The following is a 228,200-nucleotide window of genomic DNA, read 5'->3' on the forward strand; positions in this document are numbered from 1 at the left end:
CCGCCCCTCTCCCGTTTTTTGAAAAGGGGGGGGACGGGGCCCCGAAATTTTCCCCCAATTTTTCAAGGACCCCCCCAGTCCATCGCTTTCCCGCATTCCCCAGCGGCGGTTTCTCCCACCGCCGCTATCGCACGGACGGCGAAGTCGATGGTGGCGGCCAGGCGGGCGGGGTCGTGACCGGCGCGCCTGGGGGACGATCGTGGACGCCGTCGCGCTGCGGGGGGATCTGTGGGCTGCGGGCGGCCTCCTCGTGCTGGCCGGGGTCGCGGTGTGGACCGCCCGCCGCAACCCCAGCCTGCGCTGACCGGCCAGTTCGTGCAGCAGTCCGCCGGCTCGCCTGGGTGTCAGGGGGTCTTGACGTCCAGCCAGACCAGGCGGTGGTCGGAGCTCGGGAACGGGAAGACGCCCGTCAGCCGCGACAGCGGGTCCGCCTGCACCGGCCAGAACACGCCACCGCCCACGGCCTTGAGCCGCCGCGCGGGCAGCACGTAGTCGGCGCGCAGGTTGCCGGGCGCGGTGTCGGCGAAGTCGGCCGTGTCGTACTTCGGGTCGCCGGTGTGCGTGGCGTTCGCGCCGCCCTGCGACGCCGCCGCCTCGGCCGCGCCCGCGCTCGACGGTGCGGCGCCCGCGTCGATCCTCGGGTGGTCGAGGAGCTGGTGGATGGCGTCCTGGAAGCTGTCGCCGTCGTTCGGGTCGGCGTTCTGGTCGCCGGCGATCACGAAGGCGGCCCCGGCGTCGAGCCCGCCGCGCCTGCCCCGGTCGTCGTAGAGGTAGCCGCCCCTGCCCGGCCGGGTGTAGTCGGCCCAGAGCCTGATCTCGTCGTGGTTGCGGCGACCGTTGCGGTCCTCCGCGCCGTCGAACGTGGGCGGTGTCGGATGGCTGACCAGGAAGTGCACGGTGCGGTGCCCGACGCGGACCGGCACGTCCCAGTGGCTCTTGGAGGACAGGCGGAGCACCTGCTGCTCCTCGGCCGAGTACCAGCCGGCGGGCATGACGTTGCCCGGCATGTCCTTCCACAGGAAGTTCTGGAACGTCCTGATTCCACGGGCGTCGATCGGGTGCTTCGAGTAGACGACCATGCCGTACTGGCCGGGGAAGGCGCCGAAGCCGAGCGCGTCGTCGCCGTAGCCGGGCGCGCCGGGCGTGGTCACCACGGTGCCGTCGTTGTTGAGGTCGAAGCCCGAGGCGATGCCGGTGTTGCTGGGGGCGGTGTAGCGGTGGCGGTAGCTGATCGGCCGCGCGCCGTTCTGGCCGACGGACAGGTAGTTGTCCTGGAAGAGGCGGGCCGCCTCTCCCCCGGCGTCGTGGTCGAACTCGTTGATGAGCAGCACGTCGGGACGGGCGCGCTGGACGATCTCGGCGATGACCCTGGCCTGGGTGTTGCCGGGGGTGGACAGGTCGCTCACGAGCTGGCCTTGGGCGGCCCGGTTGAGCGAGGCGTTGAAGGTGGCGAACCTGACCCTGCTGGTGGCGTTCGCGGGCAGTGGGGTGAGGATCGCCGCCGCCACGACGGCGGCCAGGGCACAACGGAAGATCACGACGTCTCCCCTCGGGTGGGCCTGCGCCGGATCATGACATCTCGCGGGGGCGGCGCACCACCACATCCGGGTGAAGTTTTCCCTCAGCTCAGCGCCGCGTCCTTCTCAGCTCAGCGCCGCGTCCTTGAGTGCGGCCGCGGCCTGCGGCGCCACCCGGTCCGCCCAGGCGGCGACGACCTCCTCCAGGCGCGGCAGCTCGGACTCCAGCACCGCCAGCCCGGGCGTGGGCACGGTGGCGCCCAGCTCGACCAGCAGCGGGCGCAGGTGCACCTCGACCGCCAGCGCGTGCTTGGCGTCGCCCATCACGAGCAGCGGCAGCGCCGCCTTGCCCGCCAGCGCCTGCGGCGGCAGCCGGTCGAGGAACGCCTTGAGCAGCCCCGTGTAGGTGCCCTTGTACGTCGGGCTGGCCACCACCAGCACGCTCGCCTCCGCCACCAGCTCCAGCGCCGTCTCCACGACGGCGGACGCGCCGGGCGCGAGCAGGTGCGGGCCGAGCGCCGCCAGGTCCACCACCTCGTACGACTCCGCCCCGTCCACCCGCTGCCCGATCGCGCGGGCCGCCGCGGCGGCCACGGTCAGCGTCCTGGAGCCCTCTCTCGGGTTGCCCACGAGCGCGACGACGCTCACCGGACCACCCCCAGCTCTCCGCGCACCCAGCGCTCCTCCGTCTCCTCGTCCATCATCCAGTCCTCCTCCGCCTCGTCGTCGGGCAGGTCGTACCAGTGGATGTCACCTTCGTACTCGCGCAGCTCCGCCATCTCAGGCCGCCACCTTCCGCCCCCGCGCCGCCGCGATCTCCTCGCGCAGCAGCCGTCCCACGTGCCTGCGAGCATCCCCCGCGCGGGTGCCCACGTCCACGACCTCCTTGACGCGTCCGGGCGCCGACGTCATGACCGCGACCCGCCGCCCCACCCGGACGGCCTCCTCGACGTCGTGCGTGACGAGCAGGGTGGTCGTGCCGGTGCGTTCCCAGACCCGTACGAGCTCATCCCCCACCTCTTCGCGCGTGCGCCGGTCCAGCCCCGTGAACGGCTCGTCCAGCAGCAGCACGCCGGGTTCGAAGGCCAGGCTGCGGGCCAGCGCCACGAGCTCCCGGCCGCCGCTGGACAGCTCGCGCGGGTAACACTCCTCATACCGGGACATCCCCACGATCGCGAGCAACTCACGCGCCCGCTCCCGCCGGTCCACCGCTCGGCCTTCCAGGCCGAACTCCACGTTGCCGAGGGCGGTGCGCCAGGGGAACAGGGTGTACTGCTGGACGACCACGCCCCGGTCCAGCGCGGGGCCGGTGACGGCGGCGCCGCCGATGCGGATCTCGCCGCTGGTGGGCTCGGTGAGGCCGGCGAGCAGGGCGAAGAGCGTGGACTTGCCGCAGCCGCTGGGGCCGGCGAGCGCGAGCAGCTCACCCCGTCGCACGTCGAGGTCGAGGCCGGACAGCACGGTGCACGGCTCGGCGTCGTGGAACGTCTTGGTCACGTTCCGGATGGTGAGGGGGAGTCCCTGGCTCATGCGTACGAAGGTACGAGCCGGACGGGCACTAAGTCAACATTTCCTACAGGATAACTAGAGAATTGGCCGATAGTCTCGTCCCGTAAGCCGCCGACCAGCAGAGGAGCGACTCTGATGATCTTCATTACCGCGAAGTTCCGCGTCCGGCCCGAGCACGCCGACCGGTGGCCGGAGATCACCGCCGCCTTCACCTCGGCCACCCGCGCCGAGCCCGGCTGCCTGTGGTTCGACTGGTCGCGCAGCCTCGACGACCCGAACGAGTACGTCCTGGTCGAGGCGTTCAGGGACGACGAGGCGGGCGCCGCGCACGTGCAGTCGGCCCACTTCAAGCAGGCTCAGCAGGAGCTGCCCTCCCACCTCGCCGAGACGCCCCGCATCGTCAACACGACCCTCGCCCAGGACGGGTGGTCCGAGCTGGGCGAGATGGCCGTGCCGAAGAGCTGAGCCCAAGGGCCATATGGGTCAGGGCCCGCCGCGTACGTTTCCGTAGGCGAACAGGCCGAGCGGGCCCGGCCCCGCCGACGGCTGCTCGGCGGTCACGGCCAGGGCCAGCGTGTTGGTCCCCCGCTCGTTCAGCAGCCCGGCGGGCAGCGAGAACTCGCGCTGGGGGCCGATGTCGGCGCCGTACTGGCCGACGTTCCAGCCGTTCAGGAAGATCAGCACCCGGTACGCGGGCGAGGGATCGCCGCCGAACCGCAGCCCGATCGGGACGTCCTGGCCCTTGGGCAGGTCCAGCTCGAACGAGGTCCGGTACCAGGTGACGCCGGGGGTCAGGGCGGCGGAGGGCGCGGCATCCTTCCACGACTTGTCCTGATATTTCGGTAGATGCCAGCCGGTGCGCTCGCCGTACAGGCCGCCGGTGCTCAGCGGGCCGCGCAGCTTGTCGAGCCCGGCGGTGCCCTGGATCCGCCACGCGATCGGCGTCCCGCCGACGGACGCCGCCACCAGCCCCCTGGGCTGCTTGAAGCGCAGGTCGTCGGCGATCCAGTCGTCGTTGTGGCCCATGTTGGCGACCAGGACGGCCAGCACGTTGTCCGCGCCCGGCTTGAGCGCGCCCGCCGGGACGTCGAAGTGGCCGGGGCCCGGATCCGGGTTCGGCGGGGTCCACTGGTCGCCCGAGTCCGCCTCCACTCCCCCGGCGGCCGAGCCGAGGTAGCGGCCGTTCAGCCAGACGAGGTAGTTGCCGCGCAGGCCGGTGATCGCGTTCAGGTCGATCGTGGTCTCCGTGCCGGTGGCGGTGAAGTGGCCGCGGTACCAGACGTTGCCGTTGTGGAAGCCGTAGTCGTCGGCGTACAGGACGGGGAGGGTCTTGGGCGGGTGGGGGCTGGTCGTGGTGGTGTGGTCGGCGGCCTTCCATCGGGAGTCGTCGAAGCCTGGTGCGGCCTCGGGGGCTTCGGGGTGGGCGCGCCAGCCGGTCAGGGCGGGCAGGCCGGCCGGGGCGGGGGCGCGGGTGACGCCGCGCAGAGAGCCGCTCGCGGTGCGCGTGACCGGCACGTCGCCACCGCCCGCAGCCTGACCGGCGCCCGGCGTCGCAGCCTGACCACTGCCTGCCGTCGCAGCCTGACCGCCGCCCGGCGTCGCAGCCTGACCATTGCCTGCCGTCGCGGCCTGGCCGCCGCCTTGGTTCGCAGGCCCGCCGATCTCGACGCGCTTGACCGACGGCGGCGCGAAGACCTCCACCTCGCCCGCCGCCGTGTCCGCCTTCAGCCGCACCACGTCACCTCGCACCGTGGCCGAGCGGACCAGCTCCGTGCCACGCACCAGCACGGGCCCGGCCGCAGTGGAGGCCCGCCAGAACCGCGCCGCCTCCTCGTCCGTCCCGATGAGCAGCAGCACAGGCCGCCGCCCGCCACCGCTGACCAGCACCCGCGCCAGCCCTTCGTGCGCGTAGTCGAGCCGCAGGTCACCCCCGCTGTACGCGACCCGCACCGCCCCTTCGAGCACCTTGACCGACGGCTGCGACGCATACCGCAGCACGGTGGCCCCCGGCGCGCCGGCGGTGCCGTGGAGAAGAGCCACGTCGCGCCCGCCGATGGCGGCGTGGGTCATGATCGAGGAGGTGGAGACGGCCAGCCGCTGCCCGCCCAGGTCGTACCCGGCCACGAGGACGTGCGCGTCCCGCCCCTTGACCTGAACCGGCACCTGGTAGCGCCCGTCGGGGGCGGCCCAGTCGAGGGTGGTGGAGTCGGTGCTGGTGGCGGCCCTGTCGGTGTGCCGGACGAGGACGAACTGGGTGCCGGTGTCGGGGTTCGCGCGGGCGACGGTGGTCAGGGCGGCGTCGGCGGGGACGGCGGGCGAGGGGGTGCGGGCGTCGGTCTTGGCGATGGGGGCGACGGCCTCCAGGAAGTAGCCCTGGCGCTTGAACTCGTCGTACTTGGGCGTGAGCTGCCTGGCCTCGGTGATCGCGGCGCCGTAGTCGTAGGAGGTGTAGACGTCGTTGGGCTGGGCCAGCCAGCCCCAGTTCGTGCCGCCGTACCCCATGTAGTAGGAGAACATGGTGGCGCCGGTCTGGATGAGGTTGTTCTTGTAGAAGAACTTCATGAAGGCCGGCCCGGTGAGCTCGCGGCACCTGTCGTACCCGGCGTTGCCGAGGTCGATGGCTCCGGCCTGGTACTCGGCGGCGAAGACGGGGATGTCGTCGCGCAGCTTCTCGGTCAGGCCCTCGCCCCACGGCCCCCAGAGGCCGGGGTCGGCGCACTCGAACGACTGCGGGTAGTCGTCCACGCCGGGGATCTGCACCGCGCCGGGCCCGGTGGCCCAGGTCGAGCTCCAGCTTCCCGCGTCGCAGCAGTCGTTGGTGGTGATCGGGACGGTGATGCCGTCGGCCCTGGCCTGGTCCTGGATGTCCTGCATGTACGCGGCGTCGGTGTTGACCTGGTACTCGTTCTCGGCGTTGTAGAGAATCACCGGGCCGCCGTCCTTGACCTGGTGGCGGGCGATGATCGGGTTGATCCGGTGCAGCCATTCGCGGTAGGCCTCCCGGTAGCCGGGCTCGAAGCTGCGGGCCCTGCCGGGCACCGTCTTGAGCCAGGCGGGGAAGCCGCCGCCGGTGCTCTCGGCGTTGATGTACGGGCCTGGCCGCGCGATCACGTACAGGCCGGCCTCCCGGGCGGTGCGCAGCAGCCGGTCCACGTCGCGGACGCCGCTGAAGTCGTACACGCCGGGCGCGGGCGAGTGGTAGGCCCACGAGAAGTAGAGCGAGACGGCGTTGAACCCGGCCGCCTTGAACTTCTCCAGCACGTCCCGCCACAGCTCCTGGCTGGGCAGCCGGAAGTAGTGGAACTCGGCCGACTGGAGCACGATCCGGCGGCCGTCCACGGTCAGCGAGTACTTGTCGTAGGTGACCTCGGGCGCGGTGTCGGCCCGCGCGGGCGCGACGAGGGTCGCGCAGGTCAGGAGCATGGCCAGGAGCACCGAGAGCAAGCGCCTCATGGTCGCCTTCCAGGGGTGGGCTCGGAACGGCACGCGCGCTCTTTAATTTGGCGACCATCCAAACAAAAGTCAATAAATCTTGGCCAGCGCCCCCGCTGCCCGCTCCTCCAGCAGCACGGCCTGCGCGACGAGCGCGGCCATCTCCGCCAGGGGCTCGCGCGCCGACGCGGCGGCGGCCACCCGCGACCACTGCCGGCCGCACTCGCGGTAGAGCGCCGCCGCCCCGGCGTGCCCGGTCTCGGCCAGGAAGTCGGCGTAGAGCGGCCTGGTGGCGCCGGGCGCGGTGTAGTCGACCTCCAGGCACTCCGCCAGCCGTTCGAGCGCCGGCCCGGGATCGGCGAACCTGCGGGTCCAGCCCTGCTTGCCGGTGGTGTCGGCGAGCTGGGCGGCCAGCTTGCGCATCCCGGACAGCCCGAAGTTGACGTCGAAGTTGTTGCCCAGCACCGGCCCGGTCAGCTTGGCGGCGGTGTCCGTGATCGCCGCGCGCACGTCGGGCTCGCCGTCGGCGGGGCCGGTGACCTCGACGAGCAGGTGCTTGGACTTGGGGATGGACGACCAGGCCGCCATGAGGCCGGCCAGCGGCAGCTCGCCGGGGCCGTCGTCGCGCACATGCGCGGTGCCGCCGGACAGGCCCGTCACCACCACGTCCACGGGGTCGGGGAACGGCAGCGCGTCCCGCCACGGCAGCAGGTGGCGGCCGACCCGGACGATCGGGCTGCGCCCGGCGTCGAGCGCGGCCCGCAGGTGGCGCTCGGCCAGCCTGGCCGAGCCGGTCCGCCTGATCTCGTGCGGGACCCCGGCCCTGGCGAGCGCGAGCGGGATCATCGGCTCGGGATGGGCCTGGGCGACGATGGTCAGCATGGGCGGGTGGCCGGCGTACTCGAAGACGAAGTACATGAACCCGATGCCGCCGCCCAGCCCGAGCAGCATGGCCTCGGAGAAGGCGCCGCCCAGCACGTCGCGCAGCAGCGCCGACTCGTGGTGGTGGCGGCGGGCGCGGCCCGCGACGTGGCGCAGCGCGGTGGTGTAGGACTCGCCGGTCCTGGCCATGCGCTCGCGTACGCGGTGCTTGAGGTGCTTGTGATCGGTCATGGCAGCGCTCCCGCGGCGGCCCCGTGCGCACGGACCCACGCTCCTTCGGCACGGCCCGCCGTGAAGAGAACCCGCACGATCGAGACCTCGCCCCGAGGACATCGATCCCCTCTGCCTCCGCGTGGCCGCACGGCGTGGGTGCGCGGTCAGGAGGTCGGGCGCGGGACGGCGCCGTCACCGCAGACTACTACCCGGACCCCGTTACGGGAACGTTACGAGTGGCGCGAATCCCCTCGTGCGCCTATTCTCGCAGCTCACAGGGCCGATATCGGGGCGGGTACGTTTTTTTCCGGGTTATTGACGAAAAACACCGGGCCTCGGCAGACTCTGCGTCATGTCACAACCCCGTGGCCCCCTGTCACAACTCCGGCGCGGGCACGAAGAGCTCGTGCTGGGCCTGCTGCGCAAGCACGGCCCGCTCAGCCGGGGCGAGCTGGGCAAGCGTTGCGGGTTGTCCCGTACGACCCTCTACGACATCCTCGCCGAGCTCGTCGCCTCCGGCGCCGTGGTCACCGCCACCTCCCAGGAGGCGCCGCGCGGCCGGGGCAGGCCGGCCGAGACGCTGACCCTCAACCCCGACGCCGGCCAGGCCATCGGCATCGACTTCGCCCGCCGGGCGCTGCACGTCGCCGCCGTGAACCTCGCCCACGAGGTGGTCGGCTCGGCCAGCGAGCCGCACGACGCCGACCTGCCGTGGGAGGAGCGGGTCGAGCTGGCCGTCCGGCTGGTCGGCTCGCTCACCGGCACTCGTACCGGCGCGGGCGCGCTGCGGCTGGGCGCGCTCGACGCGATCGGCGTCGGCGTGGTCGGCGTGGTCGGCTCCCCCGAGGCCGGGCGGGACGACCCGGCCACCGCGCAGGGCGACTCCGCCGGCGGGCAGGACGACCCGGCCGTGCCGCATCCCGTTCAGGTGCTGCTGCGCGAGCGCTTCGGCGTCCCCGTGCTGCTGGACAACAACACCCGCCTCGCCGCGCTGGGCGAGTCCATCTGGGGCGCCGCCGCCGGCGGCCAGGACGTGCTCTACCTGCGCCTGTCCCACGGTGTCGGCGGCGGCCTGGTGGTCGGCGGGTCGCTGCACCGCGGCGCGTACGGCCTGTCCGGCGAGTTCGGCCACATCACGGTCGAGCCGGGCGGCGCCCGCTGCGACTGCGGCGGCACCGGCTGCCTGGAGACCGTCGCCTCGATAAGAGCGGTGCTGGACGCCTTCCGCGCCGCGGGCGGCCGGGCGGCGGACGTGCCGGAGCTGGTGAAGGCCGTCCGAGCGGGCGACAGCACCGCGCTCACCCTGCTGGACGGCGTCGGCGCCAGGATCGGCGAGGTGCTGGCGGCCCTGTGCAACGCCATCGGCCCGAGCGTGATCGTGATCGGCGGCGAGCTCGCCGAGACGGGCCCCGCGCTGGCCGAGCCGATCGAGCGGGCGCTGCACGACCACGTCATGCCGGTCTCGCGGCACCGGGTGAGCCTGCGCCGCGCCACGCTCGGCGAGGTCGCGGGCGCCCTCGGCGGCATCGCCCTGGTGCTGCACGAATCCCCCCTGCTTTCCCGCTATCCGGCCGGCCCGGATCTCGCGGAGGACCCGATCCCCGACAAGGAGTCTCGATGACCCAGCTCACCGCGCTGGGCAAGTCGCCGGCGGCGCAGACCGCCCGGCGCGCCCCCAGTCGCTCGCGGCGCGCCATCGCGCTCAACCTCATCGCCGTCGTCATCGGCCTGGTCGTGTGGACGATGCTGGCCACGATCGGCGTGCAGGGCCTGCCGGGGCCGCTGGAGGTGGCGGCCAAGGCGGGCGAGCTGATCGCCGACGGCACCCTGTTCCTGGACGCGCTGGCCAGCCTGCGCAGGGTGCTCATCGGCTTCCTGCTCGGCACGCTGCTGGCCATCCCGGTCGGCTTCCTGATGGGCTGGTACGCCACCGCGCGCGGCCTGCTGGAGCCGTACGTGCAGTTCTTCCGCACGATCCCGCCGCTGGCGATCATCCCGCTGGCCATCGTGCTGATGGGCATCGGCGAGGTGCCGAAGATCTTCGTGATCTTCCTGGCGTCGTTCCTGTCCAGCGTCGTCTCGACGTTCCAGGGCGTCGTGGACGTGGACAGGACGCTCATCAACGCCGCCCGCGTGCTCGGCGCGTCCGACCGCACCATCTTCCTCAAGGTCGTGGTGCCGGCCTCCACGCCGTTCATCCTGGTCGGCATGCGGGTCGGGCTCGGCTCGGCCTGGGGCACGCTGGTCGCCGCCGAGCTGATCGCCGCCCAGGAGGGCCTGGGCTTCCGCATGCAGCAGGCCCAGCTCTACTACGACCTGTCCACGATCTTCGTGGGCCTGATCGCCATCGGCGTGCTCGGCCTGCTGATGGACCGCCTGCTGCTGCTCGCCGAGCGCCGCCTCACCAACTGGCAGGAGCGCCGATGAACGCCAAGATCTCCTTCAGGGACGTCGTCAAGACCTACCCGATGAAGGGCGACACCTTCACGGCCCTGGACCGCGTGTCGCTGGACATCGCCGACCGCGAGTTCGTCACCGTCGTGGGCCCGTCGGGCTGCGGCAAGAGCACGCTGATGAGCATGGCCGCCGGCCTGGTCGAGCCCACCTCGGGCGAGGTGCTGGTGGACGGCGCTCCGGTGAACGGCCCCGGCCCCGACCGCGGCGTGATCTTCCAGCAGTACGCGCTGTTCCCGTGGCTGACCGTGCGCAAGAACGTCGAGTTCGGGCTCAAGCTCATGGAGCTGCCCGCCGAGGAGCGCAGGCGGCGCGCCGAGCGGGCGATCGAGCTGGTCGGGCTGGCCGACTTCGCGGACGCGCTGCCGAAGACGCTGTCCGGCGGCATGAAGCAGCGCTGCGCCATCGCCCGCGCGTACGCGGTGGACCCGCAGGTGCTGCTCATGGACGAGCCGTTCGGCGCGCTCGACGCGCTGACCCGGGTGCAGCTCCAGGACCAGCTCCTCGACACGTGGAGCAAGGACCAGCGCACCGTCATGTTCATCACGCACGACGTGGACGAGGCCGTCTACCTGGCCAGGCGCGTGATCGTGATGGCCGCCAGGCCCGGCCGCCTGCACAAGGTCATCGACGTGGACCTGCCGTACCCGAGGACCGAGGAGATGCGGCTGTCGCCCGAGTTCGGGCGCATCCGCAACGAGGTCTGGCACTCCGTCTACCACCAGGCTCCGGCCGTACCCGCGGCCTAAGTACAACCTCCCAGAAAGGACTGATCCGCCATGCGTTCTCTTCGCCGCGCCCTGACGGCCGCCACGGCGGTGAGCCTGCTCGCACTCTCCGTGACCGCCTGCTCCGACGACGGCTCCACGGTCCGGTTCGGCTACATCAGCGACTACAACGGCGCGAGCCTGCTCGCGATCGCCGAGAAGCAGGGCCTGTGGGAGAAGCAGGGGCTCACCCCCGAGATCAAGGTCTTCACGAACGGACCGCTCCAGATCCAGGCGCTCGGCGCCGGTGACCTCGACTTCGGCTACATCGGCCCGGGCGCCATGTGGCTGCCCGCGACGGGCAAGGCCAAGGTCGTCGCCATCAACACGCTCGCCTACGCCGACCGTGTCATCGGCCGGCCGGGGATCAAGAGCATCGCCGACCTCAAGGGCAAGAAGGTCGGTGTGCCCGAGGGCACGTCCGGCGAGATGGTGCTCAACCTGGCCCTGCAGAAGGCCGGCATGAGCGCCACGGACATCGAGAAGGTGCCGATGGACCCGGCCACGGTCGTGTCGGCCTTCGTCGCCGGGCAGATCGACGCGGCCGGCATCTGGTACCCGCTGATCGACAACATCAAGGCGAAGGTGCCCGACCTGACCGAGCTGGCCAGCACCAAGGAGTGGCCGGACAACTCGTTCCCGACCGCGTTCGTGGGCGGCACGAAGGTGAACGACGCGCTCACCAACAAGGTGATCAAGGTGCTGCAGGAGGCCAACGACTGGCGGGCCGCGCACTACGACGAGTCGATCACGCAGGCGGCGTCGCTGCTCAAGCTGGACGCGGCCAAGGTCAAGGCCGACGCGGCCAACGTCACCGTGATGACCACGGAGGACCTGGTCAACAAGACCAAGGACGGCACCGTGGCCAAGTGGCTCAACAGCCTGGGCGACTTCTTCGTCAGCACCGGCAAGCTCAAGACCCGGCCGGAGCCCGCGACGTACTACACCGGCGATCTCTACACGAAGGCCTTCACCAAGTGAACCTGCTGTTCCTGATGACCGACCAGCACCGCGTCGACACCCTGGGCTGCTACGGCAACCCGCATGTGGCCACGCCCAACCTGGACAGGCTGGCCGCCACCGGTACGCGGTTCGATCGGTTCTACACGCCCACGGCCATCTGCACGCCCGCGCGGGCCAGCCTGCTCACCGGGCAGGCCCCGTTCAGGCACCGGCTGCTGGCGAACTACGAGCGCAACGTCGGCTACCTGGAGGACCTGCGCGAGGACGCCTTCACCTTCCCCGAGGCGCTGAAGGAGCGCGGCTACAACCTGGGGCTGATCGGCAAGTGGCACGGCGGCACCAGCCGCAACGCCGCCTCCTACGGCTTCGACGGGCCCGACCTGCCCGGCTGGCACAACCCGGTGGACCACCCCGACTACCTGGCGTACCTGGAGGAGCGGGGGCTGCCGCCGTACCGGATCTCGGACCTGATCAGGGGCACCACGCCGAACGGCAACCAGGGCAACCTGCTCGCCGCGCGGCTGCACCAGCCGGTCGAGGCCACGTTCGAGCACTACCTGGCGGACCGGGCGATCGAGCTGATGGAGCGGTACGCGGCGGACGGCAAGCCGTTCTTCCTGGCCACGCACTTCTTCGGGCCGCACCTGCCGTACCTGCTGCCTGACGAGTACTTCGACATGTACGACCCCGCCCTGGTGGAGCTGCCGCCGTCGATCGCGGAGACGTTCGAGGGCAAGCCGCCGGTGCAGCGCAACTACAGCGACCACTGGACGTTCGACACGATCCCGATCGAGATCACCCGCAAGCTGATCGCGGTCTACTGGGGTTACGTGACGCTGATCGACCAGCAGATCGGCCGCATCCTCGACCGCATGGACGAGCTGGGCCTGACGGACCAGACGTCGGTGTTCTTCACCTCCGACCACGGCGAGTTCACCGGCGCCCACCGGCTGCACGACAAGGGCCCGGCGATGTACGAGGACATCTACCGCATCTGCGGCATCGTCCGCATCCCAGGTGCGGCGCCGCAGGTCAGGAACGAGTTCGTGACGCTGACCGACTGCACGGCGACGATCCTGGAGCTGGCGGGCTGCGACCCGAAGCCGGCGGTGGACAGCCGCAGCCTGGTGCCGCTGGTGCGCGGCGAGCACCCCGAGTGGCCTGGTGAGCTGCTCGCCGAGTTCCACGGCCACCACTTCCCCTACCCGCAGCGGATGATCCGCGACGACCGCTACAAGCTGGTCGTCAACCCGGAGTCGGTCAACGAGCTGTACGACCTGCACGCCGACCCGCACGAGCTGAGCAACCGCTACACCCATCCGGAGCTGGCGCCCGTTCGCCGCCGCCTCATGCGCAGGCTGTACGACCTGCTGCGCGACCGCGGCGACAACTTCTACCACTGGATGACGCCGATGTACGACATCGGGGAGCTGGACTACGACCCCACGCTGAGCTCCTTCGAGAAGGAGACCACCGGTTGACGCGTACCGGCCCGCCGACGGCTGCGATTCCCGTTCTGCGAAACGTGTCTCCTTCGGTGCGGCCGGTGTGCTTGACTCCCGCCTGGTGACCTCATTGGAGGGTTCATGGGGGAGTTGGTGGGGATCGACCCCCGCGGTGCTCTTGAGCTGATCCGCCGGATGGAGGCGGTGAAGGCGGTCCTGGGCAGGACGCGGCCCGGGCTCGACGCGGCGATCGCCGAGGCGGGCCCGGACTGGGCGGGCCGGCAGGGCAGCACGGCTCTGCGTCGCGCGTGGGCGTTTCTCGACGAGTCCCAGCATGACCTGAAGTGGCGGATCGACACCGTCGAGCAGCTTGTGGCGGTTCGGGAGCGGGGGATGCTGACGGCGGTCTTCCCCTTCGGCGCGGAGGCGGAGGCGCGGCGGGAGGCCGAGCAGGCGGCGGGCGCCATCCGCGCCGCCCTCGGCGCCCCGCCCGCCACGCCCCCTGGCGACCCCACCGCCGCACTACCCGGCGACCCCACCGCCGCACCGCCCCGCGGCCCCGCCGCCGCACCGCCCCGTGGCCCCGCCGCCGAGGCGGTGGAGCGGGCCGTCTCGGGCGTCGCGGGCAAGGTGGGCGACCCGGCCTTCGCGGCGGCGCTCCTGACGGCGCTCGGCCCGGACGCCTTCACACGCGTCCTGAGCGTCGTGACGGACGCGCCCGGTCCGACGAACGCGCCCGGTCCGACGGACACGCCCGGTCCGACGGACACGCCCGGCTCGGCGGACGCGCCCGGTCCGACGGACGCACCCGGCCGCTCCCCCGCGCTCCTGGCCCGAGCCTTCGCCAGCGCCGAGCGCACCGGCCGCCTGGGCGACGAGTGGCACACCGTGCTGGAGACCGCCCCACCCCGGTCCCTCACCGCCCTGATCTCCCTGGCCCCCCAGTCCGGCGCGGTGCTCAACCACGTGGCGTTCACCCTCCTGAAAGCCCACCCGGCCGGGAGCCTGGACGGCCTGATCACGGCCTACACCGCCAACCCCCTGGCGTTCCAGCAGTTCCTGGCCGAGCACCCGCACGAGACCGCGACCCTCCTCACCACCGGCGGCCCCGCCCTGCAGCCCGCCCTGGACGAGGCGCTCAGGCCGGGCGTGGGCGCGGAAGGCCTGCGCGAGCGCGCCCGGTCGAACGTCCAGGCCATCGGCGGCGGCTGATGCCCACCAAGGACCAGTTGCTCCGCGAGGCCGCCGACAAGGAGGCGCTGGCCGTCACGTTCCTCCGCTACGCCAGAGCGCTGCCGGACACGTTCGAGGGCATCCCGTCGCGCCCGGCGGACTGCGAGCCGTTCTGGCGCGGCCCGGCCGCGCAGCGCTTCCTCACTCAGATACTCAGGTTGCGCCGCGAGCTGGACGACCTGGAGGACGACTGCCTGGCCACCGCGGAGAGCCTGCGCCGCCGCGCCAGGCGGCTGCGCGAGCAGGCCGACCAGGTGCCCGACCCCGCCTGACGGCGGCTCAGTGCGCGCCCACGTCGGACGACAGCCGCTGGGCCAGGTAGATCGGCACCACCGAGGCCACGATGAGCGCGGCGGCCACCACGTTCACCACCGGCGCCTGGTTGGGCCGGAAGAGGTTCTCGAAGATCCAGATGGGCAGCGTCCGCACCCCGGCCCCGGCGGTGAACGTGGTCACGATGATCTCGTCGAACGAGAGGGCGAACGCCAGCAGCCCGCCCGCCAGCAGCGCCGACCGCATCATCGGGAACGTGACCAGCCGGAACGTGGTGAACGGCCCCGCCCCGAGGTCGGCCGACGCCTCCTCCAGGCTCGCCCCCGTGCGCCGCAGCCGCGCGAGCACGTTGTTGTAGACGGTCACCACGCAGAACGTGGCGTGCCCGACGACCACCGTGAACAGCCCGAGCCCGACGCCGAACGGCTCCAGCACGGTGCGGAAGGCGTTGTTCAGCGCGATGCCCGTGACAATGCCGGGCAGCGCGATGGGCAGGATGATCACCAGCGACACGGTCTCGCGGCCGAAGAAGCGGTAGCGCTGCACGGCGAAGGCCGCCATCGTGCCGAGCACCAGCGCGATCGCGGTCGCTCCGAGCCCGGCCTGCACGGACGTCCACAGCGCGTCGCGCACCCCCGAGGAGGCCCAGGCGGCGCCCCACCAGCGCAGCGTCAGCCCGGACGGCGGCCAGCCGAAGGTGCGGTCGGCGTTGACGGAGTTGAGCAGCACGACGGCCAGCGGCACGTAGATGACGGCCAGCCCGGCGGCGAGCGCGAGCCGGAGCAGCAGTCTGGACAGCCGGGACAGTCTCACAGATTCTCCAGCGCGCCGGTGCGGCGCACGGCCGCGAGGTATCCGAGCATGACGACGACGGGCACGGTGGCCACGGCGGCGGCGAACGGCAGGTTGTTGGCCGCGCCGATGTTGTCGTAGACGACGTTCCCGATGAGCTGGCTCCGCCCGCCGACGATCTTGACGGCGATGTAGTCGCCGAGCGACAGCGAGAACGTGAAGATCGACCCGGCGATCACAGCCGGGAAGGTCAGCGGCCACACGATCGTCCTGAACACCCGCCACGATCTGGCCCCGAGGTCGCCCGCCGCCTCCAGCAGCGAGCCGGGCAGCCGCTCCAGACCCGCGTAGATGGGCAGGATCATGTACGGCAGCCACAGGTACGCCAGCGTCAGCACCGTCGCGGTGAGCCCGAAGCCCCAGCCCAGCAGCCCGCCCGACGACAGCATCACCCGCCACGCGTACGCCTTGACAAGGTAGCTCGCCCACAGCGGCGTCAGCACCGCGATCACCAGCCAGCGGCGCGAGCGCGGCGAGGCCAGCTTGGCCATCGCGAACGCCATGGGAAAGGCCACGAGCAGGTCGATGACCGTCACCGCGAGCGCCACCCCGACGGAGCGCAGCACGATCGTCCTGTACACCTCCCCGGTGACCAGGTCGCGGAAGTTGACCCAGGTGAACGTCCTGGTCAGCTCCCCGGTGAAGGTGTCCACGGAGTAGAACGCGGTGACGAACAGCGCCGCCAGCGCCCCCAGGTACGCCAGCCCCAGCCACGCCAGCGGCGCCGACAGCAGCAGCGACAGGCGCACCCCCGCCCTGCGGTGCAGGAAGGCGGCGACGCGGGTCAACCCTTGATCTCCGTCCAGGCCCGCGTCCACTCGGCGTAGTCCTTGCAGGTGACGCCGGTGCGGCCGTCGAGGCACTGGGCGATCGGGGTGGTCCAGTAGTGGATCTTGGAGAAGTACTCCTCGTCGGTGGCGTGGAAGGTCTCGCAGTGGTTCGGATCGGCGGTCTCCTCACACGCCTTGGCGTTCGACGGGGCCTCGCCGAAGTACTCGGCGACCTGCGCGTTCGCGGTCGGCGAGATGATCCAGTCGAGCCACCGGTACGCGCAGTTCGGGTTCGCCGCCTTGGCGGCCACCATCCACGTGTCGGACCAGCCGGTCGCGCCCTCCTTGGGCAGCACGGCCTCCACGGGGGCCTTCTCGCTCTTGGCCACGTTCACGATGACCTGCCAGGTGGTGCCCACGACGGAGTCACCGCTCTTGAACGCCTGGATCTCCTTGGTGTAGTCGGACCAGTACTCGCCGACGAGCTGCTTCTGCTGCTTGAGCAGGTCCACGGCGGCCTGGAACTGCTTGTCGTCCAGCGCGTACGGGCTCTTGATGCCCAGGTCCGGCTTGGTGGCCATCAGGTAGAGGGCGGCGTCGGCGATGTAGATGGGCGAGTCGTACGCCGTGATCTTGCCCTTGTACGGCGAGTCCGGGTCGAAGACCACGCTCCACGAGTCGGGGGCGGGCTTGACCGTGTCGGTGCGCCACATGAGCAGGTTCGCGCCGCGGCCGTGCGGGACCCCGTACGGGACGCCGTTCACGGAGTTCCACGGCTTGCTCTTCAGGCCGTCGAACACGTCGGTGTAGTTGGGGATCAGGCTGGTGTTGACCGGGGCGACGGTGCCGGCCGCGATCAGGCGCAGCGAGGCGTCGCCGGAGGCCGAGACGGCGTCGTACTGGCCGGTCCGCATCAGCGTGACCATCTCGTCGGAGGTGCCGGCGACCTTGGTGTTCACCTGGCAGCCGGTCTCCTGCTCGAACGGGGTGACCCAGTCGACCTTCGGGTCGTTGCTGCCGTCCTCGACGTAGCCGGCCCAGGCGACCAGGTTGACCTGGCCCTCGCCGGTGCCGAGGGCCCGCTGGGGCTGCAGCGGCGGCGGGACGAACCCGCTCTGGCCTGGTGCGGGGGCGGTCGCCGTGGGGGTGCCGCCGCCGCAGGCGGTGACGAGCGCGAGGGCCGCCGCTGCGAGGGCTGATCCGATCCGTCGCATTGCCTTCTCTCCTGGGTGATCGCTACTTGATCGCGAACTCGTGGCGCCGCTGCCACACGAGCCGGACGCGGGCGCCTCTCAGGCCCGTCACCTCCATGGAGGAGACCTGGAGGTTCTGCTGGAGGGCGATCAGCCGCCCGCCGGCGTCGAGGTCCACGACGAACCTGGTGGCGGCGCCGGCGTAGACGACCTCGGCGACCGTCCCGGTGGCCGAGTGCTCGCCGGGGCCGGTCACGGCGAGCCCGTCGGGCTCTGCCGCCCCGGCCACGGCGAACTCCCCTCCTGCGCGGTCGTCTTCGCCTGTGCGCCTGTCTTCGCCTGCGCGGTCGTCTCCGCCTGTGCGAATGTCTCCGCTTGTGCGGCCGTCTCCGCCTGTGCGGCCGTCCTCGCCGAACACGACGCGGAGCTTCTCCGGGCGCACGCTGAACGTGCCGGAGCGCCCGAGGATCTTCTCCGCGGCGGCGCCCGAGATGAGGTTGGACGTCCCCACGAACCCGGCCACGAACGCGGTGGCGGGCCGCTCGTACACCTCGGCGGGCGTGCCCACCTGCTCGATCCGCCCCTGGTCGAACACCGCCACCCGGTCGCTCATCGTCAGCGCCTCCTCCTGGTCGTGCGTGACGAACAGGAACGTGATGCCGACCTCCCGCTGCAACTCCTTCAGCTCGACCTGCATCTCCTCGCGCAACTTGAGGTCGAGCGCGCCGAGCGGCTCGTCGAGCAGCAGCACGCGCGGACGGTTGACCAGCGCCCTGGCCAGCGCCACCCGCTGCCGCTGCCCCCCGGAGAGCTGGGCGGGGCGGCGGTCCTCGAAGCCCTCCAGCCGCACCGAGCGCAGCGCGGCCACGGCCCGCTCGCGCCGCTCGGCCTTGGGGACCCGTTTCACGCGCAGGCCGTACTCGACGTTGGCCAGCACGTTCATGTGCGGGAACAGCGCGTAGTCCTGGAAGACGGTGTTGACGTCGCGCTCGAAGGGGGCCAGGCGGGTGACGTCCCTGCCGCCCAGCTCGACCGTTCCGGCGGTGGGCGGCTCGAAGCCGGCGATCATGCGCAGCACCGTGGTCTTGCCCGAGCCCGAGGGGCCCAGCATCGCGAAGAACTCGCCGTCCCGGACCTCCAGATCGATCCCGTCAACGGCCGTGACCGGCCCGAACTCCTTGCGCAGCCCGCGTAAACCGACGGCTGTCTCGCTGCCTGGCATAACCTAAAACATATGGTTTCAAAGGTTTCGCGACAAGAGCGTCTCCTGTATCAATGTCGTTAACGCTGGAAGAGGTGGGGGCATGGCGACGAGGGGAGCCCACCTGGCCGTGTTCGCACCCGTGGGGGGCACCGGCCGGGTGGACGCGGTCGTGCGCCGCCTCTCCGACGCCATCGCGCTCGGCCTGCTGGCCGACGGCGAGCAGCTCCCCAGCGAGGCCGAGCTGGCCGCGCTGCTCGGCGTCTCCACGGTCACCCTGCGGGAGGCGCTCATGGCGCTGCGGCAGCAGGGGCTCGTCGAGACTCGGCGCGGGCGGGGCGGCGGCAGCTTCGTCCGCACGCCTCAGGAGCCGCCCGAGCTGGGGGCGCGGCTGCGCGCCTTCACCGTGGACGAGCTGCGCGACCTGGGCGACCACTACGCGGCCATCGCGGGCGCGGCGGCCCGGCTGGCGGCCTTGCGCGCGCTGCCCGGCGACCTGGCGCCGCTTTGGCGCACACTGGACGCCATGGCCCACGCCGTCTCCGAGACCGAGGCCGCCAACAGCGCAGCCGCCCGAAGCGCGCCCACCCGAAGCGCGGGCTCCAGCAGCGCGGCCTCCGGCCACGCGAGCGGCAAGGGCACGGGCAGCGCGGGAGCGGGCAGCGCGGGAGCGGGCAGCGCGGGAGCGGGCAGCGCGGGAGCGGGCAGCGCGGGCATTGAGGGCGCGGGCGGCGGGGGCGGGCTCGGGGCCGAGGCGAGGGCTGTGTTGCGGCGCCTGGACGGGCGGTTCCACATCGAGGTGGCGGCGGCCTCGCAGTCGGCACGACTCACTCAGGAGGAGATCCGGTTACAGGCCGACATCGGGCCGTTGCTCTGGCTTCCGTACGACGAGCCGGGCAGGCACGATGAGGCAACGGCCCAGCATCGCGCCATCGCCGAGGCCATCCGCCGCGGAGACCCCGGCCTGGCTCGTGACCTGGCCGAACAGCATGTGCTCGACGCGATCGAACGGCTGATCGAGCTGCGGTTGCGGCTGGCGGACGCCTGACCGCGCGGCGGCCCGGGAGTTCGCGAGCCGCGCCGGGCGCGACCACAGGCACGGAGGTAGTGCGCGATGCCCCAGCCCTCGGCTTCCACCACCACAGCCGCTCGCGTCGGCCGGGCCGTCTCCCGGATCGGTGAGACGGTGCAGGGCGTGTTCACCGTCCTGGACGAGGTCCGCGACCGCACGGCCGCGCTCGCCAGGACGCGCCGGCCGCTCACCACGAGGGATCTGGCGGCGCTGCGGCCCGCCCTGTTCCGTCACCTCGGCGGGCTGATCGCGGGCCTCGGGTTCATCGCGGCGCCGGGGCTGCTGGTGGACGCGCCCTGGCACCTGGAGTGGTGGCAGGACGACCCGTCGGGCACGCCGGTGCAGCTCCTGCGCGATCTCGACCCGGCCAGCAGCGCGTTCTACGACTACACGCACTGGGAGTGGTACGCGGGGCCGAGCGAGGGGGCGGAGCGGACGATCTGCGGCCCGTACGTGGACTACCTGTGCACCGACGAGTACAGCCTGACGCTGTCGGTGCCGGTGCTGGCCGGGGGCGCGTTCGTGGGGGTGGCGGCGGCGGACGTGTTCGTGCGGCGGTTCGAGTGGGCGGTCGTGCCGGTGCTGCGCGAGGTGCCGGTGCCCGCGTTCGTGATCAGCGCGGCGGGGCGGATCGTGGCGTCGAACACCGCCAAGTGGATCGGCGGGTCGGTGTTCCGGGGGGAGGCGGGGTTCGAGGTGCATCCGTGCGGCGGGCTGCCGCTGTCGCTCGTCGCCGCAAGCGACGCAAACGCCTTGCGTGTTTGACGCAAGAATTTGAGGTGCGATTGAAAGTAGTTCACAGGGCCTTGTGGAGCGGTGTGCGGGAGGCCTAATGTCGCCTCACCCCCCGAGAGAAACGAGCACGCATGCCCCGCTCCGCCCTCACCTCGGCGCGCCTTCCCCGCTCCGCCCTCACCGCGGCGCTTCTCCCCCGCTCCGGTTTCACCGCCGCGTTTCTCGCCGCCGTCGTGGCCTGCGGCCTCATGGCGCCGCCCGCGCTGGCCGGCACCCCCGCCCGCGCGCCGGTCGTGACGCGGGCCGCGCTCGATCCGGCGCTGGTCGCGGGCCGGGGCGCCGCCGTGGCCTTCGCCGAGCAGGAGGCGGAGAACGCCGCGACCGACGGCACGGTCATCGGGCCTGACCGCAGCGCGTACACGCTGCCCGCCGAGGCCTCGGGACGCAAGGCGGTGAAGCTGACGCCGGGACAGCACGTCGAGTTCACCCTGCCCGCCAGGACGAACGCGATCACCGTGCGCTACAGCATCCCCGACGCCCCCGGCGGAGGCGGCATCACCGCGCCCCTCGACGTCACCGTCAACGGCGGGCGCCGCACCACGATGACGCTGACCTCGCAGTACTCCTGGCTCTACAACCAGTACCCGTTCTCCAACGACCCGGACGCCGACCTGCTGCACCCCGACTGGTGGATCACCGAGTGCGCGTGCGTGCCCAGCGCGACCACCCCGGCTCCGGTGATCGCCAAGCCGTTCCGGCCCAGCCACTTCTACGACGAGCAGCGCCTGCTCCTCGGCCGCACCTACCGGGCCGGCGACCGGGTGCGGCTGACGGTCCCGGCGGGCAGCAGGGCCGAGTGGACGGTCATCGACCTGCTCGACTCCGAACTCGTCGGCCCGCCCAAGGTGGTGCCGCGCGCGGCCAGTGTGCTGGCGTTCGGCGCGGACCCCACCGGGCGGCGCGACTCGGCCGGGGCGATCGACAAGGCCATCGCGTACGCCAAGCGCAAGCGGCTGACCGTGTACATCCCGCCGGGGACGTACCAGGTGAACCGGCACATCATCGTGGACGACGTGACGATCACCGGCGCGGGCAACTGGTACACGGTCATCAAGGGCCGCGAGGTCGCCCTGCCCAGCCCTGCGCCCGACGGCTCCGTGCACACGGGCGTCGGCTTCTACGGCAGGCCCGCCGCCGAGGGCGGCAGCCGCGACGTGCACCTGTCGGACTTCGCGATCGACGGCGACGTACGCGAGCGCATCGACACCGACCAGGTCAACGGCGTCGGCGGCGCGATGAGCGACTCCACGATCGAAAGGCTGCACATCCGGCACACCAAGGTCGGCATGTGGTTCGACGGCCCCATGACGAACCTGCGGATCACCGGCAACATCATCGTCGACCAGATCGCCGACGCCATCAACTTCCACACCGGCGTCTCCGGCTCCGTCGTCTCGCACACCTTCATCCGCAACAGCGGCGACGACGCCATGGCCATGTGGTCGGAGAAGAGCGCCAACACGGGCAACACGTTCGACCACAACACCGTGCAGACGCCCGTCCTGGCCAACGGCATCGCGATCTACGGCGGCACCGACAACACCGTCTCGAACAATCTGGTCGCCGACCCGATCAGGGAGGGCAGCGCGCTCCAGGTGGGCTCCCGCTTCGGCGCCGAGCCGTTCGCCGGGCGGCTGGACATCACCGGCAACACCACCGTGCGGGCCGGCACGTACGAGCTGAACTGGAACATCGGGCTGGGCGCCATCTGGTTCTACGCGCTGGAGCGGGACATCGCCGCCGACGTCCGGGTGACGGGCAACGACTTCCTCGACAACACCTACAACGCGATCATGCTGGTGAGCGAGTGGTCCGTGAAGGACCTGTACGCGATCACGAACGTGCACTTCAAGGACATCCGGGTGGACGGCACCGGCACGTCCGTGGTCAGCGCCCGGGTGAAGGGGTCGGCCACGTTCGAGAACGTCGACGCGCGCAACGCAGGGGCGGTCGGGGTGAACAACTGCGGCTCGTTCGGGTTCCCCGCCACCGGCTCGGAGTTCTCGCTGACCGACCGCGGGGGCAACGACGGCGGGTGGCTGGCGCCCTGGCTGCTGCCCAACACGATCACCTGCGACGACCGCCCGCCGGTCGTGCCGCCGCCGGCGCCGTCCCCCTGGTGAGCGCCCGATGACCCCCGCCTGCCGGGCAGGAGGCCCCCTCCCGGCAGGCGGGAGCTCCCATCAGGCGGTGGCGGGGAACAGGTCGCGGAAGTTGCGCACGACCGGGTTGGCGTCGCCGGTACGCCACGTGACGTCCAGCGTGACCACCCTGGTCGCCGGCGCGAGCGGCCGGAACACCACGTCCCCGCGCCGCAGCCGGGCCACCGACTCCGGCACGATCGACACCCCGATCCCCGCCGCCACCAGCCCCACGATCGTCTGCATCTGCACGGCCTCCTGCACGATCACCGGCTCGAACCCGGCCGCCCTGGCCACCCCGGTGATCTGGTCGTACAACGCGCTCCCGTACCGGCGGGGGAACATCACGAACGGCTCCTCCGCCAGCGCCGCCGCGGGCAGGGGCGCCCGGGAGGCGAGGGGATGCCCGCTGGGCAGCGCGGCGAGCAGCAGCTCGCGCGCCACCGTGCGAGTGGACAGCACCTCGGCGGCGGGCCCGGACAGCGGCGCGTGCAGCAGCCCCACGTCGAGCAGCCCCTGCCGCAGCTCCTCTGCCTGCTGCGCGGTGGTCAGCTCGCGCAGCTCGACCTGGACGCCCGGGTAGCGGGCGCGGAAGCGGCGCAGCACCCGCGGCAGCGTCAGATTGGTGGCCGACCCGACGAACCCGATGGCCAGCCGCCCCGCCTCGCCCCTGCCCGCCCGCCTGGCCGCCTCGGCGGCCAGCTCCGCGTGCGCCAGGCTGGTGCGCGCCTCCGCGACGAACGCCTCGCCCGCCGCGGTGAGCCGCACCTGCCTGGTCGTACGCTCGAACAGCCGCACGCCCAGCTCCTCCTCCAGCTTGCCGATCTGCTGGCTGAACGGCGGCTGCCGGACGCCCTCGCGCAGCGCGGCGCGGCCGAAGTTGAGCTCCTCGGCCAGCGCCACGACGTAGCGGAGCTGCTGGAGATTCATCCGCCCTTTATATCGACAGGCCCGGCACGCCCCTGACCACCGTGGTCGACAGGACGCCGATCTCGCCGATGCCGATCGTCACCGTGTCGCCGTCCTGCAGCGTGAACGGCAGGTCCGGCACCAGGCAGGTGCCCGTGGCCAGGACGGCGCCGTCGGGGAAGACGTCGGCGCGGTAGAGGTAGCCGGCCAGGTCGTCCAGGCGCCGGTTGAGCTGGGAGGTGCTGGCCTTGCCGTCCCACACGGTCTCCCCCGCCCTGGCGATGCTGAGCGAGATGTCCAGCGCGTACGGGTCGGCGACCTCCCACGCGGGCCTGATCGCCGGGCCGACCGCGCAGCCACCCAGGTAGATCTTGGCCTGCGGCAGGTAGAGCGGGTTGACGCCCTCGATGGTGCGGGAGCTGACGTCGTCCACGACCGTGTAGCCGACGATCTCCCCCGACGCGTTCAGCACCAGGCCCAGCTCCGGCTCCGGCACGTCGATCTCGGAGTCCTCGCGCACCGCGATGCGCCCGCCGTGGCCGGCGACCTTCCACGCCACCGACTTGAAGAACAGCTCGGGCCGCTCGGCGTCGTACACCAGCTCGTACACGTCGGCGGCGCGCTCGCTCTCCAGCACCCGTGCCTCCCGCGAGCGCCGGTACGTCACGCCGGCCGCCCACACCTCCATGCGGCCGTCCACGGGAGGCAGCAGCGGCACGGAGCCGGACGGGTGCGACGTCCCGTCCGCGGACGCGCAGCGCTCCCGCAGCTCATCGGAGGACAGGCGGAGCAGCTCGGCCACGCTGGTGATCCCCGACAGCTCCACCACCTGCTCACCGTCATCCACTCCCACCGCATCGCTGCTGGTCAGAGGGCTGGTGAACCGTACGATCTGCATGCGTGCTCCTAGCTCCATCAGACGAGGGGACACATGTCATCCGATGAATGTCCCCTATGGGATCAACTTAGTAGTTCGCCGGGATGATCGGGAGGGCTCAGACGACCTCGAAATCGGCCATCATCGCCATGTCCTCGTGTTCGAGGTTGTGGCAGTGCAGCATGTAGCGGCCACGGTAGCCGTCGAAGCGGGCCAGCACGTCCACCACCTCGTACGGGCGCACGTCCACGGTGTCCTTCCAGCCCGCGTCCGTGGCGTCCGACCGCCTGCCGTTCCTGGCCAGCACCTGGAAGTGGGCCAGGTGCACGTGCACGGGGTGGTGGAAGTCGCTGGTCAGCCGCCAGACCTCGGCGGTGCCCAGGCGCGGGCTCGCCAGTGGGACGCCCGGCCGGTAGCGGTGGCCGTTGATGGTCCACGAGTCGTTCGTCCTGCGGAAGTCGAACGTGCGGGTGGTGACGGGGCGGGGGCTGCGGGGCGGGCGGGACAGGGTGGCGGGGACGGCGGTGTCGTCGCGTTCCCGCCTGGTGACGACGAAGCGCATGACCTTTCCCTGCGGGCCGCCGGACAGGGTGTTGAGCAGGGTGACGTGGGTGCCGGGCGGGTAGACGGAGAAGTCCACCACGACGTCGTGGCGCTCGCCGGGGGCCAGGGTGATCGTGTCGTGGTCGACGGGGGCGGCCAGGAGGCCGGAGTCGCTGCCGATCTGGGTGAAGCGGGCCCTCGGGGAGAGGGCGAGGCGGTATCTGCGGGCGTTGGAGGCGTTCACCAGGCGCAGGCGGTGCCGCGCGGCCGTCACCTCGGCCACCGGCCAGGGGGCGCCGTTGACCAGGATCACGTCGCCCTCGACGCCCTCCAGGTAGTCGGGGTCGAGGGCGTGCGTGCCGTCGTCCAGCCCGTGCCCGCCCGCGCCGTGCCCGCCCGCACCATGCCCGCCCGCACCATGCCCGCCCGCACCATGCCCGCCCGCACCATGCCCGCCCGCGCTGTGTGCGGTGTGTGGATATCGGAAGGAGCCGTCCTTCTCGAACGACCGGTCACAGATCATCAACGCCAACTCCCGCTCCCCCCGTGGCAGCGGCAGCGCGTCCTCCTCCTCGTCCCGCACCAGCACCATCCCCGCCAGCCCCCGCCACACCTGCGGCGCCGTGAAGTCCATCCGGTGATCGTGGTACCAGAGCGTGGCCGCCCGTTGCTCCACCGGATAGCGATAGTCCTTGACCACCTGGTGCAGCACCTCCCCCGGATGCCCGTGCGCCGAGGAGTACCCGGCGGGGACGACGAGGTCGGTCGGGTAGCCGTCCGAGTCGGGCGGGGTGACGCCCCCGTGCAGGTGGGTGGAGGTCGGCACGGGCAGCTCGTTGCGCACCCCGATCACGGCGGGGCTGCCGCGCCGCAGCTCGAACGTGGGCCCGGGGAAGGTGCCGCCGTACCCCCACACCTCGGTGCGCAGCCCGGGAAGGATCTCCACGGCCGCCACCCGCTGCGTCACCTCGTACCGGCCCGGGCTCACCGGCCGCGCCACCTCGGGGATGGGCAGCGGCACGGTGAACGGCTCGGGCAGGCGCGCCGTGCTCGCCAGCAGCTCGCCCGCCGTCTCCCGCCCGCCACCGCATCCGGAGGCGGCCAGCGCGGCCCCGCCCAGCACGCCGAGGAACGCCCGCCGCGAGACACCTCCCGCTCCACGGTTCACGCCGCGCCCGCCGCCGCGCCCGCCACCACGCATGCCGCCGCGCCCGCCGCCACGCATGCCGTACCCGCCGCTCATGCCGCACCAGCCGTCACGCCGGCCCGGCGGAAGGCCAGCCACGTCCACGCCGTGAAGACCGCCGACAGCCCGAAGATCGCCATCCCGAGCGGGAAGTGCCCCGCGATGACCCGGTCCTGGCCCAGCATCACCTGCACGGTCTCCAGCACCACCAGCCCCAGCCCCGCCACCGCCGGCCACCACGCTCCCCTCCCTGGCCGCCACAGCAGCACGGAGGCGAGAAGCTGCAGGTACAGGACGCTGTGGGTGACGCCGCCGTTGTTGCGGTGCCAGGTCAGCAGGTCGACGTCGCCGGTGACGAACAGCCCGGCCAGCGCGGCCTGCGCGAGCACGCCCGCCAGGTGGGCGGTGGCCGTCACCCGCAGCGACCAGACGATCCAGCGACGCGGCGCCGGTGTGGAGTTCGAGGAGGTCATGCCGGAAATGCTCCTTCGGCGCCCCTTCCGGTCACATCCCGCACGGGACGGCACCGCGCCGTACTCCCTGGGGCGTACGCGGCCCGAAGGGGGCCGGAAACGTACGCCCTCGGGATGACGTCCGATAGGAGGGCGATCGCTACCTTATGGGCATGGAAAGCCGCAGAACGGACGTGCTCATCGCGGTGGGCAGCCTGGTCGCGATCGTGCCCGCCACGTACGCGAACCTGTCGTGGACGGGGCCCTACGAGCGCCCCCTCGACCCCGCGGGCCTGGTGCTGATCACGATCGCGGCCCTGTCGCTCGTCTTCCGCCGGTCGGCCCCGCTGGCCGCCGGGATCGTCGCGGCGGCCTGCGGCGTCGTGTACTACGCCGCCCACTACCCCGGCGTGTTCGCCGCCGCGCCGGCGCTGGCCTCCATCTACACGCTGGCCGTGCTGGGGCGGCGCGCGGATGCGATCTGGCTGGCGATCGGGCTGGCCGTGCCGGTGTACGGGCTGATGGCGCTGTCGTCCGAGGACCCGGGGGCGGGCAACTGGATGGCGCTGCTGAGCGGCTGGCTGGTGGCCATGGTGGTGATCGGCGAGGTGACCAGGAGCCGGCGCGCGTACCTGCACGCGGTGGAGCAACGCGCCGAGGCGGAGGCACAGCGGGCGCGGGAGGCTGAGCGGACGCGGGAGGAGGCCGCGTTGCGGCGGGCCGGCGAGGAGCGGCTGTGGATCGCCCAGGAGCTGCACGACTCACTCACCCACAGCATCTCGGTGGTCAACGTGCAGGCGGCGCTCGCCATGGAGCTGCTGGACAGGAAGCCCGAGCGGGTCAGGGAGGCACTGGCCGCGATCAAGGAGTCGGGCCACGAGGCGATGGACGAGCTGCGCGCCACCCTGGGCGTCCTGCGGCAGAGCGAGCCGGAGGGGGCCGAGGCGGGGTTGTCGGGGCTGCCGCGCCTGGTGTCCAGGGCCGAGGGGGCGGGCCTGCGGGTGGCGCACACCGTCTCGGGCGACCCGTACGCGCTGCCGCCCGAGGTGGACAGGGCCGCGTACCGGATCGCCCAGGAGGCGCTCACCAACGTGCTGCGGCACGCGGGCGCGGCGGCGGTGACGGTGGCCGTCGAATACGATCCGTCGAAGGTCGTGCTGCGGGTGGAGAACGACGGCGAGCCGGGCGTGCCCGGGCCGGGGATGGGGTTGATCGGGATGCGCGAACGCGCGGTGGCCGTCGGCGGCTCCCTCGCGGCGGGCCCCGGCGAGCGCGGCGGCTTCACCGTCCGCGCGGAACTTCCGGCGGGAGCGGCGGCATGAGACCGCAACCAACGCCCGGCCGGAGCGGCGGCGTGACGCCCCGACCAGCCAGTGTGACGCCGCGACCCGTCAGGGTGCTGCTGGCCGACGACCAGCCGCTGATCCGCGCCGGCTTCAAGGCCCTGCTGGAGCTCACCGACGACATCACGGTGGTGGGCGAGGCAGGCGACGGCGCGCAGGCCGTGGAGCTGGCCAAGCGCCTCCTGCCCGACGTGGCGCTGCTGGACGTCCGCATGCCGCTGCTCGACGGCATCCAGGCCACCCGCAGGATCGGCGCCACCCCCGAGCTGAACGGCGTACGCGTGGTGATCCTCACCAACTACGCCCTGGACGAGTACGTCTTCGCCGCGCTCAGGGCGGGCGCCAGCGGCTTCCTGCTCAAGGACATCGAACCGGCCGACCTGCTGCAGTCGGTGAGGGTGGCGGCGCGCGGCGACGCGCTGCTGTCGCCGTCGGTGACGCGCCGCCTGATCGAGGAGTACGTCAGCACCCCGCCCCGCCCCGCCCCTGTCCCCGGGCAGGACCGGCTGACCGGCCGGGAGCGTGAGATCGTCGCCCTGGTCGCCAGGGGCCTGTCGAACGACGAGATCGCCGAGCATCTGGTGATCAGCGCGGCCACGGCCAAGACCCACGTGAGCCGGTCGATGATCAAGCTAGGCGTGCGTGACCGGGCCCAGCTCGTGGTCTTCGCGTACGAGTCGGGCCTGGTGGTGCCCGGCACCGCCGCCTAGATGGCCAGCAGGAACTCGTAGGCGTTCAGCGCCCACACCAGCAGCCACAGGGCGATGGCCGGCAGCCGATGCGGCCCCCGCCAGGTTCCTTCAGCAGGCACCCGTTATCACGTCACCTTCCCCTGCGTCCGGGAGCACCGCCCGCGCGCCCTTCCGCCGGGCCCAAAGCTTTTCCCCGAATTCGCCCCTCCAACGCACCCGGTTTATATGCTCAATTGAACAGGACGGCGCCCCTGTTTCCTCCATGGTAAATCGCCTGGGCCGCAAAAGGAGCATTCATGGACAAAGGATTTCCCGTCCTGTCCGATGCACCGGTCGGCCTCGGCGGCGACGAGCTGGGTTTCGGCCGCTACGTCGATCCCCTCGTCCAGGTGATCACGGACGAGGCCACCGAGACGCCGTTCACGATCGGCGTGTTCGGCCCCTGGGGCAGCGGCAAGTCGAGCCTGCTGCGCATGATCGACCAGCGGCTCGCCGAGGAGCATCCGGGCCGCACGGTCAGGGTGCACTTCAACTCGTGGGTCCACCGGGGCGAGCCGCACCTGCTGCTGCCGCTCCTGCACACCTTGCAGGACACGCTGGAGCAGGACGGACGGCGCCGCCTGCGCGAGGCCGCCGGCCGGATCGGCTACGTGATCGCCCACCTGACCTCCGACACGCTCCTGCGGCGGGTGTCCGGCGGCGCGGTCACGCTCGACAAGCTCCAGGAGCTGTCCCAGCAGTACGCCGAGCAGCGCGGCAAGGTGCACAGCGAGCTGCGCGGCCTGCGGCGCACGCTGCAGGAGCAGGCCGACCGCGCCGCCGACGACGGCGCCCGCCTGGTGATCTTCATCGACGACCTCGACCGCTGCCAGCCGCACGAGATCGTGGACCTGCTGGAGTCGGTGAAGCTGTTCCTCGACCTGCGCCACGTGCTGGTCATTCTGGCGGTCGCCAAGAACGTGGTCGATCAAGGCATAGCCGTGAAATATCGGGAATTCGGATTCGACGCCGCCAAAGTCCTGGAAATCGGCGACGAATATCTGGACAAAATGGTCCAGCTTCCGCTGAGCCTCATGCCCATCGACGCCGGCGGCTATCTCGGCAGCCTCCCCATGCCCAGCGGCTTCGCGGAGCACAGGAGCCTGCTCGGCGAGATCGTCGTACCCAACCCGCGCCGCATCAAGCGCGTGCTCAACACGCTCGCCGTCACCTGCGCCATGGGCGGCCCAGGCCTGCGTCCCGACGTGGTGATCAGGCTCGTCGTGCTGCGCGTCCAGAGCCCCGACCTGTACGACGCCATCGCCGCCCGCCCCCACCTGGCCGCGGCCCTGGAGGACATGTACGCCGGCCGCCTCCCCCTCGACCGCCCCGACCGGCTCATCGAACGCTACGGCCAGGCCGAGGCCGAGCCGGTGGCGGCGGCCGTGCGCCGCTTCCACCGCTCGCAGGACTACCTGCGGGGCGTCTTCCGCGGCACGGCGTTCACGGAGGTGACGGACGAGCTTCCGCGCTACCTCACCATGCTGGGCCGTTGACGATGCAGGCCGACCCGCTGCGCTACGACCTGTACGGCCTGCACCAGGGCAACCCGTACCGCACCGAGCCGCTCGACCCGCTGGGCCGCTCCGGCGATCGCACGCTGATGGTGGACATCGACTGGTTCGTCTCCACCGAGGCGCTGCGGGCATACCTGCGGCGGACCGTCGAGGCGGGCGAGTCGGCGTTCGTCGTGGTCAGCGGGCGCGACTACACCGGGCGCACGACGATCGCCAACCACGTACTCGACGTGTACCGGCAGGTCCGCGACCTCGAGTCCGACCGGCTGCTGATCAGCCGGATCGACGTCGAGCACCACCACGACTTCGAGTGGGTGAAGAAGGCGATGGTGGAGCTGCAGACCGAGATCGAGGAGGCCGACCTGTCGCTGTCCCCCGGGCTGACCGCGTCGCTCGACACCATCGAGAGCATCGAGGAGGACGTCTACCAGAGCCGCTACCGAGGGCTGGCCCGGCGGCTGCGCGGCGAGCTGTGGGGGCAGGACCAGCCGTGCTCGTTCGGGGTGGTGTTCGAGGGGCTGCGGCAGACGACGCTGGTCGAGGCGATGCGCAAGGTGTTCAGGAGCAGCCAGTCGATCGCGGTGTTCACGCACGGCGACTACAAGCACGCCAACACGCCGTCCCACGAGGAGCTGAGCCGCCTCGACGTGCACCTGATCAAGCTGGAGCCGCTGCACGGCGACCAGGTCCGCCACCTGGCCGAGCAGCGGTGGCGGTCGGCCTCCGAGCTGCCCAGCCCGTTCCCGCCCGACAGCCTGGAGGCGGCCTGGCCTGCGCCGACCCCGATCAAGTCGGTGGTCAGCACGCTGGGGGCGCTGGTGGACATGCGGCTCGGCTCCGCCGCCTGCCACGGCCCCTGGCCGCAGAACGCCGAGCTGGAGATCCCGCACCGGTTCATGGTGTCCATGATCCGCGTGCTGAAGAAGGTGGGGGCGCCGTGACCGACCCCGCGGGCAACCCGTTCCCCGAGCGCGGCACGATGAGCATGGAGGAGCACGTCCGCGACGCCGACATCCTCAACCGGACGATCACCGGCCCCACCGTCGAGCTGCCCGCCGTGGCCCGCCTGACCGCGCTGGTCGGGCAGTACCTCCAGGCGCCGTCCCGCGGCCAGGTCGCGTTCCTGCACGGCGCGCACGGCACCGGCAAGACCCACACGATCCGGTACGCGCTCGGCGGCGTCACCGGCGCCATCCGCCTGTACGCCAAGGCCCAGGACGGCGACTTCCACGCCCTGTACCAGCGGCTCATGAGCCAGGTCGGGCGCGACCGGCTGCGCGGCCTGGCCAGGGCCTTCCAGGCGGTGCTGGCGGAGGAGGAGGCGGGGCTGACCGCCGGCGGGCCCGCCGATCCGGGGTACGCGGCGCGGCTGTTCACCGAGTTCCTGGTCGAGCCGGGTGCCGTGCTGGAGGCCCAGGCCGACGAGCTGGGCCGGGTGATCGACGACGGGCAGGAGTTCCAGCGGGCGCTCACGTCGCTGCTGGAGCCCGCCATGGAGGAGGCCGCGTTCGCCTGGCTGGCGGGACGGGAGGTGACGACGCTGGACGCCGCGCGGCTCGGCGTCTCAGGCCCGCTCACCGACCCGAACCAGTGCCGCTACGGCCTGCAGCTCCTCACCGCCCTGTGCGCCAAGGTCGGCACGCCCGTCATCATCGTGGTGGACCAGTGCGAGCGGCTGCTCCTCGGCGGCGGCGCGAACCTGGGCGTCATGCACTCGCTGGTCGAGCGCGTCCCGCAGGAAGGCGGGATGTTGCTGCTGCTGGGGAGCGACGCGGCGTGGGAGGAACTGCCTGAGGACCTGCGGCAGCGGTTCGGCGCCAACCATCTGAGGACGGCGCTGCTGACCCCGTCGCAGGCCGGTGAGCTGGTCGTCGCCTACATGGGGCGGGATCTCGGCCATGGGGGTATGGGCGGGCCGTTCACGGATGACGAGGTTCTGACGTTGCTCAGGACCAGCGGGGGCAACGTGCGGCGGTTCCTGCAGCAGGCTTGGCGGGCGTTCGAGGCCGCCACCGTTCCGGCGGGGCGGGATCTCGATCCCCGGCCTGTGACGAGGCTGAGTGCTGATCGGGTGGTGGAGGCCTGGCTGCTGAGCGAGGGGGTGGGGTATCGGCGCGGGTGGCGGGACGGGGACGTCGGCGCGGACTACGCGGTCGTGACGCCGGGCGGTCCCCGGCTGCTCGTCCAGATCTCCGACGCGCTGTTCACCGCCCCAGAGGCTGCGGCGGTGCTGGCCGGAATCGGGCTTGTGGAGCGGGTGCGGGGGCGTGGTTGGACGGCCAGGGTCGTGCTGGTCGTCGCCGGTTACGCCAACCCCGAGCTGTCACCTCTGCTGGAGCGGGCGGCGCACGAGGTCGTGGTGTTGCGCGGCGAGGACGACCTCGACCGCCTGCGCGCCACGGTCGGCCCGCTCACGCCGGGCTCAGGACCGGTGTTCACGGGGCTGCCCTACCCCGGCGCCGCCCCGTTCTCGCAGGACGACGCGGAGGTGTTCTTCGGGCGGGAGGAGGCCGTCGAGGCACTGGTGTCCAGGCTGGCGTCGGCCCGCGAGCCGCTGGTGGTGACGGGGCCGACGGGCGCGGGCACGTCCTCGCTGGTACGGGCGGGGCTGCTGCCGGCCCTCGCCGGAGGCGCCCTGTCGGAGGAGACACCGCACTGGACCACCCTGCTCCTCACGCCCGGCACCTCACCGCTGGAGGCACTGTCCGGGCAACTGGCCACGCTGGCGAGCGGCACCGGCGGCGCCAAGCCCTCTCCGGCGAGCGGACTCGACGCGGCGACCGTGCTGGCCTCCCTGCGCGAACGCCCAGCCAGCGCCCGCCTGCTCCTCGGCCGGCCCCTCGCGGCGGGGGCGGGGCTCGTGCTGGTCGTGGACGGGTTCGAGGAGGTCTTCTCCGGCTCCGGCCCTGAGCAGGACCTGGCCGCGTTCGTCGCCGCCCTGCACGCCGTCGCGACCGCTCCGGGACGGGCCCACGTGGTGATCGTGGTGAGTGCCGCCTTCGCCGGGCGCTGCCAGGCCCTGCTCGGGACGGCGGAACCGCCGTACACGCTGCCGCTCATGGGCCGCTCCCAGCTGCGGCGGGCGATCATCGGCCCGGCGGAGACAGCGGGCCTGGCGCTGGAGGAGGGCCTGGTGGACGCCGTGCTGGCCGACCTGCGCACGGCAGACGGCGCCCCCGAGCCAGGCGCGCTCCCGCTCCTCGCCAAGGCCATGCACACGATCTGGATCCGCCGCGACGGCGACCGGCTGACCCTGCGCGGCTACGCGGAGACCGGAGGCATCCCGCTGATGGCGACCTCCGCCGCGGAGGCCGTCCACCAAGCCCTGACTCCCGCGCGGCAGGCCGTCGCCCGGAGGGTGCTGCGGCGGCTGGCGTCGGTCACCAGGGACGGGCGGATCAAGGGCAGGCCCACGCCTCTGGCCGCTCTGCGGGCGGAGCACCCGGGTGGGGATCTGGAGGCGGTGCTGCGCGAACTGGCCGCCGCCCGGGTGGTCGTGGTGGACGCCGGGACGGTGCGGATCGCGCACGGAAGCCTGCTGGAGGACTGGCCGCGGCTGCGCGAGTGGTTCGAGGCGGATCTGGCCGGTCAGGTGCTGTACGACCAGCTCGCGAGCGACGCCGCCGAGTGGGCGGAGAACCGGCACAGCCCGGCGTTCCTGTATCGGGGGAGCCGGTTGGCCGCGGCGCTGCGGGCGCAGCGGCAGTGGGGGCGGACCGGGCTCTCGCTGGAGCAACGGGCCCGCCGCTTCCTGGACGCGAGCGGACGGGCCCGCAGGCGGCGGCGGCTGGCGACCGCCCTGTTCGCCGGTCTGATGTCGGTGACCGTGGGCGTGCTGACGGTGGACAGCCTGTCCGAGGCGGCGCGTCAGCGTGCGGCCGCCCAGGACGCGAGAACCTCGGCGTTGCTGGCCGAGCAGAGCACCCTCGTGGGGGACGAGCAGGTGGCGGCTCTTCTCGCGGCGCTGGCCTGGCGCTTCGGCCCCGGGCCCGAGGCGCGTACCGCGCTCATCAAGGCCCTGGGCGAGCGGAGTGCGAGCACCGCCTTCGATTTCGGCGTACCGGCGGGAAGGTCCGTCTTCAGGCTCTCCGGACCGGCGCTGGCGATGAGGGCCGAGCGCGACGGCCGGTTCGTCGCCGCCGTACCTGCCGGGAAGGACGCCTTCTCGCTCACCGAGGTGTCGACCGGGCGGCGGATCGGCGGGGCGCTCCGCCACGAGGGCCGTGTCACGTCCATGGCGCTCAGCGCGGACGGGCGGATCCTGGCCACCGGCGACGGCGTCGCGCGGGTCGAGGACCTCACCGGCCAGAGGCTGACGGCCGAGCTGCCGATCTCCCCGCTGGCGCTGGGGCTCAGCGCCGACGGCAGGACGCTGGCACTCGGCACCGAGGACGGGCTGTGGGTGTGGGCGCCCCAGTGGAACGGCCTGAGACGGCTCGGTGACCGCCCGGTGGCCGCTGTCGCCGTCACCCCGGACGGGAAGGCCGTGGCCGCCGGCGATGGTGACGGCGGCCTGGTTCTCTGGGACGTCAGAGCCGCTTCGCCTGCCTTGCTGGACGAGCCTGCCGACGCCGTGACCTCGGTCGCCTTCAGCGCGGACGGGACGAAGCTCGCGGCCGGCTCCCGGAGCGGCGCGGTCCGCCTCTGGGACGTCCCGGCCCGCCAGGCGCTCTACCACCAGTACGTCGGCGAGGGCGACGCCGTGACCTCGGTGGCCTTCAGCGTCGAGGGGACGACGCTCGCCACCGGCGACGACCGCGGCAACGTGCGGCTCTGGGACGTCGAAGGGCCCTCCGACCTCGCCGCCGCCGCCTGCGTGCTCGTCGGCCGGGACCTCACCGACGAGGAGTGGGAGAGCAACGTGCCCGGCGACGTCCGGCGCCGCCCCGCCTGCCCGTGACGCTCACCCGTTCACGGGCTTGCCCAGCGCGCTCCCCGCCAGCCACTCCTCCCACGACTTGGCCCAGGGCGTGGGCCCGTTGCCGAACTCCAGCTTCCGCGACGTCCCCGTCACCTCGATGATGTCCCCGCGCTGGGTGAACTCGTAGAACCACCGCGCGTTGGCGGGGCTGGCGTTCACGCAGCCGTGGCTGACGTTGGAGCTGCCCTGCGCCCCGGTGGACCAGGGGGCGGCGTGGAAGAAGGTGCCGCTGTAGGTCATGCGGACGTTCCACTTGGTGCGGATGCGGTATTCGCCTGGCTCGCCGATCGTGGCGGAGTCCATGACGAGGTCGGCGGCCTTCTCCTGGGCGATCATGATGCCCGAGTAGCTGTCGTCGCCGGGTTTGCCGAGGCTGACGGGGATGGTCCTGACGACCTCGCCGTCCTTCTCGACGACGGCCTTGTGGGTCTTGGCGTCGACCTTGGTGATGTGCTCGGGGCCGACGGTGAAGGACAGGCTGCGGTCCTTCGTCCCCCACAGTCCTGCGCCGGCGCGCAGGCCGGCCAGGTGCGCCACGACGGTGACCTGTTCGCCGACCGGCCAGTACTCGCGTGGCCTGAACTGGACCTCGCGGTCGCTCACCCAGCTCCACGCGCCCTCGACCGGCTGCGACATGCGCACGACCAGCGAGCGTTCGATGGCGGCCCTGGCCTCCTTGGAGGTGATCGGCTGGGAGAGGAGGAGCTGGACGGGCATGCCGACGCCGACCTTCTCGCCGTCCAGGGGCGACATGCCGCTCTCCAGCGCCCGTTTCGGCTTGAGGGTGGTGAAGGTGGCGGTGCCGGTGACGGTCTTGCCGTCGGTGCCCTTGGCCTCGGCGCTGACCGTGTACGTGGTGGCGGGCCGCAACGGCCACTGGGGCCGCCATTGGCCGTCCGCGGCCACGGCGCCCCGTACGGCGCGGCCCTTGGCGTCGGCGACGGTCATCTTGGTGACCTGGCCGCTGGTGGCCTTGACGGTGATGCCGGTGTCGGGGGCGACCTTCTTGGCGCCGTCGGCGGGGCTGATCGACAGCTTGGCCACGGGGCCCTGCTGCTGTGACGGCCCGCTCGGCGCCGAGCCGCCGCCCGTAGAGGTGCAACCGGCGACCGCTGTCAGGGCCGCCGCGCAGATGGTGAGGAGTGTCTTGTTGGTCCGGCCGTTCCGCATCCTTGATGCCTCCCGCGCCTGACATATAGGCAGTCATTTAGATTAGACCGGTTGTCGGCGATCCGGCGGACTCCTTCCCGTATTGACCGAACCCATGCGAACACGTCGGCGCGGCACGTTGCGATGATCTTGATCTGGCGTTCCGCCGACCACAATCATGGGCCGGTGGACTACTACCTGATCTCCGCGACGGCGGGCGATCGATCACCCGCAGGGCTCCTGGTGGAGGAGTTCGTCCTGTGCGACGACTACACGGCGGCCGGCATCGACGGCGCCGAGTGGGTGGCGGAGATCGGGGCCTGGTCCGCCTCGGCCGAGCTGAGCAGGGCCATCCGCGCCGACACCGCACTGCGCTCGCGCGTGACACCGGTCAGCAGGCAGGAGGCGGTGCGTGCCTTCAAGGTGCTCGGCGGCGGCGGGCTGCCCGAGGAGGCCGGGCTGCGGACGCTCTTCCAGGAGCGTCGCTCGCTGCCCACCACGGCCCCGCTCAACCTGGGCAACGGCCCGGCCAGGGCACGCCGCTACCGCATCCTGTTCGCCGGGGAGCTGGGCGAGACCGGCCTGGCCAACGCCAGCACGGCGCTGCGCCTGGAGCCCACCGGCGATCCGCGCGTGGTCGGCACGGCCTCCGTCAACGCCGGCGGCCACGGCTTCACCTGGGAGCTGCGCCGCATCGGCGCGGGCATCGCCTGGTGCGTGGACGTGACCGCGCGGCTCGGCTCCGGCCCCATCACGGCGCTCGGCGCGCTGCTGCACCACCACCGCCAGGCCGTGCGCGAGCAGGGCCCCATCCCCGTCACCGTGGAGCGCTTCGCCTGACTGTCACGACCCGCCACCCCTGCCCGGTCCCTCGTATGACGAGAAAACCGAGCCGGGTGCGGGGTGACGATGAAGGCGAGCTCACTGATCAGGGCTCTGGACGATCGGGTCGGCGGCGCCCGGTTCCTGGACAGGGCCATGCGCAAGGCCTTCAACAACCACTGGTCGTTCCTGCTGGGCGAGATCGCCCTGTACGCGTTCGTGGTCGTGCTGGTCACCGGCGTCTTCCTGACGTTCTTCTTCAAGCCGAGCATGAAGGAGGTCGTCTACGACGGCGCCTACGTGCCGCTGAAGGGCGTCATGATGAGCGAGGCGTACGCCTCCTCGCTGGAGATCAGCTTCGACGTGCGCGGCGGCCTGCTGATGCGGCAGATGCACCACTGGTCGACGCTGATCTTCCTCGGCGGCATCGTGGTGCACCTGCTGCGCAACTTCTTCACCGGCTCCTTCCGCAAGCCGCGCGAGCTGAACTGGCTGATCGGCGTGGCCCTGTTCGGGCTGGTCATGCTGAACGGGCTGTTCGGCTACTCGCTGCCGGACGACCTGCTGTCCGGGGCGGGGCTGCGCATCCTGCACGGGGTGCTGGTGTCGGTGCCGCTGGTGGGGACGTACCTGGCGATGTTCCTGTTCGGCGGGGAGTTCCCCGGCGGCGACATCATCGCGCGCCTGTACAGCCTGCACATCCTGATCATCCCCGGCCTGCTGCTGGTGCTGGTGCCGCTGCACGCCGTGGTGCTGACGTGGCGGCAGACGCACACCCAGTTCCGTGAGCGCGGGGTGCGCAACCATCAGGTGAGCGGGGCGCCGTTCTTCCCGGCGTTCATCGCGAAGACGACGTCGTACGTGCTGTGGGTGGCCGGGGTGGTCGCGCTGCTGGCTACCGTGTTCCAGATCAACCCGATCTGGCTGTACGGCCCGTACGTGCCCAGCACGGTCAGCGCGGGCTCGCAGCCCGACTGGTACATGGGCTTCCTGGAGGGCGCGCTGCGGCTGATGCCGCCGTGGGAGTTCCACGTGTTCGGCTACACGGTGACGATGAGCGTGCTCATCCCCGCGCTGCTGGCGCCGGGGCTGCTGTTCACCGGGCTGGCGCTGTACCCGTTCGCGGAGCGCTGGTTCACCGGCGACCGGGCCGTGCACAACCTGCTCGACCGGCCGCGCGACGTGCCGAGGCGGACCGGGATCGGGGTCGCCGGGATCGTGTACTACGGGGTGTTGTGGACGTCCGGCGGCAACGACGTGATCGCCGCCAACTTCCACATCTCGCTCAACGCGACGACCTGGATCTTCCGGGTGGCGTTCCTGGTGGGGCCGGTGCTGGCGTACGTGGCGACCGTGTGGATCTGCCACGGGCTGCAGGCGCGCGACCGGCGGATGGCCGAGCACGGCATCGAGACCGGCGTGGTCGTGCGCTCGCCCGAAGGCGGATATTCCGAGGTGGAGCGGCCGATGACCGAGGAGGAGAAGGAGAGGCTCACGCCGCCCCCCGACCCGCAGCCGAAACTCATCGGCCGGTGACTGTCACAAACGGCCGCCCTGCGACGTCTTGGTTCTGACGAGAAAACCGAGCCGGATGCGGGGTGGCTATGAAGGGCAGCTCACTGGCCGGGGCGCTGGACGACCGGGTCGGCGGCGCCGGGTTCCTGAAGAAGGCGATGCGGAAGATCTTCCCCGACCACTGGACGTTCCTGCTCGGGGAGATCGCCCTGTACGCGTTCGTGGTCATCCTGCTCACGGGCGTCTTCCTGACGCTGTTCTTCAAGCCCAGCATGCGGGAGGTCGTCTACGACGGCGTCTACGTGCCGCTGCGCGGCGTCACGATGAGTGAGGCGTACGCCTCGTCGCTGGAGATCAGCTTCGAGGTGCGCGGCGGCCTGCTGATGCGGCAGATGCACCACTGGGCCACGCTGATCTTCCTGGCCGCCATCGTCGTGCACGCGCTGCGCAACTTCTTCACCGGCGCCTTCCGCAAGCCGCGCGACCTGAACTGGCTGATCGGCGTGCTGCTGTTCGTGCTGGTCATGCTCAACGGGCTGTTCGGCTACTCGCTGCCCGACGACCTGCTGTCCGGGGCCGGGCTGCGCATCCTGCACGGCGTGACGATCTCGATCCCGCTGGTGGGGACGTACCTGGCGATGTTCCTGTTCGGCGGCGAGTTCCCCGGCACGGACATCATCCCCCGGCTCTACAGCATCCACGTGCTGCTGGTCCCCGGCATCCTGCTGCTGCTCATCCCGCTGCACGCGGTGATGCTGACCTGGCGGCAGACGCACACCCAGTTCCGCGCCAAGGGGCTGAACGACCGGGTGGTGCGGGGGGCGCCGTTCTACCCGGCGTTCCTGGCGAAGACGACGGTGTTCTTCCTGTGGGTGACCGGGGTGGTCGCGCTGCTGGCCACCCTGTTCCAGATCAACCCCATCTGGCTGTACGGGCCGTACATGCCGGGGCACATCAGCGCGGGCTCCCAGCCGGACTGGTACATGGGGTTCCTGGAGGGCGCCCTGCGGATCATGCCGCCGTGGGAGTTCGCGCTGTTCGGGCAGACGGTGACGATGAGCGTGGTGATCCCCGCGCTGGTGGCGCCGGGGCTGCTGTTCACGGCGCTGGCCGTCTACCCGTTCGCGGAGCGGTGGGTGACCCGTGACCGGGCCGTGCACCACCTGCTCGACCGGCCCCGCGACGTGCCGGTGCGGGCCGGGCTCGGGGTCGCCGGGATCGTGTACTACGGGGTGTTGTGGGCGGCAGGCGGGAACGACCTGATCGCCACCACGTTCCACATCTCGTTGTACGCGACGACGTGGATCTTCCGGGTCGCGGTCGTGCTGGGGCCCGTGCTGGCGTTCATGATCACCCGGCGGATCTGCCTGGGGTTGCAGGCGCGCGACCGGCACACCGTGGAGCACGGAGTGGAGACCGGAGTGATCGTGCGCGGCGCCGAGGGTGGATACACCGAGGTGGAGCGGCCGGCTGAGGAGGAGGAGACGGCGGTGCTGGTGCCTCCGGCGCGGCCCGCGCTGCCGCCGGCGGGCAACGGCGACGTGCCTCCCCCGGCGAGGCGGCGACTGCAGGACGCGCTCCAGCGCTCCTGGCACTCCTGACCTTCATGGGACTGGTATCGCCGGGACGGTCACCGGGCCGAGCAGCGGGTTCAGCACGTCCGTCTGCGACTGCCCCGGCGGCACCAGCACGTCGAGGGCCTTGGGCACGGTGCCCGGGTCCACCGCGCACAGCGGGTCCGTGCCGCCCACCGCGCACACCCCGAACTGGTACGGCTGCGGCGTGGCGGCGAACGGCCTGGCCTGGTCGGCGCTGAACCCGTCCTGCCCGGTCAGCACCACGGCGAAGCGCCACCCGGGGCCCGGCGTGCCGAACGTGGCCTTGGGCAGGGCGATCGTGATCGTCCGCGTGGTGCCGGACGCGCGCACCACGGCCCCCGCCGGGGCCGCGCCGCCGGCCGTCACCCACACCGGCGCGGCGAAGCCCTGCGCCTCGACGCGCTGCGACCAGGCGTCCTGCTCGGCGATGCGGTGGTTGCGCTGCGGGAACGCCGCCTCCGTCGAGGTCGTGGCGACCGCCGGGTCGCGGACGTACACGTCGAGGAGCTGCGCGCCCATCTGGTTGCCGAAGGTGGGGGTGAGGTCGCGCAGCACGGCCCGCAGGTAGACGGTGCTCGCGTCCGTGATCACCTGGAACCTGCGCAGGTCGAAGGCGCCGTCGTGGAAGTCGGCGGCGGTCGGGTACGCGTACGTGCCGGGCCCGTGGTCGTCGCCCTCCGGGTCCTCGACGTCGAGCACCGTGGTGGCGTCCACGATGTCGCCGACGACCGTGCGCCGCGCGTACCCGGTGCGCCCGTCCGGGGCGGTGACCGTCACGGTGATCACGACCTCGCCGAACGCGACCGGCGCGAGCGCCGCGAAGCCGCCGTCCGCGCCGGCCCGCACGGAGACGACCTGGGTGGCCGCGCCGGTGTCGATGGGCGTGGCGGCGACCTCCACCCGCGCGCCGGGAACGGTACTGCCCGTGACGGGCACCGACGTGCCGGTCACGGGGGTGCCGTCGGACGGGGCGGTGACGGTGAGCGGGGCGGCCTGCGGCGGGTCGGCGTAGCGGCGGCGCACGATCTCGGGCTGCTCGACGGGCCTGGCGGAGCCGAGCGACAGGATGAGCCGGACGACCTGGGCCTGCGCCCACGTCAGCGGCGACGCCGAGCCCGCCGGGCCGCCGTCGCGGAAGCCGATGGAGGCGGTGGCCGGGTCGGCGCCGTACGGGGAGGCGGGCAGGCCCGGGTTCTCCCACGCCTGCTCGGGGATCAGCCCGGTGCCCGACGCCATGGCCCGCATGGCGGACAGCAGCGCGGCGGCCGTGCCCTGGTCGCGGGTCTGCAGCGCCTGCTCGGCCCGCTCGCCCGCCAGCACCGGCCACACGTGCCCCGAGCCGTTGTTGCCGGTGGGCCATGGCTTGCCCGACGGGGCGCAGGCGGTGGGGTCGGGCTCGTGGCAGTCGCCGTAGCCGTCCTCGGTGCCGGGGGTGTCGGAGCCGTAGCGGTACCAGCCGGGCCCGTTCGCCGTGTCGCGCCTGATCACCCGGTCGACGACGGGGAGGCTGGCGAGCACGTCGGGGTCGTCGGGCGGCAGGATGCCGAGCCTGGTCAGCTCCAGGAAGCCGGCGTCCACCACGCGGCGCTGGTCCTCGGTGGGGCCGCCGTTGCCCAGGTTGTAGGAGACGGCCGCGTCGGGGTCGCCGCCGCGTGACAGGCGCAGGAAGTAGCGGGGCGCGTACGGGCCCGTCGTGGTGACCGTCCACGCCTTGACGGAGCGGGCGAAGTGGTCGGCCGTGGCCCGGTAGAGCCTGGCCCGCGCCTGGTCGCCGTGACGGGCGGCCAGCTCGCCCGCCGCGACGAGCGCGGCGATCTCGGCCGCGATCGTGGACGGCGAGTGGCCCGACTGCTCCTCCCACCGCTCCACGCCGAACGCCGGGCCGTGCGAGACGAGGAAGTCGGCGGCGTCCCGCACGTCGTCCCACACGCCGGTGAGGCCCGACTGGTAGGCCATCAGGATCGGGTACGCGGTCTCGTCGAGCTGGTCGCCGCCCGAGTCGGGGGCCAGTCTGCCGTTGAGCAGGGAGTTGCGCGGCAGGCGGCCGTCGGGCAACTGCTGGCGTTCCAGCAGGAAGCGGGCCGTGGCGCGGGCGGTGGCCACGTCGCCGGCGGCCAGGAAGCCGGTGAACGCCTCGTACAGGTCGCGGGAGAACACCTCGCGGTAGGAGCCGAAGTAGATCGCCTTGCCGCCGACCAGCTCGCCCGCGCCGACCGCCTGGCCCCACGGGCTGGCCAGGGAGGCGACGACCGCGCCAGGGAACGTCTTGTCCTCGCTGGCCTTGAGCACGTTGGCCGAGAGCCGGTAGAGGCCGTCGAGCGCTGCGGGAGGCCTGCGCAGGCTCGCGTCGTAGGCGGCCCAGCCGGCCTCGTAGCGGGCGCGGGTGGCCTCGAACGGGCGGGCGGCGGCGTCGGCGGCGGTCCGCAGCGCGGCGGCCCTGTCGCGGCCGAAGCCGAGCGCGAACGTGACCTCGCCCCTGGCGTCGATCGGCAGCCGGGCGGTGGCCACCACGTTGCCCGAGGGCGCCTCGGTGTGGGTGGTCAGCTCGCGGGCCGTGTCGAGCTGGGCGGCGCCGTCGCTGGGCGTGCCCGCGTAGCCCACGCTCGCCTGCGGCAGCCGCCGCTGCGCGCGCAGCGCCAGATGGGTGGGGACGGCGTAGTCGCGGGCCGGGGCGGAGGTCTGCGTGTTGTCGTCCCAGACGACGGGCGCGCCGGTCCGCTCGTCGACGATCGCGTTGTCGGGGCCGCCGTTGGGCTCTCCGCCGCCGCCGTTGCCGTTCACGCTCGCGTCGAGCCTGGCGTACAGGCGCAGGCCGGGCGGCTGGAGGCGGGCGCGGACCACCACCGCGTTCCTGTCGGGGTCGGTCAGGTAGGTGGTGGTCAGGCGGTAGCGGCCCGCCTTGCTGACGGAGGTGATCGTGCAGGTCATGCCCGACCGATCGGTGGCCACCTGGTAGGTGGTGTCGCGGGCCTGGAGCTCGGTGAACGTCCTGCCGTCGGTGACGGCGAACTGCATGGTCTCGACGTTCGTGTTGTCGATCGTGGGCTCGTACACGTCGGACAGGACGCCGCCCGCCACCGTGTACCAGACCTTGGAGGAGCGGGACGTCGCGGTGCCCACGCAGTCCTTGCGGGCCAGGCCGAAGTGCGACGGGAGGCCCGGCCCGCCCGGCGCGGGGGCCTGGGCGAGCACCGGGTCGCGGGGGACGGTCACGAGCGCGACGACGACGATCAGGGCAAGAACGGATCGGCGGATCGCGCGCATGCGGGGCTCCCCTCCCTACCCCGATGGGTTCGAGAGAAGACCAGCCCTCCCCCGCTGTCAACCCCGAGCGGCGGGAACCGTGGCGTCCACGCCCCGGTCCAGGCGCAGGCCGCGCGTCTCCTTGAACGAGGTCAGCACCACGACCAGCGACACCACCGCGATCACCACCATGTAGAAGGCGGGCGCGATGGCGCTGCCCGACGCCGACACCAGCCCGGTCGCGACGAACGGCGCGGTGCCGCCGAACAGCACGTACGCGGCGGTGTAGCCGATGGCCGAGCCGCTCGCCCGCACCTTCGCGGGGAACATCTCCACCAGCGCGGGCACGTTCGAGGTGCCGATCACCGACACCAGCATGGCCAGCAGCGAGGTGCCCAGCATCGCCCCGGCCAGCCCCGACCCCATCAGCCAGAACGCGGGCAGCGGCAGCAGCACGAACCCCGCGCACGCCGCGATCAGCATCGGCCTGCGCCCGAACCGGTCGCTGGCCCTGGCGGCGAAGAGGCAGGCCACGCTGTACGCGAGCATCGACACGACGTTCGTGAGCTGCGACTCGCTCTTGGAGTACCCCAGCTCCTCCGACATGTACGCGATCATGTAGCTGCTCATCAGGTAGTACCCGACGGCGTTGGTGATGCTGTAGCCGAACAGCGTGGCGATCTGCCGCCCGCAGCGCCGCACGGCCTCCCGCAGCGGCGCGGGCTCCACCTCGTCGTGCTTCTCCAGCGCACGGAACACGGGCGTGTCCTCGACCTTGGAGCGCAGGTAGAGCCCGATGAGGCCGAGCGGCGCGGCCAGCAGGAACGGCACCCGCCAGCCCCAGCTCTGCAACGCCTCCGTGGACAGCGCCGAGGTGATCAGGAAGCCGACGCCGGAGCCCGCCACGCTGGCCAGGCCCACGGTCACCGGCACGGCGGCGGCGAAGCGGGCCCTGCGGCCCTCCGGCGCGTACTCGACGATGAACGCCGACGCGCCCGTGTACTCGCCGCCCGTGGAGAAGCCCTGGGCGCAGCGCAGCAGGAACAGCAGGATCGGCGCCGCCATGCCCCAGGAGGCGTAGGTCGGCAGGATGCCGATGAGGAACGTGGCCCCGCTCATGGTGAGCACGGTCAGGGCGAGCATCCTGTTGCGGCCGAGGCGGTCGCCGTACCGGCCGAAGAAGGCCGCGCCGAGCGGCCGGGCGATGAACCCGCCCGCGAAGATCGCCCAGGTGGCGAGCAGCGCGGCCGTCTTGTCGTAGTCGGGGAAGAACAGCGCGGCGATGGTCGCGGACATCACGGCGTACGCCGCCGAGTCGAACCATTCGACGAAGTTGCCGATCGCGGAGGCCAGCGAGACCTTGCGCCGCACGGCGGAATCCTGGGGGGTCATGGGTGCTCCCTTACTTGGTGGACCGGCTGCGGAGCTGGGCGCGCTGGATCTTCCCGCTCGCCGAGCGGGGCAGCTCGTCGACGAACTCGACCTCCCGCGGGTAGGCGAAGCGCGAATGCGTGGTCTTGGCGAACTCGCGGATCTCCCGTGCCAGCTCCTCACCCGGCCGGTGGCCGGGCGAGAGCAGGACCCACGCCTTGACGGCCTGGCCGCGCACGGGGTCCGGCACCCCGGCCACGCCCACGTCCGCGACGGCCGGGTGGGCGCGCAGCGCCTCCTCGATCTCGTCGGGGCCGACGCGGTAGCCGGAGGTCTTGATCACGTCGTCCACGCGGCCGAGGAACCAGTAGTAGCCGTCCTCGTCCACGCGCGCGTGGTCCTTGGTGTGGAACCAGTCCCCGCCGAAGGTCTCCCGGGAGGCCTCGGGGCGGTTCCAGTAGCCGAGCGGGAACTGCGGGTTGCTCCGCGCCCGCAGGCAGATCTCGCCGACCTCGCCCTGCGGCACCGGCCGCTCCCGCTCGTCGAGCAGGGCGACGTCCCAGCCGGGCAGCGGGCGCCCCATGGAGCCCTCCTTGACCGGCTCGCCGGGGAAGTTGCCGATCAGCGGGTACGACTCCGTCGAGCCGTAGTAGTCGAGCAGCGTCACCCCGAACTGGTCGCGGAACCAGCGGATCAGGTCGGCGGTGAGCGGCTCGTTGGCGCAGCACACGGTGCGCAGGCGCTGCGGGTAGCGGGTTCCCGCGTCGGGCACCTGCTCGCGCGTCTTGCGCAGGAACGTGGGGTTGACCAGCCCGGTCGTGACGCCGTTGCGCGCCATGCCGTCCAGCAGCCCGTCGGGGTCGAAGCCGGCGGCCGGCCGGTACACGTAGTGCACGGCGCCGGCCCGCAGCGGGCCCATGAGCTTGGCCATCGACCAGGCCCACTCCCCCGCGCCGTAGAAGACGTCGCCGGGGCGCAGGTCGTGGCAGACCTCGAACTCGTTGTGGCCGAGCAGCGTGCGGTGCGCGTGCACGATGCCCTTGGCGGGGCCGGTCGTGCCGGAGGTGTAGAAGATCAGCGCCGGGTCGTCGGCGGCCGTGTCGGCGTCCGTGAACTCCGGCTTGAACCGGGCGAGCGCCGGGTCGTCCACGTCCACCACGATGCCCTGGTAGCCGCCCGCCCTGCGGACCGCGCCCGCCTCGGTGACCAGCACCGACGCGCCCGAGTCGGCGAGCCGGTAGGCGATCTGGTCGTCGGCCCAGAGCAGCGACATGGTCACCAGCACGGCCCCGGTGCGCAGGACCCCGAGGTAGGCGGCGGGCGTGTCGGTGCGCTGCGGCAGCATGACGGCGACCCGGTCGCCGGGGCGCACGCCGGCGCCCTGGAGGCAGGCGGCGATCTGCCGCGAGCGGTCCTGGATCTGGCCCCAGCGGATCTCCTCGTGGGCGCCGGTGTGATCCTCGAAGATCATCGCCAGGTTCTCGCGGGGGTGGCGGTCGGCCACGTCCACGGCCATGTTGTAGCGTTCGGGAACGCTCCACCCGGTCATCGGGCGCTCCTTTCCAGGAACCTGTTCATCTCGCGCTGCGGCTCGCCGGAGGCGTACGCGGCGGCGTGCACCTTCTTGGCCGCCACCACCGCGTCGGCCAGCGCCTGGCTCTCCAGCTCGCGCAGCCGCCCCTTGGTCAGCGCCACGGCGCCCGGCGGCAGCGCGGCCAGCTCCCTGGCCTGCTTGACGGCCTCCGCGAGCACCTCGCGCTCGCCGACGAGCCTGGTCAGCAGGCCCAGCCGTTCCGCCTCCGCCCCGTACACCAGCCGTCCGGTCAGCGCGAACTCCGTGGTCCTGGCGCGGCCGAGAATGTTCCACATGGCCCAGATGCCGGTGATGCTGGGGATGCCGGAGAGCACCTCGGGCTGTCCCATCCGCACGCCGGCGTGGCCGACGCGCAGGTCGGCCAGCAGCGCGTACTGGAAGCCCGAGCCCGCCGCCACCCCGTTCACCGCCGCCACGACCGGCTTGTCCAGGTCGAGCACCGCCCGGTAGAGGCGGTCGAAGCCGTCGATCCAGGCGTCGGAGGCGGCGTGGTCGTCCGGGTCGATCGTGGCCGTCTCGCCCAGGTCCTGCCCGGCGCAGAAGGCCCGCCCGGCGCCCGTGAGGACGACCGCGCCCACCTCGGGGTCGGCGCCCGCCTCGGCCAGCAGCGCGATCAGCCGCTCGCGCATCTCGGCGGTCCAGGCATTGAGCTTCTCCGGCCGGTTCAGGGTGATCACCGCGACGGGTCCGTCACGGTCCAGCAGCACAGTCACAATCGTCCCTTCGCAGGTCAACGGGCTTGCCGGGATACAACCAGGTGTGACGGGGCCGTGGCCAACATCAATGGAGTCCCTTGGCGATATCAGAGCGATATGGTGAGGCGGATGGAGCTGCGTCACCTGCGCTATTTCGTCGCCGTGGCCGAGGAGCTGCACTTCGGCCGGGCCGCCGAACGGCTGCACATGGCCCAGCCGCCGCTGTCCCAGCGCATCCGCGACCTGGAACGGGAGCTGGGCGTGCGGCTCTTCGACCGCAACCCGCACCGCGTCTCGCTGACCGAGGCCGGCGCGCTGCTCCTCGAACACGCCCGCGGCGTGCTCGACCAGGCCGACGCCGCCCGCGAGGCCATGCGGCGCATCCGCCCCGGCGCGTCCGGCGTCCTGCGGGCCGGTGTGCCGCCCGACACCACGCCCATGGCGCTGCGCACCCTGGTGGCGCGCTTCACCGAACGCGTCCCCGACGTGCTGCTGCAACTGCACGAGCTGACCACGGCCAGCCAGCTCGCCAAACTCCGCGCCGAGGAGCTGGACGCGGGCCTCGTGCGGCACCCCTGCGACACCGTCGGCCTGGAGTCCAGCGAGGTCGTGCACCGGCGGCTCGGCGTGGTGCTGCCCGCCGATCACCGCGCCGCCGAACAGGACGTGGTACGGCTGCGCACACTCGACGGCTCAGCCTTGGTGATCTTCCCCAGGGAGATGGCGCCGCACCTCTACGACCACGTGCTGGAGGCCTGCCGCGACAACGGCTTCCTGCCCAGCGCCATCCGGCACGCCCGCAACCCGCACTTCGTCCACGGCCTGGTCATGTCGGGGCTGGGGGCGCACCTCAACGAGGAGCCGTACGACGAGCTGCCCGCCGGGCTGGTGTGGCGGCCGATCGACGAACCCCGGCTGACCTGGTCCACCTCCGCCGTGTGGCCTCCCGTGCAGGGCGGGGAGGTCGTCAGCGCGTTCGCCGAGGCCGCGCTGGCGGGGCTGCGGTCGGTCGGGCACGTCTGAGCCCTGTTACTCATCCGGGACACGATCCTGTGCGAACCAGGAGCGGCGGCCAGGAGTCCAACCATTTGGAACGATCCCTGCGGGGTCGTCTTATGGGGGACATGCACCGGGGGCGGTGCTCGTACAGGGGGATTCATGAACATCGGCATGAGACGGGGGACCTCGCGAGCGATCGCCGCGGTCGTCCTGACGGCGGGGCTGGGCGGCGCGGGCACGCTCGCCACCACCCCGGAACCCGCACAGGCCAGTACAGCCGAGGTGGCCTTATCCGTGGGCGCCGCCGCCGAGGCGCCCGCGGCCAAGCCGGTCGACTGCCGCCGCGTGAAGTGCGTGGCGCTCACCTTCGACGACGGCCCAGGCAAGTACACGGACGCGCTGCTGCGCACCCTGGCGGCCTACGACGCGCGGGCCACGTTCTTCGTCGTCGGCCAGAACGTCGCCGCCTACCCCGGCGCCCTGCGCAGGACGTACGCGGCCGGCCACGAGATCGGCAACCACAGCTGGTCGCACCCCGACCTGACGAGGCTGTCCGCCGCGTCGGTCCGCTCGCAGTTCTCCCGCACCGACCAGGCGATCAAGGCGGCGATCGGGATCAGGCCGAAGCTCGTCCGCCCGCCGTACGGCGCGTTCGACACGACGGTGCGGCGGCAGGCCGGGCGGCCGGTGGTCATGTGGAGCGTGGACACCCTGGACTGGCGCTACCGCAACAGCGCCAGGGTGGCCCGCAAGGCGGTCAAGGCGGTGCGGCCGGGCAGCGTCATCCTGTTCCACGACATCCACCCCACGACCGTGCGGGCCATCCCGAAGGTGCTGAAGGCCCTGTCCAAGCGGGGCTACCGGTTCGTCACGGTCAGCCGGCTCTTCGGCGGCAGCCCGCCACGGCTCGTCTACAGCCGGGGCTAGTCACGAACTTGTCTCACATGCGTTGAACCTCGCCCGCCGGGCCGCCGTATCTGTCCGTGTGAGCGGTGATCGCGCATGAACTCCGACCAGAAGGGACGCGGCACCGGCAGCAGGGACACCGCGCAGGCCGGGCGGCCCGGCCTGCGCGGGCTGCGGGCGTCGGTGTTCGCGGTCGTGTGCGTGCTCGCCGCCCTCGGGATGCACGTCCTGGCCGGAGGGCCCATCGCGGGCCTGGGCACGGTGGTCGTGGCGACGGCCGCAACGGGTGCGGGCGCGTTCGCGCTGGCCCGTCGGCGACGATCCACGGGTACGCTGCTCGCCGCGTCGTTCGCGGCCCAGTACGGCATGCACCAGCTCTTCACCTCCTCCTCCGCGGTCCATCACCCATCCCACGTCGATCATCACGGCGGCGGGCTCTACGGCGGGCTCGGGATGCTGATCGCGCACGTGCTGGTCGCGGCCGTGTCGGCGTGGTGGCTGGATCGCGGCGAGACGGCGCTCGCCCTGCTGCTGCGGTTGCTGGCCTGCTCACTCCCCGGCCTGTGGGCCCTGCTGACCGCACGCCCCACCCCGCCACGCAGGTCGAAGACACCACTGACCGCCGGCTCCGGCGGCGTTCTCACCTCACAGGTGCTCGCCTGGGCTCTGTGCCGGCGGGGGCCGCCACGGCAGGGGATCGAACCCGGCATTTCGTGACCACGAAGCGTGCGGACGCCCGCCGTCCCCACGCCTGCCTTCCCCCTGCCTGAACGCGGTGCGCGCCCGGCCCCATACACGCGCGCCTCCGGAACGGAGCCCCCCATGACCTCTGTCGAAACGCGCCCGGAAACGACCACTCCGCCCACGACGGCGAAAGCCCCGTCCCAGCGCTACCGCACCGTGTGGCGCTGGCACTTCTACGCCGGGCTCTTCGTCGCCCCCGTCCTGCTCGTCCTGGCCGTCACCGGCGGCATCTACCTGTTCAAGGAGCCCTTCGAGGAGTGGCGCTACCAGGACGTGCGCACCCTCGCCGAACCCGTCACCGCCGCCCGCCCCCTGTCGGAGCAGATCGCCGCCGCCCAGCGGGCCCGCCCGGGTTCCCCCGTCATGTCCGTCATCCCGCCCACGTCCGCCGACCGCACCACCCGTGTGATCCTCCAGGGCGCCGAGACGGGCCCGTGGGCGCAGGGCGTCTCCGTGTACGTCGATCCGGGCACGGCCACCGTGACCGGGCAGATCGACGACGGGGCCACGTTCATGCGCGTCGTCCGGACCATCCACGGCGAGCTGATGTCCGGCACCGTCGGGGACCGCGTCGTCGAGACCGCCGCCTGCTGGGCGCTGATCCTCGTCGCCACCGGCGCCTACCTGTGGTGGCGCGGCCGGCGTACCCGCAGGAAGCCCACCCGCCCTGGACGCGGGCGGCTGCGGCGGCTGCACATCCTCACGGGGCTCGGCGGGGGCGCGGTGGTCGTCTTCCTCGTCCTGTCCGGCCTGCCGTGGTCGGGCGTGTGGGGCGACGCCCTGCAACGCGTCCAGGAGCGTACCGGCTCGACCTACCCCAGCGCCGGCGACTTCCCGCACACCTCCGACCCGTCCCTGTCCGGCGACCTCTCCAGCAACCCGGACGCCAAGGTGCCCTGGGCGGCCGAGCGCCTGCCCGTCCCGCCCTCCCAGGACGGGCACGCGGGACACCACGCCGCGCACGGCGTCCTGCAGCCCGGCGCCCTGCCCATCGAGAACGCCCTGGCCGCCGCCAGGCCCGCGATCCGGTCCTGCCCGCCGGGCGAATGCGACCTCAAGGTCCTGCTGCCGGAAGGCCCGCAGGGCGTCTACACGATCGTGACCGACCCGCGCCGCGACCCGTCCGCCGCGCAGACACTGCACGTCGACCAGTACAGCGGGCGGGTGCTGGTGTCGTACGGGTGGGAGGAGTACGGGGTGCTGGCCAAGGCCGTCGAGCAGGGCGTCGCCCTGCACGAGGGACGCCGCTACGGCACCGCCAACCTGGTCGTGATGCTGGGCGCCTGCCTCACCATCGTCACGCTGGTGGTCACCGGGGCGTGGATGTGGTGGAAGCGCCGCCCCCGTGGGCGCGCCGGCGCTCCGGCCCGGCCCACGGATCGGCGGACCGCTTATGGGGTGATGGCCGTCATGGGGGTGCTGGGGGTGGTGTTTCCGCTGGCGGGGGTGACGATGGTGGTGGTGTTGCTGGTGGACTGGCTGGTGGTGCGGCGGGTTCCACGGCTCGCGCGCGTCCTCGGCTGACGACATCCTCAGCCTGCCGGTCAGCGGTTGGGCTGACGCGACGTCCTTGGTCCGCCGGTCAGCGGTTCAGCGGCCAGATGCGTGCCGTCTGGTCGCGCCCGCCGGTGACGGCGATCGGCCTGCCGTCGAGCAGGCCGATCGCCGCCGCCCACACCGCGTCGTCGTGCCCGGTGAACGGCGTGCCCAGCTCAGCGCCCGCGTTCAGATCCCAGACGCGAGCCGTCCTGTCCTCGCTGCCGGTCACCGCCACCGGAACCTGCCCCAGGTTGCCGATCGCCACCGACCAGACCGGCCCCGTGTGTCCCGTCAGGGGCCCGCCGATGGGTTTCCCGGTCGTCAGGTCCCAGACCCTGGCCGTCGTGTCCTCGCCGCCGGTGATCGCCACCGGCACCCCGTCCACGTTCCCGAGAGCCACCGACCGCACCCAGCCGGTGTGCCCGGTCATCGGCGCGCCGGCCTGCTTGCCCGACGCCAGGTCCCAGACGCGCACGGTCCCGTCGTCGCCGGTGGTCACCGCGATGGCCCGGCCGCCGACCTGCCCCGCCGCCACGCCCCAGACCGCGCCGTCGTGGCCGGTGAGCGGCTTGCCGAACGGCTTGCCCGTGCGCAGGTCCCACACGCGGGCGGTGCCGTCGGCGGACGCGGTGACCGCTACGTGCCGGTCCCCCATCCGGACGGTGGCCACGCCCTTCACGTCGCCCCCATGGCCGGACAGGACGCGAGCCTCGCCGGTGCGCAGGTCCCAGACGCGGGCGGTGTCGTCGTCGCTCGCGGTGACGGCGATCGCGGTGCCGTCGAGCTGGTCGAGCACCACCGACCTGACCCATTCGGTGTGGCCTTCGAGGGTGGAGCCCAGTTGCCTTGAGGTGCGGAGATCCCACAGGCGGGCCGTCTCGTCGTCCGAGCCGGTCAGGGCTACGGGGGCGCCGCCCAGGGTGCCGAGGGCCACTGCGCGGATGTCGTTGGTGTGGCCTTGGAGGGGCTCGCTCGGCTGGGTGCCTTGTGCGGTGGTGCTGAGGGTGGCTACCAGGGGGGTCACGGTGCCTGGGCCGGGCTGTTCGGGCCACAGGGTCGCCGTCAGCACGGCGGCGACGACCACGAGGGCCACCCCAGCGGCCAGCAACGCCCGCCGCGGCACCCTCTGCCTGCGTGGTGAAGGTGCGGGCGGTGCGGATCCGGGCGCCGTGCGCGTGGGCGACACAGGCGTGGGCGACACGGGCAAGGTGCGCGAGGTGGGCGTGGGCGACACGGGCGAGGTGGGCGTGGGCGGCATGCGCGTGGGCGGCGCGGGCGAGGTGGGTGGGGGCGAGGTGGGTGGGGGCGAGGTCAGGGCTCGCGTCGTGCGGCCGGTCTCGTCAGCCGGATCCCAAGGCGCGGTCACCGCCCCCTCGCCCGCCACGCCGCCGCCCACCACGCCGCCGCTCGCACCGGCCGCATCCCGCGTGACCTCCGGACCGTCCCCACCGGTCAGCACGCGAACCAGCTCATCAGCCGTGAGCCGCCGCCCCGGATCCTTGTCCAGACAGGTCACCACCAGCCCCCGCAACGCCCCCGGCACCCCCGCCACCTCAGGCTCCTCATACAACAGCGCCCGCAGAACAGCCGCCACCGAGTCCCCGGAGAACGCCCGCCGCCCCGTAGCCGCGAACACCATGGTGGCGGCCCAGCTGAACACGTCCGCCGCCGGCCCGACCGGATCCATCCTGACCTGTTCGGGCGCCATGTACCCCGGCGTCCCCACCGCACCGGTCTGGGTGACGGCATGGTCGAGCGCCCGCGAGATGCCGAAGTCGATCACGACCGGCCCCTCGGGGCCGAGGATGACGTTGCCGGGTTTGAGGTCGCGGTGCACCACCCCGGCCCGGTGGATCGCGGCCAGCGCGGTCGCGGTGGCCACCGCGAGCCGTTCGAGGCCGCCGCCCGTGCGGGGCCCGTCCCGCCGGACGACCCGTTCGAGCGAGTCACCTCGTACGTACTCGCTCACGATGTACGGCCGCTCGTCGTGCATCCCCATGTCGAGCACCCGGGCCGTGCAGAAGGGCGCGACGCGGCGCGCCAGCTCGACCTGGCGGAAGAAGCGGCGGCGGGCCTCGGCGTCGTCCGACATCCTGGCGTGCAGCACCTTGATCGCGACCTCGTCGCCGGACGGGCTCAGCCCCAGGTAGACCGCCCCCTGCCCGCCTTCCCCGAGAAACGCGGTGAGCCGGTATCCAGCGATCCGCCCGAGGTTCTCTCCTTGTCGCGGACGTGACACTGTCCACCTCTCCCCCGTGCGCAGGAGCCTCAGCACGGATACTACGATTCCGCCCGGCCCGCCGGATTACCTGCTATGGCGATATATGCGGGTTTCCTGGTGCTTGTCATGGAATGGTCATGCGCTTTTCGTCGGGTTTTCATTTCCCGGACAGGCGCGCGGCAGTCGACGACCAGGCCATGCAGGTGCAGGTGAACACCCGCACATCCGGCACCCTGGGCTTCGGGAAGGGCAGCGTGTGCGGCGCCGACCTGCGGGTCAGCATGTCCACACGGCAGAAAGGCGCCGGCCCTCCCTACCGCGTCGTCGCCGAGGGCAGAAACGCCTACGTGACCAATGCCGGCATCGCCAAAACACGTTCCTGGGTGCACGCGAAGACCTCCGGGCGCGAAACAGCGTTCTCGACCTGGGCGTCACTCCGGCGAGCCTGCAATTCATGCTGAAGAACACCTCGGAAGTGGCGACCGGCGAATATGCGGGCACCGCCTCGCTCGCCGGACGGCGACTCCACGGCCTATGACCAGATGACCTTCCACACCGACACCAGGTTCTCGGGCTGCGGCGGGTGCTCGACGGCGGCCGGCAGGGTCGTCAGCGAGAAGAAGCTGGACGCCAAGACCCGCAAGGCCGTCATCAAGGCGGGTCATCCGGAGAGCGGCCCCTTCTGAGGCTGAGCTAGTCCTGGCACTACCTCGAAGACGGGCCGTACCACGATCGAGGTCAGGGCAGGGAACGACGAGCCTGGAGGCATGAGACTTTTCGCGATCATCGCCCTGGCCGGCACCTTCGTGGCAACCCCCGCCGCGGCACAGGACACACTCCGCTGGGGCCCCTGCGAGGGCCCCGAACGTCCGCAGGACCTGCGTTGTTCGACCGTCCAGGTGCCGGTCGACTGGGCGAGGCCGGGCGGGCGCAAGATCACCATCAAGGTCGCCAAGCTGCCCGCCACCGGACGGTCCGAGGGCACGGTGTTCAGCGTGCCCGGCGGCCCCGGCGTCTCCGGGATCGACGACCTCACCGGCGACCGCGACGACTTCACGAAACTGCGTGAGCGGTTCGACGTGGTCAGCCTCGAGCCGCGCAACGCCGCCACGTACGGGCTGCTCCCCCGCGAGTGCTTCACGACGGGCCCGTGGATCACCCCGCCCCGCACCCGCGCCGAGTACGCCCGCCTCGGCGCGACGATCCGCGAGGGCGCGCTGAAGTGCAGGAACGCCGACCCGGCGTTCTACGACAACTTCAACTCGGCGTCCGTGGCGCGCGACATCGACGCGATCAGGGCCGCGCTCGGCGAGCGGCGGCTGAGCTTCCTGGCCACCTCGTACGGAGGCGTCACAGCCGTCACGTACGCCCGCCTGTTCCCCCAGCGGCTCCGGGCCGTGTACCTGGACGGAGTGATCAACCAGCTCCGGGACACCACGGCAGACGCCCGGGCGCGGTTCGAGGAGGGCGAGGAGCAGTTCGGACGGTTCGTGGAGTGGTGCGCGTCGGTGCGGGACGTCTGCGGGCCGGGCGACATGGGCGCGCGCTGGCGGAAGCTGGTGGCCACGGCCGACCGCACGCCCCTGCCCGTCGAGGGCGACTCGGCCACCTACACCGGGTTCGACCTGCAGACGGCCGCGATGCCGAACCTGCGCACGCCGGGCCCCGCGCCCGAGTATCCGCGCTGGCGGCAGCTCGCCCAGGCCATCAGGCAAGCCGAGGCGGGGAACGCGGGCGGGTTCGCGAAGTACATCAAGGCGGGCACCGGCAGCCCGAAGCTGATGTCGCCGGTGGCCATGAACATGACCCACTGCGCGGACGGGCTCCGCTACCGCGACTACCGCGAGTACCAGGCGGTCCGGGCGATGGGCGAGAAGCTGTCGCCGAACCTCGCCGGCACGGGGGTGTGGCACCGGCTCGGCTGCGTGGGCTGGCCCACCCCGGTGAAGAACCCGGCCGGCCCCCTGCCCGCCGGCCTGCCGCCGTTCCTCGGCGCGGGCACGTGGGGGGACTACGCGAGCACGGCCGACATCGTGCGGCGGGTGCCAGGGTCGGCGACGGTCCGGTACGACGGGCACGGCCACGGGCTGTACCTGTCGGGCGACGCGTGCACGATCGCGCACGCGAACGCGTACCTGATGGACCTGCGCCTGCCCGCGCCCGGCACCACCTGCCGCCCGACGACGGCGACCGGCTGACGGACAGGCCCCGCGACGACGACCGGCTGACGGACAGGCCCCGCGACGACGACCGGCTGATTGGACGGGCCCGCGTCGCCGACCGAGCCGAGGGACAGCCCACGGAAGTTCAGCAGCAGCGCATGTCCGCCCCGGCCTGGCTGAAGTCGCCCGCCAGGAACGCCTTCACCGGGATCGTGAAGTACATCGTCCCGGCGTCTCCCCAGCCCCATCCGAGCTCGGCGTCCTCCGCGAGCTGGAGCAGGTGGATCGCGGGGCCGTCGGCGTCGCGGCCGGTGACCGGGGAGGCGTAGGAGGTGTCGGGCCAGCCGAAGGCGCAGTGGTGGCCCGCGGTGTTGCCGTCGAGGCCGTCCATGGTGTTGAGGAGGAGCGACGGGACGCCCCAGTGCTCGTCCCTGTCGTAGTCGAGGTCGCCCTCCTCGACGTCCCAGCAGTCGGGGAGCATGGTCACCGGGGCCGCGTGGACGGGGGTGGCCGGGTAGCTCCTCGCCGGTTCCGGTGCGGGCGTCTCGACGGCGCGCGCGGGGTCGGCGGGGATCACGCGGCACGCCTCGGGGTCGGACAGGTCCAGGTCCTTGTACACCTCGTACGGCACGTCGGGGTCGAGGTAGAAGAAGTTGAGCAGGCCGGGTCGCGTGGGCAGCTCCTCCCCGAGCCAGGGGGCGAGGGCGCCGGTGTCGAGCACGGCGTGCGGGGACAAGGGAAAGCCGCCCACCTCGGGCCACGCAGTGCCGGGTTCGAGCAACGCGGGCCCACCCAGCCGACACCAGCCGGTGGCAGGCGCGCCAACCCGAGCGGCGTCATGGCCGGTGGCATGCGCGGCGGCCATCGGACGGTCCAGCAGGAAGCCGCGCCGGGCCATGGCCACGAGCTGCCCGCCCGCCTTCTCGCCGAGCCGTTCGACACAGACCCGCAGCATCTCCCCCGAGTCATCAAATTTCATGACAAAAATCCTCTCAACCACCACCGGCCGGGCCACGCGGCACGTGACCCGACCGGCGATCCGTCAGGCCAGCAGCCCCGCCACCGCCAGCACCGGCTCAGGATGCCCGGCCAGCAGCGCACTCACCTCCCGATGCTCATCGCCCCCGGCCGCGAGCCACTCGCCCGAGCACCCGAGCACCCCCGCGACCGCGTCGCACGCGTCCGGATGCGCCAGGAGCAGCGACGCCACAGGCCCGGAAGCCACCGGCGCGGACGTGGCGGCAGGAGGCCTGGGGCGGGCCGTCCACGGCGGCACCCACGCGTCCACCGCCGTCAGCGAGCCGGGGAAGGTGCGCCCCGCCTCGCGGATCAGCACCGGCACCAGCTCCGCCGCCCCGTCCCGCAGCGTGGTGATCAGCTTGGGCAGCCACGGCAGCAGCACGTTGTCGGGCAGCCGTCCGAACGCCTTCGAGATCACCTCCACCACGAACCCGGACAGCCCGGGAGCGGGCTCCATGGCCTGCACGAACCCCATGATGTAGAGCGGGAACGACGGCACGACCAGCGGGTTGGCGAGCAGCTCGTCGCAGCGGGCCCGCAGGTCGGCGATCGGCAGGAGGCCGAGCTGGTGGTGGGCCGCCCACAGCAGCGCCACCTTGTCGGGCGACTCCGGGTGCGACTGCTGCACCGCCAGTTCGAGCTGCGCCCTGTCGCAGCCGAGCGCCAGCGCCAGGCTCTCCATCGTGAACAGGAAGCCCAGCATGGCCGCCACCTGCCGGACGCCGGTGTCGTCGTCCACGAAGGCCGTCGGCAGCAGCGTGCAGTAGTGCGCGTAGCCGGTCGTCACGAACGACTCGCACCAGGCGGGCAGCTCCGGCTCGTTGGCCCGGTAGTAGGCGAGCAGCCGCCGGATGCGGCGCAGCACCTCGGGCGCGTCGTCCACGGTGCGTTCCGCGGACAGCAACTCCACCGCGCGCGTCCCCAGCTCGTCGGCGAAGCGCCGGCTGCCGAGGAACAGGATGGAGTCCTCGACCGCCGCCAGCGCGACCGCCGCCGTGGCCTTGGGGTCGTGCACCGAGCGCCGCAGCCGCTGCTCCAGCACCTGCTCGATGGTGACGCCCTCGTAGCCGAGCTCGATGATCGAGCGCTGGTGCTTGCCGAACGCCAGGTCCCAGCTCTCCTGGATCGAGCGTTCGCCCAGCCTGCGCTCGCCCATGATGGGCCGCACCGCGTCGGACGGCAGCAGGTACCGCAGCATCCACAGCAGGTCGGAGCAGGGCACCAGGTCGGGCTCGGCGTTCAGGTCGAGCAGCGCCCGCTGGATCGTGCGCTTCTCCAGGTCCAGCCCGAGCGGCGCGAGCCGGTCGTAGACGTTCCTGGCCAGCGGCGGCAGCGCGTCGTAGCCGACCTCGCCGACGCGGTCGCCGCCGAGCAGGATCTCGCACAGCCGCCGGATGTCGCGCCTGCCCGGCACGGCGTCCTTCTCGATGCACGTGACGGCGGCGTCCTGGAAGTCGTACGGCGTGGGCCTGGCGCGGTTGCGCATGCCGGCCAGCAGGATCGAGGTCTCGTAGACCGCGATCGCGTCGGCCGTGCTGGCCAGGTAGCCGTTGCGGCGGGCCAGCCGGACGATGTCCACCGACCAGCCGACCAGCTCGGCGTCGTCGAGCGGGTCGAGCGCCGGCGGCCTGGACAGGAACCCGGTCAGCTTGTCGGCCACCTCGCCCGCGGGCGCGGCGGGCGCGGGCAGCTTGGCCGCCCGCTTGCGCGCGCCCTTCTGCCCTTCGAGCTGGAACGGCGTCAGCTTGCCGCGCGTGAGCGCCTTGGCCCAGGTGGCCGCCGCGATCGACACCGAGCCGGAGGCCAGCCCGAACTGCGCCTCGATGGCCGAGTGGCTGGACGGGATGAGGCCGTACAGCCACTTGGTGGCGGTGCGTGGGCTGATCTCGTACGGCGCCTCGGACCTCAGGCCGAACTGCTCGACGTGGCTGGCGGCGTGGAAGGCGCCGCACACGTACAGGCAGTCGGCCGGGTCGGCGCCCGAGGTGGCCAGGTGCTCGCGCATCCTGGCCCACATGTAGCGCTCGCGCTCCTCGTCCACGGCCAGCCGGCCGCCGTCGGGGCGCAGCCGGCGGAACAGGCTGCCGATCAGCACCATGACCTGGCGGTAGGTGTCGTAGTCCGCGCCGGACAGGGGCTGCTCGACGTACTGGTCCCACCACTCCGACCAGTGGCGCACCTTGCCGTGGTGCAGCAGGTGATCCTCCAGCTCCGCGAAGCCGGGCCGCAGGTCTCCGATCTCGACGCCGACGGCGTCGCCGTGCAGCGCCGCCTCCTCGTCCTTCGGGGTGGCGGGCTCCTCCTCCTTCGGCGCCCACTGGAAGACGTGGTCGGTCGAGCGGTCGACCAGCACCAGCTCGACGCCGGGGGTCTCCAGCGCGTACGCGATGGCCTGGTACTCGGCCGACGCCTCCGTGATGGGCGCCACCACGGACAGCGGCGCGGACTCCTTCGGGAAGCCGTCGAGGTCCGTCGCGAACGCCTGCAGCGCCACCGGCAGGCGGCAGTTGCGCAGCTCGGTGAGCAGAGGCTGGAGGTCCTCGCACAGCTCCAGGTAGATGACCTTCGGCTGCTTCTCGCGCAGCCTGCGCAGCATCGCCAGCGCGGAGGCCGGCGAGTGGTGGCAGACCGGGAAGATCTCCAGCTCCTCACGCAGCGCCCGGTCCACGTCCTCGACCAGGCCCGACAGGATGCCGGACACGGCGACGGGGCTGCCGGCGAACTGCTCGGCGGCGTCGAGGAGCTGCCCGCGCAGCGCGTCGAAGGGGCCGGTGCGGGCGCCCGCCCGCTCGCTCGTGCGTCCGGTCATGACAGGGTGGCGATGGCCTCGCGGCCGCCCTCGAGGAACTCCGGCCACTCACCGCCGGCCTTCTTGCTGCGGGGCTCGACGACGCCGTGCCAGTACTTGTTGAGGATGGCCAGGTCTTCTGGGCTGCGCCGGGCCAGCGAGCCGACCAGCGACCCGGCCAGCGTCTGGGCGCGCAGCACCCGGTCGCCGAAGAAGTGGCTGTGCAGGATGGCGTCCTCCAGCACGCCGATCTGCTCGGCCGTGGACAGCGCCGACTCCAGCTTCTCGTCGTCGCTGGTGGCCGAGGCCGCCGCCGACCGCAGGTCGGCGAAGCTCTGCAGCAGGATGTCGAGCAGCGTGGGCGGCAGGTCCAGCTCGATCTGGTGCCTGCGCAGCAGCTCCTCGGTACGGAAGCGGACGATCTCCGCCTCGCTCTTCTTGTTCGTCACGACGGGGATGCGGACGAAGTTGAAGCGCCGCTTGAGCGCCGAGGACAGGTCGTTGACGCCCCGGTCGCGGCTGTTGGCGGTGGCGATGATGGAGAAGCCGGGCTGGGCGAAGACGATGTTGTCGTCGTCGAGCTCGGGGATGGAGACGTACTTCTCCGACAGGATCGAGATGAGCGCGTCCTGCACGTCGCTGGTGGAGCGGGTCAGCTCCTCGAAGCGGCCGATCACGCCGCGCTCCATCGCCGTCATGATCGGCGAGGGGATCATCGACGCGCGGGACTGGCCCTTGGCGATGACCATGGAGACGTTCCACGAGTACTTGATGTGGTCTTCCGTGGTGCCGGCCGTGCCCTGCACCACGAGGGTCGAGTTGCGGCAGATCGCGGCGGCGAGCAGCTCGGCCAGCCAGCTCTTGCCGGTGCCAGGGTCGCCGATCAGCAGCAGGCCGCGGTCGGATGCCAGCGTCACGATGGCGCGCTCGACGAAGCTCCGGTCGCCGAACCACTTCTGCGGGATCTCCCGCTCGATGCCGTCGGCGCGCTCGGAGCCGAGGACGAACACCCGGATCATGCGGGGGCTGAGCCGCCAGGAGAACGGCTTGGGCGAGGTGTCGATCGACTCCAGGTAGTCGAGCTCCTCCGCGTACTTCACCTCTGCGGGGGCGCGCAGCATGTCACTCATTCGCCAGTCTCCTAAGTGAGGAAGTTCTTGAGCTCGAAGACGAGCTTGTGGATGTGACCCGAGATCACGGGGGTGCCCAGGTCCTTGAATTTCTTGCGGAACCACGGCTCGACGCTCTGCACGCCGGAGCTGTTGACCGAGCCGACGGGGATGAACTTCACGCCCGACCGGTAGACGGCCTCGATGCCCTCGTAGAGCGGCTGGGAGGCGCCGAACTCGTAGAAGTCGGAGATCCACACCATCACGGTGTTGCGCGGGTCGCTGATCTTGGGGCGGGCCATGGCCATCGCCACCGGCCCGTTGTTGCCGCCGCCGAGGTTGGTGCGCATCAGCACCTCGAACGGGTCGTGCACCCACGGCGTCAGGTCGATCGCCCGGGTGTCGTAGGCGATCAGGTGCACGTCCACCTTCGGCAGCCCCGCGAAGATCGAGGCCAGGATGGTGCAGTTGACCATCGAGTCCGTCATCGAGCCCGACTGGTCGACGACCACGATCAGGCGGGCCGGGGTGGTGCGGTGCGCCGTCTGCTTGTAGAAGAGCCGGTCCACGTAGAGGCGCTGGTCCTCAGCGTTCCAGTTGGTGAGGTTCTTCCAGATCGTGCGCTGGATGTCGAGGTTGCGGAAGACCCGCTTGGGCGGCACCGACCGGTCGATGACGCCGGAGCTGGTCTTCTCCACCTGTGTACGCAGCACCTCGGCGACCTCGTCCACGTACTTGCGGATCAGCGCCTTGGCGTTGGCCAGCGCGACGCCGGAAAGGTTGGACTTGTCGCGCAGGAGCTGCTCGATCAGCGACATGCTCGGCGTGAGCTGCGCGGCCAGCGCCGGGTCGGCGAGCACCTCGCGCAGATGCATGCGCTTGACGAGGTCGCCCTCCAGGCCGGCCAGCACCTTGGCCAGCTCCTCGTTGCCCTGGCTGTGGCGCAGGCCGCCTGGCTCGCAGCCCATGCCGCGCTCGAACCAGCCCGCGTCCTGCTTCCAGCTCTCGAGCTGGGCGGCGCTGACGTTGCCCGAGCCCGTCGCGAAGACGTTCAGCAGCAGCTTGGAGACCAGGGCCGCGCGGCGGACCTCGTCGCCCGCCTCGTGCTCCTTGTCGGCCATCAGGCCGTCGAACTCGGCGGCCAGGCCGGGGAAGCGCTGCACCAGGTTGTCGACCGACACGCCGGGGTCGAGCAGGGCGAGCGGCAGGTCGAGGTCGCCGACGATGCCGAGGCTGGCGGTCTCCAGCGCGGGCTGCTCGTCGGGGCTGAACAGCCGGGACATCAGGCGCCAGTAGAGCACCTGGCGCCGGGTCTCGTCGGCGGTCTGCGTGGCTTCGGTGGCAGGTGTCTCGGTCATTTCCGCAGCAGCCGTCCCGCTCGCTCGCGCAGCACCGCGACCACGTCGCCGTTCCTGGCCTCGGCCTTGGCCGCCTTGGGGTCGGTGGGGCCGAGCGCCCAGTCGCCGTTGTGCACCGTGACCGGCTGCTTCTTGACCGCCGACTGCAGGGCGAGCGGCTGCAGCGACCATCGCCCGCCGTCCCAGCGCACCAGCCCGATGCACCCCGTGGACGCCTTGACCAGCGCGGGGGTGAGCGGGCCGCAGGACGGCAGCCGGTCGAGGTCGAGCGGAACCTTGTTGCCGCCCAGGTCGATCGTCTCGCCGTCGCACTTGTAACCCTCGACGAGGACGGGCTCGGCGATGCGCACGGGATGCCGGTCGAGCGGGGTCACCGCCGGCGGCGTCGCGGCGGCGAGCTGCACCCGCGCGATCGCGAACGGGTCGGCCTCCTCCCCCGCGCGGGCCCTGTCGTCGTGCCACACCAGGTCGCCGCCGGGCAGCAGCGGCATGTCCGTGATGTCCACGCTGCGATGCTCGGCCAGCGCGGCCAGCAGCACCGGGTGGCCGCCGAGCAGCCGCCACACGGTCGGGCCGACGATGGTGTCGACCTTCGCGGCGGCCACGCTGGTGCGGACGAGCCTGCCGGGCTCGCCGCCCCGCTCCAGGATCGCGTGCACCTGGACGCGGACGACGGTGGCGTGCTCGTGCACGTCGGCGCCCAGGACCAGCAGCCGTCCTGACACCTCTTCCGCGTCGCCGCCGTGCGTGCCACTGTGCCACGGGCCGTGCTGGGACAGCAGCATGGCGCGCGTCCACAGGTCGGCCCACCGGCGGGCGGGCAGCCGGTCCATCGTGGCCACCGGGCTCGACGCCCGCAGCTCCGTCGCCAGCCCGTCGAGCAGCACGGCCAGCCCGCGCAGCCCGGGCACGGCCAGCAGCGCCTCGATCGTCTGGTCGGCCGAGGAGACCAGGTCGTGATCGACGCCGCGCCAGCCGACGATGGCCAGCTCACGCAGCCAGACCCGGCAGCCGGCCAGCAGATTGCCGGCCACCTCGCCCTTGCCCGCGCTGGCCTCCCAGGTGGCGCGGGTGCGGCCCAGCGCCCCGTCCAGGCGGGCGAGCAGCGCGTCGTGCACCGCGCCGAACAGCGCGGCACGGGCGCCGGCCAGCGCCGCGAGGTGCTCGTCGGCCACGGAACCGGCGGCCACCTTCTCCACGGCCTCGCCCACCCGCTCACCGATCGGGGTGCCGGCCAGCGCGCCCGCCAGGGCGGCCAGCGCCGCGGCCGGCTCCTCGCCGAGCCTGGCCAGCCCGAGGGTGAGCGCGTCGTCGAACCCCGCCACCAGGTCGAGCGCCTCGCCGACCCCTGCCGGGGCGTCGCCGAGCAGCTCACTGAGCTGTACGTCGAGCATCAGCACACCGCCTTGTCTGACTTGTACGCGATCGGCATCAGCGCACCGCCCCCGTCGCCGGGAACCAGTGCAGCTCGGCCAGCGGCTCGGTGCTGTCGGGCACCTCCAGGTAGGCCAGGTGGCGCAGGAAGCGGCTGAACACGACGGCCGCCGGGGTGCGCTCGACGTGCCCGGTGATCTCATGCATCAGGTTGCCGCCCTCGGGCACCTCGACCCGCAGGTAGCGGGCCACCCGGTCCAGCCCGTACTGGACGACGGCCTCGTCGGCCAGCATGCGGATGTGCTTGCACGCGTAACCGTGCAGCGCCCCGCATGGCCGGTTGTTGTTGGTGCTGCAGCTCAGCGCGTGCGTGCCCGCCGTGATCGACGAGACGTAGACCCGCTCGATGTCGGATCCGCTCGACACGACCCCCTGGAGCCGGCCGTCGGCCAGCTCGACGAAGGGCACCTTGGCGAGCTTGCGCGGCTCCACGGGTGGGACCACCCGGACCACGCTGCGCCGCTCCCACGCGGTACTGTCCGCGTCCACGACCTCAGAACCTCCCGCCCCGCCGGCCCGCGCGCAGGCGGAAGTGCCCGCGCCCACGCGGCCGGCTGATCAATTGATCCGGGAACTTACCGGAGGCCACCGACAGATCTGAGGAAAACGATCAAAGCGCCCGGCGGCTCAGGACGCGCGCCATCGCGGGGTGATTGTCCATAATATTGTCAACCATGGACTGGAGGAGGATCCCGTGAGCTCAGGGACCCCGGACGCGCGAACGCTGACCGACCGGGTCAGAGCGGCCATACTCGGCGGGGACTTCGTGCCCAACCAGCGGCTGGTCGAAGCGGACGTGTGCGAGCAGTTCGGCGCCCCGCGCGCCGCGGTGCGCGAGACGTTCAAGGAGCTCGCCGGCGAAGGGCTCGTCGAGATCCTACGCAACAAGGGCGCCCGTGTGCGGGCGATCTCGAAGGCGGAGGCCATCGAGATCACTGAGGTGCGGATGGTGCTGGAGGGCCTGTCCGCCGCCAAGGCCGCCGAGCGGGTGACGCCCGAGCAGGCCGCACGGCTCCGGCAGATCGTCGCCGACATGCGGGTGGCGGTGGAGCGCAACGACCTCGACCGGTACTCGGAGCTGAACGCCGCGCTGCACGCCGAGGTCCGCCAGATCGCCGAGCACGGGACGTCCGCGGCGATCATCGAGCGGCTGGGGGCGCAGGTGGTGCGGCACAAGTTCCGGCTGGCCCGGCAGCCGGGACGGGCGGCGGTGTCGTTGCCGCAGCACGAGCTGATCGTGGCGGCCATCGTGGCCCGCGACCCGGAGGCGGCCCAGACGGCCATGCAGCAGCACCTGCGCAGCGTCGCCAAGGCGCTGGAGGTCACCCCCGACTGACACGTCAGAGCCCGGGACGCGCGCCACACACCCGGACACGCATCACGCGCCAGACGCCAGTCGGACGCGGGCCGGACGCGGACCGGGGGCCGGACGCGGGCGGGGCTGGGCTGGACGCGGGCCGGGCTCAGGCCGGACCCGGGCCGGACGCGGGTCATGTGCCCGGGATGGGTGGGATGCCGGTGCGGGTGACCTCGTCGAGCGTGGCGGTCGTGGCCCGCGTCATGGTGCTGGGCACGCCGAGCTCCTCCAGCATCCGCGTGGCGGCCTCCATCTCGTGCACCCGCCGCACACCGTGCTGCCCCGCCCCCTTGACCAGCCGCACCACGAACTCCTCGTCGGCGGCGGTGACCGTCTCCAGCAGGTGCTCCCAGAACCACCCCTCCAGCCCCGCCTCCCGCGCCGCCCGCTGCGACTCGATGACGAGCGCGCTCAGCCCCTTGACCAGCACGCTGCGCAGCAGCTTGCGGGCGGCGGCGTCCCCCGGCGACCCGCCGATGGGCGTCACGGACATGCCGAGCCCGCTCGCGAAGGCGGCGAACCGGTCCGCGGAGGCGCCACTGGCCAGGATGGGGGTGGCCAGGCCGCGCAGCGGGACCGGCGCCATGATCGCCCCGTCCACGACCGCCGCCCCCGAGGGCTCCAGCAGCTCGGCGATCCGCCGCTTGTCGCCGGGCGCGCCGGTGGACAGGTCGGCGTAGAGCGCGCCGGGCCCGAGGTGGGGGCGGGACTCGGCGCAGGCGGTGAGGCTGTCGGCCCCGGTGGTCACGGCGATGACGACGTCGGCCCCGCGCACGGCGTCAGCGTTGGAGGCGACGACCGCGTCGCCCGGCGGGTACGCGGGGTCGTACACGCGCAGCCGTACCTTCCCCGCCAGTCCTGCGGCGAGAATATGACCGACCTCGCCGTAACCGAGCAGCGCCACCTGAGGTGTGTCCATACACGTCATCCTCTCCCACCCGAAGCCATATCGTTGACAATGTTGTCCGATATCCATGCCAAACCGCCACCAATCCCACCAAAGAAGCGACATCAAACCCGATAATGTTGACAATCTGGTCGCCGGGCTCCTAGCGTCAGCGGCGTGACCTCTTCTCGTACCCTGTTGGTGATCAGCGCCCACGCCGGCGACTTCGTCTGGCGCGCGGGCGGCGCGATAGCCCTGGCCACTGGCCGCGGCGAGCGCGCCAAGGTGGTGTGCCTGAGCTACGGCGAGCGCGGCGAGTCCGCGAAGGCGTGGCGCGCGGGCAAGACGCTGGAGGAGATCAAGGCGATCCGGCGCGAGGAGGCGGAGCACGCCGCCGCGGAGCTGGGCGCCGAGATCGAGTTCCTCGACGCCGGCGACTACCCCCTGGTGGAGAGCCGGGAGCTGGTGGACCGGCTGGTCCGCGTCTACCGCGACGTGGTGCCCGACGTGGTGCTGACGCACCCGCTGGCCGACCCGTACAACGGCGACCACCCGGCCGCGGCCCGCATGGCGCTGCAGGCGCGCGTGCTGGCGCAGGCGATCGGCTACGAGGCGCCCGGTGAGCCGCTCGGCGCGCCGCCCGTGTTCTTCTTCGAGCCGCACCAGCCCGAGCAGTGCGACTTCAAGCCGGAGGTGCTGCTCGACATCACCCCGGTGTTCGACAGGAAGCGCAAGGCGATGGAGTGCCTGCCGGCGCAGCAGCACATGTGGGACTACTACACCGACCTGGCCAAGCGCCGCGGCGTGCAGCTCAAGCGCAACGCGGGCCCGAACCTGGGGCTGGCGCACGACACGATGGGCGAGGCGTACATGCGGCTGTACCCGCAGGTCACGGACGTGCTGTCGTGAGGAACGTGGTCATCACCGGCATCCCGCGCGCCGACCCGCGCCGGATAGACACCCTGGCCGGGTACGGCGTCGCGACCGTGCACGAGGCGCTCGGCCGCACCGGCTACCTCGGCCCCGGCCTGCGTCCCGCCTGGCCGGGCGCCAGGACGGGCGGGAACGCGGTCACCGTGCTGTCCTGGCCGGGCGACAACCTGATGATCCACGTCGCCGTCGAGCAGTGCCAGATAGGCGACATCCTGGTGGTCACCACGACGTCGCCGTCCACGGACGGCATGTTCGGCGAGCTGTTCGCCACGGCGCTGGCCCATCGCGGCGTGCGCGGCGTGGTGATCAACGCGGGCGTGCGCGACGTGGCCGAGCTGCGCGCCATGGGCTTCCCCGCCTGGAGCGCGGCCGTCAGCGCGCAGGGCACCGTGAAGGCGACCCCCGGCGCGGTGAACGTGCCGATCACGATCGGCGGGCAGCTCATCAGGCCGGGCGACACGATCCTGGCCGACGACGACGGCGTGCTGGTCTGCCCGCGCGAGGACCTCGACCGGGCCCTCACCGCGTCCGCCGCCCGTGCGGACAAGGAGGCCACCACGCGCGCCGCCTTCCTGAAGGGCGAGCTGGGCCTCGACCGGTACGGCCTGCGCGAGCGCCTGCCCGGCCTCGGCATCACCTACGAGGAGTACGACGGTGACCGATGACGGGGTGCGCTGCATGCTCATGCGCGGCGGCACCTCCAAGGGCGCCTACTTCCTGGCGGACGACCTGCCCGGCGACCCGGCGGAGCGCGACGACCTGCTGCTGCGCGTCCTGGGCAGCCCCGACCCGCGCCAGATCGACGGCATCGGCGGCGCCCACCCGCTGACCAGCAAGGTCGCCGTCGTCTCGGCCGGAACCGACCCGTCCGCCGACGTGGACTACCTCTTCCTCCAGGTCACCGTGGACGAGCCGGTCGTCTCCAGCCGCCAGAACTGCGGCAACATCCTGGCGGGCGTGGGCCCGTTCGCCGTCGAACGCGGGCTCGTCGCGCCCACCGGCGACCGGACCGAGGTGCGCATCCGCCTGGTCAACACCGGCGGGTCGGCCACCGCGAGCTTCCCGACGCCGGGCGGCCGGGTCGACTACCGGGGCGGCACCGCCATCGCGGGAGTGCCGGGCACGGCCGCCGCCGTGGTGCTGGGCTTCGCCGACACCGCAGGCTCTGCCACCGGCAGGCTGCTGCCCACCGGCCGCGCCGTGGACGTGATCGACGGCATCGAGGTGACCTGCGTCGACAACGGCATGCCTGTCGTCGTCGCGGCGGCCACGGACCTGGGCGTCACCGGCTACGAGTCGCACCAGGAGCTGGCGGAGGACCGCGCCCTGCTCGACCGGATCCAGTCGCTGCGGCTCCAGGCGGGCGAGCTGATGGGCCTCGGCGACGTGAGCGCCGAGTCGGTGCCGAAGACCACGCTCGTCGCCCCGCCCAGGGACGGCGGGGCGCTGTGCACCCGTACGTTCATCCCGGTCCGCCCGCACACCGCGATCGGGGTGCTGGGCGCGATCAGCGCCGTCACGGCGGCGCTGCTGCCGGACGGCGTGGCGCGGCGGCACGCCCGCCTGCCCGAGGGCAGCCGGTTCGACGTCGAGCACCCCACCGGCCACCTGGAGGTGGAGGTGGAGCTCGACCTGTCCACCGACCCGCCGACCGCGCTGCGGGCGGCCAGCGTGCGCACCGCGCGCAAGCTCTTCGACGGAACGGTCTACCCACGGGAAGGAAAGCCGTGAACGCCCTGCTGCACGACGTCGCCCACCTCGGCCACGTCGAACTGCTCACCCCGCAGCCCGAGCGGAGCCTGTGGTTCTTCACCGACATCCTCGGCATGACGGCCGCGGGCCAGGACGGCGACTCGGTCTACCTGCGCACCTACGACGACTACGAGCACCACAGCCTGACGCTGACCGCGCACCACACCTCGGGCCTGCGCGCGACCGGCCTGCGGGCGAGCAGCCAGGAGGCGCTCGACCGCAGGGTGCTGGCGATCAAGGATGCGGGGCTGGGCATCGGCTGGCGCGACGGCGAGCCTGGGCGCGGCCCGACGTACGCCTTCCACGACCCGGACGGCCACGAGCTGCGGCTGTACTGGGAGTCGGAGTGGTACGAGGCCCCCGAGGAGCTGCGCCCGGCGCTGAAGAACCAGCCGCAGGCCTTCCCCGGCCACGGCGTCGGCGTGCGCCGCCTGGACCACATCAACTTCCTGGCCGCCGAGGCCGCGGCGAACGGCGCGTTCGTCCGCGACGTGCTCGGCGCGCGCGTCACCGAGCAGATCATGCTGGACTCCGGCCGGATCTCCGCCCAGTGGCTGCACTTCGGCAGCAAGTCCTACGACCTCGTCTACACCGACGACTGGTCGGGCTCCTCGGGCCGGCTGCACCACATCGCCTTCGCCACGAACTCGCGCGAGGACATCCTGCGGGCGGCCGACATCTGCCTGGAGAACGACGTCTTCATCGAGACGGGCCCGCACAAGCACGCCATCCAGCAGACCTTCTTCCTGTACGTCTACGAGCCCGGCGGCAACCGCATCGAGCTGTGCAACCCGCTGACCAGGCTCATCCTGGCCCCCGACTGGCGGACCATCACGTGGACGGAGGCCGAGCGCGCCAAGGGCCAGGCGTGGGGGCTGAAGACGATCGCCTCCTTCCACACCCACGGGACGCCTCCGGTCACCCCTGCTTGACGGCCTCCCAGGTGGGCTGCTCGCCGGGCGCCAACTCGGCGAAATCGGGCAGGTCGCGCAGCGCGTCCTCGGCGCCGCCCGGCGTGTACGTGGCGATGATCCGCAGAGGACGCCACCCGGTGTTGAACGTCGAGTGCAGTGTCCCCATCGGGATGTAGACCGCGTCGCCGGCCTTGACCGCGAACTCGGGCCCGTCCCCCACCGTCTGGCGCCCCTCGCCTTCGATGATGTAGAGCACCTCGTCGGAGAAGGGGTGCAGGTGGCGGTCGTGCCCCTTGTTCGGGTTGATCACGACCTCGCCGAAGGTGGAGGACGCGCCCGGCACGGTGCCCGGCGTGATGTGCCACTTGATGGAGCCCCAGTCGAACACCATGGTGGGCACGTCGTCCGGTCTGCGGTGCATGAGTGCTCCTAGAGGCTCTTGAAGGTGCGCGACTGGTCGGCGATGGCCCGCTCGGCGGGCAGGCGCTCCATCGAGGAGGCGCCGAAGAAGCCCGCGACGCCGGTGGTGCGCGCCTGGATGTAGGCGACGTCCTCGGGCTCGGCGATGGGGCCGCCGTGGCACAGCACGATGATCTCGGGGTTCACGGCCGCGGCGGCGTCGTGCATCTCCTGGACGCGTACGGCCGACTCGTCCAGCGTGAGGGCGGTTCTTGCGCCGATGCTGCCCTTGGTCGTCAGGCCCATGTGCGGCACGACGATGTCGGCTCCCGCCTCGGCCATGGCGGTGGCCTGCTCGGGGGTGAAGACGTACGGGGCGGTGAGCAGGCCGCGCTCGGCGGCCAGCCGGATCATCTCGATCTCCAGGTCGAAGCCCATGCCGGTCTCCTCCAGGTTCGCCCGGAAGACGCCGTCGATGAGGCCGACGGTGGGGAAGTTCTGGACGCCCGCGAAGCCCATCGCCTTGAGCTGGTCGAGGAACTGCGGCATCAGCCGGAACGGGTCGGTGCCGCAGACCCCGGCCAGCACCGGGGTGTCCTTGACGACGGGCAGCACCTCGCCGGCCATCTCGACCACGATCGCGTTGGCGTCCCCGTACGGCAGCAGCCCGGCCAGCGAGCCGCGCCCGGCCATCCTGAACCGGCCGGAGTTGTAGATGATGATCAGGTCCACGCCGCCGGCCTCGGCCGCCTTGGCGGACAGCCCGGTGCCCGCGCCCGCCCCGATGACGAGCCGGCCCGCCTTCCGCTCGGCCCTGAGCCTGCTGAGCGCCTCGTCGCGGTTCATGCCGCCCCCTTCTGGATCAGCTCGTGCAACCGGTCGGCGGCGGCGACCGCGAACCGGGGCTGGTTGATGTCGTCCTCGCTCTCCACCACCTGGACGTCGCCGCCCGCCACCGCCGCCAGCGCGGCCTCGAAGCAGGCGGCGTCGGCGCCGGGGTCGTGGAACGGGCCGCCCTCGACGTCCACGGCCGAGACGCCGCCGCGCGGCACGAACAGCGCCACGGGCCCGGTGGCGGCGGCCAGCTTCGTGCCGATCTCCGTGCCGATCGCGGCGCACTCCTCCGCCGTGGTGCGCATCAGTGTCACGGTGGGGTTGTGCACCAGCAGCAGCCGCTGCCTGAACCGCTCGGGGACGCCGTCCATCGGGCCGAAGTTCACCATGTCCACCGCGCCCAGGCTGACCACCTGCGGCACGCCGGCCGCCCCGGCGGCGGTCAGGCGTTCCCGGCCCGCCGACAGGACGCCGCCCACCAGTTCGTCGGCCAGCTCCGTGGTGGTGAGGTCCAGCACGCCGGCGAAGTAGCCGTCCCTGATCAGGGCCTCCATGGCGCGCCCGCCCGAACCGGTGGCGTGGAAGACCACCACCTCGTAGCCCAGTTCCTCCAGCCGGGCCCTGGCCGCATTCACGGCGGGGGTGGTCACGCCGAACATGGTGGCGGCGATGAGCGGCCTGTCCCCGGCGGGCGCCCGGCCGGTCGTCCGCGCCTGACGCCCGGCCACGCGCGTCTCACCCGCCTGCCCGCGGCGGCGCTCCTCGTAGGCCGCCGCCATCGCGGCGATCGCCGCCGCCGCGTTGCCGAGGATCGGGCGGGAGATCGCGTTGATGCCCGCGACGTCAACGACGCTGTACATGAGCGTCACGTCGCTCTGCCCGACGAAGGGGGAGACGTCGCCGCTCGCCATCGTGGAGACCAGCAGCTTGGGCACCCCCACGGGCAGGGCGGCCATGGCCGCCGCGGCGATCGAGGAGCCGCCGCTGCCGCCCAGTGCCAGCACCCCGCTCACCCGGCCGGACTCCCACAGGTCCCTGGTGATCTTCGCGGCTCCGGCGGCCATGACGCTCAGGGCCGCGCCGCGATCGGCGTCGCTCCTGAGCCGCGCGAGGCTCGCCCCGCCCGCCTCGGCCACCTGCTCCGCACCCACCTGCGCGGGCAGCGCGGGGTCCGCCATGACCCCCGCGTCGAGCAGCACGACCTCCTGCCCCGCCGCCGTGACGAGATCGCGCACGTAGGCGTACTCCGCGCCCTTGGTGTCGAGGGTCCCGAGCAGTAACACGGCCATGACGGATCCTCCTCCGGGTCGGCTGCCCCAGGAGCAGCCTCCCCCGCCGGGCGGGCCGTCACGCCTCTCAGTGCACGTGAGCCTTGATCGCCACGCTGGTCAGGGCGAGCAGCAGCTCCAGGTCGGGCTCGGCGTCCACGTGGACGGCCACCCAGGCCTGGTCCTCACACGCCTGCACCTGCTCGCACGTGCTCAGGTAGGGCCGCAGCCGGTCGATGGCCGGGGCGGTCAGGCGCACGCGCACCTCGTCGGAGCCGGCGAGCCGGATGATCTCGGTGCCGCTCACCGCGAACGTGGTGCCGCGCCGCCCGTCGCTCACCGCCAGCGCGGGCCACGACCTCAGCTCCGCCACCGCTCGGGCCACGTACGGCCCCCGACGTTCAGCCTCCCGCCGCCAGGCGGTCATCCCTGCCACACCTCCATGCTGAGGTATGCGCGTCCTTGCCGTCAGTGTCCGTTCCGCAACCGTTATCCGGCGTGCACGATCAGCCACACGGCGACCGCCGTGACGGTGGCGGAGCGGTTGCCGATGATGTGCGGGCGGCTGCACGGGAAGGTGATCGAGTCGCCCTCCGCGAGGGTGACGACCTCCGACTCGAACTCGATGGTCAGCTCTCCCGCCGTGACGGTGCCGACCTCGTACCCCTCGTGCTTGAGGAAGCGGCCGTGGGCGGTGGAGACGGCGTGCGGCGGGTAGGTGGACTCGAAGAACTCCACGTCGGGGGTGGGGCCCGGCGACAGCCGCCGGAACGTCACTCCCCCGCCGAGCCGGATGGGCGCGACCTCGCCCGCCCGCCTGACGGCCGGCTCGGGCAGCGGCGCCTTCCGCCCGCCGGACGGCTCTTCCCGCTCCCCAGGCGGCTCCTTGCGCTCGTCGGAGTCGAAGACGGCCGCCAGCGGCACGCCGATGGCCGACACGTACGCGATCAGCCTGCTCACCGAGGGCCGCATGGCGCCCCGCTCGATCTGGGACACCGCGCTGGCCGAGATGCCCAGCTCACGGGCCACCGCCCGCAGCGACTTGCCGGAGCGCGCGCGCAGCTCCCGCAGCCGCCGGCCGAGCCTCTCGCTGCTGACCGCTTCCAGGTCGTCCATAACCTCCGTCACAGGGCTTTAACACGGGCGCAATGAGGGGATCGCTCTCTCAGGTGTTAAGTGATGACTTAACACCTGAGAGCGACCGCACCCCCCAAGGATGCCGCAGATGACCCAGCCCACCGTCGCCCCAGCCCCCGCCTACGACCCCCGGCTCACCAACGAGGACCTCGCCCCGCTGCGCGAGCAGACCTGGTCCTCCTACAACATCTTCGCCTTCTGGATGTCCGACGTGCACAGCGTCGGCGGCTACGTCACCGCGGGCAGCCTGTTCGCGCTGGGCCTGGCGAGCTGGCAGGTGCTGTTCGCGCTGCTGGCCGGCATCGTCATCGTCAACGTCTTCTGCAACCTGGTGGCCAAGCCCAGCCAGGTCACCGGGGTGCCGTACCCGGTGATCAACCGGGCGGTGTTCGGGGTGCTCGGCGCGAACATCCCGGCCATCGTGCGCGGCGCGATCGCGATCGCCTGGTACGGCGTGCAGACGTACCTGGCCTCGCAGTCGCTGATCATCATCTTCCTCAAGTTCTGGCCCGCCACCGCCGCGCTGAACGAGCCGCGCTTCCTCGGCCTGTCCGTGCTCGGCTACATCTGCTACGCCATCCTGTGGGTGGCGCAGGCGGCGGTGTTCTGGCGCGGCATGGACGCGATCCGCCGGTTCGTCGACTTCGCCGGGCCCGCCGTGTACGTGGTCATGGTCGTGCTGGCGGTCTACCTGGTGAGCCAGGCGGGCTGGGAGAACCTCAGCCTGGACCTGTCGCAGGGCGAGAGCCTCGGGTTCGCCGAGTCGATCCCCGTGATGCTGGGCGCGATCGCGCTGGTCGTGTCGTACTTCTCGGGCCCGATGCTGAACTTCGGCGACTTCTCCCGCTACGGGCGCTCGTTCGAGGCCGTCAAGCGCGGCAACTTCCTCGGCCTGCCGATCAACTTCCTGTTCTTCTCGCTGCTGACGGTGATCACCGCGTCGGCCACGGTGCCGGTGTTCGGCGAGCTGATCACCGACCCGATCCAGACGGTGCAGCGCATCGACACGCCGTTCGCGATCCTGCTCGGCGGCCTGACCTTCGTCATCGCCACGGTCGGCATCAACATCGTGGCCAACTTCATCTCGCCGGCCTTCGACTTCTCCAACGTCAGCCCGCAGCGCATCAGCTGGCGCACCGGCGGCATGATCGCCGCGGTCGGCTCCGTGCTGCTGACGCCCTGGAACTGGTACGGCAACCCCGACGCCATCCACTACACGCTGGGCCTGCTGGGGGCGCTGATCGGGCCGCTGTTCGGCATCCTGATCGCCGGCTACTACGTCTGCGCGCGGCAGCGGGTGTCGGTGGACGAGCTGTTCACGCTGGACCCGGGCGGCCGGTACTTCTTCGAGCGGGGCTACAACCGCAACGCCGTCTGGGCGACGGTGCTCAGCGGGGTGCCCGCCATCGCCTCGGTCCTGGTGCCGAAGCTGGTGACGGCCGCCGACCTGATGTGGATCGCCGACTACAGCTGGTTCCTGGGCTGCGGGCTCGGGTTCGTGGTGATGGTCGCGCTGGAGCGCCGCACGCCCCGGATCGTCCCCGCATGACCCACGTCCGCGTCATCAACCCGAACACCGCCCTGGCCATGACCGCCTCCATCGGTCGTTGCGCCAGGGCGGTGGCGTCCCCGGGGACGACCGTGACGGCCGTGAGCCCGGCCATGGGTCCCGAGTCGATCGAGAGTCACTACGACGAGGCGCTGGCCGTGCCGGGCGTGCTGGCCGAGGTCGCGGCGGGCGAGCGGGAGGGGGTGGACGCGTACGTGATCGCCTGCTTCGGCGACCCCGGCCTGGACGCCGCCCGCGAGCTGGCCGGCGGCCCGGTGATCGGGATCGCGGAGGCCGCCATGCACGCCGCCACCCTGGTCGGCCGGAGCTTCAGCGTGGTGACCACGCTGTCCAGGACGGCCGGCAGGGCGTGGGAGCTGGCTCACCGCTACGGCTTCGCCGCGCTCTGCAAAGGTGTGCACGCCTGCGACGTCCCGGTGCTGGCCCTGGAGGAGCCGCCGGCCAGGAAGGCGGTGATCGAGCTGTGCGCGGCGGCACTCGACCGTGACGGGAGCGACGCGATCGTGCTGGGCTGCGCGGGCATGGCGGACTTCTGCGCCGAGGCGTCGCGGGCCACGGGCGTGCCGGTGATCGACGGGGTGGGCGCGGCGACCCGCTTCGCCGAGTCGCTGGTGGCGCTCGGCCTGCGGACGAGCACGCGCGGCGAGTACGCCAGGCCGCTCCCCAAGCGCTACTCCGGTTTACTGCGCGATTTCACGATCTGAGCGACATGTCTTGACTCGTTCCGCAGGTCGGGGTTACCGTCGCCCCATAACTCAAAGGAAACTTTCCTAATAGTTTCCTGGACATCCCACCCCCTGTACACCCCCCAACCGGATGTCGGAGCGTCATGAGACACACCATCCTGAGCAAGGTCCTCGCCGGGCTGGCGGCGTTAGCGCTGCCGCTCACCGCGGTCGTCGCCGCCACCCCGGCCGCGTCCGCCTCGGCCGTGCGCGTCCTCGCGGCCGACTGGGCGGCCTGGACGGCGTACGCGACGGGCGCGCGCGTCACCTACAACGGCGTCGAGTACGAATGCCTCCAGGCCCACACCTCCCAGCCCGGCTGGGAGCCGCCGAACGTGCCCGCCCTGTGGAAGGTCGCCACCGGCGGCGGCACCGACACCACCGCCCCCAGCGTGCCGGGCAACCTGCGCTCCACGGGCGTCACCAGCACCAGCGTCACCCTGGCCTGGAACGCCTCCACCGACAACGTCGGCGTCACCGGCTACGAGATCTACCGGGGCGGCACCCTCGTCACCACCGTCACCGGCACCACCCACACCGACACGGGCCTGACCGCCAACACCGCCTACAGCTACACCGTCCGCGCCCGCGACGCCGCCGGCAACCGCTCCGCCAACAGCAACACCGCCAACGCCACCACGACGGGCGGCGGCGGCACGGACACCACCGCGCCGACCGTGCCGGGCAACCTGCGTTCGACCGGCGTCTCCAGCAGCAGCGTCTCCCTCGCCTGGAACGCCTCCACCGACAACGTCGGCGTCACCGGCTACGAGATCTACCGCGGCGGCACCCTCGTCACCACCGTCACCGGCACGTCCCACACGGACACGGGGCTCGCGGCGAACACCGCCTACAGCTACACCGTCCGCGCCCGCGACGCCGCCGGCAACCGCTCCGCCAACAGCAACACCGCCAACGCCACAACCACGGGCGGCACCGGGGGCGGCGGCGACAAGGTGCTCGGCTACTTCGTGCAGTGGGGCGTCTACCAGCGCGCCTACCACGTCAAGAACATCGACACCAGCGGCTCGGCCGCCAAGCTGACGCACATCAACTACGCCTTCGGCAACGTGCAGAACGGCCAGTGCACGATCGGCGACAGCTACGCCGACTACGACCGCTTCTACCAGGCGGGCGAGAGCGTGGACGGCGTCGCCGACACCTGGGACGCCGGCGCGCTGCGCGGCAACTTCAACCAGCTACGCAAGCTCAAGAAGAAGTACCCGAACCTGAAGGTGCTCTTCTCCTTCGGCGGCTGGACCTGGTCCGGCGGCTTCGGCCAGGCCGCCCAGAACCCTGCCGCCTTCGCCAACTCCTGCTACAACCTGGTCGAGGACCCGCGCTGGGCGGACGTCTTCGACGGCATCGACATCGACTGGGAGTACCCGAACGCCTGCGGCCTGACCTGCGACACCAGCGGCCCTGCCGCGTTCAGGAACGTGATGTCGGCGCTGCGCACCCGCTTCGGCTCCGGCAACCTGGTCACCGCCGCGATCACCGCCGACGGCACCGACGGCGGCAAGATCGACGCCGCCGACTACGGCGGCGCGGCGCAGTACGTCGACTGGTACAACGTCATGACCTACGACTTCTTCGGCGCCTGGGCGGCGCAGGGCCCGACGGCCCCGCACTCGCCGCTCAACTCCTACACCGGCATCCCGATCGCCGGCTTCCACTCCGACAGCGCGATCCAGAAGCTCAAGAGCAAGGGCGTGCCGGCGAGCAAGCTGCTGCTCGGCATCGGCTTCTACGGCCGCGGCTGGACCGGCGTCACCCAGGCCGCGCCGGGCGGCACGGCCACGGGGCCCGCGCCGGGCACGTTCGAGCAGGGCATCGAGGACTACAAGGTGCTCAAGACGCGCTGCCCGGCCACGGGCACGGTCGCGGGCACGGCGTACGCGTACTGCGGCGGCCAGTGGTGGAGCTACGACACGCCGGCCACGATCGGCGGCAAGATGAGCTACTCGAAGAACCAGGGCCTCGGCGGCGCGTTCTTCTGGGAGCTCAGCGGCGACACGACGAACGGGGAGCTGATCACGGCCATGAAGAGCGGCCTGGGGTGACCCGCTGAAAGACCCCGCTGACAGACCCCGTTGACAGACCGGGGCCGGCCCTCCGCGCCTGGGGGCCGGCCTCAGCACCACTCCTGCGCCTGTTTCTTGAGACCGTCCTGGGTGAGCTTGACGTCGTAACCGTACTGGGAGCCGTCGTCGTAGTACTGGATCACGATGCGGTCCCGGTACAGGGCCTTCTCGTGGCCGGCCCTGAGAGTGACGGAACCGTAGGTGAGCTGCACACCGGACCTGAAGGCGCTGACCTCGTAGAACTGGTCCTCGCGAAGGTCGAGATCGCCCTCCGTCACAGACCATCCGGCGGGCAGTTCCTCCAGGTCGACGAACCCGATGCCGTCGCCGGTCAAGGCCGGGCCGCTGACCCTGGCCTGATCGAGCGATTCACCACCCGAATGGCGGTGGACGACCACCGTGTCAGGTGCCCGGTCGCACCAAGCCACCGCCACCGTCAGATGGCCGTCCTCACCCAACGTCAGCCCTACCCGGCCGCCCCCGGCCGGTGTGCACGCCGTCAGCGCGAGAAACAGCACTCCGGCGGCGGTGGCACGGGCGACCTGTGATCTCATGATCCGCAAGCTGCCATGCCGGTCGGCCGACGGTCAACCGGTCACTTCAGCCCAGCTCGCTCAGCTGCTCGGCCGTCAGCTCCACCGTCGAGGCGCCCAGGTTCTCCTCCAGGTGCGCGATCGACGACGTGCCCGGGATCGGCAGCACCATCGGCGACCTGGCCAGCAGCCACGCCAGGCTGACCTGCGACGGCGTGGCGCCGAGCACCTTGGCCACGTGCTCCACCGGGCTGCCGGGCCCCGTCAGCGCGCCCTTGGCGACGGGGCTGTAGGGAATGAAGACGATGCCTTGCTCCGTGCAGTGGTCGAGGACCGGCTCGGAGAAGCGGTTGGTGAGGTTGTAGCGGTTCTGCACGGAGACGATGTCGGTGACGCGCCGGGCCCGCTCCAGCTCCTCGACGCTCACCTCCGACAGCCCGATCTCGGCGATCTTGCCTTCGTCGCGCAGCGCGTTCAGCTCGCCGACCTGGTCCTCCAGCGGCACGTGCGGGTCGATGCGGTGGAGCTGCAGCAGGTCGAGCCGCTCGACGCCGAGCCTGCGCAGGCTCATCTCGACCTCCTGCCGCAGGTACGCGGGCCGCCCCACGGGGTGCCACTGGCTCGGCCCGGTGCGGACGAACCCGGCCTTGGTGGCGATCAGCAGGCCCTCCGGGTACGGGTGCAGGGCCTCGCGGATGAGCTCCTCGTTGACGTACGGGCCGTAGGAGTCGGCCGTGTCGATGAAGTTCACGCCCAGCTCGACCACCCGGCGCAGCACCCGGACGGCCGCGTCGCGGTCGGCGGGCGGCCCCCAGACGCCCGGCCCCGTCAGGCTCATGGCCCCGTAGCCCAGGCGGTGCACGGTCTTGCCGCCGATGGCCAGCGTGCCGGTGGACGGGAGCGATATGGACATGCGGTTCCTCACCTCGACTTGGGACGTTCCAGGTCCGTGATGCAACGGATACATCGTCACTCTTCCTTACCACGCGACCCGTTAATACGTTTCGGGGCATCTGCGCTTTTTGACCTGGTTCATCCGAGGAGCAGTATGCGTTCCCGTTCACGAAGAGGTTTAGTCAGCGCCATCACCGCCGCGGCCGTGGTCCTCTCGCCGGTGGCCTTCGCCACGCCGGCCGATGCCCACGGGGGCAGGAACCACGTACAGAAGCTCGTCAAGGCCGTCTCCGGCAAGAACGTCAAGAGACACCTGTGGGCCCTGCAGGCCATCGCGAACGCCAACGGCGGCACCCGCGTCTCCGGCACTCCCGGCTTCGACGCCTCCCGCGACTATGTGGCAGCCAAGCTGCGCCGCGCCGGGTACGACGTGACGATCCAGCCGTTCGCGTTCACCTTCGACGGCTATATCACGCCGCCCGTGCTCAAGCGGACCAGCGGCGAGCAGAAGACGTACACCTACGGGTTCTTCGCCGACTACGTCGCCATGCAGGACTCCCCCGCCGGCGCCGTCAGCAGCACGCTCCAGGCGGTGGACCTCGTGCTGCCGCCGGGCCCGGCGGCCAACTCCTCCAGCTCGGGGTGCGAGGCGAGCGACTTCGCCGGGTTCACGCCCGGCAACATCGCGCTGATGCAGCGCGGCACCTGCAACTTCCGGATCAAGGTGGACAACGCCATCGCCGCCGGAGCCAGCGCCGCCATCGTGTTCAACGAGGGGCAGCCCGGCCGTACCGAGGTGGACCTGAACCCGACCCTCGGCGGGCCGGGCGTCACGATTCCCTCCTTCTTCACCAGCTTCGCGGTCGGCAACGAGCTGGCCGCCACGGCGGGCACCACCGTGCAGATGAACTGGGACCCCATCGTGGAGACCAGAACCACCTACAACGTGATCGCGCAGAGCCGGAAGGGCGACCCGGACAACGTCGTCATGCTGGGCGCCCACCTGGACAGCGTCCAGGAGGGGCCGGGCATCAACGACAACGGCTCGGGCAGCGCGGGCATCCTCGAAGTGGCCCTGCAGATGGCCAAGCTCAAGCCGAAGAACCAGCTCCGGTTCGCGTTCTGGGGGGCCGAGGAGTTCGGGCTGCTCGGCTCGCGGCACTACGTGAACGCGCTGCCCCCCGAGGAGCGGGCCAGGATCAGCCTGTACCTCAACTTCGACATGATCGCCTCGCCGAACTACACGTTCGGCGTCTACGACGGTGACGGCGACGCCTTCGGCACCGCCGGGCCTGCCGGGTCCGACGTGATCGAGGAGGACTTCGAGAAGTTCTTCGCCGGGCGCGGCCTGCCCTTCAAGGCGACCGCCTTCACCGGGCGCTCGGACTACGGGCCGTTCATCGCGGTCGGGATCCCGTCCGGCGGGCTGTTCACCGGGGCCGAGGTGCTCAAGACCGAGGAGGAGGCGGCGATCTTCGGCGGCACCGCCGGGATCCCGCTCGACCCCTGCTACCACAGCGTCTGCGACACCATCCGCAACATCAACGACAGGGCGCTGGACGTGAACTCGGACGCGATCGCGACGCTGGCGGGCACGTACGCGTACGACACGGGCACCATCGGCACCGCCCCCGCACCGACGACGGCGTCCCGCGCCACGCACCCGCACCACCCTGCGGACTCCGCGAGCTGACCCTCGCTCCGGCCCCCGTGCCCTGCTCAGGACGCTGTTGGCGAATTGATCAAAAACGAAGCGGCCCCATGATCACTGATGTGATCATGGGGCCGCTCTTGTCGTTTGGGGTGGGAAACGAGGTCTTCGGTGTCGTTGCGTCCGGCGGGTTCTGAGCTGATCCCTGCGACTACCAGGGAGGTGGCCTGGGCGGCGTTCCCGAAGGGGAGCATGGCGATCAGGATCCGTGACGAGCTGGGCGTGCTGTTCACGGACGACGACTTCGCCGAGGCGTTCTCGACGCGTGGACAGCCTGCCCTGTCGCCGGCGCGGCTCGCGCTGGTGTCGATCCTGCAGTTCACCGAGAACCTGTCCGACCGGAAGGCGGCTGAGGCGGTGCGGGCTTGGATCGACTGGAAGTACGCGCTCGGCCTGGAGCTGACCGATCCGGGCTTCGACCACTCGGTCCTGCGCGAGTTCCGCCTCCGGCTGATCGACGATGACATGGGCCAGCGGGTTTTCGATGCCGTGCTGGAACGCGCCCGCGAAGCCGGCCTGGTGCGCGGCGGTGGCCGGCAGCGTACTGACTCCACTCACGTCCTGGCGGTCATCCGGTCGATGAACCGGCTGGAGAAGGTGCACGAGACGTTGCGGGCGGCGCTGAACGCGCTGGCCGTGGTGGCACCCGATTGGCTGCTCCAGGAGTTCCGCGACGAGGATGGACAGGTCCGGTGGCGCACCTCGCAGGAGCAGCCGGCCTCCTCCGCACGCCTGATCTCCCCCTACGACGAGGACGCGCGTGTCGGCGTCAAGCGCGATACGCAGTGGAACGGCTTCAAGATCCACCTCACCGAGACCTGCGATGACGAAGCACCTCATGTGATCACCTACGTCACAACGACTTCGGCGTCCTGGCCTTCACCATCGACTGGGACAACGACAAGATCACCTGCCCGCAAGGCAAGGTCAGCAAGCGATGGGCCTACGAGCTGGACAAGAGCGGCACCGAGATCATCAAGGTCCAGTTCGCCCGGAAGGACTGCACGCCGTGTCCCGTCCGGCCTCAATGCACCCGAGCCAGCATTCCGCGCCGGCGGATCACTCTGCGAACCCGGGAGCAATACGAGGTACTCCATCAGGCCCGCATCAACGAAGACAGCCCTGCATGGAGGGCCCGCTACAGCGATCAACCTTACGCGGATCGACGTGTGGCTGATGGGCGTGCCCCTCGCCCCGACGAGGACCTCACACTTCGCTGCGCTCGCTGCGTAGGCCGGGGTGCCGTTAGCCGCGTTAACTTTCGTAGAGGGTGCCGGGTGACGATCGGCAGATGAATCACCCGGCACCCTCCGACAAGCTCACCGTTGTGAACACCTACTTTCCTGGACGGTGGATCGGTGGCGCGACGCTCGTCCTGGGCCCGGTCGTCCTGTGCGCCGGATACCTGTTGCGCTACCTGAGCACGATCACCGCTCTCACCCCTCAGCAGCAGGCATGGGCCGAGGTGCAGCCGTTCGCCGCCTACGGCCAGCTCTTCGCCTACGCCTCGGATCCCGCCCTGCTCACCCTCGCCTACGCGATCTTCGCGCTGGGGGCGCTGGTGCTCTTCCCCGCTTTCGTCGCCCTGGCTCAGCGGGTTGGCGGCGGCCTCGCCTTCTGGGGCGCCACCCTGCTGGTCACCGGGCTCTTCGCCCGCCTGTACTTCGCCGGTGCCGACCAGACCGCCTTCCAGCTCACCGAGGTCCTCGGACTGGACCAGGCGACAAACGCGATCATGAAGGAGTACGTCGACATCTCCTACGGACCGTGGCGAGTACCGGTCTGGGCCTCGGTCGGCCAGTACGCGGGCTCGCTCCTCCTGGCCGTCGCCGCCTGGCGCTCAGGCGTCTTCGGCACCGTCCGCGCCGCGATGTTGCTGCTGGCAGGAGGCACGTGGATGGGCGTGCTGAAGGGCTCCTCCATCCCAGACGTGCTGGTCACCGGCCTGCTCTGCGTGGCCCTGGTCCCGCTGGGCGTGCGGATACTGCAGGACCGGCTGACGGTTCCGGCCGGACGTCCGAAGTTGCTGAGCTGGTGAATGGACTCATCCATACCAAGCGGCGGACGTCCCATGCCCATATGCGGCCCGTGACATGTCGACTAACGGCACCAGGGCACGAAACTCAATTCGCCAGCAGCGTCCTGCTCAGGGCTCGGGGGCCGATCCCCGGGGCAGCGTGTGCCTGCGCGTGAAAGCGATGGTCAAGGCGGCTCCCAGGGCGGCGGTCACCAGGAGGAAGGCGGGGCCGCCGCCGTACCGGTAGCCGAGGGGCCCGGCCAGCGCGGCCCCGGTCGCGCTGCCGATCTGCCCGGCGGTGGTCAGCCAGCCGTACAGCTCGCCGCTGCGCCGCCCGGCGATCACCGCCGCGAGATGGTCGCTGGTCGCCAGCCAGGGCGCCAGCGCCACGCCGAACAGCACGATCGCGACGGCCATCGCCGCCACCGTGCCCGGCAGCGCCAGCGGCAGCGACGTCACCGCGAGCACGCCGAGCAGCCAGAGGTAGCGGTCGCGCCGGGCGCCGCGCGGCGTGCGGATCGCCAGTGCCAGACCGCCCGCGAGACTGCCCGCCGACCAGAGCGCCACCAGCAGCCCCGCCTGCTGCGGGGCGCCGGCGTGGGCGGCGAAGGCGGGCAGCAGCACCCACATCGCGCCCATGCAGATCCAGTACGCGAGGTAGGCGCCGCCCAGGGTGCGCACGGCCGGCATGGCCGCCAGCGACGGCCCCGCCGCCGCGGACCGGCGAGGCAGGGCGGGCGTCAGGGCGATCCCGGCGGCCAGCGCGACGGCGCCGGTGAGCGCGCTGGCGACCAGCGCGGCGGCCGGGCCCACCAGCGTCACCCAGCCGGACACCCATAACGGCGAGGCGATGTAGACCGTCTCGTTGGTGACCGCGTTGACGGCGTAGGCCCTGGCGGGGTCGCCCGACGCGGTGAGGTGCGGCAACATCGAGCGCAGGCTGCTGGAGACCGGCGGCGTGCACAGCCCCGACAGCGCCGCCGCCCCGATCACCGGCAGGGGGCCGTGGCTGACCGCGAGGGCGAGCTGGGCGGCGAGGAAGAGCGGGCCCGAGGTGATCAGCACCGCCCGGTCGCCGAAACGGGGCAGGGCGCGCGACCACCACGGGGCCGACAGGGCCATGCCCGTCGCCGCCGCGCCGCCCGCCAGGCCCGCGCTGGTGTAGCCGCCCGCCTGCTGGGCGGCCACCAGGGCGATGAGCAGCGGACGCATCGCCACGGGCAACTGTGCGGCATTGAGGAGGACAATCAGCGCCGGAACGCGTACATTCATCAGTAATGAATGCACGAGACCAGCATGCCGCAAACCTGCTCGGCGCGTCCGCCCTGCTCGTGACCGGGATCGTCCGCGACGCGGTGCACGAGACGGTCGGGGCCGGTGGCGCGCTCGGGGAGGCGTTGATCGCCATCAAGGACCAGCCTGGCCGCACGGCCGACTGGCTGGGGGGTGTGCTGCGGATCTCGCAGCCGGGCACCGCCCATCTGGTCCGCCGGCTGGTCGAGCAGGGGTGGGTCGTGCGCGAGAGCCACGGCCGGGCCCGGCCGCTGCGGCTCACGCCGGAAGGGGAGCGGGTGGCGGTGGCCGCCCTGGAGGCGCGGCAGGCCGCTCTGGGGCGGCTCGTCGGGCGGCTGAGCGGGGAGCAGCGGAAGCAACTGGCGGCCATCGCGGCGGAGCTGCTCGGGCCTGAGGCGCGTGACGACGTGCGGCTGGCCCAGCTCTGCCGCCTGTGCGACCGGGCCAGTTGCCCGCGATGCCCCGTCTACGAGGGGTGGCGGGAAACGACCCGGTCCAGCGACTAAGGGCGGGGCTGGTGGCCGTAGCGGACGGGCTTGGGGCCGCGCAGGCGGACCTCCGGGTCGGGCATGGCCTGCTCACGCCCCTCCCGCACCACCGCCGGCTCGACCACCGGTGCCGCCCCCTCGGCCTCGGCGATCCGCCGCACCAGCCGTTCCCGCAGCCCGGCCGCCACCCCCGCGTGGGAGGCGTATCCCGCCAGGTTGACCAGCTCGTACGGGTCGTTCTCCAGGTCGTACAGCGCCTGCTCGCGATACGACGGCGCGGCCGCGTCGTCCCAGGGGTGCGCGTCCTCGGCGACCGCGTAGTACTTCCACCGCGACGTGCGGATCCCGCGCCCCACCTCCGACTCGCTCACCTGGAAGAACACCTCCTCGGGCCAGGAGGCGCCGCGCGGGTCGCGCACCAGCGGCAGGAACGAGCGCCCCTGCATGTCGGAGGGCACCGGCAGCCCAGCGGCCTCCAGCAGCGTGGGCGGCAGGTCGAGGGTGCTGACCGGCCGGGAGATGGCGCCGCCGCCGTCGAAGCCGGGGCCGCGCAGCGCGAGCGGCACGCGCAGGGACGCGTCGTGGCAGGAGCGCTTGTACTCGCCGTTGCGCGTCTTGAAGTGGTTGCCGTGGTCGGAGGTGTAGGCGACGATCGTGTCGTCCAGCAGGTCCATGCTGCGCAGCGCGTCGAGCAGCCGGCCGAGGCCCTCGTCGAGGCGTTTGACCTGGCCGAGGTAGCCGCCCATGTGCTGGTGGGCGGTGCCGCCGAGGGCGGCCAGGTCCGGTGGCATCCAGCGGCCCTGGTAGCGCTCCTCGTAGCCGTCGGGGGCCGGGTAGTTGTCCACCTCGTTCTGGTGGTGCGGCTCCAGGAACGACAGGAACAGGTAGAACGGCTGGTCGGCGTGGTCGGCGACGAAGCGGATGCCCGCGTCCACGAGCGCGTCGGAGCGGTAGCCGGGCAGCATGACGGGCTCGTTCGCCTCGTCGTAGACGATGGTCCGGTAGGCGTCGGAGGTGTGCTCCAGCGCGTTGGCCGCCAGCCACGAGCGGTAGCCGCCGCGCCGGTCCTCGGGCACCGGCTCGGCGCCGGCCAGGTGCCACTTGCCGATGTAGCCGGTGGCGTAGCCGGCCGCGCCGAAGTGGTGGGCCAGCGTGCGCTCCTCGGGGGGCAGCACGCGGCCGTTGCGGTAGACGCCGGTCGTGGTCGGGTAGCGGCCCGTCTGGAGCGCGGCACGGGCGGGGGCGCACACCGGCTGCGGGGTGAGCGCGACCGTGGCCTGGGTGCCGCGCCTGGCCATCGTGTCGAGGTTCGGGGTGAGGGGGCCGACGGTGTCCCACCGCTGCTGGTCGGTGAAGACGACGATCACGTTCGGGCGCAAGACAGCAGACTCCTTATTTGAGACCGGTCAGGGCGATGCCCCTGACGAAGTATCTCTGGGTGAAGATGAACAGGACGGCGGTGGGCACGAAGAGGATCACCGAGCCGGCGGCCGTGAGGTGCCACAGCGTGAAGTACTCCTGGTTGAACAGGGTGAGCCCGACCGGGATGGTGCGCATCTCGGGCGTGGACGTGGCGACCAGCGGCCAGAGGAACTCGTTCCACTGGAAGACGAACGTGAACAGCCCGAGCACGGCCAGCGCCGGCCGCGTCTGCGGCAGGATGACGCTCCAGTAGACGCGCAGCTCGGAGGCGCCGTCGATGCGGGCGGCGTTGATCAGGTCGTCGGGGATGGGCTGGATGAACTGCCGCATGAGGAAGATGCCGAACGCGTCCATGAGGAACGGCGTGATCAGCCCCTGGTAGGTGTTCAGCCATCCCATGTTGGCCATCAGCACGTACAGCGGGATCATCCGCACGAAGAACGGCACCATCAGCGTGGCCAGCAGCGCCACGAACAGCGTGTTGCGCAGCGGGAAGCGGAACTTGGCGAAGACGTACCCGACGAGCGGGTCGAACACCAGGTGCGCCAGCGTGATCGCGCCGGCCACGATCAGGCTGTTGACGATGAAGTCGCCGAACGGCGCCCGGGCGAACAGCTCGGCGTAGTTGCCCCACTGCGGCGACTCCGGGACGAGCACGGCGTCGGCCGCCAGGGTCTCGGCCTCCGTCTGGAGCGACAGCGACAGCATGTAGAGCAGCGGCACGACCGTGATCAGCGAGGCGAGCCCGAGCAGGGTGTAGAGCAGCCACTTGCGCATCAGTACGTGACCTCCGAGCGCCGCCCGGCCCGTAGCTGGACCAGCGTGAACGCCACGATCACGATGAGCAGCAGCACCGACTGGGCCGAGGAGTAGCCGAAGTCCCTGGTGCGGAAGGCGACGTTGAAGATGTGGAAGACGGACAGGTCGGTGGCGTCGCCGGGCCCGCCGCCGGTGATGATGTACGCCTGCCCGAACGCCTGCAGCCCCGAGATGACCGCCATCACCGACACGAACAGCGTGGTGGGCGCGAGCAGCGGCAGCGTGATCCGCCAGAAGCGGCGCCAGGCGTCCGCCCCGTCGATCTTGGCGGCCTCGTGGTAGGTCTCGGGGATGCCCTGCAGCCCGGCCAGGAACAACACCATCGTGTAGCCGACGCTCTGCCAGAGCGTGACGGCGGCGATCGTGAGCAGCGGCGCGGTGTTGAGCCACTGCTGGGTGGGCAGCCCGATCGCCATCAGCGCCCGGTTCAGCACGCCCAGCTCGGGGTCGAGGATGTTGCGCCACAGCAGACCGACGATGGCGACGGAGGTCAGGTACGGCACCAGCAGCACCACCCGGAACACCACCCGCCCCTTGAGCGGCTGGTCGATGGCCATGGCCAGCGCCAGCCCGAGCACGATGGAGCCGAGCACCACCAGCACCGAGAAGAGCGCCGTCACCAGGAACGAGTGCCGCACGGCGGGGTCCGCCACGGCCTGGGCGTAGTTGCCCAGGCCGGTCCACTGGTCGGCCATCGGCCCGGTGCGGAAGCTGGTGGCCACCACGTTGCCGATGGGCAGGTAGAAGAACGCCGCGAAGAACAGGATCGCCGGGAGCAGGAACAGGTAGGCGGTCCTGGCGTAGCGGCCGTACAACGTGCGCGGCCTCACTTCAGGAAGCCCTCCGCGGTCTTGACGAAGCCGTCGAGCGCCTCGGCGGCCGGCTTGTTCTGGATGAGCACCTGCTGGTACATGACCTTGAGCTGCTCCTCCCACTTGCCGAGCTGGCCGGTCAGGCGCACCTCCTGGGAGGAGTCCCTGGCCGTGGGCAGGGCGTCGGCGAAGACCTTGGTGGCGGCGTCGGACTGCACCTCGGGCAGGTCCACCCAGGACTTGCGCGGCATGAGCATGCCGGTCTCCTTGGTGGCGGCCTGCTCGACCTGGAGGGCGGTGATGCGCTTGATGAAGTCCCACGACAGCTCGGGCCTGGTGGCCTTGGCGGGCACGAACATGCTGACGCCCGCCGCCTGGGTGGCCGCCGTCTTGTTCTTCAGCGGCGGGGCCACGCCGAGCTCGATGTCGGGGCTGGTCTTCCTGATGGGGTCGAGGTCCCACGGGCCGGTGAGGATCATCGCGGCGCGCTTGGCGGAGAACAGCTTCTGCGGGCCCGAGTAGTCGGTGCCCGCCACCGGCACCGGGGCCACCTTGTGCTTGTGCACGAGGTCGGCCTGGAACTGCAGGGCGGCGACCGCGTCGGCGCGCGGCTCCATGATCGCCTTGGTCTCCAGGTCGTAGGGGGTGACGCCGGCCTGCACCATCCACGGCCACAGGTAGGTGTAGTCCTGGTTGAGCGCGACGCCGTACACGCCGTCCTTGGTCAGTTTCCTGGCCGCGTCGAGGAACTCCTCCCAGGTGGCCGGCACCTCGACGCCCGCCTCGCGCAGCATGCCCTGGTTGTAGAGCAGCGTGTTGCAGGTCAGGTGGAGCTGCACCCCGTAGACCTTGCCCTGGTAGGAGTTGCGCTCGACCGTCACCGGCTGCCAGTCGGACGGGAAGCCCATGGCCTGTCCGTCGCGGTCGACGAAGTCCTGCAGCGAGCGCGCGTTGCCGGACACGGCGAACTCCTGCACCCACCCGCCGGGCTCCTCCACCAGGTCGGGCACGGTGCCGGAGGCGAAGTCGGCCAGCAGCCTGGTCCGCAGGTCGGGCCACTGGTACTTCTGCAGGTTGACCTTGACCTTGTTGGCCTGCTCGAACTCGGCGATCACCTTGCGGTAGGCCTGGTAGTCGTGGCCCGCGTTCCAGTAGACCGTGAAGGTGCCGGGCGCGGCGCTCTGCGTGGCGGGCGCTCCCGCGCAGGACGACAGGACGGGGACGGCGGCGGCGGCTCCGACGAGGCGGAGCAGGTCACGGCGTGAGGGGTGGGAGGGCATGTCGAGATTTCCCTTCTAGGACGAACCCCGCCGCACGAAGGTCCACGAACGGACGATCTCGCGGGCGGGCGGCGGCTCCTCGGCCTGGAGGCGGTCGAAGAGCAGGCGTACGACGTCGGTGTAGTCGTGGCGGAGCGGGCCGACGGTGCTGAGCTGGGGATTGCTGATGAGACCCTCGTCGATGTTGCCGACGCCGACGATGGCGACGTCGCCGGGCACGCTCAGCCCGAGGTCCCTGGCGGCCCAGATGGCGCTGATCGCCGCCCGGTCGGACGCGGCGAAGATCGCGTCGGGCCGGTCGGGTGAGCTGAGCAGCTCGGTCGCCGTCTGGTACGCGGCCACGCGGTCGTCCGCGCCGCCGGTGATGACGCGCTCGGCCCCGCCGTGCCGCTCCAGCGCGGTGAGGTAGCCGAGCAGCCGCCCCTCGGGCTTGTCGCGGTAGACCTCGTAGCGCTGGCCCATGAACGCGACGCGCCGCCTGCCGGTGTCCAGCAGGTGCTGGACGGCCTCGGCGCACGCCTCCACCTCGGGCGTGCGGACGACGTCGCAGCCGTCGAGCCCGCTCTCGTTGCTCATCACCACCATCGGCAGCCCGGTGGCGGCGAGCCCGTTGAGCAGGTCGTGCTCCAGATGGCCGCCGGTGAGGCGGATCAGGGCGCCGTCGGCGATGCCGCCGCGCAGCACCTCGACGGCCGCCTGGGCGCGCGCCTCGTCGTAGACGGAGAGCGTGACCACCGAGTAGCCGCGCGCGTCGGCCATCTCGTGCAGGTCGGTGGCCAGCCGGGCGTCGGTGGGCACTCCGCCGAACGAGCTGAGCACCAGGCAGACGCGCTGGGTACGGCGTTTGCGCAGGCTTCTGGCCGCCTGATTGGGGGTGTAGCCGAGCTGCCTGGCGGCGTCGAGCACCCGCTGCCTGGTCTCGGCGGCGACAGGACGGTCCTTGCCGCTGAGGACGTAGGAGACGGTCGCCACTGACACGTTCGCCAGCTCGGCCACTTGTCGTGCTGTTGGTCTCATGTTAGTCGAATAACCTAGCATTCCCTACAGGCTTATGGGGTAATCCAGGTGCCTGGATCTCGGGATATGAGTCACGGAAGGAGAAGTTGTCATCGGTCGGCTCTCGGCCGGTGTTAAACGATTAACACCGTATTCCTCACCTGCCGCCGGATCAAGAGGTGAAATTTTTCAGGCCAGGACGCGCACGGGGTCGGCGAGCAGGGCCAGGAACGCCGCCATCCAGGCCGTGGCCGCCGTGACGTCGATCGCGCCCGGGTCGGCGGACAGCGTCACGCGCATCACGTGACCCGCCTTGAGCCGGCCGTCCCCGCCCACCACCGGCTCCCTGCGCACGGCGCCCACGGCCAGGGCCGCCCGCTGAGGCGGGACGACCGGCGCGGTGAACTCCTCGGCGTCGAGGGCCAGCACCGCCATGACGCCGCCCTCCGGCACGGACGCGTCCGGGGCGTCCAGGGCGGCGGCGATGCAGGTGAGCGATCGGCGGTCCGCCTCGCGGAGCACCACGGTGCCGCCGGGGAGGGTGACGGAGAAATCCACGGTCACCGCGAGCGTCTGCCGGGAGGCCTGGGCGGCGGCCTTGAGCACGACGGGCAGGACCGTCATCGTGACGCCGCTCTCGCCGAGGCGGCGCAGGAGCTTGAGCAGCTTGCCCACGCGGGCGGTGCCGCGCACGGAGAAGTACGGCGTCGCCACCGGATCCCGCATCGCCGCCTCCACGTCGCGGCGGATCACGCGGCCGTCCGGGCCGGTGCCGGTGATCCCGCCGAGCGGCAGGCCCGCCTCCCTGGCCAGCCGCCGCGCCAGCGGGCTGGACAGGATCCGCGCGCCCGGGGCGGCGCTCACCACCACCTCGCCATCTCCACCAGCTTGGCGGCCACTTCCTCCTCCTGCGCAATGGCCGCCCGCTCCAGCACCTTGCTGATGCTCGGCGACGCCTCCCCGCCGGTCACCCGCTGCACCGGCCCGTCCAGCCAGTCGAACAGCCGCCGCTGGATCTCGTCCGCCAGCCACCCGCCGTACGACGCGCCCATCGGGCCCTGCTCGGCGATCAGCACGTTGTTCGTCTTCCTGACGCTCGCTTCGACCGTCTCCCAGTCGAGGCTCGCCCGGTCCAGCCAGCGCAGGTCGATCACCTCGGCGTCCACCCCCGCCGACTCGACGGCGCGCAGCGCGTACGCGGTCATCGCCAGGTACGTCAGCACGGTCACCTTCGAGCCCGCCCGCCGCACCCGTGCCCGCCCAACGGGGATGCAGTAGTCCAGGTCGTCCACCGGGCACTCCCCCGTGGAGCCGTACAGGTCGACGTGCTCCAGCAGCACGACCGGGTCACGGCAGCGCAGCGCGCTGTTCATCAGGCCGACGTAGTCGAACGGCGTGGACGGCGCGGCGATGCGCCAGCCGGGCGCGGTGGCGAACAGGCCCGCCGGGTCCATCGAGTGCTGGGAGCCGTAGCCGGTGCCCATGGCGACCTTGCTGCGCAGGACCAGCGGCATGGCGTCGCCGCCGCCGTACATGTGCCTGGCCTTGGCGATCTGGTTGAAGAGCTGGTCGGCGGCCACCCACATGAAGTCGGCGTACATGAGCTCCACCACCGGCGTGCAGCGCCCGTCGGATGCGATGCCGCCGGCCAGGCCCGTGAACGCGTTCTCGCTGATGGGGGTGCCGAGCACGCGGTCGGGGAAGGCCTCCTTGAGCCCTCTGGTGGCGCCGTTGGTGCCGCCGTTGAGCCGGTGCACGTCCTCGCCGAGCACGACGATGGACGGGTCGGCGCGCATCCGCCGCGCCATCACCCCCGACACGGCGTCGATGAACTTCCGCTCGGCCAGCTCGCCGGTGAACGTGTCGCGGTCGGCCAGCCGCGCGCCGCCGAACTCCGCGAGGTCGCCGCGCACGCCCACGTGCGCGAAGCCGGGGTCGGGCCACTGCCCCGGCCTGATCCTGCGCCTGCCTGGCGTGCCGCCGGGCAGGGGTTCGAGCAGCTCGCCGCCGACGTCCGCCATCAGGTCCTTCGCCCGTACGGTGGCGGCCTCCACCTCGGCGCGGCCGAGGATGCCGCGGCGGGCGAGGTGGCCCGCGAGCCGCTCGATCGGGTCGCGCGCCCGCCACTCCTGCTCCTCCTGCTTGCTGCGGTAGCCGAACGCGCTGCCGGGGAAGGGGCCGTTCTGGTGGAAGTAGCGGTAGACGTCCGCCTCGACGAGGACGGGGCCCTCGCCCGCCCGCATGTGCGCGACCGCCTCGCGCATGACCAGCCAGACGGCCAGCGGGTCCATGCCGTCCACCTTCCAGCTCGGCACGCCGAACCCGGGCCCGCGCGCCGACAGCCTCGGCTCGGCCGTCGCCTCGGCCACGCCGGTGGAGACGGCGTAGCGGTTGTTCTCCACGAAGAAGCAGAGCGGCAGCTTCCACGCGGCGGCCAGGTTCAGCGTCTCCAGGGTGGAGCCGATGTTGGCGGCCCCGTCGCCGAAGTACGTCACCGCGACCGCCCCGGTGCCCGCCCGCCGGTGCGCCCACGCCGACCCAGCCGCGAACGGCACGCCGCCGCCGACGATCGCGTTCGTGCCGATGGCGCCGGCCTCCTTCCAGCGCAGGTGCATGGAGCCGCCACGGCCGTGGCTGAAGCCGCGGTCCAGGCCGCAGATCTCGGCGAGCGTACGCAGCAGCACCTCGCGCACCTCCGGCGAGAACTCCCCCGCCGGGTCGACGCCCTTCGGCTCGACGTGCGCCAGCGCCTTGGCCAGGAACTGGTGGTGCCCCCGGTGGGAGCCGTTGACCGTGTCGCCGGGGGCCAGCGCCAGGATCGAGCCGGCCGCGCCGCCCTCCTGGCCGATGCTGGAGTGCGCGGGGCCGTGCACCAGGCCCGCCCTGGCCAGGTCGAGCACGTACTCCTCGAACGTCCTGATCAGCAGCAGGTGGCCGAGCATCGTGGTCAGCAGGTGCGGGTCGGCGGCGTCCCAGTCGTCGCCGGTGGCGGCCACCTCGACCCAGGGCGCCGGCGGTTCGAGCCTGTGATGCTGGGGCATTCCTCAGCGTTACACGGGATGGATCCAAAGAACAGCCCTAGGCGGCTCATGCGGGCGGGCATAGGCTGTTTTGGATCCAAAGGAGGGTCGATGAGCGGACTTCCCGGCTTGAGCCGCCTTGATCACATCGGCTTCACGGTGCCGGATCTGGAGCAGGCCAGGGCGTTCCTGGTGGACGTGCTCGGCTGCGAGTACCTGTACTCGATCGGCCCGTTCCGCCACGACGACACCGCGTGGATGCGGGAACGGCTCAACGTGCACCCCCGGGCGGTGATGGAGCGGCTGCACTTCTTCCGCTTCGGCGAGCGGACGCTGTTCGAGGTGTTCCAGTACTCGGCGCCCGGGCAGCGCCGCGAGCCGCCGCGCAACAGTGACGTCGGCGGGCACCACGTGGCGCTGTGCGTGGAGGACCTCGACGCGGCCGTCGGCTACCTGCGCGGCCGGGACGTCCAGGTGCTCGGGGAGCCGTCGGCCAGCATGGGTCCTGTCCCGGGGAAGCGGTGGGTGTACTTCCTGGCGCCTTGGGGCATGCAGTTCGAGCTGGTCTCCTATCCGGGGGCGTTCGACCGTGCGGGCGCCTGAGAGCCAGCGGGTGGCCGACCACCTGCGTGAGGCCATCCTGAGCGGGGCGATCGCGCCCGGCGAGCGGATCAGGCAGGAGGAGCTGGCCGAGCGGCTCGGCGCCAGCCGGCTGCCGGTCCGCGAGGCGCTGCGCATGCTGGCGGCGGAGGGGCTCACCGAGCACCATCCGCGCAGGGGCGCGCGGGTGCCCAAGCCGGGCATGCACGAGGTGGAGGTGATGTACCGGATGCGCGAGCGGCTCGAACCTCTCGCCCTGGCCGAGAGCATCCCCCACCTGACCGCCGGCGACCACCGGCGGCTGGCGGCCGTCCAGGACAAGATCGAGGCCGGCACCGATCTCGGCGAGTTCCTCGTGCTGGACCGCGAGTTTCACCTGCTGACGTACAGCGGGTGCGCGATCGAGCAGCTCTCCGGCATGGTCGTCAGGATGTGGAACGCGACGCAGCACCACCGGCGGGCGTTCATGCGGCTGACGGGGCCGGCGCGGCGGTGGGTCGTCAACGCCGAGCACCGGCTGCTGCTCGACGCCATCGAACGGCGCGACGTCGAGGACGCCGAACGGTGCCTCAGCGGGCACATCCGGCGGACGCGGGTGGAGCTGTCCCAGCATCCCGAGGTGTTCACATGATCCGGCTGACCGTCAACGGGGCCGCCGCCGAGGTGGCCGCCGACCCCCGCACGCCGCTGCTCGACGTGCTGCGCGGAGAGCTCGGGCTGGTAGGGACCCGTTTCGGGTGCGGGGCCGGGTTGTGCGGGGCATGCTTCGTGCTGCTCGACGGGGTGGTGACGGCCGCCTGCGACACGCCGCTGTCGGCCGCGGAGGGGCGGGCCGTGGTGACGGTCGAAGGGCTCGCCCCCGGGGACGAACTGCACGCGGTGCAGCGGGCGGTGCTGGAGGAGCAGGCGGGGCAGTGCGGGTATTGCCTGCCGGGGATGCTCGTCAGCGCTGCCGCGCTGCTGGCCCGCGAGCCGCGGCCGTCCGAGGAGGCGGTGGTGTCGGCCCTCGATCGGCACCTGTGCCGGTGCGGGGTGCAGCGCCGGGTGGTGCGCGCGGTGCTGAAGGCGGCGCAGTGATGGGGCAGGAGATGGTGTTCGTCTCGGACGACGGCGTGGTGTCGGTGCGAGGCGATGGCGTGATCTTCGTGCGGGCCGGGAAGGTGGAGCTGGGGCAGGGGGTGCTCACGGCGCTGGCCCAGATCGCCGCCGACGCGCTGGGGGTCGAGCTGTCCCGGGTGCGGATGCTCGCCGCCTCTACCGGCGCCGGGCCCGATCAGGGGGTCACGGCGGGCAGCATGTCCGTGGCCGTCGCGGGGGCGGCGCTGCGGGAGGCGTGCGGACGCGTGCGCGCTGAGGCGGGGCTTGCCGAGGCGGGGCTTGCTGAGACGGGGCTTGCTGAGGCGGGGCGGTTCGTCGGGATGAGCGTGCCCCGACTGGACCTTCCCGACAAGGTCGCCGGCCGCCCCCGTTTCATCCACGACCTGCGCCTCCCCGGCCAGCTCCACGGCCGGGTCCTGCGCCCGCCCTCCCCCGCCGCCCGCCTGACCCGCCTCACCCCCGCCCCCGGCCTCCACGTCGTACGCGACGGCTCGTTCGCCGGCGTCCTGGCCGAGACGGAGGCGGAAGCCGACCGGGCACTGGCCGCCCTCGCCCGCGCCGCCGAATGGGACGACCACGACACGCTCCCCGACGAGCACGACCTGCACACCTTCCTCCGCCGGGGCCCGCACGAGACGATCACCGTCCGCACCCCCGACGGCCCCGCCCCCGAGGGCGAGCCGCACGCGGCCACCTACAGCAGGCCGTTCATCGCGCACGCCTCGATCGCCCCGAGCTGCGCCGCCGCCCGCTGGAACCCCGGCGGCACCCTGGAGGTCTGGAGCCACACCCAGGGCGTCCACCCCCTGCGCAGAGCCCTCGCCCAGCTGCTGGAGGCGGAGGTCGAGGTCCACCACGTCGAGGGCGCGGGCTGCTACGGCCACAACGCCGCCGACGACGTGGCGCTCGACGCGGCCCTGCTGGCCCGCGAGGCCGGCGGCAGGCCGGTGCACGTGCGCTGGAGCAGGCGCGACGAGCTGACCTGGGCCCCGTTCGGCTCGGCCATGTCGGTGGACGTGGCGGCGACCGTGGACGAGGCGGGGCTGGTGCGTTCCTGGCGGTACGACGTGTGGAGCCAGGGCCACCTCAGCCGCCCCGGTTACGCGGGCGGCGTGCCCGGCCTGCTCGCCGGCGCCCACCTGGAGCGACCCTGGGCGTACCCGCCGGCCGTGGACCCGTCGCCGCAGTCCGGCTCGGGCATGGCGCGCAACGCGGTGCCCGGCTACGACTTCCCGTGGCTGGAGATCACCGGCCACCGCGTGCTGGAGACGCCGATCCGGTCGTCGGCGCTGCGCTCCCTCGGCGCGTTCACGAACGTCTTCGCCATCGAGTCGTTCATGGACGAGCTGGCCCTCGCCGCGGGGATGGACCCGCTGGCGTACCGGCTGGCCCACCTGAGCGACCCCCGCGCCCGGGCGGTCGTGGAGCGCGCGGCCGACGCGGCGGGCTGGGGCGCGCCCGGACTGGGGCTGGGGTTCGCCAGGTACAAGGGCGTGGGCGCGTACTGCGCGGCGGTGGCGGAGGTGGCGGCCGAGCAGGACGTGCGGGTGCGCCGCCTGACAATCGCCGTGGACGTCGGCCAGGTCGTCAACCCCGACGGCGTGCGCAACCAGATCGAGGGCGGCGCCACCCAGGCGACGAGCTGGACGCTGAAGGAGCGGGTGCGGTTCGACCGGCGGGCGATCACCAGCGGCGACTGGGAGAGCTACCCGATCCTGCGGTTCTCCGAGGCGCCCGAGGTGGCGGTGGAGCTGGTCGAGCATCCGGGCACGCCGTCGGTGGGGGCGGGTGAGGCGGCGCAGGGCCCGGTGGCGGCGGCCATCGCCAACGCGCTCGCCGCGACGCTCGGCGTCCGCGTCCGTGACCTCCCGCTGGACCGCGAGGCGGTGCTGAACGCCATCCGGTAGCCGGCCGTTCAGTAGGCGCTGGCCACGATCAGCTCCTTGGCCGGGAACAGCGTCAGCACCCGGCACCCCTCCGGCGTCACCACGACCTCCTCCTCGATCCGCGCCGCCGAGAACCCGTCGCTCGCCGGACAGTACGTCTCCAGCGCGAACACCATCCCGGCCCGCAGCTCGATCGGCTCCCGCATGCTGTTGAGCCGCGAGATGATCGGCCGCTCGTGCAACCCCAGCCCCAGCCCGTGCCCGAACTGCAGCCCGAAGGCGGCCATCTCGTCCTCGAACCCGAACTCGGTGGCCTTCGGCCACACCGCCGCCACCTGGTCGGTGCCCACCCCTGGTTTGATCATCGCGATGGAGGCGTCCATCCACTCGCGGGCCTTGACGTACGCCTCCCGCTGCGACGCGGTCGCGCTGCCCACGCCGAACGTGCGGTAGTAGCACGTCCGGTAGCCGTTGTAGGAGTGGATGATGTCGAAGAACGCCTGGTCGCCGGGCCTGATCAGGCGGTCGGAGAAGTTGTGCGGGTGCGGGTTGCAGCGTTCGCCGCTCACCGCGTTGACGGCTTCGACCTGGTCGGAGCCCATCTCGTAGAGGCGCTTGTTGACCAGGGCGACGATCTCGTTCTCGCGGATGCCGGGTCTGAGCGCCTCGACGACGTCGTGGTAGACGCCGTCCACCATGGCGGCGGCCTGCGTGAGCAGCATGAGCTCGTCGGCGGACTTGATGACGCGGGCGTCCAGCATGAGCTGCTGGCAGTCCACCACGCGCAGGCCCTGCCGCTGCATCTCGAACAGGAACGGCGGCTCGACGATGTCCACGCCCACCGGCTCGCCCGCGAGCCCGGCGTCGGTCAGGATGCCCTTGAGCTCGCGGACCGCGTACCGCATGAGCCCGGCCGTGGGGGCGATGGCTCCGCGCAGGCCCAGCATGCCCGCGTGGCAGTCGTCCGGGTCCAGCCATGGGCTGTGCAGGCGGTGGTGGCGGGCGGCGGAGCCGAAGTCCCAGAGTTTGGGCGAGCCGCCGGGGGTGAGCAGGGCGTACCTGGTCATCTTGTCGCCGAGGGCGCCGCCGATCCACGTCTGGGTGACGTACCTGATGTTGTAGAAGTCGAACAGCAGGAACGCGCCGCACTCGCCGCCCGCCAGCGCGGCGCGGGCCCGGTCGAGGCGGTAGGTCCGCAGGCGGTCGAAGTCGACGCGCTCCTCGTAGTCGACGCCCATGTGCCCGGGGGCGGGCAGCGGCCCGGTCACGAGCCGAGCCCGTCGTCCACGGCCACGTCCTCGGGTTTGAGCTCCAGCCCGGAGGCGGCGGCCTGGAGGTCGAGCAGGATGGCGAAGTCCTCGCCGGTCCTGCCGGTGCCGATGGCGGCCTGCACGAGCTGCGCGGTCAGCGCGGTGACCGGCATGGGCACGCCGAGCTCGCGGGCGGCGGCCAGCCCCAGGTCGAAATCCTTGCGCAGGAGCACGGGGGTGAAGGTGGGCGTGTAGTCGAGGTGCACGAACGCCGGGGACTTGTAGCGGGTGAACGGCGAGCCGACGACGCTGTCGTTCAGGAACTCCAGGAACGCGTGCCGGGGCACGCCGCCCTTCTCGGCCAGCACGGTGGCCTCGGCGAGCGTCTGGGCGACGACGCCGAGCAGCAGGTTGTGCGCGATCTTCACCAGGCGGGCGATCTCCCCCTCGCCCGCGTACGTGGCCGACCTGCCCAGGTGCGCCAGCAGCTCCGACACCCGCTCGTACGTCTCGCGCGGCCCCGAGCAGACGAAGCTGATCAGCCCCGCCTTGACGGCCTTGGCGTTGCCGCTGACCGGCGCGGCCAGGAAGCCGCTGCCGTTCCTGGCGCAGGTGGCGCGGGCGGCGGCCGAGGCCTCGGCGGACACGGTGGAGCAGTCCACCACGACGCCGGGCCCCGCGCCGTCGGCGAACAGCTCGTCCAGGACCTCCGTGAGGTCGCCCGAGGCGGCGACCGTGGTGAAGACGACGTCGCGGTCGCGCAGGGCGGCGACGTCGCCGACGACCTGGATGCCGTGCGCGCGCAGCGGCTCCGCCTTGGCCCTGGTTCTGTTCCACACGGCCAGGTCCACCCCGGCCGCCGCCAGCCGTTCGGCCATGGCGTAGCCCATGCGGCCGGTGCCGATCCAGCCGGCCCTGTCTCGAGTCATCGCTGGGTGCCTTTCGCGAGCCGCTGGGCCAGCCAGTCGGCGGTGTAGGGACGATGCCAGGGGGTGAGGTTGGCGCAGCCGTGGTTGCCCTCTTCGAGCATCAGCAGCTCGCTGTCGCCGCCCGTCGCGGCGGCCAGCCGTTCGGCCTGCCGCCAGGGGATGAGCCGGTCCTTGCGGCCGAACACGACGAGCAGCGGGGCGGTGATCGCGGGCGCGGTGCCCTCCATGGTGAGGGTGGCGGCGATGCGGCGGGCCTCCTCCTGGGTGGGGGCTCCCGCCCGTACGCGGAAGGTCTCCCTGCTCAGCTCGGGCAGGCAGCCCCAGCAGTCGCCGAAGTCGTACGGCCCTGCCAGCGCCACGCACGCCTTGACCCGGCCGGCCTCGGCCGCCGCCACCCTGGGCGCGTAGTAGCCGCCGAGGCTGACGCCCCAGACGCCGAGCCGGGCAGGGTCCACGCGCGGTTCCCCGGCCAGCGCGTCGAGCAGCGCCTTGCCGGGCCCCGACCAGTCGGCCCTGATGGGCAGGTCGTACTCGGCCTCGCCCTGCCCCGGCCCGTCCACGGCGAACGTGGCCAGCCCGCGTTCGAGGAAGAGCTGCTCGACGACCCGGTGCTCCTCCTTGGCGGAGTCCAGCCCGGACAGCATGAGGACGGCGGGATGCGGCCCAGGCCCCGGGGGCAGGCGGAGGACGCCGACGAGCGTGCCGCCCTCGAAGTCGATCTCGATCCGCCTGCCGGGCGGCGACAGGTGGGGCAGGGCGTCGTCGAGGCAGGTGACGGCCCGCTGGTGGGCGCGGCGCGCCTGGCCGGGGTCGTCGGTGTAGACGAACTTGGCGAAATGGAAGTAGAGCGCGGCCTGCGCCAGGTGCCGGCCGGCCGACAGCAGCCGCCCGGTGGCCAGCGCCTGCCTGCCGAGCCGTTCGTGCTCGGCGGCGACGGCCCACCAGGCGGAGCACCAGCCGTCCCAGGAGTCCAGGTCGCGGGTGATGCGCTCGAGGTCGGAGACGGTCACGCCGTTGGCGGCGAACCGGGGTCCCCAGTGCGCGATGGCGGAGGCGACTCGCTCGTCCACCGTGTACCTCCTCCCAGGTAGAGCGACGCGATCTCGGGGTTGTCGCGGACGGCGGCGGCCGTGCCGGTCAGGCGGACCCGGCCGCCCTCCATCACCACGCCGTGCGTGGCCAGGCCCAGGCCGAGCCGGACGTTCTGCTCGACCAGCAGCACCGTGGTGCCGGCCTGGCTGAGCCGCTGGATGACCTCGGCGACGCCGGCCAGCCCGCGCGGGTCGAGGCCCAGCGACGGCTCGTCGAGCAGGATGAGGCGCGGGTCGAGCATGAGGCAGCGGGCGATCTCGACCATGCGCCGCTGGCCGCCGCTCAGGTTGCCGGCGTGCTCGCGGGCCCGCTGCGCGACGACGGGCATGCGTTCCCTGACCTGGTCGAGGCGCTCGCGCAGCAGTTTCCTGTCCTTGCGGATGAGGTAGCCGCCCATCAGCACGTTCTCCTGCACGGACATGGCGGGGAACAGCGCGTGCGACTGCGGCACCTGGGCGACGCCCCTGCGCAGGATCTCGGCGGGCGCGCGCCCGCCGATGGGCTCGCCGTCCAGGCGGATCTCGCCCTCGGTGGGGGCGATCAGGCCGCTGATCGCCCGCAGCACCGTGGACTTGCCGGCGCCGTTGGGCCCGACCACGCAGGTGATCGTGCGCTCGGCGCACTCCAGGTCCACGCCGCGCAGCACGCTGCCGCCGCCGTAGCCCGCCACCACCGCCTTGAGCTGCAGCATCTATCTCACCGCCGGCGTCCAACCGGCCCCCAGGTACGCCTCCAGCACCGCCGGGTCATCCCTGATCCGCTCCGGTGTCCCTTCCGCGATCACCCGGCCGCCGGCGAGCACCGTGACCGGGTCGCACAGGTCGAGCACGAGGGGGATGTCGTGCTCGACGACGAGGAACGTGACGCCGGCCGCGTTCAGCTCGCGGATCACCTCGGTGATGTGGCCGAGCAGGCCGGGGTTCACGCCGCCCGCCGGCTCGTCGAGCAGGATCAGGCGGGGTTCGAGCATGAGCACCTGGGCCAGCTCGACGAGCTTCTGCTGCCCGTACGACAGCGCGCCCGCCGGCTGGGCGGCGAAGCGGCCGAGCCCCACCAGGTCGAGCAGCTCGCGGGCGCGTTCGGCCTCGTGGCCGTGCACGGCGTCGGACAGCATGGTCCGCCAGCGGGAGTCGGCGAGCGGGGCGACCACGTTCTCCTGAATGCTCAGGTCAGGGAACAGCCTGGTCACCTGGTACGACCGGCCCAGCCCGAGATGGCAGCGCCGCCAGGGCCGCAGCCCGTCGATGCGCCGCCCGTCCAGCCTGATCTCGCCCGAGTCGGCCGGCAGCCCGCCGGTGATCAGGTTGAACAGGGTGGTCTTGCCGGAGCCGTTGGGGCCGATCAGCGCCGTGATCGTGCCCTGCCGCACGTCGAGCGAGACGTCGTCCACGGCGACCAGCCCGCCGAACCGCTTGGAGACGCCGCGCAGCGACAGCAGCACCTCGCCCTGCGCGGGTCTTTCCGGCAGCCGATCGCGCACGGAGGTCACGACCGGCTGCTCGATGTACTCGACCGGCGCCGGATGCCTGCGCCGCCACCACTCCCGCACCGTCGGCAGCAGCCCGTTCGGCAGGAACAGCACGACCAGCACCAGCGCCCCGCCGAACAGCAGCACCCGCGACTGCACGCCGCCCGCGTAGACGGTCGCCGCCTCGCCGGCCAGGTTGACCAGGAACGCGCCGACGACCGGCCCGTACAGTGTGCCGCGCCCGCCGGCCAGCGCGGCCAGCACGATCGTGACGCTGCCGAGGATGGCGAAGGAGCCGACGGGGTTGATGAAGGTGAGGTAGTAGGCGTAGACGCCGCCGCCGACGCCGATGAAGAACGCGCTGGCCGCGTACGCGACGATCTTGAAGCGGGTGGTGTTGACGCCGATGGAGGCGGCCTTGCCCTCGTCCTGGCGGATCGCGACCAGCCCCGTGCCGAGCTTGGTGCGCCGCAGCCACGCGCTGAACAGCACCGTGAGCACCAGCAGCAGGAGGAAGGCGTAGTAGAAGGGGATGTTCTGGAAGTCGCGGTGCCAGAACGGCAGCTCCAGCGTGATCCCGTCGGAGCCGCGCGTCAGGCCCCTGAGGTTGACCGCCAGGATCTGCGCGGCGAGCAGCATCGCGATCGTGATGATGACGAACGCGTGCCCCCGGGTCCGCAGCACGACCGAGCCGATGAGCACCGCCACCACCGTCGCCACCACTCCGCCGAGCGGCGCCACCCACAGCGGGTTCACCCCCCAGCGCAGCGCGAGGATGCCCACCGTGTACGACCCGAGCCCGAGGAACATGCTGTGCCCGAGCGAGACGTAACCGGCGTACCCGGCGATGATGTTCCAGCTCGACGCCTGGATCGCCAGCAGGAACCCGAGCAGCAGCACCGCCTGCGGGTACGGCTGCCACGGGTTGACCACGGGATAGACCAGCAGCACGACCAGGCACGCCGCCGCGACGGCATGGGCCTTCACGCGGCGTCCTCCCTCAGCCGCGCCCCGAACAGCCCCTGGGGCCTGACCAGCAGCACCGCCATGATCACCAGGTAGAAGACGAGCGTGGACCAGCCGAGCGAGCCGTACGTCGCGGTCAGCGTCTCCGCCAGCCCGAGGACGATCGCCCCGACGACCGCGCCCGGCAGGCTGCCCAGGCCGCCGAGCACCACGATGCCGAGCAGCCGCGAGATCCACTCGTAGTGGGAGGCGGGGAAGAACGGATACAGCACCGACAGGATGGACCCGCCGACCCCGGCCGTCGCGCTGCCGATCGCGAACGCCAGCGCCGCCGTGCCCGCCGCGCCCACGCCGACCAGCGCGGCACCCGACGGGTTCTGCGTGGCCGCCCTGATCGCCCGTCCCGTCCAGGTCCTGTTCAGCACCACGTACAGCACCGCCAGCACCGCCACCGCCGCCAGGAACCCGAACACCTGCGCCTTCGGCAGCGAGATCGAGCCGGCCATGAACGACTCCTCGAAGTACGACGGCGCGGCGGACTTGAACTTGTTGCCCGCGGTGAGGTTCAGCACCCCCTCGATGACCAGCGCCAGCCCGAACGTCAGCAGCACCGACATGGACGGCGACGCCCCCCGGATCCGCGAGACCAGCAGCCGGTACGCCAGCCACCCGAACCCGAACATCATCGGCGTGGTCACCACGGACGCCACGATCGGGTCGATCCCCGTCCTGTTCCACAACCACCACGTCACCATCGCGACCAGCACCAGGAACGCGCCCTGCGCCACGTTGATGATCCGCATCACCCCGAAGATCAGCGTCAGCCCGGACGCCATGAGCGCGTAGACCCCGCCGATCAGCAGCCCCAGCGCTACCGCCTGCGTGAAGTGCGCCATCGCCTCACTCCCAGCCGGGCTTGGGGTTCACCACGGTCTTCGTGGTCGCCAGCTCGGGCGGCCCGACCACCTCGACCTTGCCGCCCTGCCACTGGGCCAGCAGGAAGCTGCCCTCGGGCTCGCCGTTGTCCTTCCAGCTCAGCGGGCCGAGCAGGGTCTGCACGGTGTTCGCGTGCAGCCAGTCCTTGATCTTGTCCTGGTCGACCGCGCCGACCGCCTCGACGGCGGCCTGCAACACCTGTGCGGCGGCGAACGCGTCGGCGGCGTCCTCGGCGGGCGGCGCGTCGTAGGCCTTCCTGTACGCGGCCACGAACTCGGCGTTCAGCGGCGTGTCCGCCTTCTCGTTCCAGCTCACCGTGTAGAAGACGCCTTCGGTGTTCGCCACGCCGACGCCTTCGCTGTACTGGCTGGAGTTGCTCGGCGCGGACGTCTGGAACAACGTCTTCGGCGAGAAGCCGAGCTGCTTGAGCGAGCGCACCAGGCCCACGCCGTCCTCGAACACCGCGCCCTGCGCGACCAGGTCGGGCTTCTCGCTGGCCAGCGTGCTGGCGACGCTCTGGAAGTTGGTGGTGTCGGCGGGGTAGACCTCGTTGTAGACGGTCTTCACGCCGAGCGCCTCCAACTGCTGCCGCATCGACTCGATGACGGGCAGCGCGAACGGGTCGTCCTGGCTGGGGTAGGCCGCCGTCTTCGGGCGCTCGCCGTCCGGCAGCGACTTCACCCAGTTCACGAACACGTCGGCCTGGCGGGGCGCGGTGGCCGGCTGGGCGAAGAAGAGGTACTGGAAGCCGCGCGTGAACATGTCGGGCGCGCCGCCCGCCGGCTCCACGAACACCATGCGGTTCTTCTCCGCCACCGCCGAGGCCGGATAGTTGAGCAGCGAGGAGAACGTGCCCAGCACGAGGTCCACCTTGTCCTGCGTGATCAGCTTGGTGTAGTCGGCGACCACCGTGTCCTGGTTGCTCGCGTCGTCCACGATCTTCAGCTCGACCTGCCTGCCCAGGACGCCGCCCGTGGGGTTGACCATGTCGCGCCAGATCTCGTAACCGCGCTTGGCCTCGCTGCCCGGCTGCGCGAAGTCGCCGGTCAGCGGGAGCGAGACGCCGATGACGAGCGGCGCGGCCGTCTCGCCCGCCCGCGTCTGCGACGGGCGCTGCCCGCAGGCCGTCAGCGCCAGGGCGGCCACCATCGCGATCGTCAGGGACAGGCGGGCGGGCTGGGCGGTCATGAGCCCTCCTTCGATGGGCTTCCCCCGCAAACGATTGCGCTGCCCTGGAGCATCCGTGGGGATGCGGTTACTGTCAAGGGTCACGTGACTTCGGTGCAAACGAGTGCAGCCTCCGGGGAGGGACCCATGGCGGGTGAGCCGTTGACGGTGGGCGTCTTCAGCCCGAGCGTGCTGCTGCGCACCGGGCGGCGGCTCGGGCTCGTCGATCCCGGCGTGCGCGAGCAGCCCGTCGCCTCCTCGCCCGCCCAGTTCGCCGCCCTGCTCGACGGGACGCTCGACGCCGCCCTGACCAGCCCGGACAACGTCATCGCGCACCGGTTCGCGCGGGCCGACCCGCTCGACGTGCGCATCGTCTCGGCCGTGGACCGGGGGCTCGGGCTGGCGCTCTACGCCCGCCCCGGGCTGGCGTCGGTGGCGGAGCTGAAGGGGCAGGCGGCAGGGGTGGACGTGCCCGGCTCGGGGTTCGCGTTCGCGCTCTACGCGGCGATGGAGGCGGTCGGGCTGGCGCGCGGCGACTACCGCACGGTCGCGCTCGGGTCCACGCCGCGCCGTCTGGACGCGCTGCTGGGCGGGAGGTGCGCGGCGACCATGCTGAACGCGGGATCGGAGCTGCGGGCCGAGGACGCGGGGGCGGTGCGGGTGGCGGGGGCGCCGCGCCCGTACCTCGGGACCGTGTTGTGTGCCCTGGAGATCGGAGGTGGCGTGCGGGCGCTCGCGGGCGCGTTGTCCGCGACGGCGCGGGCGATCCTGGCGGGCGACGCCGACACCATCGTCATGGAGGAGGCCATGGCGGCGATGCACCTCCCGCACCCCACCGCCACCCGGTACCTCGACCGGCTCAAGCACCCCGACGAGGGCCTGATCGCCGACGGCCGCGCCGACACGGCGGCACTGTCCACGGTCCTCGCCCTCCGCCGCCGCTACGGCACCGCCCCGTCCGGCGACCTGATCGCCCAGGGCCTCCTCGACCGGGGTGCCCGATGACCCAGCCGAACCCCGCCCCCACCCTCCGCGACGTCGCCGAGGCCGCCGGCGTCCACACGGCCACGGCCTCCCGCGCGCTCAACCCGAAGACCCGCCAGCAGATCAGCGCCGAGACCGCCCGCCGCGTGATGCGCGCCGCCCAGGCCCTCGGCTACCAGCCCAACTCGGTGGCCCGCAGCCTCAAGACCTCCCGCACGGCCACGGTCGGCCTGGTCATCCCCGACCTGACGAACCCGCTGTTCCCGCCGATCGTGCGGGGCGTGGAGAGCGTGCTGGAGTCCGGCGGCTACAACGTCTGGATCGTCAACACCGACAACGACGCGGAACGCGAGCGCGCCAAGATCGAGTCGCTCCGCTCCCGGCAGGTCGAGGGCCTCATCGTCGCCACCGCCCGCCTGGCGCACCCGCTGCTGGAGCAGCTCCACGAGCAGGGCGTCCGGATGGTGCTGATCAACCGCCAGGTCGAGCACCTCAGCCTCCCCGCCGTCACCGGCGACGACGCCACCGGCGTGACTGCCGCCGTCCGCCACCTCGCCGCCCTCGGCCACACCAGGATCGCCCACCTGTCGGGCCCCCTGAGCACCTCCACCGGCCGGGTGCGCGCCCAGGCGTTCCGCCACGCCGTCCGCGACCTGGGCCTGCCGGGCGACCTGGTGGCGGAGTGCGCGCACTGGAGCGAGAGCGACGGCGCCGCCGCGCTGCGCGCCCTGCTGTCGCGGGGCGCCGCGTTCACGGCCGTCGTGGCGGGAAACGACCTGATCGCGCTCGGCTGCTACGACGTGTTCGCCGAGCGCGGCCTGTCCTGCCCGGGGGACGTGAGCGTGATCGGCTTCAACGACATGCCGTTCCTGGACAAGCTGCGCCCGCCGCTCACCACGGTCGCGGTGCCGCACCACGAGCTGGGCGCGGAGGCGGCCCGCATGCTCCTGGACTGCATCGACGACCCGGGACGTCCGGCGCGCACGCTGCTGCTGCCGGTGTCGCTGGTCGTGCGCGGCTCCACCGCCCCGCCAGGAGCCGGTTGATCTTCAGCGTGGCGCGGCGCAATCTTGATCACTCTCAGTTACCTTGCCAGGTGAATGGGGGGATCGGCAGTGAATGGTTCGTATCGGGGCTTGTCCCGCAGGTTGTTCATGACCGGCATGTTCGCCGCGCTGGGCAGCGCGGCCCCCGTGGCGGCGGGCGCCGTGACGGGCCGCCCGCACCGGGGCGCCGTGCTGCGGGCCAGGCCCGCGAAGGTCTCGATCGGCCGGCGCACCGTCTCCACCTGGGCCTACGACGGCCGGTTGCCCGGCCCGCGCATCGAGGCGACGGCCGGCGGGCTGGTGCGGGCCAGGCTGGTCAACGACCTGCCCGCGGAGACCACCGTGCACTGGCACGGCATCAGGCTGGACCACCGGATGGACGGCGCCCCCGGCTACACGCAGCGGCCGGTGCGGCCGGGCGGCATGTTCGACTACGTGTTCACCGTGCCCGACCCGGGCACGTACTTCTATCACTCGCACGTCGGCATGCAGAACGACCGCGGCCTGTACGGGCCGCTGATCGTGGCCGATCCGCACGAGCCGCTCGGGTACGACGAGGAGTTCACGGTCGTGCTCGACGACTGGCTCGACGGCGTGATCGGCACCCCCGACGACGCGCTGCGGCGGTTGAACGCCAGTACCGCGCACGACGACACGTTGCGCAGCACCGCGCTGGGCGGGGTCGTGGGTGAGTTGCGGCATCCGTACCATCTGGTGAACGGCAGGGCGGCGGACGCGCCGGAGGTGTTCGCCAGCAAGCCGGGGCGGCTCGTCAGGTTCCGGGTGATCAACGCGGCGGCCGACACGGCGTTCCGGGTGGCGCTGGGCGGCCACCGGATGGCGGTGACGCACACCGACGGGTTCCCGTGCGCGCCGGTCGCCGTGGACACGTTCCTCATCGGCATGGGCGAGCGGTACGACTTCCTCGTCCGGCTGGATGAGGGGGCGTTCCCGCTGGTGGCGGAGGCGGAGGGGAAGGGGGCGCGGGCGTTCGCGATCGTGCGCACCTCCCACCGGGCTGCGGCGCCCGGCAGCGACGTGCGGCTGCGGGAGCTGACGCAGCGGATGCTGAGGTACGCGGACCTGAAGGCGCGGCAGCAGGACATGCTGCCGCGCCCGTCGAGGAGCGTCACGGTGACGCTCGGCATGCGGCCGTCCGGCAACGAGTGGACGCTCAACGACCGGCTGGCCGCCGACCCGATGCGCCTGCGGGTGGAGCGCGGCGAGACGATCAGGATCGTGCTGGACAACCAGTCGCCCATGTGGCACCCGATGCACCTGCACGGCCACACCTTCCAGGTGCGCACGTCGTCGGGGCCGCAGGGACCGCGCAAGGACACCGTGAACATCCTGCCGCGCGAGCGGCTGAACATCGACGTGCGGGCCGACAATCCCGGCGAGTGGATGTTCCACTGCCACAACCTCTACCACCAGGAGCAGGGGATGATGGGCACGCTCGGGTACGGGCCTGAGACCCGGAAGATGAAGCACTGAGTCAGGTGCTGACCGCGCACGAACCGCGGTCGGCGCGGCGCGGCCCCTGCGCGGTGGGGCGGATGTCGAAGTCGAAGATGGCGGTGGGCAGGTAGAGCGTGCAGCAGGCGTTCGGGATGTCCACCACGCCGCTCACCCGTCCCTCGACGGGGGCGGCGCTGATCAGCAGGTACGCCTGCTCACCGCTGTAGCCGAACTTCTTGAGGTACTCGATCGCGTTCAGGCACGCGTTGCGGTAGGCGATGGTCGCGTCGTTGTAGAGGTTCGTGTCGGTGTCGTGGTCCACGGAGATGCCGATGAACGACAGGAACTCGGTGTAGCGCGGCTCGACGTTGCCCGGCATGAAGATCGGGTTGGTGGTGACGCCGTACTTCTCCATGCCGCCCTTGATGAGGTCCACGTGGAAGTCCACGAACCCGCCCATCTCGATGGCGCCGCAGAAGCTGATCTCGCCGTCGCCCTGGCTGAAGTGCAGGTCGCCGCCCGACAGCAGGGCGCCGGGCACGTGGACCGGGTAGAAGACGCGGGCGCCGCGGGTGAAGTTCTTGATGTCGTGGTTGCCGCCGTTCTCCCTGGCGGGGACGGTACGGGCGCCCTCCCTGCCGACCCGTTCCAGCTCGGGGCCCTTGAGGGTGCCGGCCAGCACGCCCTGCTGCAGCGGCGGCAGCGCCAGCGGCGGGACCCTGCCCGGGTCGGTGTCGATGAGCGCCTGCTCCCTGGCGTTCCAGCGGGCGAGCAGCCCGGCGGAGGGCGCGGTGCCGAACAGGCCGGGGTGGGTGATGCCGGTGAAGCGCACGCCCGGGATGTGGCGGGAGGTGGCCTGCTGGCCGTGGAAGTCCCAGACCGCCTTGTACGCGTGCGGGAAGTGGTCGGTCAGGAACCCGCCACCGTTCTCCCTGGCGAAGATCCCGGTGTACCCCCAGCCCTCGCCGGGCGCGGCGCCGGTCGACTGGGGCACGGGGCCGAGGTCGAGGATGTCGAGGACGAGCAGGTCGCCCGGCTCTGCGCCCTCAACGGCGATGGGGCCGCTGAGCATGTGGCAGACCGACAGGTCCACGTCGCGCACGTCGTTCGCGGAGTCGTTGTCGCCGATCTGCCCGTCGGTCCACTCCCTGCACTCGACGCGGAACTCCGAGCCTGGCCGCACGGTGGCGGCGGCCGGGATGTCGGGGTGCCAGCGGTTGTGCCCGGGGACGAGCTGGGCGGCCATGGACAGGGTCTGGTCGACGCTGAAGACGACTTCCGGCATGGGACGGCCCTCCTTGGGGCGGTCATGGGCGGGGCAGACCCGCCCAGCGGGGGTCGGGCGGCGGCTTGGGCGCGGCGGGCGCACGCTGCACCACCTGGGGTTCGTGAGCGCTCGCCTCCTGCGCCCGCCGCGCGCGGGCTTCGGCGGCGGGGGTGCGGGCCAGCAGCGGCGGCGTGTAGCGGCGGGGGGCCGGCTCGCCGCAGGCGGCGCACGGCTCGGCGGGCTCCGCGGTGCCGATGGGCCTGCGCACCTCGAACGGGCCGCAGCCGGCGCAGTGGTAGGCGTACGTTGCCACGGGGGCGTCACCTCCGTACAAGGAATCTAGTTCGCGGGACGGCCCGGTCAAGGGCCATGTCCGCTGTACGCAGCTAGCGCACGGTGTACTCTGAGGGCATGGCCGACGACGACAAGCAGATCCCCTCGGTGTGGGCGCGCCCGCGCAAGGAGCGCCAGCAGCCGCTGCTCACCCGCGAGAGCATCGTGGCGGAGGCGGTGCGCCTGCTCGACGAGGAGGGCGCCGACAACCTCAGCATGCGCCGCCTGGGCAGCAGGCTCGGCGCCGGCGCCACCTCGCTCTACCGGCACGTGGCCAACAAGGACGAGCTGCTGGAGCTGGCGCTCGACGCCGTCTACGGCGAGCTGCCGCTGCCCGTCACGGGCGAGTGGCGGACGACCGTGACCGAGGTGGCCCGCGCCATGCGCGCCACGATCCTGCGCCACCCGTGGCTGGCCGCCAAGCTCGGCGAGGCGGGGCTGGCCTACCTGGGGCCCAACATGCTGCGGCAGAGCGAGTTCATGCTCGGGGTCATGGAGGACGCCGGCTTCCCCCTGGACGAGGCCGATCAGGCGGTGACCACGGTGACCGCGTTCGTGGTGGGCATCTCGACGAGTGAGGCGGCCTGGCTGTCCATGGTCGCGCGCAGCGGGCAGAGCGAGGAGGAGGTGGCCGAGAAGCTGTGGCCCGCGGCCGAGCAGGCCGTGCGCGACTATCCGCGCCTGCGCGCCCGCTACGCCGCGCAGAAGGGCGGCGACACCTCGGGCGACAACCAGGGCTCTTTCGAGTACGGGCTCCAGCGCGTCCTCGACGGGCTCCAGGCCCGGCTCGGCTGAGCGCCCCGGTGCGCGCCGGCGGGTCAGCCGCTCATTCCGCCGCCTGCCGCGCGACTCGATCCGCTCCAGGATCGTGAGGTCGGCGAGCCCGCCCGCCCTGAGCGTGCGGTCAAGCAGCTCCGGGTTGACCAGCGGCTTGCCCTTGCGCGTGTGGCCGAGCAGCGCGATCTCCTCGGAAACGAGCAGGTCCATGCCCCCGCACCGGCAGCTCGGCCGCTCTTGCGAGGCGGCCCCGGGCTACGAAAGGATCTCGGGATCGAACCCCCCGCCCCTGCATGACGACTGGAGAGGCCTGTCGTGCGCACACAACAGAACATCGAGCAGTTCGGTTACCGGCAGGAGTTACGTCGCGGGGTCGGGCAGACCGACCTCGTGTTCTATGGCCTGGCGTTCATGGTGCCCATCGCGCCCTTCGCGATCTTCGGCACCGTCTATGCGCAGTCCGGCGGCATGCCGGTCCTGGCGTACCTCATCGGGATGATCGCGCTGCTGTTCACCGCCGCGTCCTACGCGCAGATGGTTAAGGCGTTCCCCCTTTCCGGCTCGGTCTACAACTACGCCGGGCGCGGCATCGCCCCGGCGGTCGGGTTCATGACCGGGTGGATGATCCTGCTGGACTACATCCTCGTCCCCTGCCTGCTCTACCTGGTGGCCTCCGTCGCCATGAACGCGAGCGTGCCGGCCGTGCCCGTGTGGGCCTGGCTGATCGGCTTCGTGGCGGTCAACACGGTGATCAACCTGCGCGGCATCCGGATGACGGTCAAGCTCACCCGGATCATGATCGTGTTCGAGCTGGTGGTGCTGGCGCTGTTCCTCCTGATCGGCCTGTGGGCGCTGCTCCAGGGCGCGGGCAGCGGCTTCAGCCTCTCCCCGCTGTTCGACGCGGACGCCTTCTCCTGGCCGGTGATCTTCGCGGCGGTGTCGGTGGCCGTCCTGTCGTTCCTCGGCTTCGACGGGATCAGCATGCTGGTGGAGGAGTCCACCGGCGGCTCCGCGCAGGTGGGCAGGGCCATGCGGATGGCGCTGCTGCTGGCGGGCGTGCTGTTCATCGTGCAGGTGTGGGTGGCCGCCCTGCTCGTGCCCGACCCGGCCGGGCTGCTGGCGCAACCCAGCGACACGGCCTTCTACGACGCGGCGGCCGTGGCGGGGGGCGAGTGGCTGCGGCACGTCACCTCGTTCGCCACCGCGCTGTCGTGGGGGCTGGCCAACACGATGGTCGCGCAGGTGGCGGTCTCGCGGCTGCTGTACGCGATGGCGCGCGACAGGCAGCTTCCGTCGTTCCTGGCCAAGGTGTCGGTCAGGCACTCCGTGCCGGCCAACGCGATCATGCTGGTCTGCCTGCTGTCGGTGGGCGTCGGCATCTGGATGTCCACCCGCGACGACGGCGTCACCCTGCTCTCCACGCTGATCAACATCGGCGCCATGGTGGCGTTCATCGTCCTGCACGTGTCGGTCATCGTGCACTACTCGCTGCGCAACGGCTCGAACAAGGTGTGGTCGCATCTGGTCGCGCCGCTGGTCGGGGCCGGGATCCTGGTGTTCGTGGTGATCAACGCGAACGTGCTCGCGCAGGTGCTCGGCCTCGTCTGGCTCGGCCTCGGCGGCGTGGTGCTGATCACCTTGTACGCGCTCGGCCGCCCCCCGACGCTCAAGACCATGGCCGGCGCGCCCGGACAGCTTGAGCGGAGCGTCCCCGACTGATGGACCGGCTGCCGCTCCACCACGACCTGTACCTGATCGCTCACGACCCGGCGGGCAGGCCGCTCGTCCACCAGTCGTCGCTGGCCCTCGGGCTGGCCGGCGCCGCCCTGCTCGACCTGCTGCTCGCCGGCCGTCCCGTCCCCGCCGACCCCAGGGCCGAGCTGAAACAGGCGGTGGCGGACGGGTTCTACGACCGCACCCGCGAGGGCCTGCTCGACTCGGGGGTGCTCGTCCGGGTGAGCAAACGGCGCATGGGGGTGCTGCCGTACACGCGTTACGAGCTCGCGGACATCGCCTCGGTCGTGCGGGCCTCCTCGGGGGTGCGCTCGGCGGTCGAGGGCTGGAAACCGCCGGACGCGCGCTGCGCCGGGCTGTGCGGCCTGGTGGCGGTGCTGCGGCTGGAGCCGGAGCTCTACCTCGACCAGCCGTCGGGCCAGCTGGTCTCCCGGCTGCGGGAGATCGCCGCGGCGGCTGGCCCGCTGGTCGCGGAGCTGGTGGAGATCGTGGACACGCTGGTCGCCGAGGCGGCGATCGCCGTGTATCGCTGATCCGCCGGTCGCCGTGTATCGGTGACCGGCTTCATGGACGATGCCCCTTATGCGAGTTACGCTCCGCTGGCTACCAGTCGGGGGACTTCACCAGCTCGCATGGGGGGATTCCATGAGCTACACCCTGTTACGCGGCAGCTTCGTGATCCGGTACCCGGACCTGCCCCGTCAGGGGCCCGAGCCCGACGGCGACACCGTCAAGTTCCTGCCCGACTCGCCCGCCCTGGTCGAGGCGCTGCCGCGGCGCTCCGGCCGGCCGCCGAACATCAACGCCCGCGGCGTCTCCGTACGGCTGGAGGCCATCGACGCGCTGGAGACCCACTTCGCGGAGACCCACCAGGAGCTCGACGGGGCGAACGCGGCCCGCGACGAGCTGCTGCGCCTGCTCGGCTTCACCGGCGTGCGCTTCTGGGAGGACCTGCCGAACAAGGTGCGCGCCGCCGACCAGGACTCCATCCGCGGCCACGTGCTCACCAACGGCGTCGACGCCAACGGGCGGCTGATCGCCTTCGTCTTCGCGGGCGACCACCAGGGGGCGGACGGGACCACCGTGTTCCTGGACGGGCCGCTGGTGGATCGTTCCGCCAACGCGCGGCTGCTGGCCGCCGGGCTGGTCTACCCGGCCTTCTACGCCACGCTGCCCGCCGAGCTGCGCACGCATCTGGCCGAGGTGTCGCAGGCGGCCCGGCGCAAGGCCATCGGCATCTGGCCCCGCTCGACGGCCGACCCGAACGGCGCCGCCACCGTGAGGGACCTGAACGGGCTGGAACGGCTGGTGATCTGGCCGAAGCTGTTCCGGCGCGTCGTGCCGTACCTGGCGGCGGGGTTCCCCGACTTCGACGGCTTCGACGCGTGGCTGCGCGCGGACCCGGTCAACCGGGACGACGAGCTGTTCCTCATCCCCAAGCTCGAACGCGGCAACCTGCACGACGTCGTCAGAGGGTCGGGGCAGCAGATCCAGCTCACCATGTGGCCGGAGGACTTCATCATCAGCCCGGACCCGGCGCCGCCCGGCACCCCGGTCAAGCCGCCGCTCGTCGCCGCCGGGGACGTGATCATCGTGGCCGCCCTGCCCGACCCGGTCGGCGCCGATCGCGGCAACGAGACCGTCACGCTGCTGAACCGCACGTCAGGGACGCTCGACCTCGGCGGCTGGGCCCTGACAGACGCGGCCGGCGGGCGCAAGCCCCTGACCGGCGGCATCGACGGCGGCGCCGCGCTGCGGGTGACGCTGGACTCCGCGGTGCAGCTCGGCAACCAGGGGGACACGATCATCCTGGTGGACGATGAGGGGGCGACGATCGATCAGGTGACGTACAAGGCGGAGCAGGTGAAGGCGGGCCGCACGATCTGCTTCGGCCGCTGAGCCGTTCGGGACGGGCCGTCAGGAGCCCGGCGGTCCGTCCCTTTCATGTCGAGCGAGAGCATTTCAGCAGCGGACGCCATCGGCGCACGCTGTTTCCCATAGTCTCGTCCTGACCGGGAAAGCGCGAAACAATCCACAAGACGGGCAAACAGCAATTTGCCCTCTTTTCTTGGGATATTCCGGGAGGGCGCCGTGGCCTACCAACCGGGTTCGAGCCGCTTCTGCCAGCGCTGCGGATCGCACGTCGGCACCCTGGCCCAGTGCCCGCGCTGCCGTGCCGAGCAGGGGCCGCAGGAGCAGCCGACCGCGTCCTTCTCCACCGGCCCCGAGCCCGCGCGGCTGCGGAGCCGGCCGCCGGCGTGGCGGCGCGCACCGGTCCTGATCAGCCTGGCCGTGGCCGTGCTCGCGTTCGTCCTGACCTGGTGGTTCGTGACCGCCAACCCGTCGCAGCCGATCCAGAACACCGGCGCGGGCCAGGGCGTCGCCCCCAGCAGCCCCGAGACCAGCCCGGAGAGCAGCCCGGAGAGCAGCCCGGAGAGCAGCCCGGAGAGCAGCACTGAGGACGCGCTCGAGAGCCCTCCGACCAGCAGCACCCCGACCGGCCGTTCCTCGGGGCGGGCGGCCAGGCAGCAGGCCGAGCGGCTGGACGAGCTGTTGTCGAGCAGCAACGAAGCCCGCTCCAGCCTCTCCGACGCCATCGCCGCCGCCACCCGGTGCGACCCCGGCGGCGTCCAGGCCATCCGCGACATCACCACCAGCCGCCGCGACCAGCTCGCCACCGCTCAGACACTCGGCGTGGACGCGCTGAGGGGCGGGGCCCGGCTCAAGGACGCCCTGGTGGACGCGCTCGACGCCTCCCACGACGCCGACTCCGCGTTCCTGGCCTGGGCCGGGCGGCACGTGGCGGGCGGCTGCGAGGCGCCGGTGGAGGGCGACCGCGACTACCGGCGGGGCCTGGACAGGTCGGAGGCGGCGCAGGAGGCGAAAACGCGTTTCGCGGCGGCGTGGCGTCCGATCGCGGAGACGTACGACCTCACGGTCTGGAAACCCGACCAGATTTGATCTCGCGCCATTTCCCGCGACCGGACAATATGGTTCAGTCGGCGAAACGAAGGAGTAAGCATGTTCATGTTCATGCCGCGCTCTCTGTTCAGGCTGGCGGTCGGCGCGGCGGCGGGTTACCTGCTCGCAGTCCGCCCGTGGCACCTGCGGTGGGGTGCCGACGACCGTGAGGTCCACGCGGACATGCCCGGCGACGACCTCGTCGCGCAGCCGCAGTACCAGGCCACCCGGGCGATCACCGTCGAGGCGCCCCCGGCCGCCGTCTGGGCCTGGCTGGTCCAGCTCGGCGGCGGTTACCAGCCCGACTCCCCGCCGCGCCCCGCGACGAGCGGGCACGAGGAGCCGCCCGCGCAGGAGCCGCAGGATCTCAAGGTCGGTGACACCATGCGGGGCGGGCCCGGGTTCGTGGTGGAGCAGATCGAGCCGCCGCAGACCCTGGTGATGGCGGTGCGCGGCGAGGACGCCACCACCACCTGCTCCGTCTCGCTGCGCGGCACCGAGGACGGCAGGACCCGGATGATCTTCCGGGTGCGCATCCGCGCGCAGCCGGGCGTGCGCGGCACCACGTACCTGGCGATGCAGGACGTCGGCGACTTCCTCACGGTGCGCCGCCAGATGCTGACCATCAAGGAGCGCGCCGAGTCCGCCCGCTGACCGATCAACACGAGCGCCCCCGGGGCTACGGGGGCGCTCGTGGTTGACGGGGGCACCCTTGGGCGCTTACGGTCTCGGCGATCGACGAAATATATCGTCACGTATCCGAAACTTTCGGAGGCGCGCCATGTTGCGAGGACTCGTCGCGATCAGCCTGCTCGGCTTACCGGCGGTGCATCCGGCACATCCCGCCGACCCCCCGGCCATCACTGTGAACGAGCGCGTCCGGCACCAGGAGATCGACGGCTTCGGCGTCTCCCAGGCGTTCCGGCGCAACGAGCTGCTCGAAGCCCTCCCGGCGGACAAGCAGCGGGAGGTCCTCGACCTGTGGTTCGACCGGAGCAAGGGCGCCGGGCTGAGCATCCTGCGGCTCGGCATCGGCTCCTCCCCCACCGGCAGCCCGTACGACCACATGGTGTCGATCCAGCCCGACGACCCGGGCGGCCCCGACGCCCCGCCGAAGTATGTCTGGGACGGCGACGACAACAGCCAGGTCTGGGTGGCCAAGGAGGCCCAGAGGTACGGGGTGAAGCGCTTCTTCGCCGACGCCTGGAGCGCCCCCGGCTACATGAAGGACAACGGCGACGACAAGAACGGCGGCACGCTGCTGCCCGAGTGGCAGCGCGCCTACGCGAACTACCTGGTCGCCTACACGAAGTTCTACGCCAGGGAAGGCATCAGGATCACCGACCTCGGGTTCACGAACGAGCCCGACTGGACGGCCACGTACGCCTCCATGCGCTTCACCCCCGAGCAGGCCGCCGAGTTCGTCAAGGTGCTCGGGCCGATCGCCAGGAACACGCGGCTGGTCTGCTGCGACTCGTTCGGCTGGAACGAGGCCAAGGCGTACACGGCGGCGATCGAGGCCGACCCCGAGGCCCGCCGCTGGGTCAAGACGCACACCGGCCACACCTACGCCAGCCCCGTGGACGGCCCGCTGCCGACGGACAGGAAGACCTGGATGTCGGAGTGGAACCCCAACGGCACCACCTGGAACGAGGCCTGGGACGACGGCAGCGGCTACGACGGCTTCACGATCGCGCAGGCCGTGCACGACGCGCTCACCCTGGGCGAGGTCAGCGCCTACGTCTACTGGCTGGGCGGCTCGCGCGGCGCGACCAGGGCGCTGCTCCAGCTCGACGAGGTGGCCAGGGAGTACCACGTGTCGAAGCGGCTGTGGGCGCTGGCCGCCTACAGCAGGTTCATCCGGCCCGGGGCGGTCCGGGTGGAGGCGAGCGCGGCCGACCCGGCGCTGAAAGTTTCAGCGTTCCGCAACGCCGACGGCTCGCGCGTGGTCGTGGTGCTCAACACCGGCACCGCTCCCGTCACGTGGAAGGGCGTGCACGGCCGGGCGACCGCGTACGTCACCGACAACACCAACGACCTCACCCCGTCGGCCGTGACGGGCCGCACGGTGACGCTCCAGCCGCGGGCGCTCACCACCATCGTGATCAAGTGAGGCGTGATCAAGTAGGACGTTGGACCCGGCGAGAGGCGCAGCTCTCGCCGGGTTCAGCCCTTCGTCCCGGTGTGGGCGATGCCCTGGATGAACTGCCGCTGCAGGAAGACGAACACCGCGATCACCGGCAGCGAGGCGATCAGCGAGCCGGCCATCAGCACCGGATAGTCGGTCTGGTACTGCCCCTGGAGCGCGGCCAGCCCGGCCGACAGCGTCATCTTCTCCGGGTCGGTGTTGACCACCAGTGGCCAGAAGAGGTCGTTCCACGCCCACAGCAGCGTGAGCACGGCCAGCGCGACCAGCCCCGGCCTGGCCAGCGGCAGCATGATCGACCAGTAGATCCGCCACGGCCCCGCCCCGTCCAGCCGCGCCGCCTCCTCGATCTCACGCGGCAGCCCCAGGAAGAACTGCCGCAGCAGGAACACCCCGAACGCGCTGAACAACCCCGGCACGATGATCGCCTGGAGGCTGTTCAGCCAGCCCAGCGCGGACATGATCTGGTACTGCGGGATCACGAAGAGCTGCGGCGGCACCATGAGCACCGACAGGAACAGGCCGAACAGCAGGTTCCTGCCGGGGAAGCGGAGCCTGGCGAAGGCGTAGGCGGCCATCGAGCAGAACAGCACCTGCCCGGCCACCCGCCCCGCGGCCATCACCACGGTGTTGAGGAACTGCTCGCCGAACGGCAGCAGGTCGAAGACCTTCGCGTAGTTGTCCCAGCGGCCCTCGGGCAGGAACGTCGGCGGCACCGCGGTGGCGCTGCTCAGCGTCTTGAGCGAGGTGATGATCTGCCAGGCGAACGGCGCCACCATCAGCAGCGACGAGATGATCAGAACGGCGTGCACGCCCAGCGGGCGACGCTCAGACATAGTGCACCCACCTGCGCTGGAGCCGGAACTGCAGGATCGTCAGCACCGCGATGAGCAGCAGCAGCGCCATCACGATGGCGGCGGCGTAGCCGCGGTCGTTCGTCACGAACGCGCGCTCGTAGAAGAGCTGCACGACGGTCTGCAACCGCGTGTACGCCGGGTTGGCCCGCGCCGCCTGCCCGGAACCGGTCATCACGAAGACCAGGTCGAACAGTTGCAGCGAGCCGATCACCGAGACGATCGAGATGAAGAACGCGGTCGGCGACAACATCGGCAGCGTGATGCTGAAGAACTGGCGGACGCGGCCGGCCCCGTCCATGGACGCCGCCTCGTACAGCTCCTTGGGGATGGCCTGCATGCCGGCCAGGAAGATGATCAGGTTGTAGCCGACGCTGCTCCAGACGCCCACCACGATCAGCGCGTACAGGGCGGTGGCCGGATCGGCGATCCAGTTGGGGCCGTCGATGCCGGCGAGTGAGAGCACCTGGTTGATCAGGCCGTAGTCGCCGTTGTAGAGCCAGCGCCAGAGCATCGCGACCGCGACCGGCATGGTCACCACGGGCAGGAAGAACGCCGTGCGGTACAGCGTCACGCCGCCCAGCCCCGGCCGGTTGAGCAGCGCGGCGAACACGATCGCCAGCGGGATGCCGAGCAGGCCCAGCACGGTGTAGGTGAGCGTGTTGAGCACCGCCTGCCCCACCTCGGGGTCGCTGATCAGGCGGGTGTAGTTCGCCAGGCCCGTCCAGGTGTGCCCGCCGAACACGCCCCACTCCGTGAAGGAGAAGTAGGCGGTCTGCAGGACGGGCCACAGGTAGAAGACGGCCAGGCCGAGCCCGGTGGGGGCGATGAACGCGTACCCCCACAGGGCCTCGGTCCACGGTCTGCGGCTCGCCACGTGTTTGCTGCGTGTCATTCCTTGGCCAGCAGGTCGTTCATCGCCGTCGCGAGATCCGCGGCGGCCTTGTCGACCGGCACCTCACCGGTCCAGGCCTTGGTCAGGTGGGTGAGCTCGGCCTCCTGCCAGGCGGCGGTGTTCTTGGAGACGGGGTACGGCACCGCGTAGGCGACCGCGTCCAGGAACGTCTGCAGCTTCCACTCGGGGTGGGCCTTGACCCAGTCCTGCTGGGTGCCGTTGTAGGCCGGGATCGGGCCCTTCTTGCCGAGGATGTCGGCGGCCTGCTTGGAGCCGAGGAACTTGACGAACGCCGCAGCCTGGGCCGGGTGCTCGGTCTTGGCCGACACGACGTTGGCGACGCCGTGGATGATCGTGGCCTGCTTCTCGCCCTTGGGCAGCGGGGCCACGTCCACCTTGTCCTTGGTGTAGTCGTTCTTGCCGAACTCGGCCACGTTCCAGGACCCACCCCAGTACATCGCCAGTTTGCCGGCCTCGAAGAGCTGCAGCGGGGCGGTGTCGGTCATGGTCTTCAGGTCGGGCGACTGCTTGGCGGCGATGAGGTCGGTCCAGAACTTCAGGCCCGCGATCGTCTTGGGGTCGGCGTAACCGGACTGCTTGCCGTCCGGGGTGATCACGTGGCCGCCGGCCTGGTAGATCGTGTTGTACTGGTACTCCTGGAAGCTCGCGAGCTGCGCGCCGACCGCGTAGACGCCCTTCTCGGGGTCGGTGAGCTTGGCGGCTGCCGCGTTGAAGTCGGCCCAGGTCCAGTCGTCGGCCGGGTACTTCACCTTGGCGGCGTCGAAGAGCGTCTTGTTGTACCAGACGCCCACCGTGTCCATGTCCTTCGGCAGCCCGTACAGCTTGCCCTCGTAGGTGTAGAGGTCCACCAGGGCTTTGGGGTAGACGGACGTGTCGATCTGCTCCTCGATCGGCTGGATCACGCCGTTGGAGGCGTAGAGCTGGAAGTTGGGGCCGTTCATCCAGAAGACGTCGGGCGCCGCGCCGCCGCTGACCGCGGCCTTCATCTTCGTCCAGTAGTCGACCCAGGGGGTGAGCTGGACGTCCACGGTGATGCTCGGGTAGGTCTTGGTGAACTCCGCGGCCAGTTCCTGCATGACCGCCTGCTGGGTGGCGTCCCAGACGCCGTAGGACAGCTTCACCCTCTCCTCAGGCTGCGTGTCCGTGCCGGCCTGCTCACCGCCGCCGCACGCGGAGGCGAGCAGTGCCACGCAGAGGAGCGCCGCACCGCTCCGTGCCGACTTCCACATCTCCCGGTCCTCTCCTAGAACGTGGGAGTAATGATGGAGTCCAGGGAAATTGTTGGCAAGAGTGGGCGTGTTACAGAACCCTCACGGGCGGCTCACAAGGGGGGTCCGCCCGTCCAGGAGTCGTTCCTCGACGTCGTCGAGCGCCAGGCGGACGGCGCCGAGCACCACGGCCTCGTCGCCGAGCGCCGACATGCGCACCTCGGGCGTGCGGATGCACCAGCGGTCCAGCTCCCGCTTGAGCGGCTCGATCAGCACGTCGGCCGAGCGCGAGAAGCCGCCGCCGACCACGACCATCTGCGGGTCCAGCGTCAGGACCAGCGCGGACGCGCCGAGCGCGAGATCCTTGACGTACTTGCGCACCGCCGCGAGCGCGGCCTTGTCGCCCTCCCGCGCGGCGGCGAACACGTCGCCCGCCTCGCCGCCGAGGTGCTCCTGGGCGCGGATCCAGCCCAGCACCGGCAGCGCGCCGATCTCGCCGGACGCGTTGCCGAAGCCCCTGTGCAGCTTGCCGTCGATCACCAGGCCCGCGCCGGTACGCAGGCCGGCCAGCAGGAACACCATGTCCTTGGCGTACCGGGCCACGCCGCGCCAGCACTCGGCCAGGGCGGCGAGCTTGCTGTCGTTCTCGACCAGCACGGGGGCCGGGGCCAAGCGGCGCACGTGCGCGGCCAGGTCCACGCCGGTCCACTCGGGCAGCGCCTCCGACAGCATCACCTTGCCCGAGCCGTCGACCAGGCCCGTCGTGCCGACGCCCGAGGCCCACACGTCGTCACCGGTCAGCCCGGCGCCCGCCAGGGTCTCCCCGACGGCCCGGTCCACCGCCTCCAGGCGTTCGAGCCTGCCCATCTCCGGCGTGACGGGCACGCGGGCGGTGTGCTGCACGTTCCCGTCGAGGTCGGCGAGCACCGCGCGGATCTTGTGCCCGCCGATGTCGATGCCCAGCACCCGGCCCGCGTCGGCCCTGAACCGGTAGCGCCTGGCCGGGCGGCCCACCCCGCCCGCCGTGGCGCCCGCCTCCGCCACCCAGCCCTTCTGCAGCAGCTCGCGCACCACGTCCTCGGTGGAGGCCCGCGACAGGCCGGTGCGCTTGGCGACCTCGGTGAGGGTGAGCGACGGCTGGCCCTGGAGCACCTTGATCACGGCCAGCGCGTTGAGCTGACGCAGCCGCGACAGGTCGCCGCCGCTCATCTCCGCGGCCATCGCCACCCCTTGCTGTCCGCTTTCTCAGACCGAATAATGATGCTCTCCATGATATTTCTTCGGGGAAGGTTCCATGACTGAGGTGACTCTAGCCGTCGTCGGCGGGGGCCTGCGAGGGCTGACCTACGCGCGCCACGCGCACGCCACGGGCGCGGGACGGGTGGTGGCGGTGGCCGAGCCCGACCCGGTGCGGCGGGCCGCGTTCGAGGCGGAGTTCGGGATCCGGCCGGAGCGGGCGTACGACGACTGGAAGGCGCTGGCAGCGGCGGGACGGCTCGCGGACGCCGCGATCATCGCCACCCACGACCGGCTGCACACCGATCCCGCGGTCACGCTGGCCGACCTGGGTTACCACATTCTCCTGGAGAAGCCGATGGCGACGGACGAGGAGGAGTCCGTCATGATCGCCGACGCGGCCCGGCGCAACGGCATCATGCTGGCGGTCTGCCACGTGCTGCGGTACACGCCGTACACGCGGGTGGTCAAGGACCTGCTGGACGCGGGACGGATCGGGCGGCTCGTCAGCGTCCAGCACCTGGAGTCCGTCGGCTGGTGGCACCAGGCGCACTCCTTCGTCCGCGGCCACTGGCGCCGCCAGGACACCTCGGCGCCCATGCTGCTGGCCAAGGCGTGCCACGACATCGACTGGCTGGTCCACCTGTTCGGCCGGCCGCCCGTCCGCGTCTCGTCGTTCGGCTCCCTGTCGCACTTCCGCGCCTCGGAACGGCCCGCCGAGGCCGCCGACCGTTGCCTCGACTGCCCGCTGGAGCCGTCGTGCCCGTACTCGGCGCCGCGGCTCTACCTGGGCTGCCTCGGGGATCCCGAGAGCGAGTTCTGGCCGCTGTCGGCGGTCACGCCGGGGCGCACGGAGGAGGCGGTGCTCGACGCGCTGCGCACCGGGCCTTACGGGCGGTGCGTGTACGCGTGCGACAACGACGTGGTGGACCACCAGGAGGTGGTCATGGAGTTCGACGACGGGGCCACCTGCTCATTCACGATGAGCGCGTTCACCCCGCTGGAGCACCGGCGCACCCGGCTGTTCGGCACGCACGGCTACATCGACGGCGACGGGCTCAGCCTGCGGGTGGTGGACTTCCGCACGGGGGGCGAGGAGACCGTGCACACGCGGGACCTGGCGGGGCCTTCGGCGGCGGACGGGCACGGGGGCGGGGACGAAGGGCTGACGGACGCCTTCCTGGCCGCGGTCGCCTCGGGGGACTCGTCGTCGCTGCGGTCGGACGCGGCGGAGAGCCTGATGACGCACCGGGTCGTCTGGGCCGCCGAACGCGCCCGCCACACGGGCTCCGTGGTCACCCTCTGACCGCGCCACCTTGTAGACCTCGGCAGACTGCGGCGCCGTAGCGGGCTGAGGTCCTTCAGGGGAAGGGAAGGCAGGGACGGGCGCGGGACGCCGCGGGCTTACGCGGCGCGGGCCGCCGCGAGGAGGGCGAGCGCGGCCTGGCGGGCGAGCCGGGCCGCGTGCGGTGTGCCCGGGTGCTGGTCGGCGACGACCGTGCAGCCGGTCACCAGGACGAGCCACTGCCGGGCCAGTTCCCCGGGCTCGGCCACCCCCGCCCCGGCAGCGATGGACGTCAGCAGCCCCAGCCGCCGTTCGAGATGCCGCCCCGCCATGTCCAGCTCGGGCGCGTCATGATGCTGGGCGGCGGCGTTGAGCAGCGCGCACCCGCGAAACGCGGGCTCACCGTGCCACTCCGCCAGCGCGTCGAACAGGGCACCGAGCTGCTCGGCCGGATCCGCGCCCGCCGCCTCCACCGCAGCCGCCAGCCACCGCGTGACCCGCTCGCTACGCGCTTCGAGGACCGCCTCGATCAGCCCTTCCTTGGACCCGAAGTGCCGGTAGAGCGTCTCCTTCGACACCCCGACGGCCCGGCACAGCTCGGCCACCCCGACGCCGTCGAGCCCGCGTTCGTACAGGATCGGCGTGGCCGTGTCGATGATGGTGGAGCGGGTCCGCTCCGGGTCCTGGGTGGTTCCCTTCGGTACAGGCACCCCTAGATGGTACTCAGCGGTACGATCCCTGCTATCGTACCGATCGGTTCGATCTTAGGAGGATCATCATGCGAGCCGCCACCCCCGCCGTGACCTTCGAGAGCGGCGGCGTCCCCCTCGCGGGCCTGCTGCACCTGCCGTCCGGCCCAGGGCCGCACCCCGTCGTGCTGTTCCTGCAAGGCTTCCCCGGCAACGAGCGCAACCTGGACGTGGCCCAGGCGCTGCGGTCGGCCGGTTACGCCGCGATCGCCTTCCACTACCGCGGCTCCTGGGGCATGGGCGGCACCTGGTCGTGGGCGAACGTGCTGGAGGACGCCGCCGCCGTGGCCCGCGCCGTGCGCGCCGAGCCGTTCGCCTCGGCGCACCGGCTCGACCCCGGCAGGCTGGCGCTGTTCGGGCACAGCGCGGGCGGGTTCGCCGCGCTGATGACCGCCGCCGCAGACCCGTCCGTCTCGGCCGTCGTGTCGGTGGCGGGCTTCGACTTCGGCACGGTGGCCCGCTCGCTCGACGCCGAGAGCCGGGCCCGCTACGTCGAGGCGTTCGGCGAGGACCTGCTGCCGCTGCGCGGGACGAGCGGCGAGGCGCTGGTGGCGGAGATGGAACGGGCGGGTGAGCGGTGGAGCCTGCCCGGCCTGGCGCCCCGGCTCGCCGGGCGGCCGGTGCTGCTGATCGGCAGCCCCGACGACCCGGTATCACCGGCCGGGCTGCACCACCGGCCGCTGGTGCAGGCATACCAGGGGGCCGAGCAGCACGAGTGGCCCGCCGACCACGCGCTGTCCGAGCACCGGCAGCAGCTCACCGAGACCGTCCGGGGCTTCCTCGGCAGGGTGCTTCAGCCCCACACCTCCTGAGCCGTCTCGACGATCAGCCGGATCTTGGCGAACTGCTGCTCCTCCGTCAGCTCGTTGCCCTCCACCGTGGAGGAGAAGCCGCACTGCGGCGACAGGCAGAGCTGATCCAGGTCGACGAACTTGGCCGCCTCGTCGATGCGCCGCTTGAGCGCGTCCTTCGACTCCAGCTCGCCCCGCTTGGTCGTGACCAGCCCGAGCACCACCATCTTCCCCGGCGGCACGAACCGCAGCGGCTCGAAGCCGCCCGACCGCTCGTCGTCGAACTCCAGGAAGAACCCGTCCACCTTCAGCTCGTTGAACAGCGCCTCGGCCACGAAGTCGTAGCCTCCCGAGGCGACCCAGGAGGAGCGGAAGTTGCCCCGGCACATGTGCGTGGTGATCGTCATGCCCGCCGGTTTGGCGGCGAGCGCGGCGTTGATCTGCTTGATGTAGCGCAGGTGCAGGTGCTCGGCGTCGTCGCCGCGCTCGGCCATCTCCGCGCGCTGCGACGGGTCGTTCAGGTAGGCCAGGCTGGTGTCGTCGAACTGCAGGTAGGTGCAGCCCAGCGCGCCGATCCTGCGCACCTGCTCGGCGTAGGCGGCGCTCAGGTCGCGCCAGAACTCCTCCACGTCCGGGTACACCTGCGGGTCGATGGCGGCGGGGCCGCCCCGGTAGTGGACCATGCTGGGCGACGGGATGGTCAGCTTGGGCACGACCCCGCCGGAGACGGTCTCGCGCAGGAACGTGAAGTCGTCGGCGAAGATCGGCTCGCTCAGCCGGATCCGGTCGTGCACGCGCAGCGCCGCGGGGGTGTATTCGAGGTCGCCCGCCGCGTTGTGGAAGCGGACCGTGATGTGCTCGTCGGCGGCCTGGCCGATGCCTTGGAGCCGGTAGATGAAGTCCATGTGCCAGGAGGCCCGGCGGAACTCGCCGTCGGTGGCGCTCTGCAATCCCGCGTCCCGCTGTTTGCGCACCACGTCCCTGATCGCCGCGTCCTCGGCCTCGCGCAGCGCCTCACCTGTGAGGTTCTCGCGGGCGCGCAGCAGCTCGGCAGGGCGGAGCAGGCTGCCGACGTGGTCGGCGCGGAACGGCGGTGAGGTACGCATGGTGGGTCATCCCTTTCCGTAGAGCTTTCTCAGCGGGGCCTTGAGGAGCTTGCCCGCCGCGTTCTTAGGCAGTTCGGCCACGAATTGCAGATATTTCGGCACTTTGTAGCGGGCCAGGCGGCCGTCGAGGTGCTTCAGCAACTCGTCGGACGCGACCGCCGTGCCGGGCCGGAGCACGATCAGGGCCTTGCCCACCTCGCCCCATCGCTCGTCGGGCACGCCGATCACCGCGCACTCGGCGACCGCGGCGTGCTCGTACAGGACGCTCTCCACCTCGGCGGGATAGATGTTCTCCCCGCCGGAGATGATCATGTCCTTGACGCGGTCGGAGATGCGCACGTACCCGTCCTCGTCGGCGACCCCGACGTCACCCGAGCGGAACCACCCGTCGGCCGACAGGACCTCGGCGCTCTCCTCCGGGCGCCGCCAGTAGCCGGGCATCACGTTGGGGCCCTGCACGTACAGCTCGCCGGGCTCGCCGGGGGCGGCGGGCGAGCCGTCGGAGGCGACGAGCCGCACGTCCGAGAAGAAGCACGGCACCCCCGCGGTGCCGGCCTTGGCGGCGGAGCGGTCGGCGCCGAGGAACAGCGCGCCCGGCGCGGTCTCCGTCATGCCGTACCCCTGCATGAACGTCAGCCCGCGCTGGAGGTAGGCCTGGATCAGCGGCTCGGGCACCGGCGCTCCCCCGCACAGCAGGTGCCGCAGGCTCGACAGGTCGGCGCCCGCCCAGCGCGGCGAGGCCGCGAGGAACTGGAACATCGTCGGCACCCCGGCGATCAGCGTCACCCGCTCCGCCTCGATCAGGTCGAAGGTGCGCTCCACGTCGAACCCCGGCTCCAGGATGGCCCGCCCGCCCTTGAGCACCGTCGGGATCAGCGCCTGCCCCATCGCCGCGATGTGGAACAGCGGCGCGCCGATCAGCGCCACCTCGTCGTGCCCGAGCGGCACGTCCACGAGCAGGTTGACGGTGTTCCAGGTGAGGTTGCCGTGGGTGAGCATGGCGCCCTTGGGCCTGCCCGTGGTGCCCGAGGTGTACATGATCAGGCACACGTCGTCCTGGCTCACCGGCTCGTCGATCGGCTCGGGCGAGCCGGACGCGATCAGCGCCTCGTAGCCGTCGGCCCGCAACTGCCGTCCGGGCAGCCCCTCGCCGTCCCGCTCCTCGCCCAGCACGAGCAGGGCGGGCTCGGCGTCGTCCAGGATGTGACGCAGCTCCGGCCCGGCCAGCCGGGTGTTGAGCGGCACGAACACGGCCCCCAGCAGGCCCGCCGCGAAGAGCGTCTCCACCATCGCGGGCTGGTTGGCCCCGAGGAACGCGACCCGGTCGCCGCGCCGCACGCCGAGCGCGGACGCCAGCCTGTTCACGCGTTCACGCAGGTCACGGTAGGTGTAGTGATGTCCCTTGTACGACAGCGCGACCCTGTCGGGCGTCATGCGTGCCCTGCGTGCCGGCCACGAGCCAATCCCCTGATTACGCATTCGGCGACTCCCGGACCCCAAGTTAGGCCACTATGCGATTGCTGTCACCGTTCTGCCCAACTTTCGTCGGGAACGGTGTCGAGCAGCCCGGCGACGATCCGCTCCGCCTGCGGTCTGAACCGCTCGTGCAGCGTGTGGCATACCCGCTGTGCCTTCTCGGCGGGCCAGTCGTGCGGCAGGTACCGCAGCGGCAGCCGCGGGTCGGTCCTGATGAGCTGCAGCCAGCCGGTGAGCAGCATCAGCGATCGCGCCAGGTCGTCGGGCGCCTCGGGGGCGGGGTCGGCCCGGTCCCAGCGGCTCAGGAACCTCCGATACCGCTCGCCCAGCCCGGCCAGGTCGTAGGCCTCACCGACCAGGGTCTGCATGTCGGTGGGCCGGCGCGGCTCGGCGGCGAACACCTTGACGCCGGCGCCCAGGTCCTCGATCACGCCCGTGGCGTCCACCTCGCCTGGAGCGATCCACAGCCCGTTCTGCAACGGCCCGAACCCCGCCCACACCAGCCGCGAGCGCAGCTCGTGGCGTTGCCGCTGCCACGACTCGGGCAGCGAGAAGCCGATCAGCGTCCACCTGTCCTCGTCGGCGTCGTTGACCACGCCGCTGTGCCACAGGCGGCGCTCGCCGTCCTTGAGCACCTCCACGCTGGTCGGGGTGAGCCCGAAGAACATGCGCCGGCCCGAGCGCTGGCGGCGCAGCAGCCCGCGGCGCACCATCCGGGTCAGCGTCGAGCGGGTGGCCTCCTCCGAGATGCCCACCTTGCCGAAGGCCTCGATGAAGCTCCGCGAGGAAACGCAGACTCCGCGCCCGTATACGTGATCCCCGAGGAAGGTGAGAATCACCGATTGAGGCCTCATAACAGCTTGTCTCCGGATATTAGGCACTCTATTGACAGCCGTAATGTACCTGCCTACTTTTGGGGCCACCCGGCCCAGGAGGTCCTGATGCGCAGGTTTCTTCCATCCCTGGTCTGCCTGTTGCTGGCCGCGACGGCGTGCGGCGGAGGCGGGGGCGGGTCGAGCGGCGGTCAGTCGGACCCCATCAAGGTGGGCCTCATCGTCTCCCTCACCGGCAACTACACGCCGCTCGGCAGCGAGGACAAGAAGGCCGTAGAGCTGGCCGTCGAGCAGGTCAACGCGCAGGGCGGCCTGCTGGGCCGCAAGGTCGAGCTGGTCGCGCGGGACGACAAGACCGCCCCCGACCAGGGCATCGTGGCCTACAACCAGATCAAGGGCGAGATCGACGCGCTGATCGGCCCGGTGTTCTCCAACTCGGCGCTGGCCGTCGAGCCGCTCGCGCAGCGCGACAAGATGCCCTACCTGTCGCTGGCCCCCGCGCAGGAGCAGGTCGAGCCGATCAAGTCCTACATCTTCGTCACCCCCGCCCTGTCCAGCATGTACGCCGAGCGCTACCTGCAGTACATCCAGGCCGAGGGCATCAAGACGATCGCCGTGGCCTGGGACTCCAAGAGCGCCTACTCGGTCTCCGGCCACAAGTCCATGGTCGCGCTGGCCCCCAAGTACGGCGTGACGATCGCCGTGGACGAGCCCTACGAGACCACCACCTCCGACTTCAGCCCCGTGTTCACCCACGTGCGCGAGTCCAAGGCCGAGGCGCTGGTGTTCTGGGGCTCGGGCGCGCCCGGCGTGACGGCCGCCAAGCAGTACGCCGCCTCGGGCCTCAAGACGCCGCTGTTCCTGACCGCCTCGCAGGCCAGCAAGCTGTGGCTGGAGCCGATGGGCGCCCAGGCCGAGGGCATGACCGTGCAGAGCGCGATCGGCGTGGTCGGCGACCACCTGCCCGACGGCAAGCAGAAGCAGGTCATCGACCAGATGGCGACGCCGTACGAGCAGAAGCACGGCTACCCGCCGCCGCAGTTCGCCCAGGACGGCTACAGCGCCTCGCTGCTGCTGTTCGAGGCGATCAGGAAGGCGAACAGCACCGACAAGACCAAGGTCCAGCAGGCCCTGGAGTCCATGGACCTGATCACCCCGAACGGCCGCTTCCGCTACTCCGCCACCGACCACTCCGGGCTGTCGCCCGAGTTCATCTCGGTCAACACGGTGCAGAACGGCCAGTTCGTCCCCACCCCATGGGCCAAGGAGCAGCTCACCAAGACCGTCAACGCGCAGGGGTAGGGGCGCGTGCTGACCGTCACCGGAGTCTCCCGCTCCTTCGGGGGCGTCTACGCCGTCCGCGACGTCTCGCTGAGCGTCGCGGACGGCGAGGTCTGCGGCGTCATCGGCCCGAACGGCGCCGGCAAGTCCACCCTGTTCAACCTGATCACCGGGCATCTGGCGGCCGACCACGGCCGCATCTCGTTCCTCGGGCAGCGGGTGGACCGGCTCGCGCCGCACCGCAGGGCCCGGCTCGGCATGTCGATCGTCTTTCAGGCGGCCCGGGTGTTCCGCGGTATGACGGTCGAGGAGAACGTCATGGTGGGGGCGCACGGGCACACCAGGGCCGGGTTCGTCTCCGCCGCGCTGCGGCTGCCCCGGCACCGGGCCGACGAGCGCGGCATCGCCGCCGACGCCGCCGTCGCCCTCCAGCGGGTGGGGCTCGCCGAGTGGGCCGACCGGCCCGCCGACCGGCTGCCGATCGGCCAGCAGCGGGCGCTGCAACTGGCCCGCGCCCTGTGCGCGCGGCCCCGGCTGCTGCTGCTCGACGAGCCCGCGTCCGGGCTGCGCGGCGAGGAACGCGAACGGCTCGCGACGCTGGTGGAGGAGCTGCGGGCCGACGGGCTGACGATCCTGCTCATCGAGCACGACGTGGCGTTCGTGACCCGGCTGGCCGACCGCGTCGTGGTGCTCGACCTGGGCCAGATCATCGCCGACGGCCCGCCCGCCGAGGTGCGCGCCGACCCGCTCGTGCTGGCCGCCTATCTCGGACAGGCCTCATGATCGACGTCCAGGAGCTGGTGGTCTCGTACGGCACCGCGACCGCGCTGGAACACGTCACGCTCACCGTCGGCAAGGGCGAGATGGTGGCCCTGCTCGGCCCGAACGGCGCCGGCAAGTCGACGCTCGCCAACACCCTGGCCGGGCTGCTCAAGCCCGCCTCCGGTACGGTCCGCGTCGGCGGGCGGCTGGCGCTCATCCCCGAGGGCCGCCAGCTCTTCCCCGATCTGTCCGTCGCCGACAACCTGGCGCTGGGCGGCTGGCGCTCCGGGCAGCGCGACCCCTCCCTCGTGTACGAGCTGCTCCCCCGCCTGGCCGAGCTGTCCGCGCGCAGGGCCGGAGTGCTGTCCGGGGGCGAGCAGCAGATGGTGGCCTTCGGGCGGGCCATGATGTCACGCCCCGACGCGCTCGTCGTGGACGAGCTGTCACTCGGCCTCGCCCCGAACGTCACCGCCGACCTGGCCGCGCACCTGGCCGAGCTGAACCGGTCGCAGGGGCTGACCGTGCTGCTCATCGAGCAGAACGCGCGGCTGGCCTTCGACCTGTGCCGCAGGGCGTACGTGCTGGAGGCCGGTCGGGTGGTGACCGAGGGGGAGAGTGCCATGCTGGCCGACGACCCCCGGGTGGCCAGCGCCTACCTCGGCGGGGCGATCACATGAGCGGTGAGGGGGTGAGCCGGCCGTGAGCGCGTTCCTCACCTACCTGCTCAACGGGCTGGCGGTCGGATCGGCCATCGCGCTCATCGCCAGCGGCCTGGTCGTCATCCACCGGGTCACCGGCGTGGTCAACTTCGCGCAGGGCATGTTCGCCGTGGTCGCGGGGCTGTGCACGTCCTCGCTGCTCGGGATGGGCGTCCCGCACGGGGTCAGCGAGGTGGCCGCCGTGCTCGCCGCGGCCCTCGCGGGCCTGCTGACCGGCCTGGCCGCCGTCGGCAGGCCGGGCACCACCCCGCTGTCGTCGCTGATCGTCACGCTCGGGGTGGGCGTGCTCGCGTACGCCGTGGAGATCGTCCTCTGGGGCGACCAGCCGCGCTCGGCCCCCGGCCTGACCGGTTCGGTGACACTGCTCGGAGCGCACATCCAGACCCAGTACCTGCTCGTCATCGGCGTGGCGGCGGTGACGTTCGTGCTGCTCGCGCTCTTCTTCGGCCGCGCCTACCTGGGCAAGGCGCTGACCGCGTGCGCCTCCAACCCGTACGCCGCCCGCGTCGTCGGCATCGACACCCGGCGGATGGGGCTGCTGGCGTTCGCGCTGGGCGGGCTGCTCGGCGGCATCGCCGGGGTGCTCGTCACGCCGCTGCGGCCGATCTCCTTCGACAGCGACGTCACGCTCATCGTCAACGGCTTCGCCGCCGCCGTCTTCGGCGCGCTCACCCGCCCCGTGGTCACCCTCATCGGCGCGCTGCTGCTGGGCGTGGCCGAGACCATGGCCGCCGGGTACGGCTACGGCTCGCACCAACTGGAGGTCGCGCTGGGACTCATGCTCGTCGTCATGATCGTGCAGGCCGGCCGCCGCACCGCCATCTCCCAGGAGTCCACATGAGGATCCGGCCTGGACTCGTGGCCGGGCTGCTGGTCGCCGTCGTGACCCTCGCCCTGCCCGCCGTGCTCGACGACAGCGCGCTCGCCGTGTACATCCTGCTCGGGCTGGCCGCCATGGTCACGGTCGGGGTGTCGCTGCTCATGGGGTACGCCGGGCAGGTGTCGCTGGGCCAGGGCGCCTTCTACGCCATCGGCGCCTACACCGCCGCCCTGCTGGCGCTGAACGGCGCTCCCCCACTGGCGGGCCTGCTGGCCGCCCCCGTGGCCGCCGCGCTGTCCGCCCTCGTCATCGGCGTCCCCCTGCTGCGGCTGCGCGGCCACCACCTGGCCTTCGCCACGCTCGCCATGCAGCTCATCCTGCTGTCGCTGGCCGGGCAACTGGAGTTCACCGGCGGCGACATCGGGCTGCAGGGCATCCCCCAGTTCTCGGTCGGCTCGTTCGAGGCCACCAGCGCCTCCGTGTACGCGTACCTGACGTGGGCGGGGCTGGCCCTGGTCATGCTCGTCACCCACAACGTGATCACCTCCCGCCCCGGCCGCGCCTTGCGCGCCCTGGCCACCAGCGAGATCGCGGCGGCGTCCGCCGGCATCCCCGTGGGCCGGTACAAACTGGTCGTCTTCGCCCTGTCGGCCACCTTCGCCGGGCTCGCCGGAGGGATCTACTGCTTCTACACCGGGTACGTGGCGCCCGGCTCGTTCCCCGTGCTCATCTCCATCCAGTACATCGTGATGGCCGTCGTCGGCGGGCTGGGCACCGTCTGGGGCGCCGTCGTCGGCGCCACCGCCATCACGCTGCTGGTGCAGGGGCTCGACAGGCTGGCGTCGCTGCCGGGGATGCCGACGTACGCGCCGAGCGTGCTGTCGTACGCGGTTTACGCGCTCGTCCTCATCGGGGTGGTGCTGTTCATGCCGCAGGGGCTGGTGCCGGCCGTCTCCGGACGGCTGTCCGGGAAACGCGCGGGGGTCAGGTCGTGATGTCGGGCGGCTATCGGTGAAATCACCGGTCTCTCTTTAAGTCCTGACATCCGCGCGTAACACTGGCGACGTGTCTTCTGACAAGCCTCTGTTACGCGGCCGGGGCGAGGAGGAACGCGCCCTGCTGCGGCTGCTCGACCACGCCCGCGGCGGCTCCGGCGGAGCGCTGCTCCTGGTGGGCGCGCCCGGCATGGGCAAGACGGCGCTGCTCGACCTGGCCTTCGCACACGCCACCCCCGGCTTCCGCGTGCTGCGGGTCTCCGGCGTCGAGCCGGAGTCGCGGCTGCCGTACGCCGGGCTGCACGGCCTGCTGCGTCCCGTCGCCGCGGGCGCCGCCTCGCTGCCCGCGTCCCTGCCCGGCGCGCAGGCGCGCGCGCTCATGTCGGCGCTGGAGTCCGGGACGGGGGCCGGTGGGCTCACGTTGCCCGCGGCGGTCCTCGGGCTGCTGTCGGCGGTGGCCGCCGAACGGCCGGTGCTGGCCTGCGTGGACGACGTCGATCTGCTGGACGCGGACAGCAGGCAGGTGCTGTCGTTCGCGGCCAGGCGGGTGTCGGGCGAGCCGGTGGCGCTGCTGTTCACGGCCAGGACCGGCGGGACGAGCGGGCTGGACGGGGTTCCCTCACGGACGCTGAGCGGGCTGGACGCGACCGCCGTGCGGGAGCTGGCCGGTGACCTGGCGGCGGGGAAGGTCGCCGAGGACCTGCTGGCGGCGCTCGACCAGATCGCCAGGGGCAACCCGCTGGCGCTGGCCGAGCTGATCGCCTCGCTCACCCCCGACCAGCTCGCGGGCCTGGCCGCGCCGCCCGTGACGCTGCCCAGGGGCGGGCGGTTGTGGCGCGAGCACACGCGCCGGCTCGCGGCCCTGCCCGCTGAGGCTCAGCGGCTGCTCCTGCTGATCGCCGCCGATCCGGGGCTCGACCTGCCCACGCTGATCCGGGCGGCCCGGCCCTCGTGCGCGCTCACGGTGCTGGAGCCGGCCGAGCGGGCGGGCGTCCTGCACTCGGCGGGCGACCGGTACGACTTCCGCGACCCCGCCATGCGGGGCGTCGTGTACTACGGCGCGTCCCTCCTGCGCCGCCGCAGCGGCCACCGCCTCCTGGCGAGCCTGCTGGGGGACGACGAGCGGCTAGTCGAGCAGGACGACGAGCAGCGCGGCGGGCAGGGCGGCAGGCAGGGGGGTGATTCGCAGCGCCTGCGCCGCGCCTGGCACCGGGCCTGCGCCCTCGACGGCCCGCCCGCCACCCTGGCCGACGACCTGGCCGCAGCCGCCCTGGACGCTCACCCCGCGCACACCCACCCCGAGCCCTACCTGGCCCTGGAACGGGCAGCCGAGCTGACCGACCCGCACGACCCGGCCAAGGGCGAGCGCCTGGCCGCCGCCGCCCGGTACGCGTGGATGGCCGGACGCCCCCAGGTGGCCCGCTCCCTGCTGGCCAGGCTGCGCAACCTCACGGCCCCCGACGAGCTGCGCGCCCACGTCCAGCTCCTGCACGGCAGCCTGGAGTTGCTCGGCGGCGAGACGGGCAGCGCCCGCGAGGAGTTGCTGTCGGCGGCGACCTGGCTGCTGGAGAGCCACCGCATGCTGGGCGTGCGCGCGCTGGTGCGGGCCGCGGACGCCAGCTACCGGGCCGGCGACAACCGGGCGTTCATCGCGATCGCCCGCCACGCGGCCGCGCTGCGCCGCCCTGACGAGACGGTGCCGACGCAGCTCATGTTCGAGTATCTGGCCGGCATGGCGTCCACGTTCAGCGGCTCGCACCAGGAGGCGGCGGCACCGCTGCGGCGGGTGGTGGAGCTGGCCGGGTCGGTGCGCGATCCGGCCGTGCTGGTGTGGGCGTGCATAGCAAGCATGCTGCTGGGTGAGGACGCCACCGCGCACCGCCTGTCGGCCCGCGCCGTGGAGGCGGCCCGGGTGCGCGGCGCGGTCTCGGCGGTGCCGCAGCTCCTGGAGTACATGATCTATCCGGAGATCTGGATGGGCCGCTACCCGGCCGTGGCGGCGACCGCCGCGCAGGGCCTGCGTCTGGCGCGGGAGACCGGCCAGCTCAACACGGCGGCCCAGCATCTGGCGTGGCTGGCGATCACGGCGGCCGTCGAGGGCGACCAGGAGACGTGCCGGGTGCGCGCCGACGCCGCCATCGACCTGGCGGACGCCCACGACTTGGGCATCGCGGGCGCGATCGGCAACTGGGCGCTGGCGTATCTGGATCTGGCGGCGGGCCGTCCCGCCGACGCGGCAAACCGGCTGCGCGCGGAGCGCCGCAACAGCAACCACGTGGTGATCAGGGTCATGGCCACGCCGCACTTCATCGAGGCGTGCGCGCGAACCGGCGACCACGAGGCGGCGGGGGCGGCGCTGCGAGTGCTGGAGCGCTGGGTGGGCAGCACGCGCAGCCCCGACCTGCGGGCGCTGGTGTCCCGCTGCCGGGCGCTGCTGGCCGGGCCCGGCGAGGCGGAGGAGCTGTTCAGGGAGGCCCTGGACCTGCACGGGCAGGGCGTGTACGAGTTCGAGGCGGCCCGTACCAGACTGTTGTACGGCAGCGCGCTGCGACGCGACCGGCGCCCGGGGGCGGCCAGGACGCACCTGCACTCGGCGCTGGAGACGTTCGAGCGTTACGGCGCGCGCCTGTGGACCGAGCAGGCCAGGACGGAGCTGCGGGCCTCGGGCGACCCGGTGCGCCCGGTCCTCGACGTGACGACGGGCCAGCTCACGGCGCAGCAGTTGCAGATCGCCCGCATGGTCGCGGAAGGCGCCACCAACAAGGAGGTGGCGGAGCAGCTCTTCCTCAGCCGCCGCACCGTCGAGCATCACCTCAGGAACATCTTCAGCCGTCTCGGCATCCGCTCCCGCGTTGAACTGGTAAGGCTCATGTCCTGATCGCAGGACCGGTGATTTCACCGATGCACGGCTTACTGCGCATCCGAACAATGGCGACAGACAGCAGTCACCCTCGATGAGCAGGGAGTATGACGACGTGCAGCTATCCACCCCCCGGTTCGGCGCGCGAACGTTGACCAAGCTCGCCCTCACCGTCTCACTGGTCGGCGGCGCCCTGATGGCCGCCTCCCCCGCCCAGGCGCAGGGCCCGTACGATCGGGGCCCCGACCCCACGGACGCCATCCTCGAAGCCAGCCGCGGCCCGTTCAGCACCGCGCAGACGAGCGTCTCCTCGCTGAGCGTGTCGGGCTTCGGCGGCGGCACCATCTACTACCCGACGGACACCAGCCAGGGCACGTTCGGCGCGATCGCGATCTCGCCGGGGTACACGGCCAGGTGGTCCAGCCTGTCGTGGCTGGGCCCGCGGATCGCCTCGCACGGGTTCGTGGTGATCGGCATCGAGACCAACACGCTCTACGACCAGCCCGCGAGCCGGGGCCGCCAGCTCCTGGCGGCGCTCGACTACCTGGTCGAGGACAGTTCGGCGACGGTGCGCAGCCGTATCGACGCGTCGCGGCTCGCGGTGGCCGGTCACTCGATGGGCGGCGGCGGCACCCTGGAGGCGGCCAACGACCGGCCCTCGCTCCAGGCGGCCGTGCCGCTCGCGCCGTGGAACCTGACGAAGTCGTGGTCGGGCATCCGCGTCCCGACGATGATCATCGGCGGTGAGAGCGACACCATCGCCTCCGTCACCACCCACTCGGAGCCGTTCTACAACAGCATCCCGTCGTCCTCGGAGAAGGCGTACCTGGAGCTGAACAACGCCAGCCACTTCTTCCCGCAGACCACGAACACCACGATGGCCAAGTCGATGGTGGCCTGGCTCAAGCGGTTCGTCGATGACGACACCCGCTACGAGCAGTTCCTGTGCCCGCCGCCCAGCGGGCTGTCGATCGAGGAGTACCGCAACACCTGCCCGAGCTCCTGATCGTGCGTCCCGATGGCGGCCACCTGCCGGTGGCCGCCATCGGCCTCTGCTCAGGCCTCCCAGGCCTTGGACGCGAGCGCGGCGTCGAGGGGCGTCCCCGTCACGCTCGCGACCCAGTTGGCCATGGACGTGAACGCGGCCTGCGTGATCACCTCCAGCACCTGGACCTCGGAGTACCCCGCGCCGAGCACCGCGTCCAGCTCCCGCCGCCCGACGAGCCCGCCGGTCCGCAGGACGGCCCTGGTGAACGCGGCCAGCGCGGAGGCCCGCTCGTCCGGCAGCTCGTCCTTGCCTGCCCGCAACGCCTCGATCACCCCGGGCGCCAGGCCGGCCCGCTCGGCGAACGCGGTGTGGGCGGCCACGGACCAGGCGCACCGGTTCGCCACGCTGACCGCGATGCCCACGACCTCCCGCTCGGCGGCGGTGAGCGTGGACTGCCGCAGCGCCCGCTGGAGCTGGTTGAAGGCGTCGATCGCGACCGGGGAGCCGGCGATGTTCCCGGCCAGGTTGGGCACGAACCCCACCCGCTGCCGCAGCTCGCCGAGCGGCTGACGGGACGCCTCCGGCGCCGATTCGACGGAGTGGACGGTGAAGACGGTCATCTCATGACCTCCATGGGGATGGCCAGGGGTTCGTTCCCCCGGCCGGGATCCTCACTGTCGGCCGCCGCGCGGGGCGTTCCAATTCCCCGCGAGGGAAGTGCGCGCGGGCACGGGAGGCCGTTCACTGTGAGGGTGAGCACCCCACTCGGTGACCTGCTGCGCCACTGGCGGCGGGTCCGGCGGATGAGCCAGCTCGCCCTGGCGCATCACGCCCAGGTCTCGCCGCGTCACCTCAGCTTCGTCGAGAGCGGCCGTTCCACCCCCAGCCGGGAGTGGATCATGACGCTGGCGGGCGCGCTCCAGGTGCCGCTGCGCGAGCGCAACGACCTGCTCCTCGCGGCCGGGTACGCCCCTGCCTACCGGGAGAGCGCCGTCGCCGAACCCGCGATGGCCACCGTCCGGGCCGCCCTGGACCGCGCACTGGCCCACCACGAGCCCTATCCGGCCGTGGTGATGGACCGCCACTGGAACCTCACGCAGGTCAACCGGCCCGCCGAGGTCATGTTCCGCTTCCTGCGCGGCACCCCGCCCGCGACCGCCTCCGCGAACGTGATCAGGCTCATGTTCGACCCGCGCGAGCTGCGCCCGCACGTCTCCAACTGGGACGAGGTCGCCCCCGCCCTCATCCAGCGCGTGCACCGCGAGGCCGTCGGCGGCGTCCCCGACGCCACCACGCGGGCCCTCCTGGAGGAGATCCTGCCGCCCGACCGGCGCGGCCCCGACCGCACGGCCCCGCTCCTGCCCGTCATCCCGGTCACCTTCGCCAAGGACGGCGTGAGCGTCAGCTACTTCTCCATGATCACCACGGTCGGCACCCCGCAGGACATCACGGCCCAGGAGTTGCGCGTCGAGAGCTTCTACCCCGCCGACCAGGCGACCGAGCGGCACCGCTGGGCGTGAACCCGCATACGGTGAGCTTGTGACGTTCACGACAGCCCTCGCCACCCCCGCCGACGCCGACTCCGTGGGCGAGATCCACGCGGAGTCCTGGAAGGCCGCCAACGCGAGCTTCTTCGCCCCGGAGTTCTTCGCCGAGGCCCTGCGGCAGCGCCGTACCAAGTGGCACGACGTGCTCGCCACCGACGAGAAGAACACGCTGCTGCTCGCCGCCCGGGACGGCCGTCCTCTCGCCTTCTCCTACTTCGGTCCTTCGGCGCTTCACCCCGGCTCGGCGGAGATCCACGGCTTCTACGGCCACCCCGACGGCTGGGGCAGCGGCATCGCGCAAGCCCTGATGGCCGCGACCCTGGACAGGATCCACGCCGGCGGCTTCGGCCGCGTCCACCTCTGGACGCTGCGCGACACCCCGCAGTCACACCGCTTCTACGCCAAGTGCGGCTTCACGGTGTCGGGAACCGTCCGCACCTACGACTACGGCGACGGCCACCCGCTCCACCAGGTCGAGTACGTCCTCATCCCTGAGCCTGGCGGCGCACCATCTCGTTGATCCAGATGGGCGCGTACGGCGACGTGCAGCCCGGAGAGGTCGGGTAGTCCTTGAGCACCTCCAGGCGCTCCCCGATGCCGAGGGCGCGGGCGCGGTGCTCGGCGTGGTCGATGCCGATCTGCGCCAGGCAGTGGTTCATCGCCCACTGCAGGCGGTCGGGGGCGCCCTTCATCTCCGCCTCGATGACGTCGAGCAGCCCGGTCAGGTCGAGCCCTTCTGGCTGCTTCGTCACGCGCTCGGTGGTCAGCGCCCACCCGGCACTCGCGACCACCGGATCCGGATCGGCGAACCAGGCCCGACGCAGCTCCTCGACGTGCGGGCTCTTCTTGACCACGTAGTTCACCAGCCAGTCCTGCACCTTGGGCGCGCGGGCCTGGCGCAGCATGGCGTCCAGTTCGTCGCGCTCGAACGCCTTCGGGCGGCAGATCAGCAGCGCCAGCAGCCTCGCCGCCGTGTCGCCCGTCTGCCAGAGCTGCCTGGCGAGGTCCTGCTGCGTCTTCAGCCGCTTCGCCACCGCGCGCAGCTTGCCGAGGTTCACGCCGTGGTCGTCGCCGTGCCTCTCGTTCACCTCGCGGATCTTCGGCTCTTCCAGCGCGGCCAGCTCGGCCAGCAGCTCGGCCACCGTCGTCCCGGCCACCGTCGTCTCCGCCATTCCGGCCTCCCGTTCGTCGGACGCGACAAGCAGCCTAGTACGCGTCAGCCGGGCGGGATCGACGGCGCCGTTCCCTGAGCCTGCGGAATTGACGGTGCCGTTCGCTAGGGTCCCGCGCATGGCCGTTCGACCCACCACTGTCTGGCGCGCAAGCGTCGCCGAGGAAGCCCGCCTGGTCGCCGCGGGCGAGCGCGACCCCGCCGACGCGTACGCCGCCGAGTTGTTCCCCGAGCCGATGCTGCTCAGCACGGACGACGTCCTGTCACGTTTCGAGACCGATCTCGGCGCCCTGTCCGCGCCCTCCGACGAGGAGCTCTTCGCGGTCGTCCGGCGGGTGGTGCTCGCGCTCAACCACGTCAACGAGGAGTACGGCGAGGCCGCGTACGAGACCGACGAGCGGGAGCTGCTCTGCCAGTACATCGAGGAGTCCATCGCCGAGGCAGGCATCGACCTCGACGCCTTCGCCGCACGCCACGGGCTCACGCGCCACGAGATCACCGACGAGTGGCGGGAGTGGTGATTCGCTGAACCACGTTCAACGGCCTTGAACGCTGATCGGCGACTTCCAGTACGGTGTGCGGATGCCTGTCTCAGACTCCTCCGACGGATCGGTGTGGCTGCGCCGCGAGCGACCACCGCGCGACCGCCAGCTCAGCCGCGGCCAGATCGTGGACGCGGCCGTGCCCGTGCTCGACGCCGAGGGCCACCGTGGCCTGTCGATGCGCCGCATCGCCGCTGACCTCGGGGTGACGGCCGGCTCGTTGTACTGGTACGTGCGCACCAAGGACGACGTGCTGGAGCTGGCGCTGGACCGGGTGCTCGGCGAGGTGGGAGCCGACCCCGACGAGCCCGACTGGCGGCTCGGGCTGGCGGGCCTGGCCCGCAACACCCGGGTGATGCTGCTGCGCCACCGGTGGGCGCTGCTGGAGCTGACCGTCAGGCCGAACCTCGGCCCCAACGCGTTCACCCTGGCCGAGACCGGCCTCCGCCTCCTGTCCAGGGCCGGCTTCGCCGACGCGGACCTCGACGCCGCCATGGCCGCCGTCAACGACCAGGTCGTCGGCGCGGTGATCGCCGAGGTGGCGTGGCGCGACACGCTGACCCGCATGCGGCAGAGCGGGGTCGAGTGGAGCGAGCACGCCACCACCCTCTACCTGCGCGACGTCGCCGAACGGCATCCGCTGCTGGCCCGGCGGATGGCCGCCGCCAAGGGGAGCGACGCCGAGCGCGACAGCGAGCGGCGCTTCGAGTTCGCGCTGACGTGCCTGCTGGAGGGGCTGGCGGCGACGTGCCGCGCGGGGGCGGGCAACGCGGCCGTCAGCCCCTGACGCATCGCAGCACCAGGAACACGGGGAACGCGGCGGCATCGGCCCGCCTCGCCGCCCACGCGGGGTCCGGCTCGGGCTCCGCGACCTCGTCCAGCCGCAGGTCGTGGCGGCGCAGCGCGTTGAGGTACGTCGAGAGCGTGCGGTGGTTGGCGCCCACCTGGCGGCGCAGCGACGACAGCTCGCCATCGGCCCGCCACCAGCCCTCGTCGTGGTAACGCCCGCCGGTCGGCCACGAGCCCGACACCTCCCGGGCGCCGGGGAAGCAGGGGTGCAGGATCGAGCAGGCGAACACGCCGCCTGGGCGCAGGGCGGCGGCGCTGGCCGCCAGGGCGCCGTCCAGGTCGTCGATGTCGGACAGGCCGAAGCTGCAGACCACGACGTCGAACGCGCCGAGATCGCGCAGCCCGGGGTGCACGGCCGGAGCGTCCTGCGGCGCCGGACGGGGCATGGCGTTGTCCTGGGGCGCGGGGCCGGTCGTGACGTCCGTGTGGACGTAGCGGATGCCGAGCGGCGACTCCCGCTCCTCCGCCTCCGCCTTCGCGATCAGGGCGGCCGAGATGTCGGCGCCCACCACCTCGGCGCCCCTGCGGGCCAGCGCACGGCTGATCCGCCCGTGACCACAGGCGATCTCCAGCACCCGCCGCCCCGCGACCGGCCCCACCAGGTCGAGCAGCCGCCGTGAGGCCGGATCGTCGATGTCGTCGGTCCAGCCGGCCGCGTAGAAGTCGGCGATGTCGTCGTAACGCGCGATGCCTGCCATGCCCCGACCCTAGGCACGCACCGGCGAAACCCCCAGTGCTGTTCGTCGAACGCGGAATCAGCGCCATGGTGCGCTGGTGCCCGCGCTCTGGAACCGGCGTCCGGCCAGCCAGAAGAGGGCGAGGGCGACCACCTCGACGCCGGCGGCCACGGCGGGCAGCCACCCGCTCCCGTGCCCCGCGAGCACGAGCCCGCCGACCGCCCCACCGCCCGACACGCCGACGTACACGGCGCTGCTGTTGAGCGCGAGCGCCTGCGGCCCCGCGGGCCCGGCGAGGGCGAGCAGGCGGGTCTGCGCGGGCGGCGGGATCCACCACGACACCCCCGCCCACACGACCAGCAGCGGCAGCACCGCCACCAGCGGCACGGGCCCCAGCAACCAGCAGACGCTGAGGACGGCCATCACCCCCGCGAACCCGGCCACCCCGACGACCAGCGCCCGATCGGCCCCCCACCGGTCGGCGGCCCGCCCGCCCAGCTGCCCGCCCGCGAACCCCGCGACCCCGGCCAGCACGAACACCCACCCCAGCTCGCCCGGCCCCGCCCCCGCCAGGTCGTGCAGGAACGGCGCGAGGTAGGTCAGCACCATCATGCTGCCCAGCACGATCGCCACGATCCCCAGCAGCCCGAGCAGCACCTGCGGCCGGGCCAGCGGCGCCAGCCGGTCGCGGATCGGCATGGCGGGAACCGGCGGCGTCTCGGGCAGCGTCGCCCTGATCGCCACCAGTGCGACCAGCCCCAGCGCCCCGCCGGCCACGAACGTGGCCTGCCAGCCGAACGCACCGCCCACCCAGGTGCCGATGGGCACGCCGAGCGCGAGCGACCCGGTCAGCCCGCCCATGACGAGCGCCAGGTAGCGGCCCTGACGGCCGTCGGGGGCGAGGGTGGCGGCGATGGCGTACGCGGCGGGCACGACGGCCGCCGCGGCGACCGCGGCCAGCACCCGCAAGCCCATGAGCAGCGCGTACGAGGTGGTGAACGCCGCCGCCCAGTTGGCCACGACGAACAGCGCCAGCGCGCCGGTGATCAGCCCGCGCCGCGGCCAGGTGGCGGTCACCACGGAGGCGACGGGCGCGGCCAGCGCGAACGCGAGCGAGAAGGCGGTGACGAGCTGGCCTCCCGCCGCCTGGCTGACCCCGAGGTCCGCCGAGATGGCGGGCAGCACCCCGGCGATCACGTAGTCGTCCGTGGCGAAGGCGAAGGTGGTGAACACCAGGGCGAGCAGCCAGGCGGGCAGCCGGGCGCGCTGCCGTACGGCGACAGGCATGGGGATCCCCTCGATAAAGGTAACAAGTGTTTCCCCATTAGGGTAACAGTTGTCACCTCGACGTCGAAGGAATTGAGCGATGGCCAGGACCGCCGACCCGCACCGCCGCGCGGAGCTGCTCGACCAGATCGTCGACTACCTGGCCGGCCACGGCCTCTCGACGTTGTCGATGCGCCCGCTGGCCCAGCACCTGGGCAAGTCCACGCGGGTGCTCACCCACCACTTCGCCGACAAGGAGGCCCTGCTGTCGGCCACCATGGAGCGCCTGGACGAGCGGCACCGGTCCTGGCTGCGCTCGCTGCCGGGCTGGTCGGGCGCCGACAGCGTGGGCACGATCATCCGGCGCACCTGGGACTGGCAGACGCAGGAGGAGAACCTGCCGGTCGCCCGCCTGATCCACGAGATCGAAGGGCTCGCCGCGGCGGGCAAGCTGGCCGGGCACGTGCCCAGGCTGCTGGCGGACCGGTCGGAGTTCGTGGCGGGGCTGCTGCGGGAGCGGGGCGTCACCGAGGCCGACGCCCTGCGCATCTCCACGCTGGCCAACTCGGCTTACACGGGGTTGCAGATCGACTTTCTGACCACCGGGGATCGCGAGCGGGTGGAGGCCGCACTGGATCAGCTCTGCGCGCTGGTGGACGAGTGGGTCGCCGCCGCCTGAATCGCACGGCCCCCTGGGCAAAGACTCCGCCATGGCGGCGCATGGTTGCGGTCGGACCGGCCACGCGGGCCCGGCGGGAGGTAGGAGGCTGGCCGTCGGGTCGAGCAGGCACGGACGGCACCAGGCGGGGGTAGGACATGGGCGGCAGGCCCGGGATCGCGGCGCTCATCGCACTCATCGCACTGGTCGCGCCGACCGGCGGCGGCCGGGCCGCACCGGCGGCGGCCTCCGACCACGCCCCCGCCCCCGCCCCCGCGATCACCGGCACGGACCCCTCCACCACCGCGCCCCTCACCTCGCCCCAGCCGGGCCCGGACGCCCCGCCGCCGGGCCCCTACCCCGCTCCGCCCCTGCCCGAGGACCCCGTCGCGTCCCCGTCCCCCCTCGGCCCCAGCCTGCACGTCACCGGCGGCATCGCCCCCGCCCCCCTGATCGCCGGCACCCGCTCCGCCTACACCCTCACCATCACGAACACCGGCGACCAGCCCGCCAACGACGTCATCCTCGCCGCGATCCTGGACCACAACCTGACCCCCGGTCCCCTCCCCTCCGGCTGCTCCCTCACCGGCCGCACCGTCACCTGCGGCGGCCCCGGCCTGACGATCCGCCAGGGCCGGAGCACCACGTACGAACTGCCCATCACCACCGACCCCGCCCTCAGGGACGGCACCCCCCTCACCACCCGCGCCCACGTCACCTCCCCCGGCACCCCCGACGACGAGACCCAGCTCACCACCGAGGCCGTGACCAGGGCGGACGTCGAGCTCCGCAAGACGGCCCCGCCGTCCACCACCCAGGACGGCACGATCACCTACACCCTGACGGTCACCAACCACGGCCCCTCGCAGGCGACGGACGTCACGCTGCGGGACCCCACCCAGGCGACGATCGCCGCCCGCCCCGCCGAGTGCCCGGGAGGCGGCTCCACGCTCTCCTGCCCCATCGGCCAGCTCCCCCCGAACGAGAGCAGGACGCTCACGTTCACGGTCACCCCCAGCACCACCGGCGTGATCGAGAACTGCGCCACCGTCAGCACCGCCGACCGCGAGCAGCGCACCACCGACAACCGCTCCTGCGCCGACACGCTGGTCGAGCCCGCCCCGTCCCCCTCCGGCAGCCCCAGGAAGAACGAGCCGGGCAAGAAGGCGCACGACGTCCCGATCGACGTCCCGCCGCCCCCGGATCCCGCCCCTGCCGCCATCAGCGAGGCCACCGGCAAGGCCGCCGCCGACCGCGACGACGTGCCGCCGCCCGCGCACCACGCCGGCCCCGAGCTGCCCCTGACCGGCGCGTCCTTCTGGATGCTCGGGCTGGGCGTGGCGGTGCTGCTGGCGATCGGCCTGCTCGTACGCTACTTCTCCCGCCGCGACGAGCCCGGGCCGGAAAGCTGACGCACCCGCCCCAGCACCGGCGCCGACGCGTCCCTCGCCGCCCGTCACGGCACAGGCGAGTCCCTGGTCCACGACCCCAGCACGAGCAACGTCTTGGTGCCCGTGACGTCCCCGGCCCGCCGCAACCGGTCGATGACCTGCTGCAGATGGCCGAGATCCCGCACCCGCACGTGGATCAGCGCGTCCGGATCCCCCGCGATCGTGAACACCGCCTGCACCTCGGGCACATCCATCGCGGTACGGATGATCTCGGTGACCGGCGTCGTGCCCGGGTACCGCAGCTCGGTGAAGGCCTCGATGCCCCACCCCAGCTTGGCGTAGTCGATCTGCACGGTGAACCCGGTGATCACCCCCAGCTCCTTGAGCCGGTCCACCCGCCGCTTGACCGCCGCCACGGACAGCCCGATACATTCGGCCATCTCGGAGAACGTCCGGCGCCCGTCCTCCCGCAGGAGCCGGAGCACCCGGTGATCGATCTCGTCCAGCTCAGGCACGGAGAACGCCTCCTTCAGGCGCAAATAACATCATCCACGAAGCCCATGAACTCATATTGTTTGCGTCTTCAGCCCACTTTCTCATCTAATACTTGCGCATGTCATGCCCGCGTTGCTGTGCTGGGAATCACCAAGCGAGCACGTACGACACCCAGGAGGTCCGCGTGAGCGTGAGCGAGACTCCCGCCCCCGTGTCGCTCGACGACAAGTACACCGCGCTCGACGGCCGGGTGCTCATCTCCGGCATCCAGGCCCTGGTCCGGCTGACGCTGGAACAGCGCCGCCTGGACGAGGCGCGCGGCCTGGACACGCGCGCGTACGTCACCGGTTACCAGGGCTCGCCGCTGGCGGGCGTGGACCTGGAGATGGGCCGGGCCAAGCGGTTCCTGGACGAGGCGGGCGTGGTGTTCCAGGCCGGCCTGAACGAGGAGCTGGCGGCCACGGCGGTGGCCGGGACGCAGCTCCTGGAGCAGGTGCCTGGCCGCCGGCACGACGGCGTGACCGGCTTCTGGTACGGCAAGAACCCCGGTCTCGACCGGGCCGCCGACGCCATCAGGCACGCGAACGTGGCGGGGACGGCCCCGCTGGGCGGCGCGGTGGCCTGGATCGGCGACGACCCGGGCTGCAAGTCCTCCACGCTGCCGAGCTCGTGCGAGCCGATGTGCCAGAGCCTGTCCATGCCGCTGCTGGCGCCGGGCACGGTGGCGGAGATCATCGAGTTCGGGCTGCACGCGGTGGCCATGTCGCGGATGAGCGGCCTGTGGGTGGGGCTGAAGATCGTCGCGGACATCGCCGACGCCTCCACCACCGTGGACCTGGCCCCGTTGCGGGCGGACGTCCCGGCTCCGCCCGGCGGCTCCAGGGGACCGGCGCCCATCCTGCTCGGCCCGGCCGCCCTGGACGCCGAGCACGACATGCTCACCCGCCGCCTCGACCTGGCCCGCGAGTACGCGCGCACGCACCGGCTGAACCGGGTCATGGCGGGCGCGGGCAACACGACCCTGGGGGTGCTCGCCTCCGGCGCGACGTACGCGGTGGTCGAGCGGGCGCTGGAAGACCTCGGCCTGGACGCCGAGGAGGCCGGGCTGCGGCTGATCCGGCTCGGCATGCCGTTCCCCATCGCCGCCGACGAGCTGGCGGCGATGACCGCCGGCCTGGACAAGGTGCTGGTCGTCGAGGACAAGGTGCCGTTCCTGGAGGGCCATCTCAAGCAGGCGCTGTACGGCGGTGAGCGCACCCCGTCCGTCGTGGGCCGCGAGCTGCTCACGGCGCGCAGCACCCTCAGCGCCGAGGACGTGGCCACGGCCATCGCCACCTGCCTGGGCGTCGAAGCGCCCCGCAAGCCCAGGCGGCGCGGCCTGCTGCCGGTGGTGGCGGCGCGCACCCCGTACTTCTGCTCCGGCTGCCCGCACAACACCTCCACCCGCACCGCCGACGACACGCTGGTCGGCGTGGGCATCGGCTGCCACGCCATGATCGCGCTGGACGGCCACGGGCGCGGCACCCAGGTCGGCATCACCCAGATGGGCGGCGAGGGCGCCCAGTGGATCGGGCTGTCCCCGTTCACCGAGGACCGGCACTTCGTGCAGAACCTGGGCGACGGCACCTTCCACCACTCCGGCTCCCTGGCGATCAGGGCCGCCGTCGCGGCGGGGGTGCCGATGACGTACAAGCTGCTCTACAACGACGCCGTCGCCATGACGGGCGGCCAGCGCGCGGAAGGCCGCCTCGACGTGCCCGCGCTCACGCACGAGCTGGCCGTCGAGGGCGTGCGCAGAATCGTGATCACCACCCCTGAGCCCGGGACGTACCGCGGGGTGCGGCTGGCGGGCATCGCCTCCGTCCGCCACCGCGACGATCTGGCCGAGGTGGAGAAGGAGCTGGCGGCAGCCGGTGGTGTGACCGTCCTGATCCACGACGACCGCTGCGCCGCCGAGGAACGCAGGCTCCGCAAACGCGGCAAGCTGCCCACGCCCACCCGTAAGGTCGTGATCAACGAGCGCGTCTGCGAGGGTTGCGGCGACTGCGGGGACGTCTCCACGTGCCTGTCCGTGCAGCCCGTCGAGACGGAGTACGGCCGCAAGACCCGCATCCACCAGGCCTCCTGCAACTCCGACGAGAGCTGCCTGAAGGGCGACTGCCCGTCCTTCCTCCTCGTGGAACCCGGCACCCGCGTCGCGTCCGGCACCCACGTCGCGTCCGGCCTCCGCATCGCGTCCGGCACCCGCATCGCGTCCGGCACCCACGCCGCGTCCGGCACCCGCGTTGGGCCTTCGCGCATGACGCCGCCGCCGTTGCCCGTGCAGCCGCCCGAGCCGGTCACCGCCCACCGCGACGAGGTGCTGATCCGGATGCCCGGCATCGGCGGCACCGGCGTCGTCACCGTCTCGCAGATCCTCCAGATGGCGGCCCACCTCGACGGCCTGCACGCGGCGGGCCTGGAGCAGACCGGGCTCGCGCAGAAGGGCGGCCCCGTCGTCAGCGACGTCCGAATCGGCAAGCAGGCGCCGACCGGCTCCATCCGCGCCTCGCGAGGCAGCGTCGACGTGCTCATCGGCTTCGACGTACTGGGGGCGGCGGCCGACGCCACCCTCGACGTGGCCTCCCCTTCACGCACAGTCGCCGTGCTCAACACCTCCCTGGTCCCCACCGCCGCCATGGTCACCGGCCGCACGCCGGTGCCAGGCCACTCCGCCGCGGTGTCCCGCGTGGAGACGGCCACCCGCGACCAGGTCTGCGTGGACGCGCACGCCCTGTCCGAATCGCTCTTCGGCGACCACATGCCCGCCAACCTCCTGCTCCTCGGCGCCGCCTACCAGCGCGGCTGCCTGCCCGTCAGCGCGTCCGCGATCGAGCAGGCCATCACCCTCAACAGGGCCGCCGTCGAGCAGAACCTGGCCGCCTTCCGCTGGGGCCGCGCCGCCGTCTCCCACCCGGACGCCGTACGCCAGGCGCTCCTGGGAGAGGCCGCCGCCTCGCAGCCGCAGGGGCTCGACGACGTGATCGCCACCCGCGTCGCCGACCTGACCGGCTACCAGAACGCCGCCTACGCCCGCACGTACGCCGACGACGTCCGCCAGGTGCGCACGCTGGCCACCGAGCGGGCCGGTGAGGCGGCGGGCGCCGCGATCACCCTCGCCTACGCGCGCGGCCTGCACAAACTGATGGCCTACAAGGACGAGTACGAGGTCGCCCGCCTGCACCTCGACCCGGCGGAGCAGGCGCGCCGCGAGCACGAGTTCGGCGCGGACGCGGTCGTGTCCGTGCTGCTCCACCCGCCGGTGCTGCGCGCGATGGGCATGAAGCGCAAGATCAAGGTACGCCGCTCGGCCGGCGTGCTGTTCCGCGGCCTGCGCGCGGCCCGCGTGCTGCGCGGCACCGCGTTCGACCTGTTCGGCCGCGCCGGCGTGCGCCGGGTCGAACGCGAGCTGATCCCCGAGTACCGCGACCTGGTCCGCACCGCCCTCGACCGCCTCACCCCTTCGAACGCCGCCACCGTCGAGGAACTCGCGGGCCTGCCGGACCTGATCCGCGGGTACGAGGACATCAAGCTCGCCCGGGTCGCCGATTTCCGCGAACGCGCCGCAAAGGCCTTGGACAACCTCTGACACCCCCCTCCCACCGGCCCCCTCCCACAGACCTCTTCCTTACCGACCTCCTCCCACCGACCTCCTCCCACCGACCTCCTCCTACAGACCTCCGACAACTTGTCCAACAGGAGTGACCGTGACAGTCGACCGCCTGCTCCCCGACCAGGACGCCAAGGACCTCATCGAGCTGACCAGGGAGATCGCGGACAAGGAACTGGCGCGCCGGGTGGACGAGCACGAGCGCGCCGAAACCTACCCCGACGGGCTCTTCACCACCCTCGGGGCGGCGGGCCTGCTCGGCCTCGCCTACCCGGAGGAGTACGGCGGCGGCGCGCAGCCGTACGAGGTCTACCTCCAGGTGCTGGAGGAGCTGGCGATGCGCTGGGCGTCCGTCGCGGTGGCGACCAGCGTCCACACCCTCGCCTGCTTCCCCGTCTTCGCGTACGGCACCCAGGAGCAGCGCGCCAAGTGGCTCCCGGACATGCTGGCCGGCCACCTCATCGGCGGCTACAGCCTCTCGGAGCCCCAGGCCGGCTCGGACGCCGGCGCCCTGACCTGCAAGGCCGAACGCGTCGAAACCGGCTACCGCATCACCGGAAACAAGGCCTGGATCACCCACGGCGGCATCGCCGACTTCTACGCCCTCTTCGCCCGCACCGGCACCGGCTCCCGCGGTATCTCCTGCTTCCTCGCGCCGGGCTCAGCCGACGGCCTCACGTTCGGCCGCCCCGAGGAGAAGATGGGCCTGCACGCCGTACCCACCACCAGCGCCCACTGGGACGGCGCGATCCTGCCCGCCGACCGGCTCATCGGCGAAGAGGGCCAGGGACTGCAGATCGCCTTCAGCGCCCTCGACTCCGGCCGCCTCGGCATCGCCGCCTGCGCCACCGGCCTCGCCCAGGCGGCCCTGGACGAGGCCGTCGCCTACGCGAAGGAACGCCAGACGTTCGGAAAGGCCATCATCGACCACCAGGGGCTGGGTTTCCTGCTCGCCGATATGGCGGCTGCCGTGGACAGCGCTCGGGCCACTTACCTTGATGCGGCCCGGCGGCGGGACGCTGGGCTGCCTTACAGCCGGCAGGCGAGTGTGGCGAAGCTGGTGGCTACTGATGCGGCCATGAAGGTCACTACGGATGCTGTGCAGGTTTTGGGAGGGTATGGGTATACGCGGGAGTTTCGGGTGGAGCGGTATATGCGAGAGGCGAAGATCATGCAGATCTTCGAGGGCACCAACCAGATCCAGCGCTTGGTGATCAGCCGCCACTTGGCCAAGTAGCCGATGAGCCTCGCTTGCCCTTCCTTCTGGCTTGATGGACGTCCAGCCGTCAGCATGCTGCGCGCACGAAAGCCGCACACCAGGTGCAGCCCGGGTACGCAGCCGAAGGCGGGACGCTAGAGCTTCGCCGAAAGAAGCAATGTCAGTTGCTGAGAACGAACTCGCCGTGAGCCCAGGTCGGACGAGTTCCGGATGCCCGACGTATACTCATCAACGATTCTCTCAACTTCCTTCGCCGTCATGTTGACCATGGCTGCGAGTGATGCCAGAAGATCAGCCGCTTCTCTGTTCTCGCCACTACGCTTCCTTGCCGAGACGGCGCGCTGAAACAGGTCCAGAAGGTCCCGGACCGAAACGGCCTGGGTCAGGATGGCGCCGTTCAGCCTATCGCGCAGTTCCCAAGAGACATGTAGCAGCGTGAACATGTCGACGATATTCGACCATCTCGTCCGGCCAACCCATCTAAGGGTGCTGCTGAGAACCGTCAGCAGTTTGAGGAATTCTGCCGCACGGTCCTGATATTCCTCGAAATCTGCGGAGATCTTGTCGTAGCGCTCGTTGAGCTCGGTCTTTTTGTTGGACAGCCCGAATATACAGGTGCCAAAAACCTCGGCATAGAACTCCAGGTCACCGCCTCGCTTACGTCGTTCACCGCTGAAGACGCCGGATAGATCGCTCAACGGGTGAGCCACACAGTCTTTGAGGAAGTCGTTGAACGGCCCCGGCAGCAAGGCATTTCGGAGTTCTTGTTCTGTCAGCACCATGTTGACCCTGTTGACGCGCGCGAAAACTGCACGCACGAACTCGTCGGCGAGATTGGACAGGCGCCGGATCGGGAAACGATACTGGAAGAATTCCTGACGTACATCGTCGGGCAACTCCTTGAAGAAGTTACCCTCAAACTTCTCGCGTAGCTTGTCGTCCTCCAACCCGTCCAGCGGATACTTGTTCTGGATGAACTCGAGCAAGGAGGTGAGGCGCTGCTGCCCATCGACAACGGATGCCTTCTGCTCCCCTTCCGGTGAAGTCTCATACGCCAGATAGATTTCCGGGATTGGATACCCGAGAAGTATGGTCTCCATCAAGGACACCTTGGCGCGTTCAGGCCAGACGGCCTTGCGCTGGTACTCAGGCTGGAGGATCAGCTCGCCGGACTTGTCCAACGACCGGAACTCTGCCACCGTTTTCGACTCGATCTCGAACTTGAGTCCGTGATCAGCCATGGTGTATGCCCTCCTCGATCGCGCGGTCGCGCGCAATGTTGACGCTCTTCACCTGATAGCTTCTGAGCGATGCATGGTTGCGGTACAGCCGGTAATTGACCTCGCAGTTCCTGAAGGCGCTCCCGAGATCCTGGATGAAGAGATCTCTGGACCGCGACCACTGCTCGCCGAAGGACAGCCGCGGCAGTACGATGTCGAGAGCGATACACTCCTCGAAAACCAGCTTGCGCAGGTAGCTCTTGTTTCGGGAGAAGAATTCATCCTCGATCATCTCCCGGAGCTCGCCCCAGGCCTTCTCGAACAGCTCCGATGAGATTACCGCGATATCCAAGTCCGAACCCTCGTGGAACCTTCTGAAATTCTTCCTCGGGTTCATGGAGTAACCAAGACGGGCACTTCCGACCAACTGGACGGCCATCGGGTCCACGCCCAGCTCGGCTGCAACCAGATGTCGCCATCTGATGTAGTCGAGTTCTTGAGGCCACACCGCGGGTGTACCGTCGAACAGCCGGGCAGTCACAAAGTAGTCGACTTCCTGCCCGAGAGAACTGAACTCCTTCCAGAATTCAGGTAACCCCGAAACAGCGACCATCGTCTCCCCTCAGCGAGCGTCGAACTGAGTAAGCACGTGCTGCAATTGTTACACCTGCGCCGCACTGGGTGAAAGTGATGAAGCCGGCACTACCACCTCGGCCGCGCGTCACCACGCGATCTTCCAGGCAACGCTTGATGATTCTACGGTGTTTCATCACCCTGCAAGTCTGATCGCTGCGGGCACCACGACGTTGCCTCTTGACGTACGACGTCGTAGGAGTTCCGGGCCGCCGGTCAGCCGTCGCGTGGGCCGATGATCGACGGCTTGTCGGTGTCCCAGGTGAGGTGGACGTTCGCGGGCTCCCCGCCGGCGAACAGGATGCCGAGGTTCGCCTCGTAAACCCCGTCCTCCAGCCGCAGCGCGGGCGTCCAGATGTCGCGGTTGTCCACCTCACTCGGCGGGGCGGTGTCGTAGTTCCACGTCCGCGTCTGCCGCCCCGCCGGATCCCTGCGCACGATGTCGAGGGAGATGGACGCGATGCGCATGTCACGGAATGGCGGCCGTTTCAGGTCGTCGCCTTTCGGGGTCAGGAATTGCGCCCAGACCACCCCGCATTGTGGATGCGGATTGTGCACGAGGGTGAAATTCCCAATGATGCCCCAGCTGCGGGCGATATCGGAGCTGGCGGATGTTTGATGGGTGCCGTGCAGATATCGGCAGCCCTGGGCGATGGGGTCGATGCCGTCGCCCGGCCTGCCGAGCGCCACGGACCAGACGGACAGCGCGGTCAGCGCCGCGAAGGCGCCGCAGGCCAGGCCGACGCGGGGTCTGGTGCGCTCGATGCCCGTCAGGACGGGCCAGAGGCCGACGATCACCATGCCGAGCAGTGTCCAGCCGATGATGACCCAGGTCAGGGCCGGCCCGTAGGCGTCGAGGCCGAGGCCGGCCAGCCCGAAACTGCTGACCAGGCCGAGCACGGCCGCGAGGACGGCCCCGATCGTGGCGCGGACGGCGCCGCCGCGCCCTTTCTGGCCGTTTCCGGATTTCCGCTGCTCCTGGATCGCGCTGTCGCCCGCCATTTCGCTGCCCCTTCCCCCGGCTCGCACCTCTTCAGGATTTCACAGAAAGGACGGCGCCAGAAATCAATTCACGCCGGTGTCTACGCGGGAAAATGCGGCATTTGTCGGCCACATCACCTGAATATCGCCGCCGCATCTGGGGACGCCTTGAGCATGGGTCGTACCGTGATCTCCCCGCGGCGGGCGGCGTGCCTCGCCGTGCTCGTGTCCGTGCTCCTCCCGCTCCCCGCCGTCCCACCCGCCGCCGCCGCACAACGCACCGGCACACAGGCCGCACAACGCACGAACGCACAGGCTGGGCAACGCACGAACGCACAGGCTGGGCAACGTACAGGCGCACGAGCCGAGCAGCGCACAGGCGTACAGGCCGCAGCACGAGCCGAGCGGCGCACGGGCGCACAGGCCGACTCAGCGGCGCCGGCCCGCCGCATGCTGGCCGGCCTCAAGGTCGCCAGGGCCCTGTCGCTGCGCGGCTACAGCCGCAAGCGCTTCCAGCCCCTGGACGGACGCCGCAAGGGCAAGTGCAGCATCCGCGAGTCGGTCCTGGCCCGCGACGGCCGCCGGGTGCGCAAGAACGCCTCCTGCCACCCGGTCAAGGGCACCTGGTACAGCCCGTACGACGGAAAGGTGCTGAAGAGCGAGAAGCAGGTGGACGTCGATCACGTGGTGCCCCTGTCGTACGCGTGGCGTTCCGGCGCCAGGCGCTGGAGCCCGGCCAAGCGCCGCGCGTTCGCCCACGACCTCAGGCGACCCGAGCTGATCACGGTCAGCCACTCGGCCAACATCGCCAAGGGCGGTCAGGGGCCGCAGAGCTGGCGCCCGCAGCGCCGCGCCCACTGGTGCAGGTACGCGACCTCGTGGATCACGGTGAAGCACCACTACCGGCTCTTCGTGACCCGCGACGAGCGCACGGCCCTGCTCAACATGCTGCGTACCTGCTGACGTGCTGCAATGTCACCTACAAACGAAAAGGTCGTCCGCCGCCACGGACGCTACGGATCGTCTGGACAGCTTCGCGCACCACGAGGTTGGCTCAGCCGACTGCGGAGCCGCACACCTCACGCAGCGGACGCCGGGACCGTGTGCCGAGACGCCGGCCTGCCGTACGGTCGGCAGGCCGGCAGGCCGGCAGGCGCAGGGTGTCTTACTTGCACCTGGTGTGACATGTCTGGTCGATACTCTCGGGCGGCCGCCGCTGCTCGCCCCCGCCCTCAACAACCCCGTCCGCACCGAGCGGGCAAGGACGCCCATACCATCAGTCACAGCAATGAAGGTGAACACGTGTGGCATCACCGCGTGTCCCACGTCCCGTGGGACAACTGCGGGATCATAGATTTGCGGACATTTCACCTGCGGTCGCACCTCTTCACGACGAATGAAATCGCGACTATGATCATAGTATGAGTCTCAACCTTCACGTAGAGGGTGACGCTGATTCCCAGTCGCTAAAAGAGTGGCTGATGGCCGACGAGGACATACGGCGGGACATTCAATGGGAGACGCCTCATCCGGATCCCGGGAAACTCGGACCGGCAAGCGAAATACTGCAGATTGTACTCGATCGTGCAGACGCTCTGACACCAATGATAATCGCCATCCTGGTCTGGCTGCGCAGCCTACGCGGAGCTATAACGGTAGAGGTGAAGAATCAGAAGCGCTCTGTGAAAATAACGAGTCAGCGCGTTCGTGGGATCAGCGCTGATCGAATCAATGAGCTCGCCAGAGAGGTAAGGCGGTCTCTGGATGAGGAATAAATGAGACTCCCTATCCGCTCAGATTCCCGGGCCGTACTCATGGGTGTCGGGGAGTATGACGATCCCACACTCCCCCCGATACCTGCCGCGAGCCGAAATCTCCATGATTTACAGGCAGCCATCACCCACCCCGATAACGGCGGATTCCACGTTGAACGATGCGAGATAATATCCCCGCGGTACGCAGACAAGCCGACCGCTCGGGTCGCGGATCTGGGAGACGACGCTCGCGATATGTTCCTGGTCTATTACTGTGGACACGCGGAACGCGCATCTGACGGTGAGTTAATACTGACCCTTGCGGACACTACCCGAAAGCAACTGGAGTATACCGGCCTGCGCATGAGTGACCTGCAAAGGGCCATCATGACGAGCCGCGCCCAAATAAGGGTCCTCATCTTGGATTGTTGCTTCTCAGGAGCTGCACTGCCGTCTGTACTCGGTAACGACGACGCCGACGCGATCATCAATGCCGCCCGCATCGAAGGGGCATTCATTCTTACATCGTCAGCCGCCAATAAGACATCCAACGCCCCGCCCGGTGAGCAATACACTGCGTTCACCGGTGTGATGATCGAAGTCCTCCGGGAGGGCATACCAGAAGGCCCAGAAACAATCTCACTTAACGACTTGTACACGGCACTGGACTGGAAACTAAGGGCACGCAACCATCCCGCACCGAAGCGGGTCAACAACGGCACCGCCAGCGAAATCGCTTTGGTACGAAACAACGCGTTCGACCCGCGAGCCAAGGCGCCGGACGCAGGCGGCCCTGCATACATGTCTCTTTACTCTCAGGTAGCCGATGCAGATAATGAGCCCCGCTCGAGAATCATCGCACTTGAGGAGATCACCGACAAGGCGAAGAAGGGGAAGGAAGACTTCCGTATAGCCTTGACCATCATAGCCACCAACACGGACTTGCCTCTGCTCTTCCAGATCAATGCGATATATCAACTCAGTCTGCTTGGCGAAGTCCCCGCAGCAGTCGCTGGTTTGCAGACGATGACTGTGAACGCTTCGGCAGAGGCCCTCGAAGAGGCTCACCGCACACTAACTCTTCCGTCAAGTACGCAGGAATGGCTCGAACAACTCAAGCAGGACAACTGGAACGCACCATTCCAGCGTTACCAGCGCTGGCACATGCACCTTACGGACGCGGACCTGTGGGGCATTCACATGGCACGAATGATGAGGGCCATGAGGCTCGATATAAATACCTGTATCGCTGCTGTGGACCAACTCGCCAACGTACTGAAGGACACGGACCTGGCCATCTCGACAGTGAAGGGACTCCGCCGGGACGGGAGCTTCACCCATATCGAGCACGAAGCGTTGGATGACTTTCTACGCAAGCTGACGATAACCTAAGCTGGCCCTCCATCGTCTGAGCCAACCTGCTGAAACTCTGGGAGGAGCCGGAAAGTGGAGCGTTTGCTGTGTGTGAAAGACCGTGTTCGAGCGAGCAGGTCGCCAGCCTCGATGAACGAGATACGATCGAACATGAGCCACCCCATAGCCAGGGTGGACGCGATACCAAGCACAGCAACTCCAACAAGGATCATTTCAAGTACGACATAGAGTTCGAAAGCAGCCGAGAAAACTATCGACAGTACTCCCACACAGAGCCCGATGGCGCTCCCGTTCGCGAACAGACGTGCCACAGTCGTGGAGTCATCAGTCGTACGCAGGGCCTTAAGCATGTCGCTGCCTGTCGGCCAACCCGCGAACCAATACCAGTCACTCAGATCGTTGAGAGTGATATCCAACCGGCGTAGCGGCGGAGCGGCAAGGGCGTACAGGAGGGGAATGGCAGCCACTACAAATCCCACGGATGTCAGCAACGCAAGCACGATCCTGATCAGCAGCCAGATGTCGGCAGTGACGACGAACATCAATGTCACAGCAGTCGCGCCGGCCGCGACTCCAATAGGTACGAGTCGTACCTGATTCGCCATGTGCTCCAGACGATGAGGGGTAGGGTCTGCTGCGTACTTCTCCGCATTGGCTTCTTGTATGCGACACATGATCGAGCTGGACATGCTTGTAAGACCCACGATGAGGAGAGCCGCAGCCACCAGGCGCAGGAATGGAAAGACGCCCCACTCAGGCAGAATGCCCAGCACGGCGATGAGCACAATCCCTCCAAAGGCAAGAGAAGGTCCATAGCCGAAGTCTCTTGGGCCCTTTATTGCGACGGTCAGCCAAAGGTCAAGCAGGCCGGCATTCTCCGGGATCGCAGTCGCAATCGACATGTCTGCGATGAGCAGCACGGCCGCCCACAAAGACAAGAAGAAAAGCATGCACCCTGCCGCCGCAAGCAGGGTCAGCATTCCACTGCCGAAGGATGACATCTCGAACTTGGCGATACTCACGAGAGTGAGCACCGTTGCAGCGATACCTATCCATGCCGCGATGGACGTTTTGACAAACAGCGACGGAAGAATCCAGTCGTCGTCGACTGTCGTGCTGAACACGCCGTCGACAAATCCAGTGGTCATGGCGGCTGCGGCAACCAGGATCATGCCGATCATAAATATATTAGCCAACTCAAGATGCAGAGCTGTCGCCTGCAGGCGTACTTGCCACGTGGTCAGGGCGACCATGCCGCCAATGCCGATGAGCAGGGATACAAAAATCACTACCATATATCTTTTCTGCGCAAAGCAACTGACCAGATACGTAGCGAGCCCGAGGATTGCTAGGACTCCTCCGATGAGAAGGACCTGACTGCGCCAGAACGGTGCGGCCCAGGACCAAGCCAATTCCGTTGCGACGCAAAGCAATCCGGCAGACATCACCAGGTGCGCTCTGATCGCGATATTCTCACTTCGCAGCCTATGTAGAACCCATATCGTCCCCAGCATGCAGGCAGATGCCAAGGCGATCTCGCTCACCCTGGGCAAGTGCTCATGATAGCGGGTCACCAGCTCACGAACGTTTTCGTACTCGAGTCCATCTTGCTGGCTCCAGAGAAGTGCACCCCAGACCACGAGACCAAGCAGACATAGTTCTAAGACTCTCACATCGTTGACCGCGATGGTCCGCGCAGAAAACAGGATTCCACAGAGAACGAGAGCGAAGGCGAGAATCTCACCATCAACGATCCATTTTCCTGTGTCCAGATAGGTTGTGCTGGCGAGATACAACCAACCTCCGCCGACCATGAGCGCCGCCCAGTATGCCAAGGCGTTCCTTTTGAGCAACAGGATGACCAGCCCTGCCACTATCACCGGCAGCGTCCAGGCTTGCGTTACAACGGACTCCAGGCTCAAGTGCCCGCCATCCGCCACGATGCCGAGTATCCCGATTATGCACAACAACCAACCCATGATCGCCTCCGTTCCGACCGCACTCCATCAAGAGAGGTGGCCGCTCTCTCAACACGCCGATCATGCTGGAAACAGCTCCAGCATCCGTGACAAGTCACCACCAAATCGAGCCCACAGCTATTCGCACTGGAAGATGAGAAGCACCGCTGGCTGGCGTCATGCAGGGACAAGAGGCCGCAATGTTGTAAGCGCTCATTCGTGGTGTGTGATCTCCTTGAGTTCGACTTGCCACGGCAAGTGCGCCATCATGGCGTCCCACCGGCCAGCATCGATGGTCTGAACGGACCAGTCCAGGGGTGGGAGACCGCGACCGCGAGAACGGCGGCGATATCGGCCGGCTGTTCCACCCAGGCGGCCCCTCCGCCAGTTGCTCCGCCTCCGTCTGAGCCGGAGCCCTCCACGTTCAATACGCAACGTCGCCCATGCCGCCCAGGACACGTCGCTGTCGGGCGATGGCGCGGTTCGGCCACTGCCAGCATGATGAAGGACACGCTGGTGCGTACGTTGCCGCAGTCGAAGGCGATGGCGAGCCGGTGCAGATCGAGGCCGCGGCGCCCTAGCTCAGCGTTCCAGCACGCGCCCGGAAGGAATCACCTGCTGGCCGCGCGCACGTGGCAGGTCGATGGCCCGCTTCGCGCGTTTCTGAGCGCGGGCCATGGCCTCGGCGTCGCCTCTGCCGCCGTCACGACCTCCCTGGCGATGGCGCTCAACCGGTCGCGGATGGTCTTGTAGACCCTGATCGTCGTCATTGCGGAAGTCATACCTACGAAGCACCCAGTAGAACGCTGGTATACCCGCTCGGCATAGCTCGCCCTTACCCTGATAGCCGCGCGCCCGACGGCAGGTAGGGCGGCAGGTTGAAGCGGGTACGAATGGCCCGCTGCACGGTCGCCTTGTCGGCCCGCGCGTCGATCGTCATCACGTACTCCTTCCGCTTGAACAACTCCACCACCGGATCGATCTTGCTGTGGTAGTCGGCCAGCCGTCGCGCCAGCGCGTCCGGCGTGTCGTCCTCCCGCGTGACGAGATCACCACCGCACACGTCGCACCGCCCCTCCACCTCCGGCCGGTGCGCGATCAGGTTGTAGTCCATGCCGCAGCGCGAGCACAGCCGCCGGGCCAGGACGCGGCGGCGGACCTCGTCGTCGGGCAGGTCGAGATGGATCACGCCGTCGAGGTCGTAGCTCTCCAGGAAGAACTCCGCCTGGCGGCGGTTGCGGGGGAAGCCGTCGATGATGAACCCGTAGTTCCAGTCGTGGAGCTGGAGGCGGTCCTTGACGACGTCCTCCACGAGGTCGTCGCCGACGAGCTCGCCGGCCGCCACCAGGCGGCGCACCTGGGCGCCGAGCTTGGTGTGGTGCTTGACGTGCCAGCGGAAGATGTCGCCGACGCTGATGTGCACCAGGTCGAGGTCGTCGGCGAGCAGGGCGCTCTGGGTTCCCTTGCCGCTGCCCTGTACGCCCATGATCACGTATTTCCGCATCACCATCTCATTTCACGGCGTGAACATCGTCATTCCCCATGGAAGCAGCGGAGACGACCGATTACGTAGATCTCCCGATGCTTTGCGGAGGCCGCCGAGCTTAGTGTCAGCGGCATCGAGCGCGTTCCTGGAAGGTGGGTTCATGCCTGCGCTGTCCGTGGTCCTGTCCGCCCTGCTCCTGTTCACGTCCATGACCGACACCGCTTCCGGCCCGAAGCCGGTGGTCGTGCCCGACGTCGTCTACCAGCGGGCCGACTTCTCCTCCGGCACCCCCGAGGGCACGACGGCCGGCGACGGGCTGGCGTTCGGCCAGGCCGCCGGGACGATGACGTACACCGACGCGCTGGGCACCAAGACCTGGGAGTACGCCCGCTGGACCGGCCCCGAGCAGGACATCGGGTTCGGCGCCACCGAGCTGATCGCGTCGTGGACGGCGGACGTGCCGCAGGGGAGCTGGATCCAGATCGAGGCCCGGGGCAGGAACGCGGAGGGCCTGACCAAGTGGTACTCGCTGGGCCGCTGGTCGTACGCCGAGGGCGACATCCGGCGCACGTCCGTGCCGGACCAGGGCGACGCGGACGCGTCCGTGGCCGTGGACACGCTGGTCGCGGCGGAGGGCAAGCCGCTCAGCGGCTACCAGCTCCGCCTGACCCTCTACCGCGCGCCGGGCTCGGCGGTGACGCCGCGGGTGCGCACGTCCGGCGTGATGAGCTCGAACGTGCCGGAACGCAAGAGCGTGCCCGTCAGCCCCGGCGGCGGCGCGTGGGGCACGGAGCTGGCCGTGCCGCGCCGCTCCCAGAACGTGCACCTGGGCCACTACCCCGAGTGGAACGGCGGCGGCGAGGCCTGGTGCAGCCCCACCTCGACCACCATGGTGCTGGGTTACTGGGACAGGTGGCCGAGCGCGCAGGACACCTCGTGGGTGGACCCGGCCGACCCGGACCCCGAGGTCGACTACGCCGCCCGCTACACCTTCGACCACGCCTACGACGGCACGGGCAACTGGCCGTTCAACACGGCCTACGCGGGGCGGTACGGCGTGGACGGGTTCGTCACGCGGCTGCGGTCGCTGACCGAGCTGGAGCTGCTGATCAAGGCGGGCGTGCCGGTGATCACCTCGCAGTCGTTCAAGAAGGGCGAGCTGCCCGGCGCCGGGTACGGCACCGACGGCCACCTGATGGCCGTGGTCGGCTTCACCTCCACCGGGGACGTGATCGCCAACGACCCCGCCTCATCGAGCAACGCGGCCGTGCGGCACGTCTATCCGCGCGCCGACTTCGAGAACGTGTGGCTGCGCAGCGCGAGCAGCGGCGGCGTGGCGTACGTCATCCACCCGCCGGACCACCCGCTGCCTCCGACGACGCCGGGCCTTCCCGCCAACTGGTGAGCGTCGCACTGGCGGCCTTGCGGAAGGCCGCCACCAGGCGGTTGCGCTCGCCCGCGCGGGTGGCCAGCACGACGTGGCTCGGCTGCACGCCGCGCAGCGGGATCGCGACGATGTCGGAGCGGTAGCGGGCCATGGTGGGGACGGCCGCCGCGATGGCCACGGCCTCCCCGGTGGCGATCAGCTCGAACTTGTCCTCGATGTCCTCGATGACCGGGCCGCCGGGGGCCGGGCTGCCGTCGGGCCTGGGGTCGATGCGCCAGAAGGCCTCCCACTCCGGGTCGGGGTCCGACAGGCGGGGCAGCGGCTCGCCGGCGATGTCGTCGAGCGTGACCGACTCCCTGCCCGCCAGGCGGTGGTCGATGGCGACCAGCACCACGCGCGGCTCGTTGTACAGGACGGTCACGTCGAGCCCGCCGGTGGCGAGGGGCAGCCGGGTCACCACGGCGTCCATGCGGTGGTCGAGCAGGGCCGCGCGCGGCTCCTTCCAGGGCAGGTGCAGGGTGCGCACGTCGGCGTCGGGGTGCCGGCGGCGCAGCTCGCGGACGGCGGGCGTGACGATGACGCCGAAGGTGTAGCCGACCGTGAGCCGGGCGGGCCAGGCGGCGGCGCGGGTCTGCGCGGCGGCCCGGGCGGCCGAGCGGAGCAGCGCCGTGGCGCGAGGCAGGAAGACCTCGCCCGCCTCGGTGAGCCGCGTGCCGCGCGAGGTGCGGTCGAGCAGGCGGGCGCCCAGTTGCCGCTCCAGGCTGCGGATCTGGCGGCTCAGCGACGGCTGCGTGATGTGCAGGGCCTCGGCCGCGCGGCCGAAGTGCAGGTGCTCCGCGACGGTCGTGAAGTAGCGGACCAGCCGCAGGTCGAGGTCCGGGGAGTCCGACATGTGGCCAGCGTACTGCGGTGATGCCTGAAGCGTATTGCCGGTTGCACAACAGGCTTTGGACGCCGGAGCCGGCCCGCGCGGACGATGGAGGCTCACTGTGAAGGAGTTCGACCATGCGTGTTTTCGTCACCGGCGCGACCGGTTTCGTGGGTTCGGCCGTCGTCCGTGAGCTGATCGGGGCCGGGCATCAGGTCGTCGGCCTCGCCCGCGGCGACGAGGCGGTTGCCGCGCTGGAGGCCGTCGGGGCCGTGCCGCACCGCGGCTCCCTCGACGACCCCGGCAGCCTGCGCGACGGCGCCGACGGCGCGGACGGCGCCATCCACCTGGCGTTCGTCCACGACTTCGGGGACTTCGAGGCCGCCAACGCGACGGACCGGCGGGCCATCGAGGCGCTCGGCGAGGCGCTGGCGGGGTCCGGCCGGCCGTTCGTCGTCACGTCGGGCACCGGGCTGCTGCCGCCCGGCCGCGTCGGCACGGAGGAGGACGAGCCGGGCACCCACTCGCCCAGGGGCGCCGCCGAGGAGGTGGCGCTGTCCTTCGTGCCGCGCGGGGTGCGGGTCTCGCTGGTACGGCTGCCGCTGGTGCACGGCGAGGGCGACCACGGGTTCGTCGCGGCGGCGATCGGCATCGCCAGGGAGAAGGGCGTCTCCGCGTACCCGGGGGACGGTTCTTCCCGCTGGTCGAGCGCGCACGTGCTGGACGTGGCCGCGCTCTACCGGCTGGCTCTGGAGCAGGCGCCCGCGGGCGCGCGGCTGCACGCCGTCGCGGAGGAGGGGGTGCCGGTACGCGAGGTCGCCGGGGTCATCGGGCGGCATCTCGGGGTGCCGGTGTCCTCGATCCCGGTGGCGGAGGCGGGCGCGCACTTCGGCTGGCTCGGCGCGTTCCTCGCGCTGGACATGCCCGCCTCCAGCGCGCTGACGCGCAAGCTGCTGGACTGGCGCCCCGAGCGGCCCGGCCTCATCCCGGACCTGGACGCGGGCCACTACTTCCACGGCTGAGCGCGTAGTTCCGCCATCCCTTCCCGCCGGTCCCTGACGGGCCGGTAGCCCAGCTCGGCGGCGGCCTTGCCGATGTCAATCGTGCACTCCATCCCGGCCAGCCACACGCTCAGGTGGTCCAGCGGCGGCGCGCCGGGCAGCGGCAGCCAGCGCCACAGCGTCTCGCCCGCCGCCGCCAGCGCCAGCGCCGCCCCCAGGGGCAGCGACCGCCGGGGCGGGGTGACGCGGCGGGTGGCGAGCAACTCGGTGACGAAGTCGCGGAAGACGGCGGGCCGCCCGTCGGTGACGAAGTACGCCTCCCCAGGACGCCCCCGCTCGGCGGCCAGCACCAGCCCCTCGACGGCGTTGTCCACGTGCGTGGTGTCGGTGTGGTGCAGTCCGCCGCCGATCCAGGCGAACCGCCCGCCGCGCACCATGGCCACCAGCTCGGGCAGCACGGTCGTGTCCCCCGCGCCCCAGACGAACCGCGGCCGCAGCACCACGGTCTCCAGGTCGCGGGCGTCGCGCACGAGCTGCTCGGCGGCGGCCTTGGAGGCGGCGTAGTCGGCCCGCGAGTCCGGTCGCAGCGGCGCGGTCTCGTCCACGCGGACCAGGGGCCGCCCGTTCATCAGCGAGGCCTCCGTGCCGACGTGCACGAGCCGCCGCACGCCTGCCTCGCCGGCCGCCCGCAGCACGTTGGCGGTTCCCTCGACGTTGTCGGCCCAGAACCTGGCGCGGCCGCCGCCGCGGGTGGTGCGGGCGGCGGCGTGGAAGACCAGTTCGGCGCCCGCCATCGCCTCGCGCAGCGCGCCCGCGTCGCCGAGGTCCCCGCGTACGGGCGTCGCGCCCAGGGCCTCGATCCTGGCCGCGGAGGCGTCGCCGCGTGCCAGGCCGCGTACCGTGTGGCCGTCTTTCAGCAGGCGGGAGACGAGCCGGCCGCCGACGAAACCCGAGCCGCCAGTGACGAAAACCACTGTCATGATCTGCCCCCATATGTGGCGATCTCTATCTAGATAGTGTCCCGCGTTCTAGCAGAATGCGCCGTATCCGGCCTCGACGCTGCCACGCGGATCTGCGTAACCTGAACAACGCTGATTTGCCGAAACCCCCACTCCTGCGGAGCGCCGGATGACCGAGGACGATTCAACGACGCTCGAGAGGACCCGGCTCGTGCGGCCTTCCCGGCGGAACGATCCACCTCTGCTGCTGGCGTCGGAAGGCGCCAGGGTCGTGGTCGCCGGCACCGGCGCGCACCGTCCCTCGTCGCGGCTGCCGCAGGTGCCCGCCGTGCCCGCCACCGTCACCGACCTCGGGCAGTGCCTGGTCGAGCGGGCGGGCCTGGCCCCGCAGCAGCTCACCGTGCTGCTCGACCCGGCCACCCCCGCCAACCTGGGCGAGGCCCTGGAGAAGGCGGCGCGCGAGGCCACCGGCGTGCTGATGTTCCACTTCGTCGGGCACGCCCTGTTCAGCCCGGACAACGAGCTGCACCTGGCCACGCGGGCGACGGTCGACCTGGGGCAGGGGGTGCCGGGCTACCAGGCGCTGCCGTACGCGATGGTACGGCAGATCCTCGGCTCGTCCCGGGCCGAGCACGTCGTCGTGGTGCTCGACTGCTGCTTCACCGGCGGCAACCGGCCGGTGCCGGCCAAGGCCATGGAGCAGACGTTCGACACGTCCTGGCGCGGCGCGTACGTGCTCACCTCGGCCAGCAAGGACGAGAACTCGTGGGCGCTGCCCGGCGTCCGGCACACGGCGCTCACCGGGGCGCTGCTGCGGCTGCTGAACGAGGGCGACCCGGCCGGGCCCGCCGCGTTCACGCTCGACCACGTGCACCACCACCTGGCCCGCGTGCTGCCCGCCGCCGGGTTCCCGCGGCCCAGGCGGCAGGCGGGCGAGCTGAAGGGGCTGCCGCCACTCGCGATCAACCCGGGCAACCAGAGCGCCCAGCGCTCGGGCCCGCCGCTGAGCGCGCCCGGCGACCTGAACAGCCCCTACCGTGGCCTGGCCGCGTACGGGCGTGACCAGGCCAGGCTGTACTTCGGCCGCGAGGAGGCGACCAGGTCGCTGGCCGCGCGGGCCAGGCAGGCGCTCAGGTCGGCGGGGCCGCCGGTGGTCATCGGCTCGCAGGCGTTCGAGGCGGGCGGCCCGCTCATCGTCACCGGGCCGTCGGGGTGCGGGAAGACGTCCCTGCTGCACGCCGGTCTGATTCCGGCCTTGCAGGAGGACATCGGCAGGAGCGTCACGCTCACTCCCGGCGCGCTGCCGGTGGCCGCGCTCGCGCGCGAGCTGGCGGCGCTGGGCGGCGGCGACCCCGAACGGCTGCGCGCGGTCATCGAGTCGGACCCCGGCGCGGCGCCGCGCGGCCTGCCCAAGCGCACGCTCGTCGTCGTGGACCAGTTCGAGGAGCTGTTCACGCTGTGCGGCGACGAGACGGCCAGGCGGCGCTTCGTGGAGGCGCTCGTCGAGCTGTCCCGATCGGCCGCCGTGGTGATCGCCGTGCGCGGCGACTTCTTCGGCCGCTGCGCCGCCTACCCGGGCCTGCTGGAGACGATGCGGCGGCCCGAGATCGTCGCCCCCATGTCCGCGGCCGAGCTGCGCCGCGTGATCGAGGAGCCGGCCACCGGCTCGGGGCTCTCGGTCGAGGCCGGGCTCACCGAGCTGATCCTGGAGGACCTCCAGGCGCTGGCCGGCACCGACGACCTGCTGCCCCTGCTGTCGCACGCGCTCCTGGCCACCTGGCAACGGCGTAGCGGCGGGGTGCTCACCATGGACGGCTACCGCTCGGCCGGCGGCGTCGCCCGCGCGGTGGCGCTGAGCGGCGAGGAGACGCTGCGGCGGCTCGGCGCGGAGTCCGAGCCGGTCGCGCGCGGGCTGCTGGTGCCGCTGGTCCACGTGGACCCGCAGGCCGGAGCCCTGCGGCGGCGCGTCCCCGTCGCCGAGCTGAGCTCGGGCTCCGCCTCCGTCGAGGGCCAGGTGCTCGCCGAGTTCGTCCGCGCGCGCCTGGTCACGCTGACGGTCACCGACGGCGGCGAGCAGGCGGAGCTGGCCCACGAGGCGCTCGTGCGAGCCTGGCCCCGGCTCGGCAACTGGGCCGAGACCGCGCGGGCCGGGCTGCTCGTGCGGCGGCGGCTGGCCGAGGACGCCGAGATGTGGCAGCGCGACGGCCAGAACTCCGCCTACCTCTACACCGACGACCGCCTGTCCACCGCCCAGGCCGCGGTGGCGGCGCTCCCCGCCGCGAGCGCCCCGGCCTCCAGAACGCCCAGGGCGCCGGCCGCCCGCGACGCGAACGGCGCGATCACGCCCGTCGAGCGGGAGTTCCTCGACGCGTCCCGCCGCAGGCAGCTACGCCGCACCCAGATCACCCGCGGCGCCATCGCCACCCTCAGCCTGCTCCTGCTCGTGGCCGCCGCCGGCGCCGTCGTGGCGCTCGTCCAGACCAGCGGGGCCACCCGCCTGGCGGGCGAGGCGGGCGTCCAGCGCGACCAGGCCCTGTCCCGGCAGCTCGCCGCGGTCGCCGCCACCACCAGGGACACCTCGCTCGGCTCGCAGCTCGCGCTGGCCGCCTACCGCCTGTCGGCCACCCCCGAGGCGCGCGGCGCGCTGCTCGGCTCGCTGTCCCGCCCGGTGGGCGCCCGGATGACCGGCCACACGGCGTCCGTCGAACGCGTGGCCTACCGTCCCGACGGCCGCGTGGCCGCCACCGCCTCGGGCGACACCACCGCCCGGCTGTGGAACGTCACCGACGCCCTGCGGCCCAAGAGCCTCGGCGTCGTCAAGGGGCACACGGGAGGCGTGCTCGCGGTCGCGTTCAGCAAGAGCGGCAAGGTGCTCGCGACCGGCTCCGCCGACAACACCGCCCGGCTGTGGGAGGTCTCCGACACCGCCGAGCCGCGCGCCCTGGCCACCCTCAAGGGCCACAAGGAGCAGGTCGGCTCGGTGTCGTTCAGCCCGGAGGGCAACCTGGTGGCCACCGCGTCCACCGACGGCACCATGCGGCTGTGGAACGTCAAGGACCCGGCCAAGGCCGCCCAGGTCTCCGTGGTGACGCAGGACTCCGACTTCACCAGGGCCGCCTTCAGCCCCGACGGCCGCCTCGTGGCGGTCGCCTCCACCGACGGCACGATCAGGCTCCTCGACGTGCGCACCCCCGCGAAGCCGGCCGTCCTGGCCACGCTCACCTCGGCGGAGGGCGCGGTCAGGAGCGTGACGTTCGCGCCGAACGGCCGCTACCTGGCCTCCTCCTCGGCCACGGGCAAGGTACAGGTCTGGGACATCACCGCGACCGAGCTGGTCGGCACCGCGAGCGGCCACTCCGGCGCGGTGGACGACGTCGTGTTCAGCCCCGACGGCGCCGTCCTGGCCAGCGCCTCCGCCGACGCCACCGTCGATCTGTGGAGCGTGGAGAACCCGCGCGAGCCCGAACGCACCACCACCCTGGCCGGCTTCCCCGACGCGGTGACGGGCGTGGCGTTCAGCCCGAACGGCCAGCACCTCCTCACCTCCGCCGTGGACGGCGTCGCCAGGCTGTGGAACGTCTCCAACACCTCCCGCACCTCGCCCTTCGCCCGCCTCGGCCTGCACACCGAGCAGGTCAACGGCGTCGCCATCGCCAAGGGCGGCGTCACGCTGGCCACCGCCTCCGACGACGAGACCGTCAGGCTGTGGAACGTCTCCGACCCGGCGGTCGCCACCCCCGAGGGCACGGTGAGCGGGCACACCGGGCAGGTCCAGTCGGTCGCGTTCAACCCCGAGGGCACCCGCCTCGTCACGGCCTCCGACGACAAGACGGCCAAGATCTGGGACGTCTCCGAGACCGCCACCCCGAAGCTGCTCGGCACGCTGACCGGCCACACGGACGGCGTGCGGTCGGCCGCGTACGGCCCGGACGGGAAGACGGTGGTGACGACGGGACGCGACGGCAGGACGCTGCTGTGGAACGTCGCCACCCCGTCCAGCCCCAAGCAGCTCGCCACGGTCGGCGCCAGCGACAGGCGCGTGACCACCGCCGTCTTCCGGCCCGACGGCCGCATGCTGGCGACCGGCTCGGGCACGGGGTCCGTACGGCTCTGGGACCTCGCCAAACCGGCCGCCCCGCGCAGCCTGGCCACCTTCTCCGCCGGCGCCGGCAGCGTGCGCGACCTGCGGTTCAGCCGCGACGGCAAGACGCTGGCCACCGCGTCGAGCGACGGCACCGCCCGGCTGTGGAACGTCGCCGCGCCGGCCGCCGCCAAGAAGCTCGCGGACCTGCCCGGCCACTCCGGCGCCGTGTCGGCCGTCGCCTTCAGCGGCGACGACCGCAGGCTCGTCACCGCCTCCCAGGACTCGACCGTCCGGGTGTGGGACGTCGTCACGCCCGCCCGGCCCGCGCTCTGGGCGGTGTTCGAGGGCCGCGGCGCGTCGGGTGACGTGGAGCTGGGCCCGGACGGCACCGTGCTGGCCGCCGCGTCCGGCAGCGCCACCCAGCTCTGGGGGCTGAACGTGGAGCAGGCCACCGCGAACGTCTGCGAGGCTTCCGGGACGTCCATCAGCCGGACGGAGTGGGCCCAGTACCTGCCGGGCCGCCCCTACTCGCCGCCCTGCGTCACCGCCACCGCGTCCGCGTCCGCCTCCTCGTAGGAGATGTCGTCGAAGCCGGCCTGGCAGCCCTCGCCTGCCAGGTCCTGCACCCACAGGCCGACGAACGCGCCGGTGAAGCCGAACGAGCGGATCCGGCCGTCGATGATCTCGTCGGCGTGCTCGTCCGACAGGATCGTGGCGTCCAGCTCCACGGGGATCTCCCGGCCGTCGCACGAGAAGCGCAGCACCGGCCCGTCGAACTCCAGCCCGAGACGGGTCGCGCCGCCGGGTGCGGTGAAGTGGACGGTGCGGGCGCCGCGGTCGCTGCCCGTCAGGACGATGCCGTCGGTGGTTCGCGCGAGGTGGTACCAGTTGCGGGAGTTGTAGTAGGCGGTGATGCCGGCGGACTGGTGCACGCTTCCCGGCTCGAACGTCACGTCCGCCGCGAAGGCGCACTTCCTGGCCGTCACGCGGCGGGCGACCAGGCTGGGGGCGCGCCGCCCGTACGGTGACTGGCCGCCGCTGACCGTCACCCGCCCGCCGTCGAACCGCACCCAGTCGGGCGAGGCGTGCCGGCGCAACGTGCTCCAGCCGTCCTCGGCGGCGGGCCACGGGTGCGGTGGCAGGGCGGGGGCGGGCACCTCGACGGAAGGCACTCCCCCGGCCACGCGCGGCCAGCCGTCCACCCACTCGACCCGCTGGATCGCGCTCTCCCTGCCCAGCACACACCGCCCGCGCGTCCCGTACGGCCGGGCGGCCAGATGCGCCAGGTACCACTCATCCCCCTGCGTCCGCACCAGGCAACCGTGCCCGGCCTTCTGCAGCTCCAGCCCGGGATCGTCGCGCGAGGTCAGCATCGGCCCGGCCGGATCGGCCTCGTACGGCCCCGCCGGCGACCGCGACCGCAGCACGCTCACGCAGTGCTCGTAGCCGGTGCCGCCCTCGGCCACCATCAGGTAGTACCAGCCGTCCACCCGGTAGACGTGCGGCCCCTCGGTCACGCTGCGGTTCTCCAGGATCAACCGCGGCGGCTCCGACCCGTCCAGGGGCTGCAGCTCGATCCCGGAGAACCCGCCCCCTGGCCGGGAGTCGAAGACCATGTTCAGCAGGTACGCCGCGCCGTCGTCGTCGTGGAAGAGCGCCGCGTCGAACCCGCGCCCGGGCAGCCGCACCGGATCCGACCACGGGCCCTCGACGGCGGGCGCGGTGACGAGGTAGTTGGCGACGTCCTTGTAGCCGTGCGCGTAGGTGTCCATCACGCTGTAGACCAGGTGGAACAGCCCGTTCGCGTACGTCAGGTCAGGCGCCCACACACCGCCCGAGTCAGGCACCCCGGACAGGTCGAGCAGCCTGCGCTCGGTCAGGACACCGCCCAGGCAGCGCCAGTTGACCAGGTCACGCGAGTGGTGCACGAGCACGCCCGGGCACCACTCGAACGTGGAGGTGGCGAGGTAGTAGTCGTCGCCGACGCGCAGGATGGACGGGTCCGGGTGGAAGCCTGGCAGGACGGGGTTGCGGATCATCGGATCTCCAGGGAGCAGGGGCAGGCGGCGATCATCCTAGATCAGCGCCCGAGCAGCACCACCCCCCAGTGGCTGGTGTCCAGGTAGCTGCGCCCGGTGGCGTCGTTCCAGGTCACCGCACTCGTACGGGCCGCCCCCGTAGCGTCGTTGACCTGCACGTCGAAGCCCGCCGGCACCCCCTCCCCCAGGGTGACGGTCGGCATGGCGACGGCCGCCTCCACCACGTACCCGCCCGGCACGGCCACGGCCGCCGCCCGCACGTTGTCCTTGACGCCCGCGGCGTCGAACGTGCCGCCCACGGTGACGCGCCCCGTGAAGCTCACCCGGTACTGCCCGTCGTCGTCCTCGTACCCCTTGGTCTTGCCGTTCCCGGGGTCCACGAAGATCTCGACGGAGTCCTGCTCCCACGGGTTCGCCGACGACTCGCTCAACGCGGGGTCGGTGACCTGGGCCAGGACGTACAGGGTGGAGCCCGACCAGAGGGTGCGGACCTTGGCGGTGGCGCCGGAGGTGCCCTGGATCCAGGTGCCGGTGCGGATCTCGGGGACGCCGGACCACAGCCGGTCCACGGCGCCGTCCAGGACGGGCGGGGTCGCCCGGTGCGGGGCGGTGGTGCGCTTGACGGCCGGCGTGGCGGTGACAGTGCCGGTCCACGAGGTCAGGGAGCCGCGGTCGTGCACGGTGACCTGGACGTCGGTTCCGGCGGTGAGCAGGGCTTCCGCGCGGTAGCCGGTGGCGGTGCGGCGGACGCCCGGGGAGGTGCGGCCGAGGGCGCGGGTGCGGCCGTCCACGGTGAACGTGACCCGGTCGTCGGCGTTGACGACCGGGTCGGTCACCTCGGCGAGCACGTACAGGCCGGCGGACGAGGAGCGGGCCTGGAAGCCGGCCGAGACGTCGCCGACGCGGGCGAGGGGCGCGTCCGGGAGGAGGTCCCATTCCAGGTCGCGCTTGCCGTCCACCTTGACGGCCGCGGCGGGGGCCTCCAGCTTGCGGACGAGCGGAGCCAGCTTGGACGGGTCCACGACGCCCCAGTAGGCGGGCTTGGCCTGGAGGTCGTCGTCGAAGAGCAGCGGCGCGTTGAGCCGCGGGATCGGCCAGGAGCGCAGCCAGCTCACGTCGTCCGACTCGCCCCACACGGTGACGGAGCTGAGCCGGGCGGCCTGCCGGCGGAAGACGTCGAACAGCTCCTTGTACCGGTGCCCCTGCTGGACGAGCAGCTCGGGCGGGATGGTGTCGTAGGTGGAGACGAAGTCGGTGTAGATGCTCACGTCCAGCTCGGTGACCTGCTGGTCGAGGCCGAGCGTGGCGAAGCGCTCGATGGTGGCCTCGACCTCTGAGGCGGCCGGGTGCTCGATGTTGAGGTGGAGCTGGTGCCCGACGCCGTGGATCGGCACGCCTTCGCTCTTGAGCTGTTCGACCAGCTTGTAGAGGGCTTCGCGCTTGCGCGGGAACTCGGTGTTGTAGTCGTTGATGAACAGCTTGGCGTCGGGGTCGGCCTCGTGAGCAACGCGGAAGGCGGTGCGGATGAAGTCGAGCCCGGCGATCTCGTACCACTTGGAGCGGCGCAGCCCGTCCGGCTGGTTCTCGTCGACGACCTCGTTGACCACGTCCCAGACGGCGATCCTGCCCTTGTAGCGGGTGACGAGCGTGCGGACGTGCCGTTCCAGGCGTTGCAGCAGCACTTCCTTGGTGGCGCCCTCGAACACCCAGTCGGGGGTCTGGCTGTGCCAGACGAGCGTGTGGCCGCGCACGGTCATGCCGTGCCCGGTGGCGAAGTCGACCAGGTAGTCGCCGTCGGTGAAGGTGAACTCGCCTTCGCGGGGCTCGGTGGCGTCCCATTTCAGCTCGTTGCCGGGGGTGGCGCCGTTGAAGTGCCTGGCGAGCAGCTCGCCGTGCACGCCGAGGGTGTCGGGCCTGGTCAGGGCGGAGCCCATGGTGAACGGCACCTTGTCCTTGACGGAGGGGATGTCGGTCTGGACGGGCTTGGGCTCGACGTAGGTCATGGTGAAGTCGTCGAGGTGGAAGGGGAAGGTGCCGGTGTCGGACTCGATGTACAGGCTGAGGAACTCGACGTCGTAGGCCAGCGTGTACGTCCCGGAGAGCTGCACCCACTCCCCGGCGGGCACGTCCTTGGGCGCGACGATGCGCTCGTAGCTGGGGGTGCCGCCGGTGCGGCGTTCGATCGACAGGCCGAGGCGGCCGGAGGCGGTGTCGGGGCCGAGGCGCACCCAGGCGGACAGGGCGTACTTGTCGCCCTTGGCCATGCGGCCCAGGACGTTCAGCGCGGGCCCGTCCCAGGTGGCGGAGCGGCCGGTGACGGTGAGGCCGCGGGTCCCGGCGTGCGCGGTGGCGCCGTTCTCCAGGACGGCGGCGGCGCGCGGCGACCAGTCCTGCGCGGTGCCGTCCTCGAAGTCGCTGGTGATCGGCTCGCGGGTGGGGTCGCCGAGCGGGCTGAGCACGATGTCGTCGAGCAGGTACTGGGAGGTGGCGTCGGAGCTCTCCACGTAGAGCTGCACGTCGCTGGACTCGGCGGTGAACAGGTAGCTGCCCGACAGCCGCACCCACTCGCCGTCGGTGACGGTGGCCGCCGCGACCCGTTCGTAGGTGGTCTCGCCGCCGGTCGGGGTGCGCTGCACGGTCATCGCGATGGTGCTCGCGGGCTGGCCTGCGACCAGTCTGGCGTACGCGGTGACGGTGTAGCCGACGCCCCTGACGAAGGGTCCGGTGATGGACGCGCCGTGCCAGGTGGCGGTCCGGCCGCTCACCGCCAGGCCGCCGGAGCCGGTGCGGGCCGCGTCCGGCGTCACCGTGACGGTGACGCCGCCGCCGCGCGGTCCCCATCCCTGGGCGGTGCCGTCCTCGAAGTCGTACGTGAGGTCCGCCGCGTGCGCCGGAAGCACCGGCAGCAGGCATAACAGGGCGGCGACCACCAGGGCTCGAAGGGTGCGCACAGTGCTCCTACGGCATCCGGAATGAAAGTTTCAGGGAAACGCCGATAAATATCAGGCGGACTGTAGAGCCCGCTCGATGAGGGGTCAACAGTGCTGCAATCGCTTGTTGCAGGAAAGGTGCAGTTTCACTGCAGATCATTGACGAAGTGAGGTGTTTGAGCGAACGTTTCATGCAACCGATTGCCGCACTCCGTCAAGGCTGCGCCCATGCGACTTCTGTTACTCCCCCCAGTGATCGCCCTGACAGTGATCGCGACCATGACCCCCGCGGCCACGGCCGCGACCCGCGCCACGATCGTCGTGGCCGCCGACGGCTCGGGCGACCACACGACCGTGCAGGACGCCGTGAACGCCGTGCCCTCGGGCAACACCCGGCCGGTCACCATCCTGATCCGCAAGGGCACGTACAAGCAGCAGGTGGTCATCCCCGCCGACAAACCGCACATCACGCTGGCCGGCGACACCCGCGACCCGCGCGAGGTGGTGCTCACGTTCGACGCCTCGGCGTCCACGCCGAAGCCGGACGGCTCCGGCACCTACGGCACCTCGGGCAGCGCCTCGTACGTGATCAGCGCCCCCGACTTCACCGCCCGCGACCTCACCTTCGAGAACTCCTACGACGAGGCCGCGAACGGCAACAGCCAGGCCGTCGCGGTCAGGACGACGGGCGACCGGCAGGTCTACGACAACGTCAGGTTCCTCGGCGACCAGGACACCCTGTACGCCAACACCGGCTCCGCCACCACCTTCGCCCGCCAGTACTTCCACGACTGCTACGTCGAGGGCGACGTCGACTTCATCTTCGGCCGCGCCACGGCGGTGTTCGACCGCTGCGTGATCAAGGCGCTGAACCGGGGCAGCACGGACAACAACGGCTACGTCACCGCCGCCAGCACGGAGATCACCAACCCGTACGGGTTCCTGATCTACCGCAGCCACCTGGTCAGCGACGCGCCTGCCCGCACGTTCCACCTGGGCCGCCCGTGGCCGGCCGGCGGCTCGGTCACGGCGCGCGGCCAGGTGCTGGTGCGGGAGTCGTGGCTGGGCCAGCAGTTCAAGGACGCGCCCTGGACCGACATGTCGGGGCTGAACTGGCGCGAGGCCCGCCTGTCCGAGTACCGCAACCACGGGCCCGGCGCGACCGTCAACGACGACCGCCCGCAGCTCACCGCGGAGCAGGCCAGGACGTACACGCCGGAGAGGTACCTGGCGGGCGCCGACGGCTGGAACCCGCTGCGCCGCCCGGCCCCCGTGCGGCCCGAGCCCGGCCGCGAGACGTTGCCGCGCGGCGACGGCTGGGCCGCGGCCACGACCGGCACGACGGGCGGCTCCGCGGCCCGCCCCGAGGACGTGCACGTCGTCTCGACCAGGGCGGAGCTGCTGGCCGCGCTGGGCAGCCCGGCGGACAACACCCCGAGGATCGTCTACGTCAAGGGCGCCATAGACGCCGACACCGACGCCACGGGCAACCCGCTGACCTGCGACGACTACGCCGTGGACGGCTACAGCCTGCCCGCCTACCTGGCCGCCTACGACCCGGCCGTCTGGGGCAGGACCAGCGTGCCGTCGGGGCCGCTGGAGGAGGCGCGCAAGGCGTCGTACGCCAAGATGGCGGCGCACGTCACGGTCACCGTCGGCTCCAACGTCACGCTCATGGGCCTGGGCAGGAACGCCGCGCTGAAGAGCTTCGGCCTGCGCGTCAGCAACGCCGACAACGTCATCGTGCGCAACCTGACCATCACCGACACCTCCGACTGCTTCCCGCAGTGGGACCCGACCGACGGCGCTGAGGGCAACTGGAACGCCTCCTTCGACAACATGGAGGTCTCCGGCTCCACGCACGTGTGGCTGGACCACAACACGCTCAACGACGGCGACAACCCCGACTCGGGCCAGCCGCTCTACTTCGGCCGCCCGTTCCAGGTGCACGACGGGCTGCTCGACGTGGTCCGCGGCGCCGACCACGTGACGCTCTCCTGGAACCACCTCAGCGGCCACGACAAGGTGACGCTGATCGGCAACACCGACAGCCCGACGCGGTACGGCGAGGAGGGCAAGCTCAAGGTCACCCTGCACCACAACTACTTCGAGTCGCTCGGCCAGCGCACGCCCCGGGTCCGGTTCGGGCAGGTGCACGTGTACAACAACTACTACAAGGGCGGCCCAGGGCACGGTTACAGCATCGGTGTCGGGTTCGGCTCCAAGGTCTACGCCGAGAGCAACGCCTTCGACGGGATCGCCGCGGAGAAGGTGCTGACGGTGTTCAACGGCACGGCGATCACGGCCAAGGACAACCTGGTGGACGGCGTGGTGACCGACGTGGTGGCGGCGTACGACGCGGCCAACGGCACGACGCTCGGCACGGACGCGGGCTGGACCCCGACGCTGGTCCCGCGCGTGCATCCGGCCAAGGCGCTGAGGCATCTCGTGCCGGCGGGCGCGGGTGCGGGACGCCTGCGCTGACCTGACCCCGGGCGGCGGGCGGCCCCCTCACCGGCTCCCATCTGGGCCGCCCGCCCCCGGTCAGAAGACGAACCCGTCGTGGTTGACGATGTAGAGCACGCCTCCCCCGACCATGAGGACGGCTCCGGCCACGATGGCCGCCCAGCCGCCGACCCAGGCCGCGACCATCAGCCCCACGCAGGCCACGACAATCCCGACAAGCCTATAGATTTCGGCATTTTTACCCATAATCAGAGGGTTGCCGTTCGAAGGTGGGTGTATCCCACCCACGATGGGCACTCTTTCCTGTCCTCGACCTGGCCTGGCCTCGAAGACATGGACACGGACAACCTGCTCGATCGGCCAGCCGCCGGACGTGGACGTCAACGAGCTGGTCATCCGGCCCGCCAGGCAACGCTGAGCTCAGCCGAGCCCGTTGTGCAGGCCCTCGCCCTCCGGTTCGAGCGCGTAGGTGATGCCCGCGTCGATGTCGCTGTCGAACCCGGTGCGGTAGGCCACCTCGTAGGCGTTGTCACCGAGCAGGTCGCGGGCCTGCTCCTCGCACGTCCGCCGGGCCGCCACCAGGGCGGGGACACCGGCCTGCGCCTGCCCGTGGGTGCTCCAGATCCGCTGCGCCAGCCCGAGCAGCCGGGCCGCGCGGTGCGCCCGGCCGGCCGCGCCCGCCGCCAGCGCGAGCAGGTCGACCGTCAGGCCCATGCCGAAGCTGTCGTGCAGCCGCCGCCTGGTGCGCAGCGCCGCCTGACCGTAGGTGACGGCCAGGTCGAGACGCCCGGCGCTCAGCTCGGCCTGGCCGCGCAGGAAGTCGCCGTACGAGCGCATCGACTGCTCGCCGCACTGCTCGCACAGCGTGCGGGCGTCCTCCAGCACGGCGACGGCCTCCTCGACCCGGCCGTCCGCGGTGAGGGCGTGCGCCCGGCAGTGCAGGCCGACGAGCTTGGCGACGGTGAGCGGCTCCTCCTCCCACCGGCTCCGGTAGGCGGGCTCCGACTCGGCCATCGCCTGGATCAGGTCGCCGCGGATCACCCCGGCCATCGCCCTGAGCGCCCTGACGCAGCTCAGCGCGTAGGCGTCGCCGGAGGAAGCGGCGAGCGCGATCTGGGCGGCGCGCACCTCGGCGGCGTCCGAGTCGCCCTGCGTGGCCGCCAGGTGGCCGTCGGCCCACAGGGCCTGCACGAGCGCCGGGCCCGGCCGGGTGTCCAGGGCGAAGGCCTGCTGGAGGTAGTGGCGGCCTTCCTTGGCGTAGCCGCAGCCGTGCCAGAAGAACGCCAGTGTGCCGGCCAGCTCCAGCGCGGGCTCGCCGTCCTTGGCGGCCAGCGCGACCTCCAGGGCGGCGCGCAGGTTGTCGTGCTCGCCGATCATCCGGTCGTACCAGGAGATCTGGCCGGGGCCGAGCCAGCCGGCGGCGCCCCGCGCGGCCAGTGACAGGTAGTGCTCGCGGTGGCGCTGCTTGAAGCGCTCCTCCTCGCCGAGGTAGCGCAGCCAGCTCGCGCCGTACTCACGCAGGGTGTCGAGCATCCGGTAACGCTCGCCCGCGCCGGTCGGCAGCCAGGTCAGGATCGACTCGTCGGCCAGCGCGTCGAGCAGCAGCCCGATGTGGGCCTCGGGCAGCGCCTCGTCGGCGCACACCTCGCGCACGGCCTCGGAGTCGAAGTCGCCGGCGAACACCGACAGCCGCGCCCACAGCAGCCGCTCGGCGGGCTCGCACAGCTCGTGGCTCCATCCGATGGCGGTGCGCAGGCCGGGGTGCCAGGGCGGGTCGGCCAGGGCGATCGGGTCGTCGCCGAGCGCCGCGAAGCGGTCGTCGAGCCGGTCGGCCAGGTGCGCGACGGGCAGGTCGCGCAGCCGCGCCGCGGCCAGCTCGATGGCCAGCGGGATGCCCTCCAGCCGCCTGCACAGCCGGCCGATGGCCTCCTGGTCCTGGTCGGCGAGGTCGAACTCGGGGATGGTGTCGGTGGCGCGCTCGGCCAGCAGCGCCACCGCGTCGCCGGAGGCGGGCCGCGCGGAGCCCTCGGGCGGGACGGGCAGCGGATCGACCAGGAGCACCAGCTCGCCGGGGATCGCCAGCGGACGGCGGCCGGTGGCCAGCACGCGCAGCCCCGGCACCGCGTCGAGCAGCGTGGTGATCGTCCTGGAGCAGGGGCCGGCGAGGTGCTCGCAGGCGTCGAGGACGAGCAGGACCTCCCGGTCGTACAGGTGCTCGGCCAGCACCTCGGCCATCGGGCGGGTGCTCTGGTCGGTGAGCCTGAGCGCCTTGGCGATCGCGTGCGGCAGCAGCGGGCCGTCGACCAGCGGCGACAGCTCCACCAGCCAGGCGCCTCCGCTGAACTCGGGCCGCAGGTCGGCGGCGGCACGCAGGGCCAGGCGGGACTTGCCGACACCGCCCACTCCGGTGAGCGTCACCAGCCGTGAGCGCCGGCACGCGCGGCGGATCTGGTCGAGCTCGCCGCGACGCCCGATGAGGCTGGTCAACTCCGCCGGAAGGTTGCCTGCCTGCCACTTGCCTGCCATCGCGATCGCCACCCATCGGCTTCAGTTGTGACAGCAGCTTGCCTGATACTACCGCGCTCCGTCACTAAAAGTGAGAAAGTCATTACGCCCGCCGCACACCCGATGCACGTGATGGTGCGCCCGGGTCGCGGGTGACGTCAAGGCGCTCCGGGCCGTCGCCGGGCGCGCGTGTGGCTCGCGCGCCCGGCGCCCTGGCTCAGGTTCCGTAGGCCTTCACCTCCAGCAGGCCGAGCGAGCTGGTGCCGGTGGCGGTGAGCAGCACCCGCAGGCGGGTGGTCGAGGTCGCGGTGAAGGTGACGTTGTTGTAGGCGCCCTTGGTCAGCGTGTACGCCGAAGCGCCCGGCACGTCCACGTACGCGCTGCCGTTCCAGTACTGCAGCTTCCACGACGCGGGCATGTCGATGCCCTGGTCGTCGTCGAAGAAGTACACCTCGGCCCGGTTGAGGGTGCGGGCCGAGGACCAGGTCAGGTCCACCCACTGCTGCCCGGTCTCCGGCCAGCAGCCCCAGCGCGGGTTGACGGTGTCGTTGGAGGAGGGCGGGTCGATGCCGTCGTTGACCGCGGCCACGCTCTCCCAGGAGGAGGTGTAGGACGCGCTCGGCGTGGCCGACGCCGCCAGGTTGGCGGGCGGCTGGACGCCGCCCCGGTTGTACGCCTTGATCTCGGTGAGGCCGGTCCTGGCGCCGGAGGCGGCCGTGGCCAGCACCCGGATCCGCTGCGCGGTGACGGCGGGGAAGGTCACCACGTTGTAGTTGGCGCGCGGCGCGGCCGGGCTCTTGGCCTGGGAGGGCACGCTGACCCAGGCGCTGCCGTTGTGGTACTGCACGTCGTAGGAGGCCGGGGCCCGGTAGGTGGTGCTGGCCGGGCGGCTGTCCTTGAAGTGCAGCCGCACCTCGTTGAGCGTGCGGGCGGTTCCGAAGTTGAGCTCGTACCAGTCCTGACCGGCGGTGGTGCCGCCCCAGAACGGCTCGTTGATGGGGTAGCCGTCGACGGCGCCGGCGGTGGAGCTGCCCGAGGCGGTGGTGGAGGCCGTGGCGGTGGCGCCGGCGGCCAGGTTGGTGAGGTTGGCGGTCAGGTCGACGCCCGCCTTGGCCAGCATGTCCACCATGCGGGCGCTGGTGTGGCTGACCTGGCCGGGAGCCTGGAGGCCCGGGACGGCGGCGTTGTGGGTGACGGTGCCGGAGGTGGTGACGGCGCCGGTGGCCGGGTCCCAGGTGAACGGCACCAGCGACGACACGGTGGCCGCGCGGCTGCCGTTGACGTAGATGGAGTAGCCCTCGGGCACGCCGGGGTAGCGGACGACGCCGTCGGCCGGGTCGTCCCAGACGATGGTCAGGTCGGCGTTGCGGTAGCGCAGGTTGTTGACGGTGAAGTGGCTCCAGCCGATGTTGATCGGCGAGAGCTCCACCTTGGCGTCGTTGCGCGGCCGCAGCCCGGCGACGTCCTCGACGACGGTCCAGTTGCTGCTGCCCAGGATGTTGTGGTGGATCCAGGAGCGGTAGGTGATCGAGGAGCCGTTCCAGTCGGCCCAGAACTCGTTGGCGTCGGGCCACTGGGTGTTGCCGTTGACGTACTGCGCCCAGGCGTTCCAGTAGAGCAGCTTCTTGTACCAGGTCGCGTCGATCCACTCGTTGGGGTAGTTGCGCAGCACCGAGGAGAGCAGGCGGAACTGCACGGTGGAGTTGATCGTGGAGAAGTTGTTGCTGCCGGTGCCCGAGGCGGCCTTGTCGGCCTGGTTGGCGGTGTAGAAGGGGAAGATCGGGTACTGCGCCGGGTCGTCGAACAGGCGCAGGGCCTGCTTGTAGGTGGCGGTGTTGGGGATGGCGCCGACGGCGAACGGGTAGTAGTTGTTGATCTCCTTCCACGGCACCCATTCGTTGGTGGACTTCAGCCGGTGCTCGAAGAGCTGCCTGCCCGGGTTCCACAGCACGCCGACGATGGCGTTCTGGATCTGGGTGGCCAGGGTGCGCAGCTCGGTGCCCTTGGCCGTGTTGCCGATCGACTCGTAGGCCTGCGCGGCGGCCAGCGCGCCGCTGTACTGGTAGGCGGCCTCGGCCCGGTCCATGCGGCCCGGCTTCCAGTGGAAGGAGACGGCGTCGGCGTCGTTGCCGGTCAGGGCGCCCCAGTCGTACTCGATGAGCTTGTTGTTGTCGGTGTCGTAGTAGGCGAGCTGCCCCTTGACGTCCTGCTCGGCGTAGCGGGCCAGGTTGGCCGCGATGCCCGGCTGGCCGCCGTGGATCTGGTAGCTCTTCCAGGCCGCCTCGCCGATGTACTGCGTGTAGCTGTTCGACCAGTTCTCCGGGTCGCCCGGGTTGTCGAGGAAACGGCCGTTCTTGGAGGTCTGGCCGACGCTCAGCCAGTCGCCGTAGGCGTAGATCGGGTTGCGCAGGTACTTCAGGTCGTCGATGTGCATGGGCTGAGTGAGCGCGATCGCGTTGTTGTAGCCCAGCACGCCCTCGGTGGAGGTGGGGAACTGGAAGGTCTGGCCGGGGATGTCGGCGTCGAGGTGGTTGAAGCGCATCAGCCACCAGCGGTAGTAGACGTTCTTCTTGATGGCCGGCTCAGGCACGTCGATGTAGGGGACGTTCTCGGCCCACCAGCGGTTGTAGGCGCGCACGTGGGTGGCGAACGCGGTGGCGGCCGAGTAGCCGGCGTAGGCGTCGTACTCGGTGCGGGAGGCCGCGATCTCGTTGGTCACGAAGCCCATGACGACCTTGACCGTCACCGTGGCGCCGGCGGCGACGGTGACCGAGCGGTTCAGCCCGCCGCTGGAGACCGAGCAGCCGTCGCAGGTGAGCCTCGGGTAGAGGGTGGTGAGGTTGTTGTAGGCGTTCACCTGGCCGGTCAGCTCACTGCCGGTGCCGCTGGTCGCGTACGGCGAGGTGGCCCTGACCTGCAGCGTCGTCGAGGCGGAGCCGCCGTTGGTGATGGCCAGGTTGGCGACGGCCACGTTGTTGTCGGTGATGAACTTGGTCTGGTTGATCGTGATGGAGCCGCTGGTGTGGCGGCTCTTCCAGTGGCTGGGCGCCTGCCAGCGCGAGGCGACCTGCTCGGTGAACGTGCCGGGCGTGACGGCGACGGTGAAGGCGTTGTTGTTGCTGATGCTCTCCCAGTACGCGGCCTGCCCGGCGAAGCCGAGGGTGCCGGGCGTGTGCGTCTTCATGAACAGCGCCCGGCCGCGCGTCATGAGCCAGGTGCCGGCGGGGTCGTTGCCGGCGCGGGCCAGCAGGCGGTCCATCCAGAAGTCGGTGCCTGAGCTCTCGGCGTCGTAGATGGCCTGCATGTAGTTGCCGGTCGTGTACGACCCGGGCGGCGCGGGGACGGCCGGGCCGCTGAAGGTGGGGTAGCCGATCGTCTGGTCGGCGTAGGCGGCCGGTGCCGCCACCAGCCCCAGGACGAGGAGCAGGGCAAACAGCGCGCGTCTCACGAGAAGGCCCTCCATTCGAGCACGCCGGTCGAGTAGCCGGATCGCGAGGTGATGTTCAGTCGCAGGCGGGTGGTGCTGACGGGGGTGAACGTGGTGGCGTTGTAGGTGTTGGCCGCCACCCCGCAGCCGGACGCCCCCGGCACGTTGACGTAGGCGCTGCCGTTCCAGTACTGCACCTGGCAGGAGGCCGGCAGGTCGATGCCCAGGTTGTCGTCGAACCAGTAGACCTCGGACCTGGAGATCGTCTGGGCGGTGGGCCACTGGTACTCGATCCACTCGGTGCCCTGGTGGTTCCAGTTGCCGTAGGCGCCGTGGCTGTGGTCCTGCGAGTTGGCGGGCGTGTAGCCGTCCTTGATCGCGCCGAGCGTCTCCCAGGGCGAGACGTAGGAGGTGGACGGGGTGGCGGTGGCGGCCAGGTTGCCCGGGGTCACCGGCCCGCCGGTCTGGACGACCTTCTGCATGGTGCCGTCGGCGTTGAAGTAGAGCTTGTCGATGGTCACCGAGCGGCGGAAGTTGCCCCCGCCAGGGGCCGCGGCGTTGTGGTAGACCATGTACCACTGGCCCTTGAACTCGATGATCGCCGGGTGGTTCGTGGTCGAGCTGACCTGGTCGAGCACGACCCCGCGGTGCGTCCACGGGCCCAGCGGGTTGCTCGCCGTGGCGTACCGGATGCAGGCGTAGCCGGGCGCCGAGCAGGCCGAGTCGTTGGCCGCGTAGGCGAGGTAGTAGACGCCGTTGCGCTTGAACATCCAGGGGGCCTCCCAGAAGTTCGACACGCCGCTCGGCGTGATCACCGAACCGTTGATGGAGGTCATGTTGGCGTTGAGCCTGGCCGCGCGCAGGCCGTAGTAGGAGCCCCAGTACATGTAGACCTGGCCGTCGTCGTCGGTGAAGACGGTCGGGTCGATGTTCAGCGGCGAGGAGTTAGGGGTGCTGTCGCTGATCAGCGGGCCGCCGATGGCGTCGGTGAACGGGCCTGTCGGGCTGTTGCCGACGGCCACGCCGATGTTCATCCAGCCGGGGCCGTTGCCGTTGATCGAGGTGTACCAGTAGTAGCGGCCGTCGGCGCCGCGCTCGACCTCGCTGGCCCAGGCGTCCAGCCCTGCCCAGGAGAAGTTCGAGATCGACAGCTTGGCGCCCTGGTCGGTGAAGGTGGCGGCGTCGGTGGAGGAGAAGACGTGCCAGTCGCGCATGACGAAGTTCGTGCCGCCCGAGGGGGCCTCGTCGTGGCCGGTGTAGAGGTACAGGGTGTCGCCCACGACCAGCGCGGCCGGGTCAGCCGTGTAGATCGCGGTGGTGATCGGCGCGCCCGCCAGCGCGGGCCGGACGTCGGTGAGGAGGAGCAGGAGTGCCGCGGCGATGGCCGCCGCCCATCGTCGTCTCATGTGTTCGCCCCTTGCGGAATGTGAGCGTTAACAGTGATGACTCGGGACAACCTAAAAGGTTTTCGGGAAAGTAGACCGACCACCTGAGGGCTGTCAATCGCTGTCTGCAAACCGCTGCATCACCTTTGACGTGCCACGATGCGAATTCATGACTGCTGATCAGCTAGCGAACGCTTGGTTACAGTTCAGTATCGACCGAAAAGGCTTTCGGTGACTTCGACACGTGCGCCCGCCTGCGCGGAAAATCCGGCTGATCGTGAGATGTTCCGAGAAGTAGCTCCTGACCATTGAGGATCTTCCGTGGGACACGATCACGAGGGCCGGCGGGTCAGCCGCCGGCGGATGATCACTGGAGTCGGCTCGCTCGGGCTCGGCGGCCTGTTCACCGCCGGCGCGCACGCCACGTCCGAGCCCGACACGTACGCCAAGGCCGACGCGCTGTTCGCCGAGGCCAGGACGTGCTCGCTGGCGCCCAGCGCGCAGCAGGGCCCCTACTACTTCGAGACGCGCGCGCTGCGCAGCGACCTGCGCGAGGACCGGGAGGGCGTGCGACTGCGCCTGGCGATCAAGGTGCAGGACGGCCGGACGTGCCGGCCGCTGCCGGGATCGGTGGTGGAGATCTGGCACTGCGACGCGGCCGGGCTCTACTCGGGCGCGGAGGCGGAGTCGCGCGACGCGCTGAGCAGCGGCGGCAAGATCTCGATCAGCGCCGGGGAGAAGTTCACCGACATGCGGCCGTCCGACCGGCGGCGCTACCTGCGCGGCGCCCAGGTCGCCGACGGCGACGGCATCGTCCGGTTCACCACCGTCTGGCCGGGCTGGTACCCGGGCCGGACGGTGCACGTCCACGTGATGGTGGTCGTGGGCGGCGACCGGGCGCTGTGCACGGAGCTGATGTTCGACGAGGCGTACAACCGCAAGGTGCTGGCGCTGCCGCCGTACCAGGGGCACGACCAGCCGCGTGACACCTTCAACGGCAACGACCCCATCTACAAGGAGGGCATGCTCACGCAGGTCACCGCGGACGGCGACGGCTACCTGGCCGTCATCGTGCTGTCCGCCGGCCCCGACTCATGAGAACTTCATTCTGAGCAAAGGCACAGGTAAGAGGCGCCGTCCTACGGTGTGGTCCCAGACAATTCTGGACACACCGGAGGATTTTCAGTGGGACACGACCACGAGGGCCAGCGAGTCAGCCGCCGTCGCCTGTTCGCCGGCATCAGCTCGATCGGGCTCGGCACCCTGCTGGCGGCCTGCTCCGACTCGGGCACGTCGGCCGTCACCACGTCCACGGGTGCGACCGTGACGCCGCAGGCCACCACCGCCACCACCAGTGACCTGAGCGCGCTCTTCGAGGGCGCGAACACCTGCGAGCTGACCTCCACGACCACGCAGGGCCCGTACTACTTCGACGCCGACAAGGTGCGCGGCGACATCCGCGAGGACCGGCAGGGCGTGCGGCTGCGGGTCGCGATCAAGGTGCAGGACAGCGAGACGTGCGCGCCGCTCAAGAACGCGGTGGTGGAGATCTGGCACTGCGACGCAGCCGGGCTCTACTCGGGCGCGGAGTCGCTGTCCACGGGCGGGGGCGGCAACCCGCCCGGCAACGGCAGCCCGCCCCCGAGCGGCCGTCCCACGGGCGCCCCGCCCAGCGGGGGACCCGGTGGCGGCCAGGACGACGGCTCGATGGACCTCACGCCCACGGACGACAAGCGTTACCTGCGCGGCGCCCAGGTCACCAACGCCGAGGGCGTCGTCGAGTTCACCACCATCTGGCCGGGCTGGTACCGGGGGCGCACGATCCACATCCACGCCATGGTGCACGTCAGCAACGAGCGGGTGCTGACCACGCAGATGATGTTCGACGAGAAGCTCAACAGCGTGGTCATGGCCACGGCGCCGTACTCGGCGCACACCGGGCGCGACACGTTCAACGACGGCGACAACATCTACCAGGACGGCATGCTGATGAAGGTCGGTCAGGAGGGCGACGGTTACGTGGGGGCGATCGTCTTCTCCGCCGACTCTGGTAAGGACGGCATTTAGACACGCCGACTCTGACAAGGACGGCAGCTAGACGCGGCGTATCACGTGGATCAGGTACTCCTTCCTGTCGAGGGGGTTGTGGTCGGTGCGCGGGCGTTCGGGGATCGGGCCGCGTACGGGCTCGTACCGGTAGAAGTCGTACTCCAGCACGCCCTCACCCCGGGTCAGCCCCGGCAGCCGCTGCTCCAGCTCGTGCACCCGGGCCGCCGGGATCTCCCCCTCGACCACGGACGACGGCCCGGTGCGCGGGGTCGCGCCGAGCCCGGCCAGCACGGGCAGCACCGGGCCCAGCGCTTCGGGCGGCAGCTCCAGGCGGAAGCGGTGCAGCGGCTCGTACACGGTGGTGCCCGCCTGCCGCAGCGCGTCCATCAGCACGAGCGGGACCAAGTTGCGGAAGTCGCCGGCGGTGCTCGACATGCTCTTGTCGAAGCCGCCGTGGGCGCTGCTCTGCCGGGCGTAGTAGCCCGAACGGGTCAGCGTGACCACGCAGTCCACGACCTCCCAGCCGTGCAGGCCCTGCCTGAGCGTCTCGTGCACGGTCTCCTCGATCGTGCGCATGAACGCGTACGGCAGCGACCCCAGCTCCACCTCCAGCCGGAACCGCACCCCGCTGCCGACCGGCCCCGGCTCGACGCGCAGGCCGACGGTGGCGAGGAACGGGTTGGGGGGCACGGCGATCACCTCGGCGGCGGCGCCGGTGCCGGAGGGGCGCTCGACGCAGATCGTGGTGGTCTCCCGGAAGGTGACGTCGAGGCCGAAGTCGGTGGCCAGGGTCGCCTGGATGACCTCCTTCTGCACCTCGCCGTAGAGGGAGACCGACACCTCCTGGCGCAGGTCGTCCTGGCGCAGATCGATCAGCGGGTCCTGCTCGGCGAGCTGGGTGAGCGCCAGGAGCAGCGCTCCCCTGTCTGCGGGGCGGCGCGGGACCACGACGGTCTCCAAGGTCGGCGGCGCGAAATGCGACTCCACCGCCTTCGGCGCGTGGCCGGCGACGGTGGGCGGTTCCGCGGCCGTCGGCTCGTGGCCGACCGTGTCGCCGATGCGGACGTCGGTCAGGCCCCACAGGCGGGCGATGCGGCCCGCCGCCACCTCCGGCCGCCGCGCAGACGCGCCGCCGTCGAAGACGCCGATCGCCGTGACCTTGCCCGCCCGGCCGTCGCCGAAGCTCAGCCGGTCGCGGGTGCGCAGCGTGCCGCCGAACATGCGCACGTACGCGATCTTCTCCCCCGCCGGCCCGCGCTCGACCTTGAAGACGCTCCCCGACACCGGCCCCGCGGGGTCGCCCTGGGCGGCGGGCAGCAGCTCCTCGATGCCCGCCATCAGCGCCGGCACCCCCGTGCCCGTGATGGCCGAGCCGAAGAACACCGGATGCGCCAGCGCCCGCCCGGTCTGGGTGACCAGCTCGGCGCGCAGCCTCGGGTAGGTGAGCGAGGTCTCGTCGGCCACGTACGCGGCCAGCACCGCGTCCTCCTGAGCGGCGAGCACGTCCACCAGGCTCGTCGCGAAGGCCGCCTGGCCGTCGAACGGGGTGAAGGCGGCGGCGGGCGTGCCGAGGCCGGTGGCCGCGCCCATGGCGACCGCCCCCGGCGACAGCTTGGCGGCGATCTCGCGCAGCACGCCGTCGTACCGGGCGCCCCGCCGGTCGATCTTGTTGACGAAGATGAGCGTGGGCAGGCCGAGGCGGCGCAGCGTGCGCATGAGCACGCGGGTCTGCGCCTGCACGCCCTCCACCGCGGAGACCACCAGCACGGCGCCGTCGAGCACGTTGAGCACCCGCTCCACCTCGGCGATGAAGTCGGGGTGGCCCGGTGTGTCGATCAGGTTGACCGTGGTGTCGCCGACGGGGAACGAGACGACCGCGGACTTGATGGTGATGCCGCGCCGCCGTTCCAGGTCCAGCGAGTCGGTCTGGGTGTTGCCCGCGTCGACGCTGCCGACCTCGTCGATCACTCCGGCGGCGTGCAGCAGCCGCTCGGTCAGGCTGGTCTTACCGGCGTCCACATGCGCCAGGATCCCCAAGTTGAGCATTCGCACCGAACGTCATGTCCTCTGATTGGCTGACTCCTTCTTCCTCGTGGGACACGACAGTTGCCCGCATCTCGGTGCTCCTTCGGCTCGTCCTGGATTCGCCGACAGGACACCAGAGCCGCTCCCGGCGTAGCAACTCATTTACCCGGCGCTAAGGTGATACACCGTTCACGACGAGAGGATGATCCGGTGGACGGTAGCGGCGGGCTGGCCGTGCCCGAAGTGGTCGAGACTCCGGGCAGGACGGCACTGCCCGCCAACGGCCTGCTGCGCTGGCTGCTCAAGCATCGGGTGCAGCCGGTCGGCCCCGAGACGGCGGAGGGGCACGCCCCGCCCCAGGCGTGGTGGAAGGTCATGTGCCTGACGGGCGTCGACTACTTCTCCACCCTGGCCTACCTGCCCGCGATCGCCGCGACGGCGGCCGGCGCGCTGTCGCCGCTGGCGACCATGCTGATCGTGGCGCTGACGCTGCTGGGCATGCTGCCGATGTACCGGCGGGTGGCCAAGGAGAGCCCCCACGGGCAGGGCTCGGTGGCCATGCTGGAGCGGCTGCTGCCGTTCTGGCAGGGCAAGCTGTTCGTGCTGGTGCTGCTCGGGTTCGTGGCCACGTCCTGGATCATCACGATCACCCTGTCGGCGGCCGACGCCTCCGTGCACGTCGTGGAGAACCCGTTCTTCCCGAGCTTCCTGCACGGCCACGAGGTCATCCTGACCGTGGTGCTGCTGCTGGTCCTGGGCGGGGTGTTCCTGCTCGGCTTCACCGAGGCGGTCGGCGTCGCCATCCCGCTGGTGGCGATCTTCCTCGGGCTCAACGCCGTGGTCGTCGCCGTGGGCCTCACCGAGGTGTTCACCTCGCCCGGCGCGCTCGCCGCCTGGACCGACGCGTTGTTCGAGGCGCGCGGCGGGTTCGGCGGCATCATCGGCCCCGCCATTCTGGCCTTCCCACTGCTGGTGCTGGGCCTGTCCGGGTTCGAGACAGGCGTCAGCATGATGCCGCTGGTCGAGGCCAAGGGTGCGACCTCCGAGGAGCGGCTGGCCTCGCGCATCCGCAACACCCGCAAGCTGCTGACCGTCGCCGCGCTCATCATGAGCGTCTACCTCATCGCGACCAGCTTCGTCACGACCGTGCTCATTCCCGCCGAGGAGTTCGAGCCGGGCGGCGAAGCCAACGGCAGGGCGCTGGCGTACCTCGCGCACGAGCAGCTCGGCGACATGTTCGGCACGGTGTACGACATCAGCACCATCCTCATCCTGTGGTTCGCCGGCGCCTCCGCGATGGCCGGGCTGATCAACATCGTGCCGCGTTACCTGCCCGGTTACGGCATGGCGCCCGACTGGGGCCGCGCCGTGCGTCCCGTCGTGCTGGTCTACACGCTCGTCTGCGTCGTCCTGACGATCGCCTTCGACGCCGACGTGGACGCCCAGGCCGGCGCGTACGCGACCGGCATCCTGGCCATGATGGTCTCCGGCGCCGTCGCGGTGACCATCTCCGCCGTCCGCAACCGGCAGCGCAGGGCCGTCGCCGGGTTCACGGTGCTGACGCTCGTGCTCCTCTACGCGCTGGTGGAGAACATCAGGGAGAAGCCCGACGGCATCGCCATCTCCGCCGCCTTCATCCTCGGCATCATCGTCATCTCGCTCATCTCACGGGTCTCGCGGACGACGGAGCTGCGGGCCGACAGGATCGAGTTCGACGAGGCCGCCCGGCGGTTCGTGACCGACTCCCTGGACCACGACGGGCAGCTCAACCTGATCGCCAACCGCCGCCAGCACGGCGACAAGGCCGAGTACGACGGCAAGGAGTCCGAGCAGCGCGGCATGAACCCGGTGCCGGGCCGGGCCGACGTGCTGTTCCTGGAGGTCGACGTCATCGACCCGTCGGAGTTCAGCAACGTGCTGCGGGTGCGCGGCGTGCAGGTGGACGGGCACCGCGTGCTGCGCGCGGAGAGCCCCGCCGCGCCGAACGCCATCGCCGCCGTCCTGCTCGCGCTGCGCGACGCCACCGGGGTGCGGCCGCACTGCTACTTCGAGTGGGCGGAGGGCGCGCCGCTGATGCACATGTTCCGCTACCTGATCCTGGGACGCGGTGACACGGCTCCGGTCGTACGGGAGATCGTCCGGGCCGCGGAGCCGGACCCGGCCCGCCGTCCCGGCATCCACGTGGGCGGCTGATCAGAGCCCGTCGCAGGCGGCCGCGCCTTCGCATGAGCTACGATTTGGACAGTTGCCCAAGTCGATTGCCCAAGAGGAGAACATGGCCCACCTCTCCGCCGAACGCGGCAAGGCCACCCGCCGGCGGTTGCTCGACGCGGCCGTCGCCCTCGTCCCCGAGGTCGGCTGGGGCGGCGTCACCACCCGCCTCGTCGCCGAACGGGCCGGGGTGGCGCCGGGCGTGGTCCACTACCACTTCGCCTCCGTCACGGATCTGCTGATCGCGGCCGGCCTCGGCTTCACCGCCGCCCTGCTCGACCAGCTCGCCGCCGAACTGTCCGCGCGCCAGGACGTCGGCGAGGCCGTCGACTGGCTGCTCGCCGAGCTGTCGCGCTACAGCGGCACCGACCCGGCCTCGCTGCTGGTGGTCGAGCTGTTCCTGGCCGCCACGCGGCTGCCGGAGCTGCGCTCGCTGCTCGGCGAGCAGGTCGGCCGGTTCCGCGCGACGGTGGCGTCCTGGCTGACCGAGCGCGGCTACCGCGGCGACGCGTCCGCGGCGGCGGCCATGCTGGCGGCGTCGGTGGACGGGATCATGCTGCACCGCGCCCTCGACCCCGGCCTCGACCTGGCCGCGCTGGGCGGGCCGCTGCGGGCCATGTTCGGGGAGGGAACATCGTGAAGGTCGTCATCTGCGGCGCCGGCATCGCCGGGCTGACCCTGGCCTGGCACCTCGAACGCGCCGGATGGGAGGTGGAGCTGGTCGAACGGGCGGCGGCGTTCCGCGACGGCGGCTACATGATCGACTTCTACGGCCCCGGCCACCAGGTCGCCGGGCGTATGGGCCTGCTCCCCCGCCTGCTGCGCGACCGCTACCCGGTGGACGAGCTCAGCTACGTCGACCGCCACGGCCGGCAGACCAGCCACCTCAAGCTGACCGCCGGCCTGGAGGACGTCATCAGCCTGCTGCGCGGCGACCTGGCCCGCGCCATCGCCGACACCGTACGCGCCCCCATCCGCTACGGCGCCACCATCGAAAGCGCCGACCAGCACCCCGACGGCGTCACAGTACGGCTCAGCGACGGCACCACCCGCGAGGCGGACCTGCTCGTGGGCGCCGACGGAGCACGATCCCGGGTACGGGAGCTGGCCTTCGGCCCGGTCACCCCGCGCTACCTCGGCCACCAGGTGACCGCGTCCATCATCACGGACCCGGAGCTGAGCCGCCGGGTCGGCACCCGCTACCAGATGCTCACCACGCCGGGGCTGATGGCCGGCGCCTACGCGCTCCGCGACGACCGGCTCGCCCTCCTCTTCCTCCGCCGCGACCCATCCCCTGTCCTGCCCGCCGACCCCGGCCTGCGCCGGCACTTCGGCGACCTCGGCTGGATCCTGCCCGAGGCGCTGGAACGCGTTCCGCACTCCGGCGAGATCTACCACGACCTGGTGACGCAGGTGGAGCTGGAGCGGTGGCACCACGGGCGGATCGTGCTGCTGGGGGACGCCTGCCAGGCGGTGTCGCTGTTCGCCGGGCACGGGGCGAGCATGGCGATGGCGGCGGCGTGGGTGCTGGCCGACGAGCTGACCGCACCGGGAGACCATGCCGACGCCTTCGCCCGTTACCAGGCGCGCATGGCCCCGGTCATCGGCGAGGTGCAGCGCTTCGGGCGGCGCTTCATCCAGTGGATGGCCCCGTCCCACCGATGGCGCATCCTGGCCCGCGACCTCGTCTTCCGCCTGGCCGCCCTCCCCGGCGGCAGCCGCCTGTTCGTCAACTCCCTCAGCCCGGGCGGCCACAACCTCATCCGCCCTCATCACGTCTGACCACCCGCGTCTGGTCACCGTGACGCCGAGGGCGCCGTGCGAGAGCCCGCGCACGGCGCCCGGCCTCCGCTAACAGTGACGCGGGCGGCTCTCCCCACTCACGCCGCCGAGTCCTCCTCATCCTCCATCTCGTCGCCGCCATCGCCGTGCTCCAGCGTCCGCTGGGCGGCCCTGAACCGGGCGCAGCGCGCCTCCAGCTCGCGTTCGTCTTCCAGGATCCACTGTTCGATCATGGTCAACGAAGTGATCACAGGCGTCCCCGGGAGCGGGCCGACTTGACGCAGACTTTTCACCCGAGCAACTCGACCGTGCCCCGCTCCCCGTCCACCCTGATCCGATCACCGTCGCGCACCCGCATGGTGGCGTTGCCCGTGCCGACGACGGCGGGGATGCCCAGCTCGCGGGCGACGATCGAGGCGTGCGACAGGGGCGCCCCCATGTCGGTCACGACGGCGGCGGCGCGCGGGAACATCGGGGTCCAGCCCACGTTGGTCAGCGTGGTGACGAGGATCTCGCCGGGCTTGAGCCGCTCGCCCTCCTCTGGCCCCGAGATGACCCGGGCGACGCCCTCCACGACGCCGGGCGCGCCGGGGAAGCCGGTGACGGTGTCGCTGACCGGCGCGGCGGTGCCGCGCGCGTCATGGATGTCGGCCCGCCTGGCGGGGTCGGCGGCCCAGCGCACCGGGTCGAAGCGGCCCACGATCAGCGCCGGGTAGGGCGGCAGCGACGCGTACTGCTCGTAGGTGGCCCGGCGCACTGGCACCTGCTCCAGCGCGGACCTGTCGCCGCGCAGCAGCGCGAGCAGTTCGGGCAGGTGCAGGTAGAACACGTCGTCTCCGGCGCCGGTCAGCTCCCCCGCCCGTACGGTGAACGCGCGCAGCACCCAGAACGCCCGGATGTTCTCCGACCGGGCGGTCTCGCGGTCGCGTACGACGGCGTTCCACCTCCGCACCCTGTCGCGCATCCGGGTCTCCTTGCCGGGATGGCGCTGCGCGAAGCGCCCCCACGCCTGCTCCCTGGCCTTGGCCTGCCGTTCCAGCAGCGCGTCCGTGTCGGCCCGCATGTCGCGCAGGCCGGCGAGCTGGGCGTCGAGCCACGCCGGGTCCTCCCCCGGCCGGGCGATCGAGACCTCGAACTCGTGCGGCCCGCGATGCCCGTACCGGTGGGCGAACTCGTCCCTGGTGATCTCGCCGCGCGCCAGCCGGGTCAGGCCCATCAGCGGCCCCATGCTGGCCAGCTCGCCCTCGGCGTTGACGCCGGTCAGCATCGCCTCGGCGTCCACCTCGCCCATCATCTTGCGCAGCCGGTCGCGGGTGTAGACGAGCGTGGCGCCGCCCTGGCGGCCCGCGGCCTCCAGCATCTGGGAGGCGACGACCACGTGCGGGCGGATCTCCCGCTCCCACAGGGCGGCCAGCTCGGCGCCGGAGCCGGTGGCGGCGACGCGTTCGCGCAGCTCCTCGCACCGCGCGGGGGAGGCGGCCAGGAAGGCCCGCATGTGCTTCAGGTGGCGGGCGACGCGGCGCCTGATGCGGATCGCCATGGGCACCACCTTCCTGATCAGCTCCCACCGCGGCACCGGCACCAGCGGCACCTCAAGGCCGGGCGGCATCTTGCCGAAGACCTGGTCGATCACGCCGAGCCTGCTCTTCATGCCGAGGGCGGCGGCGATGGAGTGCACGACGCTGAGGTTCATGTAGAAGCGCCCGCCGATGTTGCCCACCAGGTCGAAGCCGGGCAGCGTGGAGGCGGACATGGCCTCTTCGATGAACAGCCGCACGTACGACCACGTGATGGGCGTCATCACGTCGGGGATGGCCTCGCCCAGGTTGCCGCCGGTCCACAGGTAGTCGCCCTTGAGGCTGTCGTTCCACTCCTCCAGGCGCGGCCTGAGCCCGGTGATCGGGCGGGCCTGCACGATGGCGAACGTGCCCGCGCGCCTGGTCCACTCCACGTCCATGGGGACGCCGTACAGGGCCTGGACGCGGGCGCCGAGCGCGGCCAGCTCCAGGGCCTGGGCGTCGTCCAGCACGCGGGCGCCGCGCAGTTCGGCGGGGACGGGCCGCTCCTCGGTGCCGCCGGTGCCGCCGGTGCCGCCGTCGGTGCGCACGGTCATGACGGTCTTGTCGCCGGTGCGCGCCTCGGTCACCCGGCCGCCGGACACGGTGATCGTGTCGGGGGTGACCTGGCCGCCGACGACGGCCTCGCCGAGGCCCCACGAGGCGTTGACGACGCTCTCGCCGCGGTCGCCGGTGAGCGGGTTCGCGGTGAACAGGACGCCGGCCGCGTCGGCGTCCACCAGCTCCTGGACGACCACGGCGAGCGCCACGTCGTCGTGCGGCACGCCGTTCTGGTCGCGATAGGCGATCGCGCGCGGGTTCCACAGCGAGGCCCAGCAGCGCCTGACGGCGTCGAGCAGGGCGTCGCCCCTGATGTTGAGGTAGGTGTCCTGCTGACCGGCGAACGACATGCCGGGCAGGTCCTCGGCGGTGGCGGACGAGCGCCCCGCCACGGGCACGTCGTCGCCGAGCGCCGCGTACGCCCGCAGGATCTCCGCCGCGATCTCGCCGGGAATCTCGCGCGCGGCGAACAGCGGCGGGATGCGGGCGGGATCCTCGGCGGCGGCACGCAGGATCTCGTCGTGGAGCCCGGCCACGAACGCCCGGTAGGCCCCGGTCGTGACGTGGAAGCCGCCGGGCACGGGCAGCCCGGCCCGGGCCATCCTGGCCAGGGAGGCGCCCTTGCCGCCCACGGTCGCGAGGTCGGCCGCAGTGTCGTCGAGAGGAAGTACGGCCCTCATGGCATGCTCCTTAGAGCCCGAGGGAGGCGGCCAGCTTGCTCTGGGCCACCTCCACGGAGGCGTCGAGAAATTCGAGGGTGGCCCGCGCGACCGCCTCGGCGTCGGCCGGCGGCAGGGGGCGGCTTGTGGTCAGGGCGCGTTCGATGGTGTCGGCCACGAGCTCGGCGATCCGTTCGTCCGACGGCCTGAGCTCGTCGGGAAGCGACTCGCGCAGGAACAGGAACCCGTAGACGATCGAGCCGACCGTCACCAGGTGCTCGCCGGGGTCCTCGCGGATCGCGCCGCGTTTGACCAGCTCGGCCACGTACGGGTCGAAGGCCGCCTCGGTCAGCGTCCAGCGCGTGCTGGTGCGTTTCTGGCGGGTCAGCTTGCCGAGCACCTGGGAGTCGCCGGTCAGCACCGCCTGGAGCAGCGGCCGCCGCAGCAGCGCCCGCGCGAACTCGCCGAACAGCTCGCCGATCGTGCCCGGCGCCCGATCCCGGACCTCGGTCGCCATGAGCACCCGCTCGCGGCGCAGCAGCGCGGCGAAGATCTCGTCGCGGGTCTTCCAGTGCAGGTAGATGGTGCCCTTGGCGACGCCGGCGCGCTGCGCGATGTCGTCGATCGTGGTCTTGTCGTAGCCCCAGCGCAGCACCAGCTCGGCGACGGCGTCGAGGATGCGGTGCGCCCGCTCGGCCTGGCGCGCCGGATCTCGTGGGGGCCGCCCTGCCTTGCCCATGCGTCTCACCCCATTTGTTTGACTAGATGAGACTATTTGGTCATTTTATTAAGCACAAGTTCACCCCGGCGACATGCCAGGGTGAACTCCTCAGGCGAGCTTGGCCAGCAGCGTCTTCGCCTCGGCGGCGAACGTCGCCTCGCCCGTCTCGATCGCCTGCGTCAGCAGCCGCCGGGCCCGCTCCAGGTCGCCGCGCTCGTACTGGATCTCACCGAGCCTGCACGCGGCCTCGGCGACCAGCTCGGGTTGCTCGCTCAGCCCCAGCGTCAGCTCGTAGTACCGCAGCGCGCCGTCGCGGTCGCCCAGCCAGTAGCACAGCTCGCCGAGGTGCGCCGCCGCCATGCCCGACTCCGGGTCACCCGCGTCGATGACGCGCTGGTACCAGGTGAGCGCCTCGGGGAAGTTCCTGTTCCGCTTGGCCAGCGCGCCCAGGTACATCGCGCCCAGCGCGCTGACGTGCCCCTCACTCTCCTCGACGGCCCTGCGGTACCAGGCGTGCGCCCGCTCCTCGTCCTCCTCGTGGTAGGTCTGCCCGAGCGCGATCATGGCGCGGGCGGCGAGGTCGTCGTCGCCCGCGTCCAGCACCCGCAGGTACACCTGCCTGCCCTCGTCCACGTGCCCGGCGCCCACCAGGGTCTGCGCGTACACGCTGAGCGTGGTCGGCTCGCCGTTCTCCGCCGCCTCGCGCAGCGTGCGCAGCGACGCCTCGGTGTCGCCCTGGCGCTCCTGCAACATGCCGAGCAGGCTGCCGAACACGCCGGGCGCGGGGCTGTCGGCGTCGCCCGCGCGCCGCTCGGCCAGGTCGTAGAACGCCTCCGTGTCGCCCGCCGAGTCGAGCAGCTCCAGCAGCCTGCCGCCGGCGACGAAGCGCACGTCCGGGTCCTCGTGCTCGTTGAGCCGCTCGTAGCAGGCGCGCGCCGCCGCCGTCTCCCCCAGCTCCGCCAGCCGTCCCGCGGCCTCCAGCTCGGTGTACGGGTCCGCGCCCGCCAGCTCGTAGTACCGCACCACGGCCAGCGGGTCCGTGCAGCGGGCGCCGAGTTCGCGGGCCTGGGCGGCGGCGTGCTCGCCCATCAGCGACAGCACCTCCAGCGCGGGCGCGTGCTCGCCCCCGTCGCACAGCTCCTGGGAGATGTCGTTCAGCGCGTCCAGCGCGGTCGCGGCCATGCCGGTGCCGAGCGCGGCGGCGAACGACCGGGCCGCGGCCAGCGGCAGTCCCTCCTCGTACAACCAGACGCCGAGCTGCACCCGGGCCTTGGCCGCCGCGTACGGGTGGCCGGAGGCGATGGCCAGGCTCAGCTCCCGCTCGGCCCCGATGGTGTCGCCCAGCTCGCGCAGCGCCGTGGCCAGGTCGAGCCGCAGGGACGCGGACAGCTCGGGATGGCCGGCGTCGATGCCCTTGGCGTACATGGCGGCGGCCTGCCGCACCTCGCCCCGCGCGCCGAGCGCGACGCCCCACGCCCAGTAGCCCATCGCCACGGTCTCCGGGTCGCCGCTGCCCACGGCCCGCTCCGCCTCCTCGATCGCGGCGCCGTGGTCCTGCTCGTTGAGCAGGTGGAGGAGGAGCGAGCGCCGGCAGGCGAGGTCGCCGGCCGCGGCCGCCTCCGCCAGCAGCCGCCGCGCCCGCGCGGCGTCGCCGCGGTCGGTGAGCAGGTCGGCGGCGATGTCGGCGGTGTCGGGCAGCCCGTTCATGGCGGCCTCCAGCGCCCCGTCGAGGTCGCCGCGCAGGTGGCGGACGGCCGCGATGTTGCGCCAGGCCACGCCGGCCGTGGCCGGGTGGCCGGTGGCGGTCAGGAAGCACAGCTCGGCGCGGCAGTTGTCGCCCTTCTCGGCGATCGCGGCGCCGAGGTCGATCGCGGCGATGGCGGCGGGCTCCGGCTCGCCCTCCTCCATGATCAGACGGTGGAGCACCGTCGTGCCGGGAGTCTTGGCCATGATCTCGTCCAGGGCCCGCGCACGGTCCTCGGGGCCGAGCCCGGCGAACAGGCGGCGCACCTCGCGTACGTCGTCGTCGTGCAGCGCGAGCAGCAGCGCGGCCAGCGGCTCCGACCCGGTCAGCCCGGTCAGCGCCGCCAGCGCGCCCGGCCTGTCGCCCTCGGCCAGCAGCACCCAGGGCAGCTCCTCCGGGACGGCGCGGCCGAGCAGGTGCCGGGCCACGGCGGCGGCGTGCGGGTCGTCCTCCTGCGCGGCGGCCCGTTCCAGCGCGAAGTACCCCGGCTCGGTGTCGCCCGCGGCCAGGAGGCAGCGGCCCGCCTCCACCATGACCGCCGGCTCCGTCTCCGGGTCGAGCGCCGCCGCCCGCTCGTAGGCCGCCCGCGCGCCCGGCAGGTCGCCGGTCTCGGCCAGCAGGCTGCCGAGCAGGCACTCCGACAGCGCGGACACCTCGGGCGGCGCGTCCCGCAGCACCGCCAGCGCCGCCTCGGCGTCCCCGCGCTCCCGCAGCAACCGCGCCAAATGCAACGCGGCCTCCCCGCCCGGCGCCACGTCCACCCCGGCACCGCGCCCGTAAACGCCCGCCCCTGCACCGCGCTCGTAAACGCCCGCCCCTGCACCGCGCTCGTAAGCGCCCGCGCCGTAGGCCGCGGTGAGGCGTTCGCGGGCCTCCGTCACGCGCCCGCACGCCACCAGCGACCCAGCGGCCATCAGCGTCACCTCGCGGTCGGGCTCGGGCACCCGGTCCAGCACCGCCACCGCCTCCGCGTGCTCGCCGAGCTCCCGCAGCAGCTCCCCGGCCGACCGCAGCGCCACCCCGTTGAGGTGCTCGTCCTCCCCCAGCGTCCCCAGGAACGCCTCGACCGCCCCGCGCCGGTCCCCCGCGTCACCGCGCAGCGCGCCCAGCAGGCAGCCCGCCTGCTGCCGCTGGGCGGGATGCCCGGCGGCGGCCACCAGCGCGAGCGCCCCGTCGGCGGCCTCGATCCGCCCGGTGTGCTGCCAGGCGCTCGCGCACTCCATGGCGAGCACCCCGGCCATCGCCAGCTCCTCCCCCTCGGGCAACGCGCGCGCCGCGCCCTCGAAGTCGCGGTCGAGCACCAGCCTGCCGAACGCGCAGAGCTCGTCGTCGCCCAGCTCGAACGCGGCCCGCGCCCCCGCCACGTCGTCGAGCCTGATCCGGTTGTACGCGAGCGGCAGCGCCCCCCGCTCCGGCTCTCCCTCGGCGATCAGCCGCTCGTGCAGCCGGCAGGCGGCGAGCAGGTCGCCCTGCCGCTCGTACACGCCCGTCAGCCCGGCCGCGGCCTCGAACCGCAGGCCACGGTGCCCCGACTCGAAGGCCACCTCGTACGCGGCCCGCGCCTGCCCGGGATCGTCCTCGGCGACCAGCCCGCCCAGCGTCCACCCCACCCAGGGGGCCAGCGCGGGATGCCCCTGCGCCAGCGCCTCGCCCAGCAGCCCGGCCGCCCGCTCCCGGTCGGCCAGCACGTCCTTGCAGATCATCGCCGTGTACGACAGCGCCAGCGGCTCCCCGCTGCCCGCCGCCGACAGCAACAGCTCGGAGACCTCGGACAGGTCGCACCCGATGGACGCCAGCACCTGCGCGAACACGGCGGTGCCGATGGCGGCCACGGCGGGGTCGGGGTGCCGCGCGGCCTCCTGGTAGCGGGCCAGCCCCTCCTCCCTGCCCAGCCGCTGGTGGTCGAGCATCGCGCCGAGCACCGGGTGCGGCTCCGCCGCGGACGAGCGGAGCAGGTGCAGCAGGAACGCCGCGTTGAAGCCCTGCAGCACCTCGTCGCCCTCGGCCACGTACGACAGCAGCTCGTCGGCCTGCTCGCGGTCGCCCTCGCCCAGCTCCAGCTTGGCCAGCACGACCATGGCCCGCAGCGACTGGGCGGGCGCGCCGGAGTCGGCGGCCCGGCGCAGCAGCCGCCTGGCCTCGGCCAGCTCGCCGGCCTTGAGCGCCGCCATGCCGTCGTCGGTGTCCTGGAGCGCCTGCTCCTCGACAGGGTCGGCCAGCGGCTGCTGCCTGGCGGCGTGGTCGAGCAGCAGCGCGGCCTTGAACGCGGTGTCCTGGTCGTCGTGGCCGGCCGCCAGACCCAGCACCTCCATGATCGCGTCGCGGGCCTCGGGGTGCTGGTCGAGCAGGAGGCCCAGCAGGGTGACGCCCGCGGCGGACCACTCGTCGTCGCCGGACTCCAGCACGGCGCGCAGCGCGGCCAGCGCCTCGGCGGGCTCGCCCGCCTCGGTGTGCATCTGGGCCAGGCACACCTGGGCCTGCGCCGCGTACTCGCGGTGGCCGCTGGCGATCACCCGGTGGAAGATGGCCTTCGTCTCCTCCTCGTCGCCGAGCTGCGCGGTCACCTTGGCCAGCTCGATGAGCGCGGGCAGCCGGAGGTCCGGCCTGGGGTCCTCGGCGGCGACCCGGTAGGCGGCGGCGGACTCGGCGTACTCGCCCAGGTCCACCAGCACGGCGCCGAGCAGCTTGTGCGCCATGGCCCTGTGCTCCGGGGAGCCGACGGCGATGGCGTGCTCGCAGGCCTCGCGGGCGGCGTCGAAGTCGTCGTTCTCGGCGTGGATCTGGTAGAGCCGGAACGCCGCCAGCGCCACGATCTCCGGGTCGCCGCAGGTGAGCAGCTCCTCGTAGTCGTCCTCGTCCTCGGCCTCCTCGTAGCGGTCGCGGGCCGAGGCCGGGTCCTGGTCGAACTCGGGCAGCTCCAGCCGCGCGGCCAGCTCGGCCACGGCGGGGCTGTTGCACCTGCGGGCCCGTTCCAGCGACTCCTGCGCGCCCTGCGCGTCGCCGAGCTGGGTCAGCACCAGCACCAGCGCCGTGTCCGCGAGCGCGGCCACCTCGAAGTCGGCGCCGTCTGAGGCGATCATCAGCACGCGGTGCGCGGCGGCCCACTCCTCGGCGGTGACCAGCATCATGCCCATGGCGATGGCCGAGCGCTGCCCGAAGACCGGGTCGCCCGACTGGATGACCGACCGGTGCGCGGCCTCGGCGCCCTCCAGGTCGCCGCTCTCCTGCAGCAGCCCGGCCAGCAGGTGGGAGGCCTCCGGATCACCGGTGGCCGCGATCTGCCTGAACAGCGCGGCGGCCCGGTCCAGGTCTCCCGCCTTCCAGAGGTCCATGGCCGCGTCGAGCTGTTCGGACGCCATTGCTCTCCCCAATGTCACTCAACAATGTGAAAAAGCTACAGATGTGTCATCCACGTCACAGCGCATTCCGAGATCTTCTGTCCGCCCGCGTGAGAGCCGGGGAGCGCCGTAGCGTAGGTGTCATGGGCAAGGCGTTCTGGATCGATCAGGAGTTCGACAGGGACCGTGACGGGCGCTATGCCGTACACGTGCGTAAGAATCTCGACTCGTTCGAGTGGGGCGACATCGCGCCCGTGCGGTTCGCCTGCACGGCGTGGGAGCTGGCCATCCCGCCGTCGCTGACGCCCGGCTACGTGCGGTGGGACCGGCGCGTCCTGGAGGCGACCTGCCACCGCAACACCTGGGACGGCACCCTCTACGCGCGGGTCAGGATCGTCTCCCCGCTGCCGGAGGAGCTGCGGCGCTCGCGGGCCTGGTGGCGCGACCGCGGCTGGCTGGGCTGGCAGGAGACCTTCGGCCAGTACGTCGAGCCGACCCAGCAGGACCTGGCCAGGCTGCCGTTCCTGCGCGCCTCGATGCTCGTGGAGGCGCCGCTGCCGCTCGACGACCTGCCGCCCGAGCCGGAGGGGCCGCACATGGAGGTCGAGCAGAGCGCGCACCGCGCGGTGACCGTGCTGGCCCGCGAGCTGAACGCGCTGGTGTCGCCGGTGCTCGACCAGCTCGGTTAGCGCGGCGCCCGCCTGGCATGCCCGGCTCACCTGTGGGTAGCAGGGGGCTCATGAGGAAGGCGCTCGTCGTGCTGATGATGGCTCTGGTCACTGTGGGTTGCGCCGTGGACACGGTTTCGCCCGCGCGTGCGGCCGAGCGCTTCCACGCCGCGATCTCCGCACATCAGGAGGAGGCGGCGTGCGCGATGCTCGCCAGGAAGACCGCCGACAAACTGCCCGACCCGGGTGAGAGCTGCGCCGACGCGCTGCGCGGGCTGAAGCTCGGCGCCGGAGGCCAGGTCACGCAGGTCGCCGTGTGGGGTGACGACGCCCAGGTACGGCTGGCCGGCGACACGCTCTTCCTGCACCGCTTCAGCGACGGCTGGCGGATCAGGGCCGCGGGTTGCGAGCCGATGGGCGACCTGCCGTACGACTGCGAGGTGGACGACTGATGCGCGTGATGTTCACGCTGACCACGCTGGTGATCGTGGCCGGCCTGGCCTGGTTCTTCGCCATCGGGTGGTCGAAGCTGTGAAGTGGCTCAAGGAGAACTCGCTGGCGCTGGCGTTCCTGATCATGTTCGTGCTGGCCGTGGGCGGGCAGGCCGTCGCCGGGATGATGCAGTTCAACGACCAGCAGGCGGCGAACGGCAGCGAGCCGGTCTCGCTGCCGCAGTACGTGACCTCCTCGGCGTTCGCCGTCGACGTGTCGGAGAACTGGCAGTCGGAGTACCTGCAGTTCTTCCTGTTCATCATGCTCACCGTCTGGCTCGTCCAGAGGGGCTCGCCCGAGTCCAAGGAGCCGCACAAGGCCGGGGCCGAGTCCGACGAGGACCAGCAGATCGGGCCGTACGCGGACGCGGACTCGCCCGCCTGGGCCAAGGTCAGGGGGTTCAGGCTGTGGCTGTTCAGCAACTCGCTCGGCCTGGTGATGGGGACCATCTTCGTGCTGTCGTGGCTGGCGCAGTCGGTGGCGGGGCAGGCGGCGTACAACGCGGACCGGCTCGGCGACCTGCGGGACCCCGTCTCGTGGGGCGCGTACGTGACCTCGCCGGAGTTCTGGGACCGCAGCCTGCAGAACTGGCAGTCGGAGCTGCTGGCCGTGCTGTCGATGGTGGTGCTGTCGATCTACCTGCGCCAGCGCGGCTCACCCGAGTCGAAGCCGGTGGGCGCGGCTCACGCCTCGACGGGGGTCGAGGGCTGACCGGTGACGACGGCGACGACGCGGGTGCCGGGCGCGAAGGCGCCGCGGCGGGCGAGGTCGAGGACGCCGTAGAGCATCTTGGCCACGTAGATCCGCTCCACCCCGTGCTCGGCGGCGAACGCGTCCAGGGCGGGGGTGGTCCTGGCGTACCCGCCGAAGTGGTAGTCCAGGTTGATCGCCCAGTTCGCCCAGGTGCGCCCGTACGTCTCCCGCTGCAGCCTGGCCACCTCGCCCTCCAGGAACCCGGCCCCCTTCAGCACCGCGAACCCGAGCGCCCGCCTGCCCTCGGGCAGCCCCGCCGAGATCCCGGCCAGCGTGCCGCCGGTGCCCACGGGGCAGCAGATCACGTCGTAGTCGCCGCCGATCTCCCCCGGCAGCTCCGCGCAGCCGCGCACGGCCGCCGCGTTGCTGCCGCCCTCGGGCAGGATCGTCACGTCGCCGCCCCACCGCGCCCGCAGCCGCGCCAGCACCTCCTCGGTGTCCTTGCGCCGGTAGGAGTCTCTGTCGAGGTAGGTGAGGGTCATGCCGCAGGCCGCCGCGCGGGCCAGGGTGGGGTTGAGCGGGAGGTGCTCCTCGCCGCGAATGACGCCGATCGTCTCGATGCCGTGCCGCGCCCCCGCCTCGGCCACCGCCCTGATGTGGTTGGACCAGGCGCCGCCGAACGTCAGCAGGCGGGTATGACCGAGGTTGTACTTGAGCTTGCGCGGCTTGTTGTCGTCGTGCAACAGGAACACCCGGACCTGACCGAGCCCTGGAACCAGGAGCTCCTCCATGGCGCTAGTCTACGGTCGGGCCATTGTTGAGGAGTGTTCGATTATGCGCGTTGTTGAAGCTTTCAGTGCCGCCTATGGCGCGTCCCCCCAGACTGTCTGGCGTGCTCCCGGCAGGGTCAACCTGATCGGCGAGCACACCGACTACAACGACGGCTTCGTCCTGCCCTTCGCGGTGCCGTGGGGCGTCACGGCGGCCCTCACCCCGCGCGACGACGACACCATCCGCCTCCTCTCCCTCCAGTCCGACTCGGGCGAGCCGGTCACTCTGGCCGGCCGCGAGGAGTCCCGGGGCTGGACCCGCTACGTCGTCGGCGTCCTGGCGATGCTCGGCGACCGGGTCAGGGGCGCCGACATCGCGATCGACGGCGACGTGCCCTCGGGCGCCGGCCTCAGTTCCAGCGCCGCACTGGAGGTGTCCGTCGCCTCCGCGCTCAACGACGTGCACGGCCTCGGCCTGACGCCGATGGAGCTCGCCCTGCTCAGCCAGAAGGCCGAGAACGACTTCGTCGGCATGCCCTGCGGCATCATGGACCAGGCCGCGTCCGCGCTCTGCGAGGAGGGCCACGCGCTCTTCCTCGACTGCCGCTCCCTCGGCTCCCGCACCATCCCGCTCGACCTGGCCTCGCACGGCCTGAGCATGCTCATCATCGACACGCAGGTCCACCACGAGCACGCCGGCGGCGAGTACGCCAAGCGCCGCGCCGAGTGCGAGTCGGCCGCCCGCAAGCTCGGCGTCGCCGCCCTGCGCGACGTCACCGACCTGGCGGGGGCGCTCGCGCGGCTCCAGGGCGACGAGCGCAAGCGCGTCGAGCACGTCGTCACCGAGAACCACCGCGTCGAGGCCCTCGTCGGGCTGCTGCGCGCGGGCGCGGTCACCGAGATCGGCGCCCTGCTCAACGCCTCCCACCTGTCGCTCAGGGACCTGTACGAGGTCTCCTCGCCCGAGCTCGACGTGGCCGTCGAGGCCTCGATCAGGGGCGGCGCCCGCGGCGCGCGCATGACGGGCGGCGGCTTCGGCGGCTCGGCGATCGCGCTGGTGCCGCTGGAGCGCCTCGACAGCGTCAAGGAGTCGGTGCTGAACGCCTACGCCGAGCGCGGCTTCAAGGAGCCCCGCTTCCTGCCCGCCACCCCCGCCCCCGGGGCCCACCGCCTCTCCTGACGGGTTCTCACAGCGGCGGGAAGTTCGGGGGGCGGCGCTCCAGGAAGCTGGCGACGCCCTCCGCGAAGTCCGGCCGCCCGAAGGAGGCGAGCATCTCCTGCGTGGCGGCCTTGGCGGACTGCTCCAGCGTGGTGTCCCAGTCGTGCCACACCTGCCGCTTGATCACCGCCATGGACGCGGGCGAGCTGTACGCCGCCAGCTCCCCCGCGTAGCGCGTGGCCTCCTCCAGCAGCGTCTCGCCCGGCACCGCGCGGTTGACCAGGCCCAGCTCGAACGCCTCCTGCCCGGTGAACACCCGGCCCGACAGCAGGACGTCCATCGCCCGCTGCTGCCCCATGATGCGCGGCAGCACCCACGACAGCCCGTACTCGGCGATCAGGCCGCGGCGCGGGAAGGCCGTCGTCCACTTGGCCTCCGCGGCCGTGAAGACGATGTCGCAGACGAGCGCGTGCACCATGCCGAGCCCGGCGCAGGCCCCGTTGACGGCTGCCACGATGGGCTTGCGGATGGTCGTGGGGAAGGTGTTGGGCCGCGGGTCGGGCACCTCGTCGTACGAGCCGCTCTGGATCGCGTTCAGCGTCTTGAAGTCGGCGCCCGAGCAGAACCCCTTGCCCGCGCCGGTGACCACCACGGCGCGCACGTCCGGGTTCTTCTCCGCCTCGGCCAGCAGGTCGAAGTAGCGCCGCCCCATGGCATCGGTCCAGGCATTGAGCGTGTCCGGCCGGTTGAAGGTCAGCGTGAGCACGCCCTCGTCGTCGAGGGCCGAGAGCACTAGGTCCACCATGCCTCCAACAGAACCATCTTCTAGTGCGGGATGGCAAGGTGGGACACATGGAGCGAGACCTGATGTGGGACGGCTGCGGCAACGTCCGCGACCTGGGCGGCCTGACGGCGGCGGGCGGGCGGCGCACCCGCTGGGGCGCGGTGGTGCGCTCCGACACGCCCGACCGGCTCAGCCCCGACGGGTGGGCGGCGGCAGCGGCCCACGGCGTACGCACCATCGTCGACCTGCGCAACCCCGGCGAGCACCGTGCCGAACCCGGCCTGCGCCCGCCCGGCATGACCGTCGTCAGCGTGCCCATCGACCGCCTCGACGACCCCGACCGCCCCCGCTACGGCGGGACGCCCCTCTACCTGCGGCCCTTCATGGACCGCTGGCCCGCGCTCTGCGCCGCTCCCCTGCGCGCCATCGCCGCGGCCCCGCCCGGCGGGGTGCTGGTGCACTGCGTGGCGGGGCGCGACCGTACGGGGCTGGTGGCCATCCTGCTGCTCGCGCTGGCCGGGGTCGGGCACCGCGACATCCTGGCCGACTACGAGCACTCCACGCACCGTCTCAGCGCGCTGTACGCCCGGCTGGGCGAGCCCGACGACGACCTGCGCGTGCGGGCCCGCCTGACCGCCGCGGGCACCACCACCGCGGAGGTGGTCCTGGCGTTGCTGTCCGGCCTGGACGTGGAGGCCTATCTGGCGGCGGGCGGCCTGACCGCCGCCGAGCTGACCGCGCTGCGCACCCGCCTGACGGAGGACGCCCAGCGGACCTAACGGCCGTGGTGGACGAAGGCGGGCGTCAGGACGCTGGTGTCGTAGTAGCGATGGAAGACGGGCGTGGCACTGCCGGACAGCGGCGGCACGATCCACGACCAGTCCGCCGGGCACACCCGTCCCGCCTTCTCCTCCTTCGACAGGTGGGTCAGGAAGCGGCGCGCCTCCGTGTGGTGATCGGTCATGGTGACCCCGGCTCGCTCGAACGAGTGCAGCACCGCCACGTTCAGCTCCACCAGCGCGTGGTCGCGCCACAGGGTGCGCTCGGTCGAGGTGTCCAGCCCGAGCCGCTCAGCCACCACCGGAAGCTGGTCGTACCTGTCGCTGTCCGCCAGGTTGCGCGCCCCGATCTCGGTGCCCATGTACCAGCCGTTGAAGGGCGCGCACGGATAGCAGATGCCGCCGATCTCCAGACACATGTCCGAGATGGCCGGCACCGCGTGCCAGCGCAGCCCGAGCTCCTCGAACCACGCGTAGTCAGGGTGCACCAGCGGCACCTCCAGCACGGCGTCCCCGGGCACGTTGCACAGCAGCGGATCGCCGATCGCGGGCTGCACGATCAGCGGCAGCACGTCGAACCGCCCGCCCCGCCCTCGCCATCCCAGCGCCCTGGCCGTCTCGGTGAGCGCGACGTTGCGCGGATCCCCCACGACGCCCTCGGCCGTCGGGTAACCGGCGTACCGCACGAGCTGGTCGTTCAGCAGCCGGGGCCCGCGCAGCGCGGGCGTGTCGGGCGGCAGGACGGTCACGGTGGGCCTGATCTTCCCGTTCGCCGTGGCGTCGCGCAGATGCGCCACGCACTCCAGGGCCACCCCCTCGGCCGTGCTCACCTGCCTGCGGTCGCGCACCTTCAGCGAGCGCCAGTACAGCCGCCCGATGCACCGGTTGCTGTTGCGCCACGCCACCTGAGCGCCGAACTCGAGCTCCTCGTAGGTGTGCGTGTAGGTCCCGTAGCGGGCCACGTCCCTGGCGACGTCGCGCAGGCGGGCGTGCAGTCCTCCCGCCGAGGAGTTCTCGGCGTGGTAGAGCCTGATGAAGCGTTCCGCCTCACGCAGGTCGGTGGTGCGCTCGATCACCGCCTGGGCGGCGAGCACGTCGAAGGGGCGAAGGGTTCTGATCCAGGTACGCACGCGGCAACCAGCACTTCTCCGTCATCGGAGCGCCCCGCCGATTCCGGGTCGGCGGCACCTCCTCGTGGCGGCGCCCTCTCCTCGCCACCGACACGTCTACCCGCGGCTTCCGGCCCCTGCGACCGGCCCTCCCATTTTCCGTATCGCGCCCTGCTTTGTCCGGCGAACCCGAAAACGTGTCACCAACGGATTACCGGGCGTAAAGTCGGCCACAGGCGGAATGCGTGCCGCGCCCCCGGGCCGACCACCCGGAGACGCGGCATGGCGCCACTCGCTACTTGCTCCAGACGCAGGTGAGGTGGATGACCCGGCTGTGCTGCCACCGCTTGCCCGCGATCTTCTTCTTCACCACCTCGCGAGGCAGCTTCTTCGCCGGGACGCTGATCGACAGCCGGTCCTCCGGCACGACCGCCACACCGTCCTCGAAGGCGAGGTCGGGCTCGATGTACCGCTCCTCGACGAGCTCGGCCACCTTGGCCTTGGAGAGCTTCACGACCTCGCCGTCGCTCATCCAGCACGTCAGCCTGCCGCCGTGGAACCGCGGCCCCTCGTGCGCCCTGACGGCGACGTCGCCGTCCCCGCCGTGCACCCTGACCGGGCCGTCGTCGGCCAGCGCCGAGCCGGCCATGACCCCGAGCCCGAGCACGGCGGACGTGACGACGATCGCGAGACGTCGCTGCAACATGGGAACTCCCTCCCCGAGACGATTCGACAGCCTCGAGGGTCGCCCCCTGCGCCTGAAGTCAGCCTGAAGAGCCCCGAAGCCCCCTTCAGGTCGCCCCCACCTCCGGGGCTCTCAGGCCGTCAGACGTAGCGGGCGCTGGTGCACACAGGAGCGCTGCCACCCAGCCCTGGCGCCTTCGCGCAGGCCTTGTAGCCGTACTTGTGGATGGACCGGTGAGCGTCGGTGTAGGTGGTGTTGTTGATGCTCTTCGACCGGCTCTCCCACTTCCTGGTGGAGGGGTTGTAGACGGACAGGGACAGGTTGATGCCGTTCGCGTCGGAGTCCTTGGGAGCGCGGGCCCAGAAGTAGCTGAGACCGCCGTACTTGCCCACGCGAAGCTGGATCTTGAACGTCTTCTTGGCGACGGTGACCGTCTTCTCCGTCACGGTGCCCACCGAGGTGGCATTCGCCCCCGCCGACGAGTTCCAGTAGCTGGCGGCCGATGCGGGCGTGGTGCTCAGCAGCGTGAGGCCGGCCAGGGCGGCGGCAGCCGTCGTGGCGCGGGAAATCCAAAGGCTTCTCATGATCGCTTCCGTGTCAGCCCCGATCCCGGGGATCTGTCGTTGTCCGGAATTCAGCTCAGCAGAAGCCGGTATGCCGCCGGTATGCCGCTCGCCGACGCGAGAACCAGTTCAGGACCGTCTTTCCCGCCACACACCAGAGGTGGTTTGCTTGGTCCCGCGTGCGGCGCGCTCGCGGAGGAGGAATCGATGAGGTCAGCGAGGCACCGCTCCCGGAACGAGCTGGCCGTTCTCCTCTTCATCGCAATGCTCACCGCCTGCGCCCCTGCGGTCTCCATATCGAAGGTTCCGCCGCCAGAACCGGCCTGGTACGAAATGAACGAGGACGTCGCGGCTGATGAGGAATGCCCGGCGGGGAACGGGCCCAGAGGGCTGGACTGCCGCAAGGCGGACCCCGGATACAAGGCGGCGCCCATATTCGACGCATGCATGAAGCAGCACCAGGTCAAGACCGCGGACATCATGTGCCATCGCGCTTTGATCGTCTGGTTCGAATGCACAGCCGGCGAACAGTCGAACGCTGTCACCCCGAGGATGTGCGACACCTCGGCCGGCTCCTATCTGTCCTGCCGCACAGGAACTCCTGCCCGCTCCGACCAGGTCTGCGCGGCCGGCGAACGAGAATACCTGAGGTGCCCCGGGTCATACGGCGACCCTTTCGTCGACTGCGGCGACCTACGGCGTTCCTATTATGAGTGCCGCGATGACCGTAGCGGAAGCGACCCGTTCTGCGGCACCTATCTTGAGGTGCTGAGCGTCTGCCGCTCGCTGAAGGTCGAATGCGCAGACCTGCTCGGCAAGTTCCTCACCTGCGCAGCCGCAGAACTATCTCCCGATGAATGCGCTTTCGGCCAGCGGATGAGGATCTATTGTCTCCGCGACGTCAATGACGGAGTTTTCCGCAGCGCGGCCACGTGCGACGCTCCATGGCGCCAGGCGATGACCGAATGCCTGGACGAGGATCAACCCGCTCCTTTGTGCACGATGGGGGCGAGCTGGCGAGAGGCGAGCTATTCGATCTGCGAAGGCCGGCGAGGTGTGGCTTATCTGACAGGCCGAGCAACAGACACACCCATCTGCTGGACCGGCCACCATGCTGCCGAGCTCACGAACGAGGTGATGGAAGGCCTCGGGGAGGACACGTACGTGCGCGTGGTTCACGTGGATGGCGACCTCAGCTACGAGGTCATGCCTCGCAGGGATCAAGAAACCTCGTAGAAGGCTTGGACTGTCAGTCCTGTGCGGCATCGTTGCCGCATGATCAACGATGACTTGGTGTTCGAGGCAGTGCGCGCCCGGGTGGAGGCAGGTGACTACCTGGATGAGAGAGTCGGACTGCCCGGAGTCGACGTCGACACGGAAGAAGGTGGAGCTTTCACGCACGCTCCTGACGGTCGGCTCCAGCGGTTGTACTGGCGAGGCACTCCTGAACACCGCGCAGCGCAAGCTGCTGGCTGGTTCGCGCCGCTGCCGCCTTTGCAGCCGGCCTCCGTCGCAGCGGTGAACGAGTGCGAGGCGCTCCTCGGGCACCCCATGCCGCCCCTGCTGCGCCGCTGCTACCTCGAGCTGGGCGACGGAGGCTTCGGCCCTGCCCATGGCTTCGAACCCCTGCAAGGCGTCCTCAGCGATCACCAGCAGGACTGGCCTGAACCATGGAGAGCAAGGGGCGAGTCGCTGCTGCTGCTCTGCCACTGGGGCTGCGGAATCGCTTCCTACGTCGACTGCGGCGACCCGAGCGCTGCGATATGGGCGATCGACCCCAACCCCGCCCCGAGCGACAACTTCCATGTGTCGCTGTTTCCCCAGCACCTGAGTTTCGCCGAGTGGCTGCATCGATGGACCGAAGGCACTCTTCGGCAGCCGTGGCTCCTCCAGGACGCGAAGACAGGAGAATGGCGGGGAGCAACCGACGCCGAGACCGGCGCTGCGCCAGAGCCCGCCTGATCCGGCTCGTCAGCACGACTCGCGCACGCACGTCGAGTCCTTCTACGGAGACCTTGCGTTACCGGCCGATGGCGCAGAGGAGCCGGAACGCCCCGCCGCAGGCACGGCGCTGGGGCCTGAAGGGCGGCTGCCGTCCCTCTTGGTCCGAGGTCGCGTCGCGCGCTCGCCTTGCCGACCCTTGCGGGCACCCGGCATCCGAAACGACTCAGGCCCTCGCCTCTGTCGCCAGAGGTGAGGGCCTGAGCTGTGACGCTCCCGCGATAGGACTCGAACCTATAACCTGCCGGTTAACAGCCGGCTGCTCTGCCGTTGAGCTACGCGGGATCGAACTTGTTTGCCCACTTCGCCAGGGCCGTCGGCCCCTTCGTCGTGCGCAGGAATAGATTAGCGCACTCGGAGAGTGCGTGTCGCATCGCGAGCGGGGTAGGCCCGGAGACAGCGGAGGTGCAAGATGCGATATCGGATGACATTCGCTGTTGGTCTGGCTGTCGGGTACGTGCTGGGCAGCCGGGCTGGACGCGAACGGTACGAGCAGATCAAGCGGACGGCGCAGCGGGTCGCCGACAATCCCCGGGTGCAGGAAGTGGCCGGGGTGGTCGGGGCGCAGGCGTCAAGGTTCGCCGGGATGGCCAGGTCGAAGGTGGGGGGCACGCTGCAGCAGCGGATCCCGTTCCTGCACTCTGACGGGCATCAGCCCGAGACGGGCACCGGCTGGCCCGGCGAGGACGTCGCGGACCAGAAGGCCCGTGAGAGCGGCATCCCCTACTGATCGTCTGCTGATCTGACGCGCACAAGCGGGAGCGGCATGGGCATGACAGGCCTCACACCCCCGCACGCCTGAGACCCGGGCTCATGCCGCTCACCGCCGTGGGGACCGGAACTTGGGACCCGGACGGCCAAGGTCGGACGCCCGGGCGCCGCCGCGTGCGTGGGGAGGGTCTCAGACGCCCATGCTCCGCCGTACGCCCTCCAGGGCCTGTTCGGCCTGCGCCCGCAACCCCGGGTCCGCAGGATCGAGGCCGTCGTCGAAGACGAGGGTCCAGCCGAGCACCTCACCCCCGGGCGGGCGCCGGGCCACCAGCCGCACCCCGCCCCTCCCGGGCAGGCTGACGTGCTTGTTGACCACGATGGTGGAGTTGACCCGCTCCCGCACGGTCTCGGGCAGCATGCGCGGCTCGGTGATCCGCTCGAAGTGACGCGCGCCGTCGGTGGTGAGCACCCGCACGCCTTCCTCGTCCCAGGAGGCCTTGTCGATCTCCTCGTACGGCACCCGCGTCCCGTCCGACAGGTGCAGCGCGAGGTTGGTGGCCACCACATGACCGTCGGCGCCCTGGGCGAAGGCCAGCACCCGCTCCCCCCGCTCCACGGCGAGGGATTTGCGCACTTCGGCGGGCAGGCGGCGAAAGATGCTCATTCCCCTACGGTATCGGCGAGCAGATCCAGGGTCAGCGCCGCGCTCCAGGAGAAGTCCCTGCAGCCCCGGCCGCTGCCGTCGAAGGGGTCGAAGCACTCGCGGAAACCGGCCTGGCGGACCAGGCGCAGGGTGCCGTTGGTGAGTTGCTGGCCGAGGTGGTCGAGGGAGTGGACGGCGGCGGCGCGGCGCAGCAGCCAGTTGGTGTTCACCCAGGAGGGGCCGCGCCAGTACCGGGTGCGGTCGAACTGGGAGGCGCGGATCTCGCAGCTCGGCACGGGGTAGCCGGTGGCGCCCATGAACCTGGCCGACTCCAGCACCTCGACGGCGGCGTGCAGGCGGTCGGCGGGGAGGCCGGGGTCGAGGAGGGGGCCGAAGGCGCCGACGGTGCACACGCGGATGAGCCGCCCGGCGCGCAGGTCCCTGGCGTAGAAGCAGCCGTCCCAGAGGCGGTCGAGGATGGCCTGCCTGAGGCGTTCGGCGTGCTCGGCGTGCGGTACGGGGTCGGCGCCGGCCAGCGGGGCCAGCTCGGCCATGGCCTGGCAGGAGGCCAGCCAGATGCCGTTGAACATGGGGTCCTCGACGGCGAACGGGTGCTCGTCGCGCAGGTACTCGGGGCTGTATCCGGCATCGCGGTAGCGCATGGCCAGCCAGACGTAGCGGTCGTGGTCGCTGTCGGGGTGGCGTTCGTCCATCTCGACGTTGCGGTAGCCGTACCTGATCACGGGCAGCGCGTCGAGCGGCGCGTCCCAGGCGGGGCTGTCGTCCATGCCCGACTCCCAGGGGTGCACGATCGCGGCGAGTCCCGCGCCGCCGAGGTCGCGCGCCGAGGAGAGGTAAGCGTGCTGCGCCGCCAATGCGGGGAACGCCTTCCTGACGAACGCGGCGTCGCCCGTGTGCCGGTAGAACCACCACAGCGCCAGCGCGTGCAGCGGCGGCGAGGTGAGGCCCGAGGTGAGCACCTGTGGCGCGGCGTCGTTCTCCTGCGAGCGCCACACGGACGGCCCCGGGAAGTACGCCTCACGCGTGTGGAAGACGATGTGCGGCACCATGCCTGTCGCCCACTGCCCGCGCAGCAGGCTGAGCAGCTCGTCGCGGGCCCGGTCCGGCCGATGCCTGGCCAGGCCGATGACGACGAACGCGGAGTCCCAGCTCCACTGGTGGGGATAGAGCCCTGGTGCGGGCACGGTGCCAGCGCCCGTCCAGTTCGCCTCGAGCACGGCCAGCGCCTCACGCCCGAGCGCGGCATCGTCTACCGCGGGCCGCGCCTCCATCACCCAACTATGACTGGGGATCTGTCAGGAAGCTATGTCCTCTTCAGCCACTTCGACAGGAACATGACGCCGAGCACCACGGCGCCGATCACGAGCCCCCACTTGAGCAGCGTGAGAGCGAAGCCCACCAGGGGGCCGAGCAGCACGAGCGCGGCGACGACGGCCGCGACGATCAGAAGTATGCGTCCCATGCCTACGACGCTAAGAGATCGTTAAGCGGTTTGCAGGCGACCCGGGGTTCAATCAGGGACAAGTCAGGGGTCCCCCCGAGCCAAAGGAACTAAAGCCCGCGCGACCACCGTTGGGCGGGTATAAACGGGGCATCGGGGGGCCTCTTCACGGGGAGCGTGATGAGCCTGGGACCACCAATGAGCAGGGAAGGCGCAGAGCATGCGCTCCGTGCCCGCGCCGACGAGCGCGACCGCATCTCAGGCGACCTGCTCGATCTCGAATCGCACACCACCTACCAGCTGATCAGGGGCGCTTCCTTACGGGGGGCGACCGAGCGGCGCTGGGCCGCGGCCCAGGAGGCGCTGACCACGCTGTGGTCGCTGAACGACGCCTACCGCGCGGTGCTGCGCGAGGCGGAGCAGGTCAGGGCGACGCGTGCCCGGCTGGGCGCCGACCAGCTCGCCCGGCTGACCGAGCTGCTGGGCGGCGCCTGCGTGGTGGTGCGCGCCGCGGCCAAGCCGGTCGAGCAGCGCTCGCTGCTTCCGCAGGCGGACGAGCGGCTGACGCTGGACGAGGCCGTGACGCGGATGGACACCGCCTTCCGCGAGGTCACGGGCACGCTGAACGACATCGACGCCGTGTGGACGTCCGTGCTGCCCCGCCTCGACGACGCCGAGGCCGACCTGCGCAAGGTCAGGGAGCTGGAGCGGGAGCTGGGCGAGGCGGCCGACCTGTCCGGCCAGGAGGCGGAGCTGCGGCGGATCCGCGCCGCGGTGGTCGAGGACCCGCTCGGCCCCTCCGTCGAGCAGGATCTGGACCGGCTGGCCAGGCTGCTGGCCGGCGTCCGCGCGGAGGTCGAGCTGGCGTGCGTGGTCAAGGGTGAGTACGCCCGGCGCCGCGAGAACCTGCTGGCCGAGCTCGACCGGGTGCGGGCGGCCGAGAGCGAGACCAGGCTGGCGCACGGCGCGGTCGTCGTGAAGATCGCCCTGCCGCCCCAGGCGCAGCCGCGCAGCAAGGTGGACGGGCTGGCCGGGGCGCTGGACGCGCTCGACGCCTCCGCCGACACCTGGGTGCAGCGCGCCAAGCGGCTGTCGGCCCTGGAGGAGAACGCCCGTACGGCCGCCGAGCAGGCACTGACCACGGCGAAGGCGCTCTATGGGCTGGTCGGCCGGCGCGACGAGCTGCGCGGCAGGCTCGGCGCCTGCCAGGTGATGGCCGTCCGCAAGGGCCTGGCCGAGGACCCGGCCGCCATGGAGCTGTACGAGCGGGCGCGCGCCCTGTTGTGGAGCGCGCCCTGCGACCTGACGAGGGCGGCCGCGGCCGTCGAGAACTACCAGCGCGCGATCTCCGGAGGTAAGCGATGACCCGCTGCGCGCAGCCCGGCTGCACGGGGACGATCGAGGAGGGCTACTGCGACCTCTGCGGCAACGCCGCGGTCGCGCCCTCGATCCCCTCGGCACCCTCCGTAACCGTTCAGACCCAGCCGGTGGGCAGCAGGCCGATGAGCGGGCCGGTGAGCAGTGGCCGGTCGCGGGCCGGCGTGCTGGCCACCGTCGCCGACCTGCCGTCCGTCCCCTACCGCGACCCGGCGAGCGCCGTCATGGCCAAGCCGGAGGTGCCCGAGGACAAGCGGTTCTGCGCCAACCCGGCGTGCGGCGAGCCGGTCGGACGTTCCAGGGACGGGCGCCCGGGGCTGACGGACGGGTTCTGCCCGCACTGCCGCACGCAGTTCTCCTTCACCCCGAAGCTGGACAAGGGCGACCTGGTGGCCGGCCAGTACCGGGTGCTGGGCTGCCTGGCGCACGGCGGGCTCGGCTGGATCTACCTGGCCTCCGACGAGAACCTCGACGGCCGCTGGGTGGTGCTGAAGGGCCTGCTCAACACGATGGACCCGGAGGCGATCGCGGCGGCCGAGGCCGAGCGCAAGTTCCTGACCACGCTCGACCACCCGAACATCGTCAAGATCCACAACTTCCAGCGCTCGTCCGGCCACGGCTACATCGTCATGGAGTACGTCGGCGGCCAGTCCCTGCACGAGCTGCGCCGCCAGGGCACGCTGCCGCTGCGCGAGGTGCTCATGTACGGCAGGGAGATCCTGCACGCGTTCGCGTACATGCACGAGAACCAGAAGGTCTACTGCGACCTCAAGCCCGCGAACGTGATCAGGGTCGGCAAGCGGCTCAAGCTCATCGACATGGGCGCGGTGCAGCCGTTCGGCTCGCCGGTGGGCTCGTCGTGGGGCACGATCGGCTACCACGCTCCCGAGCTGGACACGAGGCCGTCGTCGGTGAACACCGACCTCTACACCGTGGCCAGGACGCTGACGGTGCTGGCGGTCCCCGGCTGGAGCCCGGCCAAGGGCGGCGTGGCCTGCCCGCTGCCGGACGACTGCGGGCACCCGTCGTTCACCCGGCTGCTGCACAAGGCGGCCGCCGTGGACCCGGCCGAGCGGTTCCAGAGCGCCGAGGAGATGGAGGAGCAGCTCGTCGGCGTGCTGCGTGAGGTCAGCGCGCTGGAGGACGGGGTGCCGTACCCGGCGCTCTCCACGCTGTTCGGGCCCGAGCGCAGGGCGGTCGGGACGGCGCTGGCGGAGTCGGACACCGAGGTGTTCGGGCCGCTCGACCCGGTGGCGGTGGCGCGGGCGCTGCCGGTGCCGCTGGTGGACCCGCTCGACCCGGCGGCCGGCTCACTGGCGGGGCTGATCGGGCGCGACGGCAGGGAGCTGATCGACCAGCTCGCCGCGATGCCCCAGACCCCCGAGACCAAGCTCATGCGGGTCAGGCTGCTCGCCGAGTCGGGCGCGGCCGAGACGCCCGTCGCGCTGCACGAGCTGGACCGCGAGCTGCCCGGCGACTGGCGGCTCGCCTGGTACCGGGGGGTGCTGGCGATGTCCACCGGGCAGGCGGACGAGGCGGTGCGGCAGTTCGACGGGTGCCTGTCGGCGCTGCCCGGCGAGACGGCGCCCAAGCTGGCGCTGGCGTTCGCGCTGGAGAGCGCGGGCAAGCCGGCCGCCCCCTGGTACGACCTGGTCTGGCGGACCGACAGGACCTACGTGAGCGCGGCGTTCGGGCTGGCCCGGTCGGGCCGGACGGGCACGCTGGACGAGGTGCCCGCCACGTCGGTCTACCGGGTGGCGGCGCAGGTGGCGCTGGCGGCCTCGGTGGTGCGGCGGCCCGACGTGAGCGCGGTGCGGCCCGCCGACCTGGTGGGCGCGGTCGAGCGGGTGTCGCAGCAGGCCGATCTCGACCCGCGCCGCCGTGACCTGCTCGTCGCGGAGGTGCTGGGCGGGGCGCTGGCGTGGCTGGAGAGCAACCCGCCGCCCAAGGACCTGCGGCTGGCCGACGCGCCGTTCACCGAGACGGGGCTGCGGCGGCGGCTGGAGTCCCTCTTCCGGCGGCTGGCGGTGGCGGCCGACTCCCGCAGGGAACGGCACGCGCTGATCGACCAGGCGAACGCCGTGCGACCGAGGACGTGGCTGTGACCAGGGACGGGGCCAAGAGCGAGGCTGGGGCCGTGAGCGAGGGCGGGGCCGTGAGCGGGAGCGCGGGCGTGTGCCCGGTGTGCGAGGCGCCCGTGCTGGCGGGCGACACCTACTGCGAGGCGTGCGGCCACGCCCTGGGCGCCCCGGCGTGCGCCTCCTGCGGCGCGGCGGCCGTGGACCCTGAGGGGTACTGCGAGCGGTGCGGCGCCCGCCAGCCCACCGGCCGCGACCACGCCGAGATCGTGCTCGCCGGAGCCTCGGGCCGGGGTGCGGCGGCGCTGACCGACAAGGGGCTGCGGCGCAGCAGGAACGAGGACGCGGTGGCGCTGCTGGAGTCCGGCGGCGCCACGGTCACCGTGGTGTGCGACGGCGTGGGCAGCTCACCCAGGGCCGACGAGGCCTCGGCGGCGGCCGTCGAGACCGCCTCGGCCGCCCTGGCCAGGGGCCTGTCGCACGAGGAGGCGTTCGAGCTGGCGGGCCGCGCCGTGACCAAGCTGGCGACCTCCGTGGACGACGCCCCCGCCTGCACCTACATCGCCGCCGTGGCCGGGCGGGACGGCGCGGTCTCGCTGGCCTGGGCCGGTGACACGCGCGCGTACCTGCTGCCCTCGGGCACGCCGCTGACGCGGGACGACGCGGTGGAGACCGGCGAGATCACCGCGTGGCTGGGCGCCGACGCCGAGGACGCGGGCCCGCACGTACGCACGCTCCCTCCTGGTACGCCGGGGCTGCTGCTGATCTGCAGCGACGGCCTGTGGCGCTACCTGGACGGCTACGACTTTCCCACCACGGGGACCCCCCTGGAGATGGCCCGCGAGATGCTGCGACACGCGCTGGGCCGCGGCGGCCAGGACAACGTGACGATCGCCTTGATCCCCCTAGGAGAAGCGCATGGGTGACCAGCCCGCTTTCACGCTGAACATCGACCAGAACAAGTACCTCCCCCTTGACGGCCGTGAGGTGCACGCCATCCTCACCATCGGCTCCACGGGCGGGGCGACCGTCCAGGCGGCGCCCGCCGAGGCGGCCGAAGTGATCATCATTGACACGTCGGGCTCGATGAGCGGCAGCAAGATCCGCGAGGCCCGGCAGGCGGCGGCCACTGCCGTGCGGACGCTGCGCGACGGTGTGCACTTCGCGGTGGTGGCGGGCACGGAGCGCGCCCAGGTCGTCTACCCCGGTGGCAACGCGAATCTGGTCAGGGCCAGCCCCGCGACCAGGGCCGAGGCGGAGCGGGCGATCAGCAGGCTGAGCGCGCACGGCGGCACCGCGATCGGCGAGTGGCTCAAGCTGGCCGGCCACCTGCTCACCGCGCACCCTTCGGCGATCAGGCACGCGCTGCTGATGACCGACGGGCAGAACAACGAGCGGCCCGAGGTGTTCGCCTCGGTGCTGGCGGGCTGGAGCGGCAAGTTCGTCTGCGACAGCCTGGGCGTCGGCGACGACTGGGTGCCCGCCGAGCTGCGCAAGGTGGCCGAGGCGATGCTGGGCACGTTTGACTTCGTCCGCAACCAGGGGGATCTGCCGGAGTTCTTCCGGCGGCTCACGCAGACCTCGATGAGCAAGACCGTGGCCGAGCTGTCGCTGCGGGTGTGGGTGCCGCAGACGGCGCAGCTCAAGTTCGTCAAGCAGGTCTCCCCCACGCTGCTCGACCTGACCGGCAAGCGCGCCGACGTCAACCCGCTGACCGGCGACTACCCGACCGGCTCCTGGGGCACGGAGGAGCGCGAGTACCACATCTGCGTCGAGGTGCCACCCGGCCAGATCGGGCAGGAGATCAGGGCGGGCTGGGTCAAGCTGGTGCGCCCCGACACGCAGGAGGTCGTGGCCAGCGGCAACGTGCTGGCGCAGTGGACCGACGACCTTGCGCAGTCCACCCGCATCAACAGGAAGGTCGCCCACTACACGGGCCAGGCCGAGCTGCACGAGCTGATCCAGGACGGACTGAGCCTGCGCGCCATGGGCGACGTGGACACCGCCACCGCCCGCCTGGCCAAGGCGCGGCAGCTCGCCGAGGAGTCGGGCCGGGAGGACACCGCCAGGCTGCTGGACAAGGTCGTGGAGGTCGATCCGGCCACGGGCACGGCACGGCTGCGCAGGAACGTGGACAAGGCCGACGAGATCGAGCTGGACACCGGCTCGGTGCGGACGAGCCGGCTGCGTAAGGAAGGAAGCTGATGGCGACCTGCCCGCAGGGGCACCAGTCGGGCGCCGACGACTACTGCGACGTCTGCGGCACCCAGCTCGCCGGCGCCCCGCAGCCCGCCTCCCAGCCGGCCGCACCGGCCGCCGCGCCGTCCCAGCCGGCCGAGGCGTGCCCGATCTGCCGGACGCCGCGCGCCGGGCACTTCTGCGAGGTGTGCGGCCACGACTACACCGGCGCCGCCCCCGCCCAGGCGCCCGCCGCGGGGGCCGGCGTGGGGGCGCGCTGGGAGGCGGTGACCGCCTCCGACCGCACGTACTACGAGAAGGTGATCGCCGAGGGCGGCCCTGACGCCGCCGCGATGGCGTTCCCGCCGTACTGTCCCGAGCGGTCGTTCGCGCTGCACGGCGAGCAGGTACGCATCGGGCGGCGCAGCCGCGCCAGGAACCTGCAGCCGGAGATCGACCTGTCCGGCCCGCCCGAGGACCCGGGCGTCTCGCACCTGCACGCCGTGCTGCTGGCCCAGCCGGACGGCACCTGGATGCTGGTGGACCCGGGCTCGGCGAACGGCACGCAGGTCAACGGCAAGACGCTCAAGATCAACGTGCCGGTCATGGTCGGCCCGGGAGACCGGATCCACCTGGGCGCCTGGACGGTCATCACGATCAGGGAGGGCACGCCGTGACCGTGGTGCGGACCTCGACGTCCTCTCCCGTCCCCGCCGCTCCCTCTCCCGCGCCGGTGCGGCAGCGCAGCGTGCCCGGCAGGATCCGGGTCATCTCCGGCATCACGGTCGCCTCGCTGGCCCTGCTCTTCGCCGCGCTCGCGGTCGGCAGCTCCAGCGCCCGCGAGGGGCTGCGGGTCATCGGCCGCGACGCGGGGCCGCAGGTGGTCGCCACCGCCGGGCTCTATCTGGCGCTGAGCGACATGGACGCGCAGGTCGCCAACGTGCTCGTGATGGGCGACGCGTACGCGGAGCAGCGCGGGGGCGCGCTGGCCAGGTACGAGCAGCAGCGGGCCCAGGCCAACCGGACGCTGCTGCAGGCGTTCGAGCTGTCGGGCGACAACGCGGCCGAACGCGCCACCGTGCAGTCGGTGCTCGACGGGCTCGGCCGCTACGAGCGGCTGGCCGGCCGGGCGCTGCTGCTGAACGAGCAGTCCAAGCACGCGCCCGGCCCGCCGCCCGAGGAGGTGGTGCGTACCTACCGCGAGGCCACCGACCTGATGCGGATGGTGCTGCTGCCGCAGGCCTACAACCTGACGCTGGAGAGCGGCACGATCGTGCGCGCCACCTACGACGCGCAGACCGTCGTGGCGCCGCTGGTGCGCGTCGCGGTCGTGCTGGCCGGGCTGGTGGCGCTGGGCTGCCTGCTGTGGTTGCAGCTCTTCCTGGCGCGGCGCTTCCGCCGGGTCTTCGGGCCCGCGCTGATCGTCGCGACGGTGACGACCGCGGCGGCGCTGTTCATCGGGGCGAGCGCGCTCGCGCAGGACGAGGAGCACCTGCGCGCGGCCAAGTCGGCCGGGTTCGACTCGGTGCTGACGCTGGCCAAGGCGCGGGCGATCAGCAACAGCATGCAGGGCGACCAGAGCCGCTACCTGCTGGACAAGGAGCGGGCCGACACCTACGAGCACACCTACCTGGACCGGTCGCTGGCCGTCATGTACATCGAGGCGGGCAACCTGCCGACCTATCACGGCGCGGTGGCCGGCCACTCGACCGGCTACCTGGGGCTGCTGGGGCCCGAGCTGGTCGGCAAGCAGGGCACGGAGGTGGCCGCGGCGTACCGGAGCTTCCAGGCGGCCGACAAGGCCTTCCGCGACCTCGCCACGGGCGGCAGGACGAACGAGGCGGTCGCCGAGCGGCTGGCGGGGGTCAGGACGGCGTTCGACGCCTACGACCGGGAGCTGACGGAGCTGGCGGCCACGCATCAGAAGGTGTTCGAGCGCTCGATCGAGAGCGGTGAGGGCGCGCTGGACAACCTGTGGCGGCTGCTGCCGTTCGCCATCGGCGCGATCGGGGCGCTGATGGTGGCGGGCGTGTGGCCACGACTCAAGGAGTACAGGTGAAGCGGGTTCTCGCGGTGTTGCTGCTGCTCGCCTGCGTCGCGGTCGCCGGCTGCGGGGTGGGCGGCCAGGAGTCGATCCTGGACAAGGACGAGCTGGTCATCGGGGTCCGTTCGGACCTGCCGTCGGTCGGGTTCCGCAAGGGCGACGGCACGTTCGAGGGCTTCGACGTCGATGTGGCCCGCTACCTGGCGGACAAGCTGGGCAAGGAGGTCACCTTCCTCGGCGTGCTGGCCGCGCAGCGGGAGAAGGTGCTCATCGACGGGCGGGCCGACCTGGTGGTGGCCACGTTCACGATCGACCAGGACCGCAAGCGCAGGGTGCTGTTCGCGGGCCCGTACCACATCTCCTACCAGGACATCCTGATCCGGCCTGACGAGCGGATCGCGAACGTGCGCGACCTGGAGGGGCGCAGGATCTGCGAGGTGCAGGGCTCGAACGCGGCCCAGCGGGTGGTGACGGAGCGCGGGGTGAAGGCGGAGGTCGTGCCGTTCCCCGACTACAACCGCTGCCTGGCGGCGCTGAAGAGCGATCAGGTGGACGCGGTCACCACGAACGACGTCATCCTGGCCGGGCTGGCCAAGCAGGACGGGTCGGGGCTGCGGCTGGCCAACGCGCTGTTCAACGAGCAGCGTACGGGGGTCGGCCTGGCCAAGGGCGACGTGCCGGGGTGCGAGGCGGTCAACCGGGCGATCACCCGCATGTACCAGGACGGGACGGCGCAGAAGCTGCTGCGCAAGTGGTTCGGGGAGGCGTGGCTCAGGCGCGGCATCGTCGCGGTGCCACAGTTCGAGGGCTGCTCCTGAACGTGCGGAGGGGACGGCCCCGGCGGGCCGTCCCCTCCTTCGCGGTCAGTCCAGGTAGTCCCGCAACATCTGCGCGCGCGTCGGGTGGCGGAGCTTGGCCAGCGTCTTCGACTCGATCTGGCGAATGCGCTCACGTGTGACGCCGAACTCCCTGCCCACCTCCTCCAGCGTGCGCGGATGCCCGTCGGCCAGGCCGAAGCGGAGCTGGATGATGCGCTGCTCGCGATCGGACAGCGTGGCCAGGATGTCGTCGAGCTGGTCCTGCAGCATGATGAAGGCGGCGGCCTCCATGGGCACGACAGCGTCGGCGTCCTCGATGAAGTCTCCGAGGTCGGAGTCCTCCTCGCCGATCGGCGACTGCAGCGACACCGGCTCCTGGGCGATGCGCTGGATCTCCACCACCCGGTCCACCGGGAGGTCCATCTCCTTGGCGATCTCCTCGGGGATCGGCTCGCGGCCGAGGTCCTGGTGGAGCTGGCGCTGGACTCTGACGAGCTTGTTGATGGTCTCCACCATGTGAACCGGGATGCGGATGGTCCGCGCCTGGTCGGCGATCGCCCGGGTGATCGCCTGCCTGATCCACCAGGTGGCGTAGGTGGAGAACTTGTAGCCCTTCGTGTAGTCGAACTTCTCGACTGCCCGGATGAGCCCGAGGTTGCCCTCCTGGATCAGGTCCAGGAAGAGCATGCCGCGGCCCACGTACCGCTTGGCGATCGACACCACGAGCCTGAGGTTGGCTTCGATGAGCCGCTGTTTGGCCCGGGTGCCTTGCCAGACGAGCTCCCTGAACTCCGGGAAGGCCAGACGCGAGACCCCGTTGGCCAGCTTGTCCTCGGCGAACAGGCCGGCTTCGATCGACTTGGCGAGCTCCACCTCCTCCTCAGCGGTCAGCAGGGGCACTCGGCCGATCTCCCGCAGATAAATACGGACCAGATCGCTGGTCGGCGCCCGCTTGCCTACGTCTTCCTCATCGGCGCGGGTGGTCTCCTCGTCGCCCTGGGGCTCGAGGACCTCCACGCCGTTCTCGGCGAGCATGCGTACGACGCGTTCCAGCGCGTCGGACGGCAGCTCGGATCGGTCAAGCGCGGCTGCGACGTCATCGACGGTTACGCTCCCGCGCTCCCTTCCCTTCGCGACGAGGTCCGCCACCTGATCTACGGATGGCGGTCCACTTGGCAGCACCGATGCACCCACGGGAGACAGTCTGCAGTATTGGTTCCATCAAATGGCAGACCCATTTTTGTCACCGAAGGTAAGACGATCGTCTTTGCCGAATTGAGATCGCCAAAAGGTTTAGCACGACTTTGATCAGGATAGTAAAGCCAATTACGCGATCTGGATTCACGCGCCCGGCGACGCCGATGGGCCGGGCGCAACTCTTTCGCTGCCCGGAGGCCGTTGTCCTCGCGCTTTGTCACATCGTGGACCGCGCCAAATCCCTGGTCAACCACCCTGGTTCAGCGCCTGCGATCGCTGCAGAACTGTTACCGACGCAGAGCGATCAGCGTGTGCGGGAGCCCGGCAGTGCGGGCGGTCCGCGGGGCTCCCACCTTCACGATCTTGCCGTGGACGCCCGCTACCGGGCCCGAGGGGTGATCACACCGCGTGACAGCGCGACAAACCGCCTTTATCCAGGACTTATGCCCATTTCACATTTATCCGGACGTTCAACTGCTGCCGGCGACGCGGTTGCGCAGCACCCGGCGCTGCTGCTCCAGCGCCACCAGCTCGCCGAACAGCTTGTTGTACTCCTGCTGCTGCTCCACCGGGTTGAGCCGCTGGATGCGCGACTTGACCTGCGCGATCGCCCGGTCGAGCGGCATGGCCTCGGCGGCGGTCAGGATGTCGCCCGCGTAGCGCTCCTCGGCGTGCGCGTCCACCTGGATCGCCTCCACCGCGAACCGGGTCACCAGCGCCCGCGCGCCCTCCTCGTGGGCGTGCTGCAGCAGGTGGTCGACCCACTCGCGCCCGCCCGCGCCCGCCTGCGCGAGACCGCCCGCGGTGACGATGACCCGGTGCAGCAGCACGTGGTCGGGCGCGGTGAACGCCTGCGGGTCGAGCGCGTCGAAGCGGGGCCCGAGCAGGGCGGGGCGCTGCACGGCCAGCTTGAGCAGCTCGCGCTCCACGCGCACGCTCGGATCGACCGGCGCCGCCTTGGGCGCGCGCTGCTGACGGCCCTGCTGGGCGCCGCCCACCTCGGCGATGCGCTGCATGACGAACCGCTCGTCCATGAAGCCGAGCCAGCGGTCGAGGTCGATGGCGTAGCGCTTGCGCAGCCCGGCGTCCTTGATGCCGGCCACGATCGGCGCGGCGGCGTCGAGCGCCGCGATCTTGCCCTCGTTGCTGCGCAGGTCGTAGCGGGAGATAGTGCTCCTGATCGCGAACTGGAACAGCGGCTCACGGCTGGCGATCAGGTCGCGCACGGCGGCGTCGCCCTGCTTGATCCGCAGGTCGCACGGGTCGAGGCCGTCGCTCTGCACCGCGACGTAGGTCTGCGTGACGAACTTCTGCTCATCGGCGAACGCCCGCAGCGCCGCCTTCTGCCCGGCGGCGTCGCCGTCGAAGGTGAAGATCACCTCGCCCCTGAACTCGGCCTGGTCGAGCAGGAACCGGCGCAGGATCTTGATGTGCTCCTCGCCGAACGAGGTGCCGCAGGTGGCCACGGCGGTCGGCACGCCGGCGAGATGGCAGGCCATCACATCGGTGTATCCCTCGACGATCACGGCCTGCGCGCGCTTGGAGATCTCGCGTTTCGCGAGATCGATCCCGTAGAGCACCTGGCTCTTCTTGTAAAGCGGCGTGTCAGGTGTATTCAGGTATTTAGGCCCCTCATCGGAATCGAGCAGCTTCCGTGCGCCGAATCCGATCACATCGCCCGTGGCGTCCCGGATCGGCCAGATCAGCCGCCCGCGGAACCGGTCGATCGGCCCCCGCCGGCCCTCCTTGGCCAGCCCGCCCTTCACCAGCTCGTCCGCGGTGAAGCCGCGACCCATGAGGTGGCGGCTGAGCGCCTCCCACTCGTTGGGCGCGTAGCCCACCCCGAACGTCTCCGCGTCGGCCCGCTCGAACCCGCGCTCCGACAGGAACCGCCGCCCCGCCGACGCGTCGGGCGCCATCAGCTTGCCCGCGTAGAACTCGGCGGCCGCCCGGTGCGCCTCGATCAGCCTGGCCCGCTCGCCGTGGTCGCGCCGGGGCACGTAGCCGCCCTGCTCGTACTGGAGCTGGATGCCGGCCCGCTGCGCCAGCCGCTCGACGGCCTCGCTGAACGACAGGTGCTCGATCTTCTCGACGAACGTGATCACGTCGCCGCCCTCGGAGCAGCCGAAGCAGAAGTACATCCCGCGCTCGGGCGTGACGTTGAACGACGGGCTCTTCTCGTCGTGGAAGGGGCACAACCCCTTGAGGTTGCCGCCTCCCGCGTTACGCAACTGGATGTGCTCGCCGATCACATCGGCGATGGGGGAACGCTCGCGTACGAGCGCGATGTCGACATCACGGATCCGGCCAGCCACGCCGGGAAGTCTATGCCGCCCCACCGACGGTTCTGCTCCCCGCGGGTGTCCCGGACCGTCGCGGCGGGGAGGAAGGCGGAGGTTACCTCGTGGCTGCTAAAGGGGGAAACCGGTGATGCGCGGTCTCCGGGTCGGCTACAAAGGTAAAGGTTGTCGGTGGAAACGGTGACACGGGTGGAGATCATGCGATCGGGGCTTGTCGGACGATGGGCGGCCGTCACGGGCGCTGTGCTGTTGACCGGTGCCTGCACCCAGGCCACCGGGCTGGCGGGTGTCGGCGCCACGTCGCCGTCCACCGCCCCGGTGACCGGGACACCCGCCGTGACGGCGACCATCCCGACCCCCCAGCACATGGCGGCCGATCAGCCGCCCGAGGGCGACGAGCCGGTCAAGGTGCCGCCGCCGAAGCTGTCGAAGTACACCTACACCTTCCCGGTGAAGGGCTGTAAGACGACCTACCAGCGCAAGCTGCTCGTGCTGCCCAAGACGACGATCTGGGCGCCGCAGGGCTGCGCGTTCGTGGCGCCCGTCGGCGGCGTGGTGGACGAGGTCAACGTCCAGGACAGGTGGTCGCCGTCCACCGACGCCGGCTCCGCCCGCGAGGGCAGGTTCGTCACGATCGTCGGCGACGACGGCGTCCGCTATTTGGGCGGCCACCTCGACTCGGTGGCCGACGGGATCAAGCCGGGCGCGCGGGTCAAGGGCGGCCAGCTCCTCGGCCGGGTGGGCCGCTCGGGCAACGCCCGCGACACCGGGCCGAACCTCTACTTCGCGATCTCGTGGAAGACCGGCCCGGCCTTCTGGTGGGTCCGCAGGGGCATGGTCAAGCCGTGGGACTACCTCGACGCCTGGCAGGAGGGCAACCGCACGCTGTCGCCCCGTGAGGAGACGCTGAAGCTGCGCGGCAAGCTGGGCGAGACGCCGCAGTGCACCGTGCAGTGCGCGTCCATCCAACCGCAGTCGGAGCCGCAGCCGAGCAAGACCCCGAAGCCCAAGAAGACGTCGAACAACGACGATGACGACGAGGTCATCATCGTCAACCCGACGACAGCTCCTTTGGGTGGACGGTGACGCCCGACTTGATCAGCTCCTGGATGTCGTCCACGACGTCCCAGACGTTGACGTTCATGCCGGCGATCACGCGGCGGTCGCGCAGCCAGTAGGCGATGAACTCCATGCTCTCGGGGTCGCCGCGGTAGACGATCTCGTCATGGCCCTCGATGTCGCCGGAGAACTCCATGCCCAGCTCGTACTGGTCGGTGTAGAAGTACGGCAGCCGGTCGTAGACGACCTCCTGGCCCAGCATCGACCTGGCCGCGGCCGGGCCGCCGTGCAGGGCGTTGGCCCAGTGCTCGACGCGGACGCGGCGGCCGTACAGGGGGTGGAAGAACTCCGCCACGTCGCCCGCCGCGTACACGTCGGGGTTCGAGGTGCGCAGCGAGGAGTCGGTGAGGACGCCCTGGCCGACGTCCAGCCCCGCGTCCCTGGCCAGCCCGACCTCGGGCGCGGCGCCGATGCCCACGACGACGAGGTCGGCCGTCAGCCGCTCGCCCGAGCTGAGCCGCACGCCTGAGTCGGTGATCTCCGCGGCGGCCGTGCCGAAGCGCAGGTTCACGCCCTTGCTCGCGTGCAGGCGGGCGAACAGCGCGCCGAGCTCCGGGCCGAGCGCCCGGTTGAGCGCGGTCGGCTCGGGCTCCACGACGGTCACCTGGCAGCCGGCCGCGCGCGCCGCCGCCGCGGTCTCCAGGCCGATCCAGGAGGCGCCGACGATCAGCACGTCCGCGCCCTCGGCGAAGCGGCGCTTGAGCGCCTCGCTGTCGTCCACGGTCCGCAGGTAGTAGGCGGGGCCGGGCAGGCGTCTGGGCACGGCGCCGGTCGCGATGAGCAGCTTGTCGTACGGCTGCCGCGACCCGTCCCCCAGCCTGACCAGGTGATGAGCCGGCTCGATGCGGGTGACCTTGGTGCCGAGGCGCAGATCCACGTCGTTGTCCGCGTACCAGCCGGGCTCGTGGACGAAGATCTTCTCCCGTTCGCCCTTGCCCTGCAGATACTCCTTGGACAGGGGCGGTCTCTCGTAGGGCCGTTCGCTCTCCGCGCCGATCAGCACGATCTCGCCGTCGAATCCCTCCTCGCGCAGCGTCTGCGCTGCCTTCGCTCCGGCCAGTCCGGCGCCGACGATCACATATGTGGCCATGGGCGCAGTATGCGCCCACCGGGGTCATCGGGAAAGCCGGTTGTGCCAGGCGACCTGGCTCGTTGACGAACTCTTGATCAGCGAGAGAGCCTGCGGTGCCAGGCGACCGCCGAGGTGTCGGTGAGCGAGGCGATCTGGTCGATCACCACGCGGACGCGGGCGGCGTCGCTCGCGGCCTCCAGGAACGCGGGCCTGAAGGCGGGCTCCAGCGTGCCGGGCGCGCCGAGCGTGATCAGGGACGCCAGCTCGGTGATGAGGTCGCGCTGCCTGGCCTGGTTGGCATGGTGGTCGGCGGTGGTCATCACGTAGTGCGCGGTGACGCCCTTGAGCAGCGCGCACTCCAACCTCGTGGCGTGCGGCACGACCAGGTCGGCGCGGTGCCGCGAGCCGAACACCTCCTTGGTGGCGGCCTGCGCGGACCGGCAGAAACGGCCGATGAGACCGCTGGTGAGCGCCTTGAGCCCGGCCAGGTCGGCCATGGTGGCCGCGAAGTGACGCGGCCAGAGCGGGTCGGCGATCAGCTTGGCGAAGACCTCCTCCAGCTCGTTCAGGTCGGCGCCGGGGGCGTACCAGGTGCGGGTGATCTCGCACACCTGGGCGCGCTCGGCCGCCGACTGGAGCGCCTCCGGGGTGACGTGGCCGGAGTGCAGGGCGTCCTCCAGGTCGTGCACGGAGTAGGCGACGTCGTCGGCCCAGTCCATGATCTGCGCCTCGAAGCTCACCCGTCCCTCCGGGGCGCCCTCCCTGATCCACCGGAACACCGGCAGGTCGTCGTCGTACACGCCGAACTTGGGCGACCTGTCGCACGTCCACGGGTACTTGATGGAGGCGTCGAGCGCGGCCCTGGTGAGGTTGAGGCCGGCGCTGCGGCCGTCCTCGGTGAGAACCTTGGCCTCCAGCCGGGTGAGCAGGCGCAGGCTCTGCGCGTTGCCCTCGAAGCCGCCGCACGAGGCCGACAGCGCGTTGAGCGCCACCTCGCCGTTGTGCCCGAAGGGCGGATGCCCCAGGTCGTGGGCCAGGCAGGCGGTCTCCACCAGGTCGGGGTCCACGCCGAGGGTGGCGCCCATCTCCCTGCCCACCTGGGCGCACTCGAGCGAGTGGGTCAGGCGGGTGCGGGGGATGTGCTGGCCGCCGCCGAGCGTCTCTCCCGGGCCCACCACCTGCGTCTTGGCGGCCAGCCTGCGCAGGGCGGCGCTGTGCAGCACCCGGGCCCGGTCCCGCTCGAACGCGGCGCGTTCCGGATTGCCGGGAAGTTCCGGAACCCAACGCTCCTGGTCATGCTCGTCGTAGTACGGCATCAGTGAAGTGATTTTATCCAGTTTCATGTCTCCGCTAGTGTCAAGCCTCGCGAGAAACCCTTCCCCGGGAGCCCTCCCCCATGACGACAGCGTTCCGAGCAGTGCTGGCCTTTACCCTGCTCGCCGGCTTCTACGTGCTCGTCGGCCTCATCCTGGCCGCCGCCGTCTTCTTCGACGTCCTGCTCCTCGTCGACTTCCACGCCAACACGGTCAAGTTCGCGATCGTGCTCACCCTCGCGGCGGGCGCGCTCGTCCGCGCCCTGGTCATGGTCAGCCGCCGCCGCGGCGACGAGCAGCCGGGCGTGCCTGTCGGGCGCGAGCACGAGCCGGTGCTGTGGCAGACGGTCGAGGAGCTCTCGCAGCGCGTACGCACCGCGCCGCCGGACGAGATCCGCCTCGTCGCCGAGGTCAACGCGGCCGTCTCCGAGGACACCCGCTTCCTGGGGCTGCGGGCGACGCGGCGGCGGATGTTCGTCGGCCTGCCGCTGCTGCAGACGCTCACCGTGGACGAGATGCGCGCCGTGCTCGGGCACGAGCTCGGCCACTACAGCGGCGCGCACACCCGCCTGGGCGCGCCCGTCTACCGGGGCCGGGTCTCGCTCATCGCCACCGTGCAGGGTCTGCGCAACCACCCGTTCATCCAGCGCCTGTTCACCTGGTACGCCAAGCTCTACCTGCGGGTCTCGCAGGCCGTCTCGCGACGCCAGGAGCTGGAGGCCGACCAGCTCGCGGTCGCCATCGGCGGCCGGCAGGCGATGGCAGGCGCGCTGCGCAAGATCCACGCCACCGCGGCCGGCTGGGACCTGTACGTCAGCAGCTACCTGTCGCTGACCGGCGCGGGCGGCGCCAGGCCCGCGGCCGTGTTCGGCGGGTTCCACGCGCTCATGAGCGACCCCGACCGCCAGGCCGAGATCGCCAAGCTGGGCGAGCAGCCCGAGGAGGTCTCCCCCTACGACTCCCACCCCAGCCTCGCCGACCGCCTGGCCGCCATCGAGCACCTGCCGGAGCCCCAGCACGTCCCCGACCCGCGCTCGGCCCTGACCCTGCTGGTGGACCCCAACGTGGCCGTGCAGGCGGTCGAGCAGTCGATGTGGAGCCCCGACGCGCTGGCCACGCTGCGGCCCGTCTCGTGGGAGGAGCTGATCTCCCACGGCATGTACGCGGGCCGCAACGCCGACGCCGTACGCGACCTGGCGATGGCCGGGCAGCAGGTCATGGGGGCGCAGCGGCCGTACCTGGACGCGGCGTTCGAGGCCATCGCGCGCGGCCGGCAGGCCGAGCTGGAGGCCAAGCTGCTGGAGCAGGGCTGGAACCCGTCTCCCTCGCTGCTGGCCGGGGTGCTCGGGCAGGCGCTGGAGGCGGTGCTCATCCAGCTCGGCGAGGCCAAGTGGACGCTGTCGTGGTCGGGGCCCGCGCGGCTGCTGTTCGACGACGGGGAGGAGGTCGCCCTGTCGGAGTACGCGGCGCAGGTGGCGGCCAATCCGGCGGCGGTGGCGGGGCTGCGGCAGTGGCTGGGCGATCACGGCATGCGCCACGACTACGTGCCGCTCGACGAACCCAGCCCGGCCGCCCTCGGTTAGAGGTCGCGTTCCAGGAGGGCCCGATGCTCAGCGACCCAGTCGTGGGCGGCGCGCACCTGCTCGACGACGCCGTCCGCGCGTAGCCTGACCGCGTGCGGCAGGCCCGCCCGCGCGTCCGCCTCGATGCCGCGCCGGCATCGGTCCTGCCACCACAGCACGCTGCCCACCACCTCGCCGCGGTCCGCCAGCCCGTAGCCGTCGCAGATCACCCGCACCCTGCGCGCCGCCTCCCCCGGATCTGCCCCGGGCGCCAGGCCCGCATACTGCCAGCAGGCGTGGCCCACGTCGTGGACTCGCCTGCCTGGCGCCGCGAGGTCCCAGTCGATGAACGCCACCGGCCGCAGCCCCGCGCCGCCGTCCCGGTAGACGGTGTTCTTGGGCGACAGGTCGTTGTGGCAGACGACCTCCGCGTCTCCCGCCAGCGGCGTGCCCGCGGTCACGTCGTGGAACTCGCGG

General features: G+C 71.5%; 193 protein-coding genes, 1 tRNA gene and 1 pseudogene (1 of these 195 running past the window's edge). 99 read left to right on the forward strand and 96 right to left on the reverse strand.

Going from position 1 to position 228,200, the window contains the following annotated elements:
* Window positions 1-344: 344 nt before the first annotated feature.
* The 4 genes from FXF51_RS17260 to FXF51_RS17270 all read right to left on the reverse strand — a co-directional run bounded on the left by FXF51_RS17260 (window position 345) and on the right by FXF51_RS17270 (window position 3,047).
* On the reverse strand, window positions 345-1,538 hold the full coding sequence (locus tag FXF51_RS17260; RefSeq protein WP_262379592.1) for an endonuclease/exonuclease/phosphatase family protein: 1,194 nt from the start codon (window positions 1,536-1,538) through the stop codon (window positions 345-347).
* A 105-nt stretch (window positions 1,539-1,643) separates the two neighbouring features.
* On the reverse strand, window positions 1,644-2,165 hold the full coding sequence (locus FXF51_RS17265; protein ID WP_148435503.1) for an NADPH-dependent FMN reductase: 522 nt from the start codon (window positions 2,163-2,165) through the stop codon (window positions 1,644-1,646).
* Window positions 2,162-2,296 carry a hypothetical protein gene (locus FXF51_RS62620; protein ID WP_262379593.1) on the reverse strand — a complete coding sequence of 45 codons (135 nt, stop codon included), beginning with the start codon at window positions 2,294-2,296 and terminating at the stop codon, window positions 2,162-2,164. The genes FXF51_RS17265 and FXF51_RS62620 overlap by 4 nt, the downstream gene beginning before the upstream one ends.
* Before the next feature lies 1 nt (window position 2,297).
* On the reverse strand, window positions 2,298-3,047 hold the full coding sequence (locus tag FXF51_RS17270) for an ABC transporter ATP-binding protein (protein WP_148435504.1): 750 nt from the start codon (window positions 3,045-3,047) through the stop codon (window positions 2,298-2,300).
* Window positions 3,048-3,161: 114 nt separating this feature from the next.
* Here FXF51_RS17270 and FXF51_RS17275 point away from each other — a divergent pair, with 114 nt between their 5' ends.
* On the forward strand, window positions 3,162-3,491 hold the full coding sequence (locus FXF51_RS17275) for a putative quinol monooxygenase (RefSeq protein ID WP_148435505.1): 330 nt from the start codon (window positions 3,162-3,164) through the stop codon (window positions 3,489-3,491).
* Between the two features lie 18 nt (window positions 3,492-3,509).
* On the opposite strand, the gene FXF51_RS17280 is transcribed toward FXF51_RS17275, so the two are convergent.
* The gene (locus FXF51_RS17280) at window positions 3,510-6,479 is read right to left on the reverse strand and encodes a beta-galactosidase (RefSeq protein ID WP_148435506.1); all 2,970 of its coding nucleotides are present in this window, start codon (window positions 6,477-6,479) and stop codon (window positions 3,510-3,512) included.
* Window positions 6,480-6,548: 69 nt separating this feature from the next.
* A complete protein-coding gene (locus FXF51_RS17285; RefSeq protein ID WP_187414416.1) occupies window positions 6,549-7,571 on the reverse strand; it encodes a BtrH N-terminal domain-containing protein in 1,023 nt (340 codons plus the stop codon).
* A gap of 334 nt (window positions 7,572-7,905) precedes the next feature.
* On the opposite strand from FXF51_RS17285, the gene FXF51_RS17290 reads away from it, so the two are divergent.
* The 7 genes from FXF51_RS17290 (at window position 7,906) to FXF51_RS17320 (ending at window position 14,687) form a co-directional block, all read left to right on the forward strand.
* The gene (locus FXF51_RS17290) at window positions 7,906-9,174 is read left to right on the forward strand and encodes an ROK family transcriptional regulator (RefSeq protein ID WP_148435508.1); all 1,269 of its coding nucleotides are present in this window, start codon (window positions 7,906-7,908) and stop codon (window positions 9,172-9,174) included.
* Window positions 9,171-9,980, forward strand: coding sequence for an ABC transporter permease (locus tag FXF51_RS17295; RefSeq protein WP_148435509.1), 810 nt, complete (start codon window positions 9,171-9,173; stop codon window positions 9,978-9,980). Before FXF51_RS17290 ends, FXF51_RS17295 begins: the two co-directional genes overlap by 4 nt.
* The gene (locus FXF51_RS17300) at window positions 9,977-10,756 is read left to right on the forward strand and encodes an ABC transporter ATP-binding protein (RefSeq protein WP_148435510.1); all 780 of its coding nucleotides are present in this window, start codon (window positions 9,977-9,979) and stop codon (window positions 10,754-10,756) included. Before FXF51_RS17295 ends, FXF51_RS17300 begins: the two co-directional genes overlap by 4 nt.
* A 30-nt stretch (window positions 10,757-10,786) precedes the next feature.
* The gene (locus FXF51_RS17305; RefSeq protein WP_148435511.1) at window positions 10,787-11,755 is read left to right on the forward strand and encodes an aliphatic sulfonate ABC transporter substrate-binding protein; all 969 of its coding nucleotides are present in this window, start codon (window positions 10,787-10,789) and stop codon (window positions 11,753-11,755) included.
* Window positions 11,752-13,218, forward strand: coding sequence for a sulfatase-like hydrolase/transferase (locus FXF51_RS17310; protein WP_148435512.1), 1,467 nt, complete (start codon window positions 11,752-11,754; stop codon window positions 13,216-13,218). The genes FXF51_RS17305 and FXF51_RS17310 overlap by 4 nt, the downstream gene beginning before the upstream one ends.
* Before the next feature lie 105 nt (window positions 13,219-13,323).
* On the forward strand, window positions 13,324-14,394 hold the full coding sequence (locus FXF51_RS62625) for a hypothetical protein (RefSeq protein ID WP_262379594.1): 1,071 nt from the start codon (window positions 13,324-13,326) through the stop codon (window positions 14,392-14,394).
* Window positions 14,394-14,687, forward strand: coding sequence for a hypothetical protein (locus tag FXF51_RS17320; protein WP_148435513.1), 294 nt, complete (start codon window positions 14,394-14,396; stop codon window positions 14,685-14,687). The genes FXF51_RS62625 and FXF51_RS17320 overlap by 1 nt, the downstream gene beginning before the upstream one ends.
* A 7-nt stretch (window positions 14,688-14,694) precedes the next feature.
* On the opposite strand, the gene FXF51_RS17325 is transcribed toward FXF51_RS17320, so the two are convergent.
* From FXF51_RS17325 to FXF51_RS17340, 4 genes are read right to left on the reverse strand one after another with little or no spacing between them, the layout of a single operon-like run.
* On the reverse strand, window positions 14,695-15,501 hold the full coding sequence (locus tag FXF51_RS17325) for an ABC transporter permease (RefSeq protein ID WP_148435514.1): 807 nt from the start codon (window positions 15,499-15,501) through the stop codon (window positions 14,695-14,697).
* Window positions 15,498-16,328 (reverse strand): ABC transporter permease, encoded by an 831-nt coding sequence (locus tag FXF51_RS17330; RefSeq protein WP_148435515.1) that lies wholly within the window; start codon window positions 16,326-16,328, stop codon window positions 15,498-15,500. Before FXF51_RS17330 ends, FXF51_RS17325 begins: the two co-directional genes overlap by 4 nt.
* Complete coding sequence (locus FXF51_RS17335; protein WP_148435516.1) at window positions 16,325-17,524, reverse strand: ABC transporter substrate-binding protein; 1,200 nt, start codon at window positions 17,522-17,524, stop codon at window positions 16,325-16,327. Before FXF51_RS17335 ends, FXF51_RS17330 begins: the two co-directional genes overlap by 4 nt.
* Before the next feature lie 22 nt (window positions 17,525-17,546).
* Window positions 17,547-18,725: an ABC transporter ATP-binding protein gene (locus FXF51_RS17340; protein ID WP_148435517.1), complete on the reverse strand. Its 1,179-nt coding sequence runs from the start codon at window positions 18,723-18,725 to the stop codon at window positions 17,547-17,549.
* 82 nt (window positions 18,726-18,807) lie between these two features.
* On the opposite strand from FXF51_RS17340, the gene FXF51_RS63465 reads away from it, so the two are divergent.
* The 3 genes from FXF51_RS63465 (at window position 18,808) to FXF51_RS17365 (ending at window position 22,694) form a co-directional block, all read left to right on the forward strand.
* The gene (locus FXF51_RS63465) at window positions 18,808-19,752 is read left to right on the forward strand and encodes a FadR/GntR family transcriptional regulator (protein ID WP_222871330.1); all 945 of its coding nucleotides are present in this window, start codon (window positions 18,808-18,810) and stop codon (window positions 19,750-19,752) included.
* Between the two features lie 66 nt (window positions 19,753-19,818).
* Window positions 19,819-20,541 (forward strand): cache domain-containing protein, encoded by a 723-nt coding sequence (locus FXF51_RS17360; protein ID WP_148435518.1) that lies wholly within the window; start codon window positions 19,819-19,821, stop codon window positions 20,539-20,541.
* 101 nt (window positions 20,542-20,642) lie between these two features.
* Window positions 20,643-22,694, forward strand: a complete 2,052-nt coding sequence (locus tag FXF51_RS17365) for a glycosyl hydrolase family 28-related protein (RefSeq protein WP_148435519.1) — start codon at window positions 20,643-20,645, stop codon at window positions 22,692-22,694.
* Between the two features lie 60 nt (window positions 22,695-22,754).
* On the opposite strand, the gene FXF51_RS17370 is transcribed toward FXF51_RS17365, so the two are convergent.
* The 4 genes from FXF51_RS17370 to FXF51_RS17385 all read right to left on the reverse strand — a co-directional run bounded on the left by FXF51_RS17370 (window position 22,755) and on the right by FXF51_RS17385 (window position 26,700).
* Window positions 22,755-23,642, reverse strand: coding sequence for a LysR family transcriptional regulator (locus tag FXF51_RS17370; RefSeq protein WP_148435520.1), 888 nt, complete (start codon window positions 23,640-23,642; stop codon window positions 22,755-22,757).
* 7 nt (window positions 23,643-23,649) lie between these two features.
* Window positions 23,650-24,519, reverse strand: coding sequence for a fumarylacetoacetate hydrolase family protein (locus FXF51_RS17375; protein WP_148435521.1), 870 nt, complete (start codon window positions 24,517-24,519; stop codon window positions 23,650-23,652).
* Between the two features lie 97 nt (window positions 24,520-24,616).
* Window positions 24,617-26,284, reverse strand: coding sequence for a multicopper oxidase family protein (locus FXF51_RS17380; RefSeq protein ID WP_262379595.1), 1,668 nt, complete (start codon window positions 26,282-26,284; stop codon window positions 24,617-24,619).
* Window positions 26,281-26,700 (reverse strand): hypothetical protein, encoded by a 420-nt coding sequence (locus tag FXF51_RS17385; protein ID WP_148435522.1) that lies wholly within the window; start codon window positions 26,698-26,700, stop codon window positions 26,281-26,283. Before FXF51_RS17385 ends, FXF51_RS17380 begins: the two co-directional genes overlap by 4 nt.
* Window positions 26,701-26,852: 152 nt before the next feature.
* On the opposite strand from FXF51_RS17385, the gene FXF51_RS17390 reads away from it, so the two are divergent.
* From FXF51_RS17390 to FXF51_RS17410, 5 genes are all read left to right on the forward strand, one after another.
* Window positions 26,853-28,001, forward strand: a complete 1,149-nt coding sequence (locus FXF51_RS17390) for a sensor histidine kinase (RefSeq protein WP_262379596.1) — start codon at window positions 26,853-26,855, stop codon at window positions 27,999-28,001.
* 32 nt (window positions 28,002-28,033) lie between these two features.
* The gene (locus FXF51_RS17395) at window positions 28,034-28,732 is read left to right on the forward strand and encodes a response regulator (RefSeq protein ID WP_262379597.1); all 699 of its coding nucleotides are present in this window, start codon (window positions 28,034-28,036) and stop codon (window positions 28,730-28,732) included.
* A 278-nt stretch (window positions 28,733-29,010) separates the two neighbouring features.
* Window positions 29,011-30,249: a P-loop NTPase fold protein gene (locus FXF51_RS17400; RefSeq protein ID WP_148435525.1), complete on the forward strand. Its 1,239-nt coding sequence runs from the start codon at window positions 29,011-29,013 to the stop codon at window positions 30,247-30,249.
* Window positions 30,246-31,211, forward strand: coding sequence for a hypothetical protein (locus FXF51_RS17405; RefSeq protein ID WP_148435526.1), 966 nt, complete (start codon window positions 30,246-30,248; stop codon window positions 31,209-31,211). Before FXF51_RS17400 ends, FXF51_RS17405 begins: the two co-directional genes overlap by 4 nt.
* Window positions 31,208-35,170, forward strand: coding sequence for an AAA family ATPase (locus tag FXF51_RS17410; protein ID WP_148435527.1), 3,963 nt, complete (start codon window positions 31,208-31,210; stop codon window positions 35,168-35,170). Before FXF51_RS17405 ends, FXF51_RS17410 begins: the two co-directional genes overlap by 4 nt.
* A 3-nt stretch (window positions 35,171-35,173) precedes the next feature.
* Here FXF51_RS17410 and FXF51_RS17415 read toward each other — a convergent pair whose 3' ends face one another.
* Window positions 35,174-36,361 carry an Ig-like domain-containing protein gene (locus FXF51_RS17415; protein ID WP_148435528.1) on the reverse strand — a complete coding sequence of 396 codons (1,188 nt, stop codon included), beginning with the start codon at window positions 36,359-36,361 and terminating at the stop codon, window positions 35,174-35,176.
* A gap of 129 nt (window positions 36,362-36,490) precedes the next feature.
* Between FXF51_RS17415 and FXF51_RS17420 the strand changes: the two genes are divergently transcribed.
* The 3 genes from FXF51_RS17420 to FXF51_RS17430 all read left to right on the forward strand — a co-directional run bounded on the left by FXF51_RS17420 (window position 36,491) and on the right by FXF51_RS17430 (window position 40,278).
* Window positions 36,491-37,180: a hypothetical protein gene (locus FXF51_RS17420; RefSeq protein ID WP_187414419.1), complete on the forward strand. Its 690-nt coding sequence runs from the start codon at window positions 36,491-36,493 to the stop codon at window positions 37,178-37,180.
* 69 nt (window positions 37,181-37,249) lie between these two features.
* A complete protein-coding gene (locus FXF51_RS17425) occupies window positions 37,250-38,698 on the forward strand; it encodes a cytochrome b (protein ID WP_148435530.1) in 1,449 nt (482 codons plus the stop codon).
* Between the two features lie 68 nt (window positions 38,699-38,766).
* Window positions 38,767-40,278 (forward strand): cytochrome b, encoded by a 1,512-nt coding sequence (locus FXF51_RS17430; RefSeq protein ID WP_148435531.1) that lies wholly within the window; start codon window positions 38,767-38,769, stop codon window positions 40,276-40,278.
* 3 nt (window positions 40,279-40,281) lie between these two features.
* Here FXF51_RS17430 and FXF51_RS17435 read toward each other — a convergent pair whose 3' ends face one another.
* From FXF51_RS17435 to FXF51_RS17450, 4 genes are read right to left on the reverse strand one after another with little or no spacing between them, the layout of a single operon-like run.
* Window positions 40,282-43,539: a glucodextranase DOMON-like domain-containing protein gene (locus FXF51_RS17435; RefSeq protein ID WP_148435532.1), complete on the reverse strand. Its 3,258-nt coding sequence runs from the start codon at window positions 43,537-43,539 to the stop codon at window positions 40,282-40,284.
* Window positions 43,540-43,596: 57 nt separating this feature from the next.
* Window positions 43,597-44,910: an MFS transporter gene (locus tag FXF51_RS17440; RefSeq protein ID WP_148435533.1), complete on the reverse strand. Its 1,314-nt coding sequence runs from the start codon at window positions 44,908-44,910 to the stop codon at window positions 43,597-43,599.
* 10 nt (window positions 44,911-44,920) lie between these two features.
* Window positions 44,921-46,438: an acyl-CoA synthetase gene (locus tag FXF51_RS17445; RefSeq protein WP_148435534.1), complete on the reverse strand. Its 1,518-nt coding sequence runs from the start codon at window positions 46,436-46,438 to the stop codon at window positions 44,921-44,923.
* Window positions 46,435-47,196: an enoyl-CoA hydratase/isomerase family protein gene (locus tag FXF51_RS17450; protein ID WP_262379598.1), complete on the reverse strand. Its 762-nt coding sequence runs from the start codon at window positions 47,194-47,196 to the stop codon at window positions 46,435-46,437. Before FXF51_RS17450 ends, FXF51_RS17445 begins: the two co-directional genes overlap by 4 nt.
* Before the next feature lie 111 nt (window positions 47,197-47,307).
* Between FXF51_RS17450 and FXF51_RS17455 the strand changes: the two genes are divergently transcribed.
* The 4 genes from FXF51_RS17455 to FXF51_RS17470 all read left to right on the forward strand — a co-directional run bounded on the left by FXF51_RS17455 (window position 47,308) and on the right by FXF51_RS17470 (window position 51,351).
* Window positions 47,308-48,201 (forward strand): LysR substrate-binding domain-containing protein, encoded by an 894-nt coding sequence (locus tag FXF51_RS17455; protein WP_148435536.1) that lies wholly within the window; start codon window positions 47,308-47,310, stop codon window positions 48,199-48,201.
* A gap of 147 nt (window positions 48,202-48,348) precedes the next feature.
* Window positions 48,349-49,104, forward strand: coding sequence for a polysaccharide deacetylase family protein (locus FXF51_RS17460; protein ID WP_148435537.1), 756 nt, complete (start codon window positions 48,349-48,351; stop codon window positions 49,102-49,104).
* Between the two features lie 75 nt (window positions 49,105-49,179).
* Window positions 49,180-49,800, forward strand: a complete 621-nt coding sequence (locus FXF51_RS17465; RefSeq protein WP_148435538.1) for a hypothetical protein — start codon at window positions 49,180-49,182, stop codon at window positions 49,798-49,800.
* 105 nt (window positions 49,801-49,905) lie between these two features.
* Window positions 49,906-51,351, forward strand: coding sequence for a PepSY-associated TM helix domain-containing protein (locus FXF51_RS17470; protein WP_148435539.1), 1,446 nt, complete (start codon window positions 49,906-49,908; stop codon window positions 51,349-51,351).
* Between the two features lie 58 nt (window positions 51,352-51,409).
* Here the strand turns inward: FXF51_RS17470 and FXF51_RS17475 are convergent, their stop codons facing one another.
* Entirely contained in the window at window positions 51,410-53,605 is a 2,196-nt protein-coding gene (locus FXF51_RS17475) for a serine/threonine-protein kinase (RefSeq protein WP_148435540.1), read from the reverse strand.
* A gap of 119 nt (window positions 53,606-53,724) precedes the next feature.
* On the opposite strand from FXF51_RS17475, the gene FXF51_RS17480 reads away from it, so the two are divergent.
* The 3 genes from FXF51_RS17480 to FXF51_RS17490 all read left to right on the forward strand — a co-directional run bounded on the left by FXF51_RS17480 (window position 53,725) and on the right by FXF51_RS17490 (window position 55,785).
* Window positions 53,725-54,048, forward strand: a complete 324-nt coding sequence (locus tag FXF51_RS17480) for a hypothetical protein (protein WP_148435541.1) — start codon at window positions 53,725-53,727, stop codon at window positions 54,046-54,048.
* A 30-nt stretch (window positions 54,049-54,078) separates the two neighbouring features.
* Window positions 54,079-54,273, forward strand: coding sequence for a hypothetical protein (locus FXF51_RS17485; protein ID WP_148435542.1), 195 nt, complete (start codon window positions 54,079-54,081; stop codon window positions 54,271-54,273).
* Window positions 54,274-54,354: 81 nt separating this feature from the next.
* Window positions 54,355-55,785, forward strand: coding sequence for an alpha/beta fold hydrolase (locus FXF51_RS17490; protein WP_148435543.1), 1,431 nt, complete (start codon window positions 54,355-54,357; stop codon window positions 55,783-55,785).
* Window positions 55,786-55,894: 109 nt separating this feature from the next.
* Here the strand turns inward: FXF51_RS17490 and FXF51_RS17495 are convergent, their stop codons facing one another.
* The 6 genes from FXF51_RS17495 to FXF51_RS17520 form a co-directional block, all read right to left on the reverse strand.
* Window positions 55,895-56,728: a DUF1963 domain-containing protein gene (locus FXF51_RS17495; protein ID WP_148435544.1), complete on the reverse strand. Its 834-nt coding sequence runs from the start codon at window positions 56,726-56,728 to the stop codon at window positions 55,895-55,897.
* A 63-nt stretch (window positions 56,729-56,791) separates the two neighbouring features.
* Complete coding sequence (locus FXF51_RS17500; protein ID WP_148435545.1) at window positions 56,792-59,578, reverse strand: DUF5682 family protein; 2,787 nt, start codon at window positions 59,576-59,578, stop codon at window positions 56,792-56,794.
* Window positions 59,575-60,687, reverse strand: a complete 1,113-nt coding sequence (locus FXF51_RS17505) for an ATP-binding protein (protein ID WP_148435546.1) — start codon at window positions 60,685-60,687, stop codon at window positions 59,575-59,577. The genes FXF51_RS17500 and FXF51_RS17505 overlap by 4 nt, the downstream gene beginning before the upstream one ends.
* An 11-nt stretch (window positions 60,688-60,698) precedes the next feature.
* Window positions 60,699-62,024: a vWA domain-containing protein gene (locus FXF51_RS17510; RefSeq protein ID WP_148435547.1), complete on the reverse strand. Its 1,326-nt coding sequence runs from the start codon at window positions 62,022-62,024 to the stop codon at window positions 60,699-60,701.
* Complete coding sequence (locus FXF51_RS17515) at window positions 62,021-63,418, reverse strand: hypothetical protein (protein ID WP_148435548.1); 1,398 nt, start codon at window positions 63,416-63,418, stop codon at window positions 62,021-62,023. Before FXF51_RS17515 ends, FXF51_RS17510 begins: the two co-directional genes overlap by 4 nt.
* Window positions 63,419-63,455: 37 nt before the next feature.
* Window positions 63,456-63,947 (reverse strand): hypothetical protein, encoded by a 492-nt coding sequence (locus tag FXF51_RS17520; protein ID WP_148435549.1) that lies wholly within the window; start codon window positions 63,945-63,947, stop codon window positions 63,456-63,458.
* A 205-nt stretch (window positions 63,948-64,152) separates the two neighbouring features.
* On the opposite strand from FXF51_RS17520, the gene FXF51_RS17525 reads away from it, so the two are divergent.
* A complete protein-coding gene (locus tag FXF51_RS17525; protein WP_148435550.1) occupies window positions 64,153-64,794 on the forward strand; it encodes a GntR family transcriptional regulator in 642 nt (213 codons plus the stop codon).
* Between the two features lie 154 nt (window positions 64,795-64,948).
* Here FXF51_RS17525 and FXF51_RS17535 read toward each other — a convergent pair whose 3' ends face one another.
* Window positions 64,949-65,734 carry an NAD(P)-dependent oxidoreductase gene (locus tag FXF51_RS17535; RefSeq protein WP_148435551.1) on the reverse strand — a complete coding sequence of 262 codons (786 nt, stop codon included), beginning with the start codon at window positions 65,732-65,734 and terminating at the stop codon, window positions 64,949-64,951.
* Window positions 65,735-65,878: 144 nt separating this feature from the next.
* Between FXF51_RS17535 and FXF51_RS17540 the strand changes: the two genes are divergently transcribed.
* From FXF51_RS17540 to FXF51_RS17555, 4 genes are read left to right on the forward strand one after another with little or no spacing between them, the layout of a single operon-like run.
* Complete coding sequence (locus FXF51_RS17540; protein WP_148435552.1) at window positions 65,879-66,610, forward strand: PIG-L deacetylase family protein; 732 nt, start codon at window positions 65,879-65,881, stop codon at window positions 66,608-66,610.
* On the forward strand, window positions 66,607-67,299 hold the full coding sequence (locus tag FXF51_RS17545) for a 4-carboxy-4-hydroxy-2-oxoadipate aldolase/oxaloacetate decarboxylase (RefSeq protein WP_148435553.1): 693 nt from the start codon (window positions 66,607-66,609) through the stop codon (window positions 67,297-67,299). The genes FXF51_RS17540 and FXF51_RS17545 overlap by 4 nt, the downstream gene beginning before the upstream one ends.
* The gene (locus FXF51_RS17550; RefSeq protein WP_262379599.1) at window positions 67,289-68,365 is read left to right on the forward strand and encodes a 4-oxalomesaconate tautomerase; all 1,077 of its coding nucleotides are present in this window, start codon (window positions 67,289-67,291) and stop codon (window positions 68,363-68,365) included. Before FXF51_RS17545 ends, FXF51_RS17550 begins: the two co-directional genes overlap by 11 nt.
* Window positions 68,362-69,318, forward strand: coding sequence for a catechol 2,3-dioxygenase (locus FXF51_RS17555; RefSeq protein WP_148435554.1), 957 nt, complete (start codon window positions 68,362-68,364; stop codon window positions 69,316-69,318). Before FXF51_RS17550 ends, FXF51_RS17555 begins: the two co-directional genes overlap by 4 nt.
* Here FXF51_RS17555 and FXF51_RS17560 read toward each other — a convergent pair.
* The 5 genes from FXF51_RS17560 to FXF51_RS17580 form a co-directional block, all read right to left on the reverse strand.
* Window positions 69,305-69,721, reverse strand: coding sequence for a cupin domain-containing protein (locus FXF51_RS17560; RefSeq protein WP_148435555.1), 417 nt, complete (start codon window positions 69,719-69,721; stop codon window positions 69,305-69,307). The two genes, FXF51_RS17555 and FXF51_RS17560, sit on opposite strands and share 14 nt — an antisense overlap.
* 8 nt (window positions 69,722-69,729) lie before the next feature.
* The gene (locus FXF51_RS17565; RefSeq protein WP_148435556.1) at window positions 69,730-70,545 is read right to left on the reverse strand and encodes a phosphoenolpyruvate hydrolase family protein; all 816 of its coding nucleotides are present in this window, start codon (window positions 70,543-70,545) and stop codon (window positions 69,730-69,732) included.
* Window positions 70,542-71,822 (reverse strand): Tm-1-like ATP-binding domain-containing protein, encoded by a 1,281-nt coding sequence (locus tag FXF51_RS17570; RefSeq protein WP_148435557.1) that lies wholly within the window; start codon window positions 71,820-71,822, stop codon window positions 70,542-70,544. Before FXF51_RS17570 ends, FXF51_RS17565 begins: the two co-directional genes overlap by 4 nt.
* A gap of 67 nt (window positions 71,823-71,889) precedes the next feature.
* The gene (locus FXF51_RS17575) at window positions 71,890-72,228 is read right to left on the reverse strand and encodes a luciferase family protein (protein ID WP_262379622.1); all 339 of its coding nucleotides are present in this window, start codon (window positions 72,226-72,228) and stop codon (window positions 71,890-71,892) included.
* Between the two features lie 62 nt (window positions 72,229-72,290).
* The gene (locus FXF51_RS17580; protein ID WP_148435559.1) at window positions 72,291-72,917 is read right to left on the reverse strand and encodes a helix-turn-helix domain-containing protein; all 627 of its coding nucleotides are present in this window, start codon (window positions 72,915-72,917) and stop codon (window positions 72,291-72,293) included.
* Between the two features lie 109 nt (window positions 72,918-73,026).
* Between FXF51_RS17580 and FXF51_RS17585 the strand changes: the two genes are divergently transcribed.
* The 3 genes from FXF51_RS17585 to FXF51_RS17595 all read left to right on the forward strand — a co-directional run bounded on the left by FXF51_RS17585 (window position 73,027) and on the right by FXF51_RS17595 (window position 77,296).
* Window positions 73,027-74,487, forward strand: coding sequence for an NCS1 family nucleobase:cation symporter-1 (locus FXF51_RS17585; protein WP_222871331.1), 1,461 nt, complete (start codon window positions 73,027-73,029; stop codon window positions 74,485-74,487).
* Window positions 74,484-75,212 carry an aspartate/glutamate racemase family protein gene (locus tag FXF51_RS17590; RefSeq protein ID WP_148435561.1) on the forward strand — a complete coding sequence of 243 codons (729 nt, stop codon included), beginning with the start codon at window positions 74,484-74,486 and terminating at the stop codon, window positions 75,210-75,212. The genes FXF51_RS17585 and FXF51_RS17590 overlap by 4 nt, the downstream gene beginning before the upstream one ends.
* Window positions 75,213-75,337: 125 nt before the next feature.
* Window positions 75,338-77,296, forward strand: coding sequence for a glycosyl hydrolase family 18 protein (locus FXF51_RS17595; RefSeq protein ID WP_148435562.1), 1,959 nt, complete (start codon window positions 75,338-75,340; stop codon window positions 77,294-77,296).
* Window positions 77,297-77,367: 71 nt separating this feature from the next.
* On the opposite strand, the gene FXF51_RS17600 is transcribed toward FXF51_RS17595, so the two are convergent.
* A complete protein-coding gene (locus FXF51_RS17600; RefSeq protein WP_148435563.1) occupies window positions 77,368-77,871 on the reverse strand; it encodes a hypothetical protein in 504 nt (167 codons plus the stop codon).
* A 46-nt stretch (window positions 77,872-77,917) separates the two neighbouring features.
* Window positions 77,918-78,763 (reverse strand): aldo/keto reductase, encoded by an 846-nt coding sequence (locus FXF51_RS17605; RefSeq protein ID WP_148435564.1) that lies wholly within the window; start codon window positions 78,761-78,763, stop codon window positions 77,918-77,920.
* 135 nt (window positions 78,764-78,898) lie between these two features.
* On the opposite strand from FXF51_RS17605, the gene FXF51_RS17610 reads away from it, so the two are divergent.
* The 4 genes and pseudogenes from FXF51_RS17610 (at window position 78,899) to FXF51_RS17620 (ending at window position 82,493) form a co-directional block, all read left to right on the forward strand.
* Window positions 78,899-80,437 carry a M28 family metallopeptidase gene (locus tag FXF51_RS17610; protein WP_148435565.1) on the forward strand — a complete coding sequence of 513 codons (1,539 nt, stop codon included), beginning with the start codon at window positions 78,899-78,901 and terminating at the stop codon, window positions 80,435-80,437.
* A gap of 129 nt (window positions 80,438-80,566) precedes the next feature.
* Window positions 80,567-81,328 (forward strand): annotated as a pseudogene (locus tag FXF51_RS17615) (transposase); the annotation flags it as partial.
* A 77-nt stretch (window positions 81,329-81,405) separates the two neighbouring features.
* A complete protein-coding gene (locus tag FXF51_RS63775) occupies window positions 81,406-81,750 on the forward strand; it encodes a transposase (RefSeq protein ID WP_411268365.1) in 345 nt (114 codons plus the stop codon).
* Window positions 81,747-82,493 carry a hypothetical protein gene (locus FXF51_RS17620; protein ID WP_148435566.1) on the forward strand — a complete coding sequence of 249 codons (747 nt, stop codon included), beginning with the start codon at window positions 81,747-81,749 and terminating at the stop codon, window positions 82,491-82,493. The genes FXF51_RS63775 and FXF51_RS17620 overlap by 4 nt, the downstream gene beginning before the upstream one ends.
* A 108-nt stretch (window positions 82,494-82,601) precedes the next feature.
* Here FXF51_RS17620 and FXF51_RS17625 read toward each other — a convergent pair whose 3' ends face one another.
* Window positions 82,602-83,690, reverse strand: coding sequence for an MFS transporter (locus tag FXF51_RS17625; protein ID WP_148435567.1), 1,089 nt, complete (start codon window positions 83,688-83,690; stop codon window positions 82,602-82,604).
* Between the two features lie 59 nt (window positions 83,691-83,749).
* On the opposite strand from FXF51_RS17625, the gene FXF51_RS17630 reads away from it, so the two are divergent.
* Window positions 83,750-84,271, forward strand: coding sequence for a MarR family winged helix-turn-helix transcriptional regulator (locus tag FXF51_RS17630; protein WP_148435568.1), 522 nt, complete (start codon window positions 83,750-83,752; stop codon window positions 84,269-84,271).
* Here FXF51_RS17630 and FXF51_RS17635 read toward each other — a convergent pair.
* The 7 genes from FXF51_RS17635 to FXF51_RS17665 form a co-directional block, all read right to left on the reverse strand.
* On the reverse strand, window positions 84,268-85,632 hold the full coding sequence (locus FXF51_RS17635; RefSeq protein WP_187414420.1) for a sulfatase-like hydrolase/transferase: 1,365 nt from the start codon (window positions 85,630-85,632) through the stop codon (window positions 84,268-84,270). The two genes, FXF51_RS17630 and FXF51_RS17635, sit on opposite strands and share 4 nt — an antisense overlap.
* 13 nt (window positions 85,633-85,645) lie before the next feature.
* On the reverse strand, window positions 85,646-86,452 hold the full coding sequence (locus FXF51_RS17640) for a carbohydrate ABC transporter permease (RefSeq protein ID WP_148435569.1): 807 nt from the start codon (window positions 86,450-86,452) through the stop codon (window positions 85,646-85,648).
* Window positions 86,452-87,324 (reverse strand): carbohydrate ABC transporter permease, encoded by an 873-nt coding sequence (locus tag FXF51_RS17645; protein WP_148435570.1) that lies wholly within the window; start codon window positions 87,322-87,324, stop codon window positions 86,452-86,454. Before FXF51_RS17645 ends, FXF51_RS17640 begins: the two co-directional genes overlap by 1 nt.
* Window positions 87,321-88,586 (reverse strand): ABC transporter substrate-binding protein, encoded by a 1,266-nt coding sequence (locus FXF51_RS17650; protein WP_148435571.1) that lies wholly within the window; start codon window positions 88,584-88,586, stop codon window positions 87,321-87,323. The genes FXF51_RS17645 and FXF51_RS17650 overlap by 4 nt, the downstream gene beginning before the upstream one ends.
* A 15-nt stretch (window positions 88,587-88,601) precedes the next feature.
* Window positions 88,602-89,603: a LacI family DNA-binding transcriptional regulator gene (locus FXF51_RS17655; RefSeq protein ID WP_148435572.1), complete on the reverse strand. Its 1,002-nt coding sequence runs from the start codon at window positions 89,601-89,603 to the stop codon at window positions 88,602-88,604.
* 168 nt (window positions 89,604-89,771) lie between these two features.
* Window positions 89,772-90,446, reverse strand: coding sequence for a 2-oxo acid dehydrogenase subunit E2 (locus FXF51_RS17660; RefSeq protein WP_262379600.1), 675 nt, complete (start codon window positions 90,444-90,446; stop codon window positions 89,772-89,774).
* Window positions 90,443-92,623, reverse strand: coding sequence for a thiamine pyrophosphate-dependent enzyme (locus tag FXF51_RS17665; protein ID WP_148435574.1), 2,181 nt, complete (start codon window positions 92,621-92,623; stop codon window positions 90,443-90,445). The genes FXF51_RS17660 and FXF51_RS17665 overlap by 4 nt, the downstream gene beginning before the upstream one ends.
* Window positions 92,624-92,713: 90 nt before the next feature.
* Here FXF51_RS17665 and FXF51_RS17670 point away from each other — a divergent pair, with 90 nt between their 5' ends.
* From FXF51_RS17670 to FXF51_RS17685, 4 genes are read left to right on the forward strand one after another with little or no spacing between them, the layout of a single operon-like run.
* Window positions 92,714-93,205, forward strand: a complete 492-nt coding sequence (locus FXF51_RS17670; protein WP_148435575.1) for a VOC family protein — start codon at window positions 92,714-92,716, stop codon at window positions 93,203-93,205.
* Window positions 93,192-93,833 (forward strand): GntR family transcriptional regulator, encoded by a 642-nt coding sequence (locus FXF51_RS17675; RefSeq protein WP_222871332.1) that lies wholly within the window; start codon window positions 93,192-93,194, stop codon window positions 93,831-93,833. Before FXF51_RS17670 ends, FXF51_RS17675 begins: the two co-directional genes overlap by 14 nt.
* Entirely contained in the window at window positions 93,830-94,279 is a 450-nt protein-coding gene (locus tag FXF51_RS17680) for a (2Fe-2S)-binding protein (protein WP_148435576.1), read from the forward strand. Before FXF51_RS17675 ends, FXF51_RS17680 begins: the two co-directional genes overlap by 4 nt.
* A complete protein-coding gene (locus tag FXF51_RS17685) occupies window positions 94,279-96,207 on the forward strand; it encodes a molybdopterin cofactor-binding domain-containing protein (protein WP_148435746.1) in 1,929 nt (642 codons plus the stop codon). The genes FXF51_RS17680 and FXF51_RS17685 overlap by 1 nt, the downstream gene beginning before the upstream one ends.
* An 8-nt stretch (window positions 96,208-96,215) precedes the next feature.
* On the opposite strand, the gene FXF51_RS17690 is transcribed toward FXF51_RS17685, so the two are convergent.
* Genes FXF51_RS17690 through FXF51_RS17720 form a run of 7 tightly spaced genes read right to left on the reverse strand, consistent with a single transcriptional unit; the run spans window position 96,216 to window position 104,015 of the window.
* Window positions 96,216-97,454, reverse strand: coding sequence for a M24 family metallopeptidase (locus FXF51_RS17690; protein ID WP_222871334.1), 1,239 nt, complete (start codon window positions 97,452-97,454; stop codon window positions 96,216-96,218).
* Window positions 97,451-98,365, reverse strand: a complete 915-nt coding sequence (locus tag FXF51_RS17695) for an NAD(P)-dependent oxidoreductase (protein WP_148435577.1) — start codon at window positions 98,363-98,365, stop codon at window positions 97,451-97,453. Before FXF51_RS17695 ends, FXF51_RS17690 begins: the two co-directional genes overlap by 4 nt.
* Window positions 98,362-99,435, reverse strand: a complete 1,074-nt coding sequence (locus tag FXF51_RS17700) for an alpha/beta hydrolase family protein (protein WP_148435578.1) — start codon at window positions 99,433-99,435, stop codon at window positions 98,362-98,364. The genes FXF51_RS17695 and FXF51_RS17700 overlap by 4 nt, the downstream gene beginning before the upstream one ends.
* A complete protein-coding gene (locus FXF51_RS17705) occupies window positions 99,372-100,148 on the reverse strand; it encodes an ABC transporter ATP-binding protein (protein WP_148435579.1) in 777 nt (258 codons plus the stop codon). Before FXF51_RS17705 ends, FXF51_RS17700 begins: the two co-directional genes overlap by 64 nt.
* On the reverse strand, window positions 100,149-101,912 hold the full coding sequence (locus FXF51_RS17710; protein ID WP_148435580.1) for an ABC transporter permease subunit: 1,764 nt from the start codon (window positions 101,910-101,912) through the stop codon (window positions 100,149-100,151).
* Window positions 101,909-102,787 carry a branched-chain amino acid ABC transporter permease gene (locus tag FXF51_RS17715; RefSeq protein ID WP_148435581.1) on the reverse strand — a complete coding sequence of 293 codons (879 nt, stop codon included), beginning with the start codon at window positions 102,785-102,787 and terminating at the stop codon, window positions 101,909-101,911. The genes FXF51_RS17710 and FXF51_RS17715 overlap by 4 nt, the downstream gene beginning before the upstream one ends.
* Window positions 102,788-102,791: 4 nt before the next feature.
* Window positions 102,792-104,015: an amino acid ABC transporter substrate-binding protein gene (locus FXF51_RS17720; protein WP_148435582.1), complete on the reverse strand. Its 1,224-nt coding sequence runs from the start codon at window positions 104,013-104,015 to the stop codon at window positions 102,792-102,794.
* A 126-nt stretch (window positions 104,016-104,141) separates the two neighbouring features.
* On the opposite strand from FXF51_RS17720, the gene FXF51_RS17725 reads away from it, so the two are divergent.
* From FXF51_RS17725 to FXF51_RS17735, 3 genes are all read left to right on the forward strand, one after another.
* Window positions 104,142-104,999, forward strand: a complete 858-nt coding sequence (locus tag FXF51_RS17725) for an ABC transporter substrate-binding protein (RefSeq protein ID WP_148435583.1) — start codon at window positions 104,142-104,144, stop codon at window positions 104,997-104,999.
* Window positions 104,996-106,024 (forward strand): LacI family DNA-binding transcriptional regulator, encoded by a 1,029-nt coding sequence (locus FXF51_RS17730; RefSeq protein ID WP_148435584.1) that lies wholly within the window; start codon window positions 104,996-104,998, stop codon window positions 106,022-106,024. Before FXF51_RS17725 ends, FXF51_RS17730 begins: the two co-directional genes overlap by 4 nt.
* A gap of 90 nt (window positions 106,025-106,114) precedes the next feature.
* Window positions 106,115-107,518 carry a multicopper oxidase family protein gene (locus FXF51_RS17735; protein WP_262379602.1) on the forward strand — a complete coding sequence of 468 codons (1,404 nt, stop codon included), beginning with the start codon at window positions 106,115-106,117 and terminating at the stop codon, window positions 107,516-107,518.
* 1 nt (window position 107,519) lies between these two features.
* On the opposite strand, the gene fmdA is transcribed toward FXF51_RS17735, so the two are convergent.
* Together fmdA and FXF51_RS17745 are read right to left on the reverse strand one after the other, a co-directional pair.
* Window positions 107,520-108,767 carry a formamidase gene (gene fmdA / locus FXF51_RS17740; RefSeq protein ID WP_148435586.1) on the reverse strand — a complete coding sequence of 416 codons (1,248 nt, stop codon included), beginning with the start codon at window positions 108,765-108,767 and terminating at the stop codon, window positions 107,520-107,522.
* Window positions 108,768-108,789: 22 nt separating this feature from the next.
* Complete coding sequence (locus FXF51_RS17745) at window positions 108,790-109,062, reverse strand: FmdB family zinc ribbon protein (RefSeq protein WP_148435587.1); 273 nt, start codon at window positions 109,060-109,062, stop codon at window positions 108,790-108,792.
* A gap of 98 nt (window positions 109,063-109,160) precedes the next feature.
* Here FXF51_RS17745 and FXF51_RS17750 point away from each other — a divergent pair, with 98 nt between their 5' ends.
* The 7 genes from FXF51_RS17750 (at window position 109,161) to FXF51_RS17780 (ending at window position 116,667) form a co-directional block, all read left to right on the forward strand.
* Window positions 109,161-109,877 carry a TetR/AcrR family transcriptional regulator gene (locus FXF51_RS17750; protein WP_148435588.1) on the forward strand — a complete coding sequence of 239 codons (717 nt, stop codon included), beginning with the start codon at window positions 109,161-109,163 and terminating at the stop codon, window positions 109,875-109,877.
* 297 nt (window positions 109,878-110,174) lie between these two features.
* Window positions 110,175-111,578, forward strand: coding sequence for an APC family permease (locus FXF51_RS17755; protein ID WP_262379603.1), 1,404 nt, complete (start codon window positions 110,175-110,177; stop codon window positions 111,576-111,578).
* On the forward strand, window positions 111,578-112,126 hold the full coding sequence (locus FXF51_RS17760) for a GOLPH3/VPS74 family protein (protein WP_148435590.1): 549 nt from the start codon (window positions 111,578-111,580) through the stop codon (window positions 112,124-112,126). Before FXF51_RS17755 ends, FXF51_RS17760 begins: the two co-directional genes overlap by 1 nt.
* A 112-nt stretch (window positions 112,127-112,238) precedes the next feature.
* Complete coding sequence (locus FXF51_RS17765) at window positions 112,239-113,492, forward strand: lamin tail domain-containing protein (protein ID WP_187414421.1); 1,254 nt, start codon at window positions 112,239-112,241, stop codon at window positions 113,490-113,492.
* Between the two features lie 192 nt (window positions 113,493-113,684).
* Window positions 113,685-114,554 carry a hypothetical protein gene (locus FXF51_RS17770; protein ID WP_148435591.1) on the forward strand — a complete coding sequence of 290 codons (870 nt, stop codon included), beginning with the start codon at window positions 113,685-113,687 and terminating at the stop codon, window positions 114,552-114,554.
* Between the two features lie 60 nt (window positions 114,555-114,614).
* Complete coding sequence (locus FXF51_RS17775) at window positions 114,615-115,208, forward strand: hypothetical protein (protein ID WP_148435592.1); 594 nt, start codon at window positions 114,615-114,617, stop codon at window positions 115,206-115,208.
* Between the two features lie 127 nt (window positions 115,209-115,335).
* Complete coding sequence (locus FXF51_RS17780; protein WP_148435593.1) at window positions 115,336-116,667, forward strand: glycoside hydrolase family 30 protein; 1,332 nt, start codon at window positions 115,336-115,338, stop codon at window positions 116,665-116,667.
* Window positions 116,668-116,720: 53 nt separating this feature from the next.
* Here FXF51_RS17780 and FXF51_RS17785 read toward each other — a convergent pair whose 3' ends face one another.
* The 4 genes from FXF51_RS17785 to FXF51_RS17800 all read right to left on the reverse strand — a co-directional run bounded on the left by FXF51_RS17785 (window position 116,721) and on the right by FXF51_RS17800 (window position 120,899).
* Window positions 116,721-117,536, reverse strand: coding sequence for a carbohydrate ABC transporter permease (locus FXF51_RS17785; protein ID WP_148435594.1), 816 nt, complete (start codon window positions 117,534-117,536; stop codon window positions 116,721-116,723).
* Complete coding sequence (locus FXF51_RS17790) at window positions 117,529-118,431, reverse strand: carbohydrate ABC transporter permease (protein WP_262379604.1); 903 nt, start codon at window positions 118,429-118,431, stop codon at window positions 117,529-117,531. Before FXF51_RS17790 ends, FXF51_RS17785 begins: the two co-directional genes overlap by 8 nt.
* Before the next feature lie 14 nt (window positions 118,432-118,445).
* Window positions 118,446-119,660, reverse strand: a complete 1,215-nt coding sequence (locus FXF51_RS17795; RefSeq protein ID WP_222871335.1) for an ABC transporter substrate-binding protein — start codon at window positions 119,658-119,660, stop codon at window positions 118,446-118,448.
* Between the two features lie 120 nt (window positions 119,661-119,780).
* Window positions 119,781-120,899, reverse strand: coding sequence for an ROK family transcriptional regulator (locus tag FXF51_RS17800; protein WP_148435597.1), 1,119 nt, complete (start codon window positions 120,897-120,899; stop codon window positions 119,781-119,783).
* A 73-nt stretch (window positions 120,900-120,972) separates the two neighbouring features.
* Here FXF51_RS17800 and FXF51_RS17805 point away from each other — a divergent pair, with 73 nt between their 5' ends.
* On the forward strand, window positions 120,973-122,220 hold the full coding sequence (locus FXF51_RS17805) for a Gfo/Idh/MocA family protein (protein WP_148435598.1): 1,248 nt from the start codon (window positions 120,973-120,975) through the stop codon (window positions 122,218-122,220).
* A gap of 98 nt (window positions 122,221-122,318) precedes the next feature.
* On the opposite strand, the gene FXF51_RS17810 is transcribed toward FXF51_RS17805, so the two are convergent.
* Window positions 122,319-122,909, reverse strand: a complete 591-nt coding sequence (locus FXF51_RS17810) for a TetR/AcrR family transcriptional regulator (RefSeq protein WP_148435599.1) — start codon at window positions 122,907-122,909, stop codon at window positions 122,319-122,321.
* Between the two features lie 68 nt (window positions 122,910-122,977).
* Between FXF51_RS17810 and FXF51_RS17815 the strand changes: the two genes are divergently transcribed.
* Window positions 122,978-123,760 (forward strand): alpha/beta hydrolase family protein, encoded by a 783-nt coding sequence (locus tag FXF51_RS17815; RefSeq protein WP_148435600.1) that lies wholly within the window; start codon window positions 122,978-122,980, stop codon window positions 123,758-123,760.
* On the opposite strand, the gene FXF51_RS17820 is transcribed toward FXF51_RS17815, so the two are convergent.
* The 3 genes from FXF51_RS17820 to FXF51_RS17830 form a co-directional block, all read right to left on the reverse strand.
* A complete protein-coding gene (locus FXF51_RS17820; protein WP_148435601.1) occupies window positions 123,742-124,845 on the reverse strand; it encodes a 5-methyltetrahydropteroyltriglutamate--homocysteine S-methyltransferase in 1,104 nt (367 codons plus the stop codon). The genes FXF51_RS17815 and FXF51_RS17820 overlap by 19 nt on opposite strands.
* Window positions 124,846-124,851: 6 nt before the next feature.
* A complete protein-coding gene (locus tag FXF51_RS17825) occupies window positions 124,852-126,279 on the reverse strand; it encodes an acyl-CoA synthetase (protein ID WP_262379605.1) in 1,428 nt (475 codons plus the stop codon).
* Window positions 126,280-126,368: 89 nt separating this feature from the next.
* Window positions 126,369-127,160, reverse strand: coding sequence for a PaaX family transcriptional regulator C-terminal domain-containing protein (locus tag FXF51_RS17830; RefSeq protein ID WP_262379606.1), 792 nt, complete (start codon window positions 127,158-127,160; stop codon window positions 126,369-126,371).
* 102 nt (window positions 127,161-127,262) lie between these two features.
* Between FXF51_RS17830 and FXF51_RS17835 the strand changes: the two genes are divergently transcribed.
* From FXF51_RS17835 to FXF51_RS17865, 7 genes are all read left to right on the forward strand, one after another.
* Window positions 127,263-128,456: an ABC transporter substrate-binding protein gene (locus FXF51_RS17835; RefSeq protein WP_148435604.1), complete on the forward strand. Its 1,194-nt coding sequence runs from the start codon at window positions 127,263-127,265 to the stop codon at window positions 128,454-128,456.
* Between the two features lie 6 nt (window positions 128,457-128,462).
* Complete coding sequence (locus FXF51_RS17840; RefSeq protein WP_148435605.1) at window positions 128,463-129,218, forward strand: ABC transporter ATP-binding protein; 756 nt, start codon at window positions 128,463-128,465, stop codon at window positions 129,216-129,218.
* Window positions 129,215-129,874, forward strand: coding sequence for an ABC transporter ATP-binding protein (locus FXF51_RS17845; RefSeq protein ID WP_148435606.1), 660 nt, complete (start codon window positions 129,215-129,217; stop codon window positions 129,872-129,874). Before FXF51_RS17840 ends, FXF51_RS17845 begins: the two co-directional genes overlap by 4 nt.
* Window positions 129,875-129,896: 22 nt before the next feature.
* The gene (locus tag FXF51_RS17850; RefSeq protein ID WP_148435607.1) at window positions 129,897-130,757 is read left to right on the forward strand and encodes a branched-chain amino acid ABC transporter permease; all 861 of its coding nucleotides are present in this window, start codon (window positions 129,897-129,899) and stop codon (window positions 130,755-130,757) included.
* Complete coding sequence (locus FXF51_RS17855; RefSeq protein ID WP_148435608.1) at window positions 130,754-131,731, forward strand: branched-chain amino acid ABC transporter permease; 978 nt, start codon at window positions 130,754-130,756, stop codon at window positions 131,729-131,731. Before FXF51_RS17850 ends, FXF51_RS17855 begins: the two co-directional genes overlap by 4 nt.
* Window positions 131,732-131,801: 70 nt before the next feature.
* Window positions 131,802-134,609: a helix-turn-helix transcriptional regulator gene (locus FXF51_RS17860; RefSeq protein WP_148435609.1), complete on the forward strand. Its 2,808-nt coding sequence runs from the start codon at window positions 131,802-131,804 to the stop codon at window positions 134,607-134,609.
* 76 nt (window positions 134,610-134,685) lie between these two features.
* Window positions 134,686-135,597 carry an alpha/beta hydrolase family protein gene (locus FXF51_RS17865; protein WP_148435610.1) on the forward strand — a complete coding sequence of 304 codons (912 nt, stop codon included), beginning with the start codon at window positions 134,686-134,688 and terminating at the stop codon, window positions 135,595-135,597.
* A gap of 50 nt (window positions 135,598-135,647) precedes the next feature.
* Here the strand turns inward: FXF51_RS17865 and FXF51_RS17870 are convergent, their stop codons facing one another.
* On the reverse strand, window positions 135,648-136,199 hold the full coding sequence (locus FXF51_RS17870; protein ID WP_148435611.1) for a carboxymuconolactone decarboxylase family protein: 552 nt from the start codon (window positions 136,197-136,199) through the stop codon (window positions 135,648-135,650).
* Between the two features lie 132 nt (window positions 136,200-136,331).
* Here FXF51_RS17870 and FXF51_RS17875 point away from each other — a divergent pair, with 132 nt between their 5' ends.
* Window positions 136,332-137,099, forward strand: coding sequence for a helix-turn-helix domain-containing protein (locus FXF51_RS17875; protein WP_262379607.1), 768 nt, complete (start codon window positions 136,332-136,334; stop codon window positions 137,097-137,099).
* 19 nt (window positions 137,100-137,118) lie between these two features.
* A complete protein-coding gene (locus FXF51_RS17880) occupies window positions 137,119-137,646 on the forward strand; it encodes a GNAT family N-acetyltransferase (RefSeq protein ID WP_148435612.1) in 528 nt (175 codons plus the stop codon).
* On the opposite strand, the gene FXF51_RS17885 is transcribed toward FXF51_RS17880, so the two are convergent.
* A complete protein-coding gene (locus tag FXF51_RS17885; protein ID WP_148435613.1) occupies window positions 137,612-138,298 on the reverse strand; it encodes a DNA alkylation repair protein in 687 nt (228 codons plus the stop codon). The two genes, FXF51_RS17880 and FXF51_RS17885, sit on opposite strands and share 35 nt — an antisense overlap.
* Window positions 138,299-138,416: 118 nt before the next feature.
* Between FXF51_RS17885 and FXF51_RS17890 the strand changes: the two genes are divergently transcribed.
* Window positions 138,417-138,818 (forward strand): hypothetical protein, encoded by a 402-nt coding sequence (locus FXF51_RS17890; RefSeq protein ID WP_148435614.1) that lies wholly within the window; start codon window positions 138,417-138,419, stop codon window positions 138,816-138,818.
* 61 nt (window positions 138,819-138,879) lie between these two features.
* Window positions 138,880-139,626: a TetR/AcrR family transcriptional regulator gene (locus FXF51_RS17895; protein WP_148435615.1), complete on the forward strand. Its 747-nt coding sequence runs from the start codon at window positions 138,880-138,882 to the stop codon at window positions 139,624-139,626.
* Here FXF51_RS17895 and FXF51_RS17900 read toward each other — a convergent pair.
* On the reverse strand, window positions 139,616-140,386 hold the full coding sequence (locus tag FXF51_RS17900; protein ID WP_148435616.1) for a class I SAM-dependent methyltransferase: 771 nt from the start codon (window positions 140,384-140,386) through the stop codon (window positions 139,616-139,618). The genes FXF51_RS17895 and FXF51_RS17900 overlap by 11 nt on opposite strands.
* Before the next feature lie 57 nt (window positions 140,387-140,443).
* Entirely contained in the window at window positions 140,444-141,652 is a 1,209-nt protein-coding gene (locus tag FXF51_RS17905; RefSeq protein ID WP_148435617.1) for an MFS transporter, read from the reverse strand.
* A gap of 79 nt (window positions 141,653-141,731) precedes the next feature.
* Here FXF51_RS17905 and FXF51_RS17910 point away from each other — a divergent pair, with 79 nt between their 5' ends.
* Both FXF51_RS17910 and FXF51_RS17915 read left to right on the forward strand, forming a co-directional pair.
* Window positions 141,732-142,310: a TetR/AcrR family transcriptional regulator gene (locus FXF51_RS17910; protein WP_148435618.1), complete on the forward strand. Its 579-nt coding sequence runs from the start codon at window positions 141,732-141,734 to the stop codon at window positions 142,308-142,310.
* Between the two features lie 137 nt (window positions 142,311-142,447).
* Entirely contained in the window at window positions 142,448-143,701 is a 1,254-nt protein-coding gene (locus FXF51_RS17915) for a DUF11 domain-containing protein (protein ID WP_148435619.1), read from the forward strand.
* A 44-nt stretch (window positions 143,702-143,745) separates the two neighbouring features.
* Here the strand turns inward: FXF51_RS17915 and FXF51_RS17920 are convergent, their stop codons facing one another.
* Window positions 143,746-144,195 carry an Lrp/AsnC family transcriptional regulator gene (locus FXF51_RS17920; RefSeq protein ID WP_148435620.1) on the reverse strand — a complete coding sequence of 150 codons (450 nt, stop codon included), beginning with the start codon at window positions 144,193-144,195 and terminating at the stop codon, window positions 143,746-143,748.
* A gap of 164 nt (window positions 144,196-144,359) precedes the next feature.
* Between FXF51_RS17920 and FXF51_RS17925 the strand changes: the two genes are divergently transcribed.
* The gene (locus tag FXF51_RS17925) at window positions 144,360-147,803 is read left to right on the forward strand and encodes an indolepyruvate ferredoxin oxidoreductase family protein (protein ID WP_222871336.1); all 3,444 of its coding nucleotides are present in this window, start codon (window positions 144,360-144,362) and stop codon (window positions 147,801-147,803) included.
* Window positions 147,804-147,921: 118 nt separating this feature from the next.
* Window positions 147,922-149,061 carry an acyl-CoA dehydrogenase family protein gene (locus FXF51_RS17930; protein ID WP_148435622.1) on the forward strand — a complete coding sequence of 380 codons (1,140 nt, stop codon included), beginning with the start codon at window positions 147,922-147,924 and terminating at the stop codon, window positions 149,059-149,061.
* 116 nt (window positions 149,062-149,177) lie between these two features.
* On the opposite strand, the gene FXF51_RS17935 is transcribed toward FXF51_RS17930, so the two are convergent.
* The 3 genes from FXF51_RS17935 to FXF51_RS17945 all read right to left on the reverse strand — a co-directional run bounded on the left by FXF51_RS17935 (window position 149,178) and on the right by FXF51_RS17945 (window position 151,898).
* Window positions 149,178-150,284 carry a DUF262 domain-containing protein gene (locus tag FXF51_RS17935; RefSeq protein ID WP_148435623.1) on the reverse strand — a complete coding sequence of 369 codons (1,107 nt, stop codon included), beginning with the start codon at window positions 150,282-150,284 and terminating at the stop codon, window positions 149,178-149,180.
* On the reverse strand, window positions 150,277-150,876 hold the full coding sequence (locus FXF51_RS17940) for a hypothetical protein (RefSeq protein ID WP_148435624.1): 600 nt from the start codon (window positions 150,874-150,876) through the stop codon (window positions 150,277-150,279). Before FXF51_RS17940 ends, FXF51_RS17935 begins: the two co-directional genes overlap by 8 nt.
* 236 nt (window positions 150,877-151,112) lie before the next feature.
* The gene (locus FXF51_RS17945) at window positions 151,113-151,898 is read right to left on the reverse strand and encodes a hypothetical protein (RefSeq protein WP_148435625.1); all 786 of its coding nucleotides are present in this window, start codon (window positions 151,896-151,898) and stop codon (window positions 151,113-151,115) included.
* 153 nt (window positions 151,899-152,051) lie between these two features.
* Between FXF51_RS17945 and FXF51_RS17950 the strand changes: the two genes are divergently transcribed.
* The 3 genes from FXF51_RS17950 to FXF51_RS17960 all read left to right on the forward strand — a co-directional run bounded on the left by FXF51_RS17950 (window position 152,052) and on the right by FXF51_RS17960 (window position 155,023).
* Entirely contained in the window at window positions 152,052-152,840 is a 789-nt protein-coding gene (locus tag FXF51_RS17950) for an HNH endonuclease family protein (RefSeq protein ID WP_262379608.1), read from the forward strand.
* Between the two features lie 458 nt (window positions 152,841-153,298).
* Window positions 153,299-153,652, forward strand: coding sequence for an effector-associated constant component EACC1 (locus tag FXF51_RS17955; protein WP_148435627.1), 354 nt, complete (start codon window positions 153,299-153,301; stop codon window positions 153,650-153,652).
* Window positions 153,653-155,023, forward strand: coding sequence for a caspase, EACC1-associated type (locus FXF51_RS17960; protein WP_222871337.1), 1,371 nt, complete (start codon window positions 153,653-153,655; stop codon window positions 155,021-155,023).
* On the opposite strand, the gene FXF51_RS17965 is transcribed toward FXF51_RS17960, so the two are convergent.
* From FXF51_RS17965 to FXF51_RS17970, 3 genes are all read right to left on the reverse strand, one after another.
* Window positions 155,020-156,984: a hypothetical protein gene (locus FXF51_RS17965; RefSeq protein ID WP_148435629.1), complete on the reverse strand. Its 1,965-nt coding sequence runs from the start codon at window positions 156,982-156,984 to the stop codon at window positions 155,020-155,022. The genes FXF51_RS17960 and FXF51_RS17965 overlap by 4 nt on opposite strands.
* Window positions 156,985-157,574: 590 nt before the next feature.
* The gene (locus FXF51_RS60830; protein ID WP_187414422.1) at window positions 157,575-157,733 is read right to left on the reverse strand and encodes a hypothetical protein; all 159 of its coding nucleotides are present in this window, start codon (window positions 157,731-157,733) and stop codon (window positions 157,575-157,577) included.
* 65 nt (window positions 157,734-157,798) lie between these two features.
* Window positions 157,799-158,467 (reverse strand): adenylate kinase family protein, encoded by a 669-nt coding sequence (locus FXF51_RS17970; protein WP_148435630.1) that lies wholly within the window; start codon window positions 158,465-158,467, stop codon window positions 157,799-157,801.
* Window positions 158,468-158,609: 142 nt separating this feature from the next.
* Here FXF51_RS17970 and FXF51_RS17975 point away from each other — a divergent pair, with 142 nt between their 5' ends.
* Window positions 158,610-159,854 (forward strand): C39 family peptidase, encoded by a 1,245-nt coding sequence (locus tag FXF51_RS17975; protein WP_187414423.1) that lies wholly within the window; start codon window positions 158,610-158,612, stop codon window positions 159,852-159,854.
* Here FXF51_RS17975 and FXF51_RS17980 read toward each other — a convergent pair.
* A complete protein-coding gene (locus FXF51_RS17980; RefSeq protein ID WP_148435631.1) occupies window positions 159,793-160,728 on the reverse strand; it encodes a LysR family transcriptional regulator in 936 nt (311 codons plus the stop codon). The two genes, FXF51_RS17975 and FXF51_RS17980, sit on opposite strands and share 62 nt — an antisense overlap.
* A 113-nt stretch (window positions 160,729-160,841) precedes the next feature.
* On the opposite strand from FXF51_RS17980, the gene FXF51_RS17985 reads away from it, so the two are divergent.
* The gene (locus FXF51_RS17985; protein ID WP_148435632.1) at window positions 160,842-161,726 is read left to right on the forward strand and encodes an SDR family oxidoreductase; all 885 of its coding nucleotides are present in this window, start codon (window positions 160,842-160,844) and stop codon (window positions 161,724-161,726) included.
* Here FXF51_RS17985 and FXF51_RS17990 read toward each other — a convergent pair.
* Window positions 161,711-162,685 (reverse strand): NAD-dependent epimerase/dehydratase family protein, encoded by a 975-nt coding sequence (locus tag FXF51_RS17990; protein ID WP_148435633.1) that lies wholly within the window; start codon window positions 162,683-162,685, stop codon window positions 161,711-161,713. The two genes, FXF51_RS17985 and FXF51_RS17990, sit on opposite strands and share 16 nt — an antisense overlap.
* Window positions 162,686-162,875: 190 nt before the next feature.
* On the opposite strand from FXF51_RS17990, the gene FXF51_RS17995 reads away from it, so the two are divergent.
* On the forward strand, window positions 162,876-167,324 hold the full coding sequence (locus tag FXF51_RS17995) for a WD40 repeat domain-containing protein (RefSeq protein WP_187414424.1): 4,449 nt from the start codon (window positions 162,876-162,878) through the stop codon (window positions 167,322-167,324).
* Here the strand turns inward: FXF51_RS17995 and FXF51_RS18000 are convergent.
* Together FXF51_RS18000 and FXF51_RS18005 are read right to left on the reverse strand one after the other, a co-directional pair.
* On the reverse strand, window positions 167,273-168,787 hold the full coding sequence (locus FXF51_RS18000) for a glycoside hydrolase family 43 protein (protein ID WP_148435635.1): 1,515 nt from the start codon (window positions 168,785-168,787) through the stop codon (window positions 167,273-167,275). The two genes, FXF51_RS17995 and FXF51_RS18000, sit on opposite strands and share 52 nt — an antisense overlap.
* A 41-nt stretch (window positions 168,788-168,828) precedes the next feature.
* Window positions 168,829-171,738 (reverse strand): endo-1,4-beta-xylanase, encoded by a 2,910-nt coding sequence (locus FXF51_RS18005; RefSeq protein ID WP_148435636.1) that lies wholly within the window; start codon window positions 171,736-171,738, stop codon window positions 168,829-168,831.
* A 207-nt stretch (window positions 171,739-171,945) separates the two neighbouring features.
* Here FXF51_RS18005 and FXF51_RS62640 point away from each other — a divergent pair, with 207 nt between their 5' ends.
* Window positions 171,946-174,201: a pectinesterase family protein gene (locus FXF51_RS62640; protein ID WP_148435637.1), complete on the forward strand. Its 2,256-nt coding sequence runs from the start codon at window positions 171,946-171,948 to the stop codon at window positions 174,199-174,201.
* Between the two features lie 402 nt (window positions 174,202-174,603).
* On the opposite strand, the gene FXF51_RS18015 is transcribed toward FXF51_RS62640, so the two are convergent.
* From FXF51_RS18015 to FXF51_RS18025, 3 genes are all read right to left on the reverse strand, one after another.
* The gene (locus FXF51_RS18015; RefSeq protein WP_148435638.1) at window positions 174,604-176,721 is read right to left on the reverse strand and encodes an ATP-binding protein; all 2,118 of its coding nucleotides are present in this window, start codon (window positions 176,719-176,721) and stop codon (window positions 174,604-174,606) included.
* Between the two features lie 184 nt (window positions 176,722-176,905).
* Window positions 176,906-180,136 carry an MGH1-like glycoside hydrolase domain-containing protein gene (locus FXF51_RS18020; protein WP_222871338.1) on the reverse strand — a complete coding sequence of 1,077 codons (3,231 nt, stop codon included), beginning with the start codon at window positions 180,134-180,136 and terminating at the stop codon, window positions 176,906-176,908.
* On the reverse strand, window positions 180,133-181,521 hold the full coding sequence (locus tag FXF51_RS18025) for a glycoside hydrolase family 43 protein (RefSeq protein ID WP_148435640.1): 1,389 nt from the start codon (window positions 181,519-181,521) through the stop codon (window positions 180,133-180,135). The genes FXF51_RS18020 and FXF51_RS18025 overlap by 4 nt, the downstream gene beginning before the upstream one ends.
* Window positions 181,522-181,821: 300 nt before the next feature.
* Between FXF51_RS18025 and FXF51_RS18030 the strand changes: the two genes are divergently transcribed.
* Window positions 181,822-182,598 (forward strand): protocatechuate dioxygenase, encoded by a 777-nt coding sequence (locus tag FXF51_RS18030; RefSeq protein WP_148435641.1) that lies wholly within the window; start codon window positions 181,822-181,824, stop codon window positions 182,596-182,598.
* Between the two features lie 87 nt (window positions 182,599-182,685).
* A complete protein-coding gene (locus tag FXF51_RS18035; RefSeq protein WP_148435642.1) occupies window positions 182,686-183,567 on the forward strand; it encodes a protocatechuate dioxygenase in 882 nt (293 codons plus the stop codon).
* Between the two features lie 27 nt (window positions 183,568-183,594).
* Here FXF51_RS18035 and FXF51_RS18040 read toward each other — a convergent pair whose 3' ends face one another.
* Window positions 183,595-185,601 (reverse strand): elongation factor G, encoded by a 2,007-nt coding sequence (locus tag FXF51_RS18040; protein ID WP_187414425.1) that lies wholly within the window; start codon window positions 185,599-185,601, stop codon window positions 183,595-183,597.
* Between the two features lie 183 nt (window positions 185,602-185,784).
* Between FXF51_RS18040 and FXF51_RS18045 the strand changes: the two genes are divergently transcribed.
* Genes FXF51_RS18045 through FXF51_RS18055 form a run of 3 tightly spaced genes read left to right on the forward strand, consistent with a single transcriptional unit; the run spans window position 185,785 to window position 189,567 of the window.
* On the forward strand, window positions 185,785-187,767 hold the full coding sequence (locus tag FXF51_RS18045; protein ID WP_148435644.1) for an APC family permease: 1,983 nt from the start codon (window positions 185,785-185,787) through the stop codon (window positions 187,765-187,767).
* A 52-nt stretch (window positions 187,768-187,819) separates the two neighbouring features.
* Entirely contained in the window at window positions 187,820-188,425 is a 606-nt protein-coding gene (locus FXF51_RS18050) for a TetR/AcrR family transcriptional regulator (protein ID WP_262379609.1), read from the forward strand.
* Window positions 188,422-189,567: an FAD-dependent oxidoreductase gene (locus FXF51_RS18055; protein WP_148435645.1), complete on the forward strand. Its 1,146-nt coding sequence runs from the start codon at window positions 188,422-188,424 to the stop codon at window positions 189,565-189,567. The genes FXF51_RS18050 and FXF51_RS18055 overlap by 4 nt, the downstream gene beginning before the upstream one ends.
* 98 nt (window positions 189,568-189,665) lie before the next feature.
* Here the strand turns inward: FXF51_RS18055 and FXF51_RS60835 are convergent, their stop codons facing one another.
* From FXF51_RS60835 to FXF51_RS18070, 4 genes are all read right to left on the reverse strand, one after another.
* Complete coding sequence (locus FXF51_RS60835; RefSeq protein WP_187414426.1) at window positions 189,666-189,806, reverse strand: hypothetical protein; 141 nt, start codon at window positions 189,804-189,806, stop codon at window positions 189,666-189,668.
* Window positions 189,807-189,856: 50 nt separating this feature from the next.
* Window positions 189,857-192,364, reverse strand: coding sequence for a PEP/pyruvate-binding domain-containing protein (locus tag FXF51_RS18060; RefSeq protein WP_148435646.1), 2,508 nt, complete (start codon window positions 192,362-192,364; stop codon window positions 189,857-189,859).
* Between the two features lie 10 nt (window positions 192,365-192,374).
* Entirely contained in the window at window positions 192,375-193,082 is a 708-nt protein-coding gene (locus tag FXF51_RS18065) for a TetR/AcrR family transcriptional regulator (RefSeq protein WP_148435647.1), read from the reverse strand.
* 90 nt (window positions 193,083-193,172) lie between these two features.
* Window positions 193,173-198,167 (reverse strand): tetratricopeptide repeat protein, encoded by a 4,995-nt coding sequence (locus FXF51_RS18070; RefSeq protein ID WP_148435648.1) that lies wholly within the window; start codon window positions 198,165-198,167, stop codon window positions 193,173-193,175.
* A gap of 122 nt (window positions 198,168-198,289) precedes the next feature.
* On the opposite strand from FXF51_RS18070, the gene FXF51_RS18075 reads away from it, so the two are divergent.
* The 3 genes from FXF51_RS18075 (at window position 198,290) to FXF51_RS18085 (ending at window position 200,017) form a co-directional block, all read left to right on the forward strand.
* Window positions 198,290-198,835, forward strand: a complete 546-nt coding sequence (locus FXF51_RS18075) for a hypothetical protein (RefSeq protein ID WP_148435649.1) — start codon at window positions 198,290-198,292, stop codon at window positions 198,833-198,835.
* 50 nt (window positions 198,836-198,885) lie between these two features.
* Window positions 198,886-199,266, forward strand: coding sequence for a hypothetical protein (locus FXF51_RS18080; RefSeq protein WP_148435650.1), 381 nt, complete (start codon window positions 198,886-198,888; stop codon window positions 199,264-199,266).
* Between the two features lie 79 nt (window positions 199,267-199,345).
* Window positions 199,346-200,017, forward strand: a complete 672-nt coding sequence (locus FXF51_RS18085; protein ID WP_148435651.1) for a DUF6766 family protein — start codon at window positions 199,346-199,348, stop codon at window positions 200,015-200,017.
* Here FXF51_RS18085 and FXF51_RS18090 read toward each other — a convergent pair.
* Window positions 199,990-200,790 carry a 1-aminocyclopropane-1-carboxylate deaminase/D-cysteine desulfhydrase gene (locus FXF51_RS18090; protein ID WP_148435652.1) on the reverse strand — a complete coding sequence of 267 codons (801 nt, stop codon included), beginning with the start codon at window positions 200,788-200,790 and terminating at the stop codon, window positions 199,990-199,992. The genes FXF51_RS18085 and FXF51_RS18090 overlap by 28 nt on opposite strands.
* A gap of 43 nt (window positions 200,791-200,833) precedes the next feature.
* On the opposite strand from FXF51_RS18090, the gene galK reads away from it, so the two are divergent.
* A complete protein-coding gene (gene galK, locus FXF51_RS18095) occupies window positions 200,834-201,949 on the forward strand; it encodes a galactokinase (protein ID WP_148435653.1) in 1,116 nt (371 codons plus the stop codon).
* Between the two features lie 7 nt (window positions 201,950-201,956).
* Here the strand turns inward: galK and FXF51_RS18100 are convergent, their stop codons facing one another.
* The gene (locus FXF51_RS18100) at window positions 201,957-202,733 is read right to left on the reverse strand and encodes an enoyl-CoA hydratase-related protein (RefSeq protein WP_148435654.1); all 777 of its coding nucleotides are present in this window, start codon (window positions 202,731-202,733) and stop codon (window positions 201,957-201,959) included.
* Between the two features lie 47 nt (window positions 202,734-202,780).
* Here FXF51_RS18100 and FXF51_RS18105 point away from each other — a divergent pair, with 47 nt between their 5' ends.
* Window positions 202,781-203,491 carry a tyrosine-protein phosphatase gene (locus FXF51_RS18105; protein ID WP_148435655.1) on the forward strand — a complete coding sequence of 237 codons (711 nt, stop codon included), beginning with the start codon at window positions 202,781-202,783 and terminating at the stop codon, window positions 203,489-203,491.
* Here FXF51_RS18105 and FXF51_RS18110 read toward each other — a convergent pair.
* From FXF51_RS18110 to FXF51_RS18120, 3 genes are all read right to left on the reverse strand, one after another.
* On the reverse strand, window positions 203,488-204,621 hold the full coding sequence (locus tag FXF51_RS18110) for a nitric oxide synthase oxygenase (protein ID WP_148435656.1): 1,134 nt from the start codon (window positions 204,619-204,621) through the stop codon (window positions 203,488-203,490). The two genes, FXF51_RS18105 and FXF51_RS18110, sit on opposite strands and share 4 nt — an antisense overlap.
* A gap of 274 nt (window positions 204,622-204,895) precedes the next feature.
* Window positions 204,896-205,306, reverse strand: coding sequence for a hypothetical protein (locus tag FXF51_RS18115; RefSeq protein WP_148435657.1), 411 nt, complete (start codon window positions 205,304-205,306; stop codon window positions 204,896-204,898).
* 119 nt (window positions 205,307-205,425) lie between these two features.
* A complete protein-coding gene (locus tag FXF51_RS18120) occupies window positions 205,426-205,869 on the reverse strand; it encodes a hypothetical protein (RefSeq protein WP_148435658.1) in 444 nt (147 codons plus the stop codon).
* A 312-nt stretch (window positions 205,870-206,181) separates the two neighbouring features.
* Here FXF51_RS18120 and FXF51_RS18125 point away from each other — a divergent pair, with 312 nt between their 5' ends.
* Together FXF51_RS18125 and FXF51_RS18130 are read left to right on the forward strand one after the other, a co-directional pair.
* Window positions 206,182-207,084, forward strand: coding sequence for a hypothetical protein (locus FXF51_RS18125; protein WP_148435659.1), 903 nt, complete (start codon window positions 206,182-206,184; stop codon window positions 207,082-207,084).
* Window positions 207,085-207,123: 39 nt separating this feature from the next.
* Window positions 207,124-207,810 (forward strand): SMI1/KNR4 family protein, encoded by a 687-nt coding sequence (locus FXF51_RS18130; protein ID WP_148435660.1) that lies wholly within the window; start codon window positions 207,124-207,126, stop codon window positions 207,808-207,810.
* Window positions 207,811-208,062: 252 nt separating this feature from the next.
* On the opposite strand, the gene FXF51_RS18135 is transcribed toward FXF51_RS18130, so the two are convergent.
* Window positions 208,063-208,134, reverse strand: a tRNA-Asn gene (locus tag FXF51_RS18135).
* 127 nt (window positions 208,135-208,261) lie between these two features.
* Here FXF51_RS18135 and FXF51_RS18140 point away from each other — a divergent pair.
* The gene (locus FXF51_RS18140; RefSeq protein ID WP_148435661.1) at window positions 208,262-208,579 is read left to right on the forward strand and encodes a YtxH domain-containing protein; all 318 of its coding nucleotides are present in this window, start codon (window positions 208,262-208,264) and stop codon (window positions 208,577-208,579) included.
* Window positions 208,580-208,750: 171 nt separating this feature from the next.
* Here the strand turns inward: FXF51_RS18140 and FXF51_RS18145 are convergent, their stop codons facing one another.
* From FXF51_RS18145 to FXF51_RS60840, 3 genes are read right to left on the reverse strand one after another with little or no spacing between them, the layout of a single operon-like run.
* On the reverse strand, window positions 208,751-209,224 hold the full coding sequence (locus FXF51_RS18145) for a hypothetical protein (RefSeq protein WP_148435662.1): 474 nt from the start codon (window positions 209,222-209,224) through the stop codon (window positions 208,751-208,753).
* Window positions 209,221-210,495 (reverse strand): amylo-alpha-1,6-glucosidase, encoded by a 1,275-nt coding sequence (locus FXF51_RS18150; RefSeq protein WP_187414427.1) that lies wholly within the window; start codon window positions 210,493-210,495, stop codon window positions 209,221-209,223. The genes FXF51_RS18145 and FXF51_RS18150 overlap by 4 nt, the downstream gene beginning before the upstream one ends.
* 32 nt (window positions 210,496-210,527) lie before the next feature.
* Window positions 210,528-210,686, reverse strand: coding sequence for a hypothetical protein (locus FXF51_RS60840; protein WP_187414428.1), 159 nt, complete (start codon window positions 210,684-210,686; stop codon window positions 210,528-210,530).
* A 177-nt stretch (window positions 210,687-210,863) separates the two neighbouring features.
* On the opposite strand from FXF51_RS60840, the gene FXF51_RS18155 reads away from it, so the two are divergent.
* Genes FXF51_RS18155 through FXF51_RS18185 form a run of 7 tightly spaced genes read left to right on the forward strand, consistent with a single transcriptional unit; the run spans window position 210,864 to window position 219,160 of the window.
* Window positions 210,864-212,030, forward strand: coding sequence for a hypothetical protein (locus FXF51_RS18155; RefSeq protein WP_148435664.1), 1,167 nt, complete (start codon window positions 210,864-210,866; stop codon window positions 212,028-212,030).
* Window positions 212,027-214,147, forward strand: coding sequence for a serine/threonine-protein kinase (locus FXF51_RS18160; RefSeq protein WP_148435665.1), 2,121 nt, complete (start codon window positions 212,027-212,029; stop codon window positions 214,145-214,147). The genes FXF51_RS18155 and FXF51_RS18160 overlap by 4 nt, the downstream gene beginning before the upstream one ends.
* A complete protein-coding gene (locus tag FXF51_RS18165) occupies window positions 214,144-215,046 on the forward strand; it encodes a PP2C family serine/threonine-protein phosphatase (protein WP_262379611.1) in 903 nt (300 codons plus the stop codon). The genes FXF51_RS18160 and FXF51_RS18165 overlap by 4 nt, the downstream gene beginning before the upstream one ends.
* Window positions 215,039-216,325 (forward strand): vWA domain-containing protein, encoded by a 1,287-nt coding sequence (locus FXF51_RS18170; RefSeq protein WP_148435666.1) that lies wholly within the window; start codon window positions 215,039-215,041, stop codon window positions 216,323-216,325. The genes FXF51_RS18165 and FXF51_RS18170 overlap by 8 nt, the downstream gene beginning before the upstream one ends.
* Window positions 216,325-216,975 carry an FHA domain-containing protein gene (locus tag FXF51_RS18175; RefSeq protein ID WP_148435667.1) on the forward strand — a complete coding sequence of 217 codons (651 nt, stop codon included), beginning with the start codon at window positions 216,325-216,327 and terminating at the stop codon, window positions 216,973-216,975. Before FXF51_RS18170 ends, FXF51_RS18175 begins: the two co-directional genes overlap by 1 nt.
* Window positions 216,972-218,357: a hypothetical protein gene (locus FXF51_RS18180; protein ID WP_148435668.1), complete on the forward strand. Its 1,386-nt coding sequence runs from the start codon at window positions 216,972-216,974 to the stop codon at window positions 218,355-218,357. Before FXF51_RS18175 ends, FXF51_RS18180 begins: the two co-directional genes overlap by 4 nt.
* Entirely contained in the window at window positions 218,354-219,160 is an 807-nt protein-coding gene (locus FXF51_RS18185; protein WP_148435669.1) for a transporter substrate-binding domain-containing protein, read from the forward strand. Before FXF51_RS18180 ends, FXF51_RS18185 begins: the two co-directional genes overlap by 4 nt.
* 45 nt (window positions 219,161-219,205) lie before the next feature.
* Here FXF51_RS18185 and rpoD read toward each other — a convergent pair whose 3' ends face one another.
* Window positions 219,206-220,309 (reverse strand): RNA polymerase sigma factor RpoD, encoded by a 1,104-nt coding sequence (gene rpoD, locus FXF51_RS18190; protein ID WP_240779826.1) that lies wholly within the window; start codon window positions 220,307-220,309, stop codon window positions 219,206-219,208.
* A 518-nt stretch (window positions 220,310-220,827) separates the two neighbouring features.
* The gene (dnaG, locus tag FXF51_RS18195; protein ID WP_148435670.1) at window positions 220,828-222,672 is read right to left on the reverse strand and encodes a DNA primase; all 1,845 of its coding nucleotides are present in this window, start codon (window positions 222,670-222,672) and stop codon (window positions 220,828-220,830) included.
* A 183-nt stretch (window positions 222,673-222,855) separates the two neighbouring features.
* Between dnaG and FXF51_RS18200 the strand changes: the two genes are divergently transcribed.
* The gene (locus FXF51_RS18200) at window positions 222,856-223,743 is read left to right on the forward strand and encodes a M23 family metallopeptidase (protein WP_187414429.1); all 888 of its coding nucleotides are present in this window, start codon (window positions 222,856-222,858) and stop codon (window positions 223,741-223,743) included.
* Here the strand turns inward: FXF51_RS18200 and FXF51_RS18205 are convergent.
* Window positions 223,709-224,866: an NAD(P)/FAD-dependent oxidoreductase gene (locus FXF51_RS18205; RefSeq protein ID WP_187414430.1), complete on the reverse strand. Its 1,158-nt coding sequence runs from the start codon at window positions 224,864-224,866 to the stop codon at window positions 223,709-223,711. The genes FXF51_RS18200 and FXF51_RS18205 overlap by 35 nt on opposite strands.
* Window positions 224,867-224,943: 77 nt before the next feature.
* Entirely contained in the window at window positions 224,944-226,164 is a 1,221-nt protein-coding gene (locus FXF51_RS18210) for a deoxyguanosinetriphosphate triphosphohydrolase (protein WP_148435754.1), read from the reverse strand.
* An 80-nt stretch (window positions 226,165-226,244) separates the two neighbouring features.
* Between FXF51_RS18210 and FXF51_RS18215 the strand changes: the two genes are divergently transcribed.
* Window positions 226,245-227,744, forward strand: a complete 1,500-nt coding sequence (locus tag FXF51_RS18215; RefSeq protein ID WP_148435672.1) for a M48 family metallopeptidase — start codon at window positions 226,245-226,247, stop codon at window positions 227,742-227,744.
* Here the strand turns inward: FXF51_RS18215 and FXF51_RS18220 are convergent.
* Window positions 227,741-228,200, reverse strand: the 3' portion of a protein-coding gene (locus FXF51_RS18220; RefSeq protein WP_148435673.1) for a phosphotransferase. The gene runs 272 nt beyond the window's last position; the window shows 460 of its 732 coding nt (coding positions 273-732); the start codon falls outside the window, past its right edge; the stop codon is at window positions 227,741-227,743. The genes FXF51_RS18215 and FXF51_RS18220 overlap by 4 nt on opposite strands.

The organism is Nonomuraea sp. PA05 (assembly GCF_008086045.1).
In the GTDB taxonomy this organism is placed as follows: domain Bacteria; phylum Actinomycetota; class Actinomycetes; order Streptosporangiales; family Streptosporangiaceae; genus Nonomuraea; species Nonomuraea monospora.

Bases quoted from the DNA above. Each gene is read 5' to 3' on its own strand.
- FXF51_RS62620 (WP_262379593.1), bottom strand. From the start codon at position 2,296: ATGGCGGAGCTGCGCGAGTACGAAGGTGACATCCACTGGTACGACCTG.
- FXF51_RS17270 (WP_148435504.1), bottom strand. From the start codon at position 3,047: ATGAGCCAGGGACTCCCCCTCACCATCCGGAACGTGACCAAGACGTTC.
- FXF51_RS17275 (WP_148435505.1), top strand. From the start codon at position 3,162: ATGATCTTCATTACCGCGAAGTTCCGCGTCCGGCCCGAGCACGCCGAC.
- FXF51_RS17280 (WP_148435506.1), bottom strand. From the start codon at position 6,479: ATGAGGCGCTTGCTCTCGGTGCTCCTGGCCATGCTCCTGACCTGCGCG.
- FXF51_RS17285 (WP_187414416.1), bottom strand. From the start codon at position 7,571: ATGACCGATCACAAGCACCTCAAGCACCGCGTACGCGAGCGCATGGCC.
- FXF51_RS17290 (WP_148435508.1), top strand. From the start codon at position 7,906: ATGTCACAACCCCGTGGCCCCCTGTCACAACTCCGGCGCGGGCACGAA.
- FXF51_RS17295 (WP_148435509.1), top strand. From the start codon at position 9,171: ATGACCCAGCTCACCGCGCTGGGCAAGTCGCCGGCGGCGCAGACCGCC.
- FXF51_RS17300 (WP_148435510.1), top strand. From the start codon at position 9,977: ATGAACGCCAAGATCTCCTTCAGGGACGTCGTCAAGACCTACCCGATG.
- FXF51_RS17305 (WP_148435511.1), top strand. From the start codon at position 10,787: ATGCGTTCTCTTCGCCGCGCCCTGACGGCCGCCACGGCGGTGAGCCTG.
- FXF51_RS62625 (WP_262379594.1), top strand. From the start codon at position 13,324: ATGGGGGAGTTGGTGGGGATCGACCCCCGCGGTGCTCTTGAGCTGATC.
- FXF51_RS17320 (WP_148435513.1), top strand. From the start codon at position 14,394: ATGCCCACCAAGGACCAGTTGCTCCGCGAGGCCGCCGACAAGGAGGCG.
- FXF51_RS17335 (WP_148435516.1), bottom strand. From the start codon at position 17,524: ATGCGACGGATCGGATCAGCCCTCGCAGCGGCGGCCCTCGCGCTCGTC.
- FXF51_RS17340 (WP_148435517.1), bottom strand. From the start codon at position 18,725: ATGCCAGGCAGCGAGACAGCCGTCGGTTTACGCGGGCTGCGCAAGGAG.
- FXF51_RS63465 (WP_222871330.1), top strand. From the start codon at position 18,808: ATGGCGACGAGGGGAGCCCACCTGGCCGTGTTCGCACCCGTGGGGGGC.
- FXF51_RS17360 (WP_148435518.1), top strand. From the start codon at position 19,819: ATGCCCCAGCCCTCGGCTTCCACCACCACAGCCGCTCGCGTCGGCCGG.
- FXF51_RS17365 (WP_148435519.1), top strand. From the start codon at position 20,643: ATGCCCCGCTCCGCCCTCACCTCGGCGCGCCTTCCCCGCTCCGCCCTC.
- FXF51_RS17370 (WP_148435520.1), bottom strand. From the start codon at position 23,642: ATGAATCTCCAGCAGCTCCGCTACGTCGTGGCGCTGGCCGAGGAGCTC.
- FXF51_RS17375 (WP_148435521.1), bottom strand. From the start codon at position 24,519: ATGCAGATCGTACGGTTCACCAGCCCTCTGACCAGCAGCGATGCGGTG.
- FXF51_RS17380 (WP_262379595.1), bottom strand. From the start codon at position 26,284: ATGAGCGGCGGGTACGGCATGCGTGGCGGCGGGCGCGGCGGCATGCGT.
- FXF51_RS17385 (WP_148435522.1), bottom strand. From the start codon at position 26,700: ATGACCTCCTCGAACTCCACACCGGCGCCGCGTCGCTGGATCGTCTGG.
- FXF51_RS17390 (WP_262379596.1), top strand. From the start codon at position 26,853: ATGGAAAGCCGCAGAACGGACGTGCTCATCGCGGTGGGCAGCCTGGTC.
- FXF51_RS17400 (WP_148435525.1), top strand. From the start codon at position 29,011: ATGGACAAAGGATTTCCCGTCCTGTCCGATGCACCGGTCGGCCTCGGC.
- FXF51_RS17415 (WP_148435528.1), bottom strand. From the start codon at position 36,361: ATGCGGAACGGCCGGACCAACAAGACACTCCTCACCATCTGCGCGGCG.
- FXF51_RS17425 (WP_148435530.1), top strand. From the start codon at position 37,250: ATGAAGGCGAGCTCACTGATCAGGGCTCTGGACGATCGGGTCGGCGGC.
- FXF51_RS17430 (WP_148435531.1), top strand. From the start codon at position 38,767: ATGAAGGGCAGCTCACTGGCCGGGGCGCTGGACGACCGGGTCGGCGGC.
- FXF51_RS17435 (WP_148435532.1), bottom strand. From the start codon at position 43,539: ATGCGCGCGATCCGCCGATCCGTTCTTGCCCTGATCGTCGTCGTCGCG.
- FXF51_RS17440 (WP_148435533.1), bottom strand. From the start codon at position 44,910: ATGACCCCCCAGGATTCCGCCGTGCGGCGCAAGGTCTCGCTGGCCTCC.
- FXF51_RS17445 (WP_148435534.1), bottom strand. From the start codon at position 46,438: ATGACCGGGTGGAGCGTTCCCGAACGCTACAACATGGCCGTGGACGTG.
- FXF51_RS17455 (WP_148435536.1), top strand. From the start codon at position 47,308: ATGGAGCTGCGTCACCTGCGCTATTTCGTCGCCGTGGCCGAGGAGCTG.
- FXF51_RS17460 (WP_148435537.1), top strand. From the start codon at position 48,349: ATGAGACGGGGGACCTCGCGAGCGATCGCCGCGGTCGTCCTGACGGCG.
- FXF51_RS17465 (WP_148435538.1), top strand. From the start codon at position 49,180: ATGAACTCCGACCAGAAGGGACGCGGCACCGGCAGCAGGGACACCGCG.
- FXF51_RS17470 (WP_148435539.1), top strand. From the start codon at position 49,906: ATGACCTCTGTCGAAACGCGCCCGGAAACGACCACTCCGCCCACGACG.
- FXF51_RS17480 (WP_148435541.1), top strand. From the start codon at position 53,725: ATGCGCTTTTCGTCGGGTTTTCATTTCCCGGACAGGCGCGCGGCAGTC.
- FXF51_RS17485 (WP_148435542.1), top strand. From the start codon at position 54,079: ATGCGGGCACCGCCTCGCTCGCCGGACGGCGACTCCACGGCCTATGAC.
- FXF51_RS17490 (WP_148435543.1), top strand. From the start codon at position 54,355: ATGAGACTTTTCGCGATCATCGCCCTGGCCGGCACCTTCGTGGCAACC.
- FXF51_RS17495 (WP_148435544.1), bottom strand. From the start codon at position 56,728: ATGAAATTTGATGACTCGGGGGAGATGCTGCGGGTCTGTGTCGAACGG.
- FXF51_RS17500 (WP_148435545.1), bottom strand. From the start codon at position 59,578: ATGACCGGACGCACGAGCGAGCGGGCGGGCGCCCGCACCGGCCCCTTC.
- FXF51_RS17505 (WP_148435546.1), bottom strand. From the start codon at position 60,687: ATGAGTGACATGCTGCGCGCCCCCGCAGAGGTGAAGTACGCGGAGGAG.
- FXF51_RS17510 (WP_148435547.1), bottom strand. From the start codon at position 62,024: ATGACCGAGACACCTGCCACCGAAGCCACGCAGACCGCCGACGAGACC.
- FXF51_RS17515 (WP_148435548.1), bottom strand. From the start codon at position 63,418: ATGCTCGACGTACAGCTCAGTGAGCTGCTCGGCGACGCCCCGGCAGGG.
- FXF51_RS17535 (WP_148435551.1), bottom strand. From the start codon at position 65,734: ATGGACACACCTCAGGTGGCGCTGCTCGGTTACGGCGAGGTCGGTCAT.
- FXF51_RS17560 (WP_148435555.1), bottom strand. From the start codon at position 69,721: ATGCACCGCAGACCGGACGACGTGCCCACCATGGTGTTCGACTGGGGC.
- FXF51_RS17565 (WP_148435556.1), bottom strand. From the start codon at position 70,545: ATGAACCGCGACGAGGCGCTCAGCAGGCTCAGGGCCGAGCGGAAGGCG.
- FXF51_RS17570 (WP_148435557.1), bottom strand. From the start codon at position 71,822: ATGGCCGTGTTACTGCTCGGGACCCTCGACACCAAGGGCGCGGAGTAC.
- FXF51_RS17575 (WP_262379622.1), bottom strand. From the start codon at position 72,228: ATGACCGCCTGGCGGCGGGAGGCTGAACGTCGGGGGCCGTACGTGGCC.
- FXF51_RS17580 (WP_148435559.1), bottom strand. From the start codon at position 72,917: ATGGACGACCTGGAAGCGGTCAGCAGCGAGAGGCTCGGCCGGCGGCTG.
- FXF51_RS17585 (WP_222871331.1), top strand. From the start codon at position 73,027: ATGACCCAGCCCACCGTCGCCCCAGCCCCCGCCTACGACCCCCGGCTC.
- FXF51_RS17590 (WP_148435561.1), top strand. From the start codon at position 74,484: ATGACCCACGTCCGCGTCATCAACCCGAACACCGCCCTGGCCATGACC.
- FXF51_RS17595 (WP_148435562.1), top strand. From the start codon at position 75,338: ATGAGACACACCATCCTGAGCAAGGTCCTCGCCGGGCTGGCGGCGTTA.
- FXF51_RS17600 (WP_148435563.1), bottom strand. From the start codon at position 77,871: ATGAGATCACAGGTCGCCCGTGCCACCGCCGCCGGAGTGCTGTTTCTC.
- FXF51_RS17605 (WP_148435564.1), bottom strand. From the start codon at position 78,763: ATGTCCATATCGCTCCCGTCCACCGGCACGCTGGCCATCGGCGGCAAG.
- FXF51_RS17610 (WP_148435565.1), top strand. From the start codon at position 78,899: ATGCGTTCCCGTTCACGAAGAGGTTTAGTCAGCGCCATCACCGCCGCG.
- FXF51_RS17620 (WP_148435566.1), top strand. From the start codon at position 81,747: ATGAATCACCCGGCACCCTCCGACAAGCTCACCGTTGTGAACACCTAC.
- FXF51_RS17630 (WP_148435568.1), top strand. From the start codon at position 83,750: ATGAATGCACGAGACCAGCATGCCGCAAACCTGCTCGGCGCGTCCGCC.
- FXF51_RS17640 (WP_148435569.1), bottom strand. From the start codon at position 86,452: ATGCGCAAGTGGCTGCTCTACACCCTGCTCGGGCTCGCCTCGCTGATC.
- FXF51_RS17650 (WP_148435571.1), bottom strand. From the start codon at position 88,586: ATGCCCTCCCACCCCTCACGCCGTGACCTGCTCCGCCTCGTCGGAGCC.
- FXF51_RS17655 (WP_148435572.1), bottom strand. From the start codon at position 89,603: ATGAGACCAACAGCACGACAAGTGGCCGAGCTGGCGAACGTGTCAGTG.
- FXF51_RS17665 (WP_148435574.1), bottom strand. From the start codon at position 92,623: ATGCCCCAGCATCACAGGCTCGAACCGCCGGCGCCCTGGGTCGAGGTG.
- FXF51_RS17670 (WP_148435575.1), top strand. From the start codon at position 92,714: ATGAGCGGACTTCCCGGCTTGAGCCGCCTTGATCACATCGGCTTCACG.
- FXF51_RS17680 (WP_148435576.1), top strand. From the start codon at position 93,830: ATGATCCGGCTGACCGTCAACGGGGCCGCCGCCGAGGTGGCCGCCGAC.
- FXF51_RS17685 (WP_148435746.1), top strand. From the start codon at position 94,279: ATGGGGCAGGAGATGGTGTTCGTCTCGGACGACGGCGTGGTGTCGGTG.
- FXF51_RS17695 (WP_148435577.1), bottom strand. From the start codon at position 98,365: ATGACTCGAGACAGGGCCGGCTGGATCGGCACCGGCCGCATGGGCTAC.
- FXF51_RS17705 (WP_148435579.1), bottom strand. From the start codon at position 100,148: ATGCTGCAGCTCAAGGCGGTGGTGGCGGGCTACGGCGGCGGCAGCGTG.
- FXF51_RS17715 (WP_148435581.1), bottom strand. From the start codon at position 102,787: ATGGCGCACTTCACGCAGGCGGTAGCGCTGGGGCTGCTGATCGGCGGG.
- FXF51_RS17720 (WP_148435582.1), bottom strand. From the start codon at position 104,015: ATGACCGCCCAGCCCGCCCGCCTGTCCCTGACGATCGCGATGGTGGCC.
- FXF51_RS17725 (WP_148435583.1), top strand. From the start codon at position 104,142: ATGGCGGGTGAGCCGTTGACGGTGGGCGTCTTCAGCCCGAGCGTGCTG.
- FXF51_RS17730 (WP_148435584.1), top strand. From the start codon at position 104,996: ATGACCCAGCCGAACCCCGCCCCCACCCTCCGCGACGTCGCCGAGGCC.
- fmdA (WP_148435586.1), bottom strand. From the start codon at position 108,767: ATGCCGGAAGTCGTCTTCAGCGTCGACCAGACCCTGTCCATGGCCGCC.
- FXF51_RS17750 (WP_148435588.1), top strand. From the start codon at position 109,161: ATGGCCGACGACGACAAGCAGATCCCCTCGGTGTGGGCGCGCCCGCGC.
- FXF51_RS17760 (WP_148435590.1), top strand. From the start codon at position 111,578: ATGGACCGGCTGCCGCTCCACCACGACCTGTACCTGATCGCTCACGAC.
- FXF51_RS17765 (WP_187414421.1), top strand. From the start codon at position 112,239: ATGAGCTACACCCTGTTACGCGGCAGCTTCGTGATCCGGTACCCGGAC.
- FXF51_RS17775 (WP_148435592.1), top strand. From the start codon at position 114,615: ATGTTCATGTTCATGCCGCGCTCTCTGTTCAGGCTGGCGGTCGGCGCG.
- FXF51_RS17780 (WP_148435593.1), top strand. From the start codon at position 115,336: ATGTTGCGAGGACTCGTCGCGATCAGCCTGCTCGGCTTACCGGCGGTG.
- FXF51_RS17785 (WP_148435594.1), bottom strand. From the start codon at position 117,536: ATGTCTGAGCGTCGCCCGCTGGGCGTGCACGCCGTTCTGATCATCTCG.
- FXF51_RS17800 (WP_148435597.1), bottom strand. From the start codon at position 120,899: ATGGCCGCGGAGATGAGCGGCGGCGACCTGTCGCGGCTGCGTCAGCTC.
- FXF51_RS17805 (WP_148435598.1), top strand. From the start codon at position 120,973: ATGACTGAGGTGACTCTAGCCGTCGTCGGCGGGGGCCTGCGAGGGCTG.
- FXF51_RS17815 (WP_148435600.1), top strand. From the start codon at position 122,978: ATGCGAGCCGCCACCCCCGCCGTGACCTTCGAGAGCGGCGGCGTCCCC.
- FXF51_RS17820 (WP_148435601.1), bottom strand. From the start codon at position 124,845: ATGCGTACCTCACCGCCGTTCCGCGCCGACCACGTCGGCAGCCTGCTC.
- FXF51_RS17825 (WP_262379605.1), bottom strand. From the start codon at position 126,279: ATGACGCCCGACAGGGTCGCGCTGTCGTACAAGGGACATCACTACACC.
- FXF51_RS17835 (WP_148435604.1), top strand. From the start codon at position 127,263: ATGCGCAGGTTTCTTCCATCCCTGGTCTGCCTGTTGCTGGCCGCGACG.
- FXF51_RS17845 (WP_148435606.1), top strand. From the start codon at position 129,215: ATGATCGACGTCCAGGAGCTGGTGGTCTCGTACGGCACCGCGACCGCG.
- FXF51_RS17855 (WP_148435608.1), top strand. From the start codon at position 130,754: ATGAGGATCCGGCCTGGACTCGTGGCCGGGCTGCTGGTCGCCGTCGTG.
- FXF51_RS17865 (WP_148435610.1), top strand. From the start codon at position 134,686: ATGAGCAGGGAGTATGACGACGTGCAGCTATCCACCCCCCGGTTCGGC.
- FXF51_RS17870 (WP_148435611.1), bottom strand. From the start codon at position 136,199: ATGACCGTCTTCACCGTCCACTCCGTCGAATCGGCGCCGGAGGCGTCC.
- FXF51_RS17885 (WP_148435613.1), bottom strand. From the start codon at position 138,298: ATGGCGGAGACGACGGTGGCCGGGACGACGGTGGCCGAGCTGCTGGCC.
- FXF51_RS17890 (WP_148435614.1), top strand. From the start codon at position 138,417: ATGGCCGTTCGACCCACCACTGTCTGGCGCGCAAGCGTCGCCGAGGAA.
- FXF51_RS17895 (WP_148435615.1), top strand. From the start codon at position 138,880: ATGCCTGTCTCAGACTCCTCCGACGGATCGGTGTGGCTGCGCCGCGAG.
- FXF51_RS17900 (WP_148435616.1), bottom strand. From the start codon at position 140,386: ATGGCAGGCATCGCGCGTTACGACGACATCGCCGACTTCTACGCGGCC.
- FXF51_RS17905 (WP_148435617.1), bottom strand. From the start codon at position 141,652: ATGCCTGTCGCCGTACGGCAGCGCGCCCGGCTGCCCGCCTGGCTGCTC.
- FXF51_RS17910 (WP_148435618.1), top strand. From the start codon at position 141,732: ATGGCCAGGACCGCCGACCCGCACCGCCGCGCGGAGCTGCTCGACCAG.
- FXF51_RS17915 (WP_148435619.1), top strand. From the start codon at position 142,448: ATGGGCGGCAGGCCCGGGATCGCGGCGCTCATCGCACTCATCGCACTG.
- FXF51_RS17935 (WP_148435623.1), bottom strand. From the start codon at position 150,284: ATGGCTGATCACGGACTCAAGTTCGAGATCGAGTCGAAAACGGTGGCA.
- FXF51_RS17940 (WP_148435624.1), bottom strand. From the start codon at position 150,876: ATGGTCGCTGTTTCGGGGTTACCTGAATTCTGGAAGGAGTTCAGTTCT.
- FXF51_RS17945 (WP_148435625.1), bottom strand. From the start codon at position 151,898: ATGGCGGGCGACAGCGCGATCCAGGAGCAGCGGAAATCCGGAAACGGC.
- FXF51_RS17950 (WP_262379608.1), top strand. From the start codon at position 152,052: ATGGGTCGTACCGTGATCTCCCCGCGGCGGGCGGCGTGCCTCGCCGTG.
- FXF51_RS17955 (WP_148435627.1), top strand. From the start codon at position 153,299: ATGAGTCTCAACCTTCACGTAGAGGGTGACGCTGATTCCCAGTCGCTA.
- FXF51_RS17960 (WP_222871337.1), top strand. From the start codon at position 153,653: ATGAGACTCCCTATCCGCTCAGATTCCCGGGCCGTACTCATGGGTGTC.
- FXF51_RS17965 (WP_148435629.1), bottom strand. From the start codon at position 156,984: ATGGGTTGGTTGTTGTGCATAATCGGGATACTCGGCATCGTGGCGGAT.
- FXF51_RS60830 (WP_187414422.1), bottom strand. From the start codon at position 157,733: ATGACGACGATCAGGGTCTACAAGACCATCCGCGACCGGTTGAGCGCC.
- FXF51_RS17970 (WP_148435630.1), bottom strand. From the start codon at position 158,467: ATGCGGAAATACGTGATCATGGGCGTACAGGGCAGCGGCAAGGGAACC.
- FXF51_RS17975 (WP_187414423.1), top strand. From the start codon at position 158,610: ATGCCTGCGCTGTCCGTGGTCCTGTCCGCCCTGCTCCTGTTCACGTCC.
- FXF51_RS17980 (WP_148435631.1), bottom strand. From the start codon at position 160,728: ATGTCGGACTCCCCGGACCTCGACCTGCGGCTGGTCCGCTACTTCACG.
- FXF51_RS17985 (WP_148435632.1), top strand. From the start codon at position 160,842: ATGCGTGTTTTCGTCACCGGCGCGACCGGTTTCGTGGGTTCGGCCGTC.
- FXF51_RS17990 (WP_148435633.1), bottom strand. From the start codon at position 162,685: ATGACAGTGGTTTTCGTCACTGGCGGCTCGGGTTTCGTCGGCGGCCGG.
- FXF51_RS18000 (WP_148435635.1), bottom strand. From the start codon at position 168,787: ATGATCCGCAACCCCGTCCTGCCAGGCTTCCACCCGGACCCGTCCATC.
- FXF51_RS62640 (WP_148435637.1), top strand. From the start codon at position 171,946: ATGCGACTTCTGTTACTCCCCCCAGTGATCGCCCTGACAGTGATCGCG.
- FXF51_RS18025 (WP_148435640.1), bottom strand. From the start codon at position 181,521: ATGAGACGACGATGGGCGGCGGCCATCGCCGCGGCACTCCTGCTCCTC.
- FXF51_RS18060 (WP_148435646.1), bottom strand. From the start codon at position 192,364: ATGAGGGCCGTACTTCCTCTCGACGACACTGCGGCCGACCTCGCGACC.
- FXF51_RS18065 (WP_148435647.1), bottom strand. From the start codon at position 193,082: ATGGGCAAGGCAGGGCGGCCCCCACGAGATCCGGCGCGCCAGGCCGAG.
- FXF51_RS18070 (WP_148435648.1), bottom strand. From the start codon at position 198,167: ATGGCGTCCGAACAGCTCGACGCGGCCATGGACCTCTGGAAGGCGGGA.
- FXF51_RS18075 (WP_148435649.1), top strand. From the start codon at position 198,290: ATGGGCAAGGCGTTCTGGATCGATCAGGAGTTCGACAGGGACCGTGAC.
- FXF51_RS18080 (WP_148435650.1), top strand. From the start codon at position 198,886: ATGAGGAAGGCGCTCGTCGTGCTGATGATGGCTCTGGTCACTGTGGGT.
- FXF51_RS18090 (WP_148435652.1), bottom strand. From the start codon at position 200,790: ATGGAGGAGCTCCTGGTTCCAGGGCTCGGTCAGGTCCGGGTGTTCCTG.
- galK (WP_148435653.1), top strand. From the start codon at position 200,834: ATGCGCGTTGTTGAAGCTTTCAGTGCCGCCTATGGCGCGTCCCCCCAG.
- FXF51_RS18100 (WP_148435654.1), bottom strand. From the start codon at position 202,733: ATGGTGGACCTAGTGCTCTCGGCCCTCGACGACGAGGGCGTGCTCACG.
- FXF51_RS18105 (WP_148435655.1), top strand. From the start codon at position 202,781: ATGGAGCGAGACCTGATGTGGGACGGCTGCGGCAACGTCCGCGACCTG.
- FXF51_RS18115 (WP_148435657.1), bottom strand. From the start codon at position 205,306: ATGTTGCAGCGACGTCTCGCGATCGTCGTCACGTCCGCCGTGCTCGGG.
- FXF51_RS18120 (WP_148435658.1), bottom strand. From the start codon at position 205,869: ATGAGAAGCCTTTGGATTTCCCGCGCCACGACGGCTGCCGCCGCCCTG.
- FXF51_RS18125 (WP_148435659.1), top strand. From the start codon at position 206,182: ATGAACGAGGACGTCGCGGCTGATGAGGAATGCCCGGCGGGGAACGGG.
- FXF51_RS18130 (WP_148435660.1), top strand. From the start codon at position 207,124: ATGATCAACGATGACTTGGTGTTCGAGGCAGTGCGCGCCCGGGTGGAG.
- FXF51_RS18140 (WP_148435661.1), top strand. From the start codon at position 208,262: ATGCGATATCGGATGACATTCGCTGTTGGTCTGGCTGTCGGGTACGTG.
- FXF51_RS18145 (WP_148435662.1), bottom strand. From the start codon at position 209,224: ATGAGCATCTTTCGCCGCCTGCCCGCCGAAGTGCGCAAATCCCTCGCC.
- FXF51_RS18150 (WP_187414427.1), bottom strand. From the start codon at position 210,495: ATGGAGGCGCGGCCCGCGGTAGACGATGCCGCGCTCGGGCGTGAGGCG.
- FXF51_RS60840 (WP_187414428.1), bottom strand. From the start codon at position 210,686: ATGGGACGCATACTTCTGATCGTCGCGGCCGTCGTCGCCGCGCTCGTG.
- FXF51_RS18155 (WP_148435664.1), top strand. From the start codon at position 210,864: ATGAGCAGGGAAGGCGCAGAGCATGCGCTCCGTGCCCGCGCCGACGAG.
- FXF51_RS18160 (WP_148435665.1), top strand. From the start codon at position 212,027: ATGACCCGCTGCGCGCAGCCCGGCTGCACGGGGACGATCGAGGAGGGC.
- FXF51_RS18170 (WP_148435666.1), top strand. From the start codon at position 215,039: ATGGGTGACCAGCCCGCTTTCACGCTGAACATCGACCAGAACAAGTAC.
- FXF51_RS18175 (WP_148435667.1), top strand. From the start codon at position 216,325: ATGGCGACCTGCCCGCAGGGGCACCAGTCGGGCGCCGACGACTACTGC.
- FXF51_RS18200 (WP_187414429.1), top strand. From the start codon at position 222,856: ATGCGATCGGGGCTTGTCGGACGATGGGCGGCCGTCACGGGCGCTGTG.
- FXF51_RS18205 (WP_187414430.1), bottom strand. From the start codon at position 224,866: ATGGCCACATATGTGATCGTCGGCGCCGGACTGGCCGGAGCGAAGGCA.
- FXF51_RS18210 (WP_148435754.1), bottom strand. From the start codon at position 226,164: ATGCCGTACTACGACGAGCATGACCAGGAGCGTTGGGTTCCGGAACTT.
- FXF51_RS18215 (WP_148435672.1), top strand. From the start codon at position 226,245: ATGACGACAGCGTTCCGAGCAGTGCTGGCCTTTACCCTGCTCGCCGGC.